The organism is Pseudomonas sp. R37(2017), from assembly GCF_002113375.1.
Lineage (GTDB): Bacteria > Pseudomonadota > Gammaproteobacteria > Pseudomonadales > Pseudomonadaceae > Aquipseudomonas.
Genome location: NZ_NEHO01000007.1, coordinates 115,343 through 305,940 on the forward strand (window position 1 = coordinate 115,343; position 190,598 = coordinate 305,940).

Annotated in this window: 167 protein-coding genes, 2 tRNA genes and 3 pseudogenes (1 of these 172 cut by a window edge); 90 read left to right on the forward strand and 82 right to left on the reverse strand. The window is 59.6% G+C overall.

The features are described from left to right. The 12 genes from hutH (CAG47_RS13780) to CAG47_RS13840 form a co-directional block, all read left to right on the forward strand. Positions 1 to 214 carry the final stretch of a histidine ammonia-lyase gene (hutH, locus tag CAG47_RS13780; RefSeq protein WP_085725412.1) on the forward strand. It extends 1,331 nt beyond the left edge of the window, so 214 of the gene's 1,545 nt are visible here — the last part of the coding sequence; its start codon lies beyond the left edge, outside the window; its stop codon occupies positions 212 to 214. Next, the gene (locus CAG47_RS13785; RefSeq protein WP_085725413.1) at positions 207 to 632 is read left to right on the forward strand and encodes a thioesterase family protein; all 426 of its coding nucleotides are present in this window, start codon (positions 207 to 209) and stop codon (positions 630 to 632) included. Before hutH (CAG47_RS13780) ends, CAG47_RS13785 begins: the two co-directional genes overlap by 8 nt. Positions 633 to 739: 107 nt before the next feature. Next, positions 740 to 1,459: an outer membrane lipoprotein carrier protein LolA gene (locus CAG47_RS13790; protein ID WP_085725573.1), complete on the forward strand. Its 720-nt coding sequence runs from the start codon at positions 740 to 742 to the stop codon at positions 1,457 to 1,459. Further along, positions 1,443 to 3,782, forward strand: coding sequence for an MMPL family transporter (locus CAG47_RS13795; RefSeq protein ID WP_085725414.1), 2,340 nt, complete (start codon positions 1,443 to 1,445; stop codon positions 3,780 to 3,782). The genes CAG47_RS13790 and CAG47_RS13795 overlap by 17 nt, the downstream gene beginning before the upstream one ends. Further along, a complete protein-coding gene (locus CAG47_RS13800) occupies positions 3,779 to 4,939 on the forward strand; it encodes a sodium:proton antiporter (RefSeq protein ID WP_085725415.1) in 1,161 nt (386 codons plus the stop codon). The genes CAG47_RS13795 and CAG47_RS13800 overlap by 4 nt, the downstream gene beginning before the upstream one ends. Then, positions 4,926 to 6,173: an NAD(P)/FAD-dependent oxidoreductase gene (locus tag CAG47_RS13805; RefSeq protein WP_085725416.1), complete on the forward strand. Its 1,248-nt coding sequence runs from the start codon at positions 4,926 to 4,928 to the stop codon at positions 6,171 to 6,173. The genes CAG47_RS13800 and CAG47_RS13805 overlap by 14 nt, the downstream gene beginning before the upstream one ends. Continuing rightward, positions 6,170 to 6,895, forward strand: coding sequence for a class I SAM-dependent methyltransferase (locus CAG47_RS13810; protein WP_085725417.1), 726 nt, complete (start codon positions 6,170 to 6,172; stop codon positions 6,893 to 6,895). The genes CAG47_RS13805 and CAG47_RS13810 overlap by 4 nt, the downstream gene beginning before the upstream one ends. After that, complete coding sequence (locus tag CAG47_RS13820) at positions 6,895 to 7,512, forward strand: hypothetical protein (protein WP_256577425.1); 618 nt, start codon at positions 6,895 to 6,897, stop codon at positions 7,510 to 7,512. Before CAG47_RS13810 ends, CAG47_RS13820 begins: the two co-directional genes overlap by 1 nt. Further along, on the forward strand, positions 7,509 to 8,705 hold the full coding sequence (locus CAG47_RS13825) for a beta-ketoacyl-[acyl-carrier-protein] synthase family protein (RefSeq protein ID WP_085725419.1): 1,197 nt from the start codon (positions 7,509 to 7,511) through the stop codon (positions 8,703 to 8,705). The genes CAG47_RS13820 and CAG47_RS13825 overlap by 4 nt, the downstream gene beginning before the upstream one ends. Further along, positions 8,702 to 9,163 (forward strand): hotdog family protein, encoded by a 462-nt coding sequence (locus CAG47_RS13830; RefSeq protein ID WP_085725420.1) that lies wholly within the window; start codon positions 8,702 to 8,704, stop codon positions 9,161 to 9,163. Before CAG47_RS13825 ends, CAG47_RS13830 begins: the two co-directional genes overlap by 4 nt. After that, positions 9,160 to 9,888: a 3-oxoacyl-ACP reductase FabG gene (gene fabG, locus CAG47_RS13835; RefSeq protein WP_085725421.1), complete on the forward strand. Its 729-nt coding sequence runs from the start codon at positions 9,160 to 9,162 to the stop codon at positions 9,886 to 9,888. The genes CAG47_RS13830 and fabG overlap by 4 nt, the downstream gene beginning before the upstream one ends. After that, a complete protein-coding gene (locus CAG47_RS13840) occupies positions 9,888 to 11,114 on the forward strand; it encodes a beta-ketoacyl-ACP synthase (RefSeq protein WP_085725422.1) in 1,227 nt (408 codons plus the stop codon). The genes fabG and CAG47_RS13840 overlap by 1 nt, the downstream gene beginning before the upstream one ends. Positions 11,115 to 11,257: 143 nt before the next feature. Here CAG47_RS13840 and CAG47_RS13845 read toward each other — a convergent pair whose 3' ends face one another. From CAG47_RS13845 to CAG47_RS13855, 3 genes are all read right to left on the reverse strand, one after another. Further along, positions 11,258 to 11,512, reverse strand: coding sequence for a DUF6124 family protein (locus CAG47_RS13845; RefSeq protein WP_085725423.1), 255 nt, complete (start codon positions 11,510 to 11,512; stop codon positions 11,258 to 11,260). Positions 11,513 to 11,938: 426 nt separating this feature from the next. After that, positions 11,939 to 12,196, reverse strand: a complete 258-nt coding sequence (locus CAG47_RS13850; RefSeq protein ID WP_085725424.1) for a bacteriocin immunity protein — start codon at positions 12,194 to 12,196, stop codon at positions 11,939 to 11,941. Next, positions 12,196 to 13,581 (reverse strand): S-type pyocin domain-containing protein, encoded by a 1,386-nt coding sequence (locus CAG47_RS13855; protein WP_085725425.1) that lies wholly within the window; start codon positions 13,579 to 13,581, stop codon positions 12,196 to 12,198. The genes CAG47_RS13850 and CAG47_RS13855 overlap by 1 nt, the downstream gene beginning before the upstream one ends. A 407-nt stretch (positions 13,582 to 13,988) precedes the next feature. On the opposite strand from CAG47_RS13855, the gene CAG47_RS13860 reads away from it, so the two are divergent. Continuing rightward, a complete protein-coding gene (locus CAG47_RS13860) occupies positions 13,989 to 14,582 on the forward strand; it encodes a hypothetical protein (protein ID WP_085725426.1) in 594 nt (197 codons plus the stop codon). A gap of 29 nt (positions 14,583 to 14,611) precedes the next feature. Here the strand turns inward: CAG47_RS13860 and CAG47_RS13865 are convergent, their stop codons facing one another. Then, positions 14,612 to 15,511 (reverse strand): LysR family transcriptional regulator, encoded by a 900-nt coding sequence (locus tag CAG47_RS13865; protein WP_085725427.1) that lies wholly within the window; start codon positions 15,509 to 15,511, stop codon positions 14,612 to 14,614. A 118-nt stretch (positions 15,512 to 15,629) separates the two neighbouring features. Here CAG47_RS13865 and CAG47_RS13870 point away from each other — a divergent pair, with 118 nt between their 5' ends. Continuing rightward, complete coding sequence (locus CAG47_RS13870) at positions 15,630 to 16,904, forward strand: MFS transporter (RefSeq protein ID WP_177408986.1); 1,275 nt, start codon at positions 15,630 to 15,632, stop codon at positions 16,902 to 16,904. Positions 16,905 to 17,054: 150 nt separating this feature from the next. On the opposite strand, the gene hemE is transcribed toward CAG47_RS13870, so the two are convergent. The 11 genes from hemE to CAG47_RS13930 form a co-directional block, all read right to left on the reverse strand. Further along, positions 17,055 to 18,122: a uroporphyrinogen decarboxylase gene (hemE, locus tag CAG47_RS13875; protein ID WP_085725429.1), complete on the reverse strand. Its 1,068-nt coding sequence runs from the start codon at positions 18,120 to 18,122 to the stop codon at positions 17,055 to 17,057. Between the two features lie 253 nt (positions 18,123 to 18,375). Beyond that, positions 18,376 to 19,794, reverse strand: a complete 1,419-nt coding sequence (locus CAG47_RS13880) for an FAD-dependent oxidoreductase (protein ID WP_085725430.1) — start codon at positions 19,792 to 19,794, stop codon at positions 18,376 to 18,378. A gap of 125 nt (positions 19,795 to 19,919) precedes the next feature. After that, a complete protein-coding gene (gltB, locus tag CAG47_RS13885; protein WP_085725431.1) occupies positions 19,920 to 24,365 on the reverse strand; it encodes a glutamate synthase large subunit in 4,446 nt (1,481 codons plus the stop codon). Between the two features lie 349 nt (positions 24,366 to 24,714). After that, on the reverse strand, positions 24,715 to 26,316 hold the full coding sequence (locus tag CAG47_RS13895; protein WP_085725432.1) for an AAA family ATPase: 1,602 nt from the start codon (positions 26,314 to 26,316) through the stop codon (positions 24,715 to 24,717). A gap of 10 nt (positions 26,317 to 26,326) precedes the next feature. Next, positions 26,327 to 27,427, reverse strand: a complete 1,101-nt coding sequence (gene aroB / locus CAG47_RS13900) for a 3-dehydroquinate synthase (RefSeq protein ID WP_085725433.1) — start codon at positions 27,425 to 27,427, stop codon at positions 26,327 to 26,329. Positions 27,428 to 27,577: 150 nt separating this feature from the next. Further along, on the reverse strand, positions 27,578 to 28,096 hold the full coding sequence (gene aroK, locus CAG47_RS13905) for a shikimate kinase AroK (RefSeq protein ID WP_015093141.1): 519 nt from the start codon (positions 28,094 to 28,096) through the stop codon (positions 27,578 to 27,580). Positions 28,097 to 28,100: 4 nt separating this feature from the next. Next, positions 28,101 to 30,167 (reverse strand): type IV pilus secretin PilQ, encoded by a 2,067-nt coding sequence (pilQ, locus tag CAG47_RS13910; protein WP_085725434.1) that lies wholly within the window; start codon positions 30,165 to 30,167, stop codon positions 28,101 to 28,103. A gap of 13 nt (positions 30,168 to 30,180) precedes the next feature. Next, positions 30,181 to 30,708, reverse strand: a complete 528-nt coding sequence (locus CAG47_RS13915) for a pilus assembly protein PilP (protein ID WP_085725435.1) — start codon at positions 30,706 to 30,708, stop codon at positions 30,181 to 30,183. Next, positions 30,705 to 31,328, reverse strand: a complete 624-nt coding sequence (locus CAG47_RS13920; protein ID WP_085725436.1) for a type 4a pilus biogenesis protein PilO — start codon at positions 31,326 to 31,328, stop codon at positions 30,705 to 30,707. Before CAG47_RS13920 ends, CAG47_RS13915 begins: the two co-directional genes overlap by 4 nt. Continuing rightward, positions 31,325 to 31,891, reverse strand: coding sequence for a PilN domain-containing protein (locus tag CAG47_RS13925; protein WP_085725437.1), 567 nt, complete (start codon positions 31,889 to 31,891; stop codon positions 31,325 to 31,327). Before CAG47_RS13925 ends, CAG47_RS13920 begins: the two co-directional genes overlap by 4 nt. Then, entirely contained in the window at positions 31,891 to 32,949 is a 1,059-nt protein-coding gene (locus tag CAG47_RS13930) for a pilus assembly protein PilM (RefSeq protein WP_085725438.1), read from the reverse strand. Before CAG47_RS13930 ends, CAG47_RS13925 begins: the two co-directional genes overlap by 1 nt. 216 nt (positions 32,950 to 33,165) lie before the next feature. Here CAG47_RS13930 and CAG47_RS13935 point away from each other — a divergent pair, with 216 nt between their 5' ends. Beyond that, positions 33,166 to 35,604, forward strand: coding sequence for a penicillin-binding protein 1A (locus CAG47_RS13935; protein ID WP_371917209.1), 2,439 nt, complete (start codon positions 33,166 to 33,168; stop codon positions 35,602 to 35,604). Between the two features lie 182 nt (positions 35,605 to 35,786). Here the strand turns inward: CAG47_RS13935 and CAG47_RS13940 are convergent, their stop codons facing one another. The 3 genes from CAG47_RS13940 to rpmE all read right to left on the reverse strand — a co-directional run bounded on the left by CAG47_RS13940 (position 35,787) and on the right by rpmE (position 38,281). Further along, positions 35,787 to 37,055, reverse strand: coding sequence for a malic enzyme-like NAD(P)-binding protein (locus tag CAG47_RS13940; RefSeq protein WP_085725440.1), 1,269 nt, complete (start codon positions 37,053 to 37,055; stop codon positions 35,787 to 35,789). A 183-nt stretch (positions 37,056 to 37,238) separates the two neighbouring features. Beyond that, complete coding sequence (locus tag CAG47_RS13945; RefSeq protein WP_085725441.1) at positions 37,239 to 38,027, reverse strand: thermonuclease family protein; 789 nt, start codon at positions 38,025 to 38,027, stop codon at positions 37,239 to 37,241. Positions 38,028 to 38,062: 35 nt separating this feature from the next. Then, positions 38,063 to 38,281: a 50S ribosomal protein L31 gene (gene rpmE, locus CAG47_RS13950; protein ID WP_007975586.1), complete on the reverse strand. Its 219-nt coding sequence runs from the start codon at positions 38,279 to 38,281 to the stop codon at positions 38,063 to 38,065. Between the two features lie 282 nt (positions 38,282 to 38,563). Here rpmE and CAG47_RS13955 point away from each other — a divergent pair, with 282 nt between their 5' ends. The 10 genes from CAG47_RS13955 (at position 38,564) to CAG47_RS14000 (ending at position 51,672) form a co-directional block, all read left to right on the forward strand. Next, entirely contained in the window at positions 38,564 to 40,783 is a 2,220-nt protein-coding gene (locus CAG47_RS13955) for a primosomal protein N' (protein WP_085725442.1), read from the forward strand. 220 nt (positions 40,784 to 41,003) lie between these two features. Then, the gene (gene argS, locus CAG47_RS13960) at positions 41,004 to 42,740 is read left to right on the forward strand and encodes an arginine--tRNA ligase (protein ID WP_085725443.1); all 1,737 of its coding nucleotides are present in this window, start codon (positions 41,004 to 41,006) and stop codon (positions 42,738 to 42,740) included. Position 42,741: 1 nt separating this feature from the next. Next, positions 42,742 to 43,455, forward strand: coding sequence for an SPOR domain-containing protein (locus CAG47_RS13965; protein ID WP_085725444.1), 714 nt, complete (start codon positions 42,742 to 42,744; stop codon positions 43,453 to 43,455). 231 nt (positions 43,456 to 43,686) lie between these two features. Then, complete coding sequence (hslV, locus tag CAG47_RS13970; RefSeq protein WP_007975582.1) at positions 43,687 to 44,217, forward strand: ATP-dependent protease subunit HslV; 531 nt, start codon at positions 43,687 to 43,689, stop codon at positions 44,215 to 44,217. 55 nt (positions 44,218 to 44,272) lie between these two features. Further along, positions 44,273 to 45,610 (forward strand): HslU--HslV peptidase ATPase subunit, encoded by a 1,338-nt coding sequence (gene hslU, locus CAG47_RS13975; RefSeq protein ID WP_085725445.1) that lies wholly within the window; start codon positions 44,273 to 44,275, stop codon positions 45,608 to 45,610. Between the two features lie 137 nt (positions 45,611 to 45,747). Beyond that, on the forward strand, positions 45,748 to 46,119 hold the full coding sequence (locus CAG47_RS13980; protein ID WP_085725446.1) for a gamma-butyrobetaine hydroxylase-like domain-containing protein: 372 nt from the start codon (positions 45,748 to 45,750) through the stop codon (positions 46,117 to 46,119). A gap of 259 nt (positions 46,120 to 46,378) precedes the next feature. Then, positions 46,379 to 48,058: a class II poly(R)-hydroxyalkanoic acid synthase gene (gene phaC, locus CAG47_RS13985; protein WP_085725447.1), complete on the forward strand. Its 1,680-nt coding sequence runs from the start codon at positions 46,379 to 46,381 to the stop codon at positions 48,056 to 48,058. 170 nt (positions 48,059 to 48,228) lie between these two features. Next, on the forward strand, positions 48,229 to 49,083 hold the full coding sequence (phaZ, locus tag CAG47_RS13990) for a poly(3-hydroxyalkanoate) depolymerase (RefSeq protein ID WP_085725448.1): 855 nt from the start codon (positions 48,229 to 48,231) through the stop codon (positions 49,081 to 49,083). A gap of 114 nt (positions 49,084 to 49,197) precedes the next feature. Continuing rightward, positions 49,198 to 50,880 carry a class II poly(R)-hydroxyalkanoic acid synthase gene (gene phaC / locus CAG47_RS13995; protein WP_085725449.1) on the forward strand — a complete coding sequence of 561 codons (1,683 nt, stop codon included), beginning with the start codon at positions 49,198 to 49,200 and terminating at the stop codon, positions 50,878 to 50,880. A gap of 171 nt (positions 50,881 to 51,051) precedes the next feature. Next, complete coding sequence (locus tag CAG47_RS14000) at positions 51,052 to 51,672, forward strand: TetR/AcrR family transcriptional regulator (RefSeq protein ID WP_085725450.1); 621 nt, start codon at positions 51,052 to 51,054, stop codon at positions 51,670 to 51,672. Between the two features lie 205 nt (positions 51,673 to 51,877). Here CAG47_RS14000 and CAG47_RS14005 read toward each other — a convergent pair whose 3' ends face one another. From CAG47_RS14005 to CAG47_RS14015, 3 genes are all read right to left on the reverse strand, one after another. Continuing rightward, the gene (locus CAG47_RS14005; RefSeq protein ID WP_085725451.1) at positions 51,878 to 52,759 is read right to left on the reverse strand and encodes a phasin family protein; all 882 of its coding nucleotides are present in this window, start codon (positions 52,757 to 52,759) and stop codon (positions 51,878 to 51,880) included. Positions 52,760 to 52,769: 10 nt separating this feature from the next. Beyond that, on the reverse strand, positions 52,770 to 53,192 hold the full coding sequence (locus CAG47_RS14010) for a phasin family protein (RefSeq protein WP_085725452.1): 423 nt from the start codon (positions 53,190 to 53,192) through the stop codon (positions 52,770 to 52,772). Between the two features lie 177 nt (positions 53,193 to 53,369). Further along, on the reverse strand, positions 53,370 to 53,645 hold the full coding sequence (locus tag CAG47_RS14015; RefSeq protein ID WP_085725453.1) for a polyhydroxyalkanoic acid system family protein: 276 nt from the start codon (positions 53,643 to 53,645) through the stop codon (positions 53,370 to 53,372). A gap of 155 nt (positions 53,646 to 53,800) precedes the next feature. Here CAG47_RS14015 and ubiE point away from each other — a divergent pair, with 155 nt between their 5' ends. The 11 genes and pseudogenes from ubiE to CAG47_RS29355 all read left to right on the forward strand — a co-directional run bounded on the left by ubiE (position 53,801) and on the right by CAG47_RS29355 (position 62,065). Continuing rightward, the gene (gene ubiE, locus CAG47_RS14020) at positions 53,801 to 54,571 is read left to right on the forward strand and encodes a bifunctional demethylmenaquinone methyltransferase/2-methoxy-6-polyprenyl-1,4-benzoquinol methylase UbiE (RefSeq protein ID WP_007975568.1); all 771 of its coding nucleotides are present in this window, start codon (positions 53,801 to 53,803) and stop codon (positions 54,569 to 54,571) included. After that, positions 54,571 to 55,194: an SCP2 domain-containing protein gene (locus CAG47_RS14025; RefSeq protein ID WP_085725454.1), complete on the forward strand. Its 624-nt coding sequence runs from the start codon at positions 54,571 to 54,573 to the stop codon at positions 55,192 to 55,194. The genes ubiE and CAG47_RS14025 overlap by 1 nt, the downstream gene beginning before the upstream one ends. Continuing rightward, positions 55,191 to 56,795 carry a ubiquinone biosynthesis regulatory protein kinase UbiB gene (ubiB, locus tag CAG47_RS14030; protein WP_085725455.1) on the forward strand — a complete coding sequence of 535 codons (1,605 nt, stop codon included), beginning with the start codon at positions 55,191 to 55,193 and terminating at the stop codon, positions 56,793 to 56,795. Before CAG47_RS14025 ends, ubiB begins: the two co-directional genes overlap by 4 nt. Before the next feature lie 166 nt (positions 56,796 to 56,961). After that, a complete protein-coding gene (gene hisI, locus CAG47_RS14035; protein WP_085725456.1) occupies positions 56,962 to 57,363 on the forward strand; it encodes a phosphoribosyl-AMP cyclohydrolase in 402 nt (133 codons plus the stop codon). Next, positions 57,356 to 57,688: a phosphoribosyl-ATP diphosphatase gene (locus tag CAG47_RS14040; protein ID WP_085725457.1), complete on the forward strand. Its 333-nt coding sequence runs from the start codon at positions 57,356 to 57,358 to the stop codon at positions 57,686 to 57,688. Before hisI ends, CAG47_RS14040 begins: the two co-directional genes overlap by 8 nt. Before the next feature lie 25 nt (positions 57,689 to 57,713). After that, complete coding sequence (locus CAG47_RS14045; RefSeq protein ID WP_085725458.1) at positions 57,714 to 57,986, forward strand: twin-arginine translocase TatA/TatE family subunit; 273 nt, start codon at positions 57,714 to 57,716, stop codon at positions 57,984 to 57,986. Between the two features lie 10 nt (positions 57,987 to 57,996). After that, positions 57,997 to 58,449: a Sec-independent protein translocase protein TatB gene (tatB, locus tag CAG47_RS14050; RefSeq protein ID WP_085725459.1), complete on the forward strand. Its 453-nt coding sequence runs from the start codon at positions 57,997 to 57,999 to the stop codon at positions 58,447 to 58,449. Then, on the forward strand, positions 58,446 to 59,240 hold the full coding sequence (gene tatC, locus CAG47_RS14055) for a twin-arginine translocase subunit TatC (RefSeq protein WP_085725460.1): 795 nt from the start codon (positions 58,446 to 58,448) through the stop codon (positions 59,238 to 59,240). The genes tatB and tatC overlap by 4 nt, the downstream gene beginning before the upstream one ends. After that, the gene (locus CAG47_RS14060) at positions 59,237 to 59,944 is read left to right on the forward strand and encodes a 16S rRNA (uracil(1498)-N(3))-methyltransferase (protein ID WP_085725461.1); all 708 of its coding nucleotides are present in this window, start codon (positions 59,237 to 59,239) and stop codon (positions 59,942 to 59,944) included. Before tatC ends, CAG47_RS14060 begins: the two co-directional genes overlap by 4 nt. A 204-nt stretch (positions 59,945 to 60,148) precedes the next feature. Beyond that, a pseudogene (locus CAG47_RS29350) lies at positions 60,149 to 61,210 on the forward strand (methyl-accepting chemotaxis protein); the annotation flags it as partial. Between the two features lie 141 nt (positions 61,211 to 61,351). Next, positions 61,352 to 62,065 carry a methyl-accepting chemotaxis protein gene (locus CAG47_RS29355; RefSeq protein WP_371917210.1) on the forward strand — a complete coding sequence of 238 codons (714 nt, stop codon included), beginning with the start codon at positions 61,352 to 61,354 and terminating at the stop codon, positions 62,063 to 62,065. A gap of 120 nt (positions 62,066 to 62,185) precedes the next feature. Here CAG47_RS29355 and mdoH read toward each other — a convergent pair whose 3' ends face one another. From mdoH to pip, 4 genes are all read right to left on the reverse strand, one after another. Beyond that, positions 62,186 to 64,756: a glucans biosynthesis glucosyltransferase MdoH gene (gene mdoH / locus CAG47_RS14070; protein ID WP_085725463.1), complete on the reverse strand. Its 2,571-nt coding sequence runs from the start codon at positions 64,754 to 64,756 to the stop codon at positions 62,186 to 62,188. Then, a complete protein-coding gene (locus CAG47_RS14075) occupies positions 64,749 to 66,563 on the reverse strand; it encodes a glucan biosynthesis protein (protein ID WP_085725464.1) in 1,815 nt (604 codons plus the stop codon). Before CAG47_RS14075 ends, mdoH begins: the two co-directional genes overlap by 8 nt. A gap of 321 nt (positions 66,564 to 66,884) precedes the next feature. After that, positions 66,885 to 67,322 (reverse strand): D-aminoacyl-tRNA deacylase, encoded by a 438-nt coding sequence (dtd, locus tag CAG47_RS14080; RefSeq protein WP_085725465.1) that lies wholly within the window; start codon positions 67,320 to 67,322, stop codon positions 66,885 to 66,887. Further along, positions 67,319 to 68,290 carry a prolyl aminopeptidase gene (gene pip / locus CAG47_RS14085; RefSeq protein ID WP_085725466.1) on the reverse strand — a complete coding sequence of 324 codons (972 nt, stop codon included), beginning with the start codon at positions 68,288 to 68,290 and terminating at the stop codon, positions 67,319 to 67,321. The genes dtd and pip overlap by 4 nt, the downstream gene beginning before the upstream one ends. A 554-nt stretch (positions 68,291 to 68,844) precedes the next feature. Here pip and CAG47_RS14090 point away from each other — a divergent pair. Next, complete coding sequence (locus CAG47_RS14090) at positions 68,845 to 69,087, forward strand: DUF6124 family protein (RefSeq protein WP_085725467.1); 243 nt, start codon at positions 68,845 to 68,847, stop codon at positions 69,085 to 69,087. Between the two features lie 115 nt (positions 69,088 to 69,202). Here the strand turns inward: CAG47_RS14090 and hutG are convergent, their stop codons facing one another. From hutG to hutU, 10 genes are all read right to left on the reverse strand, one after another. After that, positions 69,203 to 70,006 carry an N-formylglutamate deformylase gene (hutG, locus tag CAG47_RS14095; RefSeq protein ID WP_085725468.1) on the reverse strand — a complete coding sequence of 268 codons (804 nt, stop codon included), beginning with the start codon at positions 70,004 to 70,006 and terminating at the stop codon, positions 69,203 to 69,205. Positions 70,007 to 70,016: 10 nt separating this feature from the next. Further along, on the reverse strand, positions 70,017 to 71,222 hold the full coding sequence (hutI, locus tag CAG47_RS14100) for an imidazolonepropionase (protein ID WP_085725469.1): 1,206 nt from the start codon (positions 71,220 to 71,222) through the stop codon (positions 70,017 to 70,019). Positions 71,223 to 71,239: 17 nt separating this feature from the next. Next, positions 71,240 to 72,646, reverse strand: a complete 1,407-nt coding sequence (locus CAG47_RS14105) for an amino acid permease (protein WP_085725470.1) — start codon at positions 72,644 to 72,646, stop codon at positions 71,240 to 71,242. A gap of 108 nt (positions 72,647 to 72,754) precedes the next feature. Beyond that, the gene (gene hutH / locus CAG47_RS14110; protein ID WP_085725471.1) at positions 72,755 to 74,287 is read right to left on the reverse strand and encodes a histidine ammonia-lyase; all 1,533 of its coding nucleotides are present in this window, start codon (positions 74,285 to 74,287) and stop codon (positions 72,755 to 72,757) included. A gap of 119 nt (positions 74,288 to 74,406) precedes the next feature. Continuing rightward, complete coding sequence (hutH, locus tag CAG47_RS14115; protein WP_085725472.1) at positions 74,407 to 75,930, reverse strand: histidine ammonia-lyase; 1,524 nt, start codon at positions 75,928 to 75,930, stop codon at positions 74,407 to 74,409. Positions 75,931 to 76,062: 132 nt separating this feature from the next. After that, the gene (locus tag CAG47_RS14120; protein WP_085725473.1) at positions 76,063 to 76,893 is read right to left on the reverse strand and encodes a glycine betaine/L-proline ABC transporter ATP-binding protein; all 831 of its coding nucleotides are present in this window, start codon (positions 76,891 to 76,893) and stop codon (positions 76,063 to 76,065) included. After that, positions 76,890 to 77,741, reverse strand: coding sequence for a proline/glycine betaine ABC transporter permease (locus tag CAG47_RS14125; RefSeq protein ID WP_085725474.1), 852 nt, complete (start codon positions 77,739 to 77,741; stop codon positions 76,890 to 76,892). The genes CAG47_RS14120 and CAG47_RS14125 overlap by 4 nt, the downstream gene beginning before the upstream one ends. A gap of 70 nt (positions 77,742 to 77,811) precedes the next feature. Next, positions 77,812 to 78,780: an ABC transporter substrate-binding protein gene (locus tag CAG47_RS14130; RefSeq protein WP_085725475.1), complete on the reverse strand. Its 969-nt coding sequence runs from the start codon at positions 78,778 to 78,780 to the stop codon at positions 77,812 to 77,814. A gap of 69 nt (positions 78,781 to 78,849) precedes the next feature. Further along, the gene (locus CAG47_RS14135) at positions 78,850 to 80,322 is read right to left on the reverse strand and encodes a cytosine permease (protein WP_085725476.1); all 1,473 of its coding nucleotides are present in this window, start codon (positions 80,320 to 80,322) and stop codon (positions 78,850 to 78,852) included. A gap of 147 nt (positions 80,323 to 80,469) precedes the next feature. Further along, positions 80,470 to 82,137, reverse strand: a complete 1,668-nt coding sequence (hutU, locus tag CAG47_RS14140; RefSeq protein ID WP_085725477.1) for a urocanate hydratase — start codon at positions 82,135 to 82,137, stop codon at positions 80,470 to 80,472. A gap of 451 nt (positions 82,138 to 82,588) precedes the next feature. Between hutU and CAG47_RS14145 the strand changes: the two genes are divergently transcribed. Continuing rightward, the gene (locus tag CAG47_RS14145; protein WP_085725478.1) at positions 82,589 to 84,226 is read left to right on the forward strand and encodes a methyl-accepting chemotaxis protein; all 1,638 of its coding nucleotides are present in this window, start codon (positions 82,589 to 82,591) and stop codon (positions 84,224 to 84,226) included. Between the two features lie 6 nt (positions 84,227 to 84,232). Here the strand turns inward: CAG47_RS14145 and CAG47_RS14150 are convergent, their stop codons facing one another. Then, positions 84,233 to 84,805, reverse strand: a complete 573-nt coding sequence (locus CAG47_RS14150) for a HutD family protein (protein WP_085725479.1) — start codon at positions 84,803 to 84,805, stop codon at positions 84,233 to 84,235. 10 nt (positions 84,806 to 84,815) lie between these two features. Further along, the gene (gene hutC / locus CAG47_RS14155) at positions 84,816 to 85,526 is read right to left on the reverse strand and encodes a histidine utilization repressor (RefSeq protein ID WP_177408989.1); all 711 of its coding nucleotides are present in this window, start codon (positions 85,524 to 85,526) and stop codon (positions 84,816 to 84,818) included. A gap of 146 nt (positions 85,527 to 85,672) precedes the next feature. Between hutC and CAG47_RS14160 the strand changes: the two genes are divergently transcribed. After that, on the forward strand, positions 85,673 to 87,037 hold the full coding sequence (locus tag CAG47_RS14160) for a formimidoylglutamate deiminase (RefSeq protein ID WP_085725481.1): 1,365 nt from the start codon (positions 85,673 to 85,675) through the stop codon (positions 87,035 to 87,037). A 118-nt stretch (positions 87,038 to 87,155) separates the two neighbouring features. On the opposite strand, the gene CAG47_RS14165 is transcribed toward CAG47_RS14160, so the two are convergent. Together CAG47_RS14165 and CAG47_RS14170 are read right to left on the reverse strand one after the other, a co-directional pair. After that, complete coding sequence (locus CAG47_RS14165; protein WP_085725482.1) at positions 87,156 to 87,725, reverse strand: lipocalin family protein; 570 nt, start codon at positions 87,723 to 87,725, stop codon at positions 87,156 to 87,158. Between the two features lie 30 nt (positions 87,726 to 87,755). Beyond that, complete coding sequence (locus tag CAG47_RS14170) at positions 87,756 to 88,010, reverse strand: hypothetical protein (protein WP_008018937.1); 255 nt, start codon at positions 88,008 to 88,010, stop codon at positions 87,756 to 87,758. 293 nt (positions 88,011 to 88,303) lie between these two features. Between CAG47_RS14170 and CAG47_RS29360 the strand changes: the two are divergent. From CAG47_RS29360 to CAG47_RS14185, 4 genes and pseudogenes are all read left to right on the forward strand, one after another. Then, positions 88,304 to 89,326, forward strand: a pseudogene (locus CAG47_RS29360) (cache domain-containing protein); the annotation flags it as partial. A gap of 93 nt (positions 89,327 to 89,419) precedes the next feature. After that, positions 89,420 to 90,184, forward strand: coding sequence for a methyl-accepting chemotaxis protein (locus CAG47_RS29365; RefSeq protein WP_371917211.1), 765 nt, complete (start codon positions 89,420 to 89,422; stop codon positions 90,182 to 90,184). A 200-nt stretch (positions 90,185 to 90,384) separates the two neighbouring features. Continuing rightward, a complete protein-coding gene (locus tag CAG47_RS14180) occupies positions 90,385 to 90,657 on the forward strand; it encodes a type II toxin-antitoxin system Phd/YefM family antitoxin (RefSeq protein ID WP_085725484.1) in 273 nt (90 codons plus the stop codon). After that, a complete protein-coding gene (locus CAG47_RS14185; protein ID WP_085725485.1) occupies positions 90,654 to 90,986 on the forward strand; it encodes a type II toxin-antitoxin system RelE/ParE family toxin in 333 nt (110 codons plus the stop codon). The genes CAG47_RS14180 and CAG47_RS14185 overlap by 4 nt, the downstream gene beginning before the upstream one ends. Positions 90,987 to 90,999: 13 nt before the next feature. On the opposite strand, the gene CAG47_RS14190 is transcribed toward CAG47_RS14185, so the two are convergent. The 5 genes from CAG47_RS14190 to CAG47_RS14210 all read right to left on the reverse strand — a co-directional run bounded on the left by CAG47_RS14190 (position 91,000) and on the right by CAG47_RS14210 (position 100,148). Then, positions 91,000 to 91,602: a DUF924 family protein gene (locus CAG47_RS14190; RefSeq protein WP_085725486.1), complete on the reverse strand. Its 603-nt coding sequence runs from the start codon at positions 91,600 to 91,602 to the stop codon at positions 91,000 to 91,002. A 3-nt stretch (positions 91,603 to 91,605) separates the two neighbouring features. Then, entirely contained in the window at positions 91,606 to 92,616 is a 1,011-nt protein-coding gene (locus tag CAG47_RS14195; RefSeq protein ID WP_085725487.1) for a class 1 fructose-bisphosphatase, read from the reverse strand. Positions 92,617 to 92,901: 285 nt separating this feature from the next. Then, a complete protein-coding gene (locus CAG47_RS14200) occupies positions 92,902 to 94,275 on the reverse strand; it encodes a DUF3999 domain-containing protein (RefSeq protein ID WP_085725488.1) in 1,374 nt (457 codons plus the stop codon). Beyond that, a complete protein-coding gene (locus tag CAG47_RS14205; RefSeq protein WP_085725489.1) occupies positions 94,272 to 97,475 on the reverse strand; it encodes a DUF2339 domain-containing protein in 3,204 nt (1,067 codons plus the stop codon). The genes CAG47_RS14200 and CAG47_RS14205 overlap by 4 nt, the downstream gene beginning before the upstream one ends. A 222-nt stretch (positions 97,476 to 97,697) precedes the next feature. Next, on the reverse strand, positions 97,698 to 100,148 hold the full coding sequence (locus CAG47_RS14210; RefSeq protein ID WP_085725490.1) for a glycogen/starch/alpha-glucan phosphorylase: 2,451 nt from the start codon (positions 100,146 to 100,148) through the stop codon (positions 97,698 to 97,700). A 255-nt stretch (positions 100,149 to 100,403) separates the two neighbouring features. Between CAG47_RS14210 and CAG47_RS14215 the strand changes: the two genes are divergently transcribed. Beyond that, on the forward strand, positions 100,404 to 100,841 hold the full coding sequence (locus CAG47_RS14215) for a YkgJ family cysteine cluster protein (protein WP_085725491.1): 438 nt from the start codon (positions 100,404 to 100,406) through the stop codon (positions 100,839 to 100,841). Between the two features lie 218 nt (positions 100,842 to 101,059). Here the strand turns inward: CAG47_RS14215 and typA are convergent, their stop codons facing one another. Together typA and thiI are read right to left on the reverse strand one after the other, a co-directional pair. Beyond that, on the reverse strand, positions 101,060 to 102,880 hold the full coding sequence (gene typA, locus CAG47_RS14220) for a translational GTPase TypA (RefSeq protein ID WP_085725492.1): 1,821 nt from the start codon (positions 102,878 to 102,880) through the stop codon (positions 101,060 to 101,062). A 139-nt stretch (positions 102,881 to 103,019) separates the two neighbouring features. Continuing rightward, positions 103,020 to 104,474, reverse strand: coding sequence for a tRNA uracil 4-sulfurtransferase ThiI (gene thiI, locus CAG47_RS14225; RefSeq protein WP_085725493.1), 1,455 nt, complete (start codon positions 104,472 to 104,474; stop codon positions 103,020 to 103,022). Between the two features lie 328 nt (positions 104,475 to 104,802). On the opposite strand from thiI, the gene glnA reads away from it, so the two are divergent. Continuing rightward, a complete protein-coding gene (gene glnA, locus CAG47_RS14235; RefSeq protein ID WP_085725495.1) occupies positions 104,803 to 106,209 on the forward strand; it encodes a glutamate--ammonia ligase in 1,407 nt (468 codons plus the stop codon). A 186-nt stretch (positions 106,210 to 106,395) separates the two neighbouring features. Then, complete coding sequence (locus CAG47_RS14240; protein ID WP_085725496.1) at positions 106,396 to 106,911, forward strand: DUF4124 domain-containing protein; 516 nt, start codon at positions 106,396 to 106,398, stop codon at positions 106,909 to 106,911. 22 nt (positions 106,912 to 106,933) lie between these two features. On the opposite strand, the gene CAG47_RS28030 is transcribed toward CAG47_RS14240, so the two are convergent. Next, positions 106,934 to 107,134, reverse strand: a complete 201-nt coding sequence (locus CAG47_RS28030) for a hypothetical protein (RefSeq protein ID WP_143515850.1) — start codon at positions 107,132 to 107,134, stop codon at positions 106,934 to 106,936. Positions 107,135 to 107,157: 23 nt separating this feature from the next. Here CAG47_RS28030 and glnL point away from each other — a divergent pair, with 23 nt between their 5' ends. Further along, positions 107,158 to 108,243 carry a nitrogen regulation protein NR(II) gene (glnL, locus tag CAG47_RS14245; RefSeq protein ID WP_085725497.1) on the forward strand — a complete coding sequence of 362 codons (1,086 nt, stop codon included), beginning with the start codon at positions 107,158 to 107,160 and terminating at the stop codon, positions 108,241 to 108,243. Next, complete coding sequence (gene ntrC / locus CAG47_RS14250; RefSeq protein WP_085725498.1) at positions 108,240 to 109,676, forward strand: nitrogen regulation protein NR(I); 1,437 nt, start codon at positions 108,240 to 108,242, stop codon at positions 109,674 to 109,676. Before glnL ends, ntrC begins: the two co-directional genes overlap by 4 nt. A 477-nt stretch (positions 109,677 to 110,153) precedes the next feature. Here ntrC and CAG47_RS14255 read toward each other — a convergent pair whose 3' ends face one another. Beyond that, positions 110,154 to 110,594 (reverse strand): hypothetical protein, encoded by a 441-nt coding sequence (locus CAG47_RS14255; protein ID WP_085725499.1) that lies wholly within the window; start codon positions 110,592 to 110,594, stop codon positions 110,154 to 110,156. On the opposite strand from CAG47_RS14255, the gene trmL reads away from it, so the two are divergent. Next, a complete protein-coding gene (gene trmL / locus CAG47_RS14260; RefSeq protein ID WP_085725500.1) occupies positions 110,593 to 111,048 on the forward strand; it encodes a tRNA (uridine(34)/cytosine(34)/5-carboxymethylaminomethyluridine(34)-2'-O)-methyltransferase TrmL in 456 nt (151 codons plus the stop codon). The genes CAG47_RS14255 and trmL overlap by 2 nt on opposite strands. A gap of 131 nt (positions 111,049 to 111,179) precedes the next feature. Here the strand turns inward: trmL and secB are convergent, their stop codons facing one another. From secB to CAG47_RS14275, 3 genes are read right to left on the reverse strand one after another with little or no spacing between them, the layout of a single operon-like run. Continuing rightward, positions 111,180 to 111,665: a protein-export chaperone SecB gene (gene secB / locus CAG47_RS14265; RefSeq protein WP_085725501.1), complete on the reverse strand. Its 486-nt coding sequence runs from the start codon at positions 111,663 to 111,665 to the stop codon at positions 111,180 to 111,182. A gap of 57 nt (positions 111,666 to 111,722) precedes the next feature. Further along, the gene (grxC, locus tag CAG47_RS14270; RefSeq protein WP_085725502.1) at positions 111,723 to 111,977 is read right to left on the reverse strand and encodes a glutaredoxin 3; all 255 of its coding nucleotides are present in this window, start codon (positions 111,975 to 111,977) and stop codon (positions 111,723 to 111,725) included. A gap of 1 nt (position 111,978) precedes the next feature. After that, on the reverse strand, positions 111,979 to 112,392 hold the full coding sequence (locus tag CAG47_RS14275; protein ID WP_085725503.1) for a rhodanese-like domain-containing protein: 414 nt from the start codon (positions 112,390 to 112,392) through the stop codon (positions 111,979 to 111,981). A gap of 152 nt (positions 112,393 to 112,544) precedes the next feature. On the opposite strand from CAG47_RS14275, the gene gpmI reads away from it, so the two are divergent. The 4 genes from gpmI to CAG47_RS14295 all read left to right on the forward strand — a co-directional run bounded on the left by gpmI (position 112,545) and on the right by CAG47_RS14295 (position 117,741). After that, the gene (gene gpmI, locus CAG47_RS14280) at positions 112,545 to 114,074 is read left to right on the forward strand and encodes a 2,3-bisphosphoglycerate-independent phosphoglycerate mutase (RefSeq protein WP_085725504.1); all 1,530 of its coding nucleotides are present in this window, start codon (positions 112,545 to 112,547) and stop codon (positions 114,072 to 114,074) included. A gap of 242 nt (positions 114,075 to 114,316) precedes the next feature. Then, positions 114,317 to 115,612 carry a murein hydrolase activator EnvC gene (locus CAG47_RS14285; protein WP_085725505.1) on the forward strand — a complete coding sequence of 432 codons (1,296 nt, stop codon included), beginning with the start codon at positions 114,317 to 114,319 and terminating at the stop codon, positions 115,610 to 115,612. A 31-nt stretch (positions 115,613 to 115,643) separates the two neighbouring features. Beyond that, entirely contained in the window at positions 115,644 to 116,963 is a 1,320-nt protein-coding gene (locus tag CAG47_RS14290; protein ID WP_085725506.1) for a S41 family peptidase, read from the forward strand. A 1-nt stretch (position 116,964) separates the two neighbouring features. Continuing rightward, entirely contained in the window at positions 116,965 to 117,741 is a 777-nt protein-coding gene (locus CAG47_RS14295) for a divergent polysaccharide deacetylase family protein (protein ID WP_085725507.1), read from the forward strand. 51 nt (positions 117,742 to 117,792) lie between these two features. Here CAG47_RS14295 and CAG47_RS14300 read toward each other — a convergent pair whose 3' ends face one another. The 7 genes from CAG47_RS14300 to CAG47_RS14330 all read right to left on the reverse strand — a co-directional run bounded on the left by CAG47_RS14300 (position 117,793) and on the right by CAG47_RS14330 (position 123,782). After that, the gene (locus CAG47_RS14300) at positions 117,793 to 118,548 is read right to left on the reverse strand and encodes an ABC transporter substrate-binding protein (RefSeq protein WP_085725508.1); all 756 of its coding nucleotides are present in this window, start codon (positions 118,546 to 118,548) and stop codon (positions 117,793 to 117,795) included. 78 nt (positions 118,549 to 118,626) lie between these two features. Continuing rightward, on the reverse strand, positions 118,627 to 119,397 hold the full coding sequence (gene hisF / locus CAG47_RS14305; protein WP_085725509.1) for an imidazole glycerol phosphate synthase subunit HisF: 771 nt from the start codon (positions 119,395 to 119,397) through the stop codon (positions 118,627 to 118,629). A 94-nt stretch (positions 119,398 to 119,491) separates the two neighbouring features. Beyond that, positions 119,492 to 120,241, reverse strand: a complete 750-nt coding sequence (hisA, locus tag CAG47_RS14310; RefSeq protein WP_085725510.1) for a 1-(5-phosphoribosyl)-5-[(5-phosphoribosylamino)methylideneamino]imidazole-4-carboxamide isomerase — start codon at positions 120,239 to 120,241, stop codon at positions 119,492 to 119,494. 99 nt (positions 120,242 to 120,340) lie between these two features. Continuing rightward, positions 120,341 to 120,601, reverse strand: coding sequence for a DUF2164 domain-containing protein (locus tag CAG47_RS14315; RefSeq protein ID WP_085725511.1), 261 nt, complete (start codon positions 120,599 to 120,601; stop codon positions 120,341 to 120,343). Continuing rightward, positions 120,602 to 121,240, reverse strand: a complete 639-nt coding sequence (hisH, locus tag CAG47_RS14320) for an imidazole glycerol phosphate synthase subunit HisH (RefSeq protein ID WP_085725512.1) — start codon at positions 121,238 to 121,240, stop codon at positions 120,602 to 120,604. Continuing rightward, the gene (hisB, locus tag CAG47_RS14325) at positions 121,240 to 121,833 is read right to left on the reverse strand and encodes an imidazoleglycerol-phosphate dehydratase HisB (RefSeq protein WP_085725513.1); all 594 of its coding nucleotides are present in this window, start codon (positions 121,831 to 121,833) and stop codon (positions 121,240 to 121,242) included. Before hisB ends, hisH begins: the two co-directional genes overlap by 1 nt. Before the next feature lie 284 nt (positions 121,834 to 122,117). Continuing rightward, complete coding sequence (locus CAG47_RS14330) at positions 122,118 to 123,782, reverse strand: OFA family MFS transporter (protein WP_085725514.1); 1,665 nt, start codon at positions 123,780 to 123,782, stop codon at positions 122,118 to 122,120. A 231-nt stretch (positions 123,783 to 124,013) separates the two neighbouring features. Here CAG47_RS14330 and panM point away from each other — a divergent pair, with 231 nt between their 5' ends. The 13 genes from panM to CAG47_RS14395 all read left to right on the forward strand — a co-directional run bounded on the left by panM (position 124,014) and on the right by CAG47_RS14395 (position 144,174). Next, a complete protein-coding gene (gene panM / locus CAG47_RS14335) occupies positions 124,014 to 124,418 on the forward strand; it encodes an aspartate 1-decarboxylase autocleavage activator PanM (RefSeq protein ID WP_085725515.1) in 405 nt (134 codons plus the stop codon). A gap of 78 nt (positions 124,419 to 124,496) precedes the next feature. Next, positions 124,497 to 126,731 carry an AsmA family protein gene (locus CAG47_RS14340; RefSeq protein ID WP_085725516.1) on the forward strand — a complete coding sequence of 745 codons (2,235 nt, stop codon included), beginning with the start codon at positions 124,497 to 124,499 and terminating at the stop codon, positions 126,729 to 126,731. Next, positions 126,728 to 127,795: an A/G-specific adenine glycosylase gene (gene mutY, locus CAG47_RS14345; protein ID WP_085725517.1), complete on the forward strand. Its 1,068-nt coding sequence runs from the start codon at positions 126,728 to 126,730 to the stop codon at positions 127,793 to 127,795. The genes CAG47_RS14340 and mutY overlap by 4 nt, the downstream gene beginning before the upstream one ends. Next, positions 127,792 to 128,064 (forward strand): oxidative damage protection protein, encoded by a 273-nt coding sequence (locus CAG47_RS14350; protein ID WP_007989188.1) that lies wholly within the window; start codon positions 127,792 to 127,794, stop codon positions 128,062 to 128,064. The genes mutY and CAG47_RS14350 overlap by 4 nt, the downstream gene beginning before the upstream one ends. Positions 128,065 to 128,167: 103 nt before the next feature. Next, positions 128,168 to 128,243: transfer RNA gene (locus tag CAG47_RS14355), tRNA-Phe, on the forward strand. Positions 128,244 to 128,765: 522 nt separating this feature from the next. Continuing rightward, entirely contained in the window at positions 128,766 to 129,764 is a 999-nt protein-coding gene (locus tag CAG47_RS14360; RefSeq protein ID WP_085725518.1) for a hypothetical protein, read from the forward strand. A 47-nt stretch (positions 129,765 to 129,811) separates the two neighbouring features. Next, a complete protein-coding gene (locus tag CAG47_RS14365; RefSeq protein ID WP_085725519.1) occupies positions 129,812 to 130,363 on the forward strand; it encodes a lecithin retinol acyltransferase family protein in 552 nt (183 codons plus the stop codon). A 92-nt stretch (positions 130,364 to 130,455) separates the two neighbouring features. Further along, positions 130,456 to 131,280 carry a hypothetical protein gene (locus CAG47_RS14370; RefSeq protein WP_085725520.1) on the forward strand — a complete coding sequence of 275 codons (825 nt, stop codon included), beginning with the start codon at positions 130,456 to 130,458 and terminating at the stop codon, positions 131,278 to 131,280. Then, positions 131,277 to 131,894 carry a hypothetical protein gene (locus CAG47_RS14375; RefSeq protein WP_085725521.1) on the forward strand — a complete coding sequence of 206 codons (618 nt, stop codon included), beginning with the start codon at positions 131,277 to 131,279 and terminating at the stop codon, positions 131,892 to 131,894. The genes CAG47_RS14370 and CAG47_RS14375 overlap by 4 nt, the downstream gene beginning before the upstream one ends. Positions 131,895 to 132,149: 255 nt before the next feature. Beyond that, positions 132,150 to 134,339 (forward strand): calcium-binding protein, encoded by a 2,190-nt coding sequence (locus tag CAG47_RS29370; RefSeq protein WP_085725522.1) that lies wholly within the window; start codon positions 132,150 to 132,152, stop codon positions 134,337 to 134,339. Between the two features lie 88 nt (positions 134,340 to 134,427). After that, positions 134,428 to 137,478 carry an S-layer family protein gene (locus CAG47_RS14385; RefSeq protein ID WP_085725523.1) on the forward strand — a complete coding sequence of 1,017 codons (3,051 nt, stop codon included), beginning with the start codon at positions 134,428 to 134,430 and terminating at the stop codon, positions 137,476 to 137,478. Between the two features lie 299 nt (positions 137,479 to 137,777). Then, on the forward strand, positions 137,778 to 141,086 hold the full coding sequence (locus CAG47_RS14390) for a calcium-binding protein (RefSeq protein WP_085725524.1): 3,309 nt from the start codon (positions 137,778 to 137,780) through the stop codon (positions 141,084 to 141,086). A gap of 103 nt (positions 141,087 to 141,189) precedes the next feature. Continuing rightward, positions 141,190 to 144,174 carry an S-layer family protein gene (locus CAG47_RS14395; RefSeq protein WP_085725525.1) on the forward strand — a complete coding sequence of 995 codons (2,985 nt, stop codon included), beginning with the start codon at positions 141,190 to 141,192 and terminating at the stop codon, positions 144,172 to 144,174. A 63-nt stretch (positions 144,175 to 144,237) separates the two neighbouring features. On the opposite strand, the gene CAG47_RS14400 is transcribed toward CAG47_RS14395, so the two are convergent. Beyond that, positions 144,238 to 144,687 carry a hypothetical protein gene (locus CAG47_RS14400; protein ID WP_085725526.1) on the reverse strand — a complete coding sequence of 150 codons (450 nt, stop codon included), beginning with the start codon at positions 144,685 to 144,687 and terminating at the stop codon, positions 144,238 to 144,240. Between the two features lie 252 nt (positions 144,688 to 144,939). Here CAG47_RS14400 and CAG47_RS14405 point away from each other — a divergent pair, with 252 nt between their 5' ends. The 6 genes from CAG47_RS14405 to vapC all read left to right on the forward strand — a co-directional run bounded on the left by CAG47_RS14405 (position 144,940) and on the right by vapC (position 148,762). Continuing rightward, a complete protein-coding gene (locus CAG47_RS14405) occupies positions 144,940 to 145,998 on the forward strand; it encodes a YhcG family protein (RefSeq protein WP_085725527.1) in 1,059 nt (352 codons plus the stop codon). A 68-nt stretch (positions 145,999 to 146,066) separates the two neighbouring features. Further along, a complete protein-coding gene (locus CAG47_RS14410; RefSeq protein ID WP_085725528.1) occupies positions 146,067 to 147,041 on the forward strand; it encodes an alpha/beta fold hydrolase in 975 nt (324 codons plus the stop codon). Positions 147,042 to 147,077: 36 nt separating this feature from the next. Next, positions 147,078 to 147,494 (forward strand): hypothetical protein, encoded by a 417-nt coding sequence (locus CAG47_RS14415; RefSeq protein WP_085725529.1) that lies wholly within the window; start codon positions 147,078 to 147,080, stop codon positions 147,492 to 147,494. A gap of 6 nt (positions 147,495 to 147,500) precedes the next feature. Next, complete coding sequence (locus CAG47_RS14420; protein ID WP_085725530.1) at positions 147,501 to 147,956, forward strand: hypothetical protein; 456 nt, start codon at positions 147,501 to 147,503, stop codon at positions 147,954 to 147,956. Positions 147,957 to 148,124: 168 nt separating this feature from the next. Continuing rightward, entirely contained in the window at positions 148,125 to 148,355 is a 231-nt protein-coding gene (gene vapB, locus CAG47_RS14425) for a type II toxin-antitoxin system VapB family antitoxin (RefSeq protein ID WP_085725531.1), read from the forward strand. Next, the gene (vapC, locus tag CAG47_RS14430; RefSeq protein WP_085725532.1) at positions 148,355 to 148,762 is read left to right on the forward strand and encodes a tRNA(fMet)-specific endonuclease VapC; all 408 of its coding nucleotides are present in this window, start codon (positions 148,355 to 148,357) and stop codon (positions 148,760 to 148,762) included. Before vapB ends, vapC begins: the two co-directional genes overlap by 1 nt. Before the next feature lie 76 nt (positions 148,763 to 148,838). Here the strand turns inward: vapC and gabP are convergent, their stop codons facing one another. Next, the gene (gene gabP, locus CAG47_RS14435; RefSeq protein WP_085725533.1) at positions 148,839 to 150,230 is read right to left on the reverse strand and encodes a GABA permease; all 1,392 of its coding nucleotides are present in this window, start codon (positions 150,228 to 150,230) and stop codon (positions 148,839 to 148,841) included. 563 nt (positions 150,231 to 150,793) lie between these two features. Between gabP and CAG47_RS14440 the strand changes: the two genes are divergently transcribed. The 10 genes from CAG47_RS14440 to CAG47_RS28045 all read left to right on the forward strand — a co-directional run bounded on the left by CAG47_RS14440 (position 150,794) and on the right by CAG47_RS28045 (position 161,212). After that, positions 150,794 to 151,567 carry an ABC transporter ATP-binding protein gene (locus CAG47_RS14440; protein ID WP_085725534.1) on the forward strand — a complete coding sequence of 258 codons (774 nt, stop codon included), beginning with the start codon at positions 150,794 to 150,796 and terminating at the stop codon, positions 151,565 to 151,567. A 13-nt stretch (positions 151,568 to 151,580) separates the two neighbouring features. Continuing rightward, a complete protein-coding gene (locus CAG47_RS14445; protein ID WP_085725535.1) occupies positions 151,581 to 152,327 on the forward strand; it encodes an ABC transporter substrate-binding protein in 747 nt (248 codons plus the stop codon). Positions 152,328 to 152,405: 78 nt separating this feature from the next. Then, positions 152,406 to 153,098, forward strand: a complete 693-nt coding sequence (locus tag CAG47_RS14450) for an ABC transporter permease (protein ID WP_085725536.1) — start codon at positions 152,406 to 152,408, stop codon at positions 153,096 to 153,098. Beyond that, positions 153,098 to 153,787: an ABC transporter permease gene (locus CAG47_RS14455; protein ID WP_085725537.1), complete on the forward strand. Its 690-nt coding sequence runs from the start codon at positions 153,098 to 153,100 to the stop codon at positions 153,785 to 153,787. Before CAG47_RS14450 ends, CAG47_RS14455 begins: the two co-directional genes overlap by 1 nt. Further along, on the forward strand, positions 153,768 to 154,997 hold the full coding sequence (locus tag CAG47_RS14460; protein WP_085725538.1) for a methyltransferase: 1,230 nt from the start codon (positions 153,768 to 153,770) through the stop codon (positions 154,995 to 154,997). Before CAG47_RS14455 ends, CAG47_RS14460 begins: the two co-directional genes overlap by 20 nt. A gap of 343 nt (positions 154,998 to 155,340) precedes the next feature. Further along, the gene (locus tag CAG47_RS14465; protein WP_085725539.1) at positions 155,341 to 156,165 is read left to right on the forward strand and encodes an FkbM family methyltransferase; all 825 of its coding nucleotides are present in this window, start codon (positions 155,341 to 155,343) and stop codon (positions 156,163 to 156,165) included. Between the two features lie 78 nt (positions 156,166 to 156,243). After that, positions 156,244 to 156,319 (forward strand) — tRNA-Thr (locus CAG47_RS14470). Positions 156,320 to 156,483: 164 nt separating this feature from the next. Beyond that, the gene (locus CAG47_RS14475) at positions 156,484 to 157,812 is read left to right on the forward strand and encodes an integrase arm-type DNA-binding domain-containing protein (RefSeq protein ID WP_085725540.1); all 1,329 of its coding nucleotides are present in this window, start codon (positions 156,484 to 156,486) and stop codon (positions 157,810 to 157,812) included. A gap of 1,143 nt (positions 157,813 to 158,955) precedes the next feature. Beyond that, positions 158,956 to 160,323: a dGTP triphosphohydrolase gene (gene dgt, locus CAG47_RS14485; RefSeq protein WP_085725541.1), complete on the forward strand. Its 1,368-nt coding sequence runs from the start codon at positions 158,956 to 158,958 to the stop codon at positions 160,321 to 160,323. Between the two features lie 115 nt (positions 160,324 to 160,438). Next, positions 160,439 to 161,212 carry a nucleotidyltransferase domain-containing protein gene (locus CAG47_RS28045; RefSeq protein WP_143515852.1) on the forward strand — a complete coding sequence of 258 codons (774 nt, stop codon included), beginning with the start codon at positions 160,439 to 160,441 and terminating at the stop codon, positions 161,210 to 161,212. Between the two features lie 329 nt (positions 161,213 to 161,541). Here CAG47_RS28045 and CAG47_RS14490 read toward each other — a convergent pair whose 3' ends face one another. Next, the gene (locus CAG47_RS14490) at positions 161,542 to 162,012 is read right to left on the reverse strand and encodes a GNAT family N-acetyltransferase (RefSeq protein ID WP_085725542.1); all 471 of its coding nucleotides are present in this window, start codon (positions 162,010 to 162,012) and stop codon (positions 161,542 to 161,544) included. Between the two features lie 78 nt (positions 162,013 to 162,090). Further along, positions 162,091 to 163,182 carry a hypothetical protein gene (locus tag CAG47_RS28050; RefSeq protein WP_143515853.1) on the reverse strand — a complete coding sequence of 364 codons (1,092 nt, stop codon included), beginning with the start codon at positions 163,180 to 163,182 and terminating at the stop codon, positions 162,091 to 162,093. 23 nt (positions 163,183 to 163,205) lie between these two features. Between CAG47_RS28050 and CAG47_RS14500 the strand changes: the two genes are divergently transcribed. Both CAG47_RS14500 and CAG47_RS14505 read left to right on the forward strand, forming a co-directional pair. Further along, positions 163,206 to 163,619: an ASCH domain-containing protein gene (locus CAG47_RS14500; protein ID WP_085725544.1), complete on the forward strand. Its 414-nt coding sequence runs from the start codon at positions 163,206 to 163,208 to the stop codon at positions 163,617 to 163,619. Beyond that, complete coding sequence (locus tag CAG47_RS14505) at positions 163,620 to 164,171, forward strand: AAA family ATPase (RefSeq protein ID WP_085725545.1); 552 nt, start codon at positions 163,620 to 163,622, stop codon at positions 164,169 to 164,171. It abuts the gene before it with no gap. A gap of 4 nt (positions 164,172 to 164,175) precedes the next feature. Here the strand turns inward: CAG47_RS14505 and CAG47_RS14510 are convergent. Further along, positions 164,176 to 164,430 (reverse strand): annotated as a pseudogene (locus CAG47_RS14510) (Presumed portal vertex protein); the annotation flags it as partial. 624 nt (positions 164,431 to 165,054) lie between these two features. Between CAG47_RS14510 and CAG47_RS14515 the strand changes: the two are divergent. Continuing rightward, on the forward strand, positions 165,055 to 166,044 hold the full coding sequence (locus CAG47_RS14515) for an Abi family protein (RefSeq protein WP_085725546.1): 990 nt from the start codon (positions 165,055 to 165,057) through the stop codon (positions 166,042 to 166,044). A 530-nt stretch (positions 166,045 to 166,574) separates the two neighbouring features. On the opposite strand, the gene rffA is transcribed toward CAG47_RS14515, so the two are convergent. From rffA to CAG47_RS14605, 17 genes are all read right to left on the reverse strand, one after another. After that, positions 166,575 to 167,717 carry a dTDP-4-amino-4,6-dideoxygalactose transaminase gene (rffA, locus tag CAG47_RS14520; protein ID WP_085725547.1) on the reverse strand — a complete coding sequence of 381 codons (1,143 nt, stop codon included), beginning with the start codon at positions 167,715 to 167,717 and terminating at the stop codon, positions 166,575 to 166,577. A gap of 73 nt (positions 167,718 to 167,790) precedes the next feature. Next, the gene (locus CAG47_RS14525; RefSeq protein WP_256577433.1) at positions 167,791 to 168,591 is read right to left on the reverse strand and encodes a bifunctional 2-polyprenyl-6-hydroxyphenol methylase/3-demethylubiquinol 3-O-methyltransferase UbiG; all 801 of its coding nucleotides are present in this window, start codon (positions 168,589 to 168,591) and stop codon (positions 167,791 to 167,793) included. Between the two features lie 68 nt (positions 168,592 to 168,659). Continuing rightward, positions 168,660 to 169,070, reverse strand: a complete 411-nt coding sequence (locus CAG47_RS14530) for a GtrA family protein (RefSeq protein WP_085725549.1) — start codon at positions 169,068 to 169,070, stop codon at positions 168,660 to 168,662. 5 nt (positions 169,071 to 169,075) lie between these two features. Then, positions 169,076 to 169,996 (reverse strand): hypothetical protein, encoded by a 921-nt coding sequence (locus CAG47_RS14535; protein WP_085725550.1) that lies wholly within the window; start codon positions 169,994 to 169,996, stop codon positions 169,076 to 169,078. A 30-nt stretch (positions 169,997 to 170,026) separates the two neighbouring features. Next, the gene (locus tag CAG47_RS14540) at positions 170,027 to 170,689 is read right to left on the reverse strand and encodes an acetyltransferase (protein WP_085725551.1); all 663 of its coding nucleotides are present in this window, start codon (positions 170,687 to 170,689) and stop codon (positions 170,027 to 170,029) included. After that, positions 170,686 to 171,627 (reverse strand): glycosyltransferase family 2 protein, encoded by a 942-nt coding sequence (locus CAG47_RS14545; RefSeq protein ID WP_085725552.1) that lies wholly within the window; start codon positions 171,625 to 171,627, stop codon positions 170,686 to 170,688. The genes CAG47_RS14540 and CAG47_RS14545 overlap by 4 nt, the downstream gene beginning before the upstream one ends. Beyond that, positions 171,624 to 172,316 carry a WbqC family protein gene (locus CAG47_RS14550; protein ID WP_085725553.1) on the reverse strand — a complete coding sequence of 231 codons (693 nt, stop codon included), beginning with the start codon at positions 172,314 to 172,316 and terminating at the stop codon, positions 171,624 to 171,626. The genes CAG47_RS14545 and CAG47_RS14550 overlap by 4 nt, the downstream gene beginning before the upstream one ends. After that, positions 172,313 to 173,578 carry a hypothetical protein gene (locus tag CAG47_RS14555; RefSeq protein WP_143515855.1) on the reverse strand — a complete coding sequence of 422 codons (1,266 nt, stop codon included), beginning with the start codon at positions 173,576 to 173,578 and terminating at the stop codon, positions 172,313 to 172,315. The genes CAG47_RS14550 and CAG47_RS14555 overlap by 4 nt, the downstream gene beginning before the upstream one ends. Before the next feature lie 282 nt (positions 173,579 to 173,860). Next, the gene (locus CAG47_RS14565; protein WP_085725556.1) at positions 173,861 to 174,571 is read right to left on the reverse strand and encodes an SDR family NAD(P)-dependent oxidoreductase; all 711 of its coding nucleotides are present in this window, start codon (positions 174,569 to 174,571) and stop codon (positions 173,861 to 173,863) included. A 44-nt stretch (positions 174,572 to 174,615) separates the two neighbouring features. Continuing rightward, a complete protein-coding gene (locus CAG47_RS14570; protein ID WP_085725557.1) occupies positions 174,616 to 175,272 on the reverse strand; it encodes a DsbA family oxidoreductase in 657 nt (218 codons plus the stop codon). Further along, complete coding sequence (locus tag CAG47_RS14575; protein WP_085725558.1) at positions 175,269 to 175,490, reverse strand: 4-oxalocrotonate tautomerase family protein; 222 nt, start codon at positions 175,488 to 175,490, stop codon at positions 175,269 to 175,271. Before CAG47_RS14575 ends, CAG47_RS14570 begins: the two co-directional genes overlap by 4 nt. Positions 175,491 to 175,881: 391 nt before the next feature. Continuing rightward, positions 175,882 to 176,469, reverse strand: a complete 588-nt coding sequence (locus CAG47_RS14580) for a PBECR2 nuclease fold domain-containing protein (RefSeq protein WP_256577434.1) — start codon at positions 176,467 to 176,469, stop codon at positions 175,882 to 175,884. Positions 176,470 to 176,646: 177 nt separating this feature from the next. Further along, positions 176,647 to 177,933 (reverse strand): OprD family porin, encoded by a 1,287-nt coding sequence (locus CAG47_RS14585; protein WP_085725559.1) that lies wholly within the window; start codon positions 177,931 to 177,933, stop codon positions 176,647 to 176,649. 258 nt (positions 177,934 to 178,191) lie between these two features. After that, positions 178,192 to 178,863 carry a DsbA family protein gene (locus CAG47_RS14590; protein ID WP_085725560.1) on the reverse strand — a complete coding sequence of 224 codons (672 nt, stop codon included), beginning with the start codon at positions 178,861 to 178,863 and terminating at the stop codon, positions 178,192 to 178,194. Between the two features lie 229 nt (positions 178,864 to 179,092). Next, on the reverse strand, positions 179,093 to 179,305 hold the full coding sequence (locus CAG47_RS14595) for a hypothetical protein (RefSeq protein WP_085725561.1): 213 nt from the start codon (positions 179,303 to 179,305) through the stop codon (positions 179,093 to 179,095). A 244-nt stretch (positions 179,306 to 179,549) separates the two neighbouring features. Beyond that, on the reverse strand, positions 179,550 to 180,656 hold the full coding sequence (aguA, locus tag CAG47_RS14600; protein ID WP_085725562.1) for an agmatine deiminase: 1,107 nt from the start codon (positions 180,654 to 180,656) through the stop codon (positions 179,550 to 179,552). A gap of 232 nt (positions 180,657 to 180,888) precedes the next feature. Beyond that, positions 180,889 to 183,801, reverse strand: coding sequence for an aminotransferase (locus CAG47_RS14605; protein ID WP_085725563.1), 2,913 nt, complete (start codon positions 183,799 to 183,801; stop codon positions 180,889 to 180,891). Between the two features lie 177 nt (positions 183,802 to 183,978). Here CAG47_RS14605 and rfbC point away from each other — a divergent pair, with 177 nt between their 5' ends. The 4 genes from rfbC (at position 183,979) to CAG47_RS14625 (ending at position 188,313) form a co-directional block, all read left to right on the forward strand. Beyond that, a complete protein-coding gene (gene rfbC / locus CAG47_RS14610; RefSeq protein WP_085725564.1) occupies positions 183,979 to 184,524 on the forward strand; it encodes a dTDP-4-dehydrorhamnose 3,5-epimerase in 546 nt (181 codons plus the stop codon). A gap of 93 nt (positions 184,525 to 184,617) precedes the next feature. Continuing rightward, positions 184,618 to 186,426: an ATP-binding protein gene (locus tag CAG47_RS14615; protein ID WP_085725575.1), complete on the forward strand. Its 1,809-nt coding sequence runs from the start codon at positions 184,618 to 184,620 to the stop codon at positions 186,424 to 186,426. After that, positions 186,423 to 187,817, forward strand: a complete 1,395-nt coding sequence (locus tag CAG47_RS14620; protein WP_085725565.1) for a sigma-54 dependent transcriptional regulator — start codon at positions 186,423 to 186,425, stop codon at positions 187,815 to 187,817. The genes CAG47_RS14615 and CAG47_RS14620 overlap by 4 nt, the downstream gene beginning before the upstream one ends. Positions 187,818 to 187,857: 40 nt before the next feature. Then, entirely contained in the window at positions 187,858 to 188,313 is a 456-nt protein-coding gene (locus tag CAG47_RS14625) for a YiiD C-terminal domain-containing protein (RefSeq protein ID WP_085725566.1), read from the forward strand. 134 nt (positions 188,314 to 188,447) lie between these two features. Here the strand turns inward: CAG47_RS14625 and cysQ are convergent, their stop codons facing one another. Together cysQ and nudE are read right to left on the reverse strand one after the other, a co-directional pair. Further along, on the reverse strand, positions 188,448 to 189,275 hold the full coding sequence (gene cysQ / locus CAG47_RS14630; RefSeq protein ID WP_085725567.1) for a 3'(2'),5'-bisphosphate nucleotidase CysQ: 828 nt from the start codon (positions 189,273 to 189,275) through the stop codon (positions 188,448 to 188,450). Then, entirely contained in the window at positions 189,272 to 189,838 is a 567-nt protein-coding gene (nudE, locus tag CAG47_RS14635; protein ID WP_085725568.1) for an ADP compounds hydrolase NudE, read from the reverse strand. Before nudE ends, cysQ begins: the two co-directional genes overlap by 4 nt. An 88-nt stretch (positions 189,839 to 189,926) precedes the next feature. On the opposite strand from nudE, the gene yrfG reads away from it, so the two are divergent. Then, the gene (gene yrfG / locus CAG47_RS14640; protein ID WP_085725569.1) at positions 189,927 to 190,589 is read left to right on the forward strand and encodes a GMP/IMP nucleotidase; all 663 of its coding nucleotides are present in this window, start codon (positions 189,927 to 189,929) and stop codon (positions 190,587 to 190,589) included. Positions 190,590 to 190,598 lie beyond the last annotated feature (9 nt).

Sequence of the window (190,598 nt, forward strand, 5' to 3'; positions counted from 1 at the left end):
GCAGGTGGCGGCCGCCACATTGCTGGCAGCCAATCAGGGTGTCTGGCTGCGATGCCAGGCTGAAGAGGCACGACCGCTGCCACCCGCTTTGGCTGCCATGCACGAAGCACTGGCCAAGGACTTCGCACCGGTCATCGAAGACCGTGCCCTGGAAGGCGAGTTGCGCCTGTGCCTGCAACGCATCGCCGAACAACACTGGAGGCTGCATGCGTAGCAAGGGATTCCTGCACACCGACACGGAAATCGTCGTACCGTTCTTTGACGTCGACAGCATGCACGTGGTCTGGCACGGCCATTACGTCAAATACCTGGAAGTGGCCCGCTGCGCGCTACTGGACAAGATCGGCCATAACTACACCGCGATGAACGAATCAGGCTATGCCTGGCCGGTGATCGACCTGCAATTGCGCTACGTGCGCGGCGCGGTTTTCGGCCAGACACTCAACGTGCGCGCCAACCTGGTGGAGTGGGAGAACCGCTTGAAGATCAACTACCTGATCAGCGACCTGCAAACCGGTGAACGCCTGACCCGGGCCCTGTCGGTGCAAGTCGCCGTCAACCTCGCCAGCCGCGAGATGCAACTGGCCTCGCCGAAAGTGTTCACCGAAGCCGTAGAGAGAGCTCTACGATGACTTTCCGCCCCTCCCACCCCCCTGTAGGAGCGAGCACGCTCGCGATGGTCGTCAACGATAACGCGGGAGATCAGACGCCCCGCGGTGTCCTTGCGTGCATCGCGAGCATGCTCGCTCCTACAGCCCGGCCCAAAGTGTTCACCGAAGCCGTAGGAGCGAGCACGCTCGCGATGGTCGTCAACGATAACGCGGGAGATCAGACGCCCCGCGGTGTCCTTGCGCGCATCGCGAGCATGCTCGCTCCTACAGTGTTATGCGTGTTACTGGGTATTCCTGGACTGGCCCATGCCTTCGACCTGCAACAGCTCAGCGATCAACTGGCCCGGCCCGAGGTGATCCACGGCAACTTCATCCAGGAAAAACACCTGCGTGCCCTGCCCCAGCCGCTGACCAGCAAGGGCACGTTCGTCCTGGCGAAGAACCACGGCCTGTTATGGCTGCTCAAATCGCCACTGCAACAGGACTATCGCATCACCGCCAAGGGCATTGCCCGGCGAGACGGCAGTGTCTGGCAGATGCTGCCGGGCAAAAGCGCCGGTGCCGAGCAGAACCGTTTGTTCCTGGCCGTGCTGCAAGGAGACAGCAGTGGCCTGCAACGGGACTTCGAGCTGTCCCTGAGCGGCGATGCGCAGAACTGGAAGCTCACGCTGGTACCGCGCTCGATGCTGCTCAAGCAGGTGTTCAGCCAGATCAACATTACCGGCGCAGAACTGGTGCACAGCATCGAACTGCTCGAAACCCAGGGCGACAGTACGTTGTTGCGCATGCAGGACAGCACCGGCGCGCAACCGTTGAGTGACACGGAGCAGCATGACTTTGCCGAGTGAACGGTGGTTGCCACGGCTGTTTCTGGTCCTGCTGCTGGCAGTGCTGGCGCTCGCCGGCTGGCAATGGCGTGATGGCGCGCCACTGTCGGCCAATCTCATGGAACTGGCACCCGGCACGACACCCGATGCCCTGGAACTGCGCGCCGAACAACGCATGCAAGAGCCACTGAATCGCGAAATGCTGGTGCTGGTCGGCCACACCGATCGCCAGCAGGCCGTCGCCATGGCGCAAACCCTCGGCGAACAATGGCAGGCCAGCGGATTGTTCGAAAAGGTCCAGTGGACCTTGCAAGCCGACTTGCCGGCGCTGCGCACGCAATTGCTGCACGGTCGCCTGGCGATGCTCCAGGCGACGGACCGACAACTGCTGATCGAGCACCCCGACACCTTTATCCAGCAGCGCGTGCAAGCGTTGTTCGACCCGTTCAACGGTTACAGCCTGGTGCCGAGCCAGGAGGACTGGCTGGGCCTGACCGGGCGCATCCAGAACAGCCAGCCACAACGCGGTTCGGTGCAACTGGACATCGGCAGCGGCGCCTTGGTCGCCGATGCCGATGGCAAGAGCTGGGTGCTGATGCGCGCGCGCACCACCGGCAACGCCTTCGACATGAATCTGCCGCTGCAAGTGGCCGACCTGCTCAAGCACAGCCGCGAAGAAGCCGCCCGTCGCGACGTGCAACTGCTCGCCGCCAGCGGCTTGCTGTACGCGGCCAACGGGCAACAACAAGCCAGCCGGGAAATCACCTGGGTCGGCGGCGGTGCCACCGTCGGGATCCTGTTGCTGCTGCTGTTGGCCTTCCGGCGCTGGCGTGTCTTGCTGGCGTTCGTACCGGTGCTGGTCGGGATGCTCTTCGGAGCGGTGGCCTGCGTGGCGTTGTTCGGCCATATGCACGTGATGACGCTGGTACTTGGCTCGAGCCTGATCGGTGTCGCGGTCGACTACCCACTGCACTACCTGTCCAAGAGTTGGAGCCTCAAGCCCTGGCACAGTTGGCCCGCCCTGCGCATGACCTTGCCCGGGTTGACCCTGAGCCTGATCACCAGCGGCATCGGTTACCTGGCCCTGGCCTGGACACCCTTCCCGGCACTGACCCAGATTGCCGCGTTCTCTGCCGCCGGTCTGCTTGGTGCCTATCTCTGCGCCGTGTGCCTGTTGCCGGCCTTGCTCAAGGGTGTAGAGCTGCGCCCGGCGCAATGGCCATTACAGGTGTCCGAGCTTTTGCTGGGCTGTCGCGATGCGCTGCTCAAACAGCTGAAAACACCGGTCCTGCTGGCACTGCTGATCGCCTTTTGCGTGGGCGGCCTGTTGCAGCTGAACAGCAAAAACGACATCCGCCAGTGGATCAGTGCGCCGCAACAATTGACCGACGAAGCTCGCACCATTGCCCGGATCACCGGCTATCAACCCACCAGCCAGTTCTTCCTGATACGCGCCGCCAACCAGCAGCAACTGCTCGATCGCCAGACCGCCCTGAACGAACGACTGGATCAACTGATCGGTCTGGAAAAACTCCAGGGTTACCTGTCGCTCAATCAACTGGTCAGCCCGCCCAGCGAACAGCAACAGGTTCGCGAAGCGCTGAACAAACTGCCTTCGTTCTGGCAGCCGTTGCTCGACATCGGCGTACCGGCCGAGGCGCTGCAAGCCGAGCTGACGAAGCTACAGGCCTTGCCGACCCTCGACATCGACACCGCGCTCAGCGGCCCCCTGGCAGAGCCTTACCGGGCCCTGTGGCTGGGGCCGACCGATGACGGCGTGGCGGCAATGGTCAGCCTGCAAGGCATCAACAACCCGGCCCTGCTGCGGCTTCAAGGTGAGGATCTACCCGGCGTGACACTGGTGGATCGACTGGGCGAATTGAACAATGTCTTCGCCGCCACCCAAATCAGTGCCGCCGAACTGAAGCTCGCCTCCTGCGTGCTGATCGTGCTGGTGCTGACCCTGCCGTTCGGCCTCGGCGGTGCGTTGCGTATCGTATCCCTGCCGCTGCTGGCGGCCTTGTGCAGCCTGGCCAGCCTCGGCTGGCTCGGGCAGCCGTTGACCCTGTTCAGTCTGTTCGGCCTGTTGCTGGTGACGGCGATCAGCGTCGATTACGCGATCCTGATGCGCGAACAGGTCGGCGGTGCGGCCGTGAGCCTGCTGGGTACCCTGCTGGCGGCCTTGACCACCTGGCTGTCGTTCGGCCTGCTGGCGGTGTCGAGCACCCCGGCGGTGAGCAACTTCGGACTGTCGGTGAGCCTGGGCCTGATCTTCAGTTTCCTGCTCGCGCCTTGGGCCGGTCGACAGGCCCATGGGGCGACGGCCATGGAGCGTGCGTCATGATGGTCGTGCTGTTCTGGGCGATGGCGCTGGTCTTGTTCGCCGTGGCGACCCGCGTCGGCCGGCATTTCGGCCTGATTCCCATCGTCAGTCAGTTGCTGCTGGCGACCCTTGGCTTGCCGCTGTTGATGTATGTCTGGATCGAGCCCCAATGGCAATTGAGCGGTGCGCTGCTGGTGTCGCCAGGCTGGCTGAAAAACCTCTACAGCCTGAGCTTTGCCCTGTTGCTGGGTTACATCCTCAGTGATGTGATCGACCTGCAACTGGATCGCCGGAGCCTGAAAATCGCCCTGCCCAGCTTTTTCATTCCGTTCGCCTGCGGCCTGGCCACGGCCGTCTGGTTGTTGCCGCCGCAACCCTGGATCAGTTCGCTGGCCGTCGGCCTGTTGTTCGCCATCACCGCGATTCCAGTGCTGTACCTGTACTTGCGGCACATCGATTACCCACCCGCCGCCACCCGGCGCCTGGTGCAAACCGCGATCCTCATCGACCTTGCCTGCTGGAGCCTGTTCGGCATCGCCCAGGGCAGCCTGCACCTGAGCAGTCTGTTGCTGCCCCTGGCGGGTGCCTGCCTGCCGGTACTGTTGCGGTTGCTCGGCTTGCGCCAGACGTGGCTTTACAGCCTGTTTTTTTTCGCCCTGCTGGTGGTCGCCGAGCACTACAAGCTCAATGCGCTGATCTTCGGCATCGGTTATGTGCTGATCATGGCCGCGCTGAAAGCACCGCTGGTCCTGCCGCTGCCGGCTCTGTGGATGAGCCGCTTGCAGACGTACTTCGCGATCCCGCTGATCCTTACGTTCGGCATCGTGCAGATCAACGTACACAGCGCGATCGACAGCCTCGGCTGGGTGCAACTGCTGGCCCTGCTATTGTTGCCGATGCTGAGCAAACTGCTGGGTAACTGGCTCGGCCTCGGCTGGGCCGGTGCCTCGTTCGCTGGCGCCAGTCGCTGGCGGGAAAGTGTGCTGCTGAACATCCGCGGTTTGAGCGAAATCGTTTTTCTCAACCTGCTGCTGCAACAGCAACTCATCAGCCCGCCGCTGTACTTTGCCCTGATGCTGATGGGCCTGATCGCCACCCTGCTGCCAGCCCTGGCCGGCATGCACCGAATCCCCCTGAAAGCCACTGTTTCGGCAAGGAGCCCGCATGCCAACCGTTGAAATGGAATGCCGCCAGGTCGTGGTCATCGGTGCCGGTCCTTCCGGCGCCATCGCCGCTGCGTTGCTCAAGCGCAAGGGCCACGATGTACTGGTGATCGAGCGTCAGCATTTTCCACGCTTTTCCATCGGTGAAAGCCTGCTGGCGCACTGCCTGGATTTCGTCGAAGAAGCGGGCATGCTCGACGCCGTCAACGCCGCCGGTTTCCAGCTGAAAACCGGTGCCGCCTTTGCCTGGGGCGAGCGCTACAGCGCCTTCGATTTCAGCGAAACCTTCAGTCATGGCAAATCGACGACATTCCAGGTCCAGCGCGCCGACTTCGATAAGCTGCTGGCCGATCAGGCCACGCTGCAAGGCGTGGAGATCCGCTATGGCGAAACCATCGTCAGCGTTGACACTGCCCCGGAAAAACCGCAGCTCGGCGTGCGCCGCGAAGACGGCAGCGAGTACCGTGTCGAGGCTGATTTCCTGCTCGATGCGAGCGGTTACGGCCGCGTGCTGCCGCGCTTGCTCGACCTCGAGGCACCGTCGAACTTCCCGGTGCGCCAGGCCGTGTTCACGCACGTCGAAGACCGTATCGACCACCCGGCCTTCGACCGCAGCAAGATCCTCGTGACCACGCATCCGACCCAGCGCGACCTGTGGTTCTGGACCATACCGTTCAGCAATGGGCGCTGCTCGGTCGGCGTGGTCGCCGCCGAGGAACGTTTCGCCGGCCGCAGCGACAATCTGGACGAGTGCCTGCGCGGCTTTATCGCCGAGGCGCCAAGCCTGGCCAGCGTGTTGCAAAATGCGCAGTGGGACACCGCAGCCCGAACCATCGGTGGGTACTCGGCCAACGTCAAGACCCTGCACGGTCCGGGCTTCGCGCTGCTGGGCAATGCCGCGGAGTTCCTCGATCCGGTGTTCTCCTCCGGCGTGACCATCGCCATGCGTTCGGCGAGCATGGCCGCCGGCGTGTTGCACCGCCAGCTGCAAGGCGAAGCCGTCGACTGGCAAACCGAGTTCGCTGCCCCCCTCAAGCGCGGCGTCGACACGTTCCGTTGCTACGTCGAAGGCTGGTACGCCGGGACCTTTCAGGATGTGATCTTCCATGAAAGCAGTTCGCCGGAAATTCGCGGGATGATCAGCTCCATCCTTGCCGGATATGCCTGGGACTCAAACAATCCGTTCGTCAGTGAAGCCAGGCGCCGGTTGAAAGTGATATCGGAATTCTGTGCAAGGGATGGCTCATGAACCACTTGAGCGACAACTACGTCGAAGAAACCCGTTTCGGTTTGTGGTTCCTGCGCAGCTGGATCTGGCAACAGTATGTGCTGCGGTTGGCGATCGACGATTTGCGCAACCTGTTCAGCGAAGCGCTGCCCACCAGCCCGGTTCTGCTGGATGCCGGTTGTGGCCAGGGCAAGTCATTCGCGCTGCTGCGCCAGGCCTTTGCGCCCGCTCGCCTGATTGGCGTCGATGCCGATCCCCAGAGCCTGGAGCAGAGCCGCGCAGAAGCGCTCCGTCAGGCAATGGATGTGGAGTTGCTCGGCGGCGACTGCGCCAGCCTCAACCTGCCGGACGCCAGTATCGACCTGCTGTTCTGTCACCAGACCTTCCATCACCTGGTGGAACAGGAACAGGCACTGGCCGAGTTCTACCGCGTGCTCAAGCCCGGCGGTTATCTGCTGTTCGCCGAATCCACCGAGGCCTACATTGATACCTGGGTGATCCGCTGGTTGTTCCGCCACCCCATGCACGTGCAGAAAAGCGCGGCGCAGTATCTGCAAATGATTCGCCGGCAGGGTTTCGAATTTACCGCGCAAAACGTGTCTTATCCGTATCTGTGGTGGAGTCGCGCCACGGATTTCGGCCTGCTTGAATACCTGGGTGTGTGCAAGCCAAAGCCCTTTGGCCAGCGGGAAGAGACCCTGGTCAATGTGGTGGCGCGCAAACCGTTTGAAGGGACTGTGTGATGTTCATTGCCAACCGCTCGACGCACCCAACCTGTGGGAGCGAGCCTGCTCGCGAAGGCGTCTTGTCAGCCAACATCAATGTTGAATGTCAGTCCGCATTCGCGAGCAGGCTCGCTCCCACAGGGTTAACGGGTGTCATGCGATTTCTGTTTCTTGCCGCAGCCCTGCTGCTGAGCGCCTGCGCCAGCCGGGCGCCGCTGCCCGAGAAAAATCCGGATCTGCCGTTGCCGCTGCAATTGCACATCCAGCTCTTGCAGCCCGACGATCGCCAGGACTGGGTACTGGTGATCCAGCGTGAGGAATCGGCTATTCGCTGGTCGATGATGGACCTGTTGGGCATTCCCAAGGCCCGCCAGAAGTTGATCGACAAAACCTGGGAGTCCGATGGTTTCCTGCCACCCAATCCGCAAGCCCGCGAGCTGTTCGCGGCGTTGCTGTTTGCGCTGACGCCGGACGATGAACTGGCGGACAACTATCCCGGTGCCTGGCAGCACGGTACACAACGGTCCCTGCCCGAGCGCTGGGACATTCGCTACACACAACCGCAGAATTTTGAATTGAAGCTTCCAAATGGTCCGGCCTATCAAGTCACACCCCTGAGCGGTGAAACGCCATGACGGCTTACCTCAATGCCCTCGGATTGGTCTGCGCGTTGGGCCGCGACAAGCAGGAAGTGGCCCGCAAGCTGTTTGCCGGCGACTGCGGCGGCATGCGCGAACAGACCGGGTGGGTGCCGCAACGCACGCTGCCGGTCGGCGCGGTCCAGGGCAACCTGGCAAGTCTTCCCGTCGAGATGTCGCGCCATCACAGTCGCAATAATCAGTTGTTGCTGGAAGCCACGCTGCAAATCCGCGCGGACATCGACAGCGCAATCCAGGCCTACGGTCGCGACCGCATCGGCGTCGTGCTGGGTACCAGCACCTCGGGTATCGACGAAGCCAGCCAGGGCCTGGCGCATTACCTGCGCGAAAAACGGTTCCCTGCCGAGTACGACTACCAGCAACAGGAACTCGGTGCGCCGGCGAACTTCCTCGCCGAGTGGCTGCAATTGAGCGGGCCGGCCTACGTCATTTCCACCGCTTGCACTTCCAGTGCCCGAGCCCTGATGAGCGCCCAGCGCCTGTTGGACCTGGGCATTTGCGACGCTGTGCTGTGTGGCGGTGTCGATACCCTGTGCAAGCTGACCCTCAATGGTTTCTCTGCGCTGGAAGCGGTTTCGCAGCAGCGCTGCAATCCGTTTTCGGTGAACCGCAACGGCATCAACATTGGCGAAGCGGCGGTACTGTTCCTGATGACCAAAGGTGCAGGCGACAGCCAACCGATTGCCCTGCTCGGCTGCGGCGCCAGCTCCGATGCCCATCACATTTCCGCCCCGGAGCCGACGGGACGCGGCGCCCTGCAAGCCATGCGCAAAGCCTTGGGCCGCGCCAACCTGCAACCGGAGCAGATCGCTTATCTGAACCTGCACGGCACCGCCACCCCACACAACGACGCCATGGAAAGCCAGGCCGTGGCGACGCTGTTCCCGGCTGGCGTGCTGTGTTCCTCGAGCAAACCCATGACCGGCCACACCCTTGGCGCCGCCGGTGCATTGGAAGCGGCGTTCTGCTGGTTGAGCCTGAGCACTGACAATCGCGAACATGCCCTGCCACCGCATGTCTGGGACGGGCAGCCCGACCCCGAACTGCCGCCGCTGCAATGGGTGACCCCGGCCACTCGCCTGACGTCCATTGCACCCCGCTACCTGATGAGCAATTCCTTCGCCTTCGGGGGCAATAACGTCAGCCTGATTATCGGAGACGCCCCATGATTGACTGGCCGCTCGCCGAACTGCTGCCCCACGCTGGCGACATGATCCTTATCGATCAGATCCTGGCGTTCGATGAAGAGCAGATTCACACCCGCCTGACCGTCAAGCCCGATGGCCTGTTCAGTCTCCCCGACGGCAGCCTGCCCGCCTGGGTCGGCATCGAACTGATGGCCCAGACGGTGGCCGCCTTCGCCGGTTGCCGTGCGCGCCAGCGCGGGGATGAAGTGGAACTGGGCTTCCTGCTCGGCAGCCGTAAATTCGAATGCAACGTCGAAAGTTTCCCGGCCGGCGCCGAGTTGACCATCCACGGCATTCGCTCACTGGAAGACGACAACGGCATGGGCGTGTTCGAGTGCCACATCAACGCCCCCGACATTCACGCCACCGCCCGTCTGAACGTGTATCGCCCACCCCAGGCCGCTCAATATCTGCATGAACCCGAAGGAGTCCAGTCATGACTGAATCCGTACTGGTCACCGGTTCCAGCCGTGGCATCGGCCGCGCCATCGCCCTGCGTCTGGCCCGGGCCGGGCACGACATCGTGCTGCATTGCCGCAGCGGCCTCACCGACGCCGAAGCCGTCAAGACTGAAGTCGAGGCCTTGGGCCGTGGTGCGCGTATCCTGCAGTTCGATGTGGCCGACCGCGCCCGTTGCAAGGAAGTGCTTGAAGCCGACGTCGAAACCCACGGCGCCTATTACGGCGTTGTGCTCAATGCCGGCCTGACCCGCGACGGTGCTTTTCCGGCCTTGAGCGAGGAAGACTGGGATGGGGTGATGCGCACCAATCTCGACGGTTTCTACAACGTGCTGCACCCGGTGATGATGCCGATGATTCGTCGCCGCGCCGCCGGGCGAATTGTCTGCATCACCTCGGTATCCGGCCTGATCGGCAACCGTGGCCAGGTCAACTACAGCGCCTCCAAGGCCGGGCTGATCGGCGCGGCCAAGGCATTGGCGATCGAACTGGGCAAGCGCAAAATCACCGTTAACTGTGTCGCACCCGGCCTGATCGACACAGCCATGCTCGATGAAAACGTGCCGGTGGAAGAACTGATGAAAATGATCCCCGCACAACGCATGGGCACCCCTGAAGAGGTGGCCGGCGCGGTGAATTTCCTGATGTCGGCGGAAGCCTCGTACATCACCCGGCAGGTTCTGGCCGTCAACGGAGGCCTGTGCTGATGAAGCGCGTCGTCGTCACCGGCATGGCCGGCATTACCTCGCTGGGCAGCGATTGGGAGACCATCGCCGGCAACTTCGCGGCCAACCGCAGCGGCATCCGCCGGATGGACGAATGGGACCGTTTCACCGAACTCAACACGCGCCTGGCCGGCCCCATCGATGACTTCAAGGTGCCCGGCCACTGGACCCGCAAGCAACTGCGCAGCATGGGCCGGGTTTCAAGGCTTGCGGTAGGTGCAGCGGAAATGGCCCTGGCCGACGCCGGCCTGTTGGGCGACGAGTCGATCAAGGACGGGGGCATGGGCGTCGCCTGCGGCTCCTCCACCGGCAGCACCGACGAGATCAAGGCGTTCGGCAACATGCTGCTCAACTCGATGGCCGAAGGCCTGAACGCCAACTCCTACGTGCGCATGATGCCGCACACCACGGCAGCGAACATCAGTATCTTCTTCGGCCTCACCGGTCGCCTGATCCCGACCTCCAGCGCCTGCACCAGCGGCAGCCAGGGCATTGGCTATGCCTACGAGGCGATCAAGTTCGGCCGCCTGCCCCTGATGCTCGCCGGTGGCGCCGAAGAACTGTGCCCGACCGAAGCCATGGTCTTCGACGCGCTCTACGCCACCAGCCTGAAAAACGACACCCCACAACGCAGCCCGCGCCCTTACGACAGCGCACGGGACGGCCTGGTGATCGGCGAAGGCGGCGGCATGCTGGTGCTCGAAGAACTGGAACATGCCCTGGCCCGCGGCGCACGCATCCATGCCGAGATCGTCGGTTTCGGCAGCAACGCCGACGGCCAGCACACCACCCGTCCCGAGCAGATCACCATGCGCCGGGCCATGGAACTGGCCCTGGAAGACGCCGGGCTGAAACCGTCGGACATTGGCTACGTCAACGGCCACGGCACCGCCACCGAACAGGGCGACATCGCCGAAACCCTGGCCACCAGCAGCCTGTTCGGCGAGCACATGCCGATCAGCTCGCAGAAAAGCTTCCTCGGCCACACCCTCGGCGCCTGTGGTGCGCTGGAATCGTGGTTCAGCATCGAAATGATGAACCGCGACCTCTACGCACACACATTCAACCTCGACGAAGTCGACCCGCATTGCGGCAAGCTCGATTACCTGCGCGGCGAGTTTCGGCAGATGAGCAACCAGTACGTGATGAACAACAACTTCGCGTTTGGCGGGGTGAACACGTCGCTGATTTTCAAGCGCTGGTCCTGACCGAAACCACATCCCCTCCTGTGGGAGCGAGCCTGCTCGCGATGGTCGTCAACGATAACGCGGGCTGCCTGAATGACCACGTTGCTTGAACGTTTTTCGCGAGCAGGCTCGCTCCCACAGGGGTTCTCGTTTCCCCCGGACGATCACGGTGGGTCGAGGTTATCCAGCACCCGATTCACCGCCATTTCCCCCAGCATGATCGATTGCTGAATGCCCAGCAGAGTGACGCTCTGCGACCCGCTCAAACTCCTCGCGAAGTCGCTCGCCATGACATTGGCCGAGGCCAACGACACACAGGCGTATTCCAGCAGGGTGTGGTTGTCGATATCGGGAGCGATGACGAAGATATTGCTGGGTTGGCGTGAAGTGTCCGGCGGATTTTTTGCTTTTTTGGCCATGATTCAGTGCCCGGAAAAGTGGAGCCGACACCGAGTCGCTAAGAATCAGAAGGGTGGCAGCTGTACGCAGGTTAGCAGACCGGACGAAGCACAAACCGGCGCGCCCGAAGGCGCCCTGCGCACAGCTACCGTCAAGGGCAGGTATGGACATACCTGCCTATCGGGAGCACAAATGCGCTTTACTTCGAGACGGGCTGCTAAACCCGATCACTGACCATCAGTGACGCGGATCAAGTTAGCGATGGCCCCCAGAGCGCACAAGCCGGCGGATTCTGGAGTAGTTGCAGGCAACGTCGCAAGGCGCTGTAGCCGTTCAGAGGGATTTCGGAAATGTCCCACAACGAGTGGTGAAGCTTCAGACATGACGGATACTTCATCCGTCATTACTTGGCGCTCGGTGTATTGCCAAACTGATCAGCAATACAATCAGAAGCGCGGTTTAAAGCCTGGTAGACCATTGGCCAAGCACCAAGCCTGAATTATTTGCACGACGCCTTCAGGCGAGTCATCGGTACCGTCTTCTGGATAGTAAAGAAGATCCGATCCTGCTGGGTGAGGCACGACTTTGTTGAAATGTTCTACTAACGCACCTCGTTCCTCTTCACTTCCCGAATCGTCGATAGCTCTGATCAACGCTTTGAATTCCTGTTCCGTGTAATCCGCAAGGTTGGTCTTCAACCTCATCACTTCGTCCCTCGGTGTATGTTGATATGGTGCTTTGATGTAACAGCTCGCAGATTATCAACGTCGTACACAGCACCTCCATCTTTAATAAGCTCAACGTGGTGCAACTCGAAGGAAATACGTTTACCTGCATGCTCATTCTTAGGTGCTGCAGGGGCAAAACCCTTCGCCATATCCGCGAGATTGCGTGGTTTGAATTGTCGGCTCAATTCTGAGTCAGCAGCAACGGCTTTCCAAAACGCCTTCCTAAACGCATCGAAACTAGCAAACTCACGACCTCTGAGCTGGTCGGCAATTCGCGTTGGGACTGGCGAACCCTCTCCGGCACTTGCCCCGGCGAGCCAATTTCCCGTCACACCTGTCACCACACCCGGCGCACCACGCACGTTGAGCGAGATATAGAGCGGCAGGATTTGCAGCTGCCCCGGGAACCAGATAATGGCATCCCGAAAGTCCGCTGGGTTTGCCGGATGTTCATAGCGTTGCTCGGCCTGTTCGGCTACAGGAAAGACAAACGCAACCCCTAATGGCGGAGCACCTTCCAGCGCTGGAATGCCCAACACCCTGTCGGTATCGACGGCAGGTGTCCAGATCAACTCTACGCCGTCGCCCAAGTCCGCGACGAGTTGATCACCGCGTGCAGTGGCGGCAATCACCGGGACACTTCGCCACGCAGAGTTGTGACCGGTGTATACCCCAAACGCGCTGACCGATTCTCCGGGCAAGTGTTTGACGTTGACCCGTACCCCGATGTTGGCCACAGTCAGATTGGCAAATTCTTCGGTACTGTAAAACGCAGTGTCCGAGGCAAAGTTATTGGGCCAGAGCATGGCGACAGTGCCTGCAATACCGCCTGCCACAACGCCTGCGCTGAGCGCTCCACCGGACAACCCCAGCGACAACGAGCCACCGACTCGCGCAGCCAGGGTCAGTGCCGAGGCTGAGCCACCAACCAGTTGGAGCGGTGTACCCGCCGAGGTGATGGACTCACGGGTGCTGAGCACCGCGTAGGTGCCGTATTTGTCCAGGCCCTCAAATGGGGCAGCGCCGTAGGGATGGCAGACCTGCCCCTTAGCCACACTAGTGGATTTGGCGAATGTGCAGTCCTGGACGGGAGGTGATTTCAGTTGCTCGGCTTTTTCACGTTCATCACATCGGCGAAGGAATTCATCCTGTCGAGCACGCTCGGCTATTTGAAGCGCTTCATATCGACGTATCTCTTCCTTTTGTTCCTGCTCACGCTCTAAGGCAGTTTTTACTTTAGTGGGCCTGGATGCCTTCACTTCGAGCGGCAAAACACGAAGGACATAGGGCCATGTTTTAGACCGAATCAACCCTTGGCGCTTGAGCGATTCATCACTTTCCTCAGACAACTTCCGGGGCATCGTCGGTACTCTATCCAAGTCAAATCCATTTGCGAGTGCCGAAGAGTCACCGCAAAAAGAAGTGCTGCTCTTCCGCGTCTGCAAAGCTGTTCATCGCTGGGGGGACCTTTGAAACACCGGATCCTAACAACCGTAGATCCCGCTGAGATCACGTAGGCCGAAAATCAGAAGTTGCTGACAGAAGAGACGTTTCGAGTGCGAGGAAATTGCTTTGAAGTGGATAGGAAATATCTTCAGTAAAGCGACTCGTTAACGTGGGTCAAGGTTATCCAACACCCGATTCACCGCCATTTCCCCCAGCATGATCGATTGCTGAATGCCCAGTAGAGTGTGGAGCCGACACCGAGACGCTACGAATCAAAAGGGTGGCAGTTGTTGCGAAGGACTCATGAAATTTCCTACGACACGTGGTCGAATTGACGCAGGCTGCGATCTCCCAATTCCACTGCAAAGAAATGACACGTTCGGAAACCGGTGTACTTCATTTCGGAAACAACCCACAGTCAGAATTCGAGCGTCGCGCTAAGGTCAATAACCCCAAGCGATATCTCGGAACACCCGCCACCATGATTACGATCAATACAAGCCATCCTGCGTTGTACCTCACGACATTGGTAATCTCCAGTGCGATGAACTATTACCTGGTCATTTCAAATTACACCAATGGTTTCTACCCGACCGACCAAGACACGATAGCAATCCCACTTGTCACTACAACCGCGTTATTGGCGATACTTTTACTGTTGACTCTAAGCCAACATCCACTATACAAACGGCTGAAATCCGCAAAGCCATCAAGCTTGCCTGCAACTTCATCAGCGCTGTTCGCAACGTTGGTTTCATCCATCCTGCTAATCGAAAGTACAAATTACTGGTTCAGCCCAAATCACTTCACCTTATCCACTCTGTACTTCATCACACTCGCGAGCTATCTGTTCCAGCAATTCAACTTATACAAAAAACTCCTCTCGCCAGTAAAACAAGGCCCCCAAACGGGGTGATCAGGTTGACAGGGCACCATTAGGTTTTTTCACGCGATGGACTCAACCTTCCTCGTCAACAACTCCACAAACGCCTTCGCCATTGCCGATTTCTGATCCTCGCGCTGCACCAGCCACACCGCCGACACCGCCGCCGGATCGAGCAACGGTCGATAAACCACGCCGTCAATACGCATCCGCCGATAAGACGCCGGCATTACCGATACGCCCAGCCCCGCAGCGACCAGGCCGATGATGGTCATCGCCTCGCCAGCCTCTTGTGCAAAATGCGGAGTGAAACCAGCGTCCCGGGCCAGGCTGAGCAGCTGCGCATACAGGCCACTGCCGTAGCTGCGCGGGAAGAACACGAAAGGTTCGAGGGCCAGGGCTGACAGAAACAAGCCCTCTTCGCTGCCCTCTACCAACGGGTGCTTGGAGCTGAGCACCGCGACCAGCGGTTCACGCATCAGCTCGACCACGCTGAGGCAGTCCGGCAAGCCGAGCGGGCGCATGATGCCGACCTCGATCGACTCGTCCACCAGCGCATCGGCCACTTGGGTGCTGCTCATTTCCCGCAGGTTCAGATGCACCGCCGGGAAGCGCTGACGGAAAGCGAAAATCGCCTGGGGAATGGTCGAGTTGAACGGGGCGGATGAGGTGAAGCCAATCTTCAGTTCGCCCAATTCACCCAGCTGCGCCCGTCGCGCGACATCCGCCGCTTTGTCGACCTGCGCCAGCACCAGCCGCGCCTCTTCCAGGAACAGCCGACCGGCCTCGCTCAGCTCGACCCGACGATTGGTACGTTCGAACAGCCGGGCGCCGACTTCCTGTTCCAGCGCCTGGATTTGCTGGCTCAAGGGTGGCTGAGAGATCCCCAGCACCTGTGCGGCGCGGCCGAAGTGCAGTTCTTCGGCGACGGCGATGAAGTAGCGCAGATGACGCAATTCCATGGAAACCCCATTAGGTCGTGAAAGCTATCAAACAGGTCGAACAATATATTGGATTGAATCATTAGCCAGCTATATGCTTTTTTCATTGCCTGACCGGCTGCGTCCTCCGAGGTCCATCGTGAAAACTGCTGTCGCTCCACTCGCCCATGAAGTTCCTACCGCAGCGCCGGACGCAATCGCCGTTGAGCTGGCGGAGATCTACATCGAAAAAGGCACCCCGGCGTTCATGCGTACGGTGCTGGCGTTGTTCTGCGGCGGCTTCGCGACGTTCGCCTTGCTCTATTGCGTGCAGCCGATGATGCCGTTGCTGTCTCAGGAGTACTCGATCAACGCGGCGCAGAGCAGCCTGATCCTGTCTATCGCCACCGGCATGCTCGCTTTCGGCCTGCTGATCACCGGCCCTGTCTCCGACCGCGTCGGGCGTAAACCGGTGATGGTGGCAGCACTGTTCGCCGCTGCGCTGTGCACCATGGCCAGTGCGATGATGCCGAGCTGGCACGGTGTGCTGCTGATGCGTGCGTTGATCGGGTTGTCGTTGAGCGGTCTGGCCGCGGTGGCGATGACTTACTTGAGCGAAGAGATCCACCCACAGCACATCGGCCTCGCCATGGGGTTGTACATCGCTGGCAACGCGATTGGCGGGATGAGCGGGCGCTTGATCACCGGGGTATTGATCGACTTCGTCAGCTGGCACACGGCGATGCTGGTGATCGGCGGCCTGGCGCTGATTGCCGCGGCGGTGTTCTGGAAAATCCTCCCGCAATCGCGCAACTTCCGCTCCCGCTCGCTGCACCCGCGCAGCCTGCTCGACGGTTTCACCATGCACTTTCGCGACGCCGGCCTGCCGCTGCTGTTTCTTGAAGCCTTCGTGTTGATGGGCGCGTTCGTCACGCTGTTCAACTACATCGGCTATCGCCTGCTGGCCGAGCCGTACCACATGGAACAGGCCTTCGTCGGCTTGCTCTCGGTGGTGTACCTGTCGGGCATCTACAGCTCGGCGAAAATCGGCGCCCTGGCCGACAAGCTCGGTCGGCGCAAAATGCTCTGGAGCACCATTGCACTGATGATCGCCGGCCTGGCCCTGACGATGTTCACGCCGCTACCGCTGGTGATCATCGGCATGCTGGTGTTCACCTTCGGCTTCTTCGGCGCCCATTCGGTGGCCAGCAGCTGGATCGGCCGCCGCGCCACCAAGGCCAAGGGGCAGGCATCCTCGCTGTACCTGTTCAGCTACTACGCCGGATCCAGTATTGCGGGTACGACGGGGGGCGTGTTCTGGCACCTGGCCGGGTGGAACGGGATCGGGCTGTTCATCGGCACGCTGCTGGTGATTGCGCTGCTGACCGCGTTGAAACTGGCGAAGTTGCCGCCTTTAGGTGGTGTAAAGGCCTGAGACAAGCCTTTTTCCGCCAGCCACAAACCACTGTGGGAGCGAGCTTGCTCGCGATGAGGGCTTCACATTCAACATCACTGTTGACTGATATGCCGCTATCGCGAGCAAGCTCGCTCCCACAGAAAAACCGGTTTTTTTATTGAGCAGCGATCACTGGTGATACTGCGCCGACAATTCATGCACGGCCCGCAGGAATGCACCGGCGTGTTCCGGGTCGACTTCCGGCGTGATGCCGTGGCCGAGGTTGAACACGTGGCCGCTGCCCTTGCCGTAGCTGGCCAGAATACGCCCGACCTCCGCGCGGATGGCTTCCGGTTTGGCGTGAAGCACGGCCGGGTCCATGTTGCCTTGCAGTGCGACCTTGTCGCCGACACGGGCACGGGCGCTGCCGATGTCGCAGGTCCAGTCCAGGCCCAGTGCATCGGCACCGGCGTCGGCGAGGCTTTCCAGCCACAGGCCGCCGCTCTTGGTGAACAGGATCACCGGCACCTTGCGGCCTTCGTGCTCGCGGATCAGGCCGCTGACGATTTTCTTCATGTAGGCCAGGGAGAACTCCTGGTACGCCGCCGCCGACAGGCTGCCGCCCCAACTGTCGAAGATCTGCACCGCTTGCGCACCAGCCAGGATCTGGCCGTTGAGGTAGCTGGTGACGGTCTGGGCGAGCTTGTCCAGCAGCAGGTGCAGGGCCTGCGGGTTGTCGTAGAGCATGGTTTTGGTCTTGCGGTAGTCTTTCGACGAGCCGCCTTCGACCATGTAGGTGGCCAGGGTCCACGGGCTGCCGGAGAAACCGATCAGCGGCACACGGCCATTCAGTTCGCGGCGGATGGTGCTGACCGCGTCCATCACGTAGCCCAGGTCTTTCTGTGCATCAGGAATCGGCAGGGCTTCGATGTCAGCCAGGGTGCTGACGACTTTCTTGAAGCGCGGACCTTCGCCGGTCTCGAAATACAGACCCTGGCCCATGGCATCGGGGATGGTCAGGATGTCGGAGAAGAGGATCGCTGCGTCCAGTTGCGGATAGCGGTCGAGCGGCTGCAGCGTGACTTCGCAAGCGAACGCCGGGTTCATGCACAGGCTCATGAAATCGCCGGCCTTGGCACGGCTGGCGCGGTATTCAGGCAGGTAGCGACCGGCCTGACGCATCATCCACACGGGGGTGACGTCTACGGGTTGCTTGAGCAGGGCGCGCAGGAAACGGTCGTTCTTCAGGGCAGTCATGTCGGCATCCGGAAAAAAAGTGAGGGCATTTTCTCAGAGCGCGAGGGAAAAGGCACGGATGCAGGTCAGCCTTTTGTCTATCGAGTCAAATTGTCGCGGTGGATGCAGTATTTGCCTCACTACAAAACGACTGTGGGAGCGAGCCTGCTCGCGAAGAGGCCGGCACATCCAACCTTGAAGTTGGCTGACAGACCGCTTTCGCGAGCAGGCTCGCTCCCACAGGGGGTTACAGCATTTCACTCTGGGTCCGGGGTCAGACGCCCAGATAATCCAGGATCCCTTCCGCCGCATTGCGGCCTTCGAAGATCGCCGTCACCACCAGGTCGGACCCGCGCACCATGTCGCCACCGGCGAAGATTTTCGGGTTGCTGGTCTGGTGCTTGTACTGCCCCTGCTCCGGTGCCACGACGCGGCCCTGGCTGTCGGTCTGGATCTCGAACTGCTCGAACCACGGTGCCGGGCTCGGACGGAAACCGAAGGCGATGACCACGGCGTCGGCCGGGATGATCTCTTCGGAGCCCGGAATCGGCTCGGGGCTGCGACGGCCACGGGCGTCCGGCTCGCCGAGACGGGTCTCGACCACCTTCACACCTTCGACCTTGTCTTCGCCAACGATGGCGATCGGCTGGCGGTTGTAGAGGAATTTCACGCCTTCTTCCTTGGCGTTCTTCACCTCTTTGCGCGAGCCCGGCATGTTCGCTTCGTCACGACGATAAGCACAGGTCACCGACTTGGCGCCCTGGCGAATCGACGTACGATTGCAGTCCATCGCCGTGTCGCCGCCGCCCAGTACCACGACCTTCTTGCCTTTCATGTCGACGAAATCTTCCGGCGACTTTTCAAAGCCCAGGTTGCGGTTGACGTTGGCGATCAGGAAGTCCAGGGCGTCATACACGCCCGGCAGGTCCTCGCCGGCAAAACCGCCCTTCATGTAGGTGTAGGTGCCCATGCCCATGAACACGGCATCGTATTCGGCGAGCAATTGCTCCATGGTCACGTCCTTGCCCACCTCGGTGTTGAGGCGGAACTCGATGCCCATGCCGGTGAAGACTTCGCGACGATTGCTCAGCACAGTCTTCTCGAGCTTGAACTCAGGGATGCCGAAGGTCAGCAGACCGCCGATTTCCGGGTTCTTGTCGAACACCACCGGGGTCACGCCGCCGCGCACCAGTACATCGGCACAGCCCAGGCCAGCAGGCCCGGCACCGATGATCGCGACACGCTTGCCGGTCGGTTTGACCTTGGACATGTCCGGGCGCCAGCCCATGGCGAAGGCGGTGTCGGTGATGTACTTCTCCACCGAACCGATGGTCACCGCGCCGAAACCGTCGTTGAGCGTGCAGGCACCCTCGCACAGACGGTCCTGCGGGCACACCCGGCCGCAGACTTCAGGCAGGGTGTTGGTCTGGTGCGACAACTCGGCGGCCTGGAGGATGTTGCCCTCGGCCACCAGCTTCAGCCAGTTGGGAATGAAGTTGTGCACCGGGCACTTCCATTCGCAATACGGGTTACCGCAACCCAGGCAGCGGTGGGCCTGGTCGGCCGACTGCTGGGGTTTGAAGGGTTCGTAGATTTCCACGAACTCTTTCTTGCGCTGACGCAACAGTTTCTTCTTCGGATCCTTGCGCCCGACCTCGATGAATTGGAAGTCGTTATTCAGACGTTCGCCCATCTTCAAAACCTCTTACACGACAGCTCCAAGCTACAAGCTTGAAGCTGCAAGACAATCACGGTGGCACACACAACGCGCACTGTTGTTAACTTGCGGCTTAAAGCTTGCCGCTGGCAACTGCGTCGTTATTGCGGATTGGCACGGGTGCTGGAAAGCAACGAATTCAGGTTGGCAGCCTTGGGCTTGACCAGCCAGAAACGACGCACGTAATCATCGAGGTTCTCGGCGAGTTCACGACCCCACTCGCTGTCGGTTTCCTCGACGTACTCGTTCAGCACGCGCTGCAGGTGGCTACGGTAGGCTTCCATCGCCTCGCCGCTGATCCGCTGGATTTCCACCAGTTCGTGGTTGACCCGGTCAACGAAGGTGTTGTCCTGGTCGAGCACGTAGGCGAAACCGCCGGTCATGCCAGAGCCGAAGTTGTAACCGGTCTTGCCCAGAACGCAGACGAAGCCACCGGTCATGTACTCGCAGCAGTGATCGCCAGTGCCTTCCACGACGGTGTGGGCACCGGAGTTACGCACGGCGAAACGCTCGCCCGCGGTGCCTGCGGCGAACAGCTTGCCGCCGGTGGCGCCGTAGAGGCAAGTGTTGCCGATGATGGCACTGTCCTGGGTGCGGTAGACGCTGCCCTTCGGCGGAACGATCACCAGCTTGCCGCCGGTCATGCCCTTGCCGACGTAGTCGTTGGCGTCGCCTTCCAGGTACATGTTCAGGCCGCCGGCGTTCCACACGCCGAAACTCTGCCCGGCCGTGCCTTTGAAGCGGAACGTGATCGGCGCGTTGGCCATGCCCTGGTTGCCGTGCTTGCGCGCGATTTCACCGGAGATCCGCGCGCCGATGGAACGGTCGCAGTTGCAGATGTCCAGGGCGAATTCGGCGCCGCTCAGGTCGTTGATCGCCGAGGTGGCCATGTCGACCATTTTCTCGGCCAGCAGGCCCTGGTCGAATGGCGGGTTGCGGTCCACGCCACAGAACTGCGGTTTGTCCGCCGGCACGTGGTCGCTGCCCAGCAACGGGGTCAGGTCCAGGTGATGTTGCTTGGTGGTCTGGCCTTCGATGATGTCCAGCAGATCGGTACGGCCGATCAGCTCTTCGAGGGAGCGCACGCCCAGCTTGGCCAGCCACTCACGGGTTTCCTCGGCGACGTAGGTGAAGAAATTCACCACCATGTCGACGGTACCGATGTAGTGGTCCTTGCGCAGCTTCTCGTTCTGAGTCGCGACGCCGGTAGCGCAGTTGTTCAGGTGGCAGATACGCAGGTATTTGCAGCCCAGGGCGATCATTGGCGCGGTGCCGAAGCCGAAGCTTTCAGCGCCGAGGATGGCGGCCTTGATCACGTCGAGGCCGGTTTTCAGGCCACCGTCGGTTTGTACCCGGACTTTGCCGCGCAGATCGTTGCCACGCAGGGTCTGGTGGGTTTCGGCCAGGCCGAGTTCCCACGGAGCACCCGCGTATTTGATCGAGGTCAGCGGCGATGCGCCGGTGCCGCCGTCGTAGCCGGAGATGGTGATCAAGTCCGCGTAGGCCTTGGCCACACCGGCAGCGATGGTGCCGACGCCTGCTTCTGCTACCAGCTTCACCGAGACCAGCGCCTGCGGATTGACCTGTTTCAGGTCGAAAATCAGCTGCGACAAGTCTTCGATCGAGTAGATGTCGTGATGCGGCGGAGGCGAGATCAGGGTCACGCCCGGCACTGCATAACGCAGCCTGGCGATCAGACCGTTGACCTTGCCGCCTGGCAACTGACCGCCTTCGCCCGGCTTGGCGCCCTGGGCGACCTTGATCTGCAGCACTTCGGCGTTGACCAGGTATTCCGGGGTCACACCGAAACGGCCGGTGGCCACTTGCTTGATTTTCGAGCTCTTGATGGTGCCGTATCGCGCCGGGTCTTCGCCGCCTTCGCCGGAGTTGGAACGCGCACCGAGGCGGTTCATGGCTTCGGCCAGGGCTTCGTGAGCTTCCGGCGACAGGGCGCCCAGCGAGATGCCGGCGGAGTCGAAGCGCTTGAGCACCGACTCCAGCGGCTCGACTTCACTGATATCCAGCGGCGTATCGAGGGTTTTGACTTTCAGCAGGTCGCGGATCATCGACACCGGACGGTTGTCCACCAGCGACGTGTATTCCTTGAACTTGGCGTAGTCGCCCTGCTGCACGGCGGCCTGCAGGGTGTTGACCACGTCCGGGTTGTACGCGTGATATTCGCCACCGTGGACGAACTTCAGCAGGCCGCCTTGCTGGATCGGCTTGCGCGGGCTCCAGGCTTCGGTGGCCAGGGCTTTCTGCTCGGCTTCGATGTCGACGAAACGCGCACCCTTGATGCGGCTTGGCACGCCCTTGAAGCTCAGGCTGCAGACTTCTTCGGACAAGCCGATCGCTTCGAACAGTTGTGCTCCGCGATAGGAGGTAATGGTCGAGATACCCATCTTCGACAGGATCTTGAGCAGGCCCTTGGTGATGCCTTTGCGGTAGTTCTTGAACACCTCATAGAGGTCGCCCAGCACTTCACCGGTACGGATCAGGTCGCCCAGCACTTCGTAGGCCAGGAACGGATAAACGGCGGAGGCACCGAAACCGACCAGCACGGCGAAGTGATGCGGATCGCGAGCGGTCGCGGTTTCCACCAGGATGTTGGAGTCGCAACGCAGGCCTTTTTCGGTCAGGCGGTGGTGTACCGCGCCAGTCGCCAGGGAAGCGTGGATCGGCAACTTGCCCGGGGCAATGTGACGGTCACTCAGCACGACCTGGGTACGACCGGAGCGCACGGCTTCCTCGGCCTGATCGGCAACGCTGCGGATGGCGGCTTCGAGGCCGACGCTTTCGTCGTAGTTGAGGTCGATGATCGCCCGCTCGAAACCCGGACGGTCGAGGTTCATCAGCGAGCGCCACTTGGCCGGGGAAATGATCGGCGAGCTGAGGATCACGCGCGAAGCGTGCTCCGGCGACTCCTGGAAGATGTTGCGCTCGGCACCGAGGCAGATCTCCAGCGACATGACGATAGCTTCACGCAGCGGGTCGATCGGCGGGTTGGTCACCTGCGCGAACTGCTGGCGGAAATAGTCGTACGGCGTGCGCACGCGCTGGGACAGCACGGCCATCGGCGTGTCGTCGCCCATCGAGCCCACAGCTTCATAGCCTTGCTCGCCGAGCGGACGCAGCACCTGGTCGCGCTCTTCGAACGTGACCTGGTACATCTTCATGTATTGCTTGAGCTGATCGACGTCGTAGAACGCCGAACCGTGGTCGTTGTCTTCCATGGTCGCCTGGATGCGCAGGGCATTCTTGCGCAGCCATTGCTTGTACGGATGACGGGACTTCAGGCGGTTGTCGATAGCGTCGGTGTCGAGGATCTGACCGGTTTCGGTGTCCACGGCAAAGATCTGGCCAGGACCAACGCGGCCCTTGGCGATCACGTCTTCAGGCTGATAGTTCCAGACACCGATTTCCGAGGCCAGGGTGATGAAGCCGTTCTTGGTGGTGACCCAACGCGCCGGACGCAGACCGTTACGGTCGAGCAGGCACACCGCGTAGCGACCGTCGGTCATTACCACGCCGGCCGGGCCGTCCCACGGCTCCATGTGCATCGAGTTGTATTCGTAGAACGCACGCAGATCCGGGTCCATGGTTTCGACGTTCTGCCACGCAGGCGGAATGATCATCCGCACGCCACGGAACAGGTCGATGCCACCGGTGACCATCAGTTCCAGCATGTTGTCCATGCTCGAAGAGTCGGAACCCACGCGGTTGACCAGCGGGCCGAGCTCTTCCAGGTCCATCAGATCGTTGGCGAACTTGGTGCGACGGGCCACGGCCCAGTTGCGGTTGCCGGTGATGGTGTTGATCTCGCCGTTGTGCGCCAGGAAGCGGAACGGTTGAGCCAGCGGCCATTTCGGCAGGGTGTTGGTGGAGAAGCGCTGGTGGAATACGCAAATCGAAGTTTGCAGGCGCTCATCGCTCAGGTCTGGATAGAAGGCGGCCAAGTCCGCCGGCATCATCAGGCCTTTGTAAATGATGGTCTTGTGGGAAAAGCTGCACACGTAGTGATCGACGTCGGCGGCATTGGCCACGGACGAGCGACGACGGGAAGTGAACAGCTTGACGGCCATGTCCTGGTCGCTCAGGCCTTCACCGCCGATGTACACCTGCTCGATCTGCGGCAGGCGCTCAAGGGCCAGGCGGCCGAGGACGCTGGTGTCGATCGGCACTTTGCGCCAACCGATCAGTTGCAGGCCGGCGGCCAGGATCTCGCGGTTCATGTTCTCGCGAGCGGCTTCGGCTTTGACCGGGTCCTGGTTGAAGAAGACCATGCCCACGGCATATTGCTTGGGCATTTCGACGCCGAAGGTTTCCCGGGCAATGGCTCGCAGGAACGCATCCGGCTTTTGAATCAGCAGACCGCAACCGTCACCGGTCTTGCCGTCGGCATTAATCCCACCACGGTGGGTCATGCAGGTCAGGGCCTCGATGGCCGTTTGCAAAAGGGTATGACTGGGCTCGCCCTGCATATGGGCTATCAGGCCGAAACCGCAGTTATCCTTGAATTCATCTGGTTGGTACAGACCTGCTTTCATAGACACTTTCTCACCAGGCTGCCTCTGATCGAGGCAAATTTCTTTTCAATTCAACCACTTGCCATCTGCGCTGAACGTACGCCAGCTTTGCGGGGGCAAAAGGGAGGTCATTGTACACACCGACACTTGGCCTCACAAATTTGACGACGAAATGTCGCAAATTCATGTCGCATTTGTGAAAGGTTTAAAGCGATCTGCTGTGCTAGTCAAAACTTTTTTAATTTTGACCGCAACGACTCAAAGACTACTGTGACGCAGACACCACAAGGCACGCAGCCTGGAGGGCTGCGCGCACTTGTAGAAATTTTGAGGTGCTTGGAGAGGCGGCCTGGGTAAGGCCGCCGAATCTTCAGCGAGTTGTTGCCAGTTCCTGTTGGACGCTGGCGACAGTGCGAGGCCAAGGTTTACCAGCCTGAACCTTCGCTGGCAAGGCCTTGATGGCGGAAACGGCTGCATCACGGTTGGCGAAGTTGCCGTAGGTGATCACATAGAGCGGCTTGCCGTTGAGGACTTTCTTGAAGTAACGGTACTCGCCGCCCTGCTCCTTGACGAAGCTTTGCGCGGTCGCTTCGGAGCTGGTGCCGAGGATCTGCACCACGTAGTTACCAGGCGCCTGACCGGCATACCAGGTACCGCCAGCCGCCTTGGCCGCTGGAGCCGGCTTCTCGACAGGCTTGGCCGTCGCGGCAACGGCCGGCTTGGCTGGTGCGGGAGCAGGCTTGGCCACTGGTGCAGGCGCTGGCTTGGCGACGGCAACCTGGGTCGGCGCAGGCGTCGGCTTGGCCACTGGCGCTGGCGCAGGCGTCGGCGCAGGACCGGCCGGAACGCCTACGGGTGGTGCGGTTGTGGTAACGGTCGGCGGCGTAGCGCTGGAGCCTTCGACCGGCACACCATCATCGCCTTCGGTGATGCCGCCTGCGGCTTCAGCCAGCGGGCCACGCATGACCGGTTGCGAGTTACCGACCAACGGCAATGGCATTGGCTGGGTGTTACCGGCGAATTCGACGGCCGGAGCACCGCCATTGGCGGTTGGTTGCCCCTGGCCAAGCGGCAGTTGCGCCTGTTCGTTGGCCGGTGCACCCGCGGTCGGTGCCTTGTTGCGACCCGGCATCAACCAGGCGGCAGCTACCGCGACCACGACCACGGCGGAAATCGCCAATACGTGTTTCTTCGGCATATTGAACCCCATTTTTGGACGCTTGACCGCTGAGCGGCTGGCGATCATGGCTTCGATCATTGCATCGCGGGCGACCTGATTGATGCTGCCAGGCCAGCCTTCGGAGCTTTCGTGAATATCAGAGATCTGATCCGCGGTAAAAAGTTCGATGCCGCGGCCAGCGCCCTCAAGCCGCTGCTCCAGATACTCGCGGGTTTCTTCCTCGGTGTAGGGCTGCAGCTCGATGACATGGAAACGCTCTTCCTCGAGGTGCAAAGCCTCAAGCTGGGCAATCAGCGAGGTTTCACCAAACAGGAACACATGCGGGCGACCTTCAGGCGCGCCGGCAGCCAGGATCATCAGTGCCTCGAGCCCGGACTCGTCGAGTTGCTCGGCGTCATCGACCAGCAGATAGACTTCCTGCCCGGTCAGAGCAAGCTGCACCACCTGGGCCAGAATAGCGTCGGCATCGGCATGGGCGACATTCAGCGCCTGAGCCACCTGACGCAGCACCCCGGCCGCATCGCCGGCACCGCGGGCGGACACCACCACACTTTGTACCGACTGCTTGTTGGTACTGGCGACCAGGGCCTGGCGCAACAGGGTCTTGCCACTGCCCTCGGGGCCGGTGACCACCAGCAGCAACTGACTGTAACGGGCCAGATGATGCAGTTGTCCCAGCACGGGTTTGCGCTGGGCCGGGAAAAATTTGAAGCCGGGCACCCTTGGAGCAAAAGGGTCATGGCTCAACTGGTAATGGCCGAGGAAAGCCTCGTCGGCGTGCAAACTAGTCATTGTGTTCTTATTAACCTTTAAGCTGGGCCAGGGCGCGGTAGTCTGCCCCCAGCGTGGCCTGTAGAACCTCTTTCGGATAATCGTCGGTCACCACCGCTTCACCCATGCGGCGCAGCAACACCAGGCGCAAACGACCGTCGATCACTTTTTTATCAATGGACATATGTTCGAGGAAATCGGCTTCTGTCATCTCTTCTGGCGGAATGACCGGCAGCCCCGCACGCTGGAACAGACGAATGCCGCGATCACGCTCCTGTTCGCTGATCCAGCCCAGTCGCGCGGACATTTCCAGCGCCATTACCGTGCCAGCAGCCACAGCCTCACCATGAAGCCACACACCATAGCCCATGTGGGTTTCGATGGCGTGGCCAAACGTGTGGCCCAGGTTCAACGTGGCACGAACACCCGTCTCTTTCTCGTCGGCACCGACCACCGCCGCCTTGGCCGCGCAGGAACGCTCGATGGCGTAGGTCAGCGCTTGCTGATCCAGATTGCGCAGGCGATCGACATTGTCTTCGAGCCAGGTCAGGAACGGCTCATCGCAGATCAGTCCGTACTTGATGACTTCGGCCAACCCGGCGGACAGTTCGCGCGCCGGCAAGGTATTGAGGCTGGCGGTATCGATCAGCACCACGTTCGGCTGATAGAAGGCGCCGACCATGTTTTTTCCCAGCGGATGGTTGATCCCGGTCTTGCCGCCCACCGAGGAGTCGACCTGCGACAGCAACGTGGTCGGAATCTGGATGAAATCGACGCCGCGCTGGTAGCAGGCAGCGGCAAAGCCGGCCATGTCACCGATCACACCGCCACCGAGGGCGATCACCGTGGTGCGGCGGTCATGCCGTGCGGTCAGCAGGCCGTCGAAAATCAGTTGCAGGGTTTCCCAGGTCTTGAAGGCTTCGCCGTCGGGCAACACCACGGAAATCACCGAGAACTGCGCCAGGCTGCGGGTCAGACGCTCGAGATAGAGCGGTGCGACAGTCTCGTTGGAGATGATCGCTACTTGCCGTCCGCGAATGTGCGGGGCCAGCAGCTCAGGCTGATCCAACAAACCTTCGCCAATATGAATCGGGTAGCTGCGCTCGCCCAGATCAACTTTGAGTGTCTGCATGTGTCCCCACAGTGAAGATGAATCAGGCGTCCTGCCTTGAGTTATCGAATATCCACGGCATCTGCTGGTGTGACGCTGTTCGGTGGCCATCCGCCACAACCTTGAGCGGTCATGGCAGAACGCCGAGGATAGCGCATTTCGTGCGACGCTTTAACGGGGTGGCAACTGCTGCAGGCGCTCTAGAATGTCGAGTACGACCATTCGTGGCGGCCGCTCATCGGTTTCGACCACCAGGTCAGCAATTTCCCGATAAAGCGGGTCGCGGATCGCCAACAGGTCCCGAAGGGTCTTGGCCGGATCGGCAGTACGCAACAGCGGGCGATTGCGGTCGCGGGCCGTGCGGCCGACCTGCTGCTCGACCGACGCATGCAGATAAACCACTCGCCCACCGGCATGCAGTGCCCGACGATTGGCTTCGCGCATGACCGCGCCCCCACCTGTCGCCAGCACCACACCGTCGTAATCGCACAGCTCGGCAATCATTGCCTGCTCGCGATCACGAAAGCCCGGTTCGCCTTCTTTATCGAAGATCCAAGGGATATTGGCGCCCGTGCGCAATTCAATTTCCTTATCGGAATCTTTGAATGGCAAGCGCAGTTCTTTGGCCAGCAACCGGCCGATGGTGCTTTTTCCAGCACCCATCGGTCCAACAAGAATCAAATTTCGCACAGAATCAATGACTCACAGCAATCGCCTGATTGTTCATGATACGCGGAGTGAGGAACACCAGCAGCTCGGATTTTTTATCCGAGACCACATCACGCCGGAAAAGGCGGCCAAGATACGGCACATCGCCAAGAAATGGCACCTTATCTACAACCTTGCTCTGAGTATTTGAGAAAACCCCGCCAATGACGATGGTCTCGCCATCGTTGACCAGGACCTTGGCGTTGACCTCGTTTTTCTTGATGGGCGGTACATCCTGGACCTTGTTCAGGAAGTCCGGCTCGTCCTTGGTCACCTTGACGTCCATGATGATCCGGTTGTCGGGGGTGATCTGCGGCGTCACCTCCAGCGACAGCGAAGCCTCCTTGAACGACACCGAAGTCGCGCCGCTGGAACTGGCTTCCTGGTAGGGAATTTCGGTGCCCTTGAGGATTTTGGCGGTTTCCTTGTCGGACGTGACCACCTTGGGTTGCGAGACGATTTCCCCGTTGCCGGTTTTCTCCATGGCTGACAGCTCCAGATCCAGCAAGACGTTATCGGTGATGAACGCGATGCCGATTCCCGAAGTATTATTGGCCACACCCAAGTCGACGAACGGTGAGTTGGCGCTCGTACTGCCGGGCGTTCCGATGGTCGTCGAAGCATTGAGCCCGTTATTGACCCCGGAAGTGTTCCAGTTCCCCTTTCGCACCGAACCACCCCAACGCACCCCGAGGCTTTTGTCATAGTCGACGTTGGCTTCGACAATACGCGCCTCGATCATGACCTGACGCACAGGGATATCCAGTTGCGTGACGATCCGGCGCAGTTCATCAAGCCGGTCCTGTGTCTGGTAGGCAATGATGTTGTTGGTGCGCTCATCGACGGTGATCGACCCCCGCTCGTCGGGTTTCGCCTCGGCACTGGTCACAGACTGGAAGAGCTTGGCGATGTCCGCCGCCTTGGCATAATTCACTTGCAACAGCTCCCGGCGCAGCGGCGCCAGGTCGGCAATTTGCTTTTGTGACTCCAGCTCCTGACGCTCACGGGCAGCAATCTCATCGGCCGGCGCGACAAGCAGGACATTGCCGACCTTGCGCTTGTCCAGCCCCTTGGTTTTCAGCACCAGATCCAGCGCCTGATCCCACGGCACGTTCTGCAGGCGTAAAGTGATGCCGCCCTGCACCGTGTCGCTGGCGACCAGGTTGAGGTTGGTGAAGTCGGCGATCAGTTGCAGAACTGAACGCACATCGATGTCCTGGAAATTCAGCGAAAGCTTCTCGCCACTGTAGGCCTGCTGACCGGCACTGCGCTTTTGCAGGTTGTCGACCGTCGCCGGGCGAACACTGACCGTAAGCTTGCTGTCAGTCTGATAGGTCGAATAATCGAACGTGCCGCCGGGCTCGATGCTGATGGTGGCTCGATCGCCGCTCGCACTTGCATTGACAAACTGCACTGGCGTGGCGAAGTCCTTCACATCCAGACGCACGCGCAACGGCTCGGGCAATCGGGTCTTGGCAAACCCGACAAGGATCTTGCCGTCGCGCACCTGGATGTCGGGGGCAATTGAAGGATCCGACAAGTCGATCAGCACATTGCCCTCGCCTTGTGTTCCTCGCTGAAAATCCACCCCCCGAATGGCCTTGCCTGGCGTCGCAGTGACTCGTGCCGGAACCGGCATTGCCGCGGCCACCGGCCTGGAGGTCGCCGACTCGACCCCCTGCCCGACAACCACCAGCAAATTGTTGCCTTCAATTCGCGAGTCGTACGGGGCCGACTGGTTCAGGTTGATGATCAACCGCGTACGATCACGGGTCTCCACCACCGTTGCACTGCGGGCATTTCCACCGCCGAGATCGCGAGTCTTGCTGGCCAGTTGACTGGCGACACCCGGCAAATCCAGCGCAATCCGGGCCGGCGACGCCGTCGTGTAGCCATGGGGCACGGGAGGCGGCTCATCGAACGACAACTTCAACTCGACACGGTCTCCTGGCAGCGCGGCGACATCCAGCGCCTTGAGGTTGACCGCTTGAACCATCGGCGACATCAACGCTATCCATAGCGAAAGGCCGACGGCGGAGAAAATCCTGTTCATTATTCGAGTTCCACTATGAGTGTTCTTTCAAAGGGATGGTCCGGGAACGCTCCAGCCACGCGCCCTGACCATCTGGGACAATTTCAACCACATCGACCTGCGTGCTGCTGATCGCAACGATTCGTCCGTCATTACGCCCAAGGAAATCACCGACTTTCAGCCGGTGCACCCCGCCAGCCCCGCGCAACAGGGCATAGGAGCCCGTTGCATTGGAAAGGGTGCCGACCATTTCAAACTGCTCGATATTGAAACCTTCGAGGTATTGCCTGACCCGATCAGGGTCGGGCCTGACGTCATGCGACCCCTTGCGGCGAGCCGCCGGATCAGTGCTGATCTGCGGCGAAAACGGACTGCGCAGATTCGCCGCGTCATAGGTGAACGCCGGGTAAGACCGAAATACCGGCATTGGTTCAATCCTGCCCGGCCCGCGCAAACGCATTTCGCTCATGTACGCGTCCAGATCGTCGTAGTCTTCGCCCGCGCCACAACCGGACAGAGCGGACAGCAGCGCCATCGCCGAAAAACAACGTGCCAGACTCATTGATCCTGCCCCTTGTCGCTGTAGCGATAGGTCTTGGCGAGGATGCTCAAGCGCAGTTTTGGAGCTCCCTGGGGGCTGACCGGAGCAAGGTCGAAATCGTGCAAGGTGACGATTCGCGGCAACCCGGCCACACCACTGACGAAGGTGGCCAGGTCGTGGTAATCGCCGGTGACCGTGATCTGGATCGGCAGCTCGACATAGAACGGCTGGGCAACCTCTGGCAGCAACTTGATCTCTTCAAACTCAAGGCCGCTGCCCAGACCGGTACGCGTGATGTCTTCCAGCAAGCCAGGCACCTCGGTGTCGCCGGGCAGTTGCCGCAACAGCGCATCGAAAGTGCTCTCCATCTCCTGCAATTGCCGGGTGTAGAGATCCAGATTCGCGGCCATGCGAGTTTTATCAGCGAACTGCCCCTTGAGCATCGACTCCTCCTCTCGCTTGAGATCGAGCTCGCTCTCAAGATCGCGAGTGGAAAAGTTGTAGCCCAGCGCCAGCACCACAAGCATGAGCAAAGCGGCCACCAGAAACTTGATCGCCGGCGGCCAGGTGCCCATGTTGCTGGTATCCAGCTCATTGATATCGATCTTGCGCAGCTCTTCGAACCACTCGGATGGACTCATTTGCCTTCCTCCGGTGCCAAGGGCCGAGTCTGGCGAACGGTCAATTGGAAGACATTGGCCTGCTCGACCTGGCCGGCAGCTGCGGCCTTGACTTCGGTCAGGCTCGGCGCATCGAACCAGTCCGATGCCTCGAGATTGCGCATCAAGTCTGAAACACGGTTGTTGGATTGCGCGGCGCCGCTGATGGACAAGGTCTTTTCAGTCATTTTCACTTCGGTGAAATACACGCCGTCAGGCAGGGCTCGCGCCAACTGGTCAAATATTCGCCCGCTGATTGGGCGGTTGCCTTGCAGGTCCTGGATGATGCGCATGCGCTCGACCAGTTGCTGACGACGCGCCTTGAGATCATTGATCTGTGCGATTCGCTCATCGACCACGGTGATTTGCTTGCCGATATAGTCGTTACGGGCGACTTGCCGATCGATGGCACCGCCGATGACCTGGTTGGCAACCAGCACCGCCCCCATAGTGCCCACCGTTGCAGCCACCAGAACCAGCAGGAAGCGCTTGCGGCGGGCTTCACGCCGCTCTTCGCGCCAAGGTAAAAGGTTGATCCGTGCCATCAATCGAAGCTCCTGAGGGCCAGACCACAGGCGATCATCAGCGCCGGGGCATCGCTCGCCAGGGCAGCACCATTGACCTTGCTGCCCAGCGTCATTTCGGAAAAAGGATTCGCGACCTGGGTCGGCGTGCCCAATTGCTGCTCGATCAAGCGGTCCAGCCCCGGGATCGACGCTGTACCACCCGCCAGCAGGACGTGGTCGACGGCGCTGTACTGGCCACTGGCAAAGAAAAACTGCAGCGAGCGCGTCACCTGCTGCACCAGCGCCCCTTGAAATGGCTGCAAGACTTCAGCGACATAGTCATCCGGCAGGCCACCCTTCCTTTGCACCAGCCCCGCCTGCTCCAGCGTCAGGCCGTAGCGACGCTGGATTTCCTCGGTCAACTGCCGACCGCCGAACAGTTGTTCACGGGTGTAGATAATCCGCCCGTTGTGCAACACGCTCAGGGTGGTCATGGTGGCGCCGATATCCACCACGGCGACGGTCGAACGCTCCCCGGCGAGCCGACCGGCCAGCAACCCGAATGAGCGCTCCAGCGCGTAAGCCTCGACATCGACCACGCGAGCGGTCAGCCCCGCCAGGGTCAGGGCGGCCTCGCGGACTTCGACGTTTTCCTTGCGGCAAGCGGCCAGCAGGACGTTGACGCGTTCCGGATTGCGCACGGAGGCGCCCTGGACTTCAAAGTCGATCGCTACTTCATCCAGGGGATAGGGAATGTATTGATCGGCCTCGATCTTCAGCTGGCTTTCCATCTCGTCTTCGCGAAGCCCGGCATCCATCTCGATGATCTTGGTGATCACCGCCGAACCTGCCACCGCCACGGCCACGTTCTTGAGACCGGTCCTGGCCCTGGCCAGTGCGCGGGTTAGGGTCAGCCCCACGCCTTCGAGTTCGGCGATGTTCTTTTCGACCACCGCACCGACCGGCAACGGCTCGACCGCATAAGCCTCGACCCGGTAACGCTCGCCCTGACGGCTCAATTCCAGAAGCTTCACCGAGGTGGAACTGATATCGATTCCAAGGAGCGCATTGGTTTTTTTGTTGAAGAGTCCTGGCACGACCAATTCCCTATGACTTTCCGTGAGTTACGGACTATGCAATGTCCATTGCGTTCAATCCGCCCGTCTTGACAGAGGCGCCAACCACGCTCCCGATCAGAAAAATGCTTATAATGCCCAGCGTTTTTTTCCGCATTTGCTCAAGCGCGGGTCGTTCTCATTTAGCTTGAGCCCTGTTGCCCAATTCATTTTTGCCCTGGATGTCCAAAAGCCTTGATTCGTCTGCTGAAGTTTTTCGGTTGGTCCATCGTCGCGGTTTTCTGCGGACTCCTTCTGGGTCTGAGCGGGGCGTACCTCTACCTTAGTCCCGGGCTGCCGTCCGTGGAGGCGCTGAGAAGCATCCAGTTGCAGATCCCTTTGCGGGTCTACAGCAGCGATAACAAGTTGATCGCAGAATTCGGCGAAATGCGCCGCACACCGATCCGTTTCGCCGACATTCCCCCCAACTTCATCAATGCGTTACTAAGTGCTGAAGACGACAATTTCGCCAATCACTACGGTGTCGATCCGAGCAGCCTGATGCGTGCCGCGACCCAGCTGGTCAAAAGCGGACACATCCAGTCCGGCGGCAGCACGATCACCATGCAGGTGGCGAAGAACTTCTTCCTGACCAGCGAACGCAGCTTCTCGCGCAAGACCACCGAAATCCTCCTTGCCTTGCAGATCGAACGGCAGTTGACCAAGGACGAGATCCTCGAGCTGTACGTCAACAAGATCTACCTGGGTAACCGTGCGTACGGCATCGAGGCGGCGGCGCAGGTCTATTACGGCAAATCGATCCGCGATGTCAGCCTGGCGCAGATGGCGATGATCGCCGGCCTGCCCAAGGCGCCGTCACGCTTCAACCCGCTGGCCAACCCGGCGCGCAGCAAGGAGCGTCGCGACTGGATCCTGGGGCGCATGTACAAGCTCGGAAAAATCAGCGAGGCCGACTACACCGCGGCGATCAACGAACCGCTGAACGCCAGCTATCACGTGCCGACTCCGGAAGTGAACGCGCCATACATCGCCGAAATGGCCCGCGCCGAAATGGTCGGGCGTTATGGCAGCGACGCCTATACCGAAGGCTTCCGCGTCACCACCACGGTGCCAAGCGACCTCCAGGAACTGGCAAACACCGCGGTCCACGAAGGCCTGATGACCTACGACCAGCGCCACGGCTATCGCGGCCCCGAGTCGCGGCTGCCGGGCAAGACTCGCGAAGCCTGGGCGATCGAGCTGACCAAGCAACGCACCATCAGCGGCCTTGAACCGGCCATCGTGACCCAGGTCGACAAGAACGGCCTGCAAGTACTGACCCGCACCGGCCAGGAACACGTGAGCTGGGACTCCATGAAGTGGGCCCGGCCGTTCTTGAACACCAACAGCATGGGCGCCAATCCGAAACAACCATCGGACGTAGCCCAGGTCGGCGACCTGATTCGCGTGCAGCGCCAGGCGGACAACTCGCTGAAGTTCTGCCAGATCCCGCAGGCCCAGGGCGCGCTGGTGTCCCTGGACCCGCAGAACGGTGCCATTCGCTCGCTGGTCGGCGGTTTCGCCTTCGAGCAGAGCAACTACAACCGCGCACTGCAGGCCAAGCGCCAGCCGGGATCGAGCTTCAAGCCGTTCGTCTACGCCGCCGCCCTGGATAACGGCTACACCGCCTCCAGCCTGGTGAACGATGCACCGATCGTGTTCGTCGACGAGTACCTGGACAAAGTCTGGCGTCCGAAGAATGACACCAACACCTTCCTCGGCCCGATTCGTCTGCGTGAAGCGCTGTACAAGTCGCGCAACCTGGTGTCGATCCGCTTGCTGCAAGCGATGGGTGTAGGCAAGACCATCGACTACATCACTCGCTTCGGCTTCAACAAGCAGGACCTGCCGCCCAACCTGTCCCTGGCGCTGGGCACCGCGACCCTGACGCCAATGGAGATCGCCACCGGCTGGAGCACCTTCGCCAACGGCGGCTACAAGATCACCCCCTACATCATCGACAAGATCGAAAGCCGCAACGGCGACACGCTGTTCGTCGCCAACCCGCCGAGCGTGCCTCAGGGCGGCGCTGCCAGCGACGGTATTGCCGCACCAGCCCCACAAGCCTTCACGGTCAACGCAACACCGGGTGAGGTCCCGGGTACTACGCCGATGCCACAAGCACCCGCCGTGGCCGAACGCGTCGTTGACGGGCGCACCACGTACATCCTCAACAGCATGCTCGAGGACGTGATCAAGCTCGGCACCGGCCGCCGCGCACTGGCCCTGGGTCGCCCTGACATCGCCGGCAAGACCGGTACGACCAACGAGTCCAAGGATGCCTGGTTCTCCGGCTACAACGCCGATTACGTGACGACCGTGTGGACCGGTTTCGATCAACCGGAAAGCCTGGGCCGCAAGGAGTTCGGCGGCACCGTCGCGCTGCCGATCTGGATGAACTACATGGGCGCCGCGCTCAAAGGCAAGCCACCGCATACACAACCGGAGCCGGAAGGCATCCTCAGCCTGCGAGTCGACCCGATCAGCGGCCGCGCAGCCACCCCGGGCACACCAGGGGCCTACTTCGAACTGTTCAAGGCCGAAGATACGCCTCCGTCGGTCAACGAACTGAGCAATGGCTCGGCACCGGGCAGCCCGCTGCCGGCGGATGAAGCGGCGCCGATCGACCTCTTCTGATTCCGGCAAGATTGAAAAGCCCCGCCTTCGAGAGAAGCGCGGGGCTTTTTTTGCCTGACCGCTTTGCATCGATTAAACCCGCCTGCTCGCGAAGGCGCCGGTGCAAGCAACACAAAACCCCGAGGCATAAAAAAGCCCCGACTCTCACAAGCCGGGGCTTTCAATTGAAGCGCTACAACGGCTTAGCCGTTGAACACGTCATCCACGCTTTTGAGCGGGTAGTTCTTCGGATACGGCAGGGTCGCCACACCGGTCTCGATAGCGGCTTTCGCCACAGCATCGGAGATCACGGTGATCAAGCGAGCATCCATTGGCTTCGGAATGATGTACTCACGACCGAATTCCAGCTTGATGCCGCCATAGGCGTCGCACACTTCCTGAGGCACCGGCAGCTTGGCCAGTTCACGCAGGGCGTTGGCCGCAGCCACTTTCATTTCTTCGTTGATGCGCTTGGCGCGAACGTCCAGGGCACCACGGAAGATGAACGGGAAGCCCAGTACGTTGTTGACCTGGTTCGGGTAGTCGGAACGACCGGTGGCCATGATCACGTCGCTACGGGTAGCGTGTGCCAGCTCCGGGGAGATTTCCGGATCAGGGTTCGAGCACGCGAACACGATCGGGTTGGCCGCCATGGACAGCAGGCCTTCAGGGCTCAGCAGGTTCGGGCCCGACAGGCCTACGAACACGTCAGCGCCTTGCAGGGCGTCAGCCAGGGTGCGCTTGTCGGTCGCATGAGCGAACACGGCCTTGTACTGGTTCAGGTCGTCACGGCCGGAGTGGATCACACCGGTACGGTCAACCATGTAGATGTTTTCGATGTTGGCGCCCATGCTCACCAGCAACTTCATGCAGGAGATGGCGGCAGCACCGGCACCCAGGCAGACGATCTTGGCTTGCGGCAGGGTTTTGCCAGCGATTTCCAGGGCGTTGATCATGCCGGCGGCGGTCACGATGGCGGTACCGTGCTGGTCATCGTGGAATACCGGAATATCGCACTGCTCGATCAGAGCGCGTTCGATTTCAAAGCACTCGGGTGCCTTGATGTCTTCCAGGTTGATGCCACCGAAGGTGATGGAGATGCGCTTGACGGTGTCGATGAAGGCCTGCGGGCTTTCGGAGTCGACTTCGATGTCGAAAACGTCGATGCCGGCGAAGCGCTTGAACAGTACGCCTTTACCTTCCATCACCGGCTTGGAAGCCAATGGGCCGAGGTTACCCAGGCCGAGAATCGCGGTGCCATCGGAAATGACTGCAACCAGGTTGCCTTTGCCGGTGTACTTGTAGGCCAGCTCAGGATCGCGGGCGATCTCGCGTACTGGTTCGGCTACACCCGGGCTGTAGGCCAGCGACAGGTCGCGAGCGGTAGCAGTGGCCTTGGTGAGCTCGACACTCAGCTTACCTGGACGAGGATTGGCGTGATATTCGAGAGCGGCAGTTTTCAGATCAGACATTTTGGCATTCCGCTTTTTACTGTTGGACAGACTGGTCAGCGAGGATACGCGCCTCGCAAAGTCCCCACAAGACTGACGGGTCACCCCTGTCAAGCGCCCGGCCCTACGACTTTGGGCCAAGAGCCACGGCACACAAGGGCTAGACTGTTCACAATCGGAAGAAAAAATGTCTACAATTTTTTATCACTGCGCCACTTGAAGCATTGCCGGGTCGGTCAATGGCAACATCCAGCGTGCCTGGCCACTCTTGAGACCGCCTTTGCGCGAGCGATCCAATACCCAGCCGCGCGCCTCTACCTGCTTGCCCTCGAGGCCTTCCAGGGAATTCATATCGAAACGCGTCAGTAGATTGGGTGCAACGCGCAATACAACCGAGTCCTGCAATTCGATCCAAACCCCACCGCGATTGCGCTGCACCTTGCTCACACGACCGCTGAGCACGGCAAAACCGGAAGTGGATATCTGCTCCGCTTTCAGTACAGGTGACTGCCGCCACAACCCCAGGCCAGCCTGGCGCGCACTGCGCTCAGCCGCTTGCTGACAGGCGACCAAATCGACGTTCGGTGCCACGGCCACCAGAAAACCCAGGCCTTCGGCGAGCATTTGCGCTTCGAGGTTGGCGCCATCGGCACCGTAGACATGGGCCAGAGTGCGGCCGTAATGGTCTTGGCTTTCTTTACCCGGCAGCAAGCCAACCTGACCGTCGCTCGCCGCCACCAGGGCTTCGAGGCGTTTGCGCGCGGCCACGGCGAACGGCTCGTCGGAACGGCCCTTCTTGCCCAGTTCCGGGGTGTTCAAGCCAATCATGCGCACGTTGCGGCCATCGCTCAGGCGCAGGGTGTCACCATCCACCACCCGCTGCACCGCGACGGGCGCCAGGTCGCCTGGCGTCGGGCAAAAGGCCTGGGCGCCAGACAGCCAAATCGCGGACACAAAAAAGGCGCCCGCGAGGGACGCCTTTTTCATCAGCATGGAAAAACCGCAGTGGCTTCCCAAGTTGATCGGCCTTAGGCCTTTTTCGCGCCGAAAGCACCGAAACGGTCGGCGAACTTCTGTACGCGACCACCGGTGTCCAGAGTCTTCTGCTTACCGGTGTAGAACGGGTGGCATTCGTTGCAAACGTCGATCGCCAGGGCTTTGCCGAAGGTCGAACGGGTTTCGAACTTGTTGCCGCAGCTGCAGGTAACAGCAACTGCTGGGTATTCTGGATGGATATCAGCTTTCATGGTGTTTTCCTCAGGCTAGCGTGCCGCCACCCAACACTATTGTTAAGTACCGCACGTAATTAGGCCGCGGATTCTACCAGACAATCCCATTCACGCAAGCTGTCGCTTCTACCGACCGTCTGCTAGGCTCCCGGCCCAATACGCGATCCCCTGTAGGAGCGAGCATGCTCGCGAAAGCGGTCTGCCAGCCACCGCAATGTCGACTGCAAGATTGCTATCGCGAGCATGCTCGCTCCTACAGGCTGTAGTCACGCCCCTAATTGTTTTGATCGAGATCCCCGCGTGCCCGACGCCATCCTGCGCCTCGCCCTGCCCTCGCCGCTGCGCCGCCTGTTCGACTACCGCGCTCCGGCCGGCGTCCTGCGCGCCCGGCTGCACCCCGGCATGCGCCTGCGGGTGCCGTTCGGCCGGCGCGAGATGATCGGAATACTGGTGGAAGTCACCGACACCAGCGAAGTGCCCGCCGAGAAGCTCAAGCCAGCCCTGGCCCTGCTCGACGCCACGCCACCGCTGCCGCCGGCGCTGTTCAAACTGTGCCTGTGGACCTCACAGTACTATCAGCACAGCCTGGGCGACACCCTGAGCTGGGCGTTGCCGGTCCTGCTGCGCCAGGGTGAGCTGGCCGAGGCACGCCAGGAACGCTTCTGGTCCGTCGCGCCGGGCGCCAGCCTCGATGATCCGCGCATCGCCCGCGCCCCGCGCCAGCGCGAGGCCCTGGCCACGCTGGCGCAACATCCCCACGGCGTCGCCCATCAATTGCTGAGCAAATTGATGCTGAGCAAGGACAGCCTTGATTTGCTGCTGGCCAAGGACCTGGTGCAGATCGAGATCCGTCGGCACGCCCCGGGTGGACGCCATGAACACTGGCTGGCGCAACCGGAACTGCCACTGAACCCGGAGCAGCGTGCCGCCTATGAGGCGATTCGCGCCGGTTTTGGCAGTTACCATGCCTTCCTGCTGGCCGGGGTTACCGGCAGCGGCAAGACCGAAGTCTATTTGCAGTTGATCCGCGAAACCCTGGAGGCCGGCAAGCAAGCGCTGGTGCTGATCCCGGAAATCAACCTGGGCCCGCAGACCCTGGCGCGCTTCGAACAGCGTTTCAATGCCCGCATCGCGCTGATCCATTCCGGCGTCAATGACCGCGAACGCCTCGATGCCTGGCTGGCCGCCCGGGACGGCGAGGCCGACATTATTATCGGCACCCGCTCAGCCCTGTTCACGCCGATGAAGAACCCCGGCCTGATCATCATCGACGAAGAGCACGACGGCTCCTATAAGCAGCAAGAAGGCTTGCGCTATCACGCCCGTGACCTGGCACTGGTACGGGCACGACAGGAAAACATCCCGATCGTCCTCGGCTCCGCCACTCCCTCACTGGAAAGTCTGCACAACGCCTACACCGGCCGCTATGGACTGCTGCGCCTGAATGAACGCGCCGGCGGTGCCAAGCAGCCGCGCTTCCTGCGCCTGGATGTCAAAAGTCGACCGTTGGACAGCGGTATTTCCGGGCCAATGCAACAAGCCATCGGCCAGACGCTGGCCGCCGGGCAGCAGGTACTGGTGTTTCTCAACCGCCGCGGCTTCGCCCCGACCCTGCTGTGCCATGACTGCGGCTGGATGTCCGAGTGCCAGCGCTGTGACGCGCGCATGACCGTGCATCAGCGTTACGGCGAACTGCGCTGCCACCATTGCGGCTACGTCGAACGCGTGCCGCGCCAGTGCCCGAAATGCAACAAGGTCGATCTGCGCCCCGTTGGCGCCGGCACCGAACGGGCCGAGGAACGCCTGGCGATTCTGTTCCCGGACTATCCGGTGCTGCGGGTCGACCGCGACAGCACATCGCGCAAGGACGCGATGAACCAGTTGTTCGCGACGATTCAAAAAGGCCAACCGTGCATTTTGATCGGCACGCAAATGCTTGCCAAAGGCCACCATTTTCCACGGGTGACGCTGGTGTCGATCCTCGACGCCGACGGCGGCCTGTTTTCCGGAGACTTCCGCGCCAGCGAGCGCATGGCTCAATTGATCGTCCAGGTCGCAGGCCGTGCCGGCCGCGCCGAAGAACCGGGCAAAGTGATTATCCAGACGCACCTGGCCGACCACCCGTTGCTGGTGCAACTGACCGAGCAAGGTTATTTCGCCTTTGCCGAACAGGCCTTGAGCGAACGCCGCGCGGCCGGCTTGCCGCCGTTCGCGCACCTGGCGCTGCTGCGGGCCGAGGCGCACAAGCCGGGTCAGGCCGAAGGCTTCCTGGATGAGGCGTGCAGCGAGGCAGAGCGCTTGCTGGCCGAGCAGAATCTGACGGGGATCGAGTTGTTGGGACCGGTCCCGGCACCGATGGAGCGCCGGGCCGGGCGCTATCGAGCGCAACTGTTGCTGCAGGCTACGGCGCGGGCACCGTTGCATCGATTGCTGGCCGGTTGGTTGATGGTGCTGGAACAGATGCCGAGCGGACGGGCGGTGCGTTGGTCTTTGGATGTAGATCCTGTGGATTTATATTGATCTGAAGATCGCCTTCGCGAGCGGGCTCGCTCCCACATTGGATGACTGTGCGACACAAATCCCCTGTGGGAGCGAGCCTGCTCGCGAAAGCGGTCGAATTGTCACCACACATCCACATCCTGCCTGCTAAGGTTGGCAAGCCCGTCTTCGCAACGGATAATGCCCAGTTTTTCCACCAGCGCACGATGCGCCGCCGCGCCTGCGGTCGAAAGAGAAGACCATGAAAGACACCATTCGCCAGCTGATCCAACAAGCCATCACCCAACTCGTCAACGAAGGCGTGTTGCCTGAAGGCCTGTCGCCGGCGATCCAGGTGGAAAATTCCCGCGACAAGAAGAACGGCGATTTCGCCAGCAACATCGCCATGATGCTGGCCAAGCCGGCCGGCATGAAGCCCCGCGATCTGGCGGAAAAAATCATCGCCGCGCTGCCGGCTGACGAAAACGTCGCCAAGACCGAAATCGCCGGCCCAGGCTTCCTGAACTTCTTCCAGAACACCGACGCCCTGGCGGCTCGCCTGGACGCGGCCCTGGCCGACGCCCACATCGGCGTGCGCAAGGCCGGTCCGGTACAGCGCACCGTGGTCGACCTGTCGGCACCGAACCTGGCCAAAGAGATGCACGTCGGCCACCTGCGCTCGACCATCATCGGCGACGGCGTGGCCCGCGTTCTCGAATTCCTCGGCGACACCGTGATCCGTCAGAACCACGTCGGCGACTGGGGCACCCAGTTCGGCATGCTGATGGCTTACCTGCAGGAAAACCCGATCACCAGCGACGAACTGTCGGACCTGGAAAACTTCTACCGTGCCGCCAAGCAGCGCTTTGACGAGTCCGAAGAGTTCGCCGACCGCGCCCGTGGCCTGGTGGTCAAGTTGCAGGCCGGCGATGCCGACTGCCTGGCGCTTTGGACCAGGTTCAAGGACATCTCGCTGTCGCACTGCCAGAAAATCTACGAACTGCTCAACGTCAAACTGACCATGGCCGACGTGATGGGCGAAAGCGCCTACAACGATGACCTGATCAACGTGGTCAACGATCTGAAGGCCGCGGGCATGCTGGTCGAGAGCAACGGCGCCCAGTGCGTGTTCCTCGACGAATTCAAGAATGCCGAGGGCGATCCGCTGCCGGTGATCATCGTCAAGGCAGACGGCGGCTACCTCTACGCCACCACCGACCTGGCGGCCGTGCGCTACCGCAGCGGCAAGCTCAAGGCAGATCGCGCGCTGTACTTCGTCGACCAGCGCCAGGCCCTGCACTTCCAGCAAGTGTTCGCCGTGGCGCGCAAGGCTGGTTTCGTGACCCATCCGATGGAAATCGAACACATGGGCTTCGGTACCATGAACGGCGCCGACGGCCGCCCGTTCAAGACCCGCGATGGCGGCACCGTGAAGCTGATCGACCTGCTGACCGAAGCCCGGGAACGCGCCTATACACTGGTCAAGGACAAGAACCCGGAACTGGCTGAAGCCGAGCTGCGCAACATCGCCAAAGTCGTGGGCATCGGCGCTGTAAAATATGCCGACCTGTCCAAGCACCGCACCAGTGACTACAGCTTCAACTTCGACCTGATGCTCAACTTCGAAGGCAACACCGCGCCGTACCTGCTGTACGCCTACACCCGCGTCGCCGGCGTGTTCCGCAAGCTCGGCAAGGACTTCAGCGAAGTCGACGGCCAGATCGTCCTGGAAGCGCCGCACGAGCACGAACTGGCGGCGAAACTGGCGCAGTTCGGTGAAATCCTGAACAACGTGTCCGAAAAAGGCACCCCGCACATCCTCTGCACTTACCTGTACGACGTCGCCGGCCTGTTCTCCAGCTTCTACGAGAACTGCCCGATCCTCGCCGCCGACACCCCGGCACAAATGCAGAGCCGCCTGCGCCTTGCCGCGCTGACCGGACGCACCCTCAAGCAAGGCCTGGAACTCTTGGGCCTGGAAACTCTGGAGCGTATGTAAGTTGGCTGCCAAGAAAAAACCTGCACCCAAGCGTGGCGCCAGCCGTTACCAAGCTCCTGCAAAGCAACCGATCCCGGGCTGGCTGTGGATGGCCATCGGCCTGACGGTCGGCGCTTTCATCGTGTTTCTGATGAAACTGGAACCGGGCAAGGGCAGCGACACGGTCAAGCGTGAAAAGGTCGAGCAACAGCAACAGCAGAAAGCCAGCAAGGTCGCCGAAGCCAACAAGACCCCGCCGAGCCCGACGCAACCGGTGAAGCCGAAGTACGACTTCTACACCTTGCTGCCGGAATCGGAAGTCATCGTGCCGCCGGATGCCGTGCCGGAGAAAACCCTGCCGACGCCACAAGTGCCGGCCATTCCGACCACGCCGGTGACCCCGGCCGAAGCGGCGAAGATCGACACGGCCCGCGCCCAGGCGGCCCTGGCCGGGATCACGCCACCACCAGCGCCTCCGGTCAAGGCGGCACCGGTGACCAAGTTCTTCCTGCAGGCCGGCTCGTTCCGCAAGGAAGCTGACGCGGACAAGGTACGCGCGCAGATCATCCTGCTCGGCCAGGCTGTGGCGGTCGAGTCCGGGACGGTGAAGGACGAAACCTGGTATCGGGTATTGGTCGGACCGTTCAGCAACCGCGAACAACTGACCACAGCGCAGAAACAACTGTCGGGCGCCGGTTTCAGCAACTTGCTGTTACAACAACGCCAGAGCCGTTGACCCCCCTTCAGAACCACCGCGCCACCGTTTTCGCGAGCAGGCTCGCTCCCACAGGGTTCGTGCATATCCTGTGGGAGCGAGCCTGCTCGCGAAGGCATTCTGATTAACACTACAGTCCCGTCTGTCTCACACCACTCGTCCCCTCTCCCTCCCTGCAGTTGAAATCCACTCCACCACCCCCATATGGGTTGGCATAAGGCATTTTCGCCCCGCTGCGTGGAGACTCTTCCCTTGACCACCATCGTTTCAGTTCGCCGCCACGGCAAAGTCGTCATGGGCGGCGACGGCCAGGTTTCCCTTGGCAATACCGTGATGAAAGGCAACGCGAAAAAAGTTCGTCGCCTGTACCACGGCCAGGTCATCGCCGGGTTTGCCGGCGCCACCGCTGACGCCTTTACCCTCTTCGAGCGCTTCGAAGGCCAGTTGGAGAAACATCAAGGGCACCTGGTTCGCGCCGCTGTCGAACTCGCCAAAGAATGGCGCACCGACCGATCCCTGAGCCGCCTCGAAGCCATGCTCGCCGTCGCCAACAAAGACGCCTCCCTGATCATCACCGGCAACGGCGACGTGGTCGAACCTGAAGACGGCCTGATCGCCATGGGTTCCGGTGGCGCCTACGCTCAGGCAGCCGCCAGCGCGCTGCTGAAAAAGACTGATCTGTCGGCCCGGGAAATCGTCGAAACCGCCCTCGGTATCGCCGGCGACATCTGTGTATTCACCAACCACACCCAGACCATCGAGGAGCAGGACTGCGCCGAATAAGCCCGTGCAGCCCATCGCACCACGGCCCATTCTTGCTTGAGGTCCACTGAATATTATGTCCATGACTCCCCGTGAAATCGTCCACGAACTCAACCGCCACATCATTGGCCAGGACGATGCCAAGCGCGCCGTCGCCATTGCCTTGCGCAACCGCTGGCGCCGCATGCAACTGCCTGAAGAGCTGCGCGTTGAAGTAACGCCAAAGAACATCCTGATGATCGGCCCGACCGGTGTCGGTAAAACCGAGATCGCCCGTCGCCTGGCCAAACTGGCCAATGCGCCGTTCATCAAGGTCGAAGCGACCAAATTCACCGAAGTCGGCTATGTCGGCCGCGACGTCGAATCGATCATTCGTGATCTGGCCGATGCGGCGATCAAGCTGCTGCGCGAGCAGGAAATCGTCAAGGTTCGCCACCGCGCCGAAGATGCCGCCGAAGAACGCATCCTCGATGCGTTGCTGCCCCCGGCACGCATGGGCTTCGGCAATGACGACGCCCCGACTGCCGATTCCAACACCCGTCAGCTGTTCCGCAAGCGCCTGCGCGAAGGCCAGCTGGATGACAAGGAGATCGAAATCGAAGTCGCCGAAATGGCCGGCGTCGACATCTCCGCGCCACCGGGCATGGAAGAAATGACCAACCAGTTGCAGAGCCTGTTCGCCAACATGGGCAAGGGCAAGAAGAAGGCCCGCAAGCTCAAGGTCAAAGAAGCGCTGAAGATGGTGCGCGACGAAGAAGCCAGCCGCCTGGTCAACGACGAAGAATTGAAGGCCAAGGCCCTGGAGGCCGTCGAGCAGCACGGCATCGTGTTCATCGACGAAATCGACAAGGTCGCCAAGCGTGGCAACTCCGGTGGCGTGGATGTATCCCGCGAAGGCGTGCAGCGCGACCTGCTGCCGCTGATCGAAGGCTGCACCGTCAACACCAAGCTGGGCATGGTCAAGACCGACCACATTCTGTTCATCGCTTCCGGTGCATTCCACCTGAGCAAGCCGAGCGATCTGGTGCCGGAGCTGCAAGGCCGCCTGCCGATCCGTGTCGAACTCAAGGCCCTGAGCCCTGAAGATTTCGAACGCATCCTCAGTGAGCCTCACGCCTCTCTCACCGAGCAATATTGCGCGCTGTTGAAAACCGAAGGCCTGGGTATCGAGTTCCAGCCAAGCGGTATCAAGCGCATCGCCGAGATTGCCTGGCAGGTCAACGAGAAAACCGAAAACATCGGTGCCCGTCGCCTGCACACCCTGCTCGAGCGCCTGCTCGAAGAGGTGTCGTTCAGCGCCGGCGACCTGGCCAGCGCCCATGACGACAAGGTGATCCAGATCGACGCCGACTACGTCAACAGCCATCTGGGTGAATTGGCGCAGAACGAAGACCTGTCCCGTTATATCCTGTAAGCCAAGACCTGTAGGAGCGAGCAAGCTCGCGATGGCGTATCAGGCGACGCGGGCCTACAGACAGCCCGCGTCATCGTTGACCTCCTTCGCGAGCTTGCTCGCTCCTACAGGGTTCCATCCTCAACGGAACTTTGGCCATGATCCCTACCGACATCAAACTGCACAAAGCCTCGAAAACCCTGTCGCTGAAATACGCGTCCGGCGAGGAATACACCCTGCCCGCCGAGTTCCTGCGCGTGCACTCTCCCTCCGCCGAGGTCCAGGGCCACGGCAAACCCATCCTGCAATTTGGCAAGATCAACGTCGGCCTGACGAAGATAGAACCGGCCGGTCAGTACGCCTTGAAACTGACCTTCGACGACGGCCATGACAGCGGCCTGTTCACCTGGGAATACCTCTACGAGCTGGGGCGACGTTATGACGCACTCTGGGAGGATTATCTTGCCGAGCTCAAAGCCGCCGGAAAAAGCCGCGACCCGAACGAATCCGTCGTCAAGCTGATGCTCTAGTCCGAGCCTCTTGCTCTTTAGAGCGCATTTTCTAATTTCATCTGTTTGAATGCTCCGCTCCAGGGCCACCGATTGGCCTGCTTGCGAAAAAAATTAAACTCGGGTAACCAATGGAACTGGCAAGTTCCCTGCAGTGCTCTCTGTGAACAAAAAGCAGCGATGCAGTATTAACAGTCACCCGAGCAGCAGTACCTGGCATTGGTTGTGTGACTGCACAGCAGGACCCGGGTACTCGTCTCAGGACAATGGAGCGTCGTAGATGAGTAACAAGAATAACGATGACTTGAAGCAGCAAGCCTCCGAAAACACCTTGGGGCTGAATCCTGTCGTTGGATTGCGTGGAAAAGATCTACTGGCTTCTGCTCGCATGGTGCTCAGACAGGCCATCAAACAACCGATTCACAGCGCAAAGCATGTCGCTCATTTCGGCCTTGAGCTCAAGAACGTACTGTTAGGCAAATCCGAGCTGCTACCGAACAGCGATGACCGTCGCTTTGCCGATCCGGCCTGGAGCCAGAACCCGCTTTACAAACGTTATTTGCAAACCTACCTGGCGTGGCGCAAGGAGCTCCACGACTGGATCGACGACAGCAACCTGCCGGCCAAGGACGTCAGTCGCGGCCACTTCGTGATCAACCTCATGACCGAAGCCTTCGCCCCGACCAACACGGCGGCCAACCCGGCGGCGGTCAAACGCTTCTTCGAAACCGGTGGTAAAAGCCTGCTCGACGGCCTCTCGCATCTGGCCAAGGACCTGGTACACAACGGCGGCATGCCGAGCCAGGTCAACATGGGCGCATTCGAGGTCGGCAAGACCCTGGCCGTGACCGAAGGTGCAGTGGTGTTTCGCAACGATGTGCTGGAGCTGATCCAGTACAAGCCCATCACCGAACAGGTGCACGAACGCCCGCTGCTGGTGGTGCCACCGCAAATCAACAAGTTCTACGTTTTCGACCTCAGCCCGGAGAAAAGCCTGGCGCGGTTCTGCCTGCGCAGCAACGTGCAAACCTTCATCGTCAGTTGGCGCAATCCGACCAAGGAGCAGCGCGAGTGGGGTCTGTCGACTTACATCGAGGCGCTCAAGGAAGCGGTCGACGTGGTCACTGCGATCACCGGCAGCAAGGACGTGAACATGCTCGGCGCCTGCTCCGGCGGTATCACCTGCACCGCGCTGCTGGGCCATTACGCAGCGATTGGCGAAAACAAGGTCAACGCCCTCACCCTGCTGGTCAGCGTGCTCGACACCACCCTGGACAGCGATGTGGCGCTGTTCGTCGATGAGCAAACCCTCGAAAGCGCCAAGCGCCACTCCTATCAGGCCGGCGTGCTGGAAGGCCGCGACATGGCGAAAGTCTTCGCCTGGATGCGTCCCAACGACCTGATCTGGAACTACTGGGTCAATAATTACCTGTTGGGCAACGAACCACCGGTGTTCGACATCCTGTTCTGGAACAACGACACCACCCGGTTACCGGCGGCGTTCCACGGCGACCTGATTGAAATGTTCAAAAGCAACCCATTGATTCGTCCGAATGCACTGGAAGTGTGCGGCACGCCGATCGATCTGAAGCAGGTCACTGCCGATATCTTTTCCCTGGCCGGGACCAGCGATCACATCACCCCGTGGCGCTCCTGCTACAAGTCGGCGCAACTGTTCGGCGGCAATGTTGAATTCGTGCTGTCCAGCAGTGGGCATATCCAGAGCATTCTGAACCCGCCGGGCAATCCGAAATCGCGCTACATGACCAGCACCGAAATGACCGCCAATGCCGATGACTGGCAGGTAGAGTCGACCAAGCACGCCGATTCGTGGTGGCTGCATTGGCAGGCCTGGCTGGCACAGCGTTCGGGCAACTTGAAAAAAGCGCCGTTGAAATTGGGCAACAAAGCCAATCCAGCGGGTGAAGCAGCACCAGGCACCTATGTGCACGAGCGGTAACTGACACACCTCGCCCTACCCCTGTAGGAGCGAGCAAGCTCGCGATGGAGTCCGGAGCACCGCGGGGTATCAGATGCCCCGAGTTTTCGTTGACGTCCATCGCGAGCATGCTCGCTCCTACAGGGGGAGAGGGACGGGGAAGAACTTGAGAGACCCACAGGGCCAGAAGCATGCCGCAACCCTTCATATTCCGTACCGTCGATCTGGATGGCCAGACGCTCCGCACGGCGGTACGCCCCGGCAAGCCTCACTTGACGCCCCTGCTGATTTTCAATGGCATCGGCGCCAACCTGGAGCTGGTGTTCCCCTTCATCGCGGCGCTGGACCCGGACCTGGAGGTCATCGCCTTCGACGTACCCGGTGTCGGTGGCTCGTCGACGCCGAACCGGCCGTATCGTTTTCCCGGGCTGGCCAAGCTCACCGCGCGGATGCTCGACTATCTCGACTACGGGCAGGTCAACGTCATCGGTGTGTCCTGGGGTGGCGCCCTGGCACAACAGTTCGCTTACGACTATCCGGAGCGCTGCAAGAAACTCCTGCTGGCGGCAACGGCGGCGGGTGCGGTGATGGTACCGGGCAAGCCGAAAGTGTTGTGGATGATGGCCAGTCCGCGCCGTTACATCCAGCCGTCCCATGTGATCCGCATTGCGCCGATGATCTACGGCGGCGCCTTCCGTCGCGACCCGACGCTGGCCGCGAGCCATGCAGCCAAGGTGCGCTCGGCGGGCAAGCTCGGTTACTACTGGCAGCTGTTCGCCGGCCTCGGCTGGACCAGCATTCACTGGCTGCACAAGATCCGCCAGCCGACCCTGGTACTGGCCGGCGACGACGACCCGCTGATCCCGCTGGTCAACATGCGCTTGCTGGCCTGGCGGATTCCCAATGCCCAGTTGCACATCATCGATGACGGGCACCTGTTCCTGATTACCCGGGCCGAAGCGGTGGCCCCGATCATCATGAAATTCCTGGAAGAGGAGCGCCAGCGCGCGGTGATGCATCCGCGTCCGGCGCCTTTGGGCGGCTAAAGCGTTGCATCGGCGCTCGGCAGGACGCCACGCCGCGCAACAACCCGTTACAGCGTCTATGGTGTTCTGCTTCGGTGTATTTGTTTTGGCCTGAAGACGAAGGAGTGTTGACTCATGCGCGAGAAACCAGCGAGGGATTCCTTACCGACTCCCGCCGCGTTCATCAATGCACAGAGTGCGATTACCGGCCTGCGTGGCCGGGACCTGCTGTCGACCCTGCGCAGTGTGGCCGCCCATGGCTTGCGCAATCCGGTGCACAGCGCCCGACATGCCCTCAAACTCGGCGGTCAGCTTGGTCGTGTGCTGCTCGGCGAAACCCTGCACCCGACCAACCCGCAGGACGCTCGCTTCGCCGACCCGGCGTGGAGCCTCAACCCGTTTTACCGCCGCAGCCTGCAGGCCTACCTGAGCTGGCAGAAACAGGTCAAAAGCTGGATCGACGACAGCAACATGAGCCCGGACGACCGCGCCCGCGCGCACTTCGCTTTCGCCTTGCTCAACGATGCCGTATCGCCCTCCAATACCCTGCTCAATCCACTGGCGGTCAAGGAACTGTTCAATTCCGGCGGCAACAGCCTGGTGCGCGGCATCAGCCATTTGCTGGACGACCTGCTGCACAACGACGGACTGCCCCGACAAGTCACCAAGCAAGCGTTCGAGGTCGGCCGGACGGTCGCCACGACCCCAGGCGCAGTGGTATTTCGCAACGAACTGCTGGAGTTGATCCAGTACAAGCCAATGAGCGAAAAGCAGTACTCCAAGCCCCTGCTGGTGGTGCCGCCACAAATCAACAAGTACTACATTTTCGACCTGAGCCCCCACAACAGCTTCGTCCAGTACGCCCTGAAAAACGGCCTGCAGACCTTCATGATCAGTTGGCGCAACCCGGATGTGCGTCACCGCGAATGGGGACTCTCGACCTACGTGGAGGCCGTGGAGGCGGCGATGAATGTCTGCCGGGCGATCACCGGCGCACGCGAAGTCAACCTGATGGGCGCCTGCGCCGGCGGGCTGACCATTGCCGCGCTGCAAGGCCATCTGCAGGCCAAACGGCAACTACGCAGGGTGTCCAGCGCGACGTACCTGGTGAGCCTGCTCGACAGTCAGCTGGACAGCCCCGCCACGCTGTTCGCCGACGAGCAGACCCTGGAGGCCGCCAAGCGCCGTTCCTATCAGAAAGGCGTACTGGACGGCCGTGACATGGCCAAGGTCTTCGCCTGGATGCGCCCCAACGATTTGATCTGGAGCTACTTCGTCAACAACTACCTGTTGGGCAAGGAGCCACCGGCGTTCGACATTCTCTACTGGAACAACGACAACACCCGCCTGCCCGCGGCCCTGCATGGCGATTTGCTGGACTTCTTCAAGCACAACCCGCTGACCCACCCGGGAGGGCTGGAAGTGTGCGGCACGCCTATCGATCTGCAGAAGGTCACCGTCGACAGCTTCAGCGTCGCCGGCATCAACGATCACATCACGCCATGGGATGCGGTGTATCGCTCGACGTTGCTGCTCGGTGGCGAGCGGCGCTTCGTACTGTCCAACAGCGGCCATGTGCAGAGCATCCTCAACCCACCGAGCAACCCGAAAGCCAACTACGTCGAGAACGGCAAACTGAGCAGCGACCCCCGTGCCTGGTACTACGACGCCAAACATGTCGATGGCAGCTGGTGGAGCCAATGGCTGGCCTGGATCCAGGAACGCTCCGGCGCGCAGAAGGAAACCCACATGGCGCTCGGCAACCAGAACTATCCACCGATGGAGGCTGCACCCGGCACTTACGTGCGCGTGCGCTGAACCTAAAAAGGCCACAGTCAGTCTCCGACCCGGCAGGAGCGAGCAGGCTCGCGATGGACATCCAGACGCCGCGGGCAACCAGGTAGCCCGCGTAATCGTTAACGACCATCGCGAGCATGCTCGCTCCTACAGGACTGGAGGCTGGCCTGGCACGAACATTAAGAAGACTGGATGAAAACCCGCGACCGGATCCTCGAATGTGCCCTGCAATTGTTCAATCAAAAGGGCGAACCCAATGTCTCCACCATGGAAGTTGCCAATGAAATGGGCATCAGCCCGGGCAACCTTTACTACCACTTCCACGGCAAGGAACCACTGATACTCGGGCTGTTCGAACGCTTCCAGGGCGAACTGGCCCCGCTGCTCGATCCGCCGGCCGATGTCGAACTGGCCCCCGAAGAATACTGGCTGTTCCTGCACCTGATCGTCGAACGCCTGTCCCACTACCGGTTCCTCTTCCAGGACCTGTCGAACCTCGCCGGGCGCCTGCCGAAACTGGCCAAGGGCATCCGCAATCTGCTCAATGCACTCAAGCGCACATTGGCGTCGCTGCTGGCGCGACTGAAGGCACAAGGGTTGCTGGTCAGTGAAACCCAGGCATTGGGACAACTGGTGGAGCAGATCACCCTGACATTGCTGTTTTCGCTGGATTATCAGCGGATTCTTGATCGTGAAGGCGAGGTGCGGCTGGTGGTCTACCAGATCATGATGCTGGTCGCGCCACACCTGCTGCCATCGATGAAGGCTGCGACCGAACAGATGGCGATGGAGTATCTGGAAGACCACGAGTAGCTCTGCCCACAACGCTCCCCTGTAGGAGCGAGCACGCTCGCGATAGCGGTGGATCAGCCAACATCAATACTGGATGTGATGGCCTCATCGCGAGCATGCCGCAAGCGGGCACCCGCTCCTACAGGGGGGGGTGTCGCTCAGAGATTCGCGCACAAACAAAAACGCCCGACCTTGGCAGGCCGGGCGTTTTCTTGAGCCCTGAAAATCAGGACTGACTGGTTGGCGTCGATGGAGCTGGCGCGGCAGTCGGGGTGACAGCAGGGGCCGGTGCGATCGCGGAGTTCGATGCGCTGACCGGAGCGGCTGCCGGAGTTGCCGGGGCTGCCGCAGCTACTGCTGGTTTTGGCGCGGCGGCTTTTGGAGCTGCCGGCTTCTTCACTGCAGGTTTTTTCGCCGCAGCGGGTTTGGCTGCCGGCTTGGCGGCGGCTGGTTTTGCAGCAGCCGTTTTAGCTGCTGGCTTGGCAGCCGGTTTGGCGGCAGCTTTCGCAGCAACCGGTTTGGCCGCAGGCTTGGCCGCTGCCGGTTTGGCCGCTGCCGTTTTAGCGGCAGGCTTGGCAGCAGGTTTAGCCGCTGCCTTGGCCAGTGGCTTGGCAGCCGTTTTCGCTGCCGGCTTGGCGGCGGCAGTCTTGGCAGCAGGTTTGGCCGCCGCGGTTTTCGCCGCAACAGGCGCAACCTTGGCACCGGTCAGTTTTTCGATTTGCTTGGTCAGGATCTCGACCTTGCTGTGCAGTGCCTTGACTTCATTGCGGCTCGGAACACCCAGGCGCGAAATGGCACTGTTCAGACGCTTGTCGAAAGCGCCTTCCAGCTCATCCCACTTGCCCAGTGCGCGATCTTTCACGCCGCTGATGCGCGATTTGGCCGAAGAAGCGGAGTCCTTGGCGGCGTCGACTGTCTTGCCAACAGCGCTCTTGGTGAGCTTCTCGGCTTTCTCGCCGTCCTTAACCAATGCATCGAAGAGTTTGCTGCCGTCAGTGTCGATCTTCGAGTACACGCCTAAACCAGCCAGCCAGATTTTTCGGGAGTAATCTTCAACTTTCCCGATCCACGAGCTGCCTTCTTTTTCGGTTTTCTTTTTAACAGCCATCCCGTTCTCCTTAAGATTTACGCGCGACACGTTCGAGCAATGCCGTCAGCTCATCGAGCTTAGCAGAGAGTGTCTCAACGTCATGTTTAGACGGAATGCCGATACGATTCAAGGCACTTGCGACACGCGTGTCGAACGCCTTCTCGACCTTGTCGAGCTGAACTTCGACGCGACCTTTGAAAGTGCTGACTTCACTCTTGACTTCATCAATCTCGGCATTGGCCGCTTCAAGTTTCTCGGCAACTACTTTTTTGCCTTTCTTTTCAACAGCCTGACCAGCCTTGATCAGCTCCTGAAAGTATTCGCTGCCCTCCTGACCGACCTTGGCGTAGGCACCCAGGCCTGCCAGCCAGATCTTGCGGGCATAGGATTTGACATCGCCCAGCGTGCTGGTCGGTGCGTCGATTTTTTTCTTCACAATAACTTTGGCCATGGTGCACCTCACGCGCAAAAGGTTTGAAGAACTACCCGGACAAGTGTCGGGCTCTGGCACAAAGTAGGGAGAAAAATTAGAAACGGCACCCTAACAACTGACATAAACAGCAGAGGCACCACAAAACAAATGTGGGAGCAGGCTCGCTCCCACAGGGGATCTCATTTCAAACAGAAATCAGACCAGCGCCTTGTCCAGCGCCTTTTCGATTTCAGCCTTGATCATGCCGCTCATGGCCGACATCATCAGGCCCAGTTCCACTTCGACGCGAATCGAATCGTCGGCGACATGCACCGCGCCCTTCACACCCGAGCGCTTCAGGTTCAGGGTATCGCCGGACCACTGCGGCTCCAGGCCATACTGATCGGACAGTTTCTGCGCCAGCTTGTCGGCCTTTTCGCGAGCCGCTTCCTTACCCAGGCCATGGGCACGTTCAACACTGATACTGGCCATCGAATGACTCCTGCTTTATGGATGCGTTCCCGAGACATTTTGACCTCTGCTGCGTCAAAACGTCCCGATGGTTGCCCATCTTACCTTCAGCCTTGCCAAGACAAAGCATGCCTTGGGGATTAGAATGTCGCGCATTCTCTTTTGGTGACAGCGATATGACTGATCAGCGCAAAGGCAGCGATGCCGAACCCACCACTCACTTCGGCTTCAAAAACGTTCCGGAAAGCCAGAAAGCGGAAAAAGTCGCTGAGGTATTCCACTCGGTAGCCGCCAAGTACGACCTGATGAACGACCTTCTGTCGGGCGGCATGCACCGTCTGTGGAAGCGCTTCGCGATCGAACTGTCGGGCGTGCGCGCCGGCAACCGCGTACTGGACATCGCTGGCGGCACCGGCGACCTGACCCGCAAGTTCTCGCACCTGGTTGGCCCCACCGGCCAGGTCGTGTTGGCCGACATCAACGAATCCATGCTCAAGGTCGGTCGTGACCGCCTGCTGGACCTTGGCGTGGCCGGCAACGTCGAGTTCGTCCAGGCCGATGCGGAAAAACTGCCGTTCCCGGACAACCATTTCGACTGCGTGACCATCGCCTTCGGCCTGCGCAACGTGACCCACAAGGAAGATGCCCTGCGCTCGATGCTGCGCGTGCTCAAGCCGGGCGGCCGCTTGCTGGTGCTGGAATTCTCCAAGCCAACCAACGCGCTGATGTCCAAGGCCTACGACGCCTACTCGTTCGCCTTCATGCCGTTGATGGGCAAGCTGATCACCAACGACTCGGAAAGTTATCGTTACCTGGCCGAATCGATCCGCATGCACCCGAACCAGGAAACCCTGAAGTCGATGATGGTCGAAGCCGGTTTCGACCGCGTGACCTATCACAACATGACCGCAGGCATCGTTGCCCTGCACCGCGGCATCAAGCCCTGATGCTGCTCGCCGGCCTGCTCGCCAGCGTCGAACTCGGCCTAAACCGAGTGCTGCGTCTCGACAGCACGGCACTGCCGCGGCTGGCACATTTGAGCGGCAAGGTGATTACCATCGATTGCCGCAGCCCGGCGCTGCACCTGTTCATCCTGCCCAGCGACGAAGGCCTGATGCTCGCCTCCCAGTGGGAAACCGGCGCCGATTGCACCTTGCGTGCTCCGGCCTCGAGCCTGCTGAAACTGGCGATGAGCAAAGACAAGACCTCGGTGCTGCATGCCCCTGAAGTCGAGCTCGATGGCGACAGCGGCGTGCTGCTGGAACTGGCGGCCATCCTCCAGGACCTCGAGCTGGACTGGGAGTATGAACTTTCGCGCTGGCTCGGCCCGGTCGCCACGCAACTGGTTGGCGGTCACCTGCGCAGCCGCGCCCGCTGGTATCAGCAGGGCTTTGCCAGCCTGGGCCAGAACCTGGGCGAATACCTGGCCGAAGAATCGCGCACGCTTGTTGGTCAGCGCGAAGCCGAAGCCCGATTCAGTGAACTGGACCGGATCAAGCTTGATCTGGAACGTCTCGAGGCGCGTTTCGAGCGCCTTTCCCGATCCCTCGACCCAAGCGATAACGCATGAAGCTGCTTGCCGTCCGCCGTTTGTTGCGCATCCAGCGCGTCGTGATCCGCTACCGCCTCGATGACCTGCTGTTCGCCCTGCCGCTGCCCTGGTTCCTGCGGGCGTTGCGTTATGCCTTGCCGTGGCGCTGGTTCCCGCGCAAGCCCCTGGACCTGAGCCGTGGCGCGCGCTTGCGCCTGGCGCTGCAGGATCTGGGGCCGATCTTCATCAAGTTCGGACAGATCCTGTCCACTCGCCGCGACCTGCTGCCCGAAGACATCGCCGACGAGCTGATGAAACTGCAGGACCGCGTGCCGCCGTTCGATTCGCAGGTGTCGGTGAAGCTGATCGAAGAACAGCTGGGCAAGAAAATCAACGACGTATTCAGCCGTTTCGACGTCGAACCGCTGGCCTCGGCCTCGGTGGCGCAGGTGCATGCCGCGCAACTGAAAACCGGCGAAGAAGTGGTGGTCAAGGTGATCCGTCCCGGCCTCAAACCGGTGATCGCCCAGGACCTGGCGTGGCTGTTCATCCTCGCCCGCGCCGCCGAAAAACTCTCGGCCGATGCGCGTCTGCTGCACCCGGTGGACGTGGTCAGCGACTACGAAAAGACCATCTACGACGAACTCGACCTGCTGCGCGAAGCGGCCAACGCCAGCCAGTTGAAGCGCAACTTCGATGGCTCGCCGCTGCTGTACGTGCCGCAAGTCTATTGGGACTGGTGTCGCCCGAAAGTGTTGGTGATGGAACGCATCTACGGCATTCAGGTCACCGATCTGGCGACCCTGGCCGACCAGCGTACCGACATGAAAATGCTCGCCGAACGTGGCGTGGAGATCTTCTTTACCCAGGTGTTCCGCGATAGCTTCTTCCACGCCGACATGCACCCCGGCAACATTTTCGTCAGCACCGTGAATCCGTGGAGTCCGCAGTACATCGCCATCGACTGCGGCATCGTCGGCAGCCTGACCCCGGAAGACCAGGATTACCTGGCGCGCAACTTGTTCGCCTTCTTCAAGCGCGATTACCGTCGCGTGGCGCAGTTGCACATCGATTCGGGCTGGGTGCCGGCGGAAACCAAACTCAACGAATTCGAAGCCGCGATCCGCACCGTGTGCGAGCCGATCTTCGAAAAACCGTTAAAGGATATTTCCTTCGGCCAGGTGTTGATGCGCCTGTTCCAGACCGCGCGACGCTTCAACATGGAAGTGCAGCCGCAGCTTGTTCTTTTGCAGAAGACCCTGTTGAACATCGAAGGCCTGGGCCGCCAGCTGTACCCGGACCTCGACCTGTGGAACACCGCGCAGCCGTTCCTCGAGCGCTGGATGCGCGAGCGCGTCAGCCCCAAAGCCCTGCTCGGCAACGTGCACAGCCAGTTCGAACAGATCCCGCACCTGGCCAACATGGCCCGTGACCTGCTCGAACGCATGTCCCGACCCCACGCCTACGACCCGCCGCCACCCTGGCATCGACGCCGGGACGACTGGTTCCTGCGTCTGCTCGGCACGGCTCACCTGGCCGGGGGCGCCATCCTTGCCGCTGGCGGTCCGTTGAACCAGTTGGCTTACTGGCCTGCTGGCATCATGATGGCGGTCGGTTTGTATCTGGTCGTTCGTCGATAGCATGAATCAGCTGCAAGTTATAAGCTTCAAGCTTCAAGCGATGTTCGTAGCACTCACGTTTAATTCACGCCTGTAGATATGCGTTGCACAATTCGAAGGATCGAAGCGCACTGGCTTTTACTTGCGGCTTGAAGCTTAAGGCTTGGAGCTGCTTCAGGAACTGAAGATGAAAAACTGGCTGGACGAGATCAAGTGGGACGCCGACGGCCTGGTGCCAGCGATTGCCCAGGATCACAAGACCGGGCGCGTCCTGATGATGGCCTGGATGAACCGTGAAGCACTGGAACTGACCGCCGCCGAGAACCGCGCGATCTACTGGTCGCGCTCCCGTGGCAAGCTGTGGCGCAAGGGCGAAGAGTCCGGCCACGTGCAAACCCTGCACGAGATGCGCCTGGACTGCGACGCCGACGTCATCATCCTGATGGTCGAACAAATCGGCGACATCGCCTGCCATACCGGCCGCCAGAGCTGCTTCTATCGCGTCTACGAGAACGGCGACTGGACAACGGTCGACCCGGTCCTGAAAGATCCGCACGCCATCTATTCCGCAGGGCACACACATGAGTGACACTCTCACCCGCCTCGCCGAGGTACTGGAAGCGCGCAAAGGCGCCGCCGCCGACAGCTCGTATGTCGCCAGCCTGTACCACAAGGGCTTGAACAAGATTCTGGAAAAAGTCGGCGAAGAGTCGGTCGAGACCATCATTGCCGCCAAGGACGCCGCCGTCAGTGGCGACTGCAGCGATGTGATCTACGAAACCGCCGATTTGTGGTTCCACAGCATGGTCATGCTCGCCCAGTTGGGGCAGCATCCACAGGCTGTACTCGATGAACTGGACCGTCGTTTCGGTCTCTCCGGACACGCCGAGAAAGCCTCGCGCCCGTCCGCCTGAATAACTATTAGAGAGGAGCAGCAGCATGGGCATTTTTGACTGGAAACACTGGATCGTCATCCTGGTTGTCGTGGTACTGGTGTTCGGCACCAAGAAGCTGAAGAACCTCGGCACCGACGTCGGCGAGTCGATCAAGGGCTTCAAGAAAGCCATGAACGACGACGAAAAGCCCGCCGAGCCGAATGCGACCCCGACCCAACCGGTTCCGCCGGTACAGCCTCAGACCTCTGTAAACCAGCCGCACACCATCGACGTGCAGGCCCAGAAAGTCGAAGAGCCGATTCGCAAAGACGTGTGAGCACTGACTAATGTTTGGTATCAGCTTCTCTGAACTGCTGCTCGTCGGCCTCGTCGCTCTGCTGGTGCTGGGTCCCGAGCGCTTGCCGGGCGCTGCGCGCACCGCGGGCCTGTGGGTCGGGCGCCTGAAGCGCAGCTTCAACGCGATAAAGCAGGAAGTTGAACGTGAAATCGGTGCCGACGAGATTCGTCGGCAACTGCACAACGAACATATCCTGTCGCTTGAGCAGGAGGCGCGGAAAATCTTCACGCCGACCCAGCAGGAGCCGACGCCGGTGGAGCATGTGGGCGCGCAGACAATCAGTGCACCTGTCACTGCTGCCACAACAACACCTGCACCTGTCGTAGCGGCTACGGAGCCTGCGCCCGTTGTGGCAGCGACTCCGGTTGATCCCGTTGCTCCAACCGCCGCGCCGACCACGCCAGCGCCTAACGACACCACTTTGCCGCCGCGAGCCCCATGAGCGATCTCCCTGAAAACGACCAGCACATGCCGCTGGTTTCGCACCTCACCGAGTTGCGTACCCGACTGCTGCGCTGCGTAGCGGCGATCTTCATCATCTTTGCCGGGCTGTTTGCCTTCACCCAGCAGATCTACACCTTCGTCTCCACGCCTCTGCGTGCGTACCTGCCCGCTGGCGCGACGATGATTGCCACTGACGTGTCGTCGCCGTTCCTGACGCCACTGAAGCTGACCATGATGGTCTCGCTGTTCCTGGCCATCCCGGTGATCCTGCACCAGATCTGGGGTTTCATCGCCCCGGGCCTGTACAAGCATGAAAAACGCATCGCCGTGCCCTTGCTCTGCTCGAGCATCGTTTTGTTCTACGCCGGCATGGCCTTCGCGTATTTCCTGGTGTTCCCGCTGATCTTCAAGTTCTTCGCCGCCGCCACCCCGGCCGGTGTGGAAATGATGACCGACATCACCAGCTACCTCGACTTCGTCATGACGCTGTTCTTCGCCTTTGGCGTGGCGTTCGAAATCCCGGTGGCCGTGGTCCTGCTGGTGTGGATCGGCGTGGTCGACGTCAAATACCTGAAGAAAATCCGCCCGTACGTGATCATCGGCTGCTTCGTGGTCGGCATGATCCTCACACCGCCGGACATCTTCTCGCAGACCTTGCTGGCCGTGCCGATGTGGTTGCTGTTCGAAATCGGCATCCTGTTCGGCAGCCTGATCAGCAAGCGTGGCGAGCATCCGGACGACCAGCCGGCCGACGATCACAACGACCAGCCGCCAGCGACCCAAGCGTGAACCTGCTGCTCCTCGAGGAGGCCGACTTCATTGCGGCCGACCGGGCGATCCTGCGTGATCGCCGATTGACCCACATGCAGGAAGTCCACCGCTGCGAAGTGGGCGACAGCATGCGTGTCGGGCGAATCGGCGGCCTGATGGGCTCGGCCGAAGTGCTGCGCCTGGACGCCGGCGAAGCGGAATTGCGCGTCACCCTCGACCAGCCACCACCCGCCAAGCTGCCATTGACCCTGATATTGGCCCTGCCACGCCCCAAGATGCTGCGCAGGGTGTTCCAGACCGTGGCAGCCATGGGTGTACCACGTGTCGTGCTGGTCAACAGCTATCGCGTCGAGAAGAGCTTCTGGCAGACCCCCTTCCTGGAACCCGAGGCGATTCGCGAGCAGTTGATCCTCGGCCTCGAACAAGCCCGGGACAGCGTGCTGCCGGAAGTCGTCATCGAGAAACGCTTCAAGCCGTTCGTCGAAGACCGATTGCCGGCGATCACCGACGGCACCCTCGGCCTGGTGGGGCATCCGGGCAATTATCCGCCCTGCCCTCGCGCACTCAGCGAACCGGTGACCCTGGCCATCGGCCCCGAGGGCGGCTGGATTCCCTACGAGATCGACCTGCTGGGCAAGTCCGGCCTGCAACCGGTACAACTGGGCGAACGCATCCTGCGCGTCGAAACCGCTGTGACCGCACTGCTGGCGCGACTTTTCTGACACCACACATTTACCCTGTAGGAGCGAGCATGCTCGCGATAGCGGTGTACCAGCCACATCAATGCCGGCTGATCAGCCGCCATCGCGAGCATGCTCGCTCCTACAGGTCATCATTCGCCCGAACATCGGGTAGCGCCTACAGATTCAGGCGCTTCTGCCGATACATCCCCCATAAAACCAAATTGTGGTCCGGGGAGTTTCAGCATGTACCAATGGCTAGCCGAGAATCTGGGAAACGTCAGCGTCAAACGCAAGCTGGGAATCGGCTTCGGTCTGGTGCTGCTACTGACCCTGCTGATCACCTTCACCGGCTGGAGCGGCCTGAGCGGCGTTACCAGCCGCGGCGATAAACTGGGGTTCATCGCCAGCCTCAACGACCTGACCAAGGACCTGCGCATCGCGCGCCTGGATTACGAGATGCGTCGCGGCGAACAAGGTCCCGGCGCCGTCAACGATCTGTTGGGCAAACTCGAAAGCGGCCTGCAGACCGCCCGAGGCCTGATCGAGCAACCGGCCGATGCGGCCATGGTCGATCAACAACTGGCCGCTGTCGCCGAATACCGTCGCGCCTTCGGCGACATGACCCAGGCCGGCGCCCAGCGTGAAGACGCCCGCAGCAAACTCGGCGCGACCGCCGACAACGCCGTGGCCCGCGTCGCCGAAGTGGAAAAGTCCATGTTGCAAGGCGATAGCGTGACCGCCTTCAACCTGGTCATCGACCTGAGCAAACTGATCCAGCAGGCGCGCTTCCAGGTGCGTGGCTACACCTACAGCGGCAAGAGTGAGGCCGAACAGCCGGCCCTCGATGCGATCGACAACGCCCTGAAGAACCTCGAGAGCCTGCCGGCCAAACTGCCTGAAGAACACATCGCCAACCTGCAACAGGCGACTGATTCGCTGAAGGCCTACCGCGCCGCTGTCAGCCAGTTCCGCGACTCCCAGGTGGCCAGCGCCAAGGCCCTGGCGCGCATGTCTGCCCAAGGCAACATCCTGTTGGACATGAGCCAGAAACTCACCGTCTCGCAAACCGTCGTGCGTGACACCGATGCCGCCCATGCCAAGAACATGCTGAGCCTCGCCACTGTGCTGGCCATCGCCTTCGGCCTGCTGGCCGCGTGGGCGATCACCCGGCAGATCATCATTCCTCTGAATCAGACCCTGAGCGTCGCCGAACGCGTTGCCAGCGGCGACCTGACCCACAACCTGACGTCGCAGCGCCGTGACGAACTCGGTCAGTTGCAGCGTGCCATGCAGAGCATGACCCAGGGCTTGCGCGAACTGATCGGCGGCATCAGCGATGGCGTCACGCAGATCGCCAGCGCCGCCGAAGAGCTGTCCGCCGTCACCGAGCAGACCAGCGCCGGGGTCAACAGCCAGAAGGTCGAGACCGATCAGGTCGCGACGGCCATGAACGAAATGGCCGCCACCGTGCAGGAAGTTGCGCGCAACGCCGAAGAAGCTTCCGAAGCCGCCGTCGCCGCCGACCAGCAGGCCCGCGAGGGTGACAAAGTGGTCGGGGAAGCGATCGCCCAGATCGAGCGCCTGGCCGCCGAAGTCGGTCACTCCACCGAGGCCATGGGTGAACTCAAGCGCGAAAGCGACAAGATCGGCAGCGTGCTCGACGTCATCAAGTCCGTGGCCCAGCAAACCAACCTGCTGGCCCTCAACGCCGCGATTGAAGCTGCCCGTGCCGGTGAAGCCGGACGTGGTTTTGCCGTGGTCGCCGACGAAGTCCGCAGCCTGGCCCAGCGCACGCAGAAGTCCACCGAAGAGATCGAAGAACTGATCGTCGGCCTGCAAAATGGCACGCAGCAAGTCGCAACCATCATGGACAACAGCCGCACCCTGACCGACAGCAGTGTCGAACTGACCCGCCGCGCCGGCGGCTCGCTGGACAGCATCACCCGCACTGTCTCGGCGATCCAGGCGATGAACCAGCAGATCGCCGCTGCCGCCGAACAGCAAAGCGCCGTGGCCAAAGAGATCAACCGCAGCGTGCTGAACGTGCGCGATGTCTCGGACCAGACCTCGGCAGCCAGTGAAGAGACCGCCGCCTCCAGCGTTGAACTGGCGCGATTGGGGACGCATTTGCAGATGCTGGTGGGCAAGTTCAGGGTTTGAGGTGATCCGCATGCCTCGGCCCGCGAAAGCGGTCGACCAGACGATGCAGTGATTGAGTCTGCCGCAAACAAAAGTACAAACCTCAAGCCATGAAAAAACCCGCTTTCGCGGGTTTTTTCATTACGCCATCTGAGGCTGTAAGCCTATCGGCTTTAACGGCAGCAACGGTGCATGGGGATCGGCCTTGACCGACTTGCGCCATGCGCCGAGCCACTCGGCATGACCTTCGCTCCAGACCTGCTCATGCAGTCGGGCCAATGCCACCGGGTCGCTCAACAACTGCACACGATCATTGTTGGAAAGCCCTTCAGGCCCTACTTTCATCGCATGCCGCACCCGCTCGATCCGCAGCCATTCGATCGGCTCGGCCTCACGGTGACGGGAGGTCGCCAGCGAGCACGCCAGGGCGTTCTGCTGTGGATCGACCACCGAACGGACGAAGCCGTCGTGCAGCGCGTGCCAGCGGTTTTCGTGGGTGTACTGGTCGGTGGCCAGCAACGCCTGCGGCGGATTGTATTCCTCGGGGATCAGGAACAGGCTCTCGTCACGGGACTTGAGGCCCAGGCCGACGCGGCTGGAAATCACCGACACCGGGATCGACAGCATCAACGAACCGACGATAGGCACCAGCCACCACAGGAAGCTCGGGTTCAGCCAGATCACCAGCAACGCCCAGAAGAAGCCCAGCAGGGTTTGCGGACCATGACGCTTGATCGCTTCGCTCCACGGCGTGGAGTCGTCGTCACGTTGCGGCGAGTTCCAGGTCGCGGCCCAGCCGAGGAACGCGGCAAGGACGAAACGGGTGTGGAAAATCATCCGCACCGGCGCCAACAGCATGGAGAACAGCATCTCCAGCAGCATCGACAGGGTCACCTTGAACTTGCCGCCGAACTCTTTCGCGCCTTTGGCCCAGATCAGGATGATGCTCAGCAGCTTCGGCAGGAACAGCAGCACGATGGTGGTCGAGAACAGGGCAATCGCCTTGTCCGGGTGCCATTGCGGCCACAACGGATAGAGCTGACGCGGTTCGAGGAAGTACTGCGGTTCCATTAGCGTGTTGACCGCCAAAAGCGCTGTCGACAACACCAGGAAGAAGAACCACAACGGCGCCGACAGGTAGGACATCACGCCGGTCAGGAACACCGCGCGGTGTACCGGGTGCATGCCCTTGACCAGGAACAGGCGGAAGTTCATCAGGTTGCCGTGGCACCAGCGACGGTCACGCTTGAGTTCGTCCAGCAGGTTTGGCGGCAGTTCTTCGTAGCTGCCCGGCAAGTCGTAGGCAATCCACACGCCCCAACCGGCACGGCGCATCAACGCGGCTTCAACGAAGTCGTGGGACAGGATCGAGCCGGAGAACGCACCTTTACCGGGCAACGGCGCCAGGGCGCAGTGATCGATGAACGGCTTCATGCGAATGATCGCGTTGTGACCCCAGTAGTGCGACTCGCCCAGTTGCCAGAAGTGCAGGCCAGCGGTGAACAGCGGGCCATACACGCGAGTGGCGAACTGCTGCATGCGTGCATACAGGGTGTCCATGCCCGACGCACGTGGCGCGGTCTGGATGATCCCGGCGTCCGGCGTGGCTTCCATCAGGCGCACCAGACTGGTCAGGCACTCACCGCTCATCACGGAGTCGGCGTCGAGCACGACCATGTACTTGTAGTCACCGCCCCAGCGACGGCAGAAGTCGTCGAGGTTGCCGCTCTTGCGCTTTACGCGGCGGCGACGGCGACGATAGAAGATCTTGCCGAAGCCCCCGGCTTCACGGCAGACATCCAGCCAGGCCTGCTGCTCGCCAACACAGATATCGGCGTCGTTACTGTCACTGAGGACAAAGAAGTCGAAACGGTCCAGGTCACCCGTGGCTGCAACCGACTCGAAGGTCGCCCGCAGACCGGCGAATACCCGAGGCACATCTTCGTTGCAGATCGGCATCACCAGAGCGGTGCGCGCTTCCTTCGGAATTGGCTCATTGCCGGCACTTTTACCGGAGATCCGGTACTTATCGTGACCCGTGAGCAACTCGAGGAAGCCCATCAGCGCGGTCCAGAAACCGGCCGATACCCAGCAGAACAGAATCCCGAACAGGATCAGGATGCTGGTTTGCAGGGCGTAGGGCAGCACTTGCGTGGCGGTTTGCAACAGCGGTTGGTGCAACACTTCGTTAAGGTCGACGAACGACCAGCCCTGGTACGGCATGATGCCTTTCATGTACCAGCCGGCGACGATGGTCTGGCCGAGCATCAGCAGCAACAGGATGTAGCGACGGATCGAACCCACGGTACGCCAGCGTGCGGCCGGCAGGACACGTTCGTCCTTCGGCGGCTTCGGCGGGTTGGTACGACCTGTCATGCGACGCCAGCCACGTACCAGGATGTTGGTACGCCACGGCTCCGGCACGACCTTGGTCCGCCGGATCGGCGGGGTTGCCTTGAGGCAGACCCGGCCGCTGGCGTCGAGTACCAGCATTTCCGCGTCCTGCAGCTCTTCGGCGGTGCTCAGGGTCAGGCGTTTGCCGACCGAAGCCTGGGCGGCTTCGGTCGGAGCGTCGAACGTCGATGACGACAGGCGTTCGTGCAATTCGCTGAAAGACTGGCAGCCCGCGAGTTCCGCGCGCTGTTCGTCGGTCATTGGCAGATGCGCCAGATACTCGGAAAGAGTTTCTGGCCGTACTTGAGAGTTACTCATCGGCAGGCAACTGATAGCTCCAGGTCTCGGTCAGGACTTCTTCAGTCGGGGCCGATTCCGGTGTGGCTGGGGCCGCTTCGGCAGCGACAGGCTGCTTGGCGTCTTTGTTGGCCTTGTCCTTGGCCTCTGCAACAGGCTTGGCTTCAGCCTGCTTGGCCTCCGCTTGCTTGGCGTCCTTGTCTTCTTTCTCTTGTTGCTTGGCGGCGACCTTGTCGGCCTTGGCGACCGAGGAGTTCGACGACGGAATCGAAGTCTTGGCCAGGTCCGCAGGCACGATGTTCTGCACCAGCGCGGCACGCATTTCAGTGGCCTTGCTCGGATCCTTGATCTTCATCCGCAGAGTCAGGCGCCAGCCCTTGGTTTCAGGGTTGTAGCGCACGCTGTTTTCCACCAGCTCGGCGTTGTCGCCGACGCTGACCTGGCTGCGAACTTCCGCTTCGGCCGGCAATGCCGCCAGGGACGGGCCTTCGAAGTCCACCAGGTAGGCAACGCTGCCGTCCGGCTGACGGATCAGGTTGGACTGCTTGACATCACCGGTCGAACGCAGGGTCTGCTTGACCCAGGCGCTGTCCGGCGCGTGAATCGCCGATTCATCCATGGTCCAGTGCATACGATAAGCGACATCGAGAGGCTGGCCAGGTTCCGGCAATTTCTCCGGGTTCCAGAACGCGACGATGTTGTCGTTGGTTTCGTCGGCGGTTGGAATCTCGACCAGGTCGACCGTGCCCTTGCCCCACTCGCCTTTCGGCTCGATCCAGGCACTTGGGCGCTTGTCGTAGCGATCGTCGAGGTCTTCATACTGGCTGAAGTCGCGGCCACGTTGCAGCAGACCGAAGCCCCGCGGGTTTTCCACGCTGAAGTTGCTCACGGCCAGGTGTTTCGGGTTGTTCAGCGGACGCCAGATCCACTCGCCGTTGCCGGCATGGATCGCCAGACCGCTGGAGTCGTGCAGTTCGCGGCGGTAGTTCAGCACCTTCGACGGCTGGTTGGCGCCGAACAGGTACATGCTGGTCAACGGAGCGATGCCCAGTTTGCCGACCTTGTCGCGCAGGAACATCTGCGCCTTGACGTCGACGATGGTGTCGCTGCCCGGACGCAGGATCAGGCGATAGGCGCCAGTGGCACGAGGGGAGTCCAGCAGGGCGAAGATCACCAGATGCTTGTCGCCCGGCTTGGGTTGTTGAATCCAGAACTCGCGGAAACGCGGGAATTCTTCACCGGACGGCAAGGCGGTATCGATGGCCATGCCACGAGCGGACAAGCCGTAGACGTGACCCTTGCCGACAACGCGGAAGTAGCTCGCGCCAAGCATGGTCATGATTTCGTCCTGCTTGTCGGCCTTGTTGACCGGATACAGCACACGGAAACCGGCATAACCCAGTTGTTCGGTGGCCTTTGGATCGAACTTCATGTCGCCGAAGTCGAAACGACTCGGATCGTATTTGATCTCTTCGACGGTGTTCGCGGTGATTTCGTTGATTTTCACCGGCGTATCGAAATGCATGCCCTGGTGATAGAAGGACAGCTTGAACGGCGTCTTCTGATCAGCCCATTCGGCTTTTTCCGTCAGAAAACGAATTTTCTGATAGTCCGCGAATTTCATTTCGCGGAACTCGTTCGGCAGGTTACTGCGCGGCGCTTCGTACTTCTGCGCGGCCAGCTCTTTTGCCTTGACCGAGACATCATCCAGACTGAATGCCCAAAGCTGGCCGGCGCTGAGCAGGCCAAGCAGTGCAGAGCCCGCTACCAGGGCGCTGCGCAACCGTTTGGCAGACAATTTTGGTGCGTTACAGGGACTAACAATCACGAGCAACCCTCGCCGAAAACAGATCAAAAAACCAACGGCCAGTTAAAGGGTCTGCACGGTGTACGGCATGGGAAAACCGACCTTGCAAACCACTCTTGCCAAGTTGGCGAGCATTGTTCCGACTCCGCTGGGGCGAAATGATTCCCCAATCGGATCCGGACAAGTCTCTACCTAAGTCAAAATGGACCAACGAACGCTGATCCCCGTAGCGCGCGATTATCTAGCAGGCCGCGTTACAACGCATCAGGGGTAACAAAGTATTTATCGCGATAAAGCCCTGTTTCCGGTCGAAATGAGCTTAAAAACTTGTTTCAAGCGCTTTCAGGTCTGTAACAGGAAGGTTACCGGGCCATCATTGACCAGGTGCACCTGCATATCCGCGCCGAATCTACCTGATGCCACAATGCCATGCACCTGTTTCGCTTTGCTTAACAGATAGTCGAACAATTCCTCTCCCAGTGCCGGAGGGGCCGCGGTCGAGAAACTCGGACGCAGCCCGCTTTTGGTATCGGCAGCCAGGGTGAACTGAGAGACCAGCAACAGCCCACCGCCCACGTCCGCCAGGGACAGATTCATCTTGCCCTCAGCGTCACTGAACACTCGATAGTTAAGCAGCTTATTGAGAAGTTTGTCGGCGCTGGCCCGCGTATCGTCGGGCTCGACGGCCACCAGGACCAACAATCCCTGATCGACGGCACCCACGACCTCGCCCGCCACCTCTACTCGTGCGCCACGCACCCGTTGCAGCAGGCCCTTCATGCTTCTTCGGGCGGCAGGTCGAGCAGACGCCGGGCCATCAGATTGGCGGCGCGTACCAGCGCGTCGGTAATGCCCGGTTCGGAGGCGGCATGACCGGCATCGCGGATGACCTGCAGTTCGCTGTTCGGCCAGGCCTGGTGCAATTCCCAGGCGTTATCCAGCGGACAGATCACGTCATAACGACCATGGATGATCACGCCGGGCAAATGGGCGATCTTGCCCATGTCGCGGATCAACTGGTTCGGTTCCAGGAAAGCGTTGTTGCTGAAGTAGTGGCACTCGATGCGGGCAATCGACAAGGCACGTTGTGGCTCGGAGAAGCGATCGACTACCAGCGGGTTCGGACGCAGGGTCGCGGTGCGCCCCTCCCAGGTGGACCAGGCCTTGGCCGCGTGCATCTGGGCAATCTGGTCGTTGCCCACCAGACGCTTGTGGAACGCGGCAAGCAAATCGTCGCGCTCGTCCAGCGGAATCGGCGCGATGTAGTCCTGCCAGTAATCGGGGAACAGTCGACTGGCGCCGGCCTGGTAGAACCATTCGATTTCCTGCGGACGGCACAGAAAGATCCCGCGCAGGATCAGGCCGTGTACACGTTCAGGATGGGTTTGCGCATAGGCCAGCGCCAGGGTCGAACCCCAGGAGCCGCCAAACAGCACCCATTTGTCGATACCCAGGTGCTGGCGAATTCGCTCAAGGTCGGCGACCAGATCCCAGGTGGTATTGTTTTCCAGGCTGGCGTGGGGAGTGGAGCGACCGCAACCGCGCTGATCGAAGGTGACGATGCGATACAGATTTGGATCGAAGTAGCAGCGACTCGCCGCATCGCATCCGGCGCCGGGTCCGCCGTGGATGAACACGACCGGCAAACCTTCCGGTGAACCGCTTTCGTCGACATACAGCGTGTGGGTTTCGTCGACGGCCAGATCGTGCCGGGCGTGGGGTTTGATCTGCGGGTACAAAGTCTGCATTGCGCACTCCGTAAGGGGTCGAGTTCATCCCTGGGGGGACTTCTATTATTCTGCCGTCCGGCATCATAAACCCGAATTACGTCAATGAGCATGTGCTTGGTGGGGAGAGATTTTTCTGTTGTGACTGCTACGTGGCCCTTTGCGGACCAGAAGATCCAAAAGCCTCAGCCTGGCAGCGACTCCTCAGACATTTCACCCTCGCTAGTAGGACATTTCTGAAACCCTTCCGACAGGCTACAGCGCCTTGCGGCGTTACCTACAACTGCTCCAGAATCCGCCAGCTTGTGCGCTTCGAGGGCTGTCGCTAACTTGATTCGGGTCACTGATTACCAGTGATTGGGTTTAGTAGCCCACTGCAAAGAAAGCGCATTTGCGCTCCTGAAAGGCAGGTATGTCCATACCTGCCCTTGACGGCAGCCGTGCGCAGGGCGCCTTCGGGCGCGCCGGTTTTCTTTGCCCGGTCTACTAACCTGCGCACAGCTGCCACCCTCTTGATTAGTCGCGATTCGGTGTTGGCTGCCATTCATGCTCCCTATTCTTCAAGGACCTGAATCATGACCAATACGAACGGCACTGCACGCCAACTCAGCCGCCTCTTCCACCTCGCTCCCGGTATCGACAACCACACCCTGCTCGAATACGCCTGCGTTTCCCTGGCCTCGGCCAGCGCCATGGCCAGCGACTTCGCCCGAGACATGAGGGAATCGGATGGCCACATTCTGTTGGGGATTCAGCAGTCGATCATGTTGGGGGAAATGGCGGTGAATCGAGTGTTGGATAACCTTGACCCACCGTGAACCCTGCCTCTGCAGGAGCGAGCTCACGATGGACGTTCAGACAACGCGGGCATTCAGGTAGCCAGAGTTATCGTTGGCGTCCATCGCGAGCAAGCTCGCTCCTACAGAAGGCGAGTCAGGCGCCGTAGCGCTCCTGACCCCAGGTGAGCAGGCCTTGCAGCAATTCTTTCAACACCACCCGCGTCGGCTCCGCCAGGTCCGCGCGATAACGGAACGGCTCGAACTCTTCCATATAAGTGCACTGCCCCAATTCCAGCTGAACGGCGTGAATGTTCTCGGCCGGATTGCCGTAATGGCGAGTGATGTGGCCGCCTTTGAAGCGTCCGTTCAGCACGTGGGTGTAGTTATCGTGACGCGCGCAAATCGCTTCGAGCTGCGTCGCCAATTGAGGATCGCAACTGGCGCCATTGAAGGTGCCGAAGTTGAAGTCCGGCAACTTGCCGTCGAACAGGTGCGGGATGATCGAGCGGATCGAGTGGGCATCGAACAGCAGTGCGTAGCCGAACTCGGCCTTCAATCGCGCCAGTTCCTGCTGCAAGGTGCTGTGGTACGGCGTCCAGATCCGCTCAAGGTAAGTCGCACGTTCTTCTTTCGATGGCTCCAGGCCGTCACGGAACAACGGCACGCCGTCGAACAGTGTGGCCGGGTACAAGCCAGTGGTTGCACCCGCGTACAAGGGCTTGTCGTCGGACGGCCGGTTCAGGTCGATGACGAACCGCGAGTACTCGGCGGCCAGGGTGCTGGCCCCCAGTTCGGCGGCAAAATCGTACAGCTGCGGAATGTGCCAGTCGGTGTCCGGCAGGCTTTTCGCGTCAGGGATCAGCCCGGACTCGACCGCAGGGGTGAGGCGCACACCGGCATGAGGCATGCTGATCAGCAGCGGTACGCGGCCTTGTTTGAAGTTCAGAACCTTATCCACAGCAGATCTCCTACAGACTCGTTTCGACGCCGTGGCGCACGACGCGTTTTTCCAGGTCGCCGCCCAGCCAGTACGACAGGTCGGCCGGACGTTCGATTTGCCAGGCGACGAAATCCGCAACCTTGCCCACCTCCAGCGAACCATGGGTGTCCGCCATGCCCAGTGCAGAGGCAGCATGAATCGTCGCGCCGGCCAAGGCTTCTTCCGGGGTCATGCGGAAGCAGGTGCAAGCCATGTTCAGCATCAGGCGCAACGACAGTGCCGGCGATGTGCCCGGGTTGAGGTCGCTGGCGACGGCGATTTTCACACCGTGCTTGCGCAAGGCATCCATTGGCGGCAATTGGGTCTCGCGCAGGAAGTAAAAGGCACCGGGCAACAGCACCGCGACAGTCCCGGACTTGGCCATGGCGATGGCGTCGTCCTCGGTCATGAACTCCAGGTGATCGGCGGACAACGCGTGGTAACGCGCCGCCAGGCTCGAGCCGTGCAGCGACGACAACTGTTCGGCATGCAGCTTAACTGGCAAGCCCAGTTCCTGAGCGGTAATGAACACCCGCTCGACCTGCGCCGGGGAGAACGCCAGGTACTCGCAGAACGCATCCACGGCATCGACCAGCCCCTCGGCGGCCAGGGCCGGGAGCATGTCGGCGCAGATGTGATCGATGTAGTCATCAGCGCGATCGGCGTATTCCGGCGGCAAGGCGTGAGCCGCCAGGCAGGTGCTGCGCACGCTGACCGGCAATTCGGCGCCGAGACGACGGGCCACGCGCAGCATCTTGCGCTCGTTGGCCAGGTCCAGGCCGTAGCCGGACTTGATTTCGATGCTGGTGACACCATCGCGCATCAGGCTTTTCAGGCGCTTGGCGGCACTGGCGAACAACTCGTCTTCGCTGGCCGCGCGGGTAGCCCGCACGGTACTGGCGATGCCGCCACCGCTGGCGGCGATTTCCGCGTAGCTGACGCCTTGCAGGCGCTTTTCGAATTCGCCGCTGCGGTTGCCGCCGAACACCGTGTGAGTGTGGCAGTCGATCAGGCCTGGCGTGACCCAGGCCCCGTTCAGATCATTGACGGCCGGATACTCGCCCGCCGGCAACTCGCCGCGCGGGCCAATCCACTCAATGTGCGCTCCTGACGTCACGATGGCCGCGTCCTCGATGATCGAGTAGACGCCTTGTGCCATGGTTGCGACGTGACAGTGTTGCCAGAGAGTTTTCATCCTTGGCCTCCATTAGGTTATCGATGAGAAAAAGTTGGATCCTGCGTCACCAGGGCTGCCTGACCCGCCGCCGGTTTCACCCACGTCAGGTAAGCCAGCACCAGCAAGACGATCCACACCACCCCGACGATCAGCGCTGCCTGGGTGTCCGGGAAATAGCCCAGCACGCCGAAAATGAACAGCATGAAGACAATCGCCGCCGCCGGCGCATAGGGCCAGAACGGTACCGGGAACTTCAGTTGTGCCACCTGCTCGGCAGTCATGGACCGGCGCATGGCCACCTGGGTCACCAGAATCATCAGCCAGACCCACACCGTGGCAAAGGTGGCGATGGACGCGATCAACAGGAACACGTTTTCCGGGATCAAGTAGTTCAGCAACACGCCCAGCAACAGCGCGGCACTCATCACCACGACCGTCATCCATGGCACGCCATTGCGCGACAGGCGGGCGAAGCCCTTGGGTGCATGGCCTTGCTGGGCCAGGCCGAACATCATGCGGCCAGCGCCGAAGATGTCACTGTTGATCGCCGAAATCGCCGCCGTGATCACCACGATATTGAGGATAGTGGCCGCCGAGCCGATCCCCAGCTTGTCGAAGATCTGCACGAACGGGCTGCCCTGGCTGCCGATCTGCTGCCAAGGAAAGATCGACATCAGCACCAGCATCGTCAGCACGTAAAACAGCAGGATCCGCAACGGTACGGCATTGATCGCCCGGGGCAGCACGTGCTGCGGGTCCTTGGCTTCACCTGCCGTTACGCCGATGATTTCGATGCCGCCAAACGCAAACATCACCACCGCGAACGAAGCGATCAGACCGCCGATGCCATTGGGCATGAAGCCGCCCTGGGTCCAGAGGTTACTGATATCGGTCGCCTGGCCCGGGGCCGTGCTGATGCCGAACAGCATGATGCCGAAACCACCCAGGATCATCGCGACGATGGCCGCGACCTTGAGCAGCGACAGCCAGAACTCCATTTCACCGAAGACTTTGACATTGCACAGGTTCAAGCCGCCGACGATGGAAACGACCCCCAGCACCCAGATCCAGCGGGAAACCTCCGGGAACCAGAAGCCCATGTAAATCCCGAACGCGGTCACGTCGGCCATGCCGACGATGACCATTTCGAAGGCGTAGGTCCAACCGAGGATGAAGCCCGCCATCGGCCCCAGGTAAGTGCTGGCGTACTGGCCAAAGGAACCGGCCACCGGGTTGTGCACCGCCATCTCACCGAGGGCGCGCATGACCATGAACACCGCCGCGCCACCGATCAGGTACGCGAGCAGCACCGCAGGCCCGGCCATTTGAATGGCCGAGGCAGAACCGTAAAACAGCCCGGTGCCGATTGCCGACCCCAGCGCCATGAAGCGAATATGTCGGGCGGAAAGCCCGCGTTTCAAACCTTTTTCAGGCTGTTGCATTTCTCGTCCCAATTATTCTTATTCGACGTTAAAACGAATCGCGAGCAAGCTCGTCCGCACATTGGATTGCATGAACCCTGTGGGAGCGAACCTGCTCGCGAAGGGCCATTACAGGCTAGGCAGCAACTTCGCCGTCACCAGTTCGTTCAGGCAACGCGAAGCCAACAATTCAGACGCCGCATTGATGTCCGGCGCGAAGAAACGGTCTTTCTCGTAGGTCGTCACTTCGTTACGCAGGATGGCGCGAACCTTTTCCAGCTTCGGCGAGGTCTTCAGGCCATTGCGCAGGTCCAGGCCCTGGGCGGCGGCCAGCCATTCAACGGCGAGAATCCCACGGGTGTTCTCGGCCATTTCCCACAGACGCTTGCCCGCTGCCGGAGCCATCGACACGTGGTCTTCCTGGTTGGCGGAAGTCGGCAGGCTGTCCACCGAATGCGGATGGGCCAACGCCTTGTTCTCGCTGGCCAGTGCCGCCGCGGTCACCTGGGCGATCATGAAGCCGGAGTTCACGCCACCGTTGGCCACCAGGAATGGCGGCAACTGCGACATGTGCTTGTCCATCATCAACGAGATGCGACGCTCGCTCAGGGAACCGATTTCAGCGATGGCCAGGGCGATGTTGTCGGCGGCCATGGCCACCGGCTCGGCGTGGAAGTTGCCGCCAGAGATCACATCGCCTTCAGCGGCGAACACCAGCGGGTTGTCCGATACGGCGTTGGCTTCGATCGCCAGCACTTCGGCGGCCTGGCGGAACTGAGTCAGGCAGGCGCCCATGACTTGCGGCTGGCAACGCAGGGAGTACGGGTCCTGGACCTTCTCGCAGTTTTCGTGGGAGTCGGAGACTTGGCTGCGCTCGCCCAGCAGATCGCGGTACGCGGCGGCGGCGTCGATCTGGCCTTTCTGTCCACGGGCGGCGTGGATGCGTGCGTCGAACGGCGAGCGCGAACCCAGCACCGCTTCAACGGTCAGGCCACCCAGCGCCAGGGCACCGGCGAACAGGTCTTCACCTTCGAACAGGCCACGCAGGGCAAACGCGGTGGACACCTGGGTGCCGTTGAGCAGCGCCAGGCCTTCTTTCGCGGCCAGGGTCAGCGGAGTGAGACCGGCGACTTTCAGCGCTTCGGTGGCTTCCATCCACTCGCCTTTGTAGCGTGCCTTGCCTTCGCCCAGCAGCACCAGCGACATGTGGGCCAAAGGCGCCAGGTCACCGGAAGCACCGACCGAACCTTTCAGCGGAATGTGCGGGTAAACCTCGGCATTGATCAGGGCGATCAGCGCGTCGATCACCACACGGCGGATACCGGAAAAACCACGGCTCAGGCTGTTGACCTTGAGCACCATGATCAAGCGCACCAGGTCGTCGCTGATTGGCTGGCCGACACCGGCGGCGTGGGACAGCACCAGCGAGCGCTGCAGGTTTTCCAGGTCTTCGCTGGCGATACGGGTCGAGGCCAGCAGACCGAAACCGGTGTTGATGCCGTAGGCGGTGCGGTTCTCGGCGATGATCTGTTCCACGCAGGCGACGCTGGCTTCGATCTGGGCCGAAGCGCTGTTGTCGAGGGTCAGTTTCACCGGTTGCTGATAGACGTCACGCAGTTGGGCGAGGCTCAGTTGGCCGGGAATCAGGTTTAGCGAAGTCATTTTTGTGCTCCTTTTGAGAGTTAGCGATTAACTAACCAGACGCTCCGGAGATATCCGTTGTCCGTCGCTTCCCCTTTTTGAGGGGGTAAGCGCCTTGGCACGCTGGTCGTGTAGGGAAATCAGTTCAAGTTCGGTAAGGCTTTTTGCAGCAAAACAGGGTCTTTCAGAACACTGGCGGCGGTGGCAATGTCGGGCGCCAGCCAACGGTCCTGGTCGTAGGCAGGCACTCGCTCGCGCAGCAGACGCCAGGCGGCATCGGTGCCCGCGCCGAAGCGTTGTTCTTTCAGGAACTCAAACGCCTGGGCCGCCAGCAAATACTCGATGGCGAGGATCTGCGTGCAGTTTTCCAGGGCGCGATGCAGCTTCAGCGCAGCGTTGGTGCCCATGCTCAGGTGATCTTCCTGAAGACCTGATGTGACGTAATTGTCGAGGACGGCCGGTTGCGCCAGTTGACGGTTCTCCGCGCACAGCGAAGCGGCCACGTATTGCACGATCATCATCCCGGAGTTCACGCCCGGGTTGGCCACCAGGAAAGCCGGCAGACCGCTGACGTGCGGGTTGATCAAACGGTCCAGGCGACGCTCGGCGATGGAGCCGATTTCCGCCATGGCGATCGCCAGCAGGTCCGCCGCCATTGCCACGGACTGGCCGTGAGGGTTGGCCTGGGACACCACCCGGTAATTGTCCGTGGTGCCCAGCACCAGCGGGTTGTCGGTGGCGCCGTTGAGCTCGGTTTCGATCTGTTTGATCGCGTGCACCAGTTGATCGCGCGCAGCACCGTGAACCTGCGGGATCGAGCGAATGCTCAGGGCATCCTGGGTACGAATGCCTTTGCTCTGGGCAATCACTTCGCTGCCATCGAGCAAGGCCCGAAGGTTGATCCCGACCTGTTGCATGCCCGGGTGCGGCTTGAGCGCGATGATCTCTGCGTCGAACGCATCGATCTGTCCGCGCTGGGCTTCGAAGCTCATGGCACCGATCACGTCGGCCCATTCCAGCAGGCGCGTGGCATCGGCAATCGCCAGGCAGCTCAGGCCGCTCATGCAAGGCGTACCGTTGACCAGGCACAATCCGTCCTTGGCACCGAGCTTGACGGGTTGCAGGCCTTCTTCAGCCAGCGCTTGCTGCGCGGAAACGATCTGCCCGCGATAGCTGACATTGCCCACGCCCAGCAGCGCGATGCCGATGTGTGCCATGTGCGTCAGGTAGCCCACGGACCCCTGGGACGGCACTTGCGGGGTGATGCCCCGGTTGAGCAACGCCAGCAGTGCTTCGACGACCTGACGGTGCAGGCCGGATTTGCCATGGCTGAAGTTGACGATGGCTGCGCACATGATCGAGCGGGTCTGCTCGTTCGTCAGCGGCGCACCCACGCCACAAGCATGGCTCAGCAAGGTGTTGCGCGATAACTGGCTGAGTTGTTCGTCCTGCAGCGAGACGTTGCACAGCGCACCCAGGCCGGTGTTGATGCCATAGGCACGTTCGCCGCTGGTGACGATGCGCTGGACGATGGCCTGCGCGTTTTCGATGCGCGCCCAGATCGGCGCCGACAGCTCAAGCTGTGCGCCATCACGGGCGACAGCGACTACGTCCCGCCAGGTAACCTGCGCTTCGGTGATAACGATTTTTTCAGCCTGGGACATCTTCAACCTCATCCAAATTCTGGTTCAGCTTCACCGCCGTCTTCGCGAGCAGGCTCGCTCCCACATTGGAATGCATTTCCCTGTGGGAGCGAGCCTGCTCGCGAAGAGGCCAGCTCACTCACTGCAAATTTCTCAGACCACCGCCGCCCGACGCTGCACAAAGCGGTCGACATACTCATCCGCCGGCGAATGCAGGATCTCTCTCGGCGTACCGACCTGGATCAGGCGGCCGTCCTTGAGGATCGCGATGCGGTTGCCAATGCGCACGGCTTCGTCGAGGTCGTGGGTGATGAAGACGATGGTCTTGTGCAAGGTCTTTTGCAGCTCCAGCAACTGGTCCTGCATCTCCGCGCGGATCAGCGGATCGAGGGCGCTGAACGCTTCGTCCATCAGGATGATGTCGGTGTCCGCCGCCAGGGCACGAGCCAGGCCCACACGCTGGCGCATACCGCCGGAAAGCTGATGCGGGTATTTGTTTTCGTAGCCCTTGAGGCCCACGGTGTTGATCCAGTGCAGCGCACGTTCGGCACACAGGGCTTTGCTTTCGCCACGGATTTTCAGCCCGTAGGCGACGTTGTCGAGCACCGTCCTGTGCGGCAACAGGCCGAAGCTCTGGAACACCATGCTGATCTTGCGCCGGCGAAATTCGCGCAGGGCTTCCATGTCGTATTGCAGGATGTCCACGCCGTCCACCAGGATCGCGCCGCTGGTCGGGTCGATCAGGCGGTTGAAGTGACGTACCAGGGTCGATTTGCCGGAACCCGACAGGCCCATGATCACGAAGATCTCACCGCTGCCGATGCTCAGCGACAGGTCGTTCACGCCGACCACGCAGCCGGTTTCGGCCAGCACCTGATCCTTGGTCTTGCCCTGGCCGACCATGGCCAGCGCGTCCTTGGAGCGGTTGCCGAAAATCTTGAAGACGTTTTTGACTTCGATCTTGCTTACGGTTGCCTTGTTCATTTGCTCACCTCATGCCGTGCACGACCGTACGCCTGCGTAATGCGGTCGATCACCACAGCCAGAATCACGATCGCCAGACCGGCTTCGAGGCCGCGTCCGACGTTGAGGGTCTGAATCCCCACCAGCACGTCTTCACCCAGGCCACGGGCACCGATCATCGAGGCGATCACCACCATCGACAGGGCCATCATGGTGGTCTGGTTGATCCCGGCCATGATGCTCGGCAGGGCCAGCGGCAATTGCACGCCGAACAGTTGCTGCCAGCGGTTGGCACCAAAGGCGTTGATGGCTTCCATCACTTCGCCGTCGACCTGGCGAATACCCAGATCGGTCAGGCGGATCAGCGGCGGCGCGGCGTAGATCACCGTGGCGAAAATCGCCGGGACCTTGCCCAGGCCGAACAGCATCAGCACCGGGATCAGGTACACGAAGCTCGGCATGGTCTGCATGATGTCCAGCAATGGCATCAGCACCGAACGCAAGCGATTGCTGCGGGCCGAGAGAATGCCCAGCGGAACGCCGATCAACACCGAGATGATCGTCGCCACCAGCATCAGCGCCAGGGTTTGCATCAGCTTGTCCCAGAGGCCGACCGCGCCCACCAGGAACAGCAGGCCGACGATCACGGCAGTGGTCACGACTTTACGGGTCGCGTGCCAGGCCACGCCCGCCACGATGGCCAGCATCAGCCACCAGGGTGCCGCACGCAGCAGGCTTTCAAGATTGACGATGGCCCACAACAGGGTGTCAGAGATGTGCCGGAACACGTCGCCGTAGTTGGTGACCAGCGAATCGACCCAACCGTTGACCCAGTCGGCGATGGAAAAGGTAAAGCTTTCGGGAAACATAAGAGACTCTCAATCAAGGGGTTGCGATCAAGCATCCGACTGCCGTTGTCGACAGCCGGAGAAGCTCAACCTACAAGGCCGCGTCGATTTTCTTGGCTGCGTCTTCGCTTACCCACGCATGCCAGACTTCAGGATGTTCCTTCAAGAAGATCTTCGCCAGTTTTGGCGACTCGATCCGCTCTTTGGTCATGCGCCCCAGGTTCTGGTTCAGCACGTCGATTGGCACGTTGACCTTTTCCAGAACGGCGACCAGTTCTGGCGCTTCGTCGTGGAAGGTCTTGGACAGGCCGACCTTGATGGTCACGGACTTGTTCACGCCTGGTTTCTCGTCGAGTTTCACCGCGTCGATCTGGCCCATCAGCGGCGTTGGCGACCAGTAGTAGAACAGGATCGGCTCGCCACGCTTGTAGCTCGACAGCACGGCGGCATCCAGCGCCGGGCCGGTGCCTGGACGGAAGTTGGTGTAGGCGCTTTCCAGGCCGTAGCTTTTCAGCATTTCGCTGTTGTCCAGCTCACAGGTCCAGCCGGCCGGGCAGTTGTAGAAACGGCCCTTGGATGGCTCTTCGGCGTCCTTGAACACCGTTGAGTATTTGCCCAGGTCAGCAATGTTCTTCAGGTCTGGAGCCTTGGCTTCCAGCTTGCGCTTGGCGTCGCCTTCGATCACGTAGCGTGGCACGTACCAGCCTTCGATCGCACCCACAACCGGCGCGCCGACACCGACGACCTTGCCGGCCTTCTCGGCCTTGTTCCAGACTTCGCTACGGCCGACCCATTCTTCGGCAAACACTTGAATATCGTTGCTGCTCAGGGCGTTTTCCATGGCGATGGAGTTGCCCGGCAGGCTGTCGGTCTTGCAGTCGTAGCCTTTCTCCAGCACGACTTGCATCACGTCGGTCAGGAGCATCGCGCTTTCCCAGTTCAAGCCGGCGAACTTCACCGGTTTACCAGATTCGCACCAACCCGCCGCCTGAGTGGCGCCGGCGCTGGCCAGCAGGCCCATGGAAAGCAATGTGGTCAGCAGGGTCTTTTTCGATTTCATTATTGTGACGCTCCTAATCATGAATTGGCTTACGGCAGTCAAGAGGCATCCAGCCCTGTCCACGTCCAATCAGGCCTGCGCCGCAGCGCGACCGGTCCCGCTTTTATCAGGTTGTACAACACTGTCCTGCTCGACCGGCAGAATCAGTTGATCTGGCACTGTGCCGTGCCATTTTTTAGCGCACAGGTAATACAGGGCTGCAGGCAGCACCAGACCGATGATCCAGGAAATGTCCACATCACCGAGGGCGGCCACCAGCGAACCGGTATAGAACTTGGTGGAAATGAACGGCAACTGCACCAGCACACCGAACACATAGACGCCGATACCGAGGAGGTTCCAACGGCCATAGCGACCGTTCGGATCGGCCAGCGCCGGTACGTCATAGCGCTCGCGGGTAATGCAGTAGTAGTCCACCAGGTTGATCGCGCTCCACGGCGTGAAGAACGCCAGCAGGAACAGGATGAAGGACTTGAACGCACCGAGGAACGAGTGCTGACCGAGCAACGCCATCAGGGTCGCAGCACCGACGATGGCCAGCACGAAGACCAGGCGCTGCAAGCGGGTTACCTTCAGGTCACCCCGGAAACCGCTGATGATGGTCGCAATGCACATGAAGCTGCCGTAGGAGTTCAGCGTGGAAATGGTCACCTTGCCGAACGCGATGCTGAAGTACAGCAGCGCAGCGGTGGCACCGGTCCCGCCCAGGCCAACGATGTAGGCCACTTCATGGCCGGCGTATTGCCCGTTGGCCGAAGCGGCGGCAAACACACCGAGGACCATCGCCACCTGTGCACCAATGACCGAACCGCCGCCTGCGGCGAAAAAGGTTTTCACCGAGGAAACCTTGCTCGGCAGGTAGCGAGAATAGTCAGCCACATAAGGGCCGAAGGCGATCTGCCAGGATGCCGCGAGCGACACCGCCAGCAGGAAACTGCTCCAGCTGAAGTGGCGGATTTGCAACAGCGCGCCAACATCGACCTGGCTCATCAGGCGGCTGAACAGATAAACAAAGGCAATCACGCCAATGACACTGGCAACACGGCCGATCCAATGGATCACCCGATAACCGAGCACCGTGACCAGCACGATGACACTGGCGAAAAGAAGAATGCCGACCGTGTCGCTGACGCCAAACAACTGGCCCAGCGCCTGGCCGGAAAGTACGGTACCCGTTGCGGTAAAGCCCAGGTACATCAGGCACACCAGCACGATCGGGATGGCCGCGCCATAGACACCGAACTGCACCCGGCTGGAGATCATCTGCGGCAGGCCGAGCTTGGGTCCTTGCGCGGCATGCAGCGCCATCACGCCACCGCCGAGCAGTTGACCGATCAACAGACCGATCAACGACCAGAACACATCACCGCCCAGCACCACGGCCAGGGCCCCGGTGACAATCGCAGTGATTTGCAGGTTGGCGCCCATCCACAGGGTGAATTGGCTAAACAGACGACCGTGTCTTTCCGCTTCCGGGATGTAGTCGATCGAGCGCTTCTCGATCAACGGTTTGTTACCTGCACGCTCGCTGTTGACAGCCATGATTCAACCTCTGTGGATTGTTCTGGGTATTGTTTTTGCGCTGGCCCCTGTAGGAGCGAGCATGCTCGCGATAGCGGTTTGTCAGTCAACAGAGATGTTGAATGTGCCGGCCTTATCGCGAGCTTGCTCGCTCCTACAGGGCAAGCCTTACTTGCCGGTAATCATCGGCAGGTTCAGCCCTTGTTCCTTGGCGCAGTCGATGGCGATCTGGTAACCGGCATCGGCGTGACGCATGACGCCAGTGGCCGGGTCGTTGTGCAGCACGCGAGCGATACGCTCGGCCGCTTCATCAGTACCGTCGCAGACGATCACCATGCCCGAGTGCTGGGAGAAGCCCATGCCGACGCCGCCGCCGTGGTGCAGGGAAACCCAGGTCGCGCCGCTCGCGGTGTTGAGCAAGGCGTTGAGCAGTGGCCAGTCGGAAACCGCATCGGAACCGTCCTGCATCGATTCGGTTTCGCGGTTCGGGCTCGATACCGAACCGGAGTCCAGGTGATCGCGGCCGATAACGATTGGCGCGGACAGCTCGCCGCTACGGACCATTTCGTTGAACGCCAGGCCCAGCTTGGCGCGCAGACCCAGGCCAACCCAGCAGATACGTGCCGGCAGACCCTGGAAGCTGATGCGCTCGCGGGCCATGTCCAGCCAGTTGTGCAGGTGGGCGTCGTCCGGGATCAGTTCCTTGACCTTGGCGTCGGTCTTGTAGATGTCTTCAGCGTTGCCCGACAGTGCCGCCCAACGGAACGGACCGATACCGCGGCAGAACAGCGGACGGATGTAGGCCGGTACGAAGCCAGGGAAGTCGAAAGCGTTTTCCACGCCCTCTTCTTGCGCCATCTGACGGATGTTGTTGCCGTAGTCGAAGGTCGGCACGCCCATTTTCTGGAAGTCGAGCATCGCTTTGACGTGCACGGCCATCGATTGCTTGGCGGCTTTGATCACAGCGGCCGGCTCGGTCTTGGCGCGAGCACGGTACTGGTCCCAGGTCCAGCCAGCCGGCAGGTAGCCGTTGAGCGGGTCGTGGGCGCTGGTCTGGTCGGTGACCATGTCCGGGCGCACGCCGCGACGCACCAGTTCCGGGAGGATTTCCGCGGCGTTACCGCACAGGGCGATGGAGATCGCCTTGCCTTCCTTGGTGTACTTGGCAATACGCGCCAGGGCGTCGTCGAGGTCTTTGGCTTGCTCGTCGACGTAGCGGGTTTTCAGGCGGAAATCGATGCTGACCTGCTGGCATTCGATGTTCAGCGAGCAGGCACCGGCCAGGGTCGCGGCCAGTGGCTGGGCACCGCCCATGCCGCCCAGACCGGCGGTCAGGACCCACTTGCCGGTCAGGTTGTCGTTGTAGTGCTGGCGACCGGCTTCGACGAAGGTTTCGTAGGTGCCCTGGACGATGCCCTGGCTGCCGATGTAGATCCAGCTGCCGGCGGTCATCTGGCCGTACATGGCCAGGCCCTTGGCGTCCAGTTCGTTGAAGTGTTCCCAGGTGGCCCAGTGCGGCACCAGGTTGGAGTTGGCGATCAGTACGCGCGGGGCGTTCGCGTGGGTCTTGAACACGCCGACCGGCTTGCCGGATTGCACCAGCAGGGTCTCGTCGTCGTTCAGGTTGGTCAGGCTTTCAACGATCTTGTCGTAGCACTCCCAGTTACGCGCAGCACGACCGATACCACCGTAGACCACCAGTTCCTTGGGGTTCTCGGCGACTTCAGGGTCGAGGTTGTTCATCAACATGCGCAGCGGCGCTTCGGTCAGCCAGCTCTTGGCGGTCAGCTTGTTACCGCGGGCAGCGCGGATTTCGACGTCACGAAATTTGGTCACGAAAAAAACTCCTCAGCAATCAATCCAAAACCAACCCAGGCAGTGGGCGAGCAAGCCAATGGGCATCAGTGCACATCGGCGAATCAGTGGACGATGGTTGAGTCCTCGTGACTCATACACATACGTCTTTACTTGTACATACAAGCATATGCAATCAAGCGGCCAACTTGTTGGATGAGCATTCAAGAAAAATCCAGAAACGGCTGGAGAGCGCCTGGAACAAGGGTTCTGGCGATGATGAAATTTTTCCGGGGGATTTTTTGTGGCGATGGGAGTTTGTTACCTGAGCGCGACTTTGCGCCACACTGGGGCGTTCGGTAACACCTGATACCCAATTGAGCGCATTCCAGAAACACCCTACAACCTCATCAGAAACATCCGACTCCACCTCCACTGATCCTCGCCGACTCCATGGCCAAGCCCACTGAAGTCACTCCTGCGAGGACGCGCAATGAAACAATGGAAAGTCAGAACCCACCTCTTGCTGCTGGCTGGCATTCTGCTGGGTAGCCTGACCGGCATCGGCGCACTGGGCCTTTACGGCATGCGCGCCACGGTCCAGGGACTGGAAACGGTTTACCTCGACCGGGTCATCCCGCAACAGGACCTGAAGAAAATTTCCGAGCTGTATTCCGTGCGAATCGTCGACGCCATCCACAAGGCCCGCGATGGCATCCACAGCGGCGTCGACGCGGCGCAACAAATACGACAAGCGACGCTTGAAATCGCGCCGCTCTGGCGCACCGTCCTGTCGACCCGATTGACCGAGGAAGAGGTACGACTGATCGGCGAAATCACACCGTTGATGCAGGCTGCCGAAGTGCCGCTCCAGCGTCTGCAGGCGGCCTTGAACCGCAACCGCACCGCCAGTCAGAGCCTGGAGGATTTCGCCTCGCATCAGCTGTATCCGCTGATCGACCCGTTGACCTCACTGCTTTCGCAAATGACCGATGCTCAACTCAAAGAAGCTCGCCAACAGTTCGAACTCAGCCAGGCACGCTACGAGGTCGATATAAGGCTGATGGCCGGGGTGCTGGGCTTCGCGCTGTTGTTTGGCAGCCTTTATGCCCTGCTGTTCAGCGCCAGACTGGCACGAACCCTGGGCGCCGAGCCTCACGAGCTGGCCAGTATCAGCACAAGGATTGCCCAGGGCAGGCTCGGTGATCCCGTGATCGATAACGCGACATCAACGGGTGTCATGCAATCGGTCGAGGCCATGCGGCGCAGCCTCGCGAGCATGATCGGCAAGGTGCGCGAGGCCTCGCAGCATATCGAGTCTTCGACCCTGAACCTGAGCATCTCGTCTGAACAGGGCCTGAAGCAGGCCGCCGAGCAAAATGGCGCAGCCTCTTCCATTGCCGCCGCTGCGGAACAGATGTCAGCCAACATTACGCACATCGCCGAGAACGCCGCGCAGGCCCACGACACCACACAAAAGGCCGAACAGATCACCGCTTGCGGCATTGCCACCATGGACCGCTCTATCATCGAAATGCAGCAGATCGCCCAACTGGTGACCCAGACGTCGGATGAAATCGACCAATTGACCCTGCACTCCAACGCCATCGGGAAAATTGTCGGCATGATCCACAGCATTGCCGAACAGACCAATCTGCTCGCACTCAATGCCACCATCGAGGCGGCGCGGGCCGGCGAGCAAGGGCGCGGGTTTGCCGTGGTGGCTGACGAAGTGCGAGAGCTGGCAACCCGCACGACCCGCTCTACCGACGAGATTGTGGGGCTGGTGAGCACCATTCAAGGCGGCATGAGAAAGGCCAACAGCAGCATGAGCGCTGGCCGCGAACGCGTCCTTCAGGGCCAACAACTGATTGACTGCGCCGGCGCGTCGATGAATGACGTCAAGGCCGCGCTCAACGCGTCGCTCAATGCAGTCAGCCAGATATCCAATGCCTTGCAGGAACAGCGTGTGGCCAGCGAAGACGTGGCGCGCACTGTGGAAAACGTGGCGCAGCGGGTCGAGGAAAATGTCACGGCGCAGCAGGAGGCGGTGAAAACCATCCAGGCACTGAAACAGATGTCGAGTGAGCTGGAGGCGACCGTTCGAGGCTTTACCCTCGAACGGGAATGACCGGGATCAGTCGCACTGCGTCAGTTCGATTACGCAGCACAGCCCGTTGATGGCGACGTCCAGCAGTCCGGCATCAGACTCCAATTGCAGGCAATCATGGCGGCCCAATTGCCGGGCGTTGTTATCGATAGACACCTCGACCTGCTCGCTCATGCTGAATACCAGCACCGTGCCCGCCGAGCTGAAGAACCGCTGCTCGCCCGACAACCACTGCAACCGCGCGCTATAGCGCTGCGGCGCATAGATCAGGTTGAAATCGCGAATCGGACCACCCAGCAGTGTGCAGTTAACCTTGCTTTCACCGCTGAAGGCAAAGGGGTCCAGCGGTAGCAGTGGCCGTGTGTCCTGACCATCCACCGTCAGGGTCATGCCTTCGCCTTGCAGTACGGTAATCACTCGCTCGTAGCCGGCGAAGGTGGAAAACCCGCCCGACTCACCGATGTCGGCAATCGACAGGCGCCAGCCAAAGCCATCCAGGCCAGTGCCGGCATCGCGGGTAATTTCTTCGGTGCTGCCGCCGCCGTTTTTCCATGGCATGCGCGGGTAATCCTTGGCGCGTAAAACCTTCAACTGACTCATTTATGGCTCTCTATTTATGGAACCGTCCTTCCAGACGATGACGGGAACCGGGGTGGATCAAACGGGCAGCGGTCACCGGTTGACGACCGGACCAGGTGCGGCGACGGATCAGCAGGCACGGCTCGCCCTTTTCAATCTGCAGCAATTTGCATTCGGACGACTCGGCCAGGATCGCCTCGACCACGTGCTCGCCTTCGGTCAGCGGCGCGACCTGGTTCAGATAGGCATATGGCGTTTGCAGGGTGAAGTCCTGCTTGAGGTAGTCCGGCGCCACCAGCGCATTGACGAAACGGTCTTCGATTTGCACTGGAATATCGTTTTCGAAATGCACGATCAGCGAGTGAAACACCTTCTGCCCTTCGCGCATGTCCAGGGCCAGGGCGCGCTCGGAGCCGGCGGCCTCTTCTTCAAGGATGATGACCTTGCAGGTGTGGCGATGGCCGCGAGAGGCGATTTCGTCGGCAATGTTGTGCACTTCAAACAGCGCGGACTGGCCTTTGGGCTCGGCGACGAACGTACCGACGCCTTGCATGCGTACCAACAGACCCTCGGCAGTCATCTCGCGCAGCGCGCGGTTGATGGTCATGCGGCTGAAGCCGAGCTGGCTGACCAGCTCGCTTTCCGACGGAACGCGGTAGTGCGGCGGCCAGTTTCCACTGTCGATTTGCTGGGTGATCATTTGTTTGACGCGGGCGTACAAGGGCGCCGGACTGTCGCCCATGTTCGCGGCCAACGGAGAGACTGGAGGCGGAGTCGGCACGGTTAATCCCTGTTCATTTGGTGAGGGTTGGTAGCTTGCCGGAGTTTACCCGGCAGGCAAACGTCTGTATATGTATATACAAATAACACACGATGGGGTTTTGAACCATGTCCGCCTTCTTTGCCGAACGCGCGCTGCTGCCTAGTGGATGGGCCAACAATGTACGTCTTGAGGTCAGCGCCGACGGCGTATTGACCCATATCCAGGCCGATTCCCATGCAGATGGCGCCGAGCGGTTAAGCGGTCCGCTGCTGCCTGGCATGCCGAACCTGCACTCACACGCCTTCCAGCGGGCCATGGCCGGGCTGGCGGAAGTGGCGGGCAATCCGAACGACAGTTTCTGGACCTGGCGCGACCTGATGTATCGCCTCGTCGGAAAAATCAGCCCGGAGCAACTCGGCGTCATCGCTCGTCAGCTGTACATCGAAATGCTCAAGGCCGGTTACACCTCGGTCGCGGAATTTCACTATGTGCATCACGATGTCAGTGGTCAGCCTTACGCGGATCCGGCCGAACTGGCCTTGCGTATCAGCCAGGCTGCCAGCTCTGCCGGCATCGGTCTGACCCTGCTGCCGGTGCTCTACAGCCACTCTGGCTTCGGTGGCCAAACGCCGAACGAAGGCCAGCGTCGCTTTATCAACAGCACCGAAAACTACCTGAAGCTGCAATCGCGCTTGCAGCCGATCCTCGCGCAACAGAAGGCGCAGTCCCTCGGCTTGTGCTTCCACTCGTTGCGCGCGGTCACGCCGCAGCAGATCAACGAAGTGCTGGCGGCCAGTGACAAGCAATGCCCGGTTCATATCCATATCGCCGAACAGCAGAAGGAAGTCGACGACTGCCTGACCTGGAGCGGTCGTCGTCCGCTGCAATGGCTGTACGAAAACATCGATGTCGACCAGCGCTGGTGCCTGGTCCACGCGACCCACGCCAACCCGGAAGAAGTCACGTCGATGGCCAAGAGTCGCGCCATCGCCGGCCTGTGCCTGACCACCGAAGCCAACCTGGGCGACGGGATTTTCCCGGCTGTGGACTTCCTGGCCCAGGGCGGGCGCATGGGTATCGGTTCCGACAGCCATGTGTCGCTAAGCGTGGTGGAAGAATTGCGTTGGCTGGAATACGGCCAGCGTCTGCGCGACCAGCGGCGTAATCGCTTGTATGGCGCGGACCAACCGATGGTCGGCCGTACGCTGTTCGATGCCGCACTGGATGGCGGTGCCCAGGCGCTGGGCCAGTCGATTGGTGCGCTGCAAGTCGGCAAGCGCGCCGACTGGCTGGTGCTCGACGGCAACGATCCGTATCTGGCAACGGCCAGCGGCGACGCCATTCTCAACCGCTGGCTGTTTGCCGGTGGCGATCGTCAGGTGCGGGATGTGCTGGTGAACGGCCAGTGGGTGGTGCGCGATGGCCGCCATGCCGGTGAAGAAGAAAGCAATCGCGCCTTTACCCAGGTCCTGCGCGATCTTTTAGGCTGACACCAAAAACCTGTGGGAGCGAGCCTCCTCGCGAAAGCGGTGTATCAGTCAACAACTCTGTCAACTGACACGCCCTCTTCGCGAGCAGGCTCGCTCCCACATTGGTTTTGTGTATTTGTTAGTTGGACGTCTTGGCCATCTGCTGTTCCGACGCCCGCCAGATCAGTCGCGTGGTGTCGTAACCCTGCTGACGCGCCTTGCTCAACAGCTCCTCACGCACCACGCCATTGACGGTCGGTGTGCGCGACAGCAGCCACAGGTATTTGCGGCTCGGATCGCCGACAATGGCGGTCTTGTAGTCATCGCTGACATACAGCACCCAGTATTCTCCCTTCGACGTACCCGGGATCAGCCTGGAGAACCAGGTATCGAACTCGACCCACAGCTTGTCGCCCTTGCCGGGCACCTGTGGATAAGCCGTGCCCTTGACCTCTTCCCATTGCCACTGCGGCGTCAGGCAGCGGTTCAATACCGCGACGTTACCGTCGGGCTTGAGCGTGTAATGAGCTTCGGATTGCGCGCAGTCGCGCTGAAAGTACATCGGCATGCGAGCCAGCTCGTACCAGGTGCCCTGGTAACGTTTGAGGCTGACGCTTTTGACAGTCTTCGGTGCCAAGGGGTCCTGGCCAGACGTGGCACAACCGGCCAACACCAGGCCGGCGAAAAGGATGATCAACAACCGCTTCATTATTTTTCTCCCGAGGGCAATCGCCCCGGTTTACTTCAGGCCTTGGCCGGAAAACATCAGCACTTTGTCACCGGCGAACTGCACGCTGATAAAGCTGTTCTTGTCGCCCCAGGTGCAACTGGACATGCCCAGCGCGCCTGAACAATCGGCGGGTTTGCCCAACAGGGTCTCCACATCGGCCTTGGCCATGCCAGAAGAGAGCTTCGAGTAGTTTTCCTGATTGACCTTGCTGCAGGCAGCCAGCAACACGCAAAACGAAAGCAGGGCGATGGAACGCAACGACATGGTGAAACTCCGGGGGGCGTAGGGGATTGGCATGGCTGCCAAGCAGAACCTTAGAAGTGAAAACCCCTGTCAGGTTCCCTGCCCGACAGGCTATTTATCGGGCCACTCGTCTACCTTTTGCCGAAAAACCGTCGCTTTCATTGTTTACCGGGTATTTCGTCGACTTTCAGCAAATCCGCCTAATCTTTGGCGCCGTTCAGTCGACATACATGCAACGCAATGCCACATCGGTGGCATTTGCTCCCCCTTTTTGTTGACCAGACCCTCTGCGTAGCTCATCCATGACCAGAAACATGAAGTTCAGCCACAAGATCTTGCTGGCTGCCGCCCTCGTGGTGGCCGTCGCATTCGCTTGTTTCATCCTGTTCAACGACTATCGCCAGCGCGAAACCTTGCGCAGCAGTACCGAAGCCTCGATGCAGGAACTCGGCAGCCTGACCACCAGCAACATCCAGACCTGGCTGGAAAGCCGCATGCAATTGCTGCAATCGATGGCCCAACAAGTCACCGCCGATGGCAATGCTCCCGCCAGCCTGAAACGGATCATCGACCTGCCCGCCTACACCGGCAATTTCCAGCTGAGCTACTTCGGGGGCGCCGACGGCGTGATGTTCTCCGTCCCGGCGGGCAACCGAGCCGCGGACTACGACCCACGCGCCCGCGGCTGGTACAAGGCGGCCAACAGCGCACAACAGACCATCGTCACCGAACCGTACATTGCCGCGTCGTCCGGCAAACTGGTGATCACCGTGGCCACCCCGGTGCAGCGTCAGGGCCAGATGATTGGCGTGGCCGGTGCGGATATCGACCTGTCCAGCGTCAGCGCGATCATCAATTCGCTGAACTTCGGTGGCCACGGCCATGCGTTCATCGTCAGTGCCGACGGCAAGATCCTGATTCACCCGGACAACAAGCTGGTGCTCAAGAGCCTGGCCGAGGCCTATCCGGGCGACACACTGAAGGTCAGCACAGGCATGAAAGAGGTCGAGATCGACGGCAAGCGCCAGTTCATCTCCTTCACCCACGTCAACGGCGTGCCATCGGCGGACTGGTACGTGGCGCTGGTGCTCGACCAGGAAACGGCGTTCTCGATGCTCAGCGAGTTCCGCACCTCGGCGATCATCGCCATGGTGATTGCCGTGGTGATCATCATCGCCCTGCTGGGCATGCTGATCAGCCTGCTGATGCAGCCGCTGCTGACCATGGGCCGCGCCATGCACGACATCGCCGAAGGCGAAGGGGACCTGACCAAACGCCTGACCATCCACGGCCACGACGAGTTCGGCGCGCTGGGGTTGTCGTTCAACCGCTTCGTCGAGCGTATTCACACTTCGATCATCGAAGTGTCCTCGGCCACCGGCCAGGTCAACGAAGTGGCGCTGCGTGTGGTGGCCGCATCGAACTCGTCGATGTTCAACTCCGATCAGCAGGCCTCGCGCACCAGCAGCGTGGCCGCAGCGATCAACCAGCTCGGCGCCGCCGCCCAGGAAATCGCCCAGAACGCAGCCCTCGCCTCGCAGCACTCCAGCGATGCCCGCAGCCTGGCCGAAGACGGCCAACAGGTGGTGGATAAAACCATCGCGGCCATGCAGCAGCTCTCGGCGAAGATCAGCGACTCGTGCGGCAACATCGAGACGCTCAACAGCAACACGGTCAACATCGGGCAGATTCTGGAAGTGATCACCAGCATCTCCCAGCAGACCAACTTGCTGGCACTGAACGCGGCCATCGAAGCGGCACGTGCCGGCGAGGCCGGACGTGGCTTTGCAGTGGTCGCCGACGAAGTGCGCAACCTCGCTCACCGCACCCAGGACTCAGCGCAGCAAGTCCAGACGATGATCGAAGAGCTGCAAGTCGGCGCCCGGGCAGCGGTGGGCATCATGACCGACAGCCAGCGCCAGAGTGAAAGCAGCGTCGGTATCGCCAACCAGGCGGGCGAACGCCTGGGCAGCGTGACCCAGCGCATCGGCGAAATCGACGGCATGAACCAGTCGGTCGCCACTGCCACTGAAGAACAGACCGCCGTGGTGGAGTCGATCAACGTCGACATCACCGAGATCAACACGTTGAACCAGGAAGGGGTGGAGAACCTGCAGGCGACCTTGCGTGCCTGTGCCGATCTTGAGCGGCAGGCAGCGCGGTTGAAGCAGTTGGTGGGTAGCTTCAGGATCTAAGGCGCCCTCACCGGCCTCTTCGCGAACAGGCTCGCTCCCACATTGGATCTCCGGCGCGACAAAGATCCCTGTAGGAGCGAGCCTGCTCGCGATGGCGGCATCAGCAACAACACTTTTTTCTAAAAACATTGGTCGGCTCAATCTGACGCAAGACTGAATTAGGACTAAACTCAGTCCTACTCAATATGGTGAGCCCTCCCATGAAGCTTTCTTCTCAAATCAAGCCGATCAGCTATCTGAAAAGTCATACTGCCGAGATCGTCAAAACACTCTCAGAAAGCCGTGAACCTCTGGTGATCACCCAAAACGGTGAAGCAAAGCTGGTGGTCATGGATGTGAAAAGCTTTGAAGAGCAAGAAGACACGATGGCGCTTCTAAAGCTCCTGGCGATGGGTAATCGTGAGATTGAAGAAGGCAAGTTCCGCGATGCCGAGGATGTTTTCGCTGACCTGGACAAGGCTGACAATCAATGAGTCTAAAGGTCGTCATTCTTCAGTCAGCCGAAACAGACCTTAAAGAGCTTCGCAACTACCTCATCAAACAATTCTCAAACCAAACGTGGCAAAGCACCTATGCCAACCTGAAAGTCGCCATTCGCAATCTGGGCATTCAGCCCCTTGCAGGGTCGATCCCGGAAGAGATCGATAAGCTCAATCTAAGCCAATACCGACAAATCCTTTCGGGAATGAACCGAGTCATTTATGAGATTCGTGGACAAACCGTCTTCGTCCACATCATTGCCGATACGCGAAAAAGCCTGCCTGCACTACTGATGAAGCGGCTTCTTCAAGATAAGCAGTGAGTTCAGTAAGCCATTAGAAGCGCGACCCGGGTTTACTCAGAAATTCCTGCTCTTCAGAAGTAGACTCCCTTCCCAACACCTCATTGCGATGGGGAAACCGCCCAAACTGCTTAATCACTTTCTGGTGCCGTTCGGCATAGTCCAGGTAATCGCTGAACAATGCCCGATCAGTCTCCGGCTGCTGCGCCATCAGTTCGATGTGGCGCGAGACGCCTTCGTTTTGCACGGCAAGATCTTCGCTGTGCTCGAACACCAGGAGGATGAACACCCGCTGGATCGGCTGCAACTGCCGGTCGTAATCCGCGGCAATGCCTTGGGCTACCAGCTGCTGCGCCCGGAGATCGCCTGCAAAGGCTTTGGGAGTATCGCGAAAGATCATTCGCGGGAGTTGATCGAGCAGCAGCACCAAAGCCAGCCAACCTTCGGGGCGTTGCGCCCACTCGGTCAATCCGCCGGCCAGTGCCTGCTCGACCCAGTCCCCGAAACGCTCACGCGCTTCGAGGTCCTGGCTGTCGCGCTTGCCGAACCACAACTTGCCCTTCAGCGCCGCCACTTCCTTCGCTGATCCGGACGTTCCGAACCACCATTCGAGCAACGGCTGCCAGGGCTCATTCATGGTTTACTCCTTGTGGTAAGCCGTGGCGCGGGCCACTTCTTCCTTCGAACCGAGGAACACCGCACAACGCTGGTGCAGGCCTTCAGGCTTGATGTCGAGGATGCGCTGGTGGCCGTCGGTGGAGGCACCGCCCGCCTGTTCCACGAGGAACGACATCGGGTTGGCTTCGTACATCAGACGCAGCTTGCCCGGCTTGGATGGCTCACGGGCGTCGCGTGGGTACATGAACAGGCCACCACGGTTCAGGATGCGGTGCACGTCCGCCACCATCGCGGCAACCCAGCGCATGTTGTAGTTCTTCTTCAGCGGGCCTTCCTCGCCTGCCAGTAGTTCGCTGACATAGCGCTGTACCGGAGCTTCCCAGTGACGCTGGTTGGACATGTTGATCGCGAATTCCTGGGTGGACTCAGGAATGGTGATGTTTTCGTGGGTCAGGACGAAGCTGCCCATTTCGCGGTCGAGGGTGAAGCCTTTCACGCCGTCGCCCAGGGTCAGCACCAGCATGGTCTGTGGACCGTAGATCGCGTAACCGGCGGCGACCTGCTGGGTGCCCGGCTGCAGGAAGGCCTTTTCGTTCAGGGCTTCGTTCTGGCTCAGGTATTCGTTAGGGCAACGCAGTACCGAGAAGATGGTGCCGACCGGGGCGTTGATGTCGATGTTCGACGAGCCGTCCAGCGGGTCGAATACCAGCAGGTAGGCGCCTTTGGGGTATTTGCCCGGGATCTGGTAGGCATTGTCCATTTCTTCGGACGCCATGCCGGCCAGGTGACCGCCCCATTCGTTGGCTTCGAGCAGGATTTCGTTGGAGATCACGTCGAGCTTCTTCTGCACTTCGCCCTGGACGTTTTCAGTGCCCATGCTGCCCAGGACGCCGCCCAGGGCGCCTTTGGAAACGGCGTGGCTGATCTCCTTGCAGGCACGCGCCACCACTTCGATCAGGAAGCGCAGATCGGCAGGAGTGTTGTTGCTGCGGGTCTGCTCAATCAAATAGCGACTCAAGGTAACGCGGGACATGGAAGGCTCCGAGGAATGGGGGGCTAAAAACCCGCGCAGTTTAGCGCGAGTCGGGGCGCATTTCCTCCTATCAGACGCAATCGGCGGAAGAGAGTTCATGCGCGGGGATGAGCGTAGTTGGAAAAGGGCTGGGTGTGAGCCTGGGAACTGCGCTCATTTCGGCATTTTTGTTGACTGAGCGAATGCTTTCGCGAGCAGGCTCGCTCCCACAGGGATACGCGTTCCACTGTGGGAGCGGGTGCCCGCTTGCGGCCTGCTCGCGAATGGCGCGCAGCGCCAGCCTTTTCAGGATTTGGCAGAGGGTTTGCGCAGCAAACTGAACGCCATCGCCACCAGGAACACCACGCAGAGCAACAACACCGCCCACAACCCGAATTTCTTCCAGTTGGTATCGATCGGCGCAGAGACGGCAGCTGTCGACGGCTGCGTCTTCACCGCCCCGACATCCACCATGGCCCGGCCCAGCGTCGCGAGCTTCGCCGGGCTGTAGTCTGGAATCAGTGTCGACAGCGGCAAGTTCGCCGGCTTTGCCGTCGCATTCCCCACGACCAGCGTGTAAGGCCCTGGCCCGCGTGCCAGGAACACCAGTTGTGTGGCGCGCACGGCAAACTTCAGCGTCGGTGCCTGCTCCCCCAGGCCGCCGCCGCGTTCGTCCACGCTCAGTTTCAATTGCTGGACGATTTGCCCTGACAGCGGCAATTCGTTTTGCACCACGTCCTGACCGTTCTGGGACAGGCGATAGAGCAAACCGCTACTCAACGGCTGCCATGGCAGGCTGCTGTCGCGTCGACCGGCCAGGCTCACCGGCGCCAGGCTGTTGGGCTGGCTCAACTCGACCTGCACCCGCTCGACATTCAGCCCCATCGGCAACTGCCAGGTGTATTCACCCGCCTTCACGCTGCTGCCGGCCAATGGCTGGGACCAGACCAACGGCAGCGGCAGGCTGCGGGTGCTGGCGCTCTGCAGTTGCGCCGATGTCAGTGTCGGTGCCGAATGCGGGTTGATCCACAGCAACCGCAAGTAACGCGCCGACTGGCCTGGCAGGCCGACTTCATGCTGTTCGACCCGCTCCTCGGAAAAGGTCAGGCGCGCCACCTGCCCTTCGCCCCAGGACTGCCAATGCTGCAAATCATCGCTGGCTTCCAGGGTGAAGCGCTGAAAGCCGTCGCGCTCGCTGGTCCAGTCGAGAATCAACTGCTGCAACGGCGCCTTGATCGCAGAAGCATCGAGCAGCCAGCCGCGCAACTCCTCCTCTCCCGCCTCCAGTTGGCTCGAGGGTTGTACCTCGACCAGGGTGCCGTCGGTGCGCGATTGCACACGCACGCTCGGCGCGGTTTCGGTGGCGTCCATCGAGCTGTACAACGGAAACCATTTCACCTCGGTCAAGGTGCGCGTTTCACTGCTCTGCGCCGCCTCCCGGGCCAAGGCATACGCCTGGACATCGCCCACGGCATTGAACACACGCACATCGCTCAGATCGGCCTGCCGTGCATTGAGTTGCACACTCAGGGGCAGCTCAAGGCGATACCAGGGGCCTTCGCCCGTTACCGACAAGGGCACTTGGGTGGTGAAGTCCGCCGGTTTATCCTGGGCAGCCACCGATAACACCACACCCATGGCAACAGCGCCCAGCCAACCCAAATTCAGCTTCTGACTCAAGATGACACTCCTTCGGATTCGGCGATCGGTTTGCCGGTGTCCGGCATGGCTTCGACGCGCTTGGGCGGCAGCGGGGCGAAATAGCCCACCACCAACAGCAACACGCCGACGCCAATAAACGACACGATCCGCTCCAGCCCGCCGCGATTACTCAGCTCGACAAAGAACAGCTTGGCCACGACCACGCCAATCAAGGCGGCACCGATCAGCCAGACTTCGCGGCGTTGACGCAGATGGCCGCCGATCATCAGGCTCAGGGCAATCAAGGTCCAGACGATGGAAAGGCCGGCTTGTACACGCATCGACGCCAGCAACATATCCAGCTCAAACGGCACCCCGCTCCAATGGTGCGCAGTGCGCATCACCAGCGCGGTAAAGAACACGAACAGCGAAGCACCTGCGACCCCTTGCGTGGCGATGACGGTGTAATCCTCGCGGACCGCCAGTTGTGGCATGGCGCTGCGGGACCAGACATAGACGCCGAACAACGCGAACAACAGGCCCAACTCCAGCGGGTTGATCAATGGCACATAGGGCAGTGGCTCGGCGTTGCCGTCACTGGCGACATTCGCCAGCCAGAACCAGCCGAGCATCAGCAGCGCCAGCGGTGCGGCGGCGAATACACGATATTCGCGTGGATACGCCGACACTGGCCAAGGCCACGCGCGAGGTGCCGCCATCAACACCAGATACACACCTGGCAGAATCGCCCAACCCAGCCAGCGCCAGGCGTTGTATTGCTCGGACAACACCAGCAAGGCGTAACGCAGCTCCAGAGCCAGTACCCCCATCAACAGCCAGCAGCCGAGCACATGGGCGACGCTCGTCACACGTGCCGGCAACACGGGCGCCAGGCGCCGCAGGGAGATGAAATGCACGACGAACACGGCGGCCCACGCCAGCCAGCCGACGTTGGCCGCCGGGTGATAACGCGAGTGCCAGGCTGCGAGCAGCACCAGCGCTGCCGCGGGAACCAACGCCGTGCAGAGCACGCCCAGTGATGGCCATTTCAGGCGCAGCGCCAACACCGTCCACAGCGCCACACTCACGGCAGCGATGCCCAACAACAGGGTCCCCTGTATCGGCCAGGGTGCAAAATGCAGCACTTCGATGATCCAGGCCAACGCCCACCAGCCCGCGCCCCACGCCAGCAACGCCAGGGACAATCGCAACAGGCTCAGGCCTTCGAAAGCCGCGAGGGAATGCCCCACCTGCAAACGCCAGGCCCCGACCATCGCCGCCAGCCCCACCACCAGCGGCGCCCAGAATCCAGCATGGGCCAATGGGTTCAGTCCATCACTGAACAGCGGCCCCGTGATCAGGAACAATGCGCCAGCCAACAGTTGCACAACGAGTGCAGTGAACACGAACGTGCGCGATAGCAGGTGCAACCCGACCCACAACGTCAGCGCCCCGGCCAGGGCCCAACTGATCACCGTGCCGTGGCTGAAAAAGAACAGCGGTGCCAGCAAATAGAGAAACGCCAGCCCAAGGCAAGCCAGGACTGGCAGGCCTTTCAGCTCCCAAGACTTGATCTGTTCCGGCAAGGCTTTACGCAACTGGTAGAAACTGAACAGCAACGCGACGCCCAGCAACAGCGCACCTAACGGGACACCACCGAGCAGGCTGCTCTCGCTGCTGTGCAACTCGCTGAGGAACGTCAGTGCCGAACCCAGTTGCAGGAGCAAGGCAAAGGCCCGCGCCAAGGGTCTTTGCTGACGCAGACCGAGCCAGAAGATCCCCGCACCCTCCACCGCCCACGCCGCCGTCGTCCAGCGCGCATCGAGCCCCAGCGGAATCGCCAGGCTGGCGAAGATCACCCCCAACGCCAGGCAGGTTTCCCCCAGCAGCAAGGTGCGCCCGACCATCAGCCAACGGGCGAGCCCCATGTAAATCATGCCCAGCGCCAAGGCACTGAACGCCGCAGCGAACTCCAAATGCTGCACCAGCGTGAACTGCAAGCCGAAACCCACCAACGGCGGGCCGAACAGCAACGTGCCGTCGACGTAGTCGCCCTTGCCCGCCGACCACTGCAGCAGAGCCTGGCGACTGCTCTGCTCCGGTGCATCGCCCATCTGCATCAACTTGCGCCGGGCGTACAGCAGGCCAATGACCAGGTACATCAGGAAAAACACAAGCAAAAACGGCTCGGTGCTCCATAGCAACTCCGGCGAGTAGGAGCGCAGTCCCCAGGCGAAACCGATGCCGAAGGTGCCGGTGAAGCCGATGACATTCAACAGCCGCCAGGCCTTGAACCAGGCGATGGCCAGGATGCCGGTGTTGAGCAAGATGAAATAGCTGAACAGCGCGACGTGGCTGCCGGCGCCGGTGGAGGCCAGGATGGGCGCGGCGAATCCGCCCAACGCGGCAGCGGCGGCCAGCCCCAGGGAGTCCTGGGTAATGGCGAGAATCGCCGAACAGACCGTCACCGCCACCAGCAGGCCAAACGCCGCCGAGGGATCGAGCAGCGGATGCAGGCGCATCGCGGCAAACACCGTCAGGTACAACACGGCGATCCCGGTGCCCTGCAGGATCAACGCGTAACTACCGTTGCGCGCTCGCAGCCACCAACCCAATCCGAGCAACCCCAAGGCTGCCGCCGCAACACTTGCGTAGCGCAACTCAAGGGGCACCACCACGCCTTCAGTGGCGTAGCGCAGCAAAAAGGCCAGGCCGAGGAACAGCAGCACCACGCCGACCCGCAACACGGTATTGCCGCCGAACAGCCAGGCTCGGGCACGACTGATAGCGCGGTCGAAGACGCTTGGGCCACGTGGCGTGACAGGCTGTTGTGCTTCCCGGGCGCTCGGCTCGGCTTTCCAGGCGTCGGCGGTCGGACGAATGATTTCGCTGGCCGCCGAGGGGAGTGGCTCGAGCTCGGGCGGCAGCTCCCAGATCAATTCCGGAGCTGTGGCAGGTGCTTCTTCGAGGATGGTTTCGGGTGAGACAAGCGGCTCGCGGGTTTCCGGCGCCTTGACGCCCGCTGCTTCGAGCAGCGCCAGTCGTTGCTCGACTGCATGCAACGCAACCTGCGCCTGTTCCAGCAAGCGTTGCTGTTCGATGGCCTGCGAGTCCATGCGAGCCAGGCGAAGGGCCTGGCCCAGACCCAATCCGAGTAACGCGCCCAGCAGCGCATCGCTGAATGACTCGTCGAGTATCCAGCCGAGCACCAGCCCGATCAGCATGAAAATCCATTGCATGGTTGATATCCCTAGGTGGCCCCATCATGGGGCAAGTCCAAGCGGTACAGTGTCTGATCAGTCTAGTGTGAAAACGCCACAACCCCTGTGGGAGCCAGCTTGCTCCCACAGGGGTTGTGGAGTGTTCAGAATCCGCTTGACCCTGCCGCTCGGTAATCCGTCACCCAGTATATCGATCCGGCCCGGCAACAACCGGGCCTTGCTCGCAGTTCTGGCTGAAAATTACTCCAGCGCCTTCCAGATCTCCGTGGCGTACTCGCCAATGGTCCGGTCCGACGAGAACCAACCCATCCGCGCCGTGCTCAACACCGCCGAACGCCACCATTCTTTCGAATCGTGCCAATGGGCTTCGACGCGCATCTGTGCATTCCAGTACGAGTCGAAATCGGCGCAGACCAGGAAACGGTCGTAATCCACCAGCGAATCGATCAGGCCGGTGTAACGGGACGGATCATCCGGCGAGAACACCCCGCCACGGATCGCTTGCAGCACATCGTTCAGACGATGGGACGCGGCAATGTCCGGTGCCGCATTGAACTCATGGTTCTGCTTGCGCGCCTCCACCTGCTGCGCGCTGAGACCGAAGATGAACATGTGCTCGGTGCCGATGCGCTCGCTCATTTCCACGTTGGCCCCGTCCAGGGTGCCGATGGTCAGCGCGCCGTTCAGGCCGAACTTCATGTTGCTGGTGCCTGAGGCTTCGAAACCGGCGGTGGAGATCTGCTCGGACAAATCCGCCGCCGGAATGATGCTCTCCGCCAGGCTGACGTTGTAGTTGGGCAGGAACACCACCTTGAGCAAGCCGCGCACGGTCGGGTCGTTGTTCACCACCCGGGCGATGTCATTGGTCAGCTTGATGATCAGCTTGGCCTGGTGATAACTCGCGGCGGCCTTGCCGGCGAAGATTTTCACCCGCGGCACCCAGTCGATTTCCGGCTCCGCGCGGATCGCCTGGTACAACGCCACGGTGTGCATCAGGTTGAGCAACTGGCGTTTGTACTCGTGGATCCGCTTGACCTGCACGTCGAACATCGCCGCCGGGTTGACCGCCACGCCCAGCCGCTCATGGATCAGGTAGGCCAGGGCTTTCTTGTTGTGCAGGCGTTGCTCGGCGAACGCCTTGCGGAATGTGTTTTTCTCGGCGAACGGCTCCAGGGCGAGCAAGCGCTCCTGCGGGTTGTCCAGCACCTCGGAGCCCAGGGTATCGACCAGCATCGAGGTCAGCTCGGGGTTGGCCTGGTACAGCCAGCGGCGGAAGGTGATGCCGTTGGTCTTGTTGTTGATTCGCTCCGGGTAGAGCTTGTGCAGTTCGGAGAACACCGTCTTGCGCATCAGTTGCGTGTGCAGAGCGGAAACGCCGTTGACGCTGTGGGAGCCGAGAAACGCCAGGTTGCCCATGCGCACCCGACGACCGTTGTCTTCCTCGATCAGCGACACCGCGCGCAGCACGTCGAAGTCGTGAATGCCCTTGGCGCGCAGGGAATCGATGTGCTGGGCGTTGATCAGGTAGATGATCTGCATGTGCCGCGGCAGCATGCGCTCCATCAAGCCGACCGGCCAGGTTTCCAGCGCTTCGGGCAGCAATGTGTGGTTGGTGTAGGACAACGTATCGACGGTGACCTGCCACGCCGCATCCCACGCCACGTCATAGACGTCGACCAGTTGCCGCATCAGCTCGGCCACGGCAATCGAGGGGTGAGTGTCGTTGAGCTGGATCGAAGCGTGATCGCCCAGGGTCAGCACCGAGGTGTGCATATTGCGATGGCGACGCAGCAGATCCTGCAATGAGGCGGCGACGAAGAAATACTCCTGGCGCAGGCGCAACTCCTGGCCGGCCTCGGTACTGTCCGCCGGGTACAGTACCCGGGAGATGCTCTCGGCCCGAGCCACTTCGGCCACGGCACCCAGGTGGTCGCCGGCGTTGAAACGCTCCAGATGCAGTTCTTCCATGGCCCGGGCACGCCACAGGCGCAGCGTGTTGACGCTCGCCCCGCGCCAGCCGACCACCGGCGTGTCGTAGGCAATGGCCCGGACGGTTTCCGCCGGGTGCCAAACTTGCCTGGACTTGCCGCTGTCATCGATCACGGTTTCAACGCCGCCGCCAAAGCCGATCGGGTACACCACCTCCGGTCGCTCGAACTCCCACGGGTTGCCGAAATCCAGCCAGTGCTCGGTTTGCTCCTGCTGCCAGCCGTCGACAATAGCCTGGCGGAACAACCCGTGCTCATAGCGGATGCCGTAGCCATGAGCAGCGATACCGAGGGTCGACATGCTTTCCAGGAAGCACGCCGCCAGACGCCCGAGGCCGCCGTTGCCCAGGGCCGCATCGGGCTCCAGCAAGCGGATGCGCTCAAGGTCGACGCCGAGTTCGGTCAGCGCTTCGCGGGCCACGTCGAGCAGGCCGAGGTTACTCAGGCTGTCGAACAGCAGTCGGCCGATGAGAAATTCCAGGGAGAGGTAATAAACGCGCTTCTGACCTTTGCGGTAGATCTGCCGCGTGTGGTCCATCCAGTGCTCGACCATGTGATCCCGCGCCGCCAGGGCGATGGCTTCGAACCAGTCATGGTCGAAGGCGTGATCCGGGTCTTTACCCACTGCATAAGTGAGTTTGGTCAAGACGGCGTCGCGGAATGCGGCCACCTCTGCTTCGCGAACAAGTGGTTCTTGAGTCATCGATAGGACCTCGAGCGAGCTTGGAGTTGTCTGAGCCTAGACGGTCTGACAGGCGGTAGAGGCTCTGATTCGGCAGTTGTTCCCTTGAAGACGAGCTGGATCGACGTTGCGTTGTCATGTCCCTGAATGGATGCAGGGCTCGTGCCTGTTTTCCGGCTGCTTGCACCGTCTGCAAAAAAACTGGCGAAAGGTTGTTCAAAAATCCACCAGTCCCGGTATGATCGCGCGCCCTGATGCACACGCTGGTAACAAACGATGATGAAGCCGAACCTGATCGCTGCCGCAGAGATCGACCGCCTCGATACCTGGGCCAAGTATTCTGCCCCGATGTGCGGCTCGTGCATGTCCAGCTGCTGCACCCTGCCGGTCGAGGTCAAGATCAAGGATCTGGTGCGCATCGGTGTGGTCGACGAGTTCGAGCTTGGCGATCCGCCAAAGAACATCGCCAAACGCCTGCAAAAGGAAGGCCTGGTCGAGCGCTTCAACCAGAAGTCAGGAATCTTCACCCTCCAGCGCATGAGCAACAACGATTGCTACTACCTGGATCGTAAGAGCCGTCTGTGCACTATTTATGAAAAGCGCCCGGATACTTGCCGCAACCACCCGAAAATCGGCCCGCGGCCGGGGTATTGCGCGTACAAGCCGAAGGAAGTGGAGCGCGAGCGGAATTCGCGGAGTATCGAGCGGTTCTGATTTTTCCTGATTTTTTTGGCGACTGATAAGCCGCCATCGCGAGCAGGCTCGCTCCCACAGGGGTTCTGTGGTGTTCCCTCAATTTGTGGCTCACCTCGAACCCTGTGGGAGCGAGCCTGCTCGCGATGGGGCCAGAACAAACACCGTACAACCCCAGACAAACAAAAACGCCCCCGGCCTTTCGACCGGGGGCGTTTTCGTTCAGCCGGGGCTAAATCTTATGCCTTGGCTTTCTTGGCAGCACGGGTACGCTCGCCTTCGTCCAGGATCTTCTTGCGAAGACGGATGGACTTCGGAGTGACTTCGCACAGCTCGTCGTCCTGGATGAATTCCAGAGCCTGTTCCAGGGTGAAGCGAACAGGTGGAACCAGGGCGATGGTTTCGTCTTTACCCGAAGCACGCATGTTGTCGAGCTTCTTGCCCTTGGTAGGGTTGACGCCCAGGTCGTTGTCGCGGCTGTTCAGGCCGACGATCTGACCGTTGTAGATTTCCTGACCGTGCTCGACGAACAGCTTGCCGCGCGCCTGCAGGGTTTCCAGGGAGTAGGTCAGCGCCTTGCCGGTCTCTACCGATACCAGAACACCGTTCTGACGGCCGGACATGTGGCCGGACTTCATGGTGTCGTAGCGATCGAAGATCGAGGTCAGGATGCCTGCACCGTTGGTCAGGGTCAGGAACTGGTTACGGAAACCGATCAGACCACGTGCTGGAATGTTGTACTCCAGACGCACACGGCCCTTGCCATCCGGGGACATGTTGGTCAGGTCGCCTTTACGCAGACCCATTTCTTCCATGACCTTGCCCTGGGACTCTTCAGGGATGTCGATGGTCACGTTTTCGAACGGTTCCTGCTTGGTGCCGTTCACTTCGCGGATGATTACTTCAGGACGGCCTACAGCCATCTCGAAGCCTTCGCGACGCATGGTTTCGATCAGAACCGACAGGTGCAGCTCACCACGGCCGGATACCTTGAACTTGTCGGCCGAGTCGCCTTCTTCAACTTTCAGGGCAACGTTGTACAGCAGTTCCTTGTCCAGACGCTCCTTGATGTTACGGGAGGTCACGAACTTGCCTTCTTTACCGCAGAACGGCGAGTCGTTTACCTGGAAGGTCATGGAAACGGTCGGCTCGTCAACGGTCAGCGGCTTCATCGCTTCAACGTTGTTCATGTCGCACAGGGTGTCGGAGATGAACAGCTCTTCGAAGCCGCTGATGCAGACGATGTCGCCGGCAGCCGCTTCTTCAACGTCGATGCGGTGCAGACCGTGGTGACCCATCAGCTTCAGGATACGGCCGTTGCGCTTCTTGCCTTCGGTGTCGATGGCGACAACCGGAGTGTTCGGCTTGACGCGACCGCGAGCGATACGGCCAACGCCGATCACACCCAGGAAGCTGTTGTAGTCCAGAGCGGAGATCTGCATCTGGAACGGACCGTCACGGTCAACAGCCGGCGCTGGAACGTTGTCGACGATCGACTGGTACAGCGGGGTCATGTCTGCGGCCATGTCGGTGTGGTCCAGACCGGCGATGCCGTTCAGGGCCGAGGCGTAGACGACTTTGAAGTCCAGCTGTTCGTCGGTGGCACCCAGGTTGTCGAACAGGTCGAAGATCTGGTCCAGAACCCAGTCAGGACGCGCGCCCGGACGGTCAACCTTGTTGATCACGACGATTGGCTTCAGACCGGCTTCGAAAGCCTTCTTGGTCACGAAACGGGTTTGCGGCATAGGGCCGTCTTGAGCGTCGACCAGCAGCAGAACGGAGTCGACCATCGACATTACGCGTTCAACTTCGCCGCCGAAGTCGGCGTGGCCCGGGGTGTCCACGATGTTGATGTGGTAGCCGTTCCAGTTGATGGCGGTGTTTTTCGCCAGAATGGTAATGCCGCGCTCTTTTTCCTGGTCGTTGGAGTCCATCACGCGCTCGTCGTTGAGCTCGTTGCGCTCCAGGGTGCCGGATTGACGCAGGAGTTTGTCTACCAGGGTGGTCTTGCCATGGTCAACGTGGGCAATGATGGCGATGTTGCGTAGATTTTCGATCACTTGTGTATCTCGATCAGAGGATTCGGTGTGCTGACAAGTCTTGGCAGCGATTAACAGTAGCGTCCGTGAAAGCCGTTACAGCTTGACGGTGGCATCGGGGGGCCGGTGACGCAGGCCACAGGCAAACAGCCCCGGGCACTTAGCTCGGTCGATAAACGCGCACATTGGCATGCCCCTCACTGAGCAGATGGTGGGCATGCAGGCGACTCATCACGCCTTTGTCGCAATACAGCAGGTACTGGCGAGTAGGGTCCAGTTCCTTGAAACGAGCGTTCACTGCATAAAACGGCATCGTTTGTACCTCGATGCCAGCAAGCTCCAGCGGGTCGTCTTCAGCGGCATCAGGGTGACGGATGTCGATGACAATCTGACCGGCCAGCGCTTCGCTGACTTCTTCAATCTGCAAGTCCTGGCCCAATTCGTCGATCACGCGATCGATCGGTACCAGCCTGGCGTTCTCGAGCGCACGCTCAAGGATCGCCATATCGAACTCTTTCTCTTCATGCTCGACGCGATAGCGCTTGGCTGCGGTCTTCGGATTGACCGAGATGACGCCGCAGTACTCCGGCATGTGCCGGGCGAAATCGGCGGTGCCGATCTCGATGGCCGTATCGATGATGTCCTGCTTGTGGCTGGCGATCAGCGGACGCAGGACCAGCTTGTCGGTCACGCAGTCGATCACGTTGAGGTTCGGCAGCGTCTGGCTCGACACCTGGGAGATCGCCTCACCGGTCACCAGCGCCTCGATGTGCAGTCGGTCGGCAATTCGTTCGGAAGCGCGCAACATCATACGCTTCAATACCACGCCCATATGACTGTTATCGACTTTGCCGAGAATTTCGCCGAGCACTTCCTCGAACGGCACACTGACAAATAGCACGCGTTGGGAACTGCCGTACTTCTTCCAGATGAAATGCGCGACTTCCATGACGCCCAGTTCGTGGGCACGTCCGCCCAGATTGAAGAAGCAGAAATGCGCCATCAGGCCGCGGCGCATGATCTGGTAGGCCGCCACGGTGGAGTCGAAGCCGCCGGACATCAGCACCAGCGTCTGCTCCAGGGCGCCCAGCGGATATCCGCCGATGCCGTTGTGCTGGCTATGGATCACGAACAACCGTTGGTCGCGAACTTCGATGCGGACTTCGACTTCAGGCTTTTTCAGGTCGATCCCGGCGGCACCGCACTGACGGCGCAACTGGCTGCCGACATATTTCTCGACATCGATCGAGCTGAAGGGGTGCTTGCCGGCGCGCTTGCAGCGCACCGAAAAGATCTTGCCGGCCAGTGCATCACCGTAGTGCTGCTTGCACTTTTCAACGATGTCGTCGAAATCGCCCAGCGGGTATTCGTCGATTTGCAGGAAGTGCGCGATGCCCGGCATGCAGCGCAGGCGCTCGCCCATCTCCTTCAGGGCCCTGGGGTCACTGACGCGGGTTTCCAGCTCGAGGTTGTCCCATACGCCGTTCACCACCACAGCCGGGTCCAGATCGCGGAGCACGGCACGGATGTTCTTGGCCAGCTGACGGATGAAACGCGTCCGTACCGGGCGGCTCTTGATGGTGATCTCGGGAAAGACTTTTACGATTAGTTTCATGAAAACAGCGCGCGCAGGGCCTGCCGAAAAAGGGGGGCGCGGATTATAGCGGAAATTGCTCAAGGTTTAACCAATTAATGTGCAGAAGGTTTTGCACGCACCAAAACAGGTCATTTCCTGTAATTAACGCCACATTGTAGGGCGAGATTTTCCGCTTTAACGCGCTTTTGCGCCCGCGAAGCGTGAATTTGGGGCAAAAAACCCATGGTGGGGCACTGGCATGCAATTTGCTCCCTTGTGAGGCAGGTTGCCTTGGCAGAGTATTCGCGCCGGCATCACCCACATTTAAGGGCATCCATTACTAGCCCGAAGCCACCCGGAGGACACTATGTCGAAGTCGGTTCAACTCATCAAAGATCATGACGTCAAGTGGATTGATCTGCGCTTCACGGACACCAAAGGCACTCAGCACCACGTGACCATGCCGGCTCGCGATGCGCTGGATGACGACTTCTTCGAAGTCGGCAAAATGTTCGACGGTTCCTCCATCGCTGGCTGGAAAGGCATCGAAGCCTCCGACATGATCCTGATGCCGGACGACTCCACCGCTGTTCTGGACCCGTTCACCGAAGAGCCGACCCTGATCCTGGTCTGCGACATCATCGAACCTTCGAGCATGCAAGGCTACGACCGCGACCCACGTGCGATCGCCAAGCGCGCCGAAGAGCACCTGAAAGCCACCGGTATCGGTGACACCGTATTCGCCGGTCCAGAGCCAGAGTTCTTCATCTTTGACCAAGTGAAGTTCAAGTCCGACATTTCCGGCTCCATGTTCAAGATCTACTCCGAACAAGGTTCGTGGATGTCCGACCAGGACGTGGAAGGCGGCAACAAAGGCCACCGTCCAGGCGTCAAAGGCGGCTACTTCCCGGTTCCACCGTTCGACCACGACCACGAAATCCGTACCTCCATGTGCAACGCACTGGAAGAAATGGGCCTGACCGTCGAAGTTCACCACCACGAAGTGGCAACTGCCGGCCAGAACGAAATCGGCGTCAAGTTCAACACCCTGGTGAAGAAAGCCGACGAAACCCAAACCCTGAAATACGTTGTGCACAACGTAGCCGATGCCTACGGCCGCACCGCTACCTTCATGCCTAAGCCTCTGTACGGCGACAACGGCTCGGGCATGCACGTACACATGTCGATCTGGAAAGAAGGCAAGAACACCTTCGCTGGCGAAGGCTATGCCGGCCTGTCCGACACCGCCCTGTACTTCATCGGCGGCATCATCAAGCACGGTAAGGCCCTGAACGGCTTCACCAACCCGGCCACCAACTCCTACAAGCGTCTGGTTCCAGGCTTCGAAGCTCCAGTGATGCTGGCCTACTCGGCTCGCAACCGTTCCGCTTCGATCCGTATTCCTTACGTGTCGAGCCCGAAAGCCCGCCGTATCGAAGCACGCTTCCCGGATCCGGCCGCCAACCCATACCTGTGCTTCGCGGCACTGTTGATGGCTGGCCTGGACGGCATCCAGAACAAGATCCACCCTGGCGACGCTGCTGACAAAAACCTGTACGACCTGCCGCCTGAAGAGGCGAAAGAGATCCCACAAGTTTGCGGCAGCCTGAAAGAAGCCCTGGAAGAGCTGGACAAAGGTCGTGCGTTCCTGACCAAAGGCGGCGTTTTCAGCGACGACTTCATCGACGCTTACATCGCTCTGAAAAGCGAAGAAGAAATCAAGGTACGTACCTTCGTACACCCACTGGAATACGAGCTGTACTACAGCTGCTGATCCGGTAGCGCCTGCGCAAGCGGCGTGAACGAGAGGCCTCCTTCGGGAGGCCTTTTTTTATGGTTCTTCACGGATTTCCGCTGCCCGGCGGATCTCGGCAAATCATGCCCAAATGTTTAGCGGTTTGGGATAAGCACCAAGCCTGACCTATGCTGCCACCCAACATTTTCGCTGCCGGTCGATTCCATGGGTCGTTGTTTTCTCTTCATCCTGCTGCTGATCGCTCTGCCCGCCACGGCGCAGATCTACAAGTACACGGACGCCAGCGGCGCCACCACCTACAGCAATCAACCGCCTGACGACGTCAGCGCCGAACCGGTCGACTTGCCGCCCCTCAACAGCATCGAACGCCAGCCTCCCGGCGAAACCGCACCCACGACTCAAGCCACACGCAATGCACAACCCCACAAGGCTTATGAAGCGCTGGAGCTGATCGGCCTGCCCACCAGCGAAGCCCTGCGCGCCAACGACGGAACATTCACCGTAACGGTACTGATCAAGCCACGCCTGCAAAGCCCCCATCTGCTGCGTCTGCTACTGGACGGCCAGCCCTACGGCCAGCCAGGCAACGTACCGACCCTGCAACTGGTGAACATCGATCGCGGCGAACACCGTCTTGCGGTGCAGGTGATCGACGGCAAATCCATCGTGCAGCAGAGCCCGACCGTAACTTTCACCTTGCAGCGCGCGCGAAAGCCTTGAATGTGAGGATTTCAAGCCCTGCTCAGGCTTGCGCACTATATTGGTGCGAGAAGTTGCGCCTAAACTGAATTACAACCCATTTTGGTTCGAAACCATTCGCAAAAGCTGGCAAAGCGCCACGCAAACGAGCGTCAAACGCCTGTTTCAGGGCTTTGGCGCTTCTTTTCGGAGCCTTGGTTTGGTTTTTGCATTTTCCCCGCATCAACGCTTGTTTCTTGCGCATGCTCCGCCCCAAAAGAGGTCCCGATGACTATTAGCGACGCTCTCCACCGTTTGCTACTCGACAACCTCACCACCGCCACCATCCTGCTCGACGCCGAACTGCGCCTCGAGTACATGAACCCGGCGGCTGAAATGCTGCTGGCCATCAGCGGTCAGCGCAGCCATGGGCAGTTCATCAGTGAACTGTTTACCGAATCGACCGAAGCGCTGAACTCCTTGCGCCAGGCCGTCGAACAAGCGCACCCGTTCACCAAGCGCGAAGCCATGCTCACCGCCCTCACCGGCCAGACCCTGACCGTCGACTACGCGGTAACGCCGATTCTGAGCGATGGCCACACGATGCTGCTGCTCGAAGTCCACCCCCGTGACCGCCTGCTGCGAATCACCAAGGAAGAGGCACAGCTTTCCAAACAGGAAACCAGCAAGATGCTGGTGCGCGGCCTGGCCCATGAAATCAAGAATCCCTTGGGCGGGATTCGCGGCGCAGCTCAGTTGCTGGCCCGGGAGCTGCCGGAAGAAAGCCTGCGCGACTACACCAACGTCATCATCGAAGAAGCCGACCGCCTGCGTAACCTGGTGGACCGCATGCTCGGCTCCAACAAGCTGCCTTCGCTGGCCATGTGCAATGTCCACGAAGTGCTTGAACGTGTCTGCCATCTGGTGGAAGCCGAAAGCCAGGGCTGCATCACCCTGGTGCGCGACTACGACCCGAGCATCCCCGACGTCCTGATCGACCGCGAGCAAATGATCCAGGCGGTCCTGAACATCGTGCGCAACGCGATGCAGGCCATCAGCAGCCAGAACGAGCTGCGCCTGGGCCGCATCAGCCTGCGCACCCGTACCATGCGCCAGTTCACCATCGGCCATGTACGCCATCGCCTGGTGACCAAGATCGAGATCATCGACAACGGCCCGGGCATTCCCGCGGAACTTCAGGAAACCATCTTCTTTCCCATGGTCAGCGGTCGTCCGGACGGTACCGGGCTGGGCCTGGCCATTACCCAGAACATCATCAGCCAGCACCAGGGCCTGATCGAATGTGACAGCCACCCCGGCCACACCACTTTCTCGATCTTTCTGCCACTGGAACAAGGAGCCACATCGACATGAGCCGTAGTGAAACCGTGTGGATCGTCGATGACGACCGTTCTATCCGTTGGGTCCTGGAAAAAGCCTTGCAACAGGAAGGCATGACCACGCAAAGCTTCGACAGCGCCGACGGCGTGATGAGCCGTCTGGCGCGCCAGCAGCCGGACGTGATCATCTCTGACATCCGCATGCCGGGCGTCAGCGGCCTGGACCTTCTGGCGCGGATCCGCGAGCAGCACCCCCGACTGCCGGTCATCATCATGACCGCTCACTCCGATCTGGACAGCGCTGTCGCGTCCTATCAGGGCGGTGCCTTCGAGTACCTGCCCAAGCCGTTCGATGTCGATGAAGCGGTTTCACTGGTCAAGCGCGCCAACCAGCACGCCCAGGAGCAACAGGGCCTGGAAGTTGCCCCGGCATTGACCAGCACCCCGGAAATCATCGGCGAAGCGCCGGCGATGCAGGAGGTGTTTCGCGCCATCGGCCGCCTGAGCCATTCCAACATCACCGTGCTGATCAACGGCGAATCCGGCACCGGCAAAGAGCTGGTCGCCCACGCCCTGCACCGCCACAGCCCGCGGGCCGCCTCGCCGTTCATCGCACTGAACATGGCGGCGATCCCCAAAGACCTGATGGAATCCGAACTGTTCGGCCATGAAAAAGGCGCATTTACCGGCGCGGCCAACCTGCGCCGCGGGCGCTTCGAACAGGCGGACGGCGGTACGCTGTTCCTCGATGAAATCGGCGACATGCCGGCAGACACCCAGACCCGCTTGCTGCGCGTACTGGCTGACGGCGAGTTCTACCGCGTCGGCGGTCATGTGCCGGTGAAGGTCGATGTGCGCATCATCGCCGCGACTCACCAGAACCTGGAAACCCTGGTGCATGCCGGGAAATTCCGCGAGGACTTGTTCCATCGCCTCAACGTGATCCGCATCCACATCCCGCGCCTGTCGGACCGTCGCGAAGACATTCCGACCCTGGCCAGGCACTTCCTCAGCCGCGCCGCCCAGGAGCTGGCCGTCGAGCCGAAGCTGCTGAAAAACGAAACCGAGGAATACCTGAAGAACTTGCCATGGCCCGGCAACGTGCGGCAGCTGGAGAACACCTGCCGCTGGATCACCGTGATGGCTTCGGGTCGCGAAGTGCACATCGGCGACCTGCCGCCGGAACTGCTGAGCCTGCCACAGGACTCGGCCCCCGTGACCAACTGGGAACAGGCCCTGCGCCAGTGGGCCGACCAGGCGCTGGCCCGTGGCCAGTCGAGCCTGCTCGACAGCGCCGTGCCGGCCTTCGAGCGGATCATGATCGAGACCGCCCTCAAACACACCGCCGGTCGCCGCCGCGATGCCGCCGTCTTGCTGGGTTGGGGGCGTAATACCCTGACGCGCAAGATCAAGGAATTGGGGATGAAGGTTGATGGTGGGGATGATGATGAGGGGGATGAGGGTTAAACAGCCTGTAGTTATTCGCTGATCGTAAGAGCCAATCGCGGGCAAGCCCGCTCCCACAAGGTTAACGGGTGTTCATTCGATCGTATGAACACCGAAAATCCATTGTGGGAGCGGGCTTGCCCGCGATGCTTTTAGGGGCTGAAGTGCACCGACTGAATGCACCGTGAACCGCAATCGCGCACGGTAACCGACCCGAAAACCTGTGTGCGCTCACAATCGAACCCCTATCGAAAAAAAGCACGAAAGCCCCGGATTACGGGGCTTTCGACGTTATACGCGAGTTTCTGTTTCAACTTATTAAAACCTGGCACGCCCCCTGCAATAACCCTGTCAGGTGAATCAGTTCACCTACCCGGTTTCGGGGACCTTGGTACAGGCAGGCCGGGGATTCCCCTCTTTACATCGGGCTCACACCGCACTCGCGACGAGCCTCCCGTTTCGGGAACCCTGGTACAGGCAGGCCGGGGATTCCCTCTTTTATTGCTCCCGGAGATGGATCTCCAGCCGCCAGCGGTCATCGACCTCGCTACCGGTCCACTCGCCCCGCAGGGGCCGGGCCGCCACGAGCGTCAGCAACAGCCCCCCATCGCTCAAGCGTACCCGCCAGTTCACGTCCTTGCCGTCGAGCTTGAGCTGGCCTTTCTGCGCCTTGCCCTCGGCACCAAACAGCAGCGCGACACTGCCGTCGACGATTTCGCCATGGGTCTTGGGTTCGTTGTTGAACCACACCACCAGTCCGTCGCCGGTCACTTCAACCTGCTGCAACTGACTGGGGTCTGGCGCGGTCAGGCGACCGATCATCAACCCGACCATCACCCCGACAATCGCCAGCGAGCCCATCACCCGCAGGAATAGTTTCGAACGCACGCCTTCTGGCGGCGTAGAATGCGCGTCATCTTTACCTTCGGAGCCGTGCATGTTTCACGTCATCCTTTTCCAACCAGAAATTCCGCCGAATACCGGCAACGTTATCAGGCTGTGCGCCAACAGTGGCTGCCACCTGCATTTGATCGAACCGCTGGGCTTCGAGATGGACGACAAGCGCCTGCGCCGGGCCGGCCTCGATTACCACGAGTATGCCACCCTGCAACGCCACGCGGACCTTGCCAGCTGCCTGGAGAGCCTCGGCCATCCACGACTGTTCGCGTTCACCACCAAGGGTTCGCGGCCGTTCCACGACGTGAGCTTCGCCCCGGGCGACGCCTTCCTGTTTGGCCCGGAAAGCCGTGGCCTGCCCGCCGAAGTGCTGGATGCCCTGCCTGGCGACCAACGTCTGCGCCTGCCGATGCGCGAAGGTTGCCGCAGCCTGAACCTGTCGAATACCGTGGCTGTAGCCGTGTACGAGGCCTGGCGCCAGAACGGCTTCAAGTAACACCGCATAAAAAATGTGGGAGCGAGCCTGCTCGCGAAAGCGGTGTACCAGGCGACATTGATGTCATCCGATACGCCCTCTTCGCGAGCAGGCTCGCTCCCACATTGAATTGCTGTGGCGATTGGAACCGCTTACTGAACGGTCGGAGTCTCGCCAGCCGCCTGCATGCGTTGCAGCTCTTGCGCGTACAGCGCATCGAAGTTCACCGGCGCCAGCATCAATGCCGGGAACGAACCGCGGGTCACCAGGCTGTCCAGGGTTTCGCGAGCGTACGGGAACAGGATGTTCGGGCAGAACGCACCCAGGGTGTGGCTCATCGAAGCGGCGTCCAGGTTCTTGATCAGGAAGATCCCGGCCTGTTGCACTTCAGCGATGAACGCCACTTCGTCACCATTTTTCACGGTAACCGACAGGGTCAGCACGACTTCGTGGAAGTCGGCTTCCAGCGCCTTTTGACGGGTGTTCAGATCCAGCGCGACGCTAGGCTCCCACTGCTGGCGGAAGATCGCCGGGCTTTTCGGAGCTTCGAAGGACAGGTCACGCACATAAATGCGCTGCAAGGAGAATTGCGGTGCAGTTTCTTCTTCGTTCGCAGCAGTGTTCTGTTGGTCAGTCATCGCAGATCCTTCTTGATCCAGGGTTCTTTTAGGTTTGCTGGTTTGGGGGTATTGCCGTCAGGCCTTGAGCAGCGCGTCGAGCTTGCCGGCGCGCTCCAGGGCGAACAAATCATCACAACCGCCGACGTGGGTGCTGCCGATCCAGATTTGCGGCACGGACGTACGTCCGGCCTTCTGGGCCATCGCAGCGCGCACCTGCGGCTTGCCATCGACCTTGATCTCCTCGAACGCCACGCCTTTGCTCGCGAGCAGATGCTTGGCCCGGGAACAATAACCGCAGTAATCACTGGAATAGACGACGACGCTACTCATATCACTTCACCAGCGGCAGATTGTCGGCTTTCCAGCTGGAAATACCGCCGGACAGCTTGGCGGCGGTGAAGCCGGATTTCATCAGTTCGCGGGCGTGGGTGCCGGCGGTCTGGCCCATGGCGTCGACCAGGATGATGGTCTTGGCCTTGTGCTTTTCCAGTTCGCCAACGCGGGCGGCCAGTTTGTCCTGGGGAATGTTCACCGCACCGACAATGTGACCGGCGGCGAAATCCTTGCTCGGACGAATATCGACCACAAGGCCTGCGTCCTTGTTGACCAGGCCGGTCAGTTCGCCGGTGCTCAGGCTGCGGCCGCCGCCCTGCATTTGATAGGCAATCAGCAACGCCAGCAGTACGACGAAGATACCGACGAGAATGTAGTGGTTAGTGGCGAATTCAATCAGGTGAGCAACCATCGAAGGAGGATCCAGGGCGTTAAAATGTCGGCCAGTATACACAGCCACTATGGTCGGCCAAACCCCGTCCGGCGGTGACGTGGCCGGAACTTCGCTTTAAACTGCCACTCCCTTTTCCATCGCCTCTTTCAATTCAGCCACGAGTGGATTCCATGACTACCACGCCTAAACCTTTGGTCCTGATGATTCTCGACGGCTTCGGTCACAGTGACAGCCCCGAATCCAATGCCATCTATGCGGCCAGGAAGCCCGTACTCGACCGTTTGTGGGCCACCGTGCCGAACGGCCTGATCTCGGGCAGCGGCATGGACGTCGGCCTGCCGGATGGCCAGATGGGCAACTCGGAAGTCGGCCACATGAACCTGGGCGCCGGCCGCGTGGTGTATCAGGACTTCACTCGCGTGACCAAATCGATCCGCGACGGCGAGTTTTTCGAGAACCCGACCATCTGCGCCGCCGTGGACAAAGCCGTCGCCGCCGGCAAGGCCGTGCATTTCATGGGCCTGCTGTCCGATGGCGGCGTGCATAGCCACCAGGATCACCTGGTCGCCATGGCCGAACTGGCCTTCAAGCGCGGCGCGCAAAACATCTACCTGCACGCCTTCCTCGACGGCCGCGACACTCCGCCGAAAAGCGCGCAATCGTCGATCGAATTGCTCGACGCGACCTTCCAGGCCCTGGGCAAAGGCCGGATCGCCAGCCTGATCGGCCGTTACTACGCCATGGACCGCGACAACCGTTGGGACCGCGTTTCCCAGGCCTACAACCTGATTGTCGATGGCCAGGGCGAGTTCAGCGCCGCCACCGCCCAGGAAGGCCTGCAAGCCGCCTACGAGCGCGGCGAGAGCGACGAATTCGTCAAGGCAACCACCATCGGCGAGCCGGTGAAAGTCGAAGATGGCGATGCCGTGGTGTTCATGAACTTCCGCGCCGACCGCGCCCGCGAGCTGACCCGCGTGTTCGTCGAAGACGACTTCAGTGAGTTCGAGCGCGCCCGCCAGTCGAAACTGGCCGGTTTCGTCATGCTGACCCAGTACGCCGCCAGCATCCCTGCGCCGTCGGCTTTCGTTGCCGGCAGCCTGGAAAACGTGCTGGGCGACTACCTGGCGAAAAACGGCAAGACCCAGCTGCGCATCGCTGAAACCGAAAAATACGCCCACGTGACCTTCTTCTTCTCCGGTGGCCGCGAAGAACCGTTCCCGGGCGAAGAGCGCATCCTGATTCCGTCGCCGAAAGTCGCCACCTATGACTTGCAACCGGAAATGAGCGCACCGGAAGTCACCGACCGCATCGTCGATGCCATCGAGAACCTGCGTTACGACGTGATCGTGGTCAACTACGCCAACGGCGACATGGTCGGCCACAGCGGCGTGTTCGAAGCGGCGGTCAAGGCCGTTGAATGCCTGGACCAGTGCGTGGGTCGCATCGTCGACGCCCTGGAAAAGGTCGGCGGCGAAGCCTTGATCACCGCAGACCACGGCAACGTCGAGCAAATGGCCGATGAAACCACTGGCCAGGCGCACACTGCGCATACCACCGAGCCGGTGCCTTTCATCTATGTCGGCAAGCGCGACTTGAAGGTCCGCGAAGGCGGCGTGCTGGCGGACGTGGCGCCGACCATGCTGAAGCTGTTGGGCCTTGAACAACCGGCGGAAATGACCGGGACTTCGATTCTGGTGTAACCGGGATATCCCAAACACCGAATAACCTTGTGGGAGCGAGCCTGCTCGCGAATACGGAGCATCAGTCGACATCATTGTTGCCTGACGCACCGCTTTGGCGAGCAGGCTCGCTCCCACATTGGTTTTGGGGTGTTTTTAGATGCAACTCCAGCCCAGTTATCACACAGTCAGAAATGGGCATTTTTTTTGCCGTCCATGGCGGGCATACTAGGCCGTCCCTTTCCCTGGTGCCGCCTGCCCCTATGCTTCGCGTCCTGATAGCCCTCGCCCTGACATGCCTGCTCCAACCGGCCTTTGCTGACGAGCGTGCAGAAACCCAACAACAGTTGGACGCCACGCGTCAGGACATTGCCGAGCTGAAGAAAATGCTGGGCAAGCTGCAGGAAGAAAAGTCCGGCGTGCAGAAAGAGCTCAAGGGCACCGAAACCGAAATGGGCAAGCTCGAGAAGCAGGTCGAAGCCCTGCAAAAAGAGCTGAAGAAAAGCGAAGCCGAGCTACAGCGCCTCGATGCAGAGAAAAAAAAACTCCAGAGCGCGCGCACTGAACAGCAACGACTGATCGCCATGCAGGCCCGGGCGGCCTACCAGAACGGTCGTCAGGAGTACCTCAAGCTGCTGCTCAACCAGCAGAATCCGGAAAAATTCGCCCGTACCCTCACCTATTACGATTATCTGAGCCAGGCCCGCCTGGAGCAGTTGAAGAGTTTCAACGAAACCCTGCGCCAACTGAGCAATGTCGAAAAAGACATTGCCATGCAGCAGGCACAATTGCTGGTGCAACAAAGCAGCCTCGACACTCAGCGTGGCGAACTCGAGAAAGTTCGCCAGGAGCGCCAGCAAGTCCTGGCCAAGCTCAATGAAGACGTAAAGGCTCGCGATCAAAAACTGGCGGCGCGCGAGCAGGATCAGGCAGACCTGTCTAAAGTCCTTAAAACCATTGAAGAAACCCTGGCCCGCCAGGCCCGTGAGGCAGAAGAAGCGCGAAAAAAAGCGCTGATTGCCCAGCAGGAAGCCGAAAAAAAGCGTTTACGTGAGGCCCAGGCGCAGGCGGATGCCAGCGACGACGCCCCACGCAAACCGGTCAGATCGACACCTGGCGCACTGGTTTCCAGCTCCGGCGAAACCTTTGGCGGCCCGTTTTCATCAACCCGCGGCAAACTTCCCTGGCCTGTCGATGGTCGATTGCTGGCGCGCTTCGGTGAAAGCCGTGGCGACGATGCAAGGACCAAGTGGGATGGCGTGATGATCGGCGCGTCCGCCGGCAGTGCGGTGCATGCCGTACACGGTGGTCGAGTGGTGTTCGCCGACTGGTTGCGCGGCGCCGGGCTGCTGGTGATTCTCGACCACGGCAATGGCTATCTGAGTCTGTACGGTCACAACCAGACGTTGCTCAAGTCTGCCGGTGACGTTGTAAAAGCCGGTGAACCCATTTCCACTGTCGGTAACAGTGGCGGGCAGGACACACCAGCGCTGTATTTCGCAATTCGTCAGCAGGGTCAGCCGAGTGACCCTGCGCAATGGTGCCACGCGCAAGGATAGGCGCGTCGCCTAATTCAGGAGTTCGTTTGACATGCTGCATTTGTCCCGCCTTACCTCGCTGGCCCTGACGATCGCCCTGGTGATTGGCGCGCCCCTGGCGTTCGCCGCTCAACCAGCCCCGGCGGTCGCGCCTGCGGGCACTGCCGCGACCACCAAGGCACCCCTGCCGCTGGATGAGTTGCGCACCTTTGCCGAGGTGATGGACCGGATCAAGGCCGCCTATGTCGAGCCGGTGGACGACAAGACCCTGCTGGAAAACGCCATCAAGGGCATGCTCAGCAACCTTGATCCGCATTCGGCCTACCTCGGCCCTGAAGATTTCGCCGAGCTGCAGGAAAGCACCAGCGGTGAATTCGGCGGCCTGGGCATCGAAGTCGGCGCCGAAGACGGCTTCATCAAGGTGGTTTCGCCCATTGATGACACGCCGGCCTCCAAGGCTGGCATTCAGGCCGGCGACTTCATCGTCAAGATCAACGGCCAGCCCACCCGCGGCCAGAGCATGACCGAAGCCGTGGACAAGATGCGCGGCAAGATCGGCGAAAAAATCACCCTGACCCTGGTACGCGACGGCGGCACGCCGTTCGACGTGACCCTGGCCCGCGCCGTCATTCAAGTGAAGAGCGTGAAGAGCCAGTTGCTGGAGTCGGGCTACGGCTACATCCGCATCACCCAGTTCCAGGTCAAGACCGGCGAAGAAGTCTCCAAGGCCCTGGCCAAGCTGCGCAAGGAGAACGGCAAGAAGCTCAAGGGCATCATTCTCGACCTGCGCAACAACCCGGGTGGCGTGCTGCAGGCGGCGGTGGAAGTGGTCGACCACTTCATCACCAAGGGCCTGATCGTTTACACCAAGGGCCGCATCGCCAACTCCGAGCTGCGCTTCTCTGCTACCGGCAAGGACGAAAGCGAAGCCGTGCCAATGGTCGTGCTGATCAACGGCGGCAGCGCCTCGGCTTCGGAAATTGTCGCCGGCGCCCTGCAGGACCAGAAACGCGCCGTGCTGATGGGCACCACCAGTTTCGGCAAAGGTTCTGTGCAAACCGTGCTGCCACTGAACAATGAACGCGCCTTGAAGATCACCACGGCGCTGTATTACACGCCGAACGGCCGCTCGATCCAGGCCCAGGGCATCGTCCCGGACATTGAAGTGCGCAAGGCCAGGATCACCAGCGAGCAAGACAACGACTACTTCAAGGAAGCCGACTTGCAGGGGCACCTGGGCAATGGCAACGGCGGTGCCGACAAACCGACCGGCTCCAGCAGCAAAGCCAAGCCGATGCCACAGGACGATGATTACCAACTGGCCCAGGCCCTGAGCCTGCTCAAAGGGCTGAGCATCACGTCCGGCCGTTGAGATGTTTCTGCGGTTGCTGATCGGTCTGTTGTGTTGCCTGGCGGGTGTTGCTCACGCAGAGCCCGCCGGATCGACGCCCCACAAAGCCTACCTGAGCCTGATCATCGATGACCTGGGGCAGAACCTGCCTCGGGATCGCCGGGTGCTGGCCCTGCCCGGCCCAGTGACCACGGCGATCATGCCGGATACGCCCCACGCCACCGAATTCGCCCGCGAAGCCCATCGCGCCGGCAAAATCGTCATCCTGCACATGCCCATGGATCCTGCCACCGGACCATTCGCCTGGCATCCCGAGTTGCCCATCGATGAACTGGAAAAGCGCCTGAACGCGGCGTTCAGAATGGTCCCGTACACCAGTGGCATCAACAACCACATGGGCAGCCGCATGACAGCACAACCGGTCGCCATGGCCTGGCTGATGGCGGACTTGCAACGACGGCACAAATTCTTCGTCGACAGTCGCACCAGCGCCCAGACCGTGGCCGCTGCCCAAGCGCAGAAAATCGGTCTGGCGAGCGTTTCGCGGGATGTGTTCCTGGACGATGAACGCACTGAGGCAGCGATCCTGACCCAGTTGCAGACCGCGATCAGTCTCGCGCACAAGCAGGGTTCGGCGGTGATGATCGGTCATCCGTATCCGCAGACACTGGCGGTTCTGGAGCGAGAGCTGCCCAAGTTGAAGGCCCAGGGGATCGAGTGGATCGATATCAAGCAAATGATCAGCGTGCGCGGTAATCGGGCGACGGCTGCCCATGGGAAGGATGGGGTGTACCGCTAATCCGCCTGTGGGAGCGAGCAGGCTCGTTCCCACATTGATATGTGCTGGGTTCTACAGGTACTGCGCCATGATCTCGTCCACCCGCCCGTCCTTGCGCATCTGATCCAGCGCGGCCTGCAGCCTGGCAACAGTTTCGTCCGGCACATTCTTGTTCAGCACCAGGTACAGCTCGGCGCTGTTAAAGCGAAGTACCGTCTTGAGTCCGGTTACCCCGTCCTGGCGCGCCAGGTAGCGCCCGGCCGGGTCACCGGTGGCCCACAGATCGATCTGACCGCTGATCAGCTTCTTCGCGTTGTCCTGATCGCGCAGCACTACCATCGGCTTCAAGCCCTGCTTGGCCAGCGTCATGGCAATGGCATCACCCTTGTAGGCGCCAATCTTGTACTTGCGCGCGTCCTCCAGGGTTTCGAGGGTGATCTTGCTGTCAGCCTTGGCCAGCATGATCCAGTCGTCCGGGCCGATCGGCCCGACCCACTTGAACAGGTTTTCGCGGTCCGGCAGGCGCGCCATCACGAAAGCCCCGTAACCGGGGTTTTCCAGGGCGAGCTTGTAGACTCGCTCCCAAGGGAAACGCAGGGTCAGGCTGTAGGTAATATCGGCGCGCTTGAACATCTCGCGGACGATGTCCGTGGCGATGCCATTGATGTTCTCGTCCTGAGCGAAGTTCTTGCCGTTCTTCGCCATGTTGTACGGCGGGAAGTTTTCCGTCAGCAACACCAGGTCGGTATCGGGACTGTCTTTAGCGTGCGCTCCGTTGATCAACAACAGAGAGGCGCTGGCAAGGACAAGAAGAAAGCGTTTAAGCATGTCTGGCTACCGAAATCCATGGCGTACCCAAGAGTGCCTTGGGCACGCCATGATGTCCACTGGCCTGCACTGGATTGTTTAACGCATCACGATTCCGCGATGGGCCATGTACGCCTTGGCTTCCTGAACGGTGTATTCGCCAAAGTGGAAAATACTCGCCGCCAAGACCGCACTGGCGTGGCCTTCGATAATGCCGTCGGCCAGGTGCTGCAGGTTGCCGACACCGCCGGAGGCGATCACCGGAATGCCCAGCGCATCGCTGATGGCACGGGTGACGCCCAGGTCGAAGCCGTTTTTCATGCCGTCCTGGTCCATGCTGGTCAGCAGGATTTCACCGGCCCCCAGGCCTTCCATTTTCTTCGCCCACTCCACGGCGTCGAGGCCGGTTGGCTTGCGCCCGCCGTGGGTGAAGATTTCCCAGCGCGGGGTTTCGCCCGGCCCGGAAACCTTCTTCGCGTCGATGGCGACGACGATGCACTGCGAACCGAAATGCTCTGCGGCTTCGCCGACGAATTCCGGATTGAACACCGCGGCGGTGTTGATCGAAACCTTGTCCGCACCGGCGTTGAGCAGGTTGCGGATGTCTTGCACGGTGCGTACGCCACCGCCCACGGTCAGCGGGATGAACACCTGGCTGGCCATCCGTTCGACGGTGTGCAGCGTGGTGTCGCGGCCATCGACGCTGGCGGTGATGTCGAGAAAAGTAATCTCGTCGGCGCCCTGCTCGTCGTAGCGACGAGCGATTTCCACCGGATCACCGGCGTCGCGGATGTTTTCGAATTTCACACCCTTGACCACGCGGCCGTTGTCCACGTCCAGGCAAGGGATGATGCGCTTGGCTAAAGCCATAAGACTTAATCTCCGATTAAGAAGCTGCAAGCTTCAAGCTGCAAGAGAGAGCGGATCACCGTCACGCTTTAACATGCAGCTTGCAGCTTGCAGCTTACAGCTTGGAGCTGGCCGCGTAGCCATCACAAAAAGCTTGAGCCTCAGCAACATCCAGAGTGCCCTCATAAATCGCGCGGCCAGTGATCGCGCCGATGATGCCCGGTGCCCTGGCGTCGAGCAGGGTCTTGATGTCGCCCAGATTGTGGATGCCGCCGGAAGCGATGACCGGGATGGACGTGGCAGCAGCCAGTGCGGCGGTGAACGGTACGTTGCAGCCCTGCATCATGCCGTCTTTGGCGATGTCGGTGTAGACGATGGCGGAAACGCCGTCGGATTCGAAACGCTTGGCCAGGTCGATCACCTGCACCGAGCTGACCTCGGCCCAGCCGTCGGTGGCGACGAATCCGTCCTTGGCGTCCAGGCCGACGATGACCTTGCCCGGGAAGGCGCGGCAGGCTTCGGCGACGAACTCCGGTTCCTTCACCGCCTTGGTGCCGATGATCACGTAGCTCACACCCGCTTTCACGTAGTGCTCGATGGTTTCCAGCGAACGGATGCCGCCGCCGATCTGGATCGGCAGGTTCGGGTAGCGCTTGGCGATGGCGGTGACCACCTCACCATTGACCGGCTGGCCTTCGAAGGCCCCGTTCAGGTCGACCAGATGCAGACGACGGCAACCGCCCTCCACCCACTTGGCAGCCATGCTCACCGGGTCATCGGAGAACACTGTGGAATCTTCCATGCGGCCCTGGCGCAGACGAACACAGGCACCGTCTTTAAGATCGATAGCGGGAATAATTAGCATGCTTTTCCTTCGTCAAAGAGCGGCAAGCTGCAAGCTACAAGCTGCAAGCGAGCGGTGTACCAATTCTTGCAGCTTGAAGCTTGCGGCTTGAAGCTGCTCCTATTCTTTCTCGAGCGCCCACAGGTCGCTTTCGATGCTTTCGAACCTCTCTTTGAGGTGCGCCTGCACATCGAAAATCGCCCTGTTGTAATAGTGCGGAGCAATTTCACGGGTAAACAGCTCAAGAATCTCCGCCGCCTCGAACGAGCCGAGATCGAGTTCAAAGCGGTCTTCCATGAAACGCTTGATCTTGCGATTGGCCTCGCTCTCTTGCTCAGGGGTGAGCGTGAGAATGGGCGGCCTGGATTTCTTGACGGCCATTTACCAACGACCGTCCCACGCAGCGAAGTTCTGCAGCAATTGCAGGCCGTGGGTATGGCTTTTCTCCGGGTGGAACTGCACGGCGAAACGCGAGCCTTCGGCCAGCGCCGCGGCGAAATCGACACCGTAGTGACCGCTGCCCACCACCTGGCGCGCATTGGCGGCAGCGATGTAGTAGCTGTGCACGAAGTAGAACCGTGCCAGGTCAGGAATGTCGTGCCACAGCGGGTGACTCACCTTCTGCTTCACTTCGTTCCAGCCCATGTGCGGGACTTTCAGGTGTTCACCGTCCTCGACCAGATTCTTGCCGAAGAACTTCACCTGGCCCGGAAACAGGCCGATGCAGTCGACGCCGTCGTTCTCTTCGCTGGTGTCGAGCAAGGCTTGCATGCCCACGCAGATGCCAAGGAACGGACGGTCCTGGCTGACTTCACGTACCAGCGAATCGAAGCCGAGACGACGGATCTCCGCCATGCAATCGCGGATCGCGCCAACGCCGGGGAAAACCACCCGGTCGGCTTCGCGAATCACGTTGGCATCGCTGGTGATCAGCACCTTGCCTGCACCCACGTGCTCGAGGGCCTTGGCCACCGAGTGCAGGTTGCCCATGCCGTAGTCGATAACCGCGACTGTCTGCATTACAGGACGCCCTTGGTCGAAGGCATTTGCCCGGCCATGCGCTCATCGAGCTCCACGGCCATGCGCAGGGCGCGGCCGAAAGCCTTGAACACGGTTTCGATCTGGTGGTGGGTGTTGTGCCCACGCAGATTGTCGATGTGCAGGGTAACGTTGGCGTGGTTGACGAAGCCCTGGAAGAACTCCTGGAACAGGTCAACGTCGAAGCCGCCGACGGTGGCACGGGTGTACGGAACATGCATCTGCAGGCCCGGACGGCCGGAGAAATCGATCACCACGCGCGACAGCGCTTCATCGAGCGGCACGTAGGCGTGACCGTAGCGACGGATGCCCTTCTTGTCGCCGATAGCCTTGGTGAAAGCCTGGCCGAGGGTGATACCGACGTCTTCCACGGTATGGTGGTCATCGATATGCAGGTCGCCCTTGCTGACAATATCCAGGTCGATCAGCCCGTGACGGGCGATCTGGTCCAGCATGTGCTCAAGAAAAGGAACACCGATATCAAATCGGGCCTTTCCGGTGCCATCGAGGTTGATCGAGGCTTTGATCTGGGTTTCCAGAGTGTCGCGCTCGACAGACGCCATACGTTCGGCCATCACCAGCTCCGCAAAATCATTGGGCGAAAAAGGCAGTCATTATAGGCGTGCGGGCGCCAAACAGAAACACGGGAGGTGATATCGCTGACGGAGTGAATTCGGCGCCGCGACCGATAGACATGTCCATACAAGCCATTTGGTACACCGCAAAACAATATGTGGGAGCGAGCCTGCTCGCGAAAGCGGTGGCCCAGCCAACACTTATGTCGACTGACACTCCCTCTTCGCGAGCGGGCTCGCTCCCACAGGTTGGGTGTCGGCCTGAGAGTTTTCAGGCCAGTCCCTTAGTGAAAAAGTACCGCCGTCTTCTGCAGGGTCACCCACACTCCCCACGCCAGCGGAATACCCACCACCAGCCACGCTGCAATCGCCAGCGGCCTGGTGCCCGGCGCGGCTTTCCACTCCAGCACGGTACTGCCGTCAGTGCCTTTGTCATGACCCAGCGCCTGCTCGGCGGCCAGTTCGGCGTCGGTCATGAAGTACTTGTCCGCCACCGGACGCACCAGCAGATTGCACAGGAAGCCCAGCACCAACAGGCCGGCGAGGATGTACAGGGTGATGTCGTAGGCCGCTGCGCGCTCGACGCCAATGCTCAGCTGATACTCACGCAGGTAGTTCACCAGCACCGGACCGAGCACACCGGCAGCCGCCCACGCCGTCAGCAGGCGACCGTGGATCGCACCGACCATTTGCGTACCGAACAGATCCGCCAGATACGCCGGAACGGTCGCGAAACCACCGCCGTACATCGACAGGATGATGCAGAACGCTGCGACGAACAGCGCCACGCTACCCAGGTGGCCGAGGTTCGGAATCAGGCCGTACAGGGCAAAGCCCAGGGCGAAGAACACGAAATAAGTGTTTTTGCGACCCAGGTAATCCGAGAACGAGGCCCAGAAGAAACGCCCGCCGATGTTGAACAAGCTGAGCAAACCGGTGAACCCGGCAGCGATGGCGGCGATCGAAGCCAACTGCGAAGCGTCGAGTTGGCCGAACGCCAGGTCATTGCCCAGCAACTTGCCACCGAACACCTCCTGCAACAGTGGCGATGCCATGCCAAGGATGCCGATACCGGCCGATACGTTCAGGCACAGCACCAGCCAGACCAGGCGGAACTGCGGGGTTTTCCAGGCCACATTCACGTGGACATGACGATGGGTGATCATGGCGTTCGAGGCTTTTTTCGCCGGAGCGGTCCAGCCCTCGGGCTTCCACCCGGTTGGCGGCACGCGATAGGACAGCGCACCTCCGATCATGAACACGAAGTAGATCGCGGCCATCACCAGGAAGCTTTGCCACACACCAACGCTGGTAGGCGAGGCGAAATGCCCCATCAGCGCCGCCGCCAATGGAGCGCCGACCATCGCGCCGCCGCCGAAGCCCATGATTGCCATGCCGGTGGCCATGCCGCGCTTGTCTGGGAACCACTTGATCAGGGTCGACACCGGCGAGATGTAGCCCAGCCCCAGGCCGATACCGCCAATGACCCCGGAGCCGATCCACATCAGCCAGATCTGGTGGGTATACACCCCCAGCGCCGAAATCAGCAGGCCACCGCACCAGCACAGCGCCGATACGACACCGGCCTTGCGCGGCCCGGCATGTTCCAGCCAGCCACCCCAGATGGCCGCCGAACAACCCAGGAAGATGAAGAACAGGGTGTAGATCCAGCCGAGCATCGAGATCGGCCAGTCGCACTGGGACGAAAAGACCTGTGCGATAAAACTCATGTCTGGCGCGCAGGCCACCGCAGCAGTGATGCCCAGCGCCTTGGACAGCGGCAACCAGAACACCGAAAAGCCGTAGGCCATGCCGATGCACAGATGGATGGCCAAGGCAGCCGGTGGTACCAGCCAACGGTTGAAACCGGGCCTGGCGATGATCCGCTCCTTGGACAGGAACGCAGGCTGGTCGGCACTCAAGCCGTCCGCCGTGATGCTCGTGGTCATTGTGTATCCCCCAATTGTCAGTAGGGTTCGCCAGCCATGGCTCACACCCGGCCTCTATGCACGCAGGCATGACCGTTTTTTCGATGGAGCACATTGGTGTGCGACAACAGGTCGCAGAAGGACGGACGAACGGGCAAAGGTTACCATCTGCAAGTGACCCAAAAACCAAACTGACATCACGTTTTGCAAGTCATCTGATCTCCATCGCTTCATGACCTCACAGGAATCACCATGCCGATCATTGTCGAGCCGCTGAACCAAGCCACTGCCCAGGATCGGCAGGATCTGCAGAAGATCTACCACGACGCGCCGGACTGGCTGTTCGCCCCTTTTTCCGGGCAATCGCAGTTGATCGAAGACTGTTTGCACGACGACACCCTGATCGCCGGACGCTTCAATGATCGCCTGCTGGGCGCAGCCCGCTTGCAAAGGCACCAAGACGCCTGGCATTTGTCACACCTATGTGTGCGAAAAATTACCCGCCGCCGTGGCGTTGCCGAGCGACTGGTGGCCGAAGCCCGGAAAATGGCCGCGCAATCGGGCAAGACACTGCGCCTGCTGGCGCCTGCCGGGCATCTGGAGGCCCAGGCACTGGCCGCCAAGCTGAAACTGCCGCTGGATGTATTGCCGGCGTGATCAGCGACCGGTCGTCCGCTGCGGAGCGCTATACTCCTCGGCTAAATTTTGAATTCGATTAACTACAAGGACTCGCCCATGAAAGCGTTCGGCAAAATCCTGGGTCTGGTACTTCTCGGGCTGTTGCTGATCATTGTGGCATTGGGCTTTGCCCTGACCCACCTCTTCGATCCCAACGACTACAAAGACGAGATTCGCCAGATTGCCCGCGACAAGGCCCACATCGAGCTGACGCTCAATGGCGATATCGGCTGGAGCCTGTTCCCGTGGCTGGGCCTGGAACTGCACGACGCCAGTGTCGCGACCATGGTCAAACCGACCGAACCGTACGCCGACTTGCAGATGCTCGGTCTGTCGGTGCGCGTACTGCCGCTGCTGCGTCGTGAAGTACAGATGAGCGACGTGCGCGTGGAAGGCCTGAACCTGCGCCTGAACCGCGACAAGGACGGTCACGGCAATTGGGAGGACATCGGCAAGCTGCCTGCTGCAACGGCCGGCACCGTCGCGCCCGGCACCCCGCCAGCCGCCAGCGAACCTGCGCCCGACGCCAGCGTCGCGGCGGAAAAAACGCCCCAGCCGATCCGCCTGGACATCGACAGCCTGACCGTGAACAACGCGCGGGTTGAATACACCGACGAACGAACCGGCAAGAGCTTCAGCGCCGAAAGTATTCAGTTGAGCACCGGTGCGGTTCACGACTCCGTCAACATCCCGCTCAAGCTCACGGCGTTCCTGTCAGCCAACCAGCCTGCATTGCGAGTGCGCACCGAGCTCAATGGCGAACTGCGCATCGCACGTGCACTGCAGCGCTATCAGTTCGAAGACATGAAATTGTCCGGCGAAGTGACCGGCGACCCGCTTCAAGGCAAGAGCATGACCTTCTCCGCCCAGGGCCAACTGGTGCTGGACAAGGCCGCCAACGTTGCCGAGTGGACCGGTATCAAGATCTCCGCCAACCAATTGCGGGCACTGGGCGAACTGAAGGTCAACGACCTCGACAAAACGCCACAAGTCAGCGGCGGTATCTCGATTGCCCAGTTCGACCTGGCGAAATTCGTCGACAGCATTGGCCAGAAACTCCCGGCCATGGCCGAGGGCAGCCTGAGCAAAGTCGAGCTGGTCAGCCGACTGGCAGCGACACCGACCAGCCTGGTGCTCGACAACCTCAACCTGAAAGTCGACGACAGCACCTTCAGCGGCCGCATTGCCGTCGAGGACTTCGCCAAGCAATCGCTACGCGCCGTGCTCAAGGCCGACACCTTCAACGTCGACCGTTACCTGCCGCCAAAGTCCGCCGAGGCCAATAGCGCCACGCAGGTTCGCCAGGCCGAAGTCGCCAGCACCGAAGCCGATGCCATGGCCGCCGCCGGCAGCACACCACTGCCACCCGCACCGACCAAGGACGCGTGGAGCAATGAACGCCTGTTGCCAGTGGAACGCTTGAGCAAGCTCGATGTGGATGCCGACCTGACCTTCGGCCAGCTGACCCTGGAAAAATTGCCGATCCACAACGCAGCGCTCAAGGCCACCGGCCAGGGCGGCCTGCTGACCCTGGCCAACCTGCGCGGCGATCTGTACGAGGGCAACTTCGAAAGCACCGGCACGCTCGATGTGCGCCAGGCGGTGCCGGCGCTGAATCTGCAGACGAAGATCAGCCGGGTACCGGCAGAAAAAATCCTCGAAAGCCAGGGCAAGAATCCACCGGTCAAGGGCCTGGTCACCCTCAACAGCAGCCTGACCGGCAACGGCAACAGCCAGAAAGCGTTGATCGAGACCCTCAACGGCAACGCCAGTATCGTCATCAACAATGGCGTGCTGCTCAACGCCAACCTTGAGCAACAGCTGTGCAAAGGCATCGCCACGCTCAACCGCAAAACCCTCAGCGGCGAGCCACGGGGCAAGGACACACCGTTCCAGGAGCTCAAGGGTAACCTGACCTTGCGTAATGGCGTGGCCAGCAACCCCGACCTCAAAGTGCGCATCCCGGGCATGACCGTCAACGGCAACGGTGACATCGATCTGCGGGTGCTGGGCATGGATTACCGCGTCGGCATTATCGTCGAAGGCGACACCAGCGCCATGCCGGACCCGGCCTGCCAGGTCGGCGACAAGTTTGTCGGCATCGAGTGGCCACTGCGCTGCCGCGGCCCGCTGGAACTGGGCGCCAAGGCTTGCCGGGTGGATAACGACCGCATGAGCCAGGTGGCGTCCAAACTGGCCGGCGACAGGATCAGCGAAAAAATCGAAGAAAAATGGGGCGACAAAGTCGACCCGAAACTGAAAGACGCGCTCAAGGACCTGTTCAAGCGATGAAAGCCGAGCAGTTTTCAACGGCGGTGCTGGACTGGTTCGACCGCCACGGCCGTCACGATCTACCCTGGCAGCAGGACATCAACCCGTATCGGGTGTGGGTCTCGGAAATCATGCTCCAGCAAACCCAGGTCAGCACCGTGCTGAACTACTTCGACCGTTTCATGGCCTCGCTGCCAACGGTCGAGGCCCTGGCGGCGGCGCCGGAGGACGAAGTGCTGCACCTGTGGACGGGCCTGGGTTACTACACCCGCGCGCGCAACTTGCAGAAGGCCGCGAAAATCGTCGTCGAGCAGTACGGCGGCGAATTTCCCCGGGACGTGGAAAAACTCACTGACTTGCCGGGCATCGGCCTGTCCACCGCTGGCGCCATTGCCAGCATCAGCATGGGCCTGCGCGCGCCGATCCTCGACGGCAACGTCAAACGCGTCCTGGCGCGCTTTACCGCACAAGAGGGCTACCCCGGCGAGCCGAAGGTGGCCAAACAGCTTTGGGCCAGCGCTGAGCGCTTTACACCACACGACCGAGTGAACGCCTACACCCAGGCGATGATGGACCTCGGTGCCACGCTCTGCACCCGCAGCAAACCGAGTTGCCTGCTCTGCCCCCTGGAAAAAGGCTGTGAGGCGCACATGCTCGGCCTGGAAACCCGTTATCCGATCCCCAAGCCGCGCAAAGCCATCCCACAGAAGCGCACGCTGATGCCGATGCTCGCCAACGCCGAGGGCGCCATTCTGCTTTACCGTCGCCCTTCCACGGGCCTGTGGGGCGGCTTGTGGAGCCTGCCGGAACTCGACGGCCTCGACGACCTGGAACATCTGGCAACGCAGCACTCGCTGGAACTGGGCGCACAACAGGCATTGCCAAGCCTGGTGCACACCTTCAGCCATTTTCAGTTATCCATCGAACCCTGGCTGGTTCAGGTCCAGGAGATCGGCCATCACATGGCCGAGGCCGACTGGCTCTGGTATAACCTCGCCACCCCGCCGCGCCTGGGCCTCGCCGCCCCGGTCAAAACCTTGCTCGAACGCGCGGCCGCCGTATTGAACGCAGGAGAGTCGTCATGACCCGCACCATCATGTGCCGCAAGTACAAAGAAGAATTGCCAGGCCTGGAGCGCGCGCCCTTCCCTGGCGCCAAAGGCCAGGACATTTTTGACCACGTCTCGCAAAAGGCCTGGGCCGACTGGCAGAAGCACCAGACCCTGCTCATCAACGAAAAACGCCTGAACATGATGAACGCCGAAGATCGCAAATATCTGCAGGGCGAGATGGACAAGTACTTCTCCGGCGAGGATTACGCCAAGGCCGAAGGCTACGTGCCGCCGTCGGAATAACCCCGATTTATCGGGGGTCGGAACGTAAGCGACGGTAATAATTAAAATTTTTTTGAAAACTTGCTTGACGACCCCCTGAAAAACCCGTTTAATGCGCCCCGTTGCCCAGATAGCTCAGTCGGTAGAGCAGGGGATTGAAAATCCCCGTGTCGGCGGTTCGATTCCGTCTCTGGGCACCAAAATACCGAAAAGCCCCAAGTGAAGATGATTCCTTGGGGCTTTTTTATTGCCTGTCATTTTATGGTCGCCGGCCCCTTTGCGGGCCAAGTTCCAGCGGGACGCTCAGATTCGATCCTGAAGCATTGATAGCACCACCCTCCTCCAGATACTGAGCATCATCCATCCATTCCCAGCGACGCCTGCAGGAGCCTGAGAAGGGGATTGATACCGCGCTCTCCAATGCGCCCCACCACAGTTTTGCCCCTTTCCTCACCATCGTGCTTTTCGGGTCGACCGCCACCTTCTCTTCTTGTGGAAATGTCGCCGAGTGAACGTCACACGGCATACCCAACCTTCACCTGTGCGCAATTGCACTCCACTTGGACCACCTGCCTGGCGCAACCATGGAATCGGCGTCATGAGTCATCAGGCAGAGAAAGGATCAAGCCGGAAATCCGGCATACAGTAAGCTTGGGAGAAGACGAGCTCAGCGGATAACAGTCCGCGCGCCCTGCCCTCACCTCCCACACAAGGAAGTAACGTTGAATAATCTGTTCATGTACGCGCCCAAGGAGCTCAGCACGGATGCTTTTCTAGCCTGGTTTTTCAAGGAATTGGAGGTCAACCCAGACATCGCGGATTATCGTTCTCAGGTATTTCACGCTCTGGGGCTCGTTGCCGAAGACGAAACGCCCGTAAAAGTTGAACCGGTGCTTCAATCTGACAACGTCGATTTAATTTTGAGTTTTGAAGTCAACAACACGGCTCGCCGCATTCTGTTTGAGAACAAGACCTCGTCAACCTTCCATTCTGATCAGCTCAAGCGCTATCGGGAGCGTTTTCCGAATTGCGACAAGTACATTTACTTTAAAATCGGCTATATCGACACATGGGAACGTCAGAACCTAGAGGGATATCAGCTCATCTCGGCGCATGACTTTCATCAAGCAGTCAGTTTTTTAGCCCCATTTCACCCACTTATTCATCAGTACTGTGTATTCCTGAAAGACGCCTGGCTTTCCAAAGAGGAAAAGGTATTCCAGCGCTTGGCCATCTCTTGCCCAACAGCATTTGAAAGTGCGATAGGTCAGCGGTACCTCATCGGTGAGCTCTACGACCAACTAAAGGGCAGCGACCCGTTTTTGAAATTCAAGAAGGGCTCCAACATCAATGGGTCACCCTGGACCCAGCTGGATTTTTGTCGACGCAAGGACTACTACGAAGGCACAAACGAAACATTATTCTGGAGAGTAGACTCCCGTGCCGGGCGAACCTATCTACGAATCAACCAGTACGCTGCCATCCCTGTTGACCGCCCCGAAGTTGTTGCTCATAAAAAGCAACGTCTAAAGGCTTTGCGCGAGCTGGCCTCTGATATCAGCGGTCATTACGACCTGAAGCCCGGCAAGCTTTCAAACAAGGGCGTGCGAGAAAGTGAGGTCATCATTTTTTTCTTCGACGAGAACCCTTACGGCTTCCTCAAGGAGTTGCTGCCGGAATTTACAACCAAGCTCCAGTCGCAGTACTACCAACTGGAATAGAATCTCTGGAAGGTTCACTTAAGCATGCCAACGAGAGACTTGAAAAAATGAGCCTGTTCAAAACTTTAATTAGCCCCACCATCACGCCCACCGTTGTCAGAAGACCAGACCAGGAAAAAATCGACGCCGAGAGAAGAAGAACTGAACGAAGCGCTATCAACACCATTCTCGAGGAAGTCTTTGACTCTCAATGCATCTTGCTTCCAGGAAGTATTGTGGCTTGCGATCTTGGTCTTGGACTGCTGGATCACACCGGAATTTATATAGGCCAAAATCAAATTGTTGAGCGCAATGGGGATGGCAACATCAGAAAAGTCTCAATAACAACCTTTATCAACGCTTCAACACTGAGAACCGGGGTTACGCTCTACGCGGCGTGTGCGAATGGCAGGCTCATAGCCAGCCCAGAAATTGCAAAACGTGCACGAGAGGTGGTCGGGACAGACGCTGGCTATCACCTGATCGACAATAACTGTCATAAGCTGACGGCCTATCTGGCGACCGGCAGGCGCCACGATATCACCACCTTTTCCAAACTTGCCTCAATACTTGACACACATCACCCCGGACTAGAGTGGAAATCTGCAAAAGTTGGATAATCACCAAAGCACCATCTGCAGCCCCACCCGGAGCTCCTGCGGTCCGTCCGGAGTTTTTTGACGCAGCGCGCTCAGATAAAACAGGAGATAGAATGCTTGCAGCGATATTGAATGGAAAACGTCGCGGAAGCGGAGTAGCAGGTAAACAGCTGATACTGGGTAGTACAGAGGGTGCGGAAGATATTCTGACAGCCACAATATTTGAACGTCTGGCTTACCTTCCAGAATCGGTTTCAGCTACATTTTTCAGTCACCTGCTGGAGGTGGAGGAGCCGATCGGCACCTTGGACTTCATCGAATTCTGGCCATCATGGTCGCTCGACGGCAAGCGTGTTGAGCCTGATGTGGTGCTATATGGCAGCGAACGCACTTTGCTGATTGAAGCCAAGCGCTACGACGACAGCAACCAACAGTACGCGCTACAGCTAGCCAATGAACTGAAGGCAGGCTGGGAGTGCGGGCGTTTAGGCAATGCCCCCCTGCTTCTCACTATTGGCGGTTTGCAAGACTACTCACAGGAAACTGCTGCGGTGCTCAGGGCACAGATTGATGGCGAACTGGACATGACAGGCCCGGATTACGAGCTGATTTGTCGAAGCTGGCATCAGGTGTATCAAGCCCTGGAGGCAGCCATAGCTGATGCCGATAAAGATACCTCGCCAGGACTGCAACGTTTGCTTGATGACATCGCCTCTACTTTTGAGTGGCACGGTCTACGTACGCAGGCCCGGCGATGGCTAGGGCAATTGAAACCCGTATCAATTCAAATCACCCCGTTCCCTTTTTACGACTTCAAGCCAATGGCAAGTACACCTTGTTTGAAACAACCTGAACTCAGCTATCCGCTCTCTCAATTGCCTGTACCCAGTATCGCCTTCGTTGCTTTTCCTGTTAAAGAATGGAGCCTCACACCTTGAATACCGCAACAACTATTGATGATGCACTGCTGGACGTGCGCAAGGCTTATCGTTTTCTGGCCGACTACCAACAACGGGTCCTGGAATTACTGGGCTTTATTCGAAAGGAACTAAGTGCAGATCATTATCATCAGGTTCCCCGTAACCGCATACCGCGCAACCTGGAAGGTATAGACACTAGTAATAATGTGGGGCAACGCTTTTTGCCGTTCAACGATATTTCGGTACTGTGGCTCCGTAATACCGGCCAGGAAGATCCCGTTCATTTTCATCAGAAAGATGACTTATTGATCGACATATGGGTGCGTAGTGACACAGGCAACGGCACAGACAATGAGCCGGCACAATCGGCGGAACAAAGCCGAAGCGAGTTGCGTATTTACTTTTTCCAGTGTGTCGTCCCTCTGGAGAAGTCATACAACTGGTACAGCCAGGTATGGGCTAAAACAAATTATCCCCCACTTTGTGAGGTTGCAGTGTGTGACGACAATCCTGGCTATCGCGCTTATGGCGAGACCTTGTGCCTATCAACATTGACCGATGCGACTTCTACACGTACCGCCCTTACAGAACTCCGCCAACGTGCTTCAATCAAGCTCGGACAGACTATCTGACTGCTGCATTGGAGTGAAAATGAAAGAGCTCTGGATGAGCGCCATGCAAAATCAGTGAAGGCTTTGGCTCGACTCAGCCTGCACCGCTCCGGCGCTCCTGCGATACGTCCAGAAGCTTTTGAGGCCATCAGCAACATTTGCAAGCAACCTGAAACCACCAACTTGATCGCCAAAATAATGGCAATTTGACGCTATCGTTTTGCGCGGTAAACTGCCAGCCACTTCCGTTTTCACGTTGCGTAAAAGGAATTTGCAATGCCAACCCTGGGCGAAATCCGCGTCAACTCTACAACTGGCTATCATTCCGAGCCCTCCCTCACGGCCCTGAAAGATGGTGGTTACATCGTGGCGTGGAGCGACCAGGGAACAAGCACCACCGATTACATCTTCACCCAACGCTATAACGCCAGTGGCGTGAAGGTAGGCGGACCAGCCCTCGTCAACGCGGTTACGAACAGCGCGCAGGAAGATCCCACCATTACCGCATTGGCCAACGGTGGCTACGTGGTCGCCTGGCAATCGGATACTTTCGACGATATGTCGGACATCGCCGCCCAGGTCTACAACGCCAATGGCGTCAAGGTTGGAAGCGAGTTCATCGTCAACACGACCAAAACCGGCATGCAAGACAGCGCGCAGATCACCGCGCTCAATGACGGCGGTTTTGTGGTGTCCTGGTCTTCGTACGGCCAGGACGGCAGCGGCTGGGGCGGTTACCTGCAGCGCTATAACGCCAGCGGGGCGAAGGTTGGTGTAGAAACACGCGTCTCGACCACCACTCAGTACGACCAGGATGGCCCTACCGTCACCGGCCTTGCCGATGGCGGCATGATGGTGGTTTGGGAGGGCAACGGAAAAGACGATACAAGTGGCATCTTCGGTCAGCGGTTCAAGGCCGACGGCAGCAAGTCGGGCGCAGAGATTCGTATCAATACCAGGGTAACGGACGATCAGACAGACCCCGTCGTCAAGGTTCTGAGCAACGGTAGCTATGTCGTCACCTGGCAATCGGCTCCCGACGATGGCGATGGCAACGACGAAACCGATGCCCCTGCCGACATCTACGCGCAGCTTTTCAATGCCGCTGGCGTAAAAGTGGGTGCGGAAACCCGGGTGAACACCACCACCGCAGGCAATCAGGAAGAACCCAATGTCACCGCCATGACCAATGGCGGTTATCTGGTGACCTGGGCAGGCCAAGGCACCGGTGATGTAAATGGCATCTTCTGCCAACTCTTCAATGCCAGCGGCGTCAAGGTGGGTAGCGAAACCCGCCTCAACACATCCACCACCGGCAATCAATCGTTCTCTCAGGTGACGACATTGGCCGATGGCGGCTATGTGGTTGCCTGGGAGTCCTCCGTGGTCAATGGCCAAGTTGACGTTTACACCCAGCGTTTCGACGCGAACGGCAACAAGGTTTCCAGCCTGACAGGCGATGCACTGGCCAACACCCTGACCTGGACCGGCGCCGGCAGCGTGATCATCGACGGCGGCGCGGGCAACGACGCGCTTACAGGAGGTCGCGCCAACGACCACCTGAACGGTGGCGTCGGCAATGACTCGCTCAACGGCGCCGCCGGTGCCGACCGCATGATCGGCGGCGATGGCTCCGACCTCTACTACGTCGACAATACCGGCGATATCGTCAGCGAAACCAATGCCACCGCCAGCACCGGCGGCACCGACAGCGTCTACAGCTTCCTCGGCGCCTACACCCTGGGCGACAACGTCGAGAACCTGCGCCTGCTGTCGACCGGCGCTGCCAATGGCACCGGCAACAGCCTCAACAACATCATCGACGCCGGAGCTGGCAACAACATCCTCAATGGCGGTGCCGGCGTCGATACGCTGTCCTATGCCTATGCCTCCGCCGCGGTCACGGTCAACCTGGGGCTGACCACCGCGCAAGCCACCGGTGGTTCTGGCACGGACACCCTGTTGAACTTCGAGAACCTCACGGGCAGCGCCTATCACGACAAGCTGACCGGCAATGCGCTTGCCAACACCCTCACTGGCGGTGCCGGCAACGACACACTGACCGGTGGAGCGGGCAACGACACCCTCATCGGTGGAGTCGGTAACGACCTGCTGATCGGCGGCACGGGCCTGGACAAACTTTATGGCGGCGCCGGGGCCGACACATTCGACTTCAATGCCTTGAATGAAATGGGCCTGGGCGCCGCCCTGCGCGATGTCATTGGCGATTTCAAACACAGCGAGGGCGACAAGATCGACCTCTCGACCCTGGACGCCAACCTGGCGACGGCGGCGAACGACGCGTTCAGTTTCATTGGCTCCAGCGCATTCAGCAGCAATGCCACAGGGCAGCTACGGTTTGCCGGCGGCATTCTCTACGGCAGCACCGACGCCGACACCGCCGCGGAGTTCGAAATTCAATTGCTGGGTGTCAGCAACTTGCAAACCGCCGACCTGATTGCCTGATCGGCCAGATGTTGCATATCCGATGTTTCATGGTTGTCCCGAAAACAAACCGACAAGAAAGTTCTAAACAAACGACAGGGGTGTTGATATGGCTAGTTTGATAAACGGTCTGGGTGGTGCAGCGGGTTTCGGGGAGAATCAGCTGACTCGAAACGATGACAGCTACACCTCCTACATCGATATCAGCACTGTTTTCGGGGCGAGCGGACTCAATTTCTTCGGCACCAACTACACCGATATTTCCGTAAACAACAACGGAAACATCACATTTGGCAGTGGTCTTTCCACCTATACCCCCTACGGCATGCAAGATTCCAGCAGGCCGATGATTGCGCCCTTCTTTGCCGACGTCGATACCCGTGGCGGACCGGTCGGCGCCACGTCGGGCGGCACATCGACGGGCAGCAACCTGGTCTATTACGACTTCAATACCGCAGGCAATGGCACGCTGACCGTTACCTGGGATGACGTCGGTTACTACAACAGCAAGGTAGACAAGCTCAATGCATTCCAACTCCAGCTGGTTGGAAAGGGCAACGGCAACTTCGATGTCATCTTCAGATATGAAACCATCAACTGGACGACCGGTAGCGCCAGTGGCGGCACCGCTGGCCTGGGAGGAACCGTCGCCCGTGCCGGTTACTCGACTGGCGATGGCTCATCCTGGTATGAACTGCCGCAATCGGGCAATGAATCCGCCATTCTCGGGCTGGAAACCACGCCAGGTAACACAGGGGTAGCCGGTTACTACAAATTCAGCATCGTCAGCGGTACATCCGGCAATGACAACATGCAAGGCACTGCCGGGAATGACTCGCTCTATGGCTCTTCCGGCAATGACATCATCAATGGCTATGCCGGAAATGACGTCCTCTACGGCGCAGCGGGCAGCGACAGGCTCTTGGGTGGCCTGGGAGACGACACCTATATCGTGGATGCGCTGGATACGCTTGTCGAACTTGCCAACCAGGGTACCGACGTCGTTCAGTCAGAAATCAGCTATACGCTCGGTGACAACCTGGAGAACCTGATCCTGACTGGTAACAGCAGTATCAACGGCACAGGTAACGCACTGAACAACACCTTTGTCGGCAACTCGTACAACAATATTTTCAATGGCGCGGGGGGCACCGACTTTGTTTCGTATGCCTATTCCAACTATGGCGTCAGCGTCGATCTGTCCAACACCGGCTCACAATATAACTCCTATCAAGGCTACGATACTTTCGTGTCCATCGAGGGCGTGATCGGTACTGATGATTCCGACACACTGACCGGCAACGCCCTGGCCAATATCCTTTACGGCGGCGCAGACAACGACACCCTCAATGGCGGAGCCGGCAACGACACCCTCGATGGCGGCAGTGGCGTCGACCGCATGACGGGCGGTGAAGGCTCTGACATCTACTACGTCGACAATGTCGGCGATATCGTCAGTGAAACCAACGCCACGGCCAGCACCGGCGGCACCGATAGCGTCTATAGCTACCTCGACGCCTACACCCTGGGTGACAACGTCGAGAACCTGCGCCTGCTGTCGACCGGCGCTGCCAACGGCACCGGTAACGGCCTCAACAACATCATCGAAGCCGGCGCCGGCAACAACGTCCTCAATGGCGGCACCGGCGTCGATACCTTGTCCTATGCCCTTGCCACCGCAGCGGTCACGGTCAACCTGGGACTGACCACTGCGCAAGCCACCGGCGGTTCCGGTTCAGACACCCTGTTGAACTTCGAGAACCTCACGGGCAGCAACTATCACGACAAACTGACCGGTAACGCAGCCGCCAATACACTCAGCGGTGGCCTGGGCGGCGACCAACTCAACGGCGGCGCCGGTGCCGACCGCATGATCGGCGGCGATGGTTCCGACCTCTACTACGTCGACAATACCGGCGATGTCGTCAGCGAAACCAATGCTGTCACCGGTGGCATCGATACCGTTTTCAGCTACCTCAGTGCCTACACCCTGGCTGACAATGTCGAGAACCTGCGCCTGCTGTCGGCCGGCGCTGCCAACGGCACCGGTAACAGCCTCAACAACGTCATCGACGCCGGGGCCGGCAACAACGTCCTCAATGGCGGCGCCGGTATCGATACCTTGTCCTATGCCTATGCCACGGCGGCGGTCACGGCCAACCTGGGGTTGACCACCGCACAAGCCACCGGTGGTTCTGGCACAGACACCCTGTTGAACTTCGAGAACCTCACGGGCAGCAACTATCACGACAAGCTGACCGGTAACGCGGCCGCCAACACACTCAGCGGCGGCCTGGGCAGCGACCAACTCAACGGCGCCGCCGGTGCCGACCGCATGATCGGCGGCGATGGCTCCGACCTCTACTACGTCGACAATGCCGGCGATGTCGTCAGTGAAACCAATGCCGTCGTCGGCACGGGTGGCATCGATACCGTTTACAGCTTCCTCGGCGCCTACACCCTGGGTGACAACGTCGAGAACCTGCGCCTGCTGTCGACCGGCACTGCCAACGGCACCGGTAACAGCCTCAATAACGTCATCGACGCCGGGGCCGGCAACAACGTCCTCAATGGCGGCGCCGGTATCGATACCTTGTCCTACGCCTATGCCACGGCGGCGGTAACCGCCAACCTGGGGCTGACCACCACGCAAGCCACCGTTGGTTCCGGTTCAGACACCCTGTTGAACTTCGAGAACATCACGGGCAGTAACTATCACGACAAGCTGACCGGTAACGCGCTCGCCAATACCCTCAACGGCGGTGCCGGCAATGACACACTCACCGGTGGCGCCGGCAACGACCTGCTGATCGGCGGCACGGGCCTGGACAAGCTTTATGGTGGCACCGGGGCCGATACATTCGACTTCAATGCCTTGAATGAAATGGGCCTGGGCGCCGCCCTGCGCGATGTCATTGGCGATTTCAAGAGCAGCGAAGGCGACAAGATCGACCTCTCGACCCTGGACGCCAACCTGGCGACGGCAGCCAACGATGCGTTCAGTTTCATCGGCTCCAGCGCGTTCAGCAGCAATGCCACAGGGCAGCTACGGTTCGCCGGCGGCATTCTCTACGGCAGCACCGACGCCGACACCGCCGCGGAATTCGAAATTCAGTTGGTGGGTGTGAGCAACTTGCAAACTACCGACCTGATTGCCTGATAGAGGGTGATCGTACGGTTATGACAAAAGGCTGCCATGGGCAGCCTTTTGTTTTTCTGGCGGTTGCCTTATCGGACGAAAGCCATCCCGGAAACCCGGCACACAGCGCATGCGAGGCGACGACCGGGCAAGCAATATGGCAAATGGCTACTTACAATGAGTCCCATTATCTGTACGACCCGTAAGTTGAAGGTTGCGAACTGGGTGCCCGGCGGTTTACCCCCCGCCATTCATAGAAAACAACAAATGACGCAGCTGCGTGGATTTCCACTCGCTGCACTGAATCAAGGAAATCAGACATGGCCGTGATAACAGGCACTACGAGCAACGACGCTCTACTCGGGACAAGTGAGCCCGACAGCATTACCGGCCAGGCGGGGGATGACATTCTCGACGGTGGTGCGGGCCTGGACACGCTGGACGGCGGCAGCGGGAACGACACCTATATTCTCGACAAGATTGCCGAACTGAAGTCTGACTTTACTTCCGTGTCCGGAATTTCCGGCCTCACAAGCCCCACCTACGCCATGTTCAATCACTGGCCGGGTACCGATCAGCTGCAAATCGACGCTATCTACTTTTCTGACTCATCCGGACTGTATTGGGGCCAAGGCAGCTACTACACCGCCAACGGCAGCTTTGTCACCCAGTGGTTTTCCTTTGCATCCGCGGGGGGATTAGCCTCCGAAGCGGCTATCGGAGAAAGCTTTTTCTACAACTACCACGTCGATCAAATCGTTCAGGACAGTGGCGGTACCGATCTGGTCAAGTCCAGCCTGGACAGCTATACCCTGGGCAGCAGCCTGGAAAACCTGGAGCTGACTGGCAGCGAAAATATCAATGGCTTTGGTAACAACCTGAATAATCGGCTCACCGGTAACAGCGGCGCCAATACCCTGGCGGGCTACGGTGGCGACGATATCCTCGACGGAGGCACGGGTGCCGACGTGATGCAGGGCGGCGACGGGGCCGACACCTATTACGTCGACAATGTCGGTGATGTGGTCAGCGAAACCAGCACGGGCGGCGTTGACCTGGTCGCCCACTCCCTCGCCAACTACACCCTGGGCGCCAATATCGAGAATGGCCGCATTCTCTCGACCGCAAGCGCCAACCTGACCGGCAACGCTCTCAACAACGTGCTTTATGCAGGTAGCGGCAACAATATTCTCGACGGCGGCGCAGGCCTCGATACCGTTTCATACCACTATGCGGGCCCTGTCACCGTCAATCTGGGCATCACCGGCGTACAAGCCACAGGTGGCTCCGGTACGGACACCCTGAAAAACATCGAGTCGGTGACCGGCAGTCAGCTCAACGACACCCTGACGGGCAACGCGGATGCCAATACCCTGGACGGCAATGTCGGCTTCGATCTTGTCTTGGGAGGAGGCGGCAACGATACCCTGATGGCTGAAGGGGGATATTCGGCGTCGTTTACCTGGTCGAGTGCCGGGCATACATTCGATGAGTTTGGCAATCCGATTGGCGGCTTTGATGTCTATTACTACATAGGCGAAACCCTCGACGGCGGTACCGGCAGCGATAGCGTCAGTTATGCCAATGCCCAAACCGGCGTGGTCGTGAACCTGGTCAGCGGGCTTGGGTATGCAACGGGCGCCATTTCACAGCTCGACAACGTGCCTTACCCTCTGGTCACCAGCGGCGGGGATTTCATCACTTCCGTGGAAGAAGCCATCTTCGACTTTGCCGACCATCTGGTCAGCATCGAAAACATCGTCGGCAGCAGGTTCGGCGATGTTCTGACCGGCGACAATACGGCCAACTCCCTCAACGGCGGGGCGGGTGCGGACACCTTGATCGGCGGACTCGGCGACGACCTCTACTACGTCGACAACATCGGCGACGTCGTCAGCGAAACCAATGCCACGGCCAGCATCGGCGGCAAGGACACGGTCTACAGTTTTCTCAGCGCCTATACCCTCGGCGCCAATGTCGAGCAAGGTCGCCTCCTCTCGACCGGGGCCGCCAACCTTACGGGCAACAGCCTCAACAACACCCTCTATGCCGGGGTCGGCAACAACGTCCTCAATGGCAGCACCGGCATCGACAGCGCCTCCTACCTCTATGCCACCAGCGCAGTCGCTGTCAGCCTGGCCGTGACCACGGCCCAGGCCACTGGCGGGTCCGGCGCCGACACCCTGATCGCTATCGAAAACCTCGCGGGCTCCAACTACAACGACACGCTCACGGGTGACGCCGCCGCCAACCTGCTGAGCGGTGGCGCCGGTAACGATACGCTCAACGGTGGTGCGGGCAATGACGTGTTCGATGGTGGCACAGGCCTGGACCGGATGACGGGTGGCGATGGTTCCGATGCCTACCACGTCGAGAACACGGGCGATGTCGTGATTGAAACCAATGCGACGACCAGCACTGGCGGCAGCGACACGGTCTACAGCTATCTCAGCGCCTACACCCTCGGCGCCAATGTCGAGAACGGTAGCATCCTCGCCACCGGGGTCGCCGCCCTGACAGGCAACAGCCTCAACAACACCCTCTATGCCGGAGCCGGCAACAACGCCCTCGATGGCGGCATCGGGGCCGATACCTTGTCCTATGCCTTTACCACTGCGGCCGTCACGGTCAACCTGGGGCTGACCACCGCGCAAGCCACCGGTGGTTCTGGCACGGACACCCTGTTGAATTTCGAGAGCCTCACCGGCTCGAACTACAATGACAGGCTCACGGGCAACGCCGCCCCCAACACGCTCAACGGTGGCGCCGGTAACGATACGCTCGACAGTGGGGCGGGCAATGACGTTTTGGACGGCGGCACAGGCCTCGACCGGATGACGGGCGGTGATGGGTCTGACATCTACTACGTCGACAACACCGGCGACGTCGTCATTGAAACCAATGCGACAACCAGCATCGGCGGCAGCGATACGGTCTTCAGCACGCTCAGCGCCTACACCCTCGGCGCCAATGTCGAGAGCGGTCGTCTCCTCGCCACCGGGGTCGCCAGCCTGACGGGCAACAACCTCGACAACACCCTCTATGCCGGAGCCGGCAACAACGTCCTCAATGGCAGCACCGGCGTCGACACGGTCTCCTACGCCTATGCCAGCAGCGCCGTCAGCGCCAGCCTGGCCGTGACCACGGCCCAGGCCACCGGTGGCTCAGGTGCCGACACCCTGGTCGCCATCGAAAACCTCACCGGGTCCAACTACAACGACAAACTCACGGGCAACGCCGCCGCCAACCTGCTCAACGGTGGGAGCGGGAGCGACATCCTGGTCGGCGGTATGGGCAAGGATGTTCTCACTGGCGGTGCCGGCAACGATATCTTCGATTTCAATGCCCTCTCTGAAACGGGGCTGACCAGCGCCACCTGGGACATCATCACCGACTTCACCCGGGGAGCCGACAAGATTGATCTGTCGACGCTCGATGCCAACACGGCGACGGCCACCAATGAAGCCTTCCACACGGTCATCGGCAGTACCGCTGCCTTCAGTGTGGCCGGACAGTTGAAGTTTGCGGGGGGAGTGCTCTACGGCAATACCGATGCAGACAGCGCCGCCGAGTTCGCCATTCAGATCACCGGCATCAATACCCTGGCAACGTCGGACTTCATCGTCTGACCCAAAGGAGGGGGGCATTGCAGAGGCATGCCCCTCGACTTGACCGCCTGGTGAAAAGGTTCAAAGAACACGTCCAAGCAGCCCTTCCAAGGAGCTTCGACCCATGGCAACGCCCACTACCCTGTTCGAGTTCTATACCAGTATCGGTTTGACCCTTCCCCCGATCAGCACTCGGGCTCAGCTGTATGAGTCATTCGGCCTGGGCAGCAGCGCAAGCTATGTGGGCACAGCCAGCCAGAACGATGCCTTGCTGGGTGTTCTGGTCGAATACACCACTCCCCACGGTGCGCTGGATGCACTGGCGCAATTCAAAGACACCTTGAGCAGCCTGACCATCGGCGATCTTCTGGCCAATCTGGACCCTGCGGAACTCGCCAGCATCCTTGCCATGGGCACCATCCCCGCTGACGCGGTTGACGAAGGTATTGCCCTGTTGAGCCAGTTCAATCCGGCCACCAGCGTCTATGACGCGCTGGTGCAATTGATCCAGACCAATTCGATAACCAACGCCAGCAACCCGCAATTTTATGTGCCTGACGATCTTCAGTGGCAACAACCACCCGGAAGCGTGGACTCCGGCGTTAACTTCGAGTCCCCTTCATTTAGTGTCAACAACACAACCAATGAGTGGAAACTTTCAAACCTGCTGCCCAGTGACTTGCCGAACATCCCTGTCGAGGATGTTAAATTTTATACCGGTGTCGGTATATCAGCGTTGCTGGACGGCATCACCAGGGAAATGACCAATGTCATTGTCAATGAGATCATCAAACCCAACATTCCTACCGGCGTCTTTAACGCCCTGAGTCAGTTCCAAACGCCAGTCAAAAACGTCAATTCGCTATCGGGCCTGATGAAAGGCTGGCTCACGGACACGCTTGTCGAACTCAACCACGGCATCGATGCCGTTGGCGGGGGCGGCAGCTGGGATGATAGCCAGGTCTGGAACAGAACCAACACTTTCGCGCAAGACCTGCAAACCGCCCTGATCAAAAACCTCGGTGGCAACGTCGGCAGCGTCGGCAAGGCCATCGAGAAAGCACGCATCTTTCTCCAGCACAGCGACCTGACCTTCGCCGTCCAAAGCACCGACACAGCAGCCTCCTTCACAGCACCAATCGGGCATCGCGTTGCCGTTCTGGGCGCTTCCCGCGGGGACACCCTGATCGGAGGCACAAGCCACGACGTGCTGATTGGCCAGGGAGGCGCGGACAACTTCTCAGGAATGGCCGGCAATGACCTGCTATCGGGATTCGCTGGCAACGATGTGCTGAATGGCGGCGCAGGCGTCGACAGGATGATTGGCGGCGATGGTTCCGACCTCTACTACGTCGACAACATCGGCGATGTCGTGATTGAAACCAATGCCTCGGTCGGCACCGGCGGCAAGGACACGGTCTACAGTTTTCTCAGCGCCTATACCCTCGGCGCCAATGTCGAGCAAGGTCGCCTCCTCTCGACCGGGGCCGCCAACCTTACGGGCAACAGCCTCAACAACACCCTCTATGCCGGGGTCGGCAACAACGTCCTCAATGGCAGCACCGGCATCGACAGCGCCTCCTACCTCTATGCCACCAGCGCAGTCGCCGTCAGCCTGGCCGTGACCACGGCCCAGGCCACCGGCGGGTCAGGCGCCGACACTCTGCTAGCCATCGAAAACCTTACGGGCTCCAACTACAACGACAGGCTCACGGGCAACGCTGCCGCCAACCTGCTGAGCGGTGGCGCCGGTAACGATACGCTCGACGGTGGTGCGGGCAATGACGTATTCGATGGAGGCACAGGCCTGGACCGGATGACGGGCGGTGATGGTTCCGATGCCTACCACGTCGAGAACGCAGGCGATGTCGTGATTGAAAGCAATGCGACGACCAGCACCGGCGGCAGCGACACGGTCTACAGCTATCTCAGCGCCTACACTCTCGGTGCCAATGTCGAGAACGGTAGCATCGTCGCTGCCGGGATCGCCGCCCTGACGGGCAACAGCCTCAACAACACCCTCTATGCCGGAGCCGGCAACAACGTCCTCAATGGCAGCACCGGTATCGATACCTTGTCCTATGCCTTCGCCACTGCTGCGGTCACGGCCAACCTGGGGCTGACCACCGCGCAAGCCACCGGTGGTTCTGGCGCTGACACCCTGTTGAACTTCGAGAATCTCACGGGCAGCAACTATCACGACAAACTGACCGGAAGTTCGCTTGCCAATACCCTCAATGGTGGCCTGGGCAACGACACCCTCAACGGCGCCGCCGGTGCCGACCGCCTGATCGGTGGCGATGGCTCCGACCTCTACTACGTCGACAACACCGGCGACGTCGTGATTGAAACCAATGCGACAACCAGCACCGGCGGCAGCGATACGGTCTACAGCTTTCTCGGCGCCTACAGCCTCGGCGCCAATGTCGAGAGTGGTCGCCTCCTCGCCACCGGAGTCGCCAGCCTGACGGGTAACAGCCTCGACAACACCCTCTATGCCGGAGCTGGCAACAACGTCCTCAATGGCAGCACCGGCGTCGACACCGCCTCCTACCTCTATGCCGGCAGTGCAGTTACCGCCAGCCTGGCCGTGACCACGACCCAGGCCACCGGTGGCTCTGGCGCCGACACCTTGATCGCCGTCGAAAACCTCACGGGCTCCAACTACAACGACAGGCTCACGGGCAACGCCGCCGCCAACCTGCTCAACGGCGGCGCCGGCAATGACACATTGCTGGGTGGGGGCGGGAACGACATCCTGATCGGCGGCACGGGCAAGGATGGTCTCACCGGCGGCGTCGGCAACGATATCTTCGATTTCAATGCCCTCTCTGAAACGGGGCTGACCAGCGCCACCTGGGACATCATCACCGACTTCACCCGGGGAGCCGACAAGATTGATCTGTCGACGCTCGATGCCAACACGGCGACGGCCACCAATGAAGCCTTCGCCTCGATCATCGGCAGTACCGCTGCCTTCAGTGCGGCCGGACAGTTGAAGTTTGCAGGGGGAGTGCTCTACGGCAACACCGATGCGGACAGCGCCGCCGAGTTCGCCATTCAGGTAGTCGGTATTGGCAGCATTACGACGGCGGACCTCATGCTTTGAAAAGAAAAACCCCGAATCGCATGATTCAGGGTTTATGTCCGATCCCTGGTTCAGAGCCTCTCGTTAAGTCGCGTCATTCCAGTGAAAAACCAGGTTGCGGGCTGCGCCACTGCCGACATTGGCAACGTCCTGCCGTGTTTCACCGTTGCGCGTCGCAATCACCGTGTATTTACCGGCGGGCAGCTTCACGTAAACCAGCGGACCGGCGTCATTGAGCGCCAGCACGGTTTGCCCCGGGGCTTTCTGGATAACCACTTTCACGTCAGGAATGTATTCATTTTGCGTCCCGACAGAGAACGTCATGTGCAGGTTGTAGCCGGTGGTCCGCTGGATGGCCCTGGACTCATCCTCGCCGATACCGCCGGACAAGTAGGCGATGCCGTTTTGCTCCTGGCTTTGTACCTGTACGCCAGAGTTGTCGATTGGATCAAGGCTGGTGGCGGGCGACATCGATGGAAACATCAACACGCCGACAGCGGTGAGTGGCAACAGAAGTGAATGGAGGTACTTCATGATGACGACTCCCGGGTTCTACAGAACCCAATCGTTACACTTTTTGGATTTCCGATCGCAGAGAGGCGTTTAGATTGATTTGGTCTGAGTACGAAACGTACTACGCCATTTATTCCTCGCCCCTCGCCTGCCCTCCGACACGTCCTGCCAGCAAACCGGGTATTTCCTGCCTGTTTTTCAGTAACTCCCGGCAGCCTCGTAGAGGACTCGCTTGTCATTCTTTTCGCTGTTCAACCTGCGGCGGAAGAGATCATGACGGACCTCACACCCAACGACATTCACGACCCCTATCTGGCATCGCTGCTCGATAGCCTTGGAAAATTGATCCATCAGGCGCGCCAGAAGGTGCTTCGGGCGGTCGATACCGTTCAGGTGCAAACCTGTTGGCAGATCGGGCGACATATTGTCGAGTTCGAGCAGGGAGGGGCTCGGCGGGCGAGGTATGGCAAAGAGTTACTGCCGACTTTGGCCAAAGTGCTGACTGCGCAATTCGGCAAGGGATTTGACGCTTCCAACCTTCGGTACATGCGTCTGTTCTATCGAGCCTTTCCAATTCGTGACGCACTGCGTCACGAATTGAGCTGGACCCACTACCGCCGCCTGCTTCGGGTCGACAACGACAGCGCTCGCCTCTGGTACATGAACGAATCAGCCACCCAGAACTGGTCAAGCCGCGCCCTGGAACGCCAGATCAATACGTTGTACTACGAACGCCTGCTGGCAAGCCGCGATCGCAACAGCGTCAAGCAGGAGGCCGCCACCAACATTCAAAACATGAAGGCCAGCCCTCGGGATTTCATCCGTGATCCGGTAGTACTGGAGTTTCTTGGCTTGCCCAATGCCGGCAAACTTCAGGAGAGCGAAATCGAACAAGCACTGATCGAACAACTGCAGGGTTTCTTGCTGGAGCTGGGAAAGGGCTTTGCGTTCATTGCCCGCCAACAACGCATCAGCACCGACAGCAAAGACTTCTACATCGACCTGGTGTTCTACAACTACTTGCTCAAGTGCTTCGTCATCTTCGATATCAAGCGCGGTGAACTGACCCACCAGGATGTGGGGCAGATGGACATGTACGTGCGCATGTACGACGACCTCAAACGCGGCGAGGAAGACGGCCCAACCGTCGGCATCATTCTCTGTGCACAAAAGGATGAATCCGTGGTGCGTTACTCAGTGCTTGAAGGCAACGAGCAGCTGTTCGCCAGCAAGTACAAGCTCGTCCTGCCGAGTGAAGAGGAACTGCGTAACGAACTGGATCGGGAACGGGCGGCACTTGAAGAACGATTGCTCGATCAACCACTGCATTGAGGCCAATGGATTGTTCATCAACGGCATCAAGACTATTGTTGGCAGCTACCCGCAAAGGTCCGACGCTGATGAGTCTGCAGGAAACGCCTTCACTCGTCCCCACTCAAATCGAGTTGCCATTGCAACGCGTTGCGTGCGATGAGCCGTTCAAGGAAACCGCTGCAGACGGCTTTGTCCTCGGTGGCTTCACCTGGCGCCACCCCGCCAGGGACGCCGCTCGTCCGGTCGTTATCATCAATGCCGCCACCTCTGTCCGTTGTCGCCATTACTCGCGCTTCGCCGACTATCTGTTCGACCATGGCTTCGATGTCGTCACCTATGACTACCGCGGCATCGGCGAGTCGAGGCCGGCATCGCTCAAAGGCCTCAAGGCTTCATGGACCGATTGGGGAGCGCTGGATTTCGAGGCGATGCTCAAGCGTGTACAGCGGGAGTTCGCCGGGCAGCCTATCGATGTGGTCGGTCACAGCTTTGGCGGCTGCGCAGCGGGGCTGGGGGCGTCCGGGCACCTAATTCGGCGCCTGGTGACGGTCGGTGCGCAATTCGCCTACTGGCGCGACTATGCGCCGGCCCATCGCTGGCGCATGTTCGCCAAGTGGCATGTGCTGATGCCACTGGTGACGATGGTCTGTGGCTACTTTCCGGGCAAACGCCTTGGCTGGCTGGAAGACACGCCCGCTGGCGTGGTCCGTGACTGGAGCCTCTCCACTGCACGTTACGAAAATCGCTCCAGCGGCCGCGCGATCAGCACGACCTCCGGGCAGATGCCCTTTGCCAGGGTCACCGCGCAAACCCTGGCCATCAGCATCAGCGACGATCCCTACGGCACTGTCCCGGCCATTGAACGCCTGCTCGGCTACTTCACCGGCAGTACAAACGCGCACCTGCGTATCCACCCCGAAGACATCGGCGAAGAAGAAGTCGGACATTTCGCCTTTTTTCGCAGCCCATACCAAGCCACACTATGGCCCATTGCATTGGCCTGGCTGCGACACGGCGAACTGGCCCCCGATACCCCCGGGCGGCGAATGCCACGCAGCTAGCCCATTTACCCTTTCAACGAATACGGAACGACGCCCATGGCTTCCGCCAACAAGCAGCAGAAACGCGCCTCCCGCGCCAAGGCCAAAGCCAAGCAGAACCGCACCCAGCGGGCTGCCGCGCCGGTTGAACCGGACCCGAACGATGATCGCATCGACTTCGAGTCGGTGGACCTGACCGAAATGTTCAAGAAAATGATCGACGCCGAAAAGATCAGCCAGCAAGCCATGTGCACGGCCTTCCTTGAAGACCCTTTGCTGGAACTGGTGTACGAGCAGGAAGGCGAAGAAGGCGCGATGGACTTCATCCTCGCCGCGCTGATCGAATATCGCCAGTGGTCCACCGAAACCGACGAGGCGGGCGCCCTGGCGTGGATCGAATCGCCAGCCTTCCAGACTGACTACGTGGCAGCGTCCGACGCCATTGCCGCGCAATCCCAACAGAAACCGAACTGAGTTCCCATGGCCTCCCTGAACAAGCAACAGAAACGCGCCAGGCGCGCAAAAGCCAAAGCCAAGCAGATCAATATCCACGGCAGAAAACCCGCCGCACTGGACAATGATGAACTCGGCCACCTCGCCGAACCGATCCCGGAATACACCCTGGCGATGTTCAGCAAAATGCGTGACGCGGAAGCCGTCAGCCGCAGCGAAATGCTCTCGGTGCTGCTGACGAACCTCGCCTTTATCATCGTCGACCATCCAGAACTGCTGGACATGGAAAACGCCGAAGACGAAGGCATGGCCGCGACTCACCTGGCCGCCGACATGCTCATCGACTACCGCATGTGGGCCGACGGCATGGACCGCGACGCCGCCCAGGCATGGCTGAGCGAGCCACAGTTCATTGCTGACTTCGGCACTGCGCTGGATGCCTACCGCGAGTCGCAGGAAGCACCGCAGGAAAAAACCGAGTAAGGGTTACGACTCAAAAAAACGGCCGCTTGTCATCACTGGCAGCGGCCGTTTTTTGGCTCTGATTCGGGCATTTTCCTTCCATCAGGCATCACGTATATCCCGTTGACATATCCAGCGTAAGCCCTATCCTTTGGACTCATCAAGCCAGCAAACGCGCAGGAGGTCCAAATGGAACAGACAACCCTTTTCATGAGCAATCGAAGCCAGGCCGTTCGCCTGCCGAAAGCTGTAGCCATGCCAGGCGACGTGAAACGAGTCGATGTCATCGCCGTCGGCAGAACACGCATCATCACGCCTGCCGGTGAAACCTGGGACAGTTGGTTTGAAGGCGAAAGCGTCACCGCAGACTTCATGAGCGACCGCGAGCAACCCGCCGATCAGGAACGTGAGTCGTTCTGATGATCAAGTACATGCTGGACACCAATATCTGCATCTTCACCATCAAGAACAAACCACAGGTGGTACGGGAGGCATTCAACCGTCATAACGGCCAGCTGTGCATCAGTTCGGTAACGTTGATGGAGCTGATTTACGGCGCGGAAAAATCAGCAGCCCCCGAAAAAAACCTGGCGGTCATCGAAGGCTTCGCCGCCCGGCTTGAGGTCCTGCCCTTCGACAACGAAGCAGCAGCGCACAGCGCAATGATTCGATCCGAACTGGCAAAGGCCGGCACACCCATAGGCCCGTACGACCAAATGATTGCCGGGCACGCACGCTCACGCGGTTTTATCGTGGTCACCAACAACCTGCGGGAGTTTGAGCGCGTTCCAGGACTACGTGTAGAAGACTGGGTTCATATCGACTGAACACAGACAATCGACAGAAACAAAAACGGCCGCGTGTCATCACTGACAGCGGCCGTTTTGCGTTACGCGGTATGGATCAGTTCAGCACCACCGCGCCGCGCTTTTCCAGATTGCGACGACGCGACACCAGCAAGCCGGCCGCTACTACCAGGGCACTGAGCAAGCCGGTCGCGAGGATTTCCACACGGTGGGCATCCTGGAACAGCATGATGGTCAGCGCCGCGATGATGAACAGGATCACCGCATAGGTCAGGCCCGGGAACAGCCACATGCTGAAGGCGATTTTCTCCCCGCGCGCCATACGCTGCTTACGCATGCGCAGTTGCGAAAACGCAATCACCAGGTACACCAGCAGTGCGATGGCACCGGAGCTGGCCAGCAGGAATTCGAACACGGCAGCCGGGGCCACGTAGTTGGCGAATGTTGCCAGGAACGCAGCGCCAGTGGACAACATCACTGCCCAGTATGGCGTGCCACTTTTGTTGGTACGCGTGGACATCGCTGGCGCATCGCCGCGCTTGCCCAGGGAAAACATCATGCGCGACGACGTGTAGAGCGCCGAGTTCAGGCAACTGGTCACGGCAACCAGTACCACAATGTCGACGATCAACTTGGCGTTCGGGATGCCCATGCGCTCAAGTACGGTCTGGTAGGAGCCAACGCTGGCCAGGATCGGATCGTTCCATGGCACCAGGGCCACAACGATGAAGATCGACACGAGGTAGAACAAGCCGATCCGCCAGATCACCGAATTGGTGGCCTTGGAGATCTGTTTGCCCGGGTCCTTCGATTCCGCGGCCGCGATGGTCACGATCTCGGTGCCCATGAAGGAAAACATGGTGGTCAGGATCGCACCCAGCACCGCGCCCATGCCGTTTGGCAGGAAGCCCTGGGTATCGAACAGGTGCGAAACGCCGCTGACCTGGCTGGTCGGCAGGAAGCCGAAGATCGCCAGAACGCCCAGAACAATGAAACCAATGATTGCCACAACCTTCATCAGGGCGAACCAGAACTCGAACTCACCGTAGTTTTTTACGCTGAACAGGTTGGTCGCGGTCAGCAACATCGTGATGACCAGAGCGAAGGCCCAGATGTCCACGCCAGGGAACCAGGCATGCAGGATGGTCGCGGCGGCGTTGGCTTCCAGTGGAATCACCAGCACCCAGAACCACCAGTACAGCCAGCCGATGGTGAAACCGGCCCAGTGACCGATCGCACGGTCGGCATAAGTCGAAAACGAACCAGTGTCCGGCGAGGCAACGGCCATTTCGCCGAGCATGCGCATTACCAACACCACCAACATACCGGCGGCGGCGTAAGCCAACAGCACAGCCGGACCTGCAGCGGCGATGGCGTGTCCCGAACCGACGAACAAACCGGCGCCGATAACCCCGGCAATCGACAGCATGGTCACGTGGCGCGGTTTGAGCCCCTGTTCGAGGCCATTAGAGCTTTGGGTACTGCTCATTGAAACTACCTTTGTAAGGAGAAGCGAATGCGTGCATCCCGTTCGGCATCCTTCTCGTAAAAAGAAGCCAACGGGGCGTTCTGGATTCTGCACGCAATAATTGCGCCAAAATGTTTCAGAACCCTCTAGACCGGTGATCTCGTCTCGACCGGACAGTCATCGCAACCCATTGAATTTAATGGCACTTTGCCAGAGCGTTACCCTGCGACCCACATTGCGGGGCAAATCCGCGCACCGGAAACACACCTGAAAATGGCTCCGCGCACATTAAAAGTGCACAAGCAGTGCATTTGGCCGGATAGCGCTTCCAACACCCTGCCAAAGCTGGCAACATCGCGCCTTTTTTTGCGACAGCCACCGCGCTTTTCATCGACAGGCAAGGTTCAAACGGCTGTTCGGTTGTTGATGGGGCGACAGTCTGCTGCGCCGATGCGACAACCTGCCACACGCCAGCCGTTTACCGCCCGTAGCGCTGTTGGCTGCCATTGAAACGCTATGCTAGGTTGGCCGCCTCGCCAGGAAGGCCGCCAACAGCAGGAGCGCAACATATATGAGGAACGCACATGGCTGAGGCCACGCCCGCGCTTGAAATCCGCAACTTGCACAAACGCTACGGTTCGCTGGAGGTGCTCAAAGGCATCTCGCTGACCGCCCGCGACGGCGACGTGATCTCGATCCTGGGTTCTTCCGGCTCCGGCAAGTCCACGTTCCTGCGTTGCATCAACCTGCTGGAAAACCCGCACCAGGGTCAGATCCTGGTCGCCGGCGAAGAACTCAAGCTCAAGGCCGCGAAGAACGGTGAACTGGTTGCCGCCGACGGCAAGCAGATCAATCGCCTGCGCAGCGAAATCGGTTTTGTGTTTCAAAACTTTAACCTATGGCCGCACATGAGCGTGCTCGACAACATCATCGAAGCCCCGCGCCGCGTGCTCGGCCAGAGCAAGGCCGAAGCCATCGAAATCGCCGAAGCCCTGCTGGCCAAGGTCGGCATCGCCGACAAGCGCCATGCCTACCCGGCGCAGTTGTCCGGTGGCCAGCAACAACGGGCAGCCATCGCCCGCACCCTGGCCATGCAGCCCAAGGTCATCCTGTTCGACGAGCCCACCTCGGCGCTTGACCCGGAAATGGTCCAGGAAGTACTTAATGTCATCCGCGCACTGGCCGAAGAAGGCCGCACCATGCTGCTCGTGACCCACGAAATGAGCTTCGCTCGTCAGGTCTCCAGCGAAGTGGTGTTCCTTCACCAGGGCCTTGTAGAAGAGCAAGGATCGCCACAGCAGGTGTTTGAAAACCCGCTTTCGGCGCGCTGCAAACAATTCATGTCCAGCAACCGCTAACGGAGCTAACCACATGCAGAACTACAAAAAGGTCTTCCTGGCCGCCGCCGTCACCCTGGCGTTCAGCGCCGGTGCCATGGCCGAAACCCTGAAGATGGGCATCGAAGCGGCTTATCCGCCGTTCAACAATAAAGATGCCAGTGGCAATGTCGTCGGCTTCGACAAAGAAATCGGCGACGCCCTGTGCGCCAAGATGAAAGTCGAGTGCACCGTCGTGACCTCCGACTGGGACGGCATCATCCCGGCCCTGAACGCGAAGAAGTTCGACTTCCTGATCTCCTCGATGTCGATCACCGACGAGCGCAAGCAAGCAGTGGACTTCACCGACCCGTACTACTCCAACAAGCTGCAGTTCATCGCCAGGAAAGATGTCGACTTCAAAACCGACGAGGCCTCTCTGAAAGGCAAAGTGATCGGCGCCCAACGTGCGACCCTCGCCGGTACCTGGATGGAAGACCACATGCCTGGCGTTGAAGTGAAGCTCTACGACACCCAGGAAAACGCCTACCTCGACCTGACCGCCGGACGCGTCGACGGCATCCTGGCCGACAAGTACGTCAACTACGAGTGGCTGAAAAGCGACGCCGGCAAGTCCTACGAATTCAAGGGCGAGCCTGTGGAAGAAAGCGACAAGATCGGTATTGCCGTGCGCAAGAAGGACCCGATCCGCGAGAAGCTGAACACCGCGCTGAAAGAAATCGTGGCTGACGGCACCTACAAGAAAATCAACGACAAGTACTTCCCGTTCAGCATCTACTGATTCTGACCTGCCGGACCGGCACCCTCCTCGGACGGTGCCGGTCCCCGGCCTTGCCTGCCGCGATTTGAAAAGAAATCCATGATTATCGACCTCTACGGATTCGGCCCGGCGCTCGCCGCTGGCGCGCTGATGACTGTGAAACTGGCACTCTCGGCCCTGTGCCTGGGGCTGGTGCTCGGTCTGCTCGGCGCCTTGGCCAAGACTTCCCCGTACAAGCCGCTGCAATGGCTTGGCGGCACTTACTCGACCCTGGTTCGTGGTATCCCGGAATTGCTCTGGGTGCTGTTGATCTACTTCGGCACAGTCAATTTGATGCGGGCCCTGGGCGAGTTTTTCGGCAACCCTGATCTCGAACTCAGCGCCTTCGCCGCCGGTGTGATTGCGCTGGGCCTGTGCTTCGGCGCCTACGCCACGGAAGTGTTTCGCGGCGCGATCCTCGCCATCCCCAAAGGCCATCGTGAAGCCGGCATGGCCCTGGGCCTGTCGAAATGGCGCATCTTCACCAGGTTGATCATGCCGCAGATGTGGCGCATCGCCCTGCCCGGCCTGGGCAACCTGTTCATGATCCTGATGAAAGACACCGCGCTGGTGTCGGTGATCGGCCTGGAAGAAATCATGCGTCACGCGCAAATCGGCGTGACCGTCTCCAAACAGCCGTTCACCTTCTATATGGTGGCCGCGTTCATGTACCTGGGCCTGACAGTGCTGGCGATGACCGGCATGCACCTCCTGGAAAAACGCGCCGCTCGCGGCTTTGCGAGGAGCGCTTAATGAACTGGGAAGTCATCATCAAGTGGCTGCCGAAACTGGCCCAGGGCGCGACCCTGACCCTGGAACTGGTGGCCATCGCCGTGATCGCCGGTTTGCTGCTGGCCATTCCGCTGGGCATCGCCCGCTCGTCGCGCCTGTGGTGGGTGCGGGCATTTCCCTACGGCTACATCTTCTTTTTCCGTGGCACTCCGCTGCTGGTTCAACTGTTCCTGGTCTACTACGGCCTGGCACAGTTCGACGTGGTCCGTAACAGCTCGATGTGGCCGTACCTGCGCGATCCTTTCTGGTGCGCCACGGCGACCATGACTCTGCACACGGCGGCCTACATTGCGGAAATCCTGCGCGGCGCCATTCAGGCGATTCCACCGGGCGAGATCGAAGCGGCACGAGCGCTGGGCATGTCCAAACCCAAGGCGCTGTTCTTCATCATGCTGCCGCGTGCCGCGCGCATCGGCTTGCCGGCCTACAGCAACGAAGTGATCCTGATGCTCAAGGCCAGCGCCCTGGCCAGCACCGTGACGTTGCTGGAACTGACCGGCATGGCCCGCACCATCATTGCCCGGACCTACCTGCCGGTGGAGATCTTCTTCGCCGCGGGCATGTTCTACCTGGTGATGGCTTACGTGCTGGTGCGCGGCTTCAAGCTGCTGGAGCGCTGGTTGCGCGTCGATGCCTGCCAGGGGCGTTGAACCCAGCGTGTTGACGGGCGAGGCGCTGCTCGCCCGTTTCACCGCGCTGGATGCTTTTCTGACAGAGCATCAAGCCCTGTGGAAGCCTCGCCCGTTCACTCATCTGCGACTTCCCTGGGAAGCGTCCTACCCGGAATTAGCCTCATGGCTACGCGGGCGAACGCTGGACGACGCGGAAAACGCTCACAACCAACCCGCCCTTCTCAATGCACCGGAACCCTTTGCGTCCCTGGCAAAGATGTCGGTTGCCTTGAGTACTGTGGATGAATTGCCCCCACGCGTCATTGATGCAGCGAGGCATCGATTGAACGTCGATGTGCCGGGACGTAAATGGCAGCAGATCGAAGCCTTCTCCAGCCGATTGCAATTTTCCGAGGCGCCGCTGCATTGGCTGGACTGGTGCTCGGGCAAGGGCCATCTGGGGCGTCGCCTGCTGCAAACGGGGCAACAACTGACATGCCTGGAATACGACCCGGTCCTGGTCACCAGCGGCCAGGCGCTCAGCCAGCGTCATCACCTGCATGCCCTGCATATTGAACAGGACGTACTCGCAGCAGACGCCGCCTCTTTATTGAGTGAGCACCACACTCCCGTCGCGCTTCACGCCTGCGGTGATTTGCATGTGCGGCTGATTCAACTCGCCAGCGCCACAGGCTGTAAACAACTGGCCGTTGCGCCGTGCTGCTACAACCGGATCAGTCTTGCCCAATACTCGCCGATTTCCTCGGCGGCCAAAGGCTCCGGCTTGCAACTTTCCCTCGACGACCTTGCGCTGCCGATGAGCGAAACGGTCACCGCCGGCGCCCGCGTGCGACGACAACGCGACACCTCCATGGCCAGGCGCCTGGGTTTCGACTTGCTGCAACGGCAACTGCGTGGCCTGGACGAGTACCTGCCAACCCCGTCCCTGCCCAGTGCCTGGCTGGATAAATCTTTCGCCGATTACTGCCATCACCTGGCCGCACTCAAAGAGTTATCCACAATCGGCCCGCAAGATTGGCCAGCCCTGGAAGCCGCCGGCTGGCAGCGACTGGCCGAGGTGCGCAACCTGGAACTACTACGCGGACTTTTCCGACGTCCGCTGGAACTTTGGCTGGTGCTTGACCGGGCACTTTTCCTCGCCGAGCAGGGCTACAGCGTTCGTGTCGGCACCTTCTGCGAACCCTTGCTCACGCCGCGTAATTTCCTGCTCCTGGCCGAACGCGCTTAAACACACTCAACCTGTGGATAACTCTGTTGATGGAATTGTCATGGATCCAATATCCATGCCAGTTTCAGACGTAAATCCCTACTGTTCATTTTTTGAACAGGCACTAAAAAAACCGAAAAAACAGGCATTTGCGAACAAATGAGAACGGATCCACACTTTCGGCCTAAACCAGGTGCGCAGCCAATTGCAATGTGCATAAGCATTTAATGAAAACGACATAAATGCCTAATCCGGGACCACTGACGAGGGAAATTGCACCGCTGCACTTCTCTTGATATACACAAACGCCAGGGCGCCGGCAGCGCGACCACGAACAAGAACACTATTCCGACAGGATGCGCCAGTGACGTTCATTTCCTACGCACAGAATTTCGAAGACATCCGCCTGTGGCGCGCCCTCAAAACCGTCGAGAACGGCTTCTACATCGACGTCGGGGCGAACGACCCCACCCATGACTCGGTCACCAAGGCGTTCTACGACAACGGCTGGACCGGCATCAACGTCGAACCGATGCCCAACTACTTCGAAGCCCTGTGCCAGCAACGTCCCAAAGACACCAACCTGCAATGTGCAGCCGGGGAAAGCGCGGACGAACTGACCTTCTACGGCATCGCCGGCACCGGCCTCTCGACCCTCGACCCGGCCATGGCGAAAATGCACAAAGACGCCGGCATGGACGTGCGCAGCCAAACGATCAAGTCCCGCACACTGAGTTCCATCTGCGAAGAACACGCCGGTGACCGCGCCATCCACTTCCTGAAAATCGATGTCGAAGGCCACGAAGAAACCGTCCTGCGCGGCATGGACTTCAGCCAATGGCGGCCATGGGTGATCCTCATCGAAACCCCATGGGAGCGCGACCAGACCTGGGAACACCTGGTCATTGACGCCGGTTACCACTCGATCCTGTTCGACGGCATCAACACCTACTACCTCGCCGAAGAACACCTGAACCTCAAACCCGCCTTCGACATCCCGCCGTGCAACCTGGACGAGTTCCAGCTCTGCAAAGGCCACAAGTTCAGCCACCCCGTCAGCGACGCCGAACACCAACTCGCCGCCGCCCTGCAACGCGCCGAACAGGCCGAAGCACAGCTGCGCGCAATGCAGAACAGTCGAACCTGGCAAGCCATCCAGAAACTCAAGAAAACCCTGCTGCGCGCCTGACCCGAAGCTCGCGCAAAAATAGTCAGAATTCAGGGGTTTACAGAACTCATCCAATCGCTATAATCGTCGCCCTGACATGCCGGTATAGCTCAGATGGTAGAGCAACTGACTTGTAATCAGTAGGTCCCGGGTTCGATTCCTGGTGCCGGCACCACATTAGGCTCCATTACATTCCACCGAATGCTCTGGAAGCCCCGAAAACCCGCCCTTTGGCGGGTTTTTTCGTTCCAGGACCCTCCGTCGGGATCCAACAAAATCCCCCTTCCCCGAGGGTATGTTAGGGGTACTGCGATTTTCCGGTCAGGAGCGCGTACCCCTATGCCACGTCTAGCGATCCCCCTCAGCGACCTGCAATGCCGCACGGCCAAAACCCGCGAACGCGCCTACAAACTGTTCGACGGCGGCGGTATGTACCTTTTCGTCAAACCCAATGGCGTGAAGACCTGGCGCTTGAAGTACACCAAGCCCAGCGGCAAGGAAGGTACGCTCATCATCGGCAATTACCCCATCGTTACCCTTTCCGTCGCACGACGTAAGCGAGACGAAGCCAAGGCGTTGCTGCTAGACAACCTCGACCCAATGGAAGAAAAGAAAAAGGCCAAGATCGTAGCCCAGCGGGCGGCACTGCTTTTCGAAACCGTTGCCCTTGAGTGGCACGCTGATATGTCCCGTCGCTGGACCGAAGGCCACGCAAAAACCGTAATGAGCCGACTGCGCACCCATGTCTTCCCACTGATCGGCCAACGCCCCATTGCAGAACTCGATACCCACGACCTGCTAGAGATCACCCAGCGCATCAAGGAACGCGGCACCATGGATGTGGCGTTAAGGGTACAGAACTACTTATCCACCATCATGCGCGGTGCCAAAAGGGCTCGGCAGATCACCATGAATCCTGCACTGGATCTGGCAGGCTCGATTCACGCGCCGCGCACAATCCATCGCCCGGCCCTCTCCCTCAACCGCCTGCCCGAACTGCTACACCGTATCGACAACTACAACGGCCGCGAGCTGACGCGCCTCGCCGTCCTGTTGACGTTGCATGTATTCGTCCGCTCCAGCGAACTGCGTTTCGCTCGATGGAGTGAGTTCGACCTTCAACGCGCCATGTGGGAAATCCCCGATACCCGCGCACCGATTGAAGGGGTACGCAACTCCACACGCGGGACCAAAATGAACGGCGACATTCAAATGGTTCCGCTTTCGCCGCAGGTCATCGAAATACTGGAGCGCCTGCGCAGCCTCAGTCGTTTTTCAGAGTTAGTGCTACCGGGTGACCACAAGTACTGGAAGCCCATGTCCGAGAACACGGTGAACACCATGCTCCGCAACGTCGGCTATGACACCAGCAAGGACGTATGCGGCCACGGCTTCAGAACCATGGCCTGTAGCGCCCTGCTGGAGTCCGGGTTATGGACCGACGCAGCCATCGAACGGCAAATGAGCCACAAGGAACGCAACCGCGTGCGCGCCGCGTATATCCACAAAGCTGAATTTCTGGAGCAGCGTCGGCTGATTATGGCATGGTGGAGCAACTACATCGACGCTAACCGCCATGGGCATGTGACGCCCCACGAATTCGCTCACCCGGTCGGCGACAACATTACCGCCCTACAAAATAACCGTGGCGCATCCAAACATGGGTAAGCCAATGAGATCACCGCAGTCCGCCCTTCCACGCGGGTCCATCCAAGCGGGGCTGCGAAGCCGCCCTGCTTGGATGGACCTCATTTAAAAAATCTAAAGCCCACGCAAACTGTCTGTGGAAAACCACAGATTTCCACCGGTGGATAGTTTCATCCACAGCCGCAGAACTCCCGATATTTCTGGCCTTGACCCGAATTATCCACAGGCGTAGAAAAGATCGGGCAAAGCGCTGTCGTTGACAGCAACCCAGGTAGCCAGGACCTTTAAGGCTACGCCACACCGTGGTGGTTCTCCCAAAGTGCGATTAGCGTCCGGCGGCTCGCACGGTCACTCACCGAGTGATGGATGCCTACTTCAGATCATTGCCATTGCGGCAAATACATCCCCCTACCCAGCTGCCCTGCAGCAACCTTTCCGCTTGGCCATTTCACAGCGCCAACCTGCGCCCGTCTCTTTCTACCGGAAAGAGACGGGCGCTCCTAACACTGCTGCAGCCCAGCTCGTACAAGGCTTTGCGGCATTCCCCCTCGTGACAATCGGCGTGACAAACACCGAAGCCACCAGCAACAGCGATGCAGATGATGGTGCCGCGGCCTAAGGAATGGACTGCACCTGGCTGACAGTCAGGCACGCCCCGGTCATCGCATCGCTGCCTTCACCCGACTCAGGATCTCGCGGCATTGGTCTCGTCAACCAGTGCAGCCTCCACCCGCCCACTTCTTCGGAAGTGTTCAGGAGGCCAGATCATGAGATGCCCAAGCTCCCGGCCCTAAGGAGCCGCCAGTCCCGCGTTAGTGGACAACCCTCACAGGTCGCAGGGGCCTTGATCCCTGATAACACTCAACATTCTTGGCGGGATGAGGTGGAGGGTAGGTAAGGCGCTTTGGGGCACATGGGGGCAGTAGACTTGGATAGAGCATTTTGCTAGCGTCGATGAGAAATGACGACTTGACGACTGAGCAATCGGTATTTGAGGAACACCAATTTACGAAAACTTCGAAAGCTAGCCAACGACACTCAAAATGACCAAAAACCCCGTACTAGAGGAGTATTCTTACTCAATAAGGACACCGTAATTCGGGGAAGCCTACAATAAACTTACGACAGTGCAATGCACATCATATTTCAAAAGTGAGGGAACACATGTATAGCTGGGAAACATTATTAAATCAAACCAGGCGAAAAGAGCTACACGGATCAAAAGAATCAATCGGTACAGGGGTAGGGAGAACTGAATTCGAGCGGGATTATGATCGGATACTTTTTGCGACTCCAACCCGAAGGCTTGCAGACAAAACTCAAGTGTTCCCGATGGAGGAGAACGACTCAGTCAGGACTAGGCTTACCCATTCATTTGAGGTAAGTAACCTAGCACGAAGCATAGGAGTAAGACTTGCATTTGAGTATGAAGAAAAAGTATTCGGAAAAAATCATGAAGCTCTACAAGTAAAGAGGAACATACCTTCACTACTTGCCGCCGTGGGGTTAGCCCACGACTTAGGAAACCCCCCATTCGGCCACCAAGGTGAACTAGCAATACAGCAATGGTTTACAGAAAAAAAAGAGACACTTTCTATTTCTGACGACTTTCTTAAGTTCGACGGAAACGCCCAAACATTCCGGCTTTTAACGCGCCTCCAACTACTAAACGATCAATTCGGGCTAAATTTAACCGTAGGGACTTTAGCAGCACTAATCAAATATCCTAGCGTTTATGGATCGACCAATAAAGGCGGATTCAAAAAACACGGAATATTTAAAAGCGAAGAAGCGATAATAAATGAGGTCTGGTCGCAAACCGGACTAGTTGAGGGCATTCGGCACCCTCTTGCCTACGTAATGGAAGCTTGCGATGACATTGCTTATTCAGTGATTGATGCGGAAGACACCGTTAAAAAAGGATATGCTTCTTTTTATGATCTTATGGACTACCTTGAAAGCTATGACAGTGCAGATGAGGTAATTCAGGGTGTAGTGAGCGCCGCAAGAAAGAAAAACACGGAATTCAAGCGTGAAGAATTAAGCTCGCGTGAGTTAAATGATATATCCATGCAGATGTTTAGAGTCAAAGCCATTTCCGAAATGGTGGCGTCGGCAACTGCCGTTTTCGTTGAAAACATTGATAAAATACTGTCAGGAACTATCGAACCAGGCTTCGAACTCATAAAAAACTCAAGCTGCGCAAGGCTATGTGCAGCAACGAAGAAGTTTGACTATAGCCATGGATTCCAGCATAAAGACGTCTTGAAGCTAGAACTACAAGGCAGCAACTACATTAAAAGCATGATGAACATGCTTTGGAATGCGGTAGAAAAAGAAGGAAACCCTGACTTTCCATTTGAACGTTATGTATTTGGCGAAATCTCGGAAAATTACAGAAGGATTTATATGACTTCCGACAAGTCAACATATGCAAAATGCCAACTGGTTTGCGACGCATTATCAGGGATGACAGAGTCCTACCTGATGAAAAAACATACCGAATTTAACGCTCTAAAAAATGTCACTTAAATTAAAGCCAGTTGTTACTTTCGACAATCTCAGGCGTAGAGTCGAGCGGCTATTCACATCTCCAAAACGGCGCGCTCATACGAGCGCGCAGCTACGGCTAGAGTTACAGGATAACGTGAGCGTTCCAAAAAAACGTATCCGGACGCGCAGGGAAATAGCAGTATTCATTAATAGTATTTCTGACACCCTAAAATTTGGCGATGTGTACTTGTTCGGAGGTGTGCTTCGAGATCTAGCATTGGCAGGTCGAAGTGGTTTCAACTCCGATATAGATCTAGTCGTGGATGGGGACTGGGAAAGTTGCGAAAATCTGCTCCTATCCTTAAATTCATATAAAAATAAGTTTGGTGGATACCGGCTAGAAGTAAACGGTTGGCCGATCGATATATGGCGCGCAGAAAATACTTGGGCCATCACCGAAGGCTTAGTTAATTATGAGAATATAGCCTCACTAACAAAAACCACGGTACTCAATTGGGACGCCATATTGATGAACTGGCGCACCCACGAATTTATTTGTCAAAAAAACTACCTAAAGGACTTAAAAGAAAGAGCCATGGACATCGTACTTGAAGCCAATCCAAATCCACTTGGAATGGCCGTTCGGGTGTTTAGGCATTTATGCGCAAAGGACGCCAAAAGCATAACTCCCGCTGTAGCGGAATATTTGGCAAACTGCACACTGACGTACTCTCTGCCCACCATAAAAAACAGCGAATTTCTAAGTTACGGAAATTCACTTATTGAACCGACAATATACAAACTATTTGAAAAATTAAAACATTACGAGCACTTAGACATACATACAAGATTTAGAACCGCAAGTGAAAATCTTAGAAAACAGGGCGCCTCACTTACGTTTCAACAACTAGAATTGGAGCTAATATAAAAATTGCGAGTTACTAAGATCCATTATTTTAATAAAGTTTCAGTTGCCATAACGCAAAGCAATGTAGTCCGCCTAAATGCACTTGGTGATGGTTTTTTATTGGACATACAATATTAATTAAGACGGTAACTGATTATGCAACGAATAATATATTGAGGATCTGTAACAGAAAACTGAGAACGGAGGATAGGCTTTAGAGCGGAGAGCGGAGAGCGGAGAGCGGAGAGCGGAGAGCGGAGAGCGGAGAGCGGAGTTTAAAAATCACATTACGACAAAATTTGATCAGTGAAACTGCTGCGCACGAAGAGATCCATACGCAGCAGGAAAATTTAGCCAACTCTATAAATATTCTCTTTTTTACCAGGACGGTACATACCCTGAACGGAATCTGAAAGTTCGAAGCCAAATTTACTCAGCGTGGGAAACAACTCGGCATCACGCTCTTCAGAAACGGTAATCAATGTATCTGATCCGCCAAGGGTAGAGATACTACGATCCATTAAATCATAAGCTAGCCCCCTACCCCGGAAACTAGGAACAACATAGAAGGTGCAAATTTTACGCTCAGCGGCTGTCTTCTTGAGCAATGACAAACCCACAATCTGGTCGTCGACGCATGCTAGCAAAACTTCACGCATTCCGAGTCTAGCTTCTGGTTGAAACTTAAAAAACAACCATTCCTTAAAATTTGGATAAAGCGGCGCCACATCACTTAGAAGGTAAGCGACTTTTCTAAAATCACCACCAGAAGCATGTAAGTAAGCAAAGCTTACTTGTGGTTGGATTTTTAGCGCAGTCATGGTTTTCCCCAGCCATGGTCTATATTATCGGGCATTATAGCTAAACCATTCAACTAAAGCAAGTTGAACAGATCTATTCTATTGGATATGTACAATTATAAGATTGCGTAAAAAAAGGCTGAACGCATTAAATTTTGGTCCTAACCAGTCGACTAAGAAATCACCCAAAATTCCTCCAAAGGCACCGAGAAGTAGCGCGAACAAAATAAACCAAATGAATGTATAAGTCGTAACGGTAATCTTACCAAACTTGGCAAAAGCGTTGAACTTCTCAATTCTTAGATTGGCATTAATCTTGAGCTTCTCCTTATCTACCGATTCACGCCAATGATAGATGAGCATTTGCTTAGGCAAGATGACTTTCTTTTCATCAAAGGAGGTAAGGTAGTCACTCCATAGCTCCTTTTCAAGTAAACGACAGCGATGAAAATTGGCATGTGCTTGCTTGAATTCCGAATCTACTTCTCTGATTAAGAAAAAATGAATATTTTTTATACCAGCCCCTAGATGGTTCTCGGTCCCTAGAAGATTTTTGGATTGTATAATTCCCGGAAGATCTCTGACCTCGTTGATTCGAAAGTCGACAATCTCCGTAGATTCTAGTCTACTAAGAATAAAACTATCGCTATGCTTATAACTCTGAGAAATTTCCTTTCTAGCTTCAACTCGGTCCATGTTTATTCTAAAGCGAAAATATCCTGGCAGTTCATCTGCGTCTTGGGAGACGCTATGATGCATTGATGCGAGAGGAAATGAAAGAATGGATCCCTCAGCGATATCAATGATAGATACATTCCCGCTTTGAGGACCCAAAGCAATTTGCTTATGAATACGAAGAACCCCATCACCTTCAAACTCAATATCGACAGAAGTATTGGAACTAGTCTTCGTAGATAGTTGCCTAGCATTAAAGATGGTTTGAATCAAATCGGTGCGAGAACATATAAGCTCCCCCAACCCCGGAATATACTGATCTGATGTAATCTTGAATGGGAAGTATATATTAATTACGGCATCAAAACTTAAACTTACGAACCTTACCCCTATATCGAGGTAATTGAACTCATGAATAGTATTTTGATTTAACAACCAATAATTAATATGCAAATCGATTTCAGGGACTTTTCCCGACGTGTTACCATCGATCCAAAATGCTAAACTCTTGGCCACTACAACCTCACAGGATAGATTTTGTGAAGAAAATTCTTATCAGCATAAAACCGGAATACGCGTCTAAAATTTATGACGGTGAAAAAACGGTGGAGCTACGAAAACGGATAGGAAAAGATTTCCAGAGAGGCTGTAAATTATACATCTACTCTTCATCTCCAGTAAAAATGTTGACCGGTGAAGCTGAGATCGGAGAAATTCTTTGCGCATCTCCAGAACAAATAAAAAAACAGCTTTTCGCTATTGCTGGCATAACACACGCGGCATTCGATGAATATTTCAAGGGCAGCCCGAAAGGATATGCGATTTTTCTAAAAAATGTTAGAGAATACGAAAAAAAAATCCCTCTACCAGTGCTTCGCGCCAAAGGCATAACCCCTCCTCAGTCTTTCAGCTATCTTAATGAAGAACACGCTTCACTCATGAGGGGGTATTGAATGCATATCGGAATTTTTGGCCTCTCGGGCTCGGGTAAAACCACACTTACCAGGCGCCTAGCTGCAATGCACACCGACTATACTAGCACATCAGCATCACACCTGCTACGTATACGTGGCCGGACTACCACTCTTAGGGAGCTAGCAGCAAAACATCTACCAGCCAATCAAGATGTACTCGTTGAAGAATACCGTCAGCTTAGGGAAATAACAAAAAACACAATAATAGAGCTACATGCAGTTATTGAAACTTCTGATTCACTTTATTGGGTACCTGCCAGCACTCTGAAAAACCTCGAGCTAGACAGAATATTTTTTCTAAAAACCGACCCGAATGAAATATCTAAACGCCGCGAACAAGATAAAGACAAGGAACGGGTACATCGATCCGGCGCTCAACTTTTTCGCCTACAAGAAGATACAATTATTTATTTGAAACAAATTTATGGCGAGCAACGTATACAGCTAGTTGAGGAGAGATATGCATTTCACACGATTCATGATTTCTGTCTAGCTGATGGCGCATCGCCCAGATCTGGGCCGCTTCCTTGATCTATCCGAACCCACCCGCGTTTTGCAGCACGATGACCATCATCTGCGGCGGTATCTGCAGGCCGGCCAGCATGTCGTCGCGGCTGATGTTCTTGATCGAACCGAACTCATCCTTCGCCGCTACCTCATTGACAGGTATCAGCTGAAGACCGTCTTTCTTTCCACCTAGTGCGTACATGAAGATGTTACGGAAATTGCCCGGTCCCTTCGCTGGCTTCAGCGCCGACCGCAAGGCAGCAACGTCGGTTTCGTTCTGAGCCGTAACCAGAGCAACCGAATGAGCAGTTCAAGCAACTCGTCAACATCCAGCGTGTATTACCAGAGCATGCATCACAAGAGCAAATAGAAGCTGTTGATCATCGGGTTATTCGAATGCACGAGGTGGATTGCAAGCCTCTGCGTAAGAAATGCCGCCTCGCTGACCTTCACCACATTGCCGGTATTCCGGCCAGGGGCGCAGCCCTTTTACGTCCCCACTTCGATTCCACCGAAAGCCATAACTAGCTGATTTATTAATAGTTACTAGTAGGGGTACGCCAAATTTTCCACCGAATTCCAGACCCGCAGAAAACCTGGCCTCGCCTAAGGCTACCGTTCGTTTGGTGCCGCACCATACAAAACAAAGCCCCCGCAGAAATGCAGGGGCTTTGTTGTTTCCGGGGTTGGGAAACTTTCCTGGAAGCGGCCAGATTGCTGCGACAAGACCAGCACTGTCTCAAGACCAAACATTGCCCACGCGCCTCCCCGTTACAACTTCACATCAGCGCGACGTTGACGGGCTCTTACACCTACCTATAATGCACCCCAACACACCCGCCAAGCCTAGGTTGACCCAGTCAGCAAGCTCAAATCGTGCGGGTTTTTTTTGCCCGGAGAAAACTACATGAGGCCCTTCGACAAGCCGGCCCTCAGCGTAGAACAGCAATTGGAACTGCTAAAGCAACGAGGCCTGCACGTCGCCAACGACGATCGGGCTATGCGCTTTCTTGAAGTGGTCACGCTGTTTCGCCCGAGCCCCTACATGCGCCCCTTCCAGGAGCCAGGCCCTGAGCATACCTTCAAGCCCGGTAGCACTCTGAAAGCAGTCGTCGACATCTACCGATTCGATGGTTCGTTGCGCCGCATGACCATGGACGCCATAGAACGTATCGAAGTCGCCATACGCGCGACCATCAGCAATCACATGTGCCCCAAGTATGGGCCTGACTGGATAGCTGACGCGTCAATCTTCTCCTCGTCATATTCACATTCCGATCTACTGCGCCCTCTGCGAGATCAGCTGAGCAAGGAACGGAACAAACTTGGACGCGAGATTGATCGCATAAAAAAGAGTCGTCAGGCCGATAGCGTCCAGAAACAGCGGATTGAAAACCGCATGCGCGATAACTATTTTCGATTCTACGGGTCGACTTATGCCCATCCTGAATTGCCACCCGCTTGGGCTGTTCTGGAAGAACTCAGCCTCGGAACGGTATCTACCCTCTTCAATGCCATAGGCAAAAGCGTCGACAAGAAAGCGATCGCCAGCAGATTCAATCTGCCCTTCGAAGTACTGGCCTCTTGGCTCCACACCCTGACCTTCATTCGAAACTGCTGCGCCCACCACTCACGACTATGGAACCGAGAACTTTCGATTCGACCATCCTTACCCAAAGAATGGATCATCCCAAATGCGCCTGTCGACTGGCCTCAACCCAAGCAGCGGCTATACATCGTATTGACCATGCTGGCTTATCTAACCGACTTGATCAGTCCAGACAGCCAGTGGAAATTTCGCCTGGCCGAAATCATGGATCAGCAGGAACCGGGTTACTTGAGACTCATGGGATTTCCAAATGATTGGAAACGTCTGCAGCAATGGTATTTGGAGTAAGGAAGTCAGAAATAAACCACGATTGGTTTCCTGCTCGATCACTCAAGCCAAAAACCGTGGTCTGTTCCCATCGAGTCGATGAACTCCCTCACCCGGTCGGCAAAAACATTACCGCCCTACAAAATAGTCGTGGCGTATCCAAGCGGGCTACAAAGCCGCCCTGCCTGGACGGACCTTATTCAAAAAATCTAAAGCCCACGCAAACGTCTGTGGAAAACACTGATTTCCACCGATGGATAATTTCATCCATAGCCGCAGATCTCTCGAACATTCGAACCCTGACCCGAATTATCCACAGACGTAGAAAAGATCGGGCAATGAACTGTCGTCGACAGCAACCCAGGTAGCCAGAACCTTTTAGGCTAAGCCACGCCGTGGTGGTTCTCCCAAAGTGCGATTAGCGTCCGGCGGGCCAAGCCACCTCGACCAGATATGCGTCGCAAGGCTACAAGGAACGCGCCGAGCCGCAAGCTGCTGCGATTAACCGCAGACTCGGATCGTGCCGAACTCCGGCAGGTGTGCTTGTCGAATCAGCGACACAGTTCGTTCCGCAAGACCTCCACCACGCGTTCCTGCTGCTCGATCGACATACCTACCCACAGCGGCAGTCGCAGCAAGCGTTCCGAGAGGCTCACCGTGTTGTCCATGGCGCCATGGACACGGCCGTAACGCTGGCCAGCCGGCGAGGAGTGGAGGGGCACGTAATGGAAGACCGAATTGATGCCCTCTCGCTTGAGGGCATCGAGCACCGGTTGTCGCGGCACGTCTGCGGGCAGCAGCACGTAGTACATGTGCGCGTTGTGCTGGCAGTCGGCCGGCACGATAGGCCGGCGCAGTGCCCCGCTGGTTTCCAGCGGCGCCAGCAATTCGTGATACCGCTGCCAGATGGCAAGCCGCGCCTGCGTGATGTGTTCGGCCTCTTCCAACTGTGCCCAGAGAAACGCGGCAGTCACGTCCCCTGGAAGGAATGACGACCCGACTTCCTGCCAAGTGTACTTGTCGACCTCGCCGCGGAAGAAACGGCTACGGTCAGTGCCTTTTTCGCGAATGATTTCTGCGCGCAACACGTACGCAGGATCATTGACGAGCAATGCGCCGCCCTCGCCCGAAATGACGTTCTTGGTTTCATGGAAGCTGAAGGCGCCGAGGTCCCCGATACTGCCCAGAGCCCGGCCCTTGTATGCGGCCATGACCCCCTGTGCCGCATCCTCGACCACCTTGAGGTTGTGACGCCGGGCGATCTCCATGATCGTATCCATCTCGCAACTCACTCCCGCATAATGAACCGGCACGATTGCCTTGGTGCGCGGTGTGATGGCCGCTTCGATCAGCGTCTCATCCAGGTTCAGGGTGTCCGGACGGATATCGACGAACACGGGAACGCCGCCGCGCAAAACGAAGGCATTGGCCGTGGAAACGAACGTGAACGAGGGCATGATGACCTCGTCGCCCGGCTGGATGTCCAACAACAACGCGGACATTTCCAGCGCTGCCGTGCACGAGTGGGTCAGCAAGGCCTTGCTCGAGCCGGTACGTTCGGTCAACCACTCATGGCACCGCTTGGTGAACGGGCCATCGCCGGCGAGAATATTGCCGAACTTGGCTTCAGCGATGTAATAAAGTTCTTTCCCCGTCATGTAGGGGCGATTGAACTGGATCTTTTTGTCTTCCACCGTTTGAGCCTTCGCGCGCAAATTTTAATCGGGTCGAACCGGACATCACGTCGTTATGCAAAGCGGGGGAGCATCAACTCTTTTTCCGGGCGACAAGCAGCCTGGAAGCACCGACCGGAAAACTCACTCCCACCTTGATGAGCAAACACTCCAGCCACATCACGAAACCAAACAGCACATTGAGCGCCCTGGGTACCGCTAATTCGGCGGTCTCGCTCGTATCGCCCCGCTGTTGCTTCTTGGCGCCGCGCGAAATCATCATTGCCGGCAGCAGTAACGAGACGAACGATGTGCTGCGCACGACAGAAAACCCCGCCTCTTCCATCTTGCGATGCAGGTCGGCGGCATCGTAGCGTCGCACGTGGCAGGAATATTCATCCACCTGGCTCCACAGCCACTGATGCTGGGGCACGGTCAACAACACGATGCCCCCGGGCTTCAGGGCACGGTGCATCTGCTGGAGCACCAGGGTATCCGCCTCGATGTGCTCGATGACATCGAACGCGCCAATCACTTCGAACTCGTCGATGTAGGGGATATCACGCGCATCCATCTGCACGAACTCGGCACCGGGCAAGCGAGAGGAGGCAAACTTCAACCCGGTCGAGAACATCTCGCTGCCAAGCAACGTGGCCTTCGGAAACGCCGAGGCGACCCGACTCAGGATGAAGCCGGTACCGCACCCGATTTCCAGAAATGAACGCATGCGCGGCGCATATTTCGTCAGCGCCCATGTAATCAACCTGCCACGGGCCCGGAACCAGAAATGGCCGCTTTCAAGATGCGCGTAGGTCTCGTAGAAGTCGGCCTTGAAGCCCTCCTGCTTGTCCTCGAGTTCCGGCGCAAACGCGGCAAAACCGTTCTTTCGAGCCACCTGATGTCCACACTGGACGCATGCCCATTGCTCCGAGGCGTACGGCGTCTCGCATTCAGAACAGATCTTCACGCCTGGGTCCCATCCGGTTGGTCATGTCGAAAGACGAACAACTTGAAGACGACGAACAAGAAACCTCCTACAACGAAAATGGCAGCGGCCTGGACCCACTGATGAGGATATCCCAGCTTGTCGACCAACACCGTCAGCAAGGCCAGGTTGAGCAGATAGCCGGCTGCGTGCGCCAGGCCGAAGCGCCAGGCCGTCCCCACGACGTTGCCGCGATGCTCGAACGCCCAATTGCGGTTGCCCAGGAAGCTGATGCAGATGCCAAGCACATACAGGAAGCTCATGGCCAGCTTGAATGGGATGCCCAGCCACGTCAACGCCAGGTAGGCCGCATAGCCGACGGCATTGCAGGCGACGCCGACGACTGCGTAACGGAGAATGGGCCGGATCACGGGTCGCCAGCGCTGCATTGGAATCACTCATCTCCCCAGACGGCGATCCCGAAACCGGTCTTGCCATAGCCGTTGCCGTTATAAAGCATGTAGCGGCGACCGGCATGATCGAAGACGAACGGGTAACAGATCATCTCCGAGTCCCAACCCGACTCCGATACGTCGATTCCCACCTGCTCATCGTGTCGCGTCCATTGCACGCCATCGGACGAGGTTGCGTAGCGGATCCGGTAGGTGGGGCAGTCTTTCGTGGCCCGGGAGCAGAACCACATCCGGTACATGTCCGCATCCTTGAGCACACGCGGCACACCCAGGGCGTACTCGTGTTCGTCACGGAACCCGATGGCAACCGTGCCGTCGCGCTCCCACTCGATCCCGTCGGCGGACTCGGCATACTCGAGATGATAGAAGTGCTTCGCTTCCGAAGGGCCTTGCTCCCATCGCACACAGGAGGTGAACCAGGCCCGGAATCGTCCGGCCTCGAACTGCACCTCGGGGGTGGCGACGAAGTGAGGAAGATCGCGGGTGCGGTCGATGACGGGGCCGCGGAACAGCTTCTCGAAGCGCTGGGTGGCCTCGTTCCATTCGGCCAGGCCGATGGAATTGCGGATCTTCACCGTCACGCCCAGGTTGATCCCGGTGTAGTACAGCAGCTTGCGGCCACCGACGTTGACGATCGAATTGGGCAAGGCGCCACTGTCGTCGAAACATCCGAGGTCACCCGGTTCAAGGACCGGATCCGGATGGACGCTCAAGACCTTGGTCGGGTCCCGCATGTCGATCTCGAGGAAGCCGCCGTGTCCGCGATTGTTCTTGTCACGCGATGAGAAATAGATGCGATACAGGTCGCCGTTCACCTGCTCGGCAATGGGAATCATCGCGTGAGAATACAACCAGTCGCTCTGCCCTTCTGCGCAGAATATCTTTCCTAGTTTTTTCCACATGGGATTTCTTCAAACCAATGATGATGTTCTTTAGATGTTCCTGACGCGGGTACTCGGTACGCGCGACCGTTCGGTGGCTTGTCCGACGTACACGCCTTCGGCAGCGACATCTCCAAGTATCAGGGCGCCGGCGCCGATGATGCATTTCTCGCCAATGGTGACGTGATCGCGAAGGGTCGCGTTGACGCCGAGAAAACAGCTTTCCCCGATCGTCACACGGCCGGATACGACGATGTGCGAGGCCAGGAAACAGTGGTCTTCGATACGCGAATGATGTCCGATGTGATTGCCGCTCCACAGGGTCACGTTGTTGCCGATGCGCACGAAGGGCTGAATGGTATTGTCTTCCAGGATGAAGCAGTTTTCGCCGATGTCCTCTGTCAGCACCGAGGCTCGCGAACTGATGTAGCTGACCATTTCGTAGCCCAGCGCCTTGACTGCCAGATACTTTTCCTTGCGCATCTGGTTGAGTTTGGAATAGCCGAGCGCGACGAAAAAGGCATACCGGTCGGGCGGGTAGATCTGGGTGACTTCATCGAATGCCACCACCGGAAATCCCTTGAAGCTCTTGTCGGCCGGCATGTAGGCGGGATCGACGGCAAACGCCTCGACCTGATAGTCGGAGTCGTTGGAAAAATAATAGAGCGCGAGCTCGGCGGCGTCGGTGAGACCAAAAATTATGAGTTTTTTCATTCGATGTTCCGCACCTCAGCCTGACGGTAGACGTTCCGGACGATAGTGTAGGGTCTCTGTTTGACTTCGGAATAGATCTTGGCGAGATAAATCCCGACCACGCCGACGAATGCGATGATCAGGCCGCCGAGCAGCCAGATCGAAGCCATCAGCGACGTATAGCCGCTGGGCGGGTTCGCCAGGAGCAGCCAGTTGACGATGAGAAAGCTCGTGTAGGCGGCCGACAGCAGGAAGATCGCGCAGCCCACGACGAAGATTCCCACCAGCGGTGCACTGCTGAAGGCAGTAATCGAATTGACCAGTTGCGCCACTTTCTTTCCCAGCGTGTAGGTCGTCTCGTCACGACTGCTCTTGACGATGGTCTGCGCACGCTGATCGAAGCCGGTGATGACCCACAGACCCGCCATGAACAGCTCGCGTTCGTCATGCTGAATCAGCGCGTCCACATAGCGGCGCGACATCAGCCTGGCGACGACGATATTGTCGGGCATATCCAGCCCGCTGAGGAAACGGAAGAGTTTGTAGAACACCTGCCCGGTCCAGCGCTCGAAGTGCTTGCCTTTTCGCTGCTGCTGGACACCGTAGACCACATCGGCCTTTTCGCGCTCCATCTGCTCGCTGAACGAGAGCAACCATGCCGGATCTTCCTCCAGGTCGCTATCGATCAGGAAGACACGTTCACCGCGGGCATGTCGCAGGCCCGTCATCATGGCCTTGTGGTGGCCAAAGTTGCGCGAGAGATCGACGACCACCACGTGGTGATCGGTTTCGGTCAACTGGACGGCCAGTTCCAGGCTTGAATCGGGCGAACCGTCGTTGACCAGTACGATTTCGTAATCATCTCCGACCAGTTGTTGTGCCGCCTGGCTTGCACGGAGATGGAACTGCTCGAGGAACTTGGCCGAGCGGTAAAGCGTGGAGACGATGGACAGCTTCATGCTTTGACATGCCTCATGTAACGGTGCGCGTCCTTGCCGCAATTGAACAGCAGATCCAGGACGGTGACGCCATGGGTGAATTCCCCCCAGAGCTGCGGATACTCGGGGAAGCCGGCGTAATCGAACCATTGCAGCGCAATGCCGGCGTCGTCGAACAGCGGCGCCTCAATGTAATCCTTTGCCGCCGGCCCCGACAGGTATTGCGTCGCGCCGGCCTGCTGACAAAGGTCCACCAGCCGGGCAGTCCGGGTTTTATCGCCGGTGGACATGTAGTCCCAGCAATTGGTAATGCGGGTTTCAATACCGATGTATTGGCAAATCGCTTCCATGAACTTCCGGTTCATCGGCGACAAACCCGTATGGGTCTCCACCAGATAGAGCGGCTCGAGCCACTGGGCGACCTCATCGAAGAAAGGCGCTCGCCGATAGTTGCTCTGTAACGTTTTCCAGTGCTTGACCTGCCAGGCGGGGGCCAGTTCGACATCGCGAATGCGGCGACTGATGCCTTGCCCGACAGGCACGCTGAGCCATTGGACGCCTTGCGGCGTCTTGATCAGGTTGCGATTGCGCCAGTCGTTCTTGGTGAACTGCATGTCGTCATAGAGGATGAACTCATCGACCGCGGCGATCATGTCGAAATAGCCCTTCCAGGGTATGTAGTTCGACTGGAGAATGGCAACGGTCTTCATGGTTGCTTGATGCTCACGTCCCAGGCAGCCGGGTAGTAACACCCCTGGCATTTTGCCTGCGCGACCTGCTGGAAATGGAAGGAAATGCAGAACAACAGCGCCAGTGCCCAGAAACGCAACGCAGCCGGTGAAGGTTTGAATGCAAAATTCAGCGCAATCGCGACGAAAACCGGTGCCATCAGCAGGTAGTCATACAGGTACGGATGAATGGCAACTGCCTGTGGCCACAGCAGGCTGGTCATCACGTATTGCGAAAAAAGCAGGTAGTAGAACAGGCTGATGCCAGCCAACGGGGACGCCCCCGCCGGTGCCGCAACGCCGGCAGGTTCACGCCGTTTGATCATGCGGAAAAACGCCAACTGGGCCACCAGGAACAGGATCGGCACGGCAATGGTCGGAATTGGCCGCGGAAACTGCGGATCAAGTATCGACTTCAAGATGTTGTTGAAATAAGTGGTGTCGCCATCCAGGCCCGCGCGAAACAGCCAGCCGCTGTTGGACGAGGTGAAACCCAGTGCCTTCGATATCAGTGGGGACGGCAGATAGAAGGCAACGGCCGCGACAAGGGCCACCAATGCCAGAAGACACATCCGTCTGTCGAGACCGTCGGTGCGGCATGCCCAAACCAGCAAGGCGGCGCCCAGCAACGCCGCCGAGATCGGAGAAAACACGGCAAAAATCACGATCACTGTCATGGCTGTTGCGGACCGTTCCCGATTTTTCCAGATCAAGAATGCAGCCAGCGCCTGGAGCGCAAATATCAATGGGAACGTATTGTCGACGTTGAATCTGGCCGAAGAAATCCAGAATCCCGGCATCGACACCATGAATACGACCGATAACAGAATCAGCAGTCCCTGACCGAATGCCAGGCGCTTTTCCACCAGGCGGGACAGAAAAAAGAACGTAACGCCCGCCAGCGAAATGATGTTCAGGAAAGCCCCTGTCACTCTCATCGGTAACGCCGGCACAAACATTTCCACTTTATAGAGGGCGTACATGTAGAACAGATAAGCCGTGGCGTGGTTGGAATACGCAATCTTGTTTGCGTAGTTCTCCATCGAATAGAAGACGAGGAAACCGTGCTGCGAAAAAGTGTTTTGCTCCCAGATGGGGAACGTGAAGTTTCTCAGGCGCTCGGGCGCGCTCGCAATCTGGCTTGCCGCCTCCTGGAAGCCCAGTGAGTACACCACGCCGATGGTTATGACGACTGCCAGCAAGTATAAGCAGGAGAACAGCTTATTATTTTTTATAAAGTTCATCTATTCCAGTATTCGCAATACGCTTGGGATAATTGGTGCCAGCTTCTCGGACGGCTGAAGACTACAACGTGCAACGAAGCGAAACAACGAAATAAGGAAAAGACCATGAATACAAAGGCTTTTTCTGGTTTTAGTTACCTGGTGAATCATGGAAAAACGCCGGGGCAAACCGCTTGTAATCGGTAGTTCACCGGGGCGATGCCTGGCGTCGGGCACCATACAAAACAAAGCCCCCGCAGCAATGCAGGGGCTTTGTTGTATCCGGGGCCTGGAAAAGCGCTTTTAGTGTCCCGCGCTCTGACCTCCGTCCACGTGCAGGATTTCGCCAGTGACGAACTTGGCGCCGTCCAGATACACGACCGCTTGCGCAATATCATCGACCTCGCCCATGTGCCCGACCGGGTGCAGATTGCCCAGTGCTGCATGGGTTTCTTCGCCGTGCATCGGGGTCTTGATGATGCCGGGGCTGACAGCGTTCACCCGAATCCCGCGCTTGGCGTATTCGATGGCCAGGGATTTGGTTGCCGCGTTGAGGCCGCCCTTGGTCAGCGATGCCAACACCGATGGCACGCCGTCGATGGCGTGGTCCACCAGGCTGGTGGTGATGTTGACGACGTGGCCGCTGCCCTGTTTTTCCATCTCGGCGATGGCGAGTTGGGTGATGTAGAAGAAGCCATTGAGGTTCACTGACAGCACATTGGCGTAGTCTTCTGCGGTGTACGCGGTGAACGGTTTGGCGACGAAGATCCCGGCGTTGTTGACCAGGGTATCGATGCGGCCGAAACGGGAGATCGCTTCACGGATGACGCGCCGGGCGGTTTCCGGCTCGCCGATGTCGCCGGCCACGGTGAGGATGTCCGGATCGGTGGACGGTTTGATCGAGCGCGAAGTGGCGACGATACGGTAACCAAGTTCACGAAAGGCTTTGACCATACCGTCGCCGAGACCCTGGGAGGCGCCGGTGATTACGATGACTTTTTTCGAAATGCTCATGATGAAGACCTCTGACCATTAAAAGTGGGATAGAAAATCGGTAATCAAACTTCGGCCGCTGCCTTGGCCATTTGTCGCAACATTTGTTCGTAGTACTCGACCGATTGCGAGCCGGACACCAGGTGGCGACCGTTGAGCACCAAGGCCGGGACCGAATTGATGCCACGCTGCTGGTAGTACGCTTCAAGCGCCCGCACCTCATCGGCGAACGCACCGGACGCCAGCACCTCTTGTGCACTTGCCCCATCCAGCCCCGCTTCAGTCGCCAGCCGCACCAGTGTCGACTGATCACTCGGGTTCTGGCCTTCGCTGAAGTAGGCCCGTAGCAGCACCTTCTTCAGCTCGACTTGCCGCCCCTCCTGCAACGCCCACAGCAACAAACGGTGCGCATCGAAGGTGTTGTAGAAATGCGTACGCTTCTCCAGATCGAACTTGAAGCCGATGGCCTCGCCGCGAGCGATCTGCATGACCTTGCCAGCGGCGATGTCGTCGGTGGTTCTGCCGTACTTGCGCATCAGGTGCTCGACCGCTTGCTCACCTTCGGCCGGCATGTTCGGGTTCAACTCGAACGGCTTGTAGGTCAGCTCGACCGAGACTTCCCCGGCCACGTTTTCAATCGCTTGTTCCAGCGCCGTCACCCCCAGCGCGCACCAGGGGCACACCACATCGGAAATGAAATCGATGGTGACGGAGGCCGTCATGACTTCTCCTCCGCCTCGGCCAGTTGCTTGCGGTACTGGGTGGTGGTGATGCCGGCGTAGCCCCAGTTATCGGTATCGACTTCCTCGATCACGATGTGGGTCAGGTCAGGGCGTTTGTTGAGGACGCGCTCCAGTGTTTCAGTGATCTCGGCAATCACCTGAGCTTTCTGCTCGGTAGTAACGCCATCGCGGGTGATGCGTACGGATACGAAAGGCATGAGGGAAACTCCAGTGACCTTCCCGTCGGGATGATGGGAGAGGTGTTGGAGGTGAATGTAGGAGGTTGGCTGGAGGGGATAAAGGTGGGGACGGGAACTTCATTCATTACGTGGTGTAATGAATTTTATTGGATTCTATACCGTTTTTTCTGTCGTCCATTTGATACGCGCGACTTCGCCGATCTGACCACCACAAGGCTGCAGCTCGCGGTTGACACACCCATCATCTGTGACAGAGAATTTGCCCAAGAGCGCGAAACCGACTGCCTTCAGGTGGCAATAGTCGGCGTTAGGAACCCCGTTGATGACCTGAAAATCAGCGCTCGGGTGAGACCTCTTCTCCCTTGCTTGAGGGAGCAAAATATCAAGCAAGCTTCTCAAAAAAAGCAGCCTACTCAGGCTGCTTTTTTTGTTTGGATAGTAGGTAACGCTGATAAACCAATCCGCCGTGCCGGTGCTTGTTCAGCGCCTTTTTGTCACAATTCATGAAGTTCCAAAGTACATACCCACGGTCAACATGGATTACTACCAACATTTGGTACTTTGTGGGGTATATGCCAATGAAGGCGAGACGATAGGAACCATCGCTGTAGGAAACCCGCCAGATTTCCAATGGATTATTCAGCGTATCTACAGCAAATTCAGTGAAGCGCTCTCGGGCGTTCGGGCGCTTTTCCACAATGTGACGTAGATGCTCAAGCCGAACTGTCACGGGTAAATATGGCGTTTCGATCAGCACCGTGTCAGTCCCTTCATGCAATCCAAAACCCAGTGCTACTTGCCTTAGAGCGGAGCAGACATCAACGGCTCCAGGTAGCTCTCGAATCACCTTGTTTTCCAAGGGTATCGGCATGTCCCGCAGATCCGGCAAACCTAAATCCCTCCAGTTTTCCTGATCAGGAGCTTCCTTTACCCCTGGAGCTTTCATTCGGTGATCTCTCACGATAACAACTGCTATTTCAGCTTGTTGAATCGTCACGAGAAATCAGGTAGGTCCTCTTTTTTCCTCAGAGACTTCCGACAATCTTGAAGGGCATCGCCATTGCCATTGAAAGAGCCGCTTGGAAAAGCCCTAAACCAAAAAAGAGCCCCGAACCAGTCGGGGCTTCTTCTTTTTTCTCAGCCTTTGATCAGGCCTCGACACCACAACCCATCATCAGAAGACGTTGATCGGGTAATCCACGAACACACGCACTTCGTTGCCGCTGACGTTGTATTCGCTCGACTTCTGCGACACGCGCAGGACCGAGCTGCGCAGTTTCACGCTGAGGTCTTTGGCCGGGCCGCTTTGGACGACGTATTTGATCTGGTTGAAGATCTCGCGCTCGGTGCCGCCTTCGCTGGTGGAGGTGGTGATGTTGTCACCGCGCACGTAGGCCACGTTGTAGCTCAGGCCCGGTACACCGAAGGTGCTGAAGTCCAGGCCGTAGCCCAGCTGCCAGCTGCGTTCGTCTTCGGCGTTGAAGTCGGACCAGTAGGAGTTCGCCAGGTAGATGGTGTTGCCACCGTCGCCGACGCGACCCTGGTCTTTCTGGTAGCCGCCGTAGGCGTAGCCCAGGTTGCTGTCGCCGGTGCTGCGCTGGTGTGCGAGGGTGAACGAGTGCGGGCCGGTGATGAAGGTGGCGGCCAGGCTCCAGATCTTGTTGTCGTCGCCGGTGATACCGTTTTCGCGGACGTAGGAATCGTCCAGCTTGGTGCGGTAGCCGTTGAAGTCCAGGGTCAGGGACTGATCCTTGTCGATCGGGAACACGTAGTTGGCGTTCACGTATTGCTTCTTCAGCACGTCTTCGACGTCGGAAGCGTACAGCGCAGCCTTGAACTGTTCAGTGAACTGGTAGCTACCGCCCAACACGTTGATCGACTTCAAGCCACCGCTGTCACGGCCTTCAGCGCTTTTACGCGACTCGGCGGTGAAGCGACCGGCGTCCAGTTGCAGGCCGTTGATCTCTTTGGAAGTGATCAGGGTGCCGGTGTAGCTTTCTGGCAGCAGGCGCGAGTTGTCGTAGTTCAGTACCGGCAGGGCCGGCATCTGGTCGCCGTAGGTCAGGGTGGTGCTGGACAGGCGGAACTTGATCGCCGCGCCGCCTTTGGACAAGTCGTCAGCCGGCTGGCCACTGTCGCCCTTCTTGAAGAAATCGATGCCTTGCGCGCCGCTACGGTCTTCGCTGCGCTCCAGGTTCAATGCGTACAGACCGAACGCGTCCACCCCCACACCCACGGTGCCTTGGGTGAAGCCGGACGAGAACGTACCGATGGCCGCCTGGCCCCACTCGGATTTATCCGGGTTGCCGTCTTTGAAATCACGATTGATGTAGGCGTTGCGCAGCAGCACTTTGAGGCTGCTGTCTGCAACAAAACCCTTGGATTCGGCCTGGTCGTTCGCCATGGCCGGCGTTGCGCTCAACATCCCCAGAGCGATCAGGCTGATTCGCTTGTTCAACATTATTTTTTTCCTTGATACGGTTGATACGCGCTGTGTCGAACGGCCGAAACGGCGCTATCGCGCTCTTGTTTCAAGGCGAAAACAAAAAGGCCCGCCCACGATTTCTCGCGGCGGGCCTTTTATTGTTTTTGAGTCGTGGCAGTCGGCCACAGGCGTTGGGCCGAATCGTAGCCGCGCCCTTAAGAGCGTGTCAATTTCATGAATCTTCTACAAATAGGCAAAAAACGTCTAAGAAACTGCTTTACGCGGCAGGAATATTCAATCGACACAACCTTCGAGGCCGCAAGTTGCTACGGAACTGGATGAGTCCTGATCCGGAAGCGACTGACCCAACCATTGTGCAAATGCCTGAGGTTTGCCCAGCCATGGCCCGATATCGATCAGGGTGAATTGGTCATTGTGCTCAAGCACCAGGGTCGGAAAGCCCTGCCCGCCAACTTTTGCCAGGAACGCCCGGCTGCTCCTGATATGACCTTCGGTGTCGGCCGCCCGGAAGGCTCCTTCGAAGGCTTGAGGGTCCAGTCCCATGCCACGGGCCAGTTCAAACAGTACCGATTCGTCGGCAATGCGGCGCCCTTCCACGTAGTGAGCACTTTGCAAACGCCCCAATAATTCCAACCCGCGACCGGCCATTTGCTCGGCAGCCAGTACCGCAGCGATGGGTGGCGCCGAATCGAACACAGCGCTGTGATCACGCAGCAAACCTTCGAAATAGGCTTCACCGAACGGCTGCCCGCTGTATTCGGCAATGCGCCGGTCGTGGGGCATGACGTAATTGCGCAGTTGTGGCGAAACCTTTTGCCGATTGGCACCCGTCATCATGCCACCGCCGTGGGCAATCACGGGCAGCACAGCCTGGGCGGCTTGCACCAGCGGTTTGGCTCCGTAGCACCAACCGCACAACGGGTCGTAGATGTAATGCAGGACCATGGGAAGGCTCCGACAGAAATTGGGGAAAATTCGATGTCGACAGATTAGTGCCTCAGCAGTCCCGGAAAAACGCCGGATCGGCTTTCAGACTGTTGCTTGAATCGGTCGAATGGCTTTGCCACAAAACCCAGGTCCGTTCGCAATAGCGGTGATTGCATGAATCTGCGCACAAAAAAAAGCGCTGCCATCCCGGCAGCGCTTTTTTTTGATCAATCCGTTGTTGTTCTTCTTATCCTTCCATTACATCCCACAACGCATCCAGTTCCGCCTCGCTGAAAAAACCAGCGGGGTAGCGCTCGATCATCGTCCGGCGCGGATCAGTTTCGCTGATCTGACGCATTCCATTGGACTTGAACCAGTGCGCCAGAATCTGGAGCGATTCGCTGTTTACTGCCAGGGGATGCAACGCCTTGTCGCTCACCACGTTCACTTCGGCGTTCATTTCAGCGCTCTCTCCCGGTTTGTGAGCGGCTAACTTATCCAAGGTTTATGACAGAACATCGAAGTCCTCCCCCTCCCCGAGTTACAAAAGCAGAGATACAAGAGCTGTGCCAAGGTTTCCGAAGTGTGGGGAAGTGGATGCAAAAAAGCCCGCGACCCTTATGGGCCGCGGGCTCTGCGCATCACTGAAGGCTGATCGACAGCTTGAGGAATTTCGCAATCAACTCAAGCTGTTACAACCTCACTCACTCTTTGTGCGGCGCGGGTTGCTGCTGGGTAAGGCAGTGAATATTGCCACCCCCCAGTAACAGTTCGCGGCCAGGCACCATCACCACTTCATGCTGTGGGAACAGGTTCTGCAGGATTTCCTTTGCCGGGCCATCCTGTGGGTCATCAAAGCACGGCGCGATGATGCCGCCGTTGACGATCAGGAAGTTCACATAGGAACCGGCCAGGCGAACAGTCGGGTTACGTTCCTGGGTACCGTCCACCGGGTCGACACCGGCACACTCTTCCTCAGTCGCAAACAGCGGACCCGGGATCGGCATTTTGTGCACAATGAACGGGCGACCCTTGGCGTCGGTGCTGCTTTGCAGCACTTTCATCGCGGCCTGGCAGCGCGGGTAGTTCGGGTCCTGCGGATCATCGGTCCAGGCCAGCAGCACTTCACCCGGACGTACGTAGCAGCAGAAGTTATCCACATGCCCGTCGGTTTCGTCGTTGAACAAGCCGTCCGGCAGCCAGATGATTTTATCCACAGCCAGGTTCGCACTCAGGACCGCTTCGATTTCCGCACGATTCATGTGCGGGTTGCGATTGCGGTTGAGCAGGCATTCTTCGGTGGTAATCAGGGTGCCTTCGCCGTCGACGTGAATCGAGCCGCCTTCAAGCACGAAGCCTTCGGTACGGTAACGCGCGCTGCGCTCGATCTCGAGGATCTTGCCGCCAACCTGCGAGTCGCGGTTCCATGGCGAATACAGGCCGCCGTCGAAGCCGCCCCACGAATTGAAGTCCCAGTTCACACCACGGACTTCACCCTTGTTATTGATGACAAAGGTCGGGCCGGTATCGCGGACCCAGGCGTCGTCACTCGACATTTCCACAACACGAATGTTCGGCACGTCCAGACGGGTACGGGCGTTTTCGTACTGGCCAGCGGAAACCGCCACGGTTACCGGTTCGAAACGGGCGATGGCCTTGGCCACCGCCACGTGCGCGGCTTGTGCCGGCTTGCCTCCCAGGCGCCAGTTGTCCGGGCGCTCGGGCCAGATCATCCAGGTTTGGGTTTGGGGTGCCCATTCGGCCGGCATGTAGAAGCCGTCGGCGCGAGGGGTGCTGTTCAACGTAGTCATGGCTCAGGACTCCAGAGTGGCATTGATGCCTGACAGAAAAGGAAAGCGCAGTGCTACACGCCGTGGACTGTGTCACTTTATAGCCGATAAATATCGGCTTTTAAAGCGTACTCAATCCACGGTTACAAAATTAATCGATAAAAGGCCGATATCAATCGAACTAAACTCACCGCCTCTGTGGGAGCGGCGGTGCGGCGATCCCACATTGGCCCTCATTCACAGGTGGATCGGCTTACAGCCCTTCCGCAAGCACCTTCGACAGCATGTCCACGAAGAAATCCACGCTCTGGCGCGAAGTGACCATCGGTGGCTTGATCTTGAGGATGTTCAGGTAGTCGCCGGTCGGCTGCATGAAGATCCCCAGTTCACGCAAGCGATCGCACAGTGCGGTGGTTTCTTCGGTGGCCGGCTCCAGGGTTTCGCGGTTGCGGATCAGTTCGACGCCCAGGTAGAAACCGGAACCGTGCACCGCGCCCACTAACGGATGAATATCGATCAAGGCTTCGAGGCGCTTCTTGAAGTGCCCGCCAACGATCTGGGCGTTCTCCCAGAGTTTTTCTTCTTCCATCACATCCAGCACGGCCATGCCGACCTGGCAACTGACCGGGCTGCCACCGGCGGACGAGAAGAAGTAACCCTCGGCCTCCAGCGCCTCGGCGATTTCCCGGCGAGTGATGACCGCGCCCAGTGGCTGGCCGTTGCCCATGCCCTTGGCCATGGTGATGATGTCCGGTACCACGCCCTGTTCTTCGAAGCCCCAGAAAAAATCGCCCATGCGCCCGTAGCCGACCTGCACTTCGTCGGCGATGCATACACCGCCCCGGGCCCGGACCATGCCATAGACCTGCTTCAAGTAGCCCGGTGGCAGCGAGATACCGCCAGCATTTCCGTACACCGGCTCGCAGATGAAACCGCCCAGTTGGCGTTTCTGCTCGGCGATTTTCGCCAGGTTGTGTTCGACGCTGCGCACGTAGTCAGGCGTACTGTCTGGCCCACGGAATTCACCGCGATAGGTGTTTGGCGCGGTCACCGGGTGTACCCAGTCCGGGCGGCTGCTCAGTGCCTTGGGGTTATCGGCGATCGAGGTCGACACCGAATCCGCGCCGACCGTCCAGCCGTGATAGGCCTCCAGCACGCTGAGCATGTCGCGGCCGCCGCTGTAGGCCCATGCCAGGCGAATCGCCAGGTCGTTGGCCTCGCTGCCGCTGTTGACCAGGAACACACGATCCATGCCGTCAGGGGACAGCTTCAACAACCGCTCGGAGAACTCGGCCACGGCTGCGTAGTTGAAGCGCGAGTTGGTGTTGAGCAGGGACCACTGGCGGCTGGCGACCGCTGCCATGCGCGGGTGACCGTGACCCAATACCGCGACGTTGTTGAGCATGTCGAGATAGGAGCGGCCCTGCATGTCGATCAAATGGTTGCGCCAGCCGCGTTCGATGCGCGGCGGGTCAACGTAATAGTGTTTCTGCGTGCGGGCAAAGCTGGCATCGCGCCGGGCCAGCAAGGTCGCTCCGTCGAGCTCGGCTTCGGCATCACAGGCCAGCCCCAGCAGTGCCGCCGGCGATGGGCACAACGCTTGCCAGGCCGCCGCGCGCGAAGGTGCGCAGAACAACGGCGCATCGACCGACGCGCCACGGCACAACTGCACGATCAAAGGCCCGTCGACCGAGCCCAGTACCTGGCCTTTGACCACTGCCGCGCCACTGTGCAGCGACGGCGTGACGCCCCAAAGCCGCACACTCGACTGCGGACCGTCCAGTTGCAGCACGCCCGCCGATGGGTGATGCACCACCCCGGCAAACGGCGCTTCGACCGCCGTGCCCTGAGGCACGCGCAACTCGACGTGCAACGGGCAAGTGTCCGGTTCAGTGGCACTGTCCGGTCGGGTGCGGGACAGGCGGTATTGTCCATAGCGGCTGGCCGCCAGGCCGTGTACCGCGGCCGCTTCATCCAGCAGGCGCTGATCGACACCCTCCTGTTCCCAGTTCCCGGCCTCGAAATGCGGGCTGAGCACACCCAGGTCGATCAAGGCGAACTCACGCCCTACCAGGCTCGGCAACAGCGGCACGAAACCTTCGCTGCCAATGGCGGGCAAATGCTGGCCGACGGCCGTGAGGATCGCCGCTTCCATCAATGCCAACGGCACCGACGTGGCCACACGGAAGATTTCCCACTCATGGACCAGATTATCGCGGCTGTAGGCATTGCCCGGGTCGATGCTGACCTGCTGTTCGCCACTGAGCACCAGCACCGCCGCGCGGGCGACGATCAGCGGCCACAGTGCCAGCAGTTCTTCATGTTGCAACGGGTTGACCGCGTGATAGGCCTGGATTGCCGGCAAAATGCAGAACGGATCGCCCTCGCCATGATGCAGCAGCGCCGCGCAGGTCACCGACAGATCGGTAATGCGCCAGGTGCGCACCAGGTCGCCGAAATCGATCACGCCTTGCAACTGCCAATGGCGTTGCGCATCGCGCTGCCACACCACGTTGTCGTCGGTGATGTCCATGTGAATGGCCTGCACCGGCAGCCTGGCTTCCAACGGCTGCAAATGCCGTTCGGCCTGTGCGGACGCTTCGACGATCAATTTGCGCTGGGCTTCATCCTTGATCACTGGCAACAAGTGCGCGATCAAGGCGTGAGCATGGCGGGCGTCCCACTGCAGGGTTCGTTCCAGGCCTGGATGGTCGAAATCCGCCAGGGCCAGGTCCATTTCGCCGCACAGGCGGCCGAAACCGGAGACCACCGCGGGGGTGAAATACTCGAGGCTGGTCAGCGGCTGGCCTTCGATGTAATCGAGCAGGCGAACCTGTACCGCCTGGCCCCCCACATCCAGAGACAGCAGGTCTGCACCGTTTTTTGCGGCGATGACACGCGGCACATGGACATCGGGGTGCGCGCCCAGGTGTTTGAGCCCGGCATGTTGTGCCTGCAGCTCCAGTACCGAGTAGTCGCCACGGCAGATTTTCAGGACGAAACGTCCCTGTTCGCTGTCGACGCGGTAGTTGAGGTCTTGCTGGCTGCCAAGGGCGTGCAACTTTCCGCTGAGCCCGTAATGTTCTTCCAGCAGCTCTAGCGCTTGCTCCGCAGTCACTTGCGGGCTGGGCAAACTGGCGCGATGAATCAACGTGGCGAGCGGCATACAACGACCCCTGAAAATTTGTCAGGCGCCTATATCGCCACTGCTTCGGGCGATACGCAACCCCCCCGGGGGCCGGTATGAGGGCATTTGTGGGGGCAGGCTTGCTCTGGTACTCGCCTCGATCAACGCTTTGCGCAAGAATGACGGCCATTAAACGCATGCCTCTGGAGAGCAACCATGAATGTAGTGACCACCGACCTGCCCGGTGTTCTGATCCTCGAACCCAAGGTCTTTGGTGACGAACGTGGTTTCTTCTACGAAAGCTTCAACGCCAGGGCCTTCAAAGAGGCCACCGGACTGGATACCGAGTTCGTTCAAGACAATCACTCCCGTTCACAGAAAGGCGTGCTGCGCGGACTGCATTACCAACTGGAAAATACCCAGGGAAAACTGGTCCGCGTCACGGTGGGTGAAGTGCTGGACGTGGCCGTAGACATCCGTCGCAGCTCGCCGCATTTCGGTAAATGGGTCGCCGTGCGCCTGTCCTCCGACAACCATCGCCAGCTCTGGGTCCCGGAAGGTTTCGCCCACGGGTTCGTCGTACTGAGCGAATTTGCCGAATTCCTGTACAAAACCACCGACTATTACACGCCATCGGCCGAGCGCAGCATTCGCTGGGACGACCCGGACCTGGCCATCGACTGGCAACTGGAAGGCACACCGCAGCTGTCGGCGAAAGATCAGGCCGGCGTGTTTTTCAAGGATGCCGACGTCTTTGCCTGAAACACCGGCCAACGCTCGTCGATCAAGATGCAGCTGACCCAAGGCGTGCAAGCCTAGGCATAATGCGCCTGTACCCACAGGCGCCCGATGCTCATGACTCCTACCCTTCCCCCCAGACCCCGTTGGCGCAGCCTGGCCCTGCTGGCACTGTGCCTGGCCCCCTTGCTGTGGCCGCTGGAGCATCTGGCCGAGCGTTATTACCGCAGCGAGTTGGCCAGTCAGAATCGTCAGACCCTCGACCTCTATGTCGCCAACCTGTTGGGTACCCTGCACCGCTATGAAGTGTTGCCGCAGATCCTCGGCGACCTGCCGGCCCTGCGCGCCGTGCTCGGTGCACCGGACGATGGCGTTACCCAGGGCAACGCCAACCGCCTGCTGAAAAATATCGCCACCCAGACCGGCGCCGAAGTCATGTACCTGATGGACGCCACCGGCAAGACCCTGGCCGCCTCCAACTGGGACAAGCACGACAGCTTCGTCGGGCGCAATTTTTCCTTCCGGCCATATTTCAGCGAAGCCATGGCCGGGCGGCTCGGGCGCTTTTTCGGTTTGGGCACTACCTCCGCCAAGCGCGGTTACTTCTTCGCCGCCGGTGTACGCGATGGCGAAAAAATTGTCGGTGTGCTGGTGGTCAAGGTTGACCTCGACCACACCGAAAGCCTCTGGGGCAAAACCCCGGAACAACTGCTGCTGACCGACCACAATGGCGTGGTCATTCTCACCTCGCGACCGGAGTGGCGATTCCGTTCGACACGCCCGCTGAACGAGAACGAAAGCAAAGCCATTACGGCGATACAACCCTACCCAACCCGCGAGCCCAAACCGCTGAAGCTCAACCCCAATGCCTGGCTGACCCAGACCCGGCAGATTGCCGAAACCGGCTGGGACGTCAGCATCCTCGCCCCGCGCACCTTGATCGACCGCCCGGTGCGCACGGTGGTGGCCATCGGTGGCGCAGCGTTGCTGGTGTTGATGCTGCTGCTCGGCCTGATGATGCAGCGCCGTCGCCATTATCTCGAACGCATTGCTTTCGAAGCCAAGGCCCGCCGCGAGCTGGAAGGCCGGGTCGCCGAGCGCACCAGCGATCTCGAAGGCCTGAACCGGCGCCTGAAACAGGAAGTGCTGGAGCGTGAACAGGCCCAGCAGGAACTGGTACGCGCCCAGGATGATCTGGTGCAGGCCGGCAAGTTGTCGGCACTGGGCACGATGTCGGCGAGCATCAGCCACGAACTCAATCAGCCGCTGGCAGCGATTCGCAGCTACGCGGAAAACGCCGAGGTACTGCTCGATCACCAGCGCACCGACGATGCCCGCGGCAACCTCAAGCTGATCAGCGAATTGACCGGTCGCATGGCCTCGATCATCGCCCACCTGCGCGCCTTCGCCCGGCGCGACCGCCACGCCCCGGAAAGCGTCGCCCTGCAACCGGCGCTGGACGATGCCCTGGCCTTGCTGGCCAAGCGTCGACGCAGCATGGACGTCGAGCTGATCCGCGACTTGCCCGCCGCCACCCTGTGGGTCGAGGCCGGGGAAACCCGCCTGCGCCAGGTGCTCGGCAATCTGCTGGCCAACGCCCTGGATGCCCTGACGGAAAAAGGCCCGCCACGTAAACTCTGGCTAAGTGCCCAATCCACGGCCGATGGCGTCAACCTGTACATTCGCGACAACGGTCCCGGTTTTTGCATGGAAGCCCTCGGGCGCGCCAGCGAGCCGTTCTACACCACCAAGACCCGCACCCAGGGCCTGGGTCTGGGGCTGGCGATTTGCGAAACCCTGATGCGCGCCTTCGGTGGTGAACTGTCGTTCGCCAATCACAAAGAGGGCGGCGCTTTGATTACCCTGAAGCTGCGCGCAGGCGCACCCGGCGTGAGCCTGCAACCGTCCGAGGACCGAAGTGCATGACCATCGACAACCGCATTCAGGTCGTGTTGATCGACGACGATCCCCACCTGCGCCAAGCCCTGAGCCAGACGCTGGACCTGGCCGGCCTGAAAATCCTGCCGCTGGCCGAAGCCAAGGGCCTGGCCGCGCAACTGGAGCGTGACTGGCCGGGTGTGGTGGTCAGCGACATCCGCATGCCCGGCATGGACGGTCTGGAACTGCTGACCGAATTGCATGCCCAGGACCCCGAGCTGCCGGTGCTGCTGATCACCGGCCACGGCGATGTGCCGTTGGCGGTACAGGCCATGCGCGCCGGGGCCTATGACTTCCTGGAAAAACCCTTCGCCAGCGACGCCCTGCTCGACAGCGTGCGTCGCGCGCTGGCCCTGCGCCGGCTGGTGCTGGACAACCGCAGCCTGCGGCTGGCCTTGAGCGACCGCAATGAACTGAGCACCCGCCTGGTTGGTCACTCACCTTCGATGCTGCGCCTGCGCGAGCAGATCGGCGCCCTGGCCGCGACCAAGGCCGATGTGCTGATCCTCGGCGAAACCGGCGCAGGCAAAGAAGTCGTGGCCCGGGCGTTGCACGATTTATCCAACCGCCGCAACGGACCGTTCGTGGCGATCAATGCCGGTGCCCTGGCCGAATCGGTGGTCGAAAGCGAGCTGTTCGGTCACGAGCCCGGCGCCTTCACCGGCGCGCAGAAACGCCGCATCGGCAAGTTCGAATTCGCCAACGGCGGCACGCTGTTCCTCGATGAAATCGAAAGCATGAGCCTGGATGTACAGGTCAAACTGCTGCGCTTGCTGCAAGAGCGGGTGGTCGAACGCCTGGGTGGCAATCAACTGATTCCGCTGGACATCCGCATCATCGCCGCTACCAAGGAAGACCTGCGCCAGGCGGCCGATCAAGGGCGTTTCCGTGCCGACCTGTATTACCGCCTGAACGTTGCGCCGCTACGAATTCCACCACTGCGCGAACGGGGCGAGGATGCGCTGATGCTGTTCCAGCATTTTGCCGATGAAGCCAGTGCCCGCCACGGTTTGCCGCCCCATGAACTGCAACCGGGGCAACGTGCCTTGCTGCTGCGCCACACCTGGCCCGGCAACGTTCGCGAGCTGCAAAACGCCGCCGAGCGCTTTGCCCTTGGACTGGAACTGGCCCTCGACAACAACTCGCCGGATGGCAGCGCCGACAACCGGGTTGCAGCCGTCAGCGGAGGATTGAGCGAGCAAGTCGAGAACTTCGAAAAAACACTCATCGCCGCTGAACTGGCGCGCTCGCACAGCTCCGTGCGCAGCGTCGCCGAAGCCCTCGGCATTCCGCGCAAGACCTTGCACGACAAGCTGCGCAAACACGGCCTGAGCTTCGCCGACGGTGGCGCCTCGGCCCACTCTGACGACCTCGACTGAGCCACCGTCCAATCATCCACTTGAAACAAGAGGCCCCTGAATGAGCCGCGACAGTCGACAACTGGAATCAGTCCTCCATCACGACATTCCCCTCACCCGGGACATGGGTCTCAAAGTGCTCGACTGGCATGACCAGCAACTGCGCCTGTACTTGCCGCTGGAAGCCAACGTCAACCACAAGAGCACCATGTTCGGCGGCAGCCTGTATTGTGGCGCGGTCCTGGTCGGTTGGGGCTGGCTGCATTTGCGCCTCAAGGAAGAAGGCATTACCGACGGGCACATCGTGATTCAGGAAGGGCAGATCAGCTATCCGCTGCCGGTGACGGGCGATGCCAACGCCATTTGCCAGGCACCGGACCCGGTGATCTGGAAGAAATTCCTGACCACCTTCCAGCGATATGGCCGAGCGCGATTGACGCTCAATACGCGGGTCGTCAATGACGGCCGTGATGAGGATGCGGTGAGGTTTGTCGGGCAGTACGTACTGCACCGTTAAGCACCATTACTCCTGTAGGAGCGAGTGCCCGCTTGCGGCACGCTCGCGATGGTCGTCAACGATAATGCGGGCAACCTGACACCCCGCGGTGCCTGGTCCTCCATCGCGAGCATGCCGCAAGCGGGCACTCGCTCCTACAGGGCTGCGAGCGCCAGCAGTTTCTCCCGCCACGCCGCCTTGGCCGGCAACGCCAGAAAGAACGGGTTCAACAGCGACTCCCGCGCCGGATAGCTGAACGGCTCGCCACTCAGCTCCAGCACTTCACCGCCCGCGCCTTCCAGCACACCTTGCGCCGCCGCCGTGTCCCACTGCGAAGTCGGCGCCAGGCGCGGATAACAATCCGCGACCCCTTCAGCCAGCAGACAAAATTTCAGCGAACTGCCGATATTGGCCAGTTGCAGCTCGCCAAGGCTTGCGCTCAAACCCGCCAGCAAACGCTCCTGCTCCGGGCTCGAATGGCGACGGCTGGCGACCACTGTGAATGACTCACCTGGCGCCAGCGCATCACGCACCTTGATCGCCACGGGCGTGTCACCTTTATCGCCACGCCAGGCACCGAGGCCGGCGCCACCAACATAGAAGCGACCGTTGGTCGGCATCGACACCACGCCGAACACCACTCGACCTTTTTCGATCAGGGCGATGTTGACGGTGAACTCTTCGCTGCCGCTGATGAACTCCTTGGTGCCGTCCAGCGGATCGACCAACCACCAGCGCTGCCATCCAGCCCGCACGCTTTGGGGAATGTTGGCGTCCTCTTCGGAGAGCACCGGGATGCCCGGATCGAGCGCCGTCAGCCCGGCCAGGATCAGGTGATGCGCAGCCAGGTCGGCCGCGGTCACCGGCGAATCATCAGCCTTTGCCGTGACGGCGGTGCCTGTGCGCCAGAACGGCAGGATCGCGTCACCGGCCTGCAAGGCCAGTTCAACCACCGGCGCCATCAACGGGTGCGGGAAATTCATGGCTGGAACGCTCCACGCTGAGTCAACAGATCTCGGGCCAGATACAGCGCCGCCAAGGCACGGCCTTCAGTGAATTGCGGGTTTTGCGCCAACGCCGAGAGTTCACGCAGATTGACCTTGTCCACCCGCATCGGCTCGGGTTCGTCACCCTCCAGACGCTCTTCGTAGAGGTCAGTGGCCAGCACCACCTGGATCTTCTGGCTCATGTATCCGGGAGACAGCGACAACTCGGTCAGGTGCTCCAGTTGCCGCGCGCCGAAACCGGCCTCTTCCTTGAGCTCACGCTCGGCCGCCGCCAGCACGTCTTCACCCGGTTCGATCAAGCCCTTGGGCAACGACATTTCATATTCATCCGTACCGCCGCAATACTCCTCGACCAGCACCGCATGCTCGGCATCGAGCATCGCCACAATCATCACCGCGCCGTACCCGGCCCCCTTGCCGACCAGCCGTTCATAGGTGCGCTCTACGCCGTTGGAAAAGCGCAACTTCAGCTCTTCGACGCAGAACAATCGACTGGTGGCGACAATTTCGCGGGCGAGTAGGGTGGGTTTCTGGCGCATGCAAAGCTCCTTGGCGTGAACGCGCTACTATAACGCGGCTTTCCCGATTGTTTACGCCAGAAATCTTTCTACTGCCCGAGACGTTGCCATGCCTTCATTACCCTGGTCCGACATCGATACCGTTCTTCTGGACATGGACGGCACGCTTCTGGACCTGCATTTCGACAACCACTTCTGGATGGAGCACCTGCCCCAGCGTTACGCCGAACTGCACGGGGTCAGCCGGGCCATGGCCGAGATGGAATTGCAGCCGTTGTTCGAGCGCAATGCCGGCCAGTTGCAGTGGTACTGCCTGGACTTCTGGAGCGCCGAACTGAAGCTTTCGGTGCGCGACCTGAAACTGGAAACCGCCCATCTGATCGCCCTGCGACCGGATGCCGATACCTTTCTGGCGGCGATCAAACGGGCCGGCAAGCGCGTGGTGCTGATCACCAATGCCCATCGGGATGCACTGTCCTTAAAGCTGGAAAAAATCGAACTGGCGCCGTACTTCGAGCGGTTGATCAGTTCCCATGACTACGGCTTCCCCAAGGAAAACCCGCAGTTCTGGGATGCGTTGCAAACCGACATCGGTTTCGATCCGGCGCGCAGCCTGTTCATCGACGACACTTTGCCGATCCTGCGCAGCGCAAGGGACTTTGGCGTCGCGCATTTGCTGGCCGTGCGCGAACCGGACAGCCGCAAGGGGCCGAAGGATACGGCGGAGTTTGCGGCGGTCGGGGATTATCTGGATTTGATTGCAGGGCTCTAGACCGAGTTG

Excerpts from the sequence above, each read along its gene's own strand:
- CAG47_RS13785 (WP_085725413.1), top strand. The coding sequence starts at position 207 with ATGCGTAGCAAGGGATTCCTGCACACCGACACGGAAATCGTCGTACCG.
- CAG47_RS13790 (WP_085725573.1), top strand. The coding sequence starts at position 740 with ATGCTCGCTCCTACAGCCCGGCCCAAAGTGTTCACCGAAGCCGTAGGA.
- CAG47_RS13795 (WP_085725414.1), top strand. The coding sequence starts at position 1,443 with ATGACTTTGCCGAGTGAACGGTGGTTGCCACGGCTGTTTCTGGTCCTG.
- CAG47_RS13800 (WP_085725415.1), top strand. The coding sequence starts at position 3,779 with ATGATGGTCGTGCTGTTCTGGGCGATGGCGCTGGTCTTGTTCGCCGTG.
- CAG47_RS13805 (WP_085725416.1), top strand. The coding sequence starts at position 4,926 with ATGCCAACCGTTGAAATGGAATGCCGCCAGGTCGTGGTCATCGGTGCC.
- CAG47_RS13810 (WP_085725417.1), top strand. The coding sequence starts at position 6,170 with ATGAACCACTTGAGCGACAACTACGTCGAAGAAACCCGTTTCGGTTTG.
- CAG47_RS13820 (WP_256577425.1), top strand. The coding sequence starts at position 6,895 with ATGTTCATTGCCAACCGCTCGACGCACCCAACCTGTGGGAGCGAGCCT.
- CAG47_RS13825 (WP_085725419.1), top strand. The coding sequence starts at position 7,509 with ATGACGGCTTACCTCAATGCCCTCGGATTGGTCTGCGCGTTGGGCCGC.
- CAG47_RS13830 (WP_085725420.1), top strand. The coding sequence starts at position 8,702 with ATGATTGACTGGCCGCTCGCCGAACTGCTGCCCCACGCTGGCGACATG.
- fabG (WP_085725421.1), top strand. The coding sequence starts at position 9,160 with ATGACTGAATCCGTACTGGTCACCGGTTCCAGCCGTGGCATCGGCCGC.
- CAG47_RS13840 (WP_085725422.1), top strand. The coding sequence starts at position 9,888 with ATGAAGCGCGTCGTCGTCACCGGCATGGCCGGCATTACCTCGCTGGGC.
- CAG47_RS13845 (WP_085725423.1), bottom strand. The coding sequence starts at position 11,512 with ATGGCCAAAAAAGCAAAAAATCCGCCGGACACTTCACGCCAACCCAGC.
- CAG47_RS13850 (WP_085725424.1), bottom strand. The coding sequence starts at position 12,196 with ATGAGGTTGAAGACCAACCTTGCGGATTACACGGAACAGGAATTCAAA.
- CAG47_RS13855 (WP_085725425.1), bottom strand. The coding sequence starts at position 13,581 with ATGCCCCGGAAGTTGTCTGAGGAAAGTGATGAATCGCTCAAGCGCCAA.
- CAG47_RS13865 (WP_085725427.1), bottom strand. The coding sequence starts at position 15,511 with ATGGAATTGCGTCATCTGCGCTACTTCATCGCCGTCGCCGAAGAACTG.
- hemE (WP_085725429.1), bottom strand. The coding sequence starts at position 18,122 with ATGACTGCCCTGAAGAACGACCGTTTCCTGCGCGCCCTGCTCAAGCAA.
- CAG47_RS13880 (WP_085725430.1), bottom strand. The coding sequence starts at position 19,794 with ATGGGCGAACGTCTGAATAACGACTTCCAATTCATCGAGGTCGGGCGC.
- gltB (WP_085725431.1), bottom strand. The coding sequence starts at position 24,365 with ATGAAAGCAGGTCTGTACCAACCAGATGAATTCAAGGATAACTGCGGT.
- CAG47_RS13895 (WP_085725432.1), bottom strand. The coding sequence starts at position 26,316 with ATGACTAGTTTGCACGCCGACGAGGCTTTCCTCGGCCATTACCAGTTG.
- aroB (WP_085725433.1), bottom strand. The coding sequence starts at position 27,427 with ATGCAGACACTCAAAGTTGATCTGGGCGAGCGCAGCTACCCGATTCAT.
- pilQ (WP_085725434.1), bottom strand. The coding sequence starts at position 30,167 with ATGAACAGGATTTTCTCCGCCGTCGGCCTTTCGCTATGGATAGCGTTG.
- CAG47_RS13915 (WP_085725435.1), bottom strand. The coding sequence starts at position 30,708 with ATGAGTCTGGCACGTTGTTTTTCGGCGATGGCGCTGCTGTCCGCTCTG.
- CAG47_RS13920 (WP_085725436.1), bottom strand. The coding sequence starts at position 31,328 with ATGAGTCCATCCGAGTGGTTCGAAGAGCTGCGCAAGATCGATATCAAT.
- CAG47_RS13925 (WP_085725437.1), bottom strand. The coding sequence starts at position 31,891 with ATGGCACGGATCAACCTTTTACCTTGGCGCGAAGAGCGGCGTGAAGCC.
- CAG47_RS13940 (WP_085725440.1), bottom strand. The coding sequence starts at position 37,055 with ATGTCTGATCTGAAAACTGCCGCTCTCGAATATCACGCCAATCCTCGT.
- CAG47_RS13945 (WP_085725441.1), bottom strand. The coding sequence starts at position 38,027 with ATGCTGATGAAAAAGGCGTCCCTCGCGGGCGCCTTTTTTGTGTCCGCG.
- rpmE (WP_007975586.1), bottom strand. The coding sequence starts at position 38,281 with ATGAAAGCTGATATCCATCCAGAATACCCAGCAGTTGCTGTTACCTGC.
- argS (WP_085725443.1), top strand. The coding sequence starts at position 41,004 with ATGAAAGACACCATTCGCCAGCTGATCCAACAAGCCATCACCCAACTC.
- hslU (WP_085725445.1), top strand. The coding sequence starts at position 44,273 with ATGTCCATGACTCCCCGTGAAATCGTCCACGAACTCAACCGCCACATC.
- CAG47_RS13980 (WP_085725446.1), top strand. The coding sequence starts at position 45,748 with ATGATCCCTACCGACATCAAACTGCACAAAGCCTCGAAAACCCTGTCG.
- phaC (WP_085725447.1), top strand. The coding sequence starts at position 46,379 with ATGAGTAACAAGAATAACGATGACTTGAAGCAGCAAGCCTCCGAAAAC.
- phaZ (WP_085725448.1), top strand. The coding sequence starts at position 48,229 with ATGCCGCAACCCTTCATATTCCGTACCGTCGATCTGGATGGCCAGACG.
- phaC (WP_085725449.1), top strand. The coding sequence starts at position 49,198 with ATGCGCGAGAAACCAGCGAGGGATTCCTTACCGACTCCCGCCGCGTTC.
- CAG47_RS14000 (WP_085725450.1), top strand. The coding sequence starts at position 51,052 with ATGAAAACCCGCGACCGGATCCTCGAATGTGCCCTGCAATTGTTCAAT.
- CAG47_RS14005 (WP_085725451.1), bottom strand. The coding sequence starts at position 52,759 with ATGGCTGTTAAAAAGAAAACCGAAAAAGAAGGCAGCTCGTGGATCGGG.
- CAG47_RS14010 (WP_085725452.1), bottom strand. The coding sequence starts at position 53,192 with ATGGCCAAAGTTATTGTGAAGAAAAAAATCGACGCACCGACCAGCACG.
- CAG47_RS14015 (WP_085725453.1), bottom strand. The coding sequence starts at position 53,645 with ATGGCCAGTATCAGTGTTGAACGTGCCCATGGCCTGGGTAAGGAAGCG.
- ubiE (WP_007975568.1), top strand. The coding sequence starts at position 53,801 with ATGACTGATCAGCGCAAAGGCAGCGATGCCGAACCCACCACTCACTTC.
- CAG47_RS14025 (WP_085725454.1), top strand. The coding sequence starts at position 54,571 with ATGCTGCTCGCCGGCCTGCTCGCCAGCGTCGAACTCGGCCTAAACCGA.
- ubiB (WP_085725455.1), top strand. The coding sequence starts at position 55,191 with ATGAAGCTGCTTGCCGTCCGCCGTTTGTTGCGCATCCAGCGCGTCGTG.
- hisI (WP_085725456.1), top strand. The coding sequence starts at position 56,962 with ATGAAAAACTGGCTGGACGAGATCAAGTGGGACGCCGACGGCCTGGTG.
- CAG47_RS14040 (WP_085725457.1), top strand. The coding sequence starts at position 57,356 with ATGAGTGACACTCTCACCCGCCTCGCCGAGGTACTGGAAGCGCGCAAA.
- CAG47_RS14045 (WP_085725458.1), top strand. The coding sequence starts at position 57,714 with ATGGGCATTTTTGACTGGAAACACTGGATCGTCATCCTGGTTGTCGTG.
- tatB (WP_085725459.1), top strand. The coding sequence starts at position 57,997 with ATGTTTGGTATCAGCTTCTCTGAACTGCTGCTCGTCGGCCTCGTCGCT.
- tatC (WP_085725460.1), top strand. The coding sequence starts at position 58,446 with ATGAGCGATCTCCCTGAAAACGACCAGCACATGCCGCTGGTTTCGCAC.
- CAG47_RS29355 (WP_371917210.1), top strand. The coding sequence starts at position 61,352 with ATGAACGAAATGGCCGCCACCGTGCAGGAAGTTGCGCGCAACGCCGAA.
- mdoH (WP_085725463.1), bottom strand. The coding sequence starts at position 64,756 with ATGAGTAACTCTCAAGTACGGCCAGAAACTCTTTCCGAGTATCTGGCG.
- dtd (WP_085725465.1), bottom strand. The coding sequence starts at position 67,322 with ATGAAGGGCCTGCTGCAACGGGTGCGTGGCGCACGAGTAGAGGTGGCG.
- pip (WP_085725466.1), bottom strand. The coding sequence starts at position 68,290 with ATGCAGACTTTGTACCCGCAGATCAAACCCCACGCCCGGCACGATCTG.
- CAG47_RS14090 (WP_085725467.1), top strand. The coding sequence starts at position 68,845 with ATGACCAATACGAACGGCACTGCACGCCAACTCAGCCGCCTCTTCCAC.
- hutI (WP_085725469.1), bottom strand. The coding sequence starts at position 71,222 with ATGAAAACTCTCTGGCAACACTGTCACGTCGCAACCATGGCACAAGGC.
- CAG47_RS14105 (WP_085725470.1), bottom strand. The coding sequence starts at position 72,646 with ATGCAACAGCCTGAAAAAGGTTTGAAACGCGGGCTTTCCGCCCGACAT.
- hutH (WP_085725471.1), bottom strand. The coding sequence starts at position 74,287 with ATGACTTCGCTAAACCTGATTCCCGGCCAACTGAGCCTCGCCCAACTG.
- hutH (WP_085725472.1), bottom strand. The coding sequence starts at position 75,930 with ATGTCCCAGGCTGAAAAAATCGTTATCACCGAAGCGCAGGTTACCTGG.
- CAG47_RS14120 (WP_085725473.1), bottom strand. The coding sequence starts at position 76,893 with ATGAACAAGGCAACCGTAAGCAAGATCGAAGTCAAAAACGTCTTCAAG.
- CAG47_RS14125 (WP_085725474.1), bottom strand. The coding sequence starts at position 77,741 with ATGTTTCCCGAAAGCTTTACCTTTTCCATCGCCGACTGGGTCAACGGT.
- CAG47_RS14130 (WP_085725475.1), bottom strand. The coding sequence starts at position 78,780 with ATGAAATCGAAAAAGACCCTGCTGACCACATTGCTTTCCATGGGCCTG.
- CAG47_RS14135 (WP_085725476.1), bottom strand. The coding sequence starts at position 80,322 with ATGGCTGTCAACAGCGAGCGTGCAGGTAACAAACCGTTGATCGAGAAG.
- CAG47_RS14145 (WP_085725478.1), top strand. The coding sequence starts at position 82,589 with ATGAAACAATGGAAAGTCAGAACCCACCTCTTGCTGCTGGCTGGCATT.
- CAG47_RS14150 (WP_085725479.1), bottom strand. The coding sequence starts at position 84,805 with ATGAGTCAGTTGAAGGTTTTACGCGCCAAGGATTACCCGCGCATGCCA.
- hutC (WP_177408989.1), bottom strand. The coding sequence starts at position 85,526 with ATGGGCGACAGTCCGGCGCCCTTGTACGCCCGCGTCAAACAAATGATC.
- CAG47_RS14160 (WP_085725481.1), top strand. The coding sequence starts at position 85,673 with ATGTCCGCCTTCTTTGCCGAACGCGCGCTGCTGCCTAGTGGATGGGCC.
- CAG47_RS14165 (WP_085725482.1), bottom strand. The coding sequence starts at position 87,725 with ATGAAGCGGTTGTTGATCATCCTTTTCGCCGGCCTGGTGTTGGCCGGT.
- CAG47_RS14170 (WP_008018937.1), bottom strand. The coding sequence starts at position 88,010 with ATGTCGTTGCGTTCCATCGCCCTGCTTTCGTTTTGCGTGTTGCTGGCT.
- CAG47_RS29365 (WP_371917211.1), top strand. The coding sequence starts at position 89,420 with ATGTTCAACTCCGATCAGCAGGCCTCGCGCACCAGCAGCGTGGCCGCA.
- CAG47_RS14180 (WP_085725484.1), top strand. The coding sequence starts at position 90,385 with ATGAAGCTTTCTTCTCAAATCAAGCCGATCAGCTATCTGAAAAGTCAT.
- CAG47_RS14185 (WP_085725485.1), top strand. The coding sequence starts at position 90,654 with ATGAGTCTAAAGGTCGTCATTCTTCAGTCAGCCGAAACAGACCTTAAA.
- CAG47_RS14190 (WP_085725486.1), bottom strand. The coding sequence starts at position 91,602 with ATGAATGAGCCCTGGCAGCCGTTGCTCGAATGGTGGTTCGGAACGTCC.
- CAG47_RS14195 (WP_085725487.1), bottom strand. The coding sequence starts at position 92,616 with ATGTCCCGCGTTACCTTGAGTCGCTATTTGATTGAGCAGACCCGCAGC.
- CAG47_RS14205 (WP_085725489.1), bottom strand. The coding sequence starts at position 97,475 with ATGCAATGGATTTTCATGCTGATCGGGCTGGTGCTCGGCTGGATACTC.
- CAG47_RS14210 (WP_085725490.1), bottom strand. The coding sequence starts at position 100,148 with ATGACTCAAGAACCACTTGTTCGCGAAGCAGAGGTGGCCGCATTCCGC.
- CAG47_RS14215 (WP_085725491.1), top strand. The coding sequence starts at position 100,404 with ATGATGAAGCCGAACCTGATCGCTGCCGCAGAGATCGACCGCCTCGAT.
- thiI (WP_085725493.1), bottom strand. The coding sequence starts at position 104,474 with ATGAAACTAATCGTAAAAGTCTTTCCCGAGATCACCATCAAGAGCCGC.
- glnA (WP_085725495.1), top strand. The coding sequence starts at position 104,803 with ATGTCGAAGTCGGTTCAACTCATCAAAGATCATGACGTCAAGTGGATT.
- CAG47_RS14240 (WP_085725496.1), top strand. The coding sequence starts at position 106,396 with ATGGGTCGTTGTTTTCTCTTCATCCTGCTGCTGATCGCTCTGCCCGCC.
- CAG47_RS28030 (WP_143515850.1), bottom strand. The coding sequence starts at position 107,134 with ATGCGCAAGAAACAAGCGTTGATGCGGGGAAAATGCAAAAACCAAACC.
- glnL (WP_085725497.1), top strand. The coding sequence starts at position 107,158 with ATGACTATTAGCGACGCTCTCCACCGTTTGCTACTCGACAACCTCACC.
- ntrC (WP_085725498.1), top strand. The coding sequence starts at position 108,240 with ATGAGCCGTAGTGAAACCGTGTGGATCGTCGATGACGACCGTTCTATC.
- trmL (WP_085725500.1), top strand. The coding sequence starts at position 110,593 with ATGTTTCACGTCATCCTTTTCCAACCAGAAATTCCGCCGAATACCGGC.
- CAG47_RS14255 (WP_085725499.1), bottom strand. The coding sequence starts at position 110,594 with ATGCACGGCTCCGAAGGTAAAGATGACGCGCATTCTACGCCGCCAGAA.
- secB (WP_085725501.1), bottom strand. The coding sequence starts at position 111,665 with ATGACTGACCAACAGAACACTGCTGCGAACGAAGAAGAAACTGCACCG.
- grxC (WP_085725502.1), bottom strand. The coding sequence starts at position 111,977 with ATGAGTAGCGTCGTCGTCTATTCCAGTGATTACTGCGGTTATTGTTCC.
- CAG47_RS14275 (WP_085725503.1), bottom strand. The coding sequence starts at position 112,392 with ATGGTTGCTCACCTGATTGAATTCGCCACTAACCACTACATTCTCGTC.
- gpmI (WP_085725504.1), top strand. The coding sequence starts at position 112,545 with ATGACTACCACGCCTAAACCTTTGGTCCTGATGATTCTCGACGGCTTC.
- CAG47_RS14285 (WP_085725505.1), top strand. The coding sequence starts at position 114,317 with ATGCTTCGCGTCCTGATAGCCCTCGCCCTGACATGCCTGCTCCAACCG.
- CAG47_RS14290 (WP_085725506.1), top strand. The coding sequence starts at position 115,644 with ATGCTGCATTTGTCCCGCCTTACCTCGCTGGCCCTGACGATCGCCCTG.
- CAG47_RS14295 (WP_085725507.1), top strand. The coding sequence starts at position 116,965 with ATGTTTCTGCGGTTGCTGATCGGTCTGTTGTGTTGCCTGGCGGGTGTT.
- CAG47_RS14300 (WP_085725508.1), bottom strand. The coding sequence starts at position 118,548 with ATGCTTAAACGCTTTCTTCTTGTCCTTGCCAGCGCCTCTCTGTTGTTG.
- hisF (WP_085725509.1), bottom strand. The coding sequence starts at position 119,397 with ATGGCTTTAGCCAAGCGCATCATCCCTTGCCTGGACGTGGACAACGGC.
- hisA (WP_085725510.1), bottom strand. The coding sequence starts at position 120,241 with ATGCTAATTATTCCCGCTATCGATCTTAAAGACGGTGCCTGTGTTCGT.
- CAG47_RS14315 (WP_085725511.1), bottom strand. The coding sequence starts at position 120,601 with ATGGCCGTCAAGAAATCCAGGCCGCCCATTCTCACGCTCACCCCTGAG.
- hisH (WP_085725512.1), bottom strand. The coding sequence starts at position 121,240 with ATGCAGACAGTCGCGGTTATCGACTACGGCATGGGCAACCTGCACTCG.
- hisB (WP_085725513.1), bottom strand. The coding sequence starts at position 121,833 with ATGGCCGAACGTATGGCGTCTGTCGAGCGCGACACTCTGGAAACCCAG.
- CAG47_RS14330 (WP_085725514.1), bottom strand. The coding sequence starts at position 123,782 with ATGACCACGAGCATCACGGCGGACGGCTTGAGTGCCGACCAGCCTGCG.
- panM (WP_085725515.1), top strand. The coding sequence starts at position 124,014 with ATGCCGATCATTGTCGAGCCGCTGAACCAAGCCACTGCCCAGGATCGG.
- CAG47_RS14340 (WP_085725516.1), top strand. The coding sequence starts at position 124,497 with ATGAAAGCGTTCGGCAAAATCCTGGGTCTGGTACTTCTCGGGCTGTTG.
- mutY (WP_085725517.1), top strand. The coding sequence starts at position 126,728 with ATGAAAGCCGAGCAGTTTTCAACGGCGGTGCTGGACTGGTTCGACCGC.
- CAG47_RS14350 (WP_007989188.1), top strand. The coding sequence starts at position 127,792 with ATGACCCGCACCATCATGTGCCGCAAGTACAAAGAAGAATTGCCAGGC.
- CAG47_RS14365 (WP_085725519.1), top strand. The coding sequence starts at position 129,812 with ATGAGCCTGTTCAAAACTTTAATTAGCCCCACCATCACGCCCACCGTT.
- CAG47_RS14370 (WP_085725520.1), top strand. The coding sequence starts at position 130,456 with ATGCTTGCAGCGATATTGAATGGAAAACGTCGCGGAAGCGGAGTAGCA.
- CAG47_RS29370 (WP_085725522.1), top strand. The coding sequence starts at position 132,150 with ATGCCAACCCTGGGCGAAATCCGCGTCAACTCTACAACTGGCTATCAT.
- CAG47_RS14385 (WP_085725523.1), top strand. The coding sequence starts at position 134,428 with ATGGCTAGTTTGATAAACGGTCTGGGTGGTGCAGCGGGTTTCGGGGAG.
- CAG47_RS14390 (WP_085725524.1), top strand. The coding sequence starts at position 137,778 with ATGGCCGTGATAACAGGCACTACGAGCAACGACGCTCTACTCGGGACA.
- CAG47_RS14395 (WP_085725525.1), top strand. The coding sequence starts at position 141,190 with ATGGCAACGCCCACTACCCTGTTCGAGTTCTATACCAGTATCGGTTTG.
- CAG47_RS14400 (WP_085725526.1), bottom strand. The coding sequence starts at position 144,687 with ATGAAGTACCTCCATTCACTTCTGTTGCCACTCACCGCTGTCGGCGTG.
- CAG47_RS14405 (WP_085725527.1), top strand. The coding sequence starts at position 144,940 with ATGACGGACCTCACACCCAACGACATTCACGACCCCTATCTGGCATCG.
- CAG47_RS14410 (WP_085725528.1), top strand. The coding sequence starts at position 146,067 with ATGAGTCTGCAGGAAACGCCTTCACTCGTCCCCACTCAAATCGAGTTG.
- CAG47_RS14415 (WP_085725529.1), top strand. The coding sequence starts at position 147,078 with ATGGCTTCCGCCAACAAGCAGCAGAAACGCGCCTCCCGCGCCAAGGCC.
- CAG47_RS14420 (WP_085725530.1), top strand. The coding sequence starts at position 147,501 with ATGGCCTCCCTGAACAAGCAACAGAAACGCGCCAGGCGCGCAAAAGCC.
- vapB (WP_085725531.1), top strand. The coding sequence starts at position 148,125 with ATGGAACAGACAACCCTTTTCATGAGCAATCGAAGCCAGGCCGTTCGC.
- vapC (WP_085725532.1), top strand. The coding sequence starts at position 148,355 with ATGATCAAGTACATGCTGGACACCAATATCTGCATCTTCACCATCAAG.
- gabP (WP_085725533.1), bottom strand. The coding sequence starts at position 150,230 with ATGAGCAGTACCCAAAGCTCTAATGGCCTCGAACAGGGGCTCAAACCG.
- CAG47_RS14440 (WP_085725534.1), top strand. The coding sequence starts at position 150,794 with ATGGCTGAGGCCACGCCCGCGCTTGAAATCCGCAACTTGCACAAACGC.
- CAG47_RS14445 (WP_085725535.1), top strand. The coding sequence starts at position 151,581 with ATGCAGAACTACAAAAAGGTCTTCCTGGCCGCCGCCGTCACCCTGGCG.
- CAG47_RS14450 (WP_085725536.1), top strand. The coding sequence starts at position 152,406 with ATGATTATCGACCTCTACGGATTCGGCCCGGCGCTCGCCGCTGGCGCG.
- CAG47_RS14455 (WP_085725537.1), top strand. The coding sequence starts at position 153,098 with ATGAACTGGGAAGTCATCATCAAGTGGCTGCCGAAACTGGCCCAGGGC.
- CAG47_RS14460 (WP_085725538.1), top strand. The coding sequence starts at position 153,768 with ATGCCTGCCAGGGGCGTTGAACCCAGCGTGTTGACGGGCGAGGCGCTG.
- CAG47_RS14475 (WP_085725540.1), top strand. The coding sequence starts at position 156,484 with ATGCCACGTCTAGCGATCCCCCTCAGCGACCTGCAATGCCGCACGGCC.
- dgt (WP_085725541.1), top strand. The coding sequence starts at position 158,956 with ATGTATAGCTGGGAAACATTATTAAATCAAACCAGGCGAAAAGAGCTA.
- CAG47_RS14490 (WP_085725542.1), bottom strand. The coding sequence starts at position 162,012 with ATGACTGCGCTAAAAATCCAACCACAAGTAAGCTTTGCTTACTTACAT.
- CAG47_RS14505 (WP_085725545.1), top strand. The coding sequence starts at position 163,620 with ATGCATATCGGAATTTTTGGCCTCTCGGGCTCGGGTAAAACCACACTT.
- CAG47_RS14515 (WP_085725546.1), top strand. The coding sequence starts at position 165,055 with ATGAGGCCCTTCGACAAGCCGGCCCTCAGCGTAGAACAGCAATTGGAA.
- CAG47_RS14530 (WP_085725549.1), bottom strand. The coding sequence starts at position 169,070 with ATGCAGCGCTGGCGACCCGTGATCCGGCCCATTCTCCGTTACGCAGTC.
- CAG47_RS14535 (WP_085725550.1), bottom strand. The coding sequence starts at position 169,996 with ATGTGGAAAAAACTAGGAAAGATATTCTGCGCAGAAGGGCAGAGCGAC.
- CAG47_RS14540 (WP_085725551.1), bottom strand. The coding sequence starts at position 170,689 with ATGAAAAAACTCATAATTTTTGGTCTCACCGACGCCGCCGAGCTCGCG.
- CAG47_RS14545 (WP_085725552.1), bottom strand. The coding sequence starts at position 171,627 with ATGAAGCTGTCCATCGTCTCCACGCTTTACCGCTCGGCCAAGTTCCTC.
- CAG47_RS14550 (WP_085725553.1), bottom strand. The coding sequence starts at position 172,316 with ATGAAGACCGTTGCCATTCTCCAGTCGAACTACATACCCTGGAAGGGC.
- CAG47_RS14555 (WP_143515855.1), bottom strand. The coding sequence starts at position 173,578 with ATGAACTTTATAAAAAATAATAAGCTGTTCTCCTGCTTATACTTGCTG.
- CAG47_RS14565 (WP_085725556.1), bottom strand. The coding sequence starts at position 174,571 with ATGAGCATTTCGAAAAAAGTCATCGTAATCACCGGCGCCTCCCAGGGT.
- CAG47_RS14570 (WP_085725557.1), bottom strand. The coding sequence starts at position 175,272 with ATGACGGCCTCCGTCACCATCGATTTCATTTCCGATGTGGTGTGCCCC.
- CAG47_RS14575 (WP_085725558.1), bottom strand. The coding sequence starts at position 175,490 with ATGCCTTTCGTATCCGTACGCATCACCCGCGATGGCGTTACTACCGAG.
- CAG47_RS14585 (WP_085725559.1), bottom strand. The coding sequence starts at position 177,933 with ATGTTGAACAAGCGAATCAGCCTGATCGCTCTGGGGATGTTGAGCGCA.
- CAG47_RS14590 (WP_085725560.1), bottom strand. The coding sequence starts at position 178,863 with ATGGTCCTGCATTACATCTACGACCCGTTGTGCGGTTGGTGCTACGGA.
- CAG47_RS14595 (WP_085725561.1), bottom strand. The coding sequence starts at position 179,305 with ATGAACGCCGAAGTGAACGTGGTGAGCGACAAGGCGTTGCATCCCCTG.
- aguA (WP_085725562.1), bottom strand. The coding sequence starts at position 180,656 with ATGACTACGTTGAACAGCACCCCTCGCGCCGACGGCTTCTACATGCCG.
- CAG47_RS14605 (WP_085725563.1), bottom strand. The coding sequence starts at position 183,801 with ATGCCGCTCGCCACGTTGATTCATCGCGCCAGTTTGCCCAGCCCGCAA.
- rfbC (WP_085725564.1), top strand. The coding sequence starts at position 183,979 with ATGAATGTAGTGACCACCGACCTGCCCGGTGTTCTGATCCTCGAACCC.
- CAG47_RS14615 (WP_085725575.1), top strand. The coding sequence starts at position 184,618 with ATGACTCCTACCCTTCCCCCCAGACCCCGTTGGCGCAGCCTGGCCCTG.
- CAG47_RS14620 (WP_085725565.1), top strand. The coding sequence starts at position 186,423 with ATGACCATCGACAACCGCATTCAGGTCGTGTTGATCGACGACGATCCC.
- CAG47_RS14625 (WP_085725566.1), top strand. The coding sequence starts at position 187,858 with ATGAGCCGCGACAGTCGACAACTGGAATCAGTCCTCCATCACGACATT.
- cysQ (WP_085725567.1), bottom strand. The coding sequence starts at position 189,275 with ATGAATTTCCCGCACCCGTTGATGGCGCCGGTGGTTGAACTGGCCTTG.
- nudE (WP_085725568.1), bottom strand. The coding sequence starts at position 189,838 with ATGCGCCAGAAACCCACCCTACTCGCCCGCGAAATTGTCGCCACCAGT.
- yrfG (WP_085725569.1), top strand. The coding sequence starts at position 189,927 with ATGCCTTCATTACCCTGGTCCGACATCGATACCGTTCTTCTGGACATG.